At 61.2% G+C, this 222,304-nt stretch carries 230 protein-coding genes, 8 tRNA genes and 4 pseudogenes (2 of these 242 only partly in view); 100 read left to right on the forward strand and 142 right to left on the reverse strand.

Features of this window, described 5'->3' with window-relative positions:
* Positions 1-743: the 3' portion of an RDD family protein gene (locus QMO80_RS03280; RefSeq protein ID WP_283198881.1), read on the forward strand. It extends 487 nt beyond the left edge of the window; the window shows 743 of its 1,230 coding nt (coding positions 488-1,230); its start codon lies beyond the left edge, outside the window; the stop codon is at positions 741-743.
* A 249-nt stretch (positions 744-992) separates the two neighbouring features.
* Here QMO80_RS03280 and QMO80_RS03285 read toward each other — a convergent pair.
* Positions 993-1,154 (reverse strand): annotated as a pseudogene (locus tag QMO80_RS03285) (IS6 family transposase); the annotation flags it as partial.
* A gap of 389 nt (positions 1,155-1,543) precedes the next feature.
* On the opposite strand from QMO80_RS03285, the gene QMO80_RS03290 reads away from it, so the two are divergent.
* The gene (locus QMO80_RS03290; RefSeq protein WP_283198882.1) at positions 1,544-3,754 is read left to right on the forward strand and encodes a M10 family metallopeptidase C-terminal domain-containing protein; all 2,211 of its coding nucleotides are present in this window, start codon (positions 1,544-1,546) and stop codon (positions 3,752-3,754) included.
* A 223-nt stretch (positions 3,755-3,977) separates the two neighbouring features.
* Here the strand turns inward: QMO80_RS03290 and QMO80_RS03295 are convergent.
* Positions 3,978-4,054, reverse strand: a tRNA-Pro gene (locus tag QMO80_RS03295).
* Between the two features lie 595 nt (positions 4,055-4,649).
* On the opposite strand from QMO80_RS03295, the gene QMO80_RS03300 reads away from it, so the two are divergent.
* Entirely contained in the window at positions 4,650-4,955 is a 306-nt protein-coding gene (locus QMO80_RS03300) for an ETC complex I subunit (protein WP_003573430.1), read from the forward strand.
* 57 nt (positions 4,956-5,012) lie between these two features.
* Positions 5,013-5,089 (forward strand) — tRNA-Arg (locus tag QMO80_RS03305).
* An 86-nt stretch (positions 5,090-5,175) separates the two neighbouring features.
* Here QMO80_RS03305 and QMO80_RS03310 read toward each other — a convergent pair.
* Both QMO80_RS03310 and QMO80_RS03315 read right to left on the reverse strand, forming a co-directional pair.
* Complete coding sequence (locus QMO80_RS03310; protein WP_283198883.1) at positions 5,176-5,664, reverse strand: DUF192 domain-containing protein; 489 nt, start codon at positions 5,662-5,664, stop codon at positions 5,176-5,178.
* Position 5,665: 1 nt separating this feature from the next.
* Complete coding sequence (locus QMO80_RS03315; RefSeq protein ID WP_003573434.1) at positions 5,666-6,244, reverse strand: cold-shock protein; 579 nt, start codon at positions 6,242-6,244, stop codon at positions 5,666-5,668.
* A gap of 195 nt (positions 6,245-6,439) precedes the next feature.
* On the opposite strand from QMO80_RS03315, the gene gloA reads away from it, so the two are divergent.
* The 5 genes from gloA to QMO80_RS03340 all read left to right on the forward strand — a co-directional run bounded on the left by gloA (position 6,440) and on the right by QMO80_RS03340 (position 8,885).
* Positions 6,440-6,880 (forward strand): lactoylglutathione lyase, encoded by a 441-nt coding sequence (gloA, locus tag QMO80_RS03320; RefSeq protein WP_003573436.1) that lies wholly within the window; start codon positions 6,440-6,442, stop codon positions 6,878-6,880.
* Positions 6,881-7,044: 164 nt separating this feature from the next.
* Positions 7,045-8,112 carry a D-Ala-D-Ala carboxypeptidase family metallohydrolase gene (locus QMO80_RS03325; RefSeq protein ID WP_283198884.1) on the forward strand — a complete coding sequence of 356 codons (1,068 nt, stop codon included), beginning with the start codon at positions 7,045-7,047 and terminating at the stop codon, positions 8,110-8,112.
* A gap of 198 nt (positions 8,113-8,310) precedes the next feature.
* Positions 8,311-8,385 (forward strand) — tRNA-Glu (locus QMO80_RS03330).
* A 77-nt stretch (positions 8,386-8,462) separates the two neighbouring features.
* Positions 8,463-8,537 (forward strand) — tRNA-Glu (locus QMO80_RS03335).
* A 273-nt stretch (positions 8,538-8,810) separates the two neighbouring features.
* A tRNA-Glu gene (locus QMO80_RS03340) sits at positions 8,811-8,885 on the forward strand.
* 45 nt (positions 8,886-8,930) lie between these two features.
* Here the strand turns inward: QMO80_RS03340 and recJ are convergent.
* From recJ to QMO80_RS03365, 5 genes are all read right to left on the reverse strand, one after another.
* Positions 8,931-10,733 (reverse strand): single-stranded-DNA-specific exonuclease RecJ, encoded by a 1,803-nt coding sequence (gene recJ, locus QMO80_RS03345; protein ID WP_283198885.1) that lies wholly within the window; start codon positions 10,731-10,733, stop codon positions 8,931-8,933.
* Positions 10,734-10,813: 80 nt separating this feature from the next.
* On the reverse strand, positions 10,814-11,059 hold the full coding sequence (locus QMO80_RS03350; RefSeq protein WP_283198886.1) for a hypothetical protein: 246 nt from the start codon (positions 11,057-11,059) through the stop codon (positions 10,814-10,816).
* 176 nt (positions 11,060-11,235) lie between these two features.
* Positions 11,236-12,561, reverse strand: a complete 1,326-nt coding sequence (locus QMO80_RS03355) for a homoserine dehydrogenase (RefSeq protein ID WP_283198887.1) — start codon at positions 12,559-12,561, stop codon at positions 11,236-11,238.
* Positions 12,562-12,622: 61 nt separating this feature from the next.
* Positions 12,623-13,840 carry an LL-diaminopimelate aminotransferase gene (locus tag QMO80_RS03360; protein ID WP_283198888.1) on the reverse strand — a complete coding sequence of 406 codons (1,218 nt, stop codon included), beginning with the start codon at positions 13,838-13,840 and terminating at the stop codon, positions 12,623-12,625.
* Positions 13,841-14,060: 220 nt separating this feature from the next.
* The gene (locus tag QMO80_RS03365) at positions 14,061-14,474 is read right to left on the reverse strand and encodes a hypothetical protein (RefSeq protein WP_116405796.1); all 414 of its coding nucleotides are present in this window, start codon (positions 14,472-14,474) and stop codon (positions 14,061-14,063) included.
* 146 nt (positions 14,475-14,620) lie between these two features.
* On the opposite strand from QMO80_RS03365, the gene phaC reads away from it, so the two are divergent.
* Entirely contained in the window at positions 14,621-16,471 is a 1,851-nt protein-coding gene (gene phaC / locus QMO80_RS03370) for a class I poly(R)-hydroxyalkanoic acid synthase (protein WP_283200100.1), read from the forward strand.
* A 207-nt stretch (positions 16,472-16,678) separates the two neighbouring features.
* Positions 16,679-18,013 carry a DUF2778 domain-containing protein gene (locus QMO80_RS03375; protein WP_283198889.1) on the forward strand — a complete coding sequence of 445 codons (1,335 nt, stop codon included), beginning with the start codon at positions 16,679-16,681 and terminating at the stop codon, positions 18,011-18,013.
* Between the two features lie 40 nt (positions 18,014-18,053).
* Here QMO80_RS03375 and QMO80_RS03380 read toward each other — a convergent pair whose 3' ends face one another.
* A complete protein-coding gene (locus QMO80_RS03380; RefSeq protein WP_283198890.1) occupies positions 18,054-19,211 on the reverse strand; it encodes a pyridoxal phosphate-dependent aminotransferase in 1,158 nt (385 codons plus the stop codon).
* A gap of 210 nt (positions 19,212-19,421) precedes the next feature.
* On the opposite strand from QMO80_RS03380, the gene QMO80_RS03385 reads away from it, so the two are divergent.
* The 6 genes from QMO80_RS03385 (at position 19,422) to QMO80_RS03410 (ending at position 24,261) form a co-directional block, all read left to right on the forward strand.
* Positions 19,422-20,180 carry a DsbA family protein gene (locus QMO80_RS03385; RefSeq protein WP_283198891.1) on the forward strand — a complete coding sequence of 253 codons (759 nt, stop codon included), beginning with the start codon at positions 19,422-19,424 and terminating at the stop codon, positions 20,178-20,180.
* A gap of 160 nt (positions 20,181-20,340) precedes the next feature.
* Positions 20,341-20,778, forward strand: a complete 438-nt coding sequence (gene aroQ, locus QMO80_RS03390) for a type II 3-dehydroquinate dehydratase (RefSeq protein WP_003578965.1) — start codon at positions 20,341-20,343, stop codon at positions 20,776-20,778.
* A 20-nt stretch (positions 20,779-20,798) separates the two neighbouring features.
* A complete protein-coding gene (gene accB / locus QMO80_RS03395) occupies positions 20,799-21,272 on the forward strand; it encodes an acetyl-CoA carboxylase biotin carboxyl carrier protein (RefSeq protein WP_184696515.1) in 474 nt (157 codons plus the stop codon).
* 4 nt (positions 21,273-21,276) lie between these two features.
* Positions 21,277-22,632 (forward strand): acetyl-CoA carboxylase biotin carboxylase subunit, encoded by a 1,356-nt coding sequence (gene accC / locus QMO80_RS03400; protein ID WP_283198892.1) that lies wholly within the window; start codon positions 21,277-21,279, stop codon positions 22,630-22,632.
* 7 nt (positions 22,633-22,639) lie between these two features.
* Positions 22,640-23,254 (forward strand): leucyl/phenylalanyl-tRNA--protein transferase, encoded by a 615-nt coding sequence (aat, locus tag QMO80_RS03405; protein ID WP_283198893.1) that lies wholly within the window; start codon positions 22,640-22,642, stop codon positions 23,252-23,254.
* A 77-nt stretch (positions 23,255-23,331) separates the two neighbouring features.
* The gene (locus QMO80_RS03410; RefSeq protein ID WP_283200101.1) at positions 23,332-24,261 is read left to right on the forward strand and encodes a DUF2167 domain-containing protein; all 930 of its coding nucleotides are present in this window, start codon (positions 23,332-23,334) and stop codon (positions 24,259-24,261) included.
* Between the two features lie 64 nt (positions 24,262-24,325).
* Here the strand turns inward: QMO80_RS03410 and QMO80_RS03415 are convergent, their stop codons facing one another.
* The 5 genes and pseudogenes from QMO80_RS03415 to gatB all read right to left on the reverse strand — a co-directional run bounded on the left by QMO80_RS03415 (position 24,326) and on the right by gatB (position 27,601).
* Complete coding sequence (locus QMO80_RS03415; protein ID WP_283198894.1) at positions 24,326-24,766, reverse strand: DUF2155 domain-containing protein; 441 nt, start codon at positions 24,764-24,766, stop codon at positions 24,326-24,328.
* Between the two features lie 114 nt (positions 24,767-24,880).
* Positions 24,881-25,279: an NADH:ubiquinone oxidoreductase subunit NDUFA12 gene (locus QMO80_RS03420; RefSeq protein ID WP_003586900.1), complete on the reverse strand. Its 399-nt coding sequence runs from the start codon at positions 25,277-25,279 to the stop codon at positions 24,881-24,883.
* A gap of 103 nt (positions 25,280-25,382) precedes the next feature.
* Positions 25,383-25,568, reverse strand: a pseudogene (locus tag QMO80_RS03425) (GNAT family N-acetyltransferase); the annotation flags it as partial.
* 23 nt (positions 25,569-25,591) lie between these two features.
* On the reverse strand, positions 25,592-26,095 hold the full coding sequence (locus QMO80_RS03430; RefSeq protein WP_283198895.1) for a GNAT family N-acetyltransferase: 504 nt from the start codon (positions 26,093-26,095) through the stop codon (positions 25,592-25,594).
* 3 nt (positions 26,096-26,098) lie between these two features.
* On the reverse strand, positions 26,099-27,601 hold the full coding sequence (gatB, locus tag QMO80_RS03435) for an Asp-tRNA(Asn)/Glu-tRNA(Gln) amidotransferase subunit GatB (protein ID WP_283198896.1): 1,503 nt from the start codon (positions 27,599-27,601) through the stop codon (positions 26,099-26,101).
* 148 nt (positions 27,602-27,749) lie between these two features.
* On the opposite strand from gatB, the gene QMO80_RS03440 reads away from it, so the two are divergent.
* A complete protein-coding gene (locus QMO80_RS03440) occupies positions 27,750-28,061 on the forward strand; it encodes a DUF1294 domain-containing protein (RefSeq protein WP_283198897.1) in 312 nt (103 codons plus the stop codon).
* 4 nt (positions 28,062-28,065) lie between these two features.
* Here QMO80_RS03440 and QMO80_RS03445 read toward each other — a convergent pair whose 3' ends face one another.
* Positions 28,066-28,575 (reverse strand): GNAT family N-acetyltransferase, encoded by a 510-nt coding sequence (locus QMO80_RS03445; protein ID WP_283198898.1) that lies wholly within the window; start codon positions 28,573-28,575, stop codon positions 28,066-28,068.
* A 296-nt stretch (positions 28,576-28,871) separates the two neighbouring features.
* Between QMO80_RS03445 and QMO80_RS03450 the strand changes: the two genes are divergently transcribed.
* A complete protein-coding gene (locus QMO80_RS03450; RefSeq protein WP_003586907.1) occupies positions 28,872-29,129 on the forward strand; it encodes a YjhX family toxin in 258 nt (85 codons plus the stop codon).
* A 49-nt stretch (positions 29,130-29,178) separates the two neighbouring features.
* Here QMO80_RS03450 and QMO80_RS03455 read toward each other — a convergent pair whose 3' ends face one another.
* The 4 genes from QMO80_RS03455 to QMO80_RS03470 form a co-directional block, all read right to left on the reverse strand.
* The gene (locus QMO80_RS03455) at positions 29,179-29,454 is read right to left on the reverse strand and encodes a hypothetical protein (protein ID WP_283198899.1); all 276 of its coding nucleotides are present in this window, start codon (positions 29,452-29,454) and stop codon (positions 29,179-29,181) included.
* Positions 29,455-29,559: 105 nt separating this feature from the next.
* Positions 29,560-31,041: an Asp-tRNA(Asn)/Glu-tRNA(Gln) amidotransferase subunit GatA gene (gatA, locus tag QMO80_RS03460; RefSeq protein ID WP_283198900.1), complete on the reverse strand. Its 1,482-nt coding sequence runs from the start codon at positions 31,039-31,041 to the stop codon at positions 29,560-29,562.
* Between the two features lie 57 nt (positions 31,042-31,098).
* Positions 31,099-31,386, reverse strand: coding sequence for an Asp-tRNA(Asn)/Glu-tRNA(Gln) amidotransferase subunit GatC (gene gatC / locus QMO80_RS03465; RefSeq protein ID WP_003578934.1), 288 nt, complete (start codon positions 31,384-31,386; stop codon positions 31,099-31,101).
* 69 nt (positions 31,387-31,455) lie between these two features.
* Positions 31,456-32,160: a metal-dependent hydrolase gene (locus QMO80_RS03470; RefSeq protein ID WP_283198901.1), complete on the reverse strand. Its 705-nt coding sequence runs from the start codon at positions 32,158-32,160 to the stop codon at positions 31,456-31,458.
* A 226-nt stretch (positions 32,161-32,386) separates the two neighbouring features.
* Here QMO80_RS03470 and ruvX point away from each other — a divergent pair, with 226 nt between their 5' ends.
* Positions 32,387-32,878 carry a Holliday junction resolvase RuvX gene (gene ruvX, locus QMO80_RS03475; protein WP_097625316.1) on the forward strand — a complete coding sequence of 164 codons (492 nt, stop codon included), beginning with the start codon at positions 32,387-32,389 and terminating at the stop codon, positions 32,876-32,878.
* Here ruvX and QMO80_RS03480 read toward each other — a convergent pair.
* From QMO80_RS03480 to QMO80_RS03490, 3 genes are all read right to left on the reverse strand, one after another.
* A complete protein-coding gene (locus QMO80_RS03480) occupies positions 32,818-33,147 on the reverse strand; it encodes a DUF6105 family protein (RefSeq protein WP_283198902.1) in 330 nt (109 codons plus the stop codon). The genes ruvX and QMO80_RS03480 overlap by 61 nt on opposite strands.
* Positions 33,144-33,344 carry a hypothetical protein gene (locus tag QMO80_RS03485; RefSeq protein WP_283200261.1) on the reverse strand — a complete coding sequence of 67 codons (201 nt, stop codon included), beginning with the start codon at positions 33,342-33,344 and terminating at the stop codon, positions 33,144-33,146. Before QMO80_RS03485 ends, QMO80_RS03480 begins: the two co-directional genes overlap by 4 nt.
* Before the next feature lie 104 nt (positions 33,345-33,448).
* The gene (locus QMO80_RS03490) at positions 33,449-34,108 is read right to left on the reverse strand and encodes a TetR/AcrR family transcriptional regulator (protein ID WP_283198903.1); all 660 of its coding nucleotides are present in this window, start codon (positions 34,106-34,108) and stop codon (positions 33,449-33,451) included.
* Positions 34,109-34,356: 248 nt separating this feature from the next.
* Here QMO80_RS03490 and map point away from each other — a divergent pair, with 248 nt between their 5' ends.
* Positions 34,357-35,193 (forward strand): type I methionyl aminopeptidase, encoded by an 837-nt coding sequence (map, locus tag QMO80_RS03495; RefSeq protein WP_097625313.1) that lies wholly within the window; start codon positions 34,357-34,359, stop codon positions 35,191-35,193.
* 7 nt (positions 35,194-35,200) lie between these two features.
* Entirely contained in the window at positions 35,201-36,028 is an 828-nt protein-coding gene (radC, locus tag QMO80_RS03500) for a DNA repair protein RadC (RefSeq protein ID WP_283198904.1), read from the forward strand.
* Between the two features lie 64 nt (positions 36,029-36,092).
* Here the strand turns inward: radC and QMO80_RS03505 are convergent, their stop codons facing one another.
* Both QMO80_RS03505 and QMO80_RS03510 read right to left on the reverse strand, forming a co-directional pair.
* Positions 36,093-36,812, reverse strand: a complete 720-nt coding sequence (locus QMO80_RS03505; RefSeq protein ID WP_283200102.1) for a MurR/RpiR family transcriptional regulator — start codon at positions 36,810-36,812, stop codon at positions 36,093-36,095.
* A pseudogene (locus tag QMO80_RS03510) lies at positions 36,810-37,037 on the reverse strand (ABC transporter permease); the annotation flags it as partial. The pseudogene QMO80_RS03510 and the gene QMO80_RS03505, both read right to left, overlap by 3 nt.
* A 473-nt stretch (positions 37,038-37,510) precedes the next feature.
* Between QMO80_RS03510 and QMO80_RS03515 the strand changes: the two are divergent.
* Both QMO80_RS03515 and QMO80_RS03520 read left to right on the forward strand, forming a co-directional pair.
* A pseudogene (locus QMO80_RS03515) lies at positions 37,511-37,708 on the forward strand (JAB domain-containing protein); the annotation flags it as partial.
* Between the two features lie 139 nt (positions 37,709-37,847).
* A complete protein-coding gene (locus QMO80_RS03520; RefSeq protein ID WP_283198905.1) occupies positions 37,848-38,051 on the forward strand; it encodes a hypothetical protein in 204 nt (67 codons plus the stop codon).
* Positions 38,052-38,087: 36 nt separating this feature from the next.
* Here QMO80_RS03520 and QMO80_RS03525 read toward each other — a convergent pair whose 3' ends face one another.
* On the reverse strand, positions 38,088-38,387 hold the full coding sequence (locus QMO80_RS03525; protein ID WP_283198906.1) for a hypothetical protein: 300 nt from the start codon (positions 38,385-38,387) through the stop codon (positions 38,088-38,090).
* A 142-nt stretch (positions 38,388-38,529) separates the two neighbouring features.
* On the opposite strand from QMO80_RS03525, the gene QMO80_RS03530 reads away from it, so the two are divergent.
* The gene (locus QMO80_RS03530; protein ID WP_283198907.1) at positions 38,530-38,868 is read left to right on the forward strand and encodes a hypothetical protein; all 339 of its coding nucleotides are present in this window, start codon (positions 38,530-38,532) and stop codon (positions 38,866-38,868) included.
* Positions 38,869-39,137: 269 nt separating this feature from the next.
* Here the strand turns inward: QMO80_RS03530 and QMO80_RS03535 are convergent, their stop codons facing one another.
* Positions 39,138-39,371, reverse strand: coding sequence for a hypothetical protein (locus QMO80_RS03535; protein WP_283198908.1), 234 nt, complete (start codon positions 39,369-39,371; stop codon positions 39,138-39,140).
* Positions 39,372-39,531: 160 nt separating this feature from the next.
* On the opposite strand from QMO80_RS03535, the gene QMO80_RS03540 reads away from it, so the two are divergent.
* Both QMO80_RS03540 and QMO80_RS03545 read left to right on the forward strand, forming a co-directional pair.
* Complete coding sequence (locus tag QMO80_RS03540) at positions 39,532-39,705, forward strand: hypothetical protein (RefSeq protein ID WP_283198909.1); 174 nt, start codon at positions 39,532-39,534, stop codon at positions 39,703-39,705.
* Between the two features lie 223 nt (positions 39,706-39,928).
* Positions 39,929-40,192, forward strand: a complete 264-nt coding sequence (locus QMO80_RS03545) for a hypothetical protein (protein ID WP_283198910.1) — start codon at positions 39,929-39,931, stop codon at positions 40,190-40,192.
* A gap of 17 nt (positions 40,193-40,209) precedes the next feature.
* On the opposite strand, the gene QMO80_RS03550 is transcribed toward QMO80_RS03545, so the two are convergent.
* Positions 40,210-41,139, reverse strand: a complete 930-nt coding sequence (locus QMO80_RS03550) for a hypothetical protein (protein ID WP_283198911.1) — start codon at positions 41,137-41,139, stop codon at positions 40,210-40,212.
* A gap of 242 nt (positions 41,140-41,381) precedes the next feature.
* Between QMO80_RS03550 and QMO80_RS03555 the strand changes: the two genes are divergently transcribed.
* The 5 genes from QMO80_RS03555 (at position 41,382) to QMO80_RS03575 (ending at position 47,407) form a co-directional block, all read left to right on the forward strand.
* Positions 41,382-42,410, forward strand: coding sequence for a hypothetical protein (locus QMO80_RS03555; protein ID WP_283198912.1), 1,029 nt, complete (start codon positions 41,382-41,384; stop codon positions 42,408-42,410).
* Between the two features lie 71 nt (positions 42,411-42,481).
* Complete coding sequence (locus tag QMO80_RS03560; RefSeq protein ID WP_283198913.1) at positions 42,482-42,985, forward strand: Gfo/Idh/MocA family oxidoreductase; 504 nt, start codon at positions 42,482-42,484, stop codon at positions 42,983-42,985.
* 225 nt (positions 42,986-43,210) lie between these two features.
* Complete coding sequence (gene sthA, locus QMO80_RS03565; protein ID WP_283200103.1) at positions 43,211-44,617, forward strand: Si-specific NAD(P)(+) transhydrogenase; 1,407 nt, start codon at positions 43,211-43,213, stop codon at positions 44,615-44,617.
* Positions 44,618-44,677: 60 nt separating this feature from the next.
* Positions 44,678-45,481 carry an endonuclease/exonuclease/phosphatase family protein gene (locus QMO80_RS03570; protein WP_283198914.1) on the forward strand — a complete coding sequence of 268 codons (804 nt, stop codon included), beginning with the start codon at positions 44,678-44,680 and terminating at the stop codon, positions 45,479-45,481.
* 156 nt (positions 45,482-45,637) lie between these two features.
* Complete coding sequence (locus QMO80_RS03575) at positions 45,638-47,407, forward strand: radical SAM protein (RefSeq protein ID WP_283198915.1); 1,770 nt, start codon at positions 45,638-45,640, stop codon at positions 47,405-47,407.
* Between the two features lie 109 nt (positions 47,408-47,516).
* On the opposite strand, the gene QMO80_RS03580 is transcribed toward QMO80_RS03575, so the two are convergent.
* The 5 genes from QMO80_RS03580 to QMO80_RS03600 all read right to left on the reverse strand — a co-directional run bounded on the left by QMO80_RS03580 (position 47,517) and on the right by QMO80_RS03600 (position 51,705).
* Complete coding sequence (locus QMO80_RS03580) at positions 47,517-47,939, reverse strand: nuclear transport factor 2 family protein (protein WP_283198916.1); 423 nt, start codon at positions 47,937-47,939, stop codon at positions 47,517-47,519.
* A gap of 150 nt (positions 47,940-48,089) precedes the next feature.
* Complete coding sequence (gene tig / locus QMO80_RS03585; RefSeq protein ID WP_283198917.1) at positions 48,090-49,574, reverse strand: trigger factor; 1,485 nt, start codon at positions 49,572-49,574, stop codon at positions 48,090-48,092.
* Between the two features lie 202 nt (positions 49,575-49,776).
* Positions 49,777-49,861, reverse strand: a tRNA-Leu gene (locus QMO80_RS03590).
* Between the two features lie 153 nt (positions 49,862-50,014).
* Entirely contained in the window at positions 50,015-50,605 is a 591-nt protein-coding gene (locus QMO80_RS03595; RefSeq protein ID WP_283198918.1) for a GDYXXLXY domain-containing protein, read from the reverse strand.
* Positions 50,602-51,705 carry a DUF2157 domain-containing protein gene (locus tag QMO80_RS03600; protein WP_283198919.1) on the reverse strand — a complete coding sequence of 368 codons (1,104 nt, stop codon included), beginning with the start codon at positions 51,703-51,705 and terminating at the stop codon, positions 50,602-50,604. The genes QMO80_RS03595 and QMO80_RS03600 overlap by 4 nt, the downstream gene beginning before the upstream one ends.
* Positions 51,706-52,574: 869 nt before the next feature.
* Between QMO80_RS03600 and QMO80_RS03605 the strand changes: the two genes are divergently transcribed.
* The 3 genes from QMO80_RS03605 (at position 52,575) to trmFO (ending at position 54,721) form a co-directional block, all read left to right on the forward strand.
* Positions 52,575-52,721, forward strand: a complete 147-nt coding sequence (locus QMO80_RS03605) for a DUF1127 domain-containing protein (protein WP_010067591.1) — start codon at positions 52,575-52,577, stop codon at positions 52,719-52,721.
* A 303-nt stretch (positions 52,722-53,024) separates the two neighbouring features.
* On the forward strand, positions 53,025-53,168 hold the full coding sequence (locus QMO80_RS03610; protein ID WP_003573524.1) for a DUF1127 domain-containing protein: 144 nt from the start codon (positions 53,025-53,027) through the stop codon (positions 53,166-53,168).
* A 119-nt stretch (positions 53,169-53,287) separates the two neighbouring features.
* Positions 53,288-54,721 (forward strand): methylenetetrahydrofolate--tRNA-(uracil(54)-C(5))-methyltransferase (FADH(2)-oxidizing) TrmFO, encoded by a 1,434-nt coding sequence (trmFO, locus tag QMO80_RS03615; RefSeq protein ID WP_283198920.1) that lies wholly within the window; start codon positions 53,288-53,290, stop codon positions 54,719-54,721.
* Positions 54,722-54,736: 15 nt separating this feature from the next.
* Here trmFO and QMO80_RS03620 read toward each other — a convergent pair whose 3' ends face one another.
* The 5 genes from QMO80_RS03620 to yajC all read right to left on the reverse strand — a co-directional run bounded on the left by QMO80_RS03620 (position 54,737) and on the right by yajC (position 59,458).
* Entirely contained in the window at positions 54,737-55,204 is a 468-nt protein-coding gene (locus QMO80_RS03620) for a hypothetical protein (RefSeq protein WP_283198921.1), read from the reverse strand.
* A 72-nt stretch (positions 55,205-55,276) separates the two neighbouring features.
* Positions 55,277-56,134: a phytoene/squalene synthase family protein gene (locus QMO80_RS03625; protein ID WP_283198922.1), complete on the reverse strand. Its 858-nt coding sequence runs from the start codon at positions 56,132-56,134 to the stop codon at positions 55,277-55,279.
* Positions 56,135-56,136: 2 nt separating this feature from the next.
* Positions 56,137-56,523 carry an Mth938-like domain-containing protein gene (locus QMO80_RS03630; protein ID WP_283198923.1) on the reverse strand — a complete coding sequence of 129 codons (387 nt, stop codon included), beginning with the start codon at positions 56,521-56,523 and terminating at the stop codon, positions 56,137-56,139.
* A gap of 4 nt (positions 56,524-56,527) precedes the next feature.
* Positions 56,528-59,068 (reverse strand): protein translocase subunit SecDF, encoded by a 2,541-nt coding sequence (gene secDF, locus QMO80_RS03635; RefSeq protein WP_283198924.1) that lies wholly within the window; start codon positions 59,066-59,068, stop codon positions 56,528-56,530.
* A 42-nt stretch (positions 59,069-59,110) separates the two neighbouring features.
* Positions 59,111-59,458, reverse strand: coding sequence for a preprotein translocase subunit YajC (gene yajC, locus QMO80_RS03640; RefSeq protein WP_003573534.1), 348 nt, complete (start codon positions 59,456-59,458; stop codon positions 59,111-59,113).
* 203 nt (positions 59,459-59,661) lie between these two features.
* On the opposite strand from yajC, the gene QMO80_RS03645 reads away from it, so the two are divergent.
* Entirely contained in the window at positions 59,662-60,534 is an 873-nt protein-coding gene (locus QMO80_RS03645; RefSeq protein ID WP_283198925.1) for an ATP-binding protein, read from the forward strand.
* Between the two features lie 54 nt (positions 60,535-60,588).
* On the opposite strand, the gene QMO80_RS03650 is transcribed toward QMO80_RS03645, so the two are convergent.
* From QMO80_RS03650 to QMO80_RS03710, 13 genes are all read right to left on the reverse strand, one after another.
* Positions 60,589-62,181 (reverse strand): peptidoglycan DD-metalloendopeptidase family protein, encoded by a 1,593-nt coding sequence (locus QMO80_RS03650; protein WP_283198926.1) that lies wholly within the window; start codon positions 62,179-62,181, stop codon positions 60,589-60,591.
* A gap of 139 nt (positions 62,182-62,320) precedes the next feature.
* Entirely contained in the window at positions 62,321-62,974 is a 654-nt protein-coding gene (locus QMO80_RS03655; RefSeq protein ID WP_283198927.1) for a protein-L-isoaspartate(D-aspartate) O-methyltransferase, read from the reverse strand.
* Positions 62,971-63,744: a 5'/3'-nucleotidase SurE gene (gene surE / locus QMO80_RS03660; RefSeq protein ID WP_003586945.1), complete on the reverse strand. Its 774-nt coding sequence runs from the start codon at positions 63,742-63,744 to the stop codon at positions 62,971-62,973. The genes QMO80_RS03655 and surE overlap by 4 nt, the downstream gene beginning before the upstream one ends.
* Before the next feature lie 4 nt (positions 63,745-63,748).
* Positions 63,749-65,032: a serine--tRNA ligase gene (gene serS / locus QMO80_RS03665; protein ID WP_283198928.1), complete on the reverse strand. Its 1,284-nt coding sequence runs from the start codon at positions 65,030-65,032 to the stop codon at positions 63,749-63,751.
* A gap of 99 nt (positions 65,033-65,131) precedes the next feature.
* Entirely contained in the window at positions 65,132-65,959 is an 828-nt protein-coding gene (gene tatC, locus QMO80_RS03670; RefSeq protein ID WP_283198929.1) for a twin-arginine translocase subunit TatC, read from the reverse strand.
* On the reverse strand, positions 65,956-66,582 hold the full coding sequence (gene tatB, locus QMO80_RS03675; RefSeq protein WP_283198930.1) for a Sec-independent protein translocase protein TatB: 627 nt from the start codon (positions 66,580-66,582) through the stop codon (positions 65,956-65,958). The genes tatC and tatB overlap by 4 nt, the downstream gene beginning before the upstream one ends.
* Positions 66,583-66,633: 51 nt before the next feature.
* Complete coding sequence (locus tag QMO80_RS03680; RefSeq protein ID WP_003538990.1) at positions 66,634-66,825, reverse strand: twin-arginine translocase TatA/TatE family subunit; 192 nt, start codon at positions 66,823-66,825, stop codon at positions 66,634-66,636.
* 187 nt (positions 66,826-67,012) lie between these two features.
* On the reverse strand, positions 67,013-67,729 hold the full coding sequence (gene scpB, locus QMO80_RS03685) for an SMC-Scp complex subunit ScpB (protein WP_283198931.1): 717 nt from the start codon (positions 67,727-67,729) through the stop codon (positions 67,013-67,015).
* Positions 67,726-68,583, reverse strand: coding sequence for a ScpA family protein (locus QMO80_RS03690; protein WP_049734264.1), 858 nt, complete (start codon positions 68,581-68,583; stop codon positions 67,726-67,728). The genes scpB and QMO80_RS03690 overlap by 4 nt, the downstream gene beginning before the upstream one ends.
* An 18-nt stretch (positions 68,584-68,601) precedes the next feature.
* A complete protein-coding gene (gene nagZ / locus QMO80_RS03695; RefSeq protein ID WP_283198932.1) occupies positions 68,602-69,615 on the reverse strand; it encodes a beta-N-acetylhexosaminidase in 1,014 nt (337 codons plus the stop codon).
* 110 nt (positions 69,616-69,725) lie between these two features.
* On the reverse strand, positions 69,726-72,962 hold the full coding sequence (locus QMO80_RS03700; RefSeq protein ID WP_283198933.1) for an SPOR domain-containing protein: 3,237 nt from the start codon (positions 72,960-72,962) through the stop codon (positions 69,726-69,728).
* Between the two features lie 61 nt (positions 72,963-73,023).
* The gene (gene argS, locus QMO80_RS03705) at positions 73,024-74,781 is read right to left on the reverse strand and encodes an arginine--tRNA ligase (protein ID WP_283198934.1); all 1,758 of its coding nucleotides are present in this window, start codon (positions 74,779-74,781) and stop codon (positions 73,024-73,026) included.
* Positions 74,782-74,845: 64 nt separating this feature from the next.
* Positions 74,846-76,063, reverse strand: coding sequence for a deoxyguanosinetriphosphate triphosphohydrolase (locus QMO80_RS03710; RefSeq protein WP_283198935.1), 1,218 nt, complete (start codon positions 76,061-76,063; stop codon positions 74,846-74,848).
* A 222-nt stretch (positions 76,064-76,285) separates the two neighbouring features.
* Between QMO80_RS03710 and erpA the strand changes: the two genes are divergently transcribed.
* On the forward strand, positions 76,286-76,618 hold the full coding sequence (erpA, locus tag QMO80_RS03715) for an iron-sulfur cluster insertion protein ErpA (protein ID WP_012557478.1): 333 nt from the start codon (positions 76,286-76,288) through the stop codon (positions 76,616-76,618).
* A gap of 227 nt (positions 76,619-76,845) precedes the next feature.
* On the forward strand, positions 76,846-77,637 hold the full coding sequence (xth, locus tag QMO80_RS03720) for an exodeoxyribonuclease III (RefSeq protein WP_283198936.1): 792 nt from the start codon (positions 76,846-76,848) through the stop codon (positions 77,635-77,637).
* A 135-nt stretch (positions 77,638-77,772) separates the two neighbouring features.
* On the opposite strand, the gene exoR is transcribed toward xth (QMO80_RS03720), so the two are convergent.
* The 5 genes from exoR to QMO80_RS03745 form a co-directional block, all read right to left on the reverse strand.
* On the reverse strand, positions 77,773-78,576 hold the full coding sequence (exoR, locus tag QMO80_RS03725) for an exopolysaccharide production regulator ExoR (protein WP_283198937.1): 804 nt from the start codon (positions 78,574-78,576) through the stop codon (positions 77,773-77,775).
* 22 nt (positions 78,577-78,598) lie between these two features.
* Positions 78,599-79,066 (reverse strand): hypothetical protein, encoded by a 468-nt coding sequence (locus tag QMO80_RS03730; RefSeq protein WP_283200104.1) that lies wholly within the window; start codon positions 79,064-79,066, stop codon positions 78,599-78,601.
* A gap of 230 nt (positions 79,067-79,296) precedes the next feature.
* Positions 79,297-80,559 carry an OmpP1/FadL family transporter gene (locus QMO80_RS03735; RefSeq protein WP_283198938.1) on the reverse strand — a complete coding sequence of 421 codons (1,263 nt, stop codon included), beginning with the start codon at positions 80,557-80,559 and terminating at the stop codon, positions 79,297-79,299.
* Positions 80,560-80,959: 400 nt separating this feature from the next.
* Entirely contained in the window at positions 80,960-83,803 is a 2,844-nt protein-coding gene (locus QMO80_RS03740) for a valine--tRNA ligase (RefSeq protein WP_283198939.1), read from the reverse strand.
* Positions 83,804-83,918: 115 nt separating this feature from the next.
* On the reverse strand, positions 83,919-84,809 hold the full coding sequence (locus QMO80_RS03745) for a DUF2497 domain-containing protein (RefSeq protein ID WP_283198940.1): 891 nt from the start codon (positions 84,807-84,809) through the stop codon (positions 83,919-83,921).
* An 82-nt stretch (positions 84,810-84,891) separates the two neighbouring features.
* On the opposite strand from QMO80_RS03745, the gene QMO80_RS03750 reads away from it, so the two are divergent.
* Entirely contained in the window at positions 84,892-85,077 is a 186-nt protein-coding gene (locus tag QMO80_RS03750) for a hypothetical protein (RefSeq protein ID WP_283198941.1), read from the forward strand.
* A gap of 20 nt (positions 85,078-85,097) precedes the next feature.
* Here QMO80_RS03750 and QMO80_RS03755 read toward each other — a convergent pair whose 3' ends face one another.
* On the reverse strand, positions 85,098-85,763 hold the full coding sequence (locus tag QMO80_RS03755; protein ID WP_283198942.1) for a protein-L-isoaspartate O-methyltransferase: 666 nt from the start codon (positions 85,761-85,763) through the stop codon (positions 85,098-85,100).
* A gap of 452 nt (positions 85,764-86,215) precedes the next feature.
* Positions 86,216-86,289 (reverse strand) — tRNA-Cys (locus tag QMO80_RS03760).
* A 256-nt stretch (positions 86,290-86,545) separates the two neighbouring features.
* Here QMO80_RS03760 and QMO80_RS03765 point away from each other — a divergent pair.
* Positions 86,546-86,881: a KTSC domain-containing protein gene (locus QMO80_RS03765; protein ID WP_283198943.1), complete on the forward strand. Its 336-nt coding sequence runs from the start codon at positions 86,546-86,548 to the stop codon at positions 86,879-86,881.
* On the opposite strand, the gene QMO80_RS03770 is transcribed toward QMO80_RS03765, so the two are convergent.
* Positions 86,878-87,216, reverse strand: a complete 339-nt coding sequence (locus QMO80_RS03770) for a hypothetical protein (RefSeq protein WP_283198944.1) — start codon at positions 87,214-87,216, stop codon at positions 86,878-86,880. The two genes, QMO80_RS03765 and QMO80_RS03770, sit on opposite strands and share 4 nt — an antisense overlap.
* A 100-nt stretch (positions 87,217-87,316) precedes the next feature.
* Positions 87,317-87,634, reverse strand: a complete 318-nt coding sequence (locus QMO80_RS03775) for a hypothetical protein (RefSeq protein ID WP_283198945.1) — start codon at positions 87,632-87,634, stop codon at positions 87,317-87,319.
* Positions 87,635-87,751: 117 nt separating this feature from the next.
* Here QMO80_RS03775 and QMO80_RS03780 point away from each other — a divergent pair.
* A tRNA-Asn gene (locus tag QMO80_RS03780) sits at positions 87,752-87,826 on the forward strand.
* A gap of 321 nt (positions 87,827-88,147) precedes the next feature.
* Here the strand turns inward: QMO80_RS03780 and QMO80_RS03785 are convergent.
* Positions 88,148-88,456 carry a hypothetical protein gene (locus QMO80_RS03785; RefSeq protein WP_283198946.1) on the reverse strand — a complete coding sequence of 103 codons (309 nt, stop codon included), beginning with the start codon at positions 88,454-88,456 and terminating at the stop codon, positions 88,148-88,150.
* 250 nt (positions 88,457-88,706) lie between these two features.
* Between QMO80_RS03785 and QMO80_RS03790 the strand changes: the two genes are divergently transcribed.
* Positions 88,707-88,949, forward strand: a complete 243-nt coding sequence (locus QMO80_RS03790; protein WP_003586985.1) for a hypothetical protein — start codon at positions 88,707-88,709, stop codon at positions 88,947-88,949.
* A gap of 468 nt (positions 88,950-89,417) precedes the next feature.
* On the opposite strand, the gene QMO80_RS03795 is transcribed toward QMO80_RS03790, so the two are convergent.
* Positions 89,418-89,597 (reverse strand): hypothetical protein, encoded by a 180-nt coding sequence (locus QMO80_RS03795; RefSeq protein WP_003586986.1) that lies wholly within the window; start codon positions 89,595-89,597, stop codon positions 89,418-89,420.
* 341 nt (positions 89,598-89,938) lie between these two features.
* Here QMO80_RS03795 and QMO80_RS03800 point away from each other — a divergent pair, with 341 nt between their 5' ends.
* The 3 genes from QMO80_RS03800 (at position 89,939) to QMO80_RS03810 (ending at position 93,623) form a co-directional block, all read left to right on the forward strand.
* Positions 89,939-90,850, forward strand: coding sequence for a hypothetical protein (locus QMO80_RS03800; protein WP_283198947.1), 912 nt, complete (start codon positions 89,939-89,941; stop codon positions 90,848-90,850).
* A gap of 165 nt (positions 90,851-91,015) precedes the next feature.
* Positions 91,016-93,130, forward strand: coding sequence for a catalase (locus QMO80_RS03805; protein ID WP_283198948.1), 2,115 nt, complete (start codon positions 91,016-91,018; stop codon positions 93,128-93,130).
* A gap of 133 nt (positions 93,131-93,263) precedes the next feature.
* The gene (locus QMO80_RS03810) at positions 93,264-93,623 is read left to right on the forward strand and encodes a low affinity iron permease family protein (protein WP_283198949.1); all 360 of its coding nucleotides are present in this window, start codon (positions 93,264-93,266) and stop codon (positions 93,621-93,623) included.
* An 8-nt stretch (positions 93,624-93,631) separates the two neighbouring features.
* On the opposite strand, the gene QMO80_RS03815 is transcribed toward QMO80_RS03810, so the two are convergent.
* Positions 93,632-94,039, reverse strand: a complete 408-nt coding sequence (locus tag QMO80_RS03815) for a low affinity iron permease family protein (RefSeq protein WP_088937148.1) — start codon at positions 94,037-94,039, stop codon at positions 93,632-93,634.
* 208 nt (positions 94,040-94,247) lie between these two features.
* On the opposite strand from QMO80_RS03815, the gene QMO80_RS03820 reads away from it, so the two are divergent.
* The 7 genes from QMO80_RS03820 to QMO80_RS03850 all read left to right on the forward strand — a co-directional run bounded on the left by QMO80_RS03820 (position 94,248) and on the right by QMO80_RS03850 (position 100,085).
* Positions 94,248-95,330 (forward strand): PHB depolymerase family esterase, encoded by a 1,083-nt coding sequence (locus QMO80_RS03820; RefSeq protein WP_283200105.1) that lies wholly within the window; start codon positions 94,248-94,250, stop codon positions 95,328-95,330.
* A gap of 93 nt (positions 95,331-95,423) precedes the next feature.
* The gene (locus QMO80_RS03825) at positions 95,424-96,527 is read left to right on the forward strand and encodes an ABC transporter substrate-binding protein (protein WP_283198950.1); all 1,104 of its coding nucleotides are present in this window, start codon (positions 95,424-95,426) and stop codon (positions 96,525-96,527) included.
* Between the two features lie 4 nt (positions 96,528-96,531).
* Positions 96,532-97,596, forward strand: coding sequence for an iron ABC transporter permease (locus QMO80_RS03830; RefSeq protein ID WP_283198951.1), 1,065 nt, complete (start codon positions 96,532-96,534; stop codon positions 97,594-97,596).
* Positions 97,593-98,351, forward strand: a complete 759-nt coding sequence (locus QMO80_RS03835) for an ABC transporter ATP-binding protein (protein ID WP_283198952.1) — start codon at positions 97,593-97,595, stop codon at positions 98,349-98,351. Before QMO80_RS03830 ends, QMO80_RS03835 begins: the two co-directional genes overlap by 4 nt.
* Positions 98,348-98,965, forward strand: a complete 618-nt coding sequence (locus QMO80_RS03840) for a hypothetical protein (RefSeq protein WP_283198953.1) — start codon at positions 98,348-98,350, stop codon at positions 98,963-98,965. The genes QMO80_RS03835 and QMO80_RS03840 overlap by 4 nt, the downstream gene beginning before the upstream one ends.
* Complete coding sequence (locus tag QMO80_RS03845) at positions 98,962-99,582, forward strand: hypothetical protein (RefSeq protein WP_283198954.1); 621 nt, start codon at positions 98,962-98,964, stop codon at positions 99,580-99,582. Before QMO80_RS03840 ends, QMO80_RS03845 begins: the two co-directional genes overlap by 4 nt.
* Positions 99,579-100,085, forward strand: a complete 507-nt coding sequence (locus QMO80_RS03850) for a hypothetical protein (RefSeq protein ID WP_283198955.1) — start codon at positions 99,579-99,581, stop codon at positions 100,083-100,085. Before QMO80_RS03845 ends, QMO80_RS03850 begins: the two co-directional genes overlap by 4 nt.
* A 22-nt stretch (positions 100,086-100,107) precedes the next feature.
* Here QMO80_RS03850 and QMO80_RS03855 read toward each other — a convergent pair whose 3' ends face one another.
* Positions 100,108-100,407 (reverse strand): DUF6074 family protein, encoded by a 300-nt coding sequence (locus QMO80_RS03855; protein WP_283198956.1) that lies wholly within the window; start codon positions 100,405-100,407, stop codon positions 100,108-100,110.
* A 200-nt stretch (positions 100,408-100,607) separates the two neighbouring features.
* Between QMO80_RS03855 and QMO80_RS03860 the strand changes: the two genes are divergently transcribed.
* The gene (locus QMO80_RS03860; protein WP_283198957.1) at positions 100,608-101,873 is read left to right on the forward strand and encodes a glycerate kinase; all 1,266 of its coding nucleotides are present in this window, start codon (positions 100,608-100,610) and stop codon (positions 101,871-101,873) included.
* Between the two features lie 5 nt (positions 101,874-101,878).
* Here the strand turns inward: QMO80_RS03860 and QMO80_RS03865 are convergent, their stop codons facing one another.
* The 5 genes from QMO80_RS03865 to QMO80_RS03885 form a co-directional block, all read right to left on the reverse strand.
* Positions 101,879-102,826: an NAD(P)-dependent oxidoreductase gene (locus tag QMO80_RS03865; protein ID WP_283198958.1), complete on the reverse strand. Its 948-nt coding sequence runs from the start codon at positions 102,824-102,826 to the stop codon at positions 101,879-101,881.
* A gap of 91 nt (positions 102,827-102,917) precedes the next feature.
* Complete coding sequence (locus tag QMO80_RS03870) at positions 102,918-103,874, reverse strand: lytic transglycosylase domain-containing protein (protein WP_369685931.1); 957 nt, start codon at positions 103,872-103,874, stop codon at positions 102,918-102,920.
* A 254-nt stretch (positions 103,875-104,128) separates the two neighbouring features.
* The gene (locus tag QMO80_RS03875; protein ID WP_049734242.1) at positions 104,129-104,788 is read right to left on the reverse strand and encodes a peroxiredoxin; all 660 of its coding nucleotides are present in this window, start codon (positions 104,786-104,788) and stop codon (positions 104,129-104,131) included.
* Positions 104,789-105,077: 289 nt separating this feature from the next.
* On the reverse strand, positions 105,078-106,076 hold the full coding sequence (locus QMO80_RS03880; protein ID WP_283198960.1) for a TRAP transporter substrate-binding protein: 999 nt from the start codon (positions 106,074-106,076) through the stop codon (positions 105,078-105,080).
* Between the two features lie 16 nt (positions 106,077-106,092).
* Positions 106,093-107,919, reverse strand: coding sequence for a TRAP transporter large permease subunit (locus QMO80_RS03885; RefSeq protein ID WP_283198961.1), 1,827 nt, complete (start codon positions 107,917-107,919; stop codon positions 106,093-106,095).
* A gap of 260 nt (positions 107,920-108,179) precedes the next feature.
* Here QMO80_RS03885 and QMO80_RS03890 point away from each other — a divergent pair, with 260 nt between their 5' ends.
* The 6 genes from QMO80_RS03890 (at position 108,180) to QMO80_RS03915 (ending at position 117,186) form a co-directional block, all read left to right on the forward strand.
* Complete coding sequence (locus tag QMO80_RS03890) at positions 108,180-108,767, forward strand: ANTAR domain-containing response regulator (protein WP_037092785.1); 588 nt, start codon at positions 108,180-108,182, stop codon at positions 108,765-108,767.
* Between the two features lie 34 nt (positions 108,768-108,801).
* Positions 108,802-110,085, forward strand: a complete 1,284-nt coding sequence (locus QMO80_RS03895; protein WP_283198962.1) for a CmpA/NrtA family ABC transporter substrate-binding protein — start codon at positions 108,802-108,804, stop codon at positions 110,083-110,085.
* 394 nt (positions 110,086-110,479) lie between these two features.
* Positions 110,480-111,721, forward strand: coding sequence for a nitrate/nitrite transporter (locus tag QMO80_RS03900; RefSeq protein ID WP_283198963.1), 1,242 nt, complete (start codon positions 110,480-110,482; stop codon positions 111,719-111,721).
* Between the two features lie 17 nt (positions 111,722-111,738).
* Positions 111,739-114,189, forward strand: coding sequence for a nitrite reductase large subunit NirB (gene nirB / locus QMO80_RS03905; RefSeq protein ID WP_283198964.1), 2,451 nt, complete (start codon positions 111,739-111,741; stop codon positions 114,187-114,189).
* A gap of 4 nt (positions 114,190-114,193) precedes the next feature.
* A complete protein-coding gene (nirD, locus tag QMO80_RS03910) occupies positions 114,194-114,529 on the forward strand; it encodes a nitrite reductase small subunit NirD (RefSeq protein ID WP_116429614.1) in 336 nt (111 codons plus the stop codon).
* Positions 114,529-117,186 (forward strand): nitrate reductase, encoded by a 2,658-nt coding sequence (locus QMO80_RS03915; RefSeq protein WP_283198965.1) that lies wholly within the window; start codon positions 114,529-114,531, stop codon positions 117,184-117,186. Before nirD ends, QMO80_RS03915 begins: the two co-directional genes overlap by 1 nt.
* A 13-nt stretch (positions 117,187-117,199) precedes the next feature.
* On the opposite strand, the gene QMO80_RS03920 is transcribed toward QMO80_RS03915, so the two are convergent.
* Positions 117,200-117,880 carry an HAD family hydrolase gene (locus QMO80_RS03920; protein ID WP_283198966.1) on the reverse strand — a complete coding sequence of 227 codons (681 nt, stop codon included), beginning with the start codon at positions 117,878-117,880 and terminating at the stop codon, positions 117,200-117,202.
* Between the two features lie 116 nt (positions 117,881-117,996).
* Positions 117,997-118,311: a hypothetical protein gene (locus QMO80_RS03925; protein WP_283198967.1), complete on the reverse strand. Its 315-nt coding sequence runs from the start codon at positions 118,309-118,311 to the stop codon at positions 117,997-117,999.
* A gap of 202 nt (positions 118,312-118,513) precedes the next feature.
* Between QMO80_RS03925 and QMO80_RS03930 the strand changes: the two genes are divergently transcribed.
* From QMO80_RS03930 to QMO80_RS03940, 3 genes are all read left to right on the forward strand, one after another.
* Positions 118,514-118,840: a hypothetical protein gene (locus tag QMO80_RS03930; RefSeq protein WP_283198968.1), complete on the forward strand. Its 327-nt coding sequence runs from the start codon at positions 118,514-118,516 to the stop codon at positions 118,838-118,840.
* Between the two features lie 144 nt (positions 118,841-118,984).
* On the forward strand, positions 118,985-120,466 hold the full coding sequence (locus QMO80_RS03935) for a deoxyribodipyrimidine photo-lyase (RefSeq protein ID WP_283198969.1): 1,482 nt from the start codon (positions 118,985-118,987) through the stop codon (positions 120,464-120,466).
* A gap of 121 nt (positions 120,467-120,587) precedes the next feature.
* Positions 120,588-121,847: a cyclopropane-fatty-acyl-phospholipid synthase family protein gene (locus QMO80_RS03940; protein WP_283198970.1), complete on the forward strand. Its 1,260-nt coding sequence runs from the start codon at positions 120,588-120,590 to the stop codon at positions 121,845-121,847.
* Here QMO80_RS03940 and QMO80_RS03945 read toward each other — a convergent pair whose 3' ends face one another.
* Both QMO80_RS03945 and QMO80_RS03950 read right to left on the reverse strand, forming a co-directional pair.
* Positions 121,848-122,681, reverse strand: coding sequence for an SDR family NAD(P)-dependent oxidoreductase (locus QMO80_RS03945; protein WP_283198971.1), 834 nt, complete (start codon positions 122,679-122,681; stop codon positions 121,848-121,850).
* A gap of 98 nt (positions 122,682-122,779) precedes the next feature.
* A complete protein-coding gene (locus QMO80_RS03950; protein WP_283198972.1) occupies positions 122,780-123,439 on the reverse strand; it encodes a ChrR family anti-sigma-E factor in 660 nt (219 codons plus the stop codon).
* Between the two features lie 225 nt (positions 123,440-123,664).
* Here QMO80_RS03950 and QMO80_RS03955 point away from each other — a divergent pair, with 225 nt between their 5' ends.
* The 5 genes from QMO80_RS03955 (at position 123,665) to QMO80_RS03975 (ending at position 127,710) form a co-directional block, all read left to right on the forward strand.
* Positions 123,665-124,702 carry a cysteine synthase A gene (locus QMO80_RS03955; protein WP_283198973.1) on the forward strand — a complete coding sequence of 346 codons (1,038 nt, stop codon included), beginning with the start codon at positions 123,665-123,667 and terminating at the stop codon, positions 124,700-124,702.
* 6 nt (positions 124,703-124,708) lie between these two features.
* The gene (locus QMO80_RS03960; RefSeq protein WP_283198974.1) at positions 124,709-125,446 is read left to right on the forward strand and encodes an alanyl-tRNA editing protein; all 738 of its coding nucleotides are present in this window, start codon (positions 124,709-124,711) and stop codon (positions 125,444-125,446) included.
* Positions 125,447-125,464: 18 nt separating this feature from the next.
* A complete protein-coding gene (sseA, locus tag QMO80_RS03965; RefSeq protein WP_283198975.1) occupies positions 125,465-126,334 on the forward strand; it encodes a 3-mercaptopyruvate sulfurtransferase in 870 nt (289 codons plus the stop codon).
* 5 nt (positions 126,335-126,339) lie between these two features.
* A complete protein-coding gene (locus QMO80_RS03970) occupies positions 126,340-126,900 on the forward strand; it encodes a GNAT family N-acetyltransferase (protein ID WP_283198976.1) in 561 nt (186 codons plus the stop codon).
* A 303-nt stretch (positions 126,901-127,203) separates the two neighbouring features.
* A complete protein-coding gene (locus QMO80_RS03975) occupies positions 127,204-127,710 on the forward strand; it encodes a DUF1203 domain-containing protein (RefSeq protein WP_283198977.1) in 507 nt (168 codons plus the stop codon).
* Between the two features lie 16 nt (positions 127,711-127,726).
* Here the strand turns inward: QMO80_RS03975 and ald are convergent, their stop codons facing one another.
* On the reverse strand, positions 127,727-128,845 hold the full coding sequence (ald, locus tag QMO80_RS03980; protein ID WP_283198978.1) for an alanine dehydrogenase: 1,119 nt from the start codon (positions 128,843-128,845) through the stop codon (positions 127,727-127,729).
* 156 nt (positions 128,846-129,001) lie between these two features.
* Between ald and QMO80_RS03985 the strand changes: the two genes are divergently transcribed.
* From QMO80_RS03985 to QMO80_RS04000, 4 genes are all read left to right on the forward strand, one after another.
* The gene (locus tag QMO80_RS03985; RefSeq protein ID WP_283198979.1) at positions 129,002-129,463 is read left to right on the forward strand and encodes an Lrp/AsnC family transcriptional regulator; all 462 of its coding nucleotides are present in this window, start codon (positions 129,002-129,004) and stop codon (positions 129,461-129,463) included.
* A 62-nt stretch (positions 129,464-129,525) separates the two neighbouring features.
* Entirely contained in the window at positions 129,526-130,407 is an 882-nt protein-coding gene (locus QMO80_RS03990) for a DMT family transporter (protein ID WP_283198980.1), read from the forward strand.
* A gap of 85 nt (positions 130,408-130,492) precedes the next feature.
* Complete coding sequence (locus tag QMO80_RS03995; RefSeq protein WP_283198981.1) at positions 130,493-130,894, forward strand: PilZ domain-containing protein; 402 nt, start codon at positions 130,493-130,495, stop codon at positions 130,892-130,894.
* 276 nt (positions 130,895-131,170) lie between these two features.
* Positions 131,171-133,159 carry a bifunctional 2',3'-cyclic-nucleotide 2'-phosphodiesterase/3'-nucleotidase gene (locus tag QMO80_RS04000; protein WP_283198982.1) on the forward strand — a complete coding sequence of 663 codons (1,989 nt, stop codon included), beginning with the start codon at positions 131,171-131,173 and terminating at the stop codon, positions 133,157-133,159.
* Positions 133,160-133,198: 39 nt separating this feature from the next.
* On the opposite strand, the gene QMO80_RS04005 is transcribed toward QMO80_RS04000, so the two are convergent.
* Complete coding sequence (locus QMO80_RS04005) at positions 133,199-134,167, reverse strand: LysR family transcriptional regulator (RefSeq protein WP_183853958.1); 969 nt, start codon at positions 134,165-134,167, stop codon at positions 133,199-133,201.
* A 137-nt stretch (positions 134,168-134,304) separates the two neighbouring features.
* Between QMO80_RS04005 and QMO80_RS04010 the strand changes: the two genes are divergently transcribed.
* Positions 134,305-134,919, forward strand: coding sequence for an FMN-dependent NADH-azoreductase (locus QMO80_RS04010; RefSeq protein WP_283198983.1), 615 nt, complete (start codon positions 134,305-134,307; stop codon positions 134,917-134,919).
* Positions 134,920-134,971: 52 nt separating this feature from the next.
* On the opposite strand, the gene QMO80_RS04015 is transcribed toward QMO80_RS04010, so the two are convergent.
* Complete coding sequence (locus QMO80_RS04015; protein ID WP_283198984.1) at positions 134,972-135,547, reverse strand: TetR/AcrR family transcriptional regulator; 576 nt, start codon at positions 135,545-135,547, stop codon at positions 134,972-134,974.
* A gap of 106 nt (positions 135,548-135,653) precedes the next feature.
* On the opposite strand from QMO80_RS04015, the gene QMO80_RS04020 reads away from it, so the two are divergent.
* Complete coding sequence (locus QMO80_RS04020) at positions 135,654-136,430, forward strand: SDR family oxidoreductase (protein WP_283198985.1); 777 nt, start codon at positions 135,654-135,656, stop codon at positions 136,428-136,430.
* A gap of 78 nt (positions 136,431-136,508) precedes the next feature.
* On the opposite strand, the gene QMO80_RS04025 is transcribed toward QMO80_RS04020, so the two are convergent.
* The 4 genes from QMO80_RS04025 to ilvA all read right to left on the reverse strand — a co-directional run bounded on the left by QMO80_RS04025 (position 136,509) and on the right by ilvA (position 141,041).
* Positions 136,509-137,720 (reverse strand): MFS transporter, encoded by a 1,212-nt coding sequence (locus QMO80_RS04025; RefSeq protein WP_283198986.1) that lies wholly within the window; start codon positions 137,718-137,720, stop codon positions 136,509-136,511.
* Between the two features lie 181 nt (positions 137,721-137,901).
* On the reverse strand, positions 137,902-139,173 hold the full coding sequence (locus tag QMO80_RS04030) for a diguanylate cyclase (protein ID WP_283198987.1): 1,272 nt from the start codon (positions 139,171-139,173) through the stop codon (positions 137,902-137,904).
* A 253-nt stretch (positions 139,174-139,426) separates the two neighbouring features.
* Entirely contained in the window at positions 139,427-139,753 is a 327-nt protein-coding gene (locus QMO80_RS04035) for an HlyU family transcriptional regulator (protein WP_283198988.1), read from the reverse strand.
* Positions 139,754-139,790: 37 nt separating this feature from the next.
* The gene (gene ilvA / locus QMO80_RS04040) at positions 139,791-141,041 is read right to left on the reverse strand and encodes a threonine ammonia-lyase (protein WP_283198989.1); all 1,251 of its coding nucleotides are present in this window, start codon (positions 141,039-141,041) and stop codon (positions 139,791-139,793) included.
* A gap of 192 nt (positions 141,042-141,233) precedes the next feature.
* On the opposite strand from ilvA, the gene QMO80_RS04045 reads away from it, so the two are divergent.
* Positions 141,234-141,590 carry a VanZ family protein gene (locus QMO80_RS04045; protein ID WP_283198990.1) on the forward strand — a complete coding sequence of 119 codons (357 nt, stop codon included), beginning with the start codon at positions 141,234-141,236 and terminating at the stop codon, positions 141,588-141,590.
* Here QMO80_RS04045 and QMO80_RS04050 read toward each other — a convergent pair.
* From QMO80_RS04050 to QMO80_RS04060, 3 genes are all read right to left on the reverse strand, one after another.
* Positions 141,587-141,718 carry a hypothetical protein gene (locus tag QMO80_RS04050; protein WP_257784959.1) on the reverse strand — a complete coding sequence of 44 codons (132 nt, stop codon included), beginning with the start codon at positions 141,716-141,718 and terminating at the stop codon, positions 141,587-141,589. The two genes, QMO80_RS04045 and QMO80_RS04050, sit on opposite strands and share 4 nt — an antisense overlap.
* 396 nt (positions 141,719-142,114) lie before the next feature.
* On the reverse strand, positions 142,115-142,333 hold the full coding sequence (locus tag QMO80_RS04055; RefSeq protein ID WP_049734210.1) for a hypothetical protein: 219 nt from the start codon (positions 142,331-142,333) through the stop codon (positions 142,115-142,117).
* Between the two features lie 26 nt (positions 142,334-142,359).
* The gene (locus QMO80_RS04060; protein WP_283198991.1) at positions 142,360-144,294 is read right to left on the reverse strand and encodes a hypothetical protein; all 1,935 of its coding nucleotides are present in this window, start codon (positions 144,292-144,294) and stop codon (positions 142,360-142,362) included.
* An 851-nt stretch (positions 144,295-145,145) separates the two neighbouring features.
* On the opposite strand from QMO80_RS04060, the gene QMO80_RS04065 reads away from it, so the two are divergent.
* From QMO80_RS04065 to QMO80_RS04090, 6 genes are all read left to right on the forward strand, one after another.
* A complete protein-coding gene (locus QMO80_RS04065) occupies positions 145,146-145,922 on the forward strand; it encodes a competence/damage-inducible protein A (protein WP_283198992.1) in 777 nt (258 codons plus the stop codon).
* Between the two features lie 104 nt (positions 145,923-146,026).
* Positions 146,027-146,869 (forward strand): universal stress protein, encoded by an 843-nt coding sequence (locus tag QMO80_RS04070; protein ID WP_283198993.1) that lies wholly within the window; start codon positions 146,027-146,029, stop codon positions 146,867-146,869.
* A gap of 217 nt (positions 146,870-147,086) precedes the next feature.
* Entirely contained in the window at positions 147,087-147,581 is a 495-nt protein-coding gene (gene gpt / locus QMO80_RS04075) for a xanthine phosphoribosyltransferase (protein ID WP_049734206.1), read from the forward strand.
* 194 nt (positions 147,582-147,775) lie between these two features.
* Positions 147,776-148,363, forward strand: coding sequence for a hypothetical protein (locus tag QMO80_RS04080; RefSeq protein WP_283198994.1), 588 nt, complete (start codon positions 147,776-147,778; stop codon positions 148,361-148,363).
* A 590-nt stretch (positions 148,364-148,953) separates the two neighbouring features.
* Positions 148,954-152,769, forward strand: coding sequence for a vitamin B12-dependent ribonucleotide reductase (locus QMO80_RS04085; RefSeq protein ID WP_283198995.1), 3,816 nt, complete (start codon positions 148,954-148,956; stop codon positions 152,767-152,769).
* A gap of 159 nt (positions 152,770-152,928) precedes the next feature.
* Positions 152,929-153,696 carry a hypothetical protein gene (locus QMO80_RS04090; RefSeq protein WP_283198996.1) on the forward strand — a complete coding sequence of 256 codons (768 nt, stop codon included), beginning with the start codon at positions 152,929-152,931 and terminating at the stop codon, positions 153,694-153,696.
* A gap of 125 nt (positions 153,697-153,821) precedes the next feature.
* Here the strand turns inward: QMO80_RS04090 and QMO80_RS04095 are convergent, their stop codons facing one another.
* Entirely contained in the window at positions 153,822-154,982 is a 1,161-nt protein-coding gene (locus tag QMO80_RS04095) for a hypothetical protein (RefSeq protein WP_283198997.1), read from the reverse strand.
* Positions 154,983-155,293: 311 nt separating this feature from the next.
* On the opposite strand from QMO80_RS04095, the gene QMO80_RS04100 reads away from it, so the two are divergent.
* Both QMO80_RS04100 and QMO80_RS04105 read left to right on the forward strand, forming a co-directional pair.
* Positions 155,294-156,376 (forward strand): hypothetical protein, encoded by a 1,083-nt coding sequence (locus QMO80_RS04100; protein WP_283198998.1) that lies wholly within the window; start codon positions 155,294-155,296, stop codon positions 156,374-156,376.
* A gap of 135 nt (positions 156,377-156,511) precedes the next feature.
* A complete protein-coding gene (locus QMO80_RS04105; protein ID WP_283198999.1) occupies positions 156,512-156,982 on the forward strand; it encodes an MEKHLA domain-containing protein in 471 nt (156 codons plus the stop codon).
* A gap of 56 nt (positions 156,983-157,038) precedes the next feature.
* Here QMO80_RS04105 and maiA read toward each other — a convergent pair whose 3' ends face one another.
* From maiA to hppD, 4 genes are read right to left on the reverse strand one after another with little or no spacing between them, the layout of a single operon-like run.
* Entirely contained in the window at positions 157,039-157,671 is a 633-nt protein-coding gene (gene maiA, locus QMO80_RS04110) for a maleylacetoacetate isomerase (protein WP_283199000.1), read from the reverse strand.
* Positions 157,668-158,693, reverse strand: a complete 1,026-nt coding sequence (locus tag QMO80_RS04115) for a fumarylacetoacetate hydrolase family protein (RefSeq protein ID WP_283199001.1) — start codon at positions 158,691-158,693, stop codon at positions 157,668-157,670. The genes maiA and QMO80_RS04115 overlap by 4 nt, the downstream gene beginning before the upstream one ends.
* 18 nt (positions 158,694-158,711) lie before the next feature.
* A complete protein-coding gene (gene hmgA, locus QMO80_RS04120) occupies positions 158,712-160,073 on the reverse strand; it encodes a homogentisate 1,2-dioxygenase (protein WP_283199002.1) in 1,362 nt (453 codons plus the stop codon).
* Between the two features lie 58 nt (positions 160,074-160,131).
* The gene (gene hppD, locus QMO80_RS04125) at positions 160,132-161,241 is read right to left on the reverse strand and encodes a 4-hydroxyphenylpyruvate dioxygenase (protein WP_283199003.1); all 1,110 of its coding nucleotides are present in this window, start codon (positions 161,239-161,241) and stop codon (positions 160,132-160,134) included.
* A gap of 129 nt (positions 161,242-161,370) precedes the next feature.
* Between hppD and QMO80_RS04130 the strand changes: the two genes are divergently transcribed.
* Positions 161,371-161,871, forward strand: coding sequence for an Lrp/AsnC family transcriptional regulator (locus tag QMO80_RS04130; protein ID WP_049733185.1), 501 nt, complete (start codon positions 161,371-161,373; stop codon positions 161,869-161,871).
* 42 nt (positions 161,872-161,913) lie between these two features.
* On the opposite strand, the gene QMO80_RS04135 is transcribed toward QMO80_RS04130, so the two are convergent.
* Entirely contained in the window at positions 161,914-162,375 is a 462-nt protein-coding gene (locus QMO80_RS04135) for an Lrp/AsnC family transcriptional regulator (protein WP_064838158.1), read from the reverse strand.
* Positions 162,376-162,499: 124 nt separating this feature from the next.
* Here QMO80_RS04135 and QMO80_RS04140 point away from each other — a divergent pair, with 124 nt between their 5' ends.
* Positions 162,500-163,291 carry a phenylalanine 4-monooxygenase gene (locus QMO80_RS04140; protein ID WP_283199004.1) on the forward strand — a complete coding sequence of 264 codons (792 nt, stop codon included), beginning with the start codon at positions 162,500-162,502 and terminating at the stop codon, positions 163,289-163,291.
* Between the two features lie 47 nt (positions 163,292-163,338).
* On the opposite strand, the gene QMO80_RS04145 is transcribed toward QMO80_RS04140, so the two are convergent.
* The 7 genes from QMO80_RS04145 to QMO80_RS04175 form a co-directional block, all read right to left on the reverse strand.
* Positions 163,339-164,343, reverse strand: coding sequence for a L,D-transpeptidase (locus tag QMO80_RS04145; protein ID WP_283199005.1), 1,005 nt, complete (start codon positions 164,341-164,343; stop codon positions 163,339-163,341).
* Between the two features lie 77 nt (positions 164,344-164,420).
* Positions 164,421-165,305 (reverse strand): hypothetical protein, encoded by an 885-nt coding sequence (locus QMO80_RS04150; RefSeq protein WP_283199006.1) that lies wholly within the window; start codon positions 165,303-165,305, stop codon positions 164,421-164,423.
* 97 nt (positions 165,306-165,402) lie between these two features.
* Positions 165,403-165,717: a hypothetical protein gene (locus QMO80_RS04155; protein WP_283199007.1), complete on the reverse strand. Its 315-nt coding sequence runs from the start codon at positions 165,715-165,717 to the stop codon at positions 165,403-165,405.
* A 92-nt stretch (positions 165,718-165,809) separates the two neighbouring features.
* Positions 165,810-166,391, reverse strand: coding sequence for a BA14K family protein (locus QMO80_RS04160; RefSeq protein ID WP_283199008.1), 582 nt, complete (start codon positions 166,389-166,391; stop codon positions 165,810-165,812).
* A complete protein-coding gene (locus QMO80_RS04165) occupies positions 166,388-166,555 on the reverse strand; it encodes a hypothetical protein (protein ID WP_283199009.1) in 168 nt (55 codons plus the stop codon). Before QMO80_RS04165 ends, QMO80_RS04160 begins: the two co-directional genes overlap by 4 nt.
* 46 nt (positions 166,556-166,601) lie before the next feature.
* Entirely contained in the window at positions 166,602-167,453 is an 852-nt protein-coding gene (locus tag QMO80_RS04170; protein WP_283199010.1) for a DUF1236 domain-containing protein, read from the reverse strand.
* Positions 167,454-167,563: 110 nt separating this feature from the next.
* Positions 167,564-167,962, reverse strand: coding sequence for a DUF1236 domain-containing protein (locus tag QMO80_RS04175; RefSeq protein ID WP_049733177.1), 399 nt, complete (start codon positions 167,960-167,962; stop codon positions 167,564-167,566).
* A 200-nt stretch (positions 167,963-168,162) separates the two neighbouring features.
* Between QMO80_RS04175 and QMO80_RS04180 the strand changes: the two genes are divergently transcribed.
* Positions 168,163-168,459 (forward strand): hypothetical protein, encoded by a 297-nt coding sequence (locus QMO80_RS04180; protein WP_283199011.1) that lies wholly within the window; start codon positions 168,163-168,165, stop codon positions 168,457-168,459.
* Here QMO80_RS04180 and QMO80_RS04185 read toward each other — a convergent pair.
* The 3 genes from QMO80_RS04185 to QMO80_RS04195 all read right to left on the reverse strand — a co-directional run bounded on the left by QMO80_RS04185 (position 168,448) and on the right by QMO80_RS04195 (position 173,131).
* Positions 168,448-171,213 (reverse strand): EAL domain-containing protein, encoded by a 2,766-nt coding sequence (locus QMO80_RS04185; RefSeq protein ID WP_283199012.1) that lies wholly within the window; start codon positions 171,211-171,213, stop codon positions 168,448-168,450. The two genes, QMO80_RS04180 and QMO80_RS04185, sit on opposite strands and share 12 nt — an antisense overlap.
* Positions 171,210-172,163, reverse strand: a complete 954-nt coding sequence (locus QMO80_RS04190; protein ID WP_071086208.1) for a FecR domain-containing protein — start codon at positions 172,161-172,163, stop codon at positions 171,210-171,212. The genes QMO80_RS04185 and QMO80_RS04190 overlap by 4 nt, the downstream gene beginning before the upstream one ends.
* A 116-nt stretch (positions 172,164-172,279) precedes the next feature.
* The gene (locus QMO80_RS04195; RefSeq protein WP_283199013.1) at positions 172,280-173,131 is read right to left on the reverse strand and encodes a class I SAM-dependent methyltransferase; all 852 of its coding nucleotides are present in this window, start codon (positions 173,129-173,131) and stop codon (positions 172,280-172,282) included.
* A gap of 161 nt (positions 173,132-173,292) precedes the next feature.
* Between QMO80_RS04195 and QMO80_RS04200 the strand changes: the two genes are divergently transcribed.
* The 3 genes from QMO80_RS04200 (at position 173,293) to QMO80_RS04210 (ending at position 175,546) form a co-directional block, all read left to right on the forward strand.
* The gene (locus QMO80_RS04200; protein ID WP_283199014.1) at positions 173,293-173,469 is read left to right on the forward strand and encodes a hypothetical protein; all 177 of its coding nucleotides are present in this window, start codon (positions 173,293-173,295) and stop codon (positions 173,467-173,469) included.
* Between the two features lie 62 nt (positions 173,470-173,531).
* Positions 173,532-174,920, forward strand: coding sequence for a sensor histidine kinase (locus tag QMO80_RS04205; protein WP_283199015.1), 1,389 nt, complete (start codon positions 173,532-173,534; stop codon positions 174,918-174,920).
* 2 nt (positions 174,921-174,922) lie between these two features.
* Positions 174,923-175,546 (forward strand): response regulator transcription factor, encoded by a 624-nt coding sequence (locus QMO80_RS04210; protein ID WP_283199016.1) that lies wholly within the window; start codon positions 174,923-174,925, stop codon positions 175,544-175,546.
* 25 nt (positions 175,547-175,571) lie between these two features.
* Here QMO80_RS04210 and QMO80_RS04215 read toward each other — a convergent pair whose 3' ends face one another.
* Positions 175,572-176,084: a hypothetical protein gene (locus QMO80_RS04215; protein WP_283200106.1), complete on the reverse strand. Its 513-nt coding sequence runs from the start codon at positions 176,082-176,084 to the stop codon at positions 175,572-175,574.
* Positions 176,085-176,393: 309 nt separating this feature from the next.
* On the opposite strand from QMO80_RS04215, the gene QMO80_RS04220 reads away from it, so the two are divergent.
* The gene (locus tag QMO80_RS04220; RefSeq protein WP_283199017.1) at positions 176,394-176,891 is read left to right on the forward strand and encodes a hypothetical protein; all 498 of its coding nucleotides are present in this window, start codon (positions 176,394-176,396) and stop codon (positions 176,889-176,891) included.
* Between the two features lie 9 nt (positions 176,892-176,900).
* Positions 176,901-177,692: an exodeoxyribonuclease III gene (xth, locus tag QMO80_RS04225; protein WP_283199018.1), complete on the forward strand. Its 792-nt coding sequence runs from the start codon at positions 176,901-176,903 to the stop codon at positions 177,690-177,692.
* 12 nt (positions 177,693-177,704) lie between these two features.
* Here xth (QMO80_RS04225) and QMO80_RS04230 read toward each other — a convergent pair whose 3' ends face one another.
* The 12 genes from QMO80_RS04230 to QMO80_RS04285 form a co-directional block, all read right to left on the reverse strand.
* Positions 177,705-179,789 (reverse strand): FAD-binding protein, encoded by a 2,085-nt coding sequence (locus QMO80_RS04230; RefSeq protein ID WP_283199019.1) that lies wholly within the window; start codon positions 179,787-179,789, stop codon positions 177,705-177,707.
* Positions 179,790-179,794: 5 nt separating this feature from the next.
* Positions 179,795-180,964: a Gfo/Idh/MocA family protein gene (locus QMO80_RS04235; RefSeq protein ID WP_283199020.1), complete on the reverse strand. Its 1,170-nt coding sequence runs from the start codon at positions 180,962-180,964 to the stop codon at positions 179,795-179,797.
* Between the two features lie 11 nt (positions 180,965-180,975).
* Positions 180,976-182,631: a GMC family oxidoreductase gene (locus QMO80_RS04240; RefSeq protein WP_283199021.1), complete on the reverse strand. Its 1,656-nt coding sequence runs from the start codon at positions 182,629-182,631 to the stop codon at positions 180,976-180,978.
* 9 nt (positions 182,632-182,640) lie between these two features.
* Positions 182,641-184,179: a GMC oxidoreductase gene (locus QMO80_RS04245; protein ID WP_283199022.1), complete on the reverse strand. Its 1,539-nt coding sequence runs from the start codon at positions 184,177-184,179 to the stop codon at positions 182,641-182,643.
* A gap of 16 nt (positions 184,180-184,195) precedes the next feature.
* Entirely contained in the window at positions 184,196-185,311 is a 1,116-nt protein-coding gene (locus QMO80_RS04250; RefSeq protein ID WP_283199023.1) for an ABC transporter ATP-binding protein, read from the reverse strand.
* Between the two features lie 3 nt (positions 185,312-185,314).
* The gene (locus tag QMO80_RS04255) at positions 185,315-186,253 is read right to left on the reverse strand and encodes a carbohydrate ABC transporter permease (RefSeq protein WP_283197393.1); all 939 of its coding nucleotides are present in this window, start codon (positions 186,251-186,253) and stop codon (positions 185,315-185,317) included.
* Positions 186,250-187,203 carry a carbohydrate ABC transporter permease gene (locus QMO80_RS04260; protein WP_283199024.1) on the reverse strand — a complete coding sequence of 318 codons (954 nt, stop codon included), beginning with the start codon at positions 187,201-187,203 and terminating at the stop codon, positions 186,250-186,252. Before QMO80_RS04260 ends, QMO80_RS04255 begins: the two co-directional genes overlap by 4 nt.
* A 101-nt stretch (positions 187,204-187,304) precedes the next feature.
* Entirely contained in the window at positions 187,305-188,567 is a 1,263-nt protein-coding gene (locus tag QMO80_RS04265) for an ABC transporter substrate-binding protein (protein WP_283199025.1), read from the reverse strand.
* Between the two features lie 87 nt (positions 188,568-188,654).
* On the reverse strand, positions 188,655-190,175 hold the full coding sequence (locus QMO80_RS04270; protein ID WP_283199026.1) for an aldehyde dehydrogenase family protein: 1,521 nt from the start codon (positions 190,173-190,175) through the stop codon (positions 188,655-188,657).
* Positions 190,175-190,954, reverse strand: coding sequence for an enoyl-CoA hydratase/isomerase family protein (locus tag QMO80_RS04275; protein ID WP_283199027.1), 780 nt, complete (start codon positions 190,952-190,954; stop codon positions 190,175-190,177). Before QMO80_RS04275 ends, QMO80_RS04270 begins: the two co-directional genes overlap by 1 nt.
* Positions 190,947-192,560, reverse strand: a complete 1,614-nt coding sequence (locus tag QMO80_RS04280) for an acyl CoA:acetate/3-ketoacid CoA transferase (protein WP_283200107.1) — start codon at positions 192,558-192,560, stop codon at positions 190,947-190,949. The genes QMO80_RS04275 and QMO80_RS04280 overlap by 8 nt, the downstream gene beginning before the upstream one ends.
* A 5-nt stretch (positions 192,561-192,565) precedes the next feature.
* Complete coding sequence (locus QMO80_RS04285) at positions 192,566-193,639, reverse strand: LacI family DNA-binding transcriptional regulator (protein ID WP_283199028.1); 1,074 nt, start codon at positions 193,637-193,639, stop codon at positions 192,566-192,568.
* Positions 193,640-194,062: 423 nt separating this feature from the next.
* Here QMO80_RS04285 and lepB point away from each other — a divergent pair, with 423 nt between their 5' ends.
* The 3 genes from lepB (at position 194,063) to QMO80_RS04300 (ending at position 197,247) form a co-directional block, all read left to right on the forward strand.
* Positions 194,063-194,923: a signal peptidase I gene (lepB, locus tag QMO80_RS04290; protein ID WP_283199029.1), complete on the forward strand. Its 861-nt coding sequence runs from the start codon at positions 194,063-194,065 to the stop codon at positions 194,921-194,923.
* A 101-nt stretch (positions 194,924-195,024) separates the two neighbouring features.
* Positions 195,025-196,560, forward strand: coding sequence for a PAS-domain containing protein (locus QMO80_RS04295; protein WP_283200108.1), 1,536 nt, complete (start codon positions 195,025-195,027; stop codon positions 196,558-196,560).
* A 63-nt stretch (positions 196,561-196,623) separates the two neighbouring features.
* Positions 196,624-197,247: a carboxymuconolactone decarboxylase family protein gene (locus QMO80_RS04300; protein ID WP_283199030.1), complete on the forward strand. Its 624-nt coding sequence runs from the start codon at positions 196,624-196,626 to the stop codon at positions 197,245-197,247.
* A 54-nt stretch (positions 197,248-197,301) separates the two neighbouring features.
* Here QMO80_RS04300 and QMO80_RS04305 read toward each other — a convergent pair whose 3' ends face one another.
* Together QMO80_RS04305 and QMO80_RS04310 are read right to left on the reverse strand one after the other, a co-directional pair.
* Positions 197,302-198,276 (reverse strand): alpha/beta hydrolase, encoded by a 975-nt coding sequence (locus QMO80_RS04305; RefSeq protein WP_283200109.1) that lies wholly within the window; start codon positions 198,274-198,276, stop codon positions 197,302-197,304.
* A 292-nt stretch (positions 198,277-198,568) separates the two neighbouring features.
* Complete coding sequence (locus QMO80_RS04310) at positions 198,569-199,516, reverse strand: alpha/beta fold hydrolase (RefSeq protein WP_283199031.1); 948 nt, start codon at positions 199,514-199,516, stop codon at positions 198,569-198,571.
* 183 nt (positions 199,517-199,699) lie between these two features.
* Here QMO80_RS04310 and QMO80_RS04315 point away from each other — a divergent pair, with 183 nt between their 5' ends.
* The 3 genes from QMO80_RS04315 to QMO80_RS04325 all read left to right on the forward strand — a co-directional run bounded on the left by QMO80_RS04315 (position 199,700) and on the right by QMO80_RS04325 (position 201,201).
* Complete coding sequence (locus tag QMO80_RS04315) at positions 199,700-199,858, forward strand: hypothetical protein (protein WP_283199032.1); 159 nt, start codon at positions 199,700-199,702, stop codon at positions 199,856-199,858.
* Between the two features lie 125 nt (positions 199,859-199,983).
* Complete coding sequence (locus QMO80_RS04320) at positions 199,984-200,295, forward strand: DUF1883 domain-containing protein (RefSeq protein ID WP_085742266.1); 312 nt, start codon at positions 199,984-199,986, stop codon at positions 200,293-200,295.
* Between the two features lie 231 nt (positions 200,296-200,526).
* Positions 200,527-201,201: a VIT1/CCC1 transporter family protein gene (locus QMO80_RS04325; protein WP_283199033.1), complete on the forward strand. Its 675-nt coding sequence runs from the start codon at positions 200,527-200,529 to the stop codon at positions 201,199-201,201.
* A gap of 33 nt (positions 201,202-201,234) precedes the next feature.
* Here the strand turns inward: QMO80_RS04325 and QMO80_RS04330 are convergent, their stop codons facing one another.
* Both QMO80_RS04330 and QMO80_RS04335 read right to left on the reverse strand, forming a co-directional pair.
* Positions 201,235-202,551, reverse strand: a complete 1,317-nt coding sequence (locus QMO80_RS04330; RefSeq protein ID WP_283199034.1) for a replication-associated recombination protein A — start codon at positions 202,549-202,551, stop codon at positions 201,235-201,237.
* Positions 202,548-203,951, reverse strand: coding sequence for a DegQ family serine endoprotease (locus tag QMO80_RS04335; protein WP_283199035.1), 1,404 nt, complete (start codon positions 203,949-203,951; stop codon positions 202,548-202,550). The genes QMO80_RS04330 and QMO80_RS04335 overlap by 4 nt, the downstream gene beginning before the upstream one ends.
* 259 nt (positions 203,952-204,210) lie before the next feature.
* On the opposite strand from QMO80_RS04335, the gene QMO80_RS04340 reads away from it, so the two are divergent.
* Both QMO80_RS04340 and QMO80_RS04345 read left to right on the forward strand, forming a co-directional pair.
* Positions 204,211-204,591, forward strand: coding sequence for a YkvA family protein (locus QMO80_RS04340; RefSeq protein WP_283199036.1), 381 nt, complete (start codon positions 204,211-204,213; stop codon positions 204,589-204,591).
* Positions 204,592-204,612: 21 nt separating this feature from the next.
* Entirely contained in the window at positions 204,613-204,966 is a 354-nt protein-coding gene (locus tag QMO80_RS04345; protein WP_283200110.1) for a lysozyme inhibitor LprI family protein, read from the forward strand.
* Positions 204,967-205,024: 58 nt separating this feature from the next.
* Here QMO80_RS04345 and ilvD read toward each other — a convergent pair whose 3' ends face one another.
* Complete coding sequence (ilvD, locus tag QMO80_RS04350) at positions 205,025-206,863, reverse strand: dihydroxy-acid dehydratase (protein ID WP_283199037.1); 1,839 nt, start codon at positions 206,861-206,863, stop codon at positions 205,025-205,027.
* Positions 206,864-207,301: 438 nt separating this feature from the next.
* Between ilvD and msrP the strand changes: the two genes are divergently transcribed.
* Positions 207,302-208,249, forward strand: coding sequence for a protein-methionine-sulfoxide reductase catalytic subunit MsrP (msrP, locus tag QMO80_RS04355; RefSeq protein ID WP_283199038.1), 948 nt, complete (start codon positions 207,302-207,304; stop codon positions 208,247-208,249).
* Positions 208,249-208,905 carry a protein-methionine-sulfoxide reductase heme-binding subunit MsrQ gene (gene msrQ, locus QMO80_RS04360; RefSeq protein WP_283199039.1) on the forward strand — a complete coding sequence of 219 codons (657 nt, stop codon included), beginning with the start codon at positions 208,249-208,251 and terminating at the stop codon, positions 208,903-208,905. The genes msrP and msrQ overlap by 1 nt, the downstream gene beginning before the upstream one ends.
* A 10-nt stretch (positions 208,906-208,915) precedes the next feature.
* Here msrQ and QMO80_RS04365 read toward each other — a convergent pair whose 3' ends face one another.
* The 25 genes from QMO80_RS04365 to QMO80_RS04485 form a co-directional block, all read right to left on the reverse strand.
* Positions 208,916-209,338: a DUF2809 domain-containing protein gene (locus QMO80_RS04365; RefSeq protein ID WP_283199040.1), complete on the reverse strand. Its 423-nt coding sequence runs from the start codon at positions 209,336-209,338 to the stop codon at positions 208,916-208,918.
* Positions 209,339-209,498: 160 nt separating this feature from the next.
* Positions 209,499-209,921 carry a 50S ribosomal protein L17 gene (gene rplQ, locus QMO80_RS04370; RefSeq protein WP_085736921.1) on the reverse strand — a complete coding sequence of 141 codons (423 nt, stop codon included), beginning with the start codon at positions 209,919-209,921 and terminating at the stop codon, positions 209,499-209,501.
* A 125-nt stretch (positions 209,922-210,046) separates the two neighbouring features.
* Positions 210,047-211,057 carry a DNA-directed RNA polymerase subunit alpha gene (locus tag QMO80_RS04375; protein WP_003547579.1) on the reverse strand — a complete coding sequence of 337 codons (1,011 nt, stop codon included), beginning with the start codon at positions 211,055-211,057 and terminating at the stop codon, positions 210,047-210,049.
* 97 nt (positions 211,058-211,154) lie between these two features.
* Positions 211,155-211,544, reverse strand: a complete 390-nt coding sequence (gene rpsK / locus QMO80_RS04380; protein ID WP_003547577.1) for a 30S ribosomal protein S11 — start codon at positions 211,542-211,544, stop codon at positions 211,155-211,157.
* 133 nt (positions 211,545-211,677) lie between these two features.
* Positions 211,678-212,046 carry a 30S ribosomal protein S13 gene (gene rpsM, locus QMO80_RS04385; RefSeq protein ID WP_003573772.1) on the reverse strand — a complete coding sequence of 123 codons (369 nt, stop codon included), beginning with the start codon at positions 212,044-212,046 and terminating at the stop codon, positions 211,678-211,680.
* Positions 212,047-212,267: 221 nt separating this feature from the next.
* Positions 212,268-212,918 carry an adenylate kinase gene (locus QMO80_RS04390; RefSeq protein ID WP_283199041.1) on the reverse strand — a complete coding sequence of 217 codons (651 nt, stop codon included), beginning with the start codon at positions 212,916-212,918 and terminating at the stop codon, positions 212,268-212,270.
* Positions 212,915-214,255 carry a preprotein translocase subunit SecY gene (gene secY / locus QMO80_RS04395; RefSeq protein WP_283199042.1) on the reverse strand — a complete coding sequence of 447 codons (1,341 nt, stop codon included), beginning with the start codon at positions 214,253-214,255 and terminating at the stop codon, positions 212,915-212,917. The genes QMO80_RS04390 and secY overlap by 4 nt, the downstream gene beginning before the upstream one ends.
* Before the next feature lie 232 nt (positions 214,256-214,487).
* Positions 214,488-214,964 (reverse strand): 50S ribosomal protein L15, encoded by a 477-nt coding sequence (rplO, locus tag QMO80_RS04400; protein ID WP_283199043.1) that lies wholly within the window; start codon positions 214,962-214,964, stop codon positions 214,488-214,490.
* 16 nt (positions 214,965-214,980) lie between these two features.
* Entirely contained in the window at positions 214,981-215,190 is a 210-nt protein-coding gene (gene rpmD, locus QMO80_RS04405) for a 50S ribosomal protein L30 (protein WP_003547566.1), read from the reverse strand.
* A 14-nt stretch (positions 215,191-215,204) separates the two neighbouring features.
* The gene (gene rpsE / locus QMO80_RS04410; RefSeq protein ID WP_085736917.1) at positions 215,205-215,774 is read right to left on the reverse strand and encodes a 30S ribosomal protein S5; all 570 of its coding nucleotides are present in this window, start codon (positions 215,772-215,774) and stop codon (positions 215,205-215,207) included.
* A 131-nt stretch (positions 215,775-215,905) separates the two neighbouring features.
* The gene (gene rplR / locus QMO80_RS04415; RefSeq protein WP_003573785.1) at positions 215,906-216,268 is read right to left on the reverse strand and encodes a 50S ribosomal protein L18; all 363 of its coding nucleotides are present in this window, start codon (positions 216,266-216,268) and stop codon (positions 215,906-215,908) included.
* 12 nt (positions 216,269-216,280) lie between these two features.
* Entirely contained in the window at positions 216,281-216,814 is a 534-nt protein-coding gene (gene rplF / locus QMO80_RS04420; RefSeq protein WP_008521309.1) for a 50S ribosomal protein L6, read from the reverse strand.
* A 42-nt stretch (positions 216,815-216,856) separates the two neighbouring features.
* Positions 216,857-217,255, reverse strand: a complete 399-nt coding sequence (gene rpsH / locus QMO80_RS04425) for a 30S ribosomal protein S8 (protein ID WP_003547562.1) — start codon at positions 217,253-217,255, stop codon at positions 216,857-216,859.
* A gap of 12 nt (positions 217,256-217,267) precedes the next feature.
* Entirely contained in the window at positions 217,268-217,573 is a 306-nt protein-coding gene (rpsN, locus tag QMO80_RS04430; RefSeq protein ID WP_003573787.1) for a 30S ribosomal protein S14, read from the reverse strand.
* 32 nt (positions 217,574-217,605) lie between these two features.
* Positions 217,606-218,163: a 50S ribosomal protein L5 gene (gene rplE, locus QMO80_RS04435; RefSeq protein WP_003573788.1), complete on the reverse strand. Its 558-nt coding sequence runs from the start codon at positions 218,161-218,163 to the stop codon at positions 217,606-217,608.
* Positions 218,156-218,464 carry a 50S ribosomal protein L24 gene (gene rplX, locus QMO80_RS04440; RefSeq protein WP_003547559.1) on the reverse strand — a complete coding sequence of 103 codons (309 nt, stop codon included), beginning with the start codon at positions 218,462-218,464 and terminating at the stop codon, positions 218,156-218,158. Before rplX ends, rplE begins: the two co-directional genes overlap by 8 nt.
* 12 nt (positions 218,465-218,476) lie before the next feature.
* Positions 218,477-218,845 carry a 50S ribosomal protein L14 gene (rplN, locus tag QMO80_RS04445; protein ID WP_003573790.1) on the reverse strand — a complete coding sequence of 123 codons (369 nt, stop codon included), beginning with the start codon at positions 218,843-218,845 and terminating at the stop codon, positions 218,477-218,479.
* A gap of 260 nt (positions 218,846-219,105) precedes the next feature.
* Entirely contained in the window at positions 219,106-219,345 is a 240-nt protein-coding gene (rpsQ, locus tag QMO80_RS04450) for a 30S ribosomal protein S17 (RefSeq protein ID WP_004674926.1), read from the reverse strand.
* 12 nt (positions 219,346-219,357) lie between these two features.
* Complete coding sequence (gene rpmC / locus QMO80_RS04455) at positions 219,358-219,558, reverse strand: 50S ribosomal protein L29 (RefSeq protein ID WP_085736915.1); 201 nt, start codon at positions 219,556-219,558, stop codon at positions 219,358-219,360.
* A 12-nt stretch (positions 219,559-219,570) separates the two neighbouring features.
* Positions 219,571-219,984 (reverse strand): 50S ribosomal protein L16, encoded by a 414-nt coding sequence (rplP, locus tag QMO80_RS04460; RefSeq protein WP_003573792.1) that lies wholly within the window; start codon positions 219,982-219,984, stop codon positions 219,571-219,573.
* Between the two features lie 38 nt (positions 219,985-220,022).
* Entirely contained in the window at positions 220,023-220,757 is a 735-nt protein-coding gene (gene rpsC / locus QMO80_RS04465; protein ID WP_003573793.1) for a 30S ribosomal protein S3, read from the reverse strand.
* A complete protein-coding gene (gene rplV, locus QMO80_RS04470) occupies positions 220,757-221,146 on the reverse strand; it encodes a 50S ribosomal protein L22 (protein ID WP_003573794.1) in 390 nt (129 codons plus the stop codon). The genes rpsC and rplV overlap by 1 nt, the downstream gene beginning before the upstream one ends.
* A gap of 2 nt (positions 221,147-221,148) precedes the next feature.
* Positions 221,149-221,427 (reverse strand): 30S ribosomal protein S19, encoded by a 279-nt coding sequence (gene rpsS / locus QMO80_RS04475; RefSeq protein WP_003573797.1) that lies wholly within the window; start codon positions 221,425-221,427, stop codon positions 221,149-221,151.
* A 15-nt stretch (positions 221,428-221,442) separates the two neighbouring features.
* Positions 221,443-222,279, reverse strand: coding sequence for a 50S ribosomal protein L2 (rplB, locus tag QMO80_RS04480; RefSeq protein ID WP_283199044.1), 837 nt, complete (start codon positions 222,277-222,279; stop codon positions 221,443-221,445).
* An 11-nt stretch (positions 222,280-222,290) separates the two neighbouring features.
* Positions 222,291-222,304: the 3' end of a 50S ribosomal protein L23 gene (locus QMO80_RS04485; RefSeq protein ID WP_003547550.1), read on the reverse strand. Its footprint extends 280 nt past the window's final position; the window shows 14 of its 294 coding nt (coding positions 281-294); the start codon falls outside the window, past its right edge — the gene reads right to left on this strand; its stop codon occupies positions 222,291-222,293.

Here is a 222,304-nt window from a genome sequence, read left to right on the forward strand (position 1 = left end):
TCGTCGGTGTGCGTGTCCCCGCTCCCTCTGACCGCAGCCGCATCGGCTTCTTCCTCGGTAGAGAGTTCAAGGTGTGGGCCGCCGGTCTGGGTCTTGGCATACCCTTTGTCGCCCTCTTCACGCAAATCGGCCAATATCGCCGCCTCGCGGAAGGTCAGGCGGCAAGCTATGACGAAGGCAATCATGCGGTCGCGGCCAATCCGTCGAAGGTGCGGCTTGGAGCAGCGATCGTGGTCGCTGTGGCCCTGTTCGCGGGCAACATCGTCCTGCGAGTCGAAAATCAACAGACTTCCGGTAACCTCGCTGCCACCCAGACGTGGGTCAACCCGGTGACGAAGAAGCCAGCAACCATCGGAAAGACCTGGAGGGCGGAGGAAATGACGATCAACAGCGGTCGCGCTTTCTACTTCGCTTCTAACGAACTTCTCGCCGAGGCCCTACTCGGCTACGAGCGGCTTTCTTCAGAGGGAATAGAACCCGTCGTCTATGCGGATGCGATCAAGAAGGCCGTTGCCTCGGACGTTAGTATCAACACTGAATGGAAGCCACTGACTGTTCAGGGGATACCCGCTCTGCGAGCCACAGGGAAGTCTGTAAAAATCAGTGACGCCAGCGTCGAGGTGACCATTGTCGTCACCGGCCGCGATGCATGGAGGACACTCGTGATCGCAAGGGGTAACTCGCCTGCCCAAGCGGCCGAGAAGGACAAGTTGGTGCAAGCAATATTCGGGACGGCGGACTGAATTTATGAAAGGCCGTGTTGCAGAGCACTTTCATAAAACACCTGCGCCTCTCGCGTCGCGAAATTGCCCAGACGATACTGGCGATGCAATTGTTGGACGGCGCCCCCTACGACAACCTGCTTAAAAGGCAGGGCTCTATCCAGCTGAGTTAAGGGCCATCCGGCGGCCGCGTTTACGCAGCGCGACCGGATGCGGCAGTTCTGGATATTCGCGGCCGAACTCGGTCGGCCACTCCGACACGGCCTGGAACGAGAGATCGATACCACGCTCGGCAAGCAGCTTCTCGACACGACGAAGGCTCAGCGGCAACCGACAGTGCAGCCACACCGCATGCCCGATGATCTCGCCGGGAAAGCGGTGGCGCTTTGAAATGCTGCGCAACAGATTCGGTCGAATCGCCTCCCCTACCATCTCGATCAGTGCCAATTATTAGGGCGATTCTGCCCAAAAATGCTAAATTCAGAAAAAAATGTCGATTCCGCCTTTGGCAAGAAGAATCCAGGCGCGCCCTCAGGTTTTTCTAATGTTTTCAATAGACGCGTTTCGCTATAGTTGCAGAAAGAATAATTCGCGAAATGCGAGACATTAATACTGCCCCAATTTGGGCGACTCGAAATTCCGCAAATATTTCAAAACGTAACATCGAAGTGATTGGGATATTGTGGCAGCAATATGGCTATAATTCTCAAGTACTTACCGCCGCGTTGCTGTTGCGCCATCCGAAATGTCGCCCTATAACCCCCCGCCGTAAGACATGATTAACCTAAAATATTAACGGGCAGGGGTTGAGGAACAAGACCATGACAACATATTACGTAGCGACAACTGGAAGCAGCAGCGGCAACGGCAGTGCCTCCTCTCCTTTCCGCACGATCAGCGACGCGATGGCATCGAACCTTAAGCCCGGCGACGAAGTCGTGGTGAAAGCGGGGACCTATAACGAGGCCATCAACATCGACAAGGACGGCTCAGCGGCAGGCAATATCACGCTGCGCTCGGAAGTGCCCGGCGGGGCGCTGATCCGGCCGCCCTCGGGCGCGCACAACGCGATCAGCATCAACGGCAACTACGTGGTCGTCGACGGCTTCGACATCAAGGGCGGCAGCGGCGACGGCATCGAAGCCAACAACGTCCACCACATCCAGATCCTCAACAACAACGTCCACGACAGCGGGGAGTCGGGTATTCAGTTCAACCAATCGGACTTCATCCGCATTGAAGGGAACGAGACCTACAATAACGCGTCGTCGGGCTGGTTCTCGGGCATCTCGATCTACCAGAACCGCAACATTACAGGCGATACCTCGACGGACGGCTACCGGACGATCGTGCGCAACAACATCTCGCACGACAACGTCACGAAGTCGGGCGCGCACACCGATGGCAACGGCATCATCATCGACGACTTCCAGAGCACGCAGACGAGCGGTCATCCGAACTACACATTCAAGACCCTGGTCGAGAACAACCTCGTCTACGAGAACGGCGGCAAAGGCATCCAGGTTACCTGGAGCGATTCCGTCACGGTGAAAAACAACACCGCATACCACAACAATCAGGACCCGGCGAACACCGGCACCTGGCGCGGCGAGCTCAGCAACTCGGCGTCGAACAACAACACCTGGGTCAACAACATCGCCGTAGCAGACCCATCGGTGAACAAGAACAACACGGCGATCGATAACACGTCTATCGGCGGCGCCAACAACAACGTCGTCTGGGCCAACAACATCACCTACAACGGCACGGCCGGCCAGGCATCGGTCAAGACCGACGGCGGCAACGCCATGCCGAGCACGGCGGACGGCAACAAGCTCGGCGTCGACCCGAAATTCGCGGGAGCAGCAAGCGACAACTTCCACCTCGGCTCCGGCTCGACCGCGATCGACGGCGGAACCAGCAAGTACGGCGTCGCCTCGGTCGATCTGGACGGCCACGCCCGCGTCGTTGGAACCGTCGATATGGGTGCCTACGAATCGGGCTCCAGCTCGACAACGCCAACCACGCCGACGCAACCGACAACGCCGACCACACCGACCACACCGACCACGCCAACGCAACCGACAACGCCAACCGCGCCGACGAAGGAAATCATCGGCACCAGCGGCAACGACATGCTGCCGCACACCGGTCAGTCCAACGGCGGCAACGAAACCTTCAAGGGTCTCGGCGGTAATGACGTGTTGAAGGGCGGCGCCGGCGGGGACGTGCTCGACGGCGGTACCGGCAACGACACGGCCAGCTATGCGGGCTCCGGCGCGGTCAACGTCAACTTGGCGACCAAGGCGGCATCGGGCGGCCAGGCCGCTGGTGACAAGATCGCCAGCATCGAAAACCTGACTGGCTCAAGCTACAACGACGTCCTGACCGGCGGCAATAACGGCAGCAACGTTCTCCATGGCGGGGCTGGCGCGGACAAGCTCGACGGCGGCGCCGGCGCGGACAGGCTCGACGGCGGCAGTGACAGCGACACGGCCACCTATGGGGTCTCCTCCGGGGCGGTCAACGTCAACCTGGCAACTGGGGTCGCATCGGGCGGGTATGCCACCGGTGACAAGTTCATCAGCATCGAAAACTTGATTGGCTCAAGCTACAACGACGTGCTGACCGGCAATAGTGGCAGCAACGTTATCCAAGGCGGGGCCGGAAAGGACATCATGACCGGTGGCGCCAGCTCGGATACGTTCGCATTCAAGACGCCGGCGGAAATCGGGTCCGGCTCGAACCGCGACGTCATCACCGACTTCAAGAGCGGCGTCGATAAGATGGACTTCTCGGCGATAGACGCGAATGGCTCTGCGCAGGGCGATGGAGCCTTCCATTTCCTGGCGCAGGAGAACGCCTCTTTCGACCACAAGGCCGGCGCACTCACCTGGCACTATGAAGACAAGGCTGGATCCGCGAGCGATGCTACCGTTATCCAGGGCGACCTGAACGGCGACGGCGTTCAGGACTTCCAGGTTCAGTTGAAGGGCCTCGTCCACCTTGGGGCAGGCGATTTTCTCCTGTAACTATACCCGTTGTGGCGGTCGTCCGATCGCCACAACGTGCTGACAATCCGAGCGCCGCTCAGGTGCTCGGATCCCGAGCTCTCCGTCCAAGGAGCTAAAGCGCGTCGCATCAATCAAGTTTGATGCGACGCGTCCGCCGTTTCCAGAAGCAGTTGGCCGGACCCACGCCGACAATGCGCGCCACGATGCGGTTGTCAAATATTCAAGATATCAGGATATTGAATGGTCGGAGTGGAGAGATTCGAACTCCCGACCCTCTGGTCCCAAACCAGATGCGCTACCAGACTGCGCTACACTCCGTGCCGTGGGCGGGGAGATACACGGTTCACTTCGCCGTCGCAACCCATAAATCCAGCTTCGGCCGAAGAATCCCGCCTGATATATCGATGCCGACAGAAAATCTGGATGGCGCGCGTCTGCGCCGCCTGATGCAACTGGACGTCGGGAGACGGCTGCCTCAGCCGCGTTCGAGCAGGCCGATATATTGGGCGTAGCTGATGGCAACGTAGAAGAAAGCCGTAATGCCGGCCCCGATCACAATGGCATTGAACTCCGCCGAACGTCTCATCATGCGTGCACATCCACTGAAATTGACTGAGCCGTAAATAGTCCCGAGGGCTGGCCGCGGCAATCAGGTTGTGATCACAACATGAGACGATCGGTAATATTGCGCAACCGGTCTGTCTGCCGCCGTCTTGTTTCCGGCAGCATCGCCTTGTCATCGCGATGGGACCGGCGACGCCTCATACGCCGCCTTTTTTCTTGAAAAGGCGGGGATTCGCGGATAAGCAAAATTCATCTCTTCGCGCTATCATCCAGCGATGAAGAAAGAGCCCCGGCAATGGGGCGAGACCATTCAAGCGGGCGCTGCCCGCACAGTCGGAGACGCGCAGTCATGTCTGCCAAGATCTATCGTCCAGCCAAGACCGCCATGCAGTCCGGCAAGGCCAAGACCCATCTCTGGGTGCTTGAATTCGATCAGGAGTCGCCGCGCAAGATCGATCCGATGATGGGTTACACCTCCTCCGGCGATACGCGCCAGCAGGTGAAACTCACCTTCGAAACACAGGAACTGGCCGAAGCCTATGCCCAGCGCAACGGCATCGAATACCGGGTCATCGCGCCCAAGGATCCGGTTCGCCAGGTTGTCGCCTATCCGGATAATTTCCGCTATACCCGCACGCAGCCCTGGACGCATTGAGATTTCTCGTCCAGAACTGCCGCATCCGGTCGCGCTCCGTAAACGCGACCGCCGGACGGCCCCTTAGCTCAGCTGGATAGAGCACCTGCCTTCTAAGCAGGTTGTCGCAGGTTCGATTCCTGCAGGGGTCGCCACACATTCAACGATTTGAAGCCGCCCTGTGATCAGCCCGAAGGGGCCCGCTCTCCAAGTTCGTCGACGATCGGCAGCTTGCGGCCCGTCACTTCGCCTTCTTCGTCGTCGTGGCGCTGACGATCCTGTCGCCCGGCTTGATTCCCAATTTGCTGACGATGCCGGCATTGAGTTCGACGACGTATTTCACCTTGCCCATCGAATCGATGATATCGCGCGAATAAGGCACCGCCTTTTCCTTGATGTGGCGGATGGTGCCGGTGTCGTCGGCAAACAGCATGTCGAGCGGCAGGATGGTGTTTTCCATCCACATGGTGACGCGCCGCGGTTCGTCGAAATCGAAGATCATGCCGGCATCATCGGCCATCGCCTTGCGAAACATCAGCCCGTAGGCGCGCTGATCGGGGGTCGAGGCGATCTCGACGGTGAAATGCAGCACCTTGCCCGCACCGGTCTGGATAAGCAGCGGCTCCTTGTCGAAGCGGATCTGCTCTTGGCCGAAAGCCGGCAGGGCGGCCATGAAAAAAAGCGCCAGGATGGCGCTTTTGATCGCATGAAGAAGAACCAGCTCACGCATATCAATGCGACCGGCTGGCCGGGCTCGGAATGTCGGGATGGATTTCCGCGGCCATCAGACCCTTCTCGCCGTCGCCGAAGCGGACGAGCACCACCTGGCCGGGGCGCAGCTCCGTCAGGCCGAAGCGGCGGAGCGTCTCCATGTGCACGAAGATGTCTTCCGTGCCCTCGCCGCGCGTCAGGAAGCCGAAGCCCTTGGTGCGGTTGAACCACTTGACGAGCGCACGCTCGAGGCCGCTCGTCGCGGTGACCTGCACATGCGTGCGCACCGGCGGCAGCTGCGAGGGATGAACCGCAGTCGACTGGTCCATCGAAAGGATCTTGAAAGCCTGGTAGCCACGTTCGCGACGCTGGATCAGGGCGACGATGCGCGTTCCCTCGAGGATCGTCTGGTAACCGTCGCGGCGCAGGCAGGTCACGTGCAGGAGAACATCCTGCATGCCATTGTCGGGCACGATGAAGCCGAAACCCTTGGCGACGTCGAACCACTTGACGACGCCGGTGATTTCAACAAGATCGACCGCCTCTGCCGATAGCTCGTCAAGGTCGGAGTATTCGTTCGATGAAATCCTGTCAGCCATTTGTCGCCAGCCCCTCGAATACGCGTCACACTGTTACGGTTAACTGATTCTTGAAATCAAGATTAACATCTTGGTAACGGATAAGCGCAAGTCCTAGTTTTCGGTTATTCCCAACTGCACATTTTATATCGATGACTTGCCCGAGGCTGACCTCAGCTCGCCGAAAAAGCCAGACCCAATAAAGGAGTAGATAGAATGCGTTATCTCCACACAATGGTTCGGGTCAAAGACCTGGATGCCTCACTCGCCTTTTACACCACGCTGTTCGGGCTGGAGGAGATCCGCCGTCACGAAAACGAGAAGGGCCGCTTCACCCTGGTTTTCCTGGCCGCTCGCGACGATCTCGACCGTGCGCGCAGCGAAAAGGCTCCCTGCCTCGAGCTTACCTATAACTGGGACACGGAAGATTATAGCGGAGGACGCAATTTCGGCCACCTCGCCTATGAGGTCGACGATATTTACGCAACCTGCCAGAATCTGATGGACAACGGCATCACCATCAACCGGCCGCCGCGCGACGGGAACATGGCCTTCGTGCGCTCGCCCGACGGCATCTCGATCGAAATCCTGCAGAAGGGCAGCCCGCTTGCCGCCGCCGAACCCTGGGCCTCGATGGGCAATACCGGCGCCTGGTAAGGCTTTTCGCCGCAAGGCTTTTGCGAGGCTTGTGGCTTTTGCGATTTCGGGTCCGGCCGGCGCCTTGATGCTTGCCGCGATCCGGCCCCGCAGGCACTCTCCTGACGACTCGAAGCGGAAGATGGCGGTTTTCGACCATTTCCGCATCAATTGGAGACTGTCGCTTGCGTAACATTGAGATGCGGATGTCGCTTACGGGCGCTTTGCTGATCGCCACTTCGGTGCTGGCGCTGTCCGGCTGCGCGTCGGACAAGAAGGCGCTCGATTCCGCCGCAGCGGTTCCGGCGCCGCAGGCAGGCGCACCTGCGCTTACCGCGGCAGCGCCCGCAAGCCCTGCCCCACGTTCGGTCTACACCGATCCCCGGCTCGTCAATGTCTCCGGCGCCCAGGCCGCGCCGCAGGCCGTGGCAGCGGATCCGAATGCCCCCGTCCCGCCGGCCGATCCGGCGGCGGCGGCGCCCGCCAATATCGGCGGGCTCGTGCTGCAGTCGACCCGGATCAACGCGCAGGCGATGAGCATCTTTTCCGATCATCAGCCGGCGCCGCAGAACAACAGCACGTCGACTGTCATTCAGCCGCAGGCCTATGCGCCGGTTGGAGGCGCAGCACCCGCAAGAAGCAGCGTCTACAGCCAGCAACCCGTCTCAGGACAGCCGGCGGAGCCGGTGCTGCCGCAGCAATCCTCGCAGAATGGCAGCACGCAGATTGCGCCCGTTCAAACGGCGTCGTTGGCGACCGACGGCAATCCGGCCCCGACGATGAACGCGCTCTACAGCGCGCCGAAGCAGAACCTGCTCGGCAGCCTCTCCGGCCTTCTGCAAAAAGCGTCCCTGCCCGGTATGACGCGTATCGCGCCGAACGGGCTGCATGTCCAGAACGACAAGGTCGAGGTCGGCTGCTTCAAGCCCGAGCTGCTGAACGTGATCAAGACTGTGGAAACCCATTTCGGCCGGCCCGTCATCGTCACGTCAGGCTATCGCGACGAAGAGCATAACCGCCTGGTCGGCGGCGCCGACGAATCGATGCACAAAAGCTGCGAGGCGGCCGACATCCAGATCGACGGCGTGACGAAATGGGATATCGCCGCCTATATCCGCTCGCTGCCGAACCGCGGCGGCGTCGGCACCTATTGCCATACGGATTCGGTCCATCTCGACACCGGCAAAAGCCGCGACTGGAACTGGGGCTGCGGCGGCAAACGGGCGCCGATGGCGACCGCAAGAGCGATCTGATCTCGCGAAAGCAGATCGTCATTACGCAACGTCAGCTCCGGCCCACAGGCTTTCGCCAAATCCTGCAAACTATTGATTCGTCAATTTTAATCTTGGGTTTCACGGCCGCAAAAATATCTGTCATTTTTTTGAAAAAAACCGAAATTGCCGCTTGCGGGATTCAAAACGCCTGACTATAAGGGCGCCACCACGAAGGAAGCGCCCTTCGTCTATCGGTTAGGACACCAGATTTTCATTCTGGGAAGAGGGGTTCGACTCCCCTAGGGCGTGCCATTCTCTTCCTCCATATAGAAGCCGTCGCACCTGCTTGCAGAAGTCTGCGCGCGCTCCTATTTTAACGGGGCCGGCCTGCGCCCTTCGTCTATCGGTTAGGATGACAGATTCTCATTCTGTAAAGAGGGGTTCGACTCCCCTAGGGCGTACCACATCAGGCACAAATGCCTGAGCGTTTGGTTTGCCCAGACGCTTGCATGTTTCACCGATATTCACCGCCGAGAGTTCATTGCGTGTTGAGAGAAACCTTCTCGGTGCCAAAGCAATCATCGAGCTGGCTGTGATCGCACCTTTTTGACCGCGTCGCCTTGTGGCGCCAGGTTTTTCCACAGCCACAAAAAAATCGGCGAAAACGATGATTTTTTCGCGTCTTGGCGCTTGCGGCTTTTGAAGGTGCTGACTATAAGGGCGCCACCACGAAGGAAGCGCCCTTCGTCTATCGGTTAGGACACCAGATTTTCATTCTGGGAAGAGGGGTTCGACTCCCCTAGGGCGTGCCACTCTCTCCCCGCAATAGATCATTTGCCAGCGTTTTGCGCGGCCGTCTATTTAGCCGGCGCAGCATCGCAGACGCGTAGCTGAATGCGGCGGGCGCCCTGATAATGCTCGGCGCCGAGCGAACCCGCGAGATGCAGGCTGGCGCCGCGTGAATTGATGAGAAGATTGCCCAGCGCCGTATCGGCGGCGCGGAAGGCGATGCCGTCGAGCCGCGATCCGTCCATTGCCTCCATCGTCACCTTCACATGTTTCTCGCCGACCAGGCGGGCGTCGCGCACACGATGCGCCGGCACGGCAAAGATCGGCTGGGCGTGGCCGGAGCCATAGGGACCGGCGGCTTCCAGGCGATCGATGAGTTCGAGCGTGGCGCCGCTGGCGCCGATCGCGCCGTCGATCTTCAGCGTCTCATTGGCAACGAGGTTCGCCACCGTTCTCGCCGACTTCTCGGTGAAGAAGGTTCTCAGCCTGCCGAGATCGGCGCGCTCGACCGTCAGCCCCGCAGCCATGGCATGACCGCCGCCCTTGACCAGCAGCCCTTCGTCGACCGCGGCGCGCACCATCCTGCCCATATCGAAACCGTTGATGGAGCGGCCCGAGCCGGTGCCGCGGCCGGAAGGATCGAAGGCGATCGCAAAGGCCGGCCGTTTGAACTTCTCCTTCAGCCGCGCCGCAATCAGCCCGACAATGCCGGGATGCCATTTTTCATGGGCGGTGACGATGACGGAAGCGCCCTCGCCGTCGCCATATTCGGCAAGCGCCTCGGCTTCCGCTTCCTGCAGCATGATCGCCTCCATCGCCTGGCGCTCGCGGTTGAGCTCGTCCAGGCGCTGGGCGATCATTTCCGCCTCCCCGGCGTCATCAAGCGTCAGCAGGCGGCTTCCGAGGGCGGCATCGCCGATCCGCCCGCCGGCATTGATGCGCGGGCCGATCAGGAAGCCGAAATGATAGGGTGTCACCGGGCCGGCGAGCCCGGCCTTGCGGAAGAGGGCTGCGAGCCCGGCATTGCTCTGGTGGCGGGCGGCGACCAGTCCCTTGACCACATAGGCGCGGTTGAGGCCCTTCAGCGGCACGACATCGCAGACCGTCGCAAGTGCTACGATATCCAGCCATTGCAGGAGGTCGAGCGCCAGGATGCGTTTGTTGCCGGCCGCCCGCAGCAGCCTCAGTGTGGCGACCAGCACCATGAAGACCACACCGGCCGCGCAAAGATGCCCCTGCCCCGAGAGATCGTCCTCGCGGTTCGGATTGACGAGCGCATGGCAGGGCGGCAGCTCATGTGTCACCTGGTGGTGATCGATGACGACGACATCGATATTGCGGGCGGCGGCGGCCGCCAGCGCCTCGTGGCTGGTCGAGCCGCAATCGACGGTGACGATCAGCCGGGCGCCATTGTCGATCAGCTGGTTGATCGCCGCCGGATTGGGGCCGTAACCTTCGAAGACGCGGTCGGGAATATAGATGTTCGCCTTGACGCCGAAATGGCTGAGGAAGCGGAACATCAGCGCCGAGGAAGCCGCACCGTCGACATCGTAATCGCCGAAGATCGCGACGTTCTCGCAGCGCTCAATGGCGCTCACCAGGCGGGTCGCGGCCTTTTCGCAATCGGTCAGCGTATGAGGATCGGGCATCAGGCCGCGGATCGTCGGATCGAGGAATTCGATCGCCTCGTCCACCGTCACACCGCGCCCGGCCAGCACGCGAGCGATCAGATCCGGCATGCCGTGGATCTGCGACATGGCCAGCGCCCGGTTCTGCCCGGCCTGGTCGAGCCGCGCCACCCAGCGATTGTCGAGCGCGGATTTCTCCACGCCGAGAAACGCGCGCTGTACCGGATCGACGAGATCTGCCATGCCATACTCCGCTGACTTCATCTGCTCTTTCTGCTGGAGCAGCGGAGATAACATAGCGGTGGATTTACAGACACGGATTTTTACCAGAATACCGCCCAGATGATCATGGCGACGCCGGCAAGCTGTACCAACAGGAACGAAAACAGCGTCAGCAGAATGGCCCAGTTGCGGCCTTCCGTGTGTTCATCGCCGTCATCCTCATCAGTGGTCTCCTGATGAATGTCACGGTAGGCCGGCTTGAGAATTTCCCCAAGCATATCGGGACGGTCCGGCGGCACGTCGCTCGGGCGGCCATACCCCTTGCCGGCGTGGCTGTCCTTGCTCATGAAATTCTCCACGCCGACGACTCACCATCTATGGTTTTATTTATATCAATATTTCGGTATTTGTTAATATAGACTTCCGTAAGGGGAGCACGGACGACCAACAAAAAACCGCCCTGTCTTCCTGAACTGGCAGTTCAAGAAGACAGGGCGGCCCATATTGCCCGGACGGGAAAGGCTTAAGCTTCTTCCTTCGGCCGCTCGATGCGAATCACCTGCGGTTCGCCGAAGAGATACCCTTCCGACTTGATCGACGCGACCGCCTTGCGCACCGACTCTTCCATCGTCGCGTGGGTGACGAGGATGATCGTCTGGTGGTGCGACGGCGCCAGATGCTGCTTGGAGCGCTGGACGATCGATTCTAGCGAGATGTTGTTTTCGGCCATGCGGGTTGCAACGCTGGCAAAGACGCCGGTGCGGTCGAGCACGGTCAGGCGGATGAAATAGCCGCCCTCGTGGCTCTGCATCTGCGCCTTGCGATAAGGTTCCAGCGCCTTTGCGGGATGGCCGAGCACCGGCACGCGCTGGGCGCCCGGCTGGCTCTTGGCGATATCGGCGATATCACCAAGCACCGACGAGGCCGTGGCATTGCCGCCGGCGCCGGGACCGACCATCAGCAGTTCGCCGAGCACGTCGGATTCAATCGCCACCGCATTGGTGACGCCGTCGACCTGGGCAATGACCGAATCGACTGGCACCATGGTCGGATGGACGCGCTGCTCGATGCCGGTATCGGTGCGCTGGGCAACGCCCAGAAGCTTGATGCGGTAGCCGAGCTCGGCGGCGGCGTGGATATCCTCGATCGAGATGTTGGTGATGCCTTCGAGATAGATATCGTCGGCCGCGATCTTATTGCCGAAGGCGAGCGTCGTCAGGATGGCGAGCTTGTGGGCCGTGTCGTTGCCTTCGATATCGAAGGCCGGATCGGCTTCGGCATAACCCAGCCGCTGCGCTTCCTTCAGGCACTCGGCGAAGGAAAGCCCCTCCTTCTCCATCTTGGTCAGGATGTAATTGCAGGTGCCGTTCATGATGCCATAGATGCGCGAGACGGCATTGCCGGTCAGCGATTCGCGCAGCGCCTTGATCACGGGGATGCCGCCGGCGACCGCCGCTTCGAAGTTCAACAGCGCGCCCTTCTCCTCGGCGATCGTCGCAAGCTCGACGCCGTGATAGGCAAGCAGCGCCTTGTTGGCAGTCACCACGTGGAGACCACGCTGGAGTGCGGCGCGCACCGAGGTGTTGGCAGCCCCTTCGGCGCCGCCCATCAGCTCGACGAAGACGTCGATATCGCCCTTTTCGGCAAGATCTTCCGGCCGGTCGAACCAGGTCACAGTGGAAAGATCGACGCCGCGGTCCCTTGTCTTGTCACGCGCGGAGACCGCGGTGATGGTGATCGGACGCCCGCAGGTGACGGCAAGCTCGTTGCTCTTCTGCTGAATGATGCGGACTAGCGAGGCGCCAACGGTGCCCAAGCCCGCAATGCCGATTTTGAGGGCATCTGCCATGGATCGATCCTGAATGTCTGTGTGGCGGCAGCCGCGGGACGCGGCTGCCTTAAGAGTTGGATTAACGGTGCGCGTTCAGCGAAATGACGTTATGCATCGTTTCGTCTGCCGTCGACATGAACTTCTTGATGTTGCGGGCAGCCTGGCGGATGCGGTGTTCGTTCTCGACAAGCGCCAGACGGACATAGTCGTCGCCCATCTCGCCGAAGCCGATGCCCGGGGCAACGGCGACGTCGGCCTTCTCGACCAGGAGCTTGGAAAACTCGAGCGAACCGAGATGACGGAACTTTTCCGGGATCTTCGCCCAGGCGAACATCGTCGCAGCCGGCGGCGGCACGTCGAAGCCTGATTTGCCGAAGCTTTCGACCATGACGTCGCGGCGGCGCTTGTAGACGTTGCGAACCTCTGCAATGTCGGAGCCGTCGCCGTTCAGCGCATGCGTCGCCGCCACCTGGATCGGCGTGAAGGCACCGTAATCGAGGTAGGACTTGACGCGAGTGAGCGCCGCGATCAGCCGCTCGTTGCCGACGGCAAAGCCCATGCGCCAGCCGGGCATGGAGAAGGTCTTCGACATCGAGGTAAACTCGACCGTCACATCGATTGCGCCAGGCACTTCGAGAACCGACGGCGGCGGAGCGCCATCGAAATAGATCTCCGAATAGGCAAGGTCGGAGAGCACGATGATGTCGTGCTTCTTGGCGAAGGCGATAACGTCCTTGTAGAAATCGAGCGTCGCGACAAGGGCCGTCGGGTTCGAGGGGTAGTTGAGGATCAGCGCCAAGGGCTTCGGAATCGAATGCCGGACCGCCCGCTCAAGCGGCGGGAAAAAGCTTTCGTCCGGCTCCACCGACATGGAGCGGATCACGCCGCCCGCCATCAGGAAGCCGAAGGCGTGGATCGGATAGGTCGGGTTCGGGCAGAGGATGACGTCGCCGGGCGCGGTGATCGCCTGCGCCATGTTGGCGAAGCCTTCCTTGGAGCCCAAGGTGGCGACCACCTGGGTATCCGGGTTGAGCTTGACGCCGAAACGGCGGGCATAATAGGCGGCCTGGGCGCGGCGCAGCCCCGGAATCCCCTTGGAGGAGGAATAACGGTGGGTGCGCGGATCCTGCACGACCTCGCACAGCTTGTCGACGATCGACTGGGGAGTGGGAAGGTCGGGGTTTCCCATGCCGAGATCGATGATATCGGCGCCGCCCGCTCGCGCGCTTGCTTTCAAACGGTTGACCTGTTCGAAAACATAAGGCGGCAAACGCCGGACTTTGTGAAACTCTTCCATTTCATTCCCCATGGAAAGGCGGCTTTCGGGCCGCAGTCGAAGTTCGTTCCGTCTCCCGGCGGCTGCGACACGAACTTCAGAATCGCAACGCCGTATTCATCAGACCCAAGACACGCGGCAAATCTTTGACGGAAAAGCCGCGTAAAGCGCATTATCGGGAAAATCTTGTCTTCCGATCCATCCGGAAGGCTTTGCGTGCAAATTGCCTGAAAGGCAAGGTCTATTTGGAGATTTCGGAGAGCGTATCAGCGCCGTGCTCGGCGGCCAGCCGGCGCATCTCGGCGGCCTTGGCCTGATATTCGGCTTCCGAGATCGTGCCGGCCTTGCGCCGTGCGGCAAGAGCGGTCAGCTGATGCTGCAGTTCGGCTGCCTGCTCGTCGCTCATCTGGACGTTGGCGGCCGTCAGCGGCGCGCCGAAATTCGGGTAACCGTCCGGCGATTTCGCCAGGCCGCCTTCGACCGCATCGCCCTTGGTGGCCGGCATGACGACGGCGGTCGGCGCCGCTCGCTTGGCGGCGGCGGCGGCTTTTTCTTCCGCCGTCAGATTGCATCCGGCCAGGGTCATCGCCGCCGCCGCGCAAATCAATGCGGTGCGGTTGAAGGTTGCGATGCGCCGAATGCCGTTCTTCGTCATGCCTCAAAATCCAGTTCTGACTGCGTCGACTGTTAAATTTGTCGCAGCGACAAAGCAATAGCATGAGCCGGCGCGGGTGGAACTTGTTTTCTCGTTCAATCACGATGTACAACGATTGGATAAAAAGAGTGCTGCCGCCGGAGGAAATGGTGACCGACAGCAAGCAGGAGAATGGCGGCCAGAAGAATGGCGGCAAGGCCGGTTTCGACGCGACCGATCTCGATCCCTATCTGTTGAAGGATCCCGAGGCGATGGCGATGAATTTCGCCCGGGCGCTCGAAAATCTCGGCCAAGCGGCCTCGGCCTGGCTTGCGCCGCGCGAACGCGGCGAGATCAGCGAAACCGTCGTCGATCCGATGACCGACATGGTCAAGACGCTCTCCAAGGTCACCGAATACTGGATTGCCGATCCCCGCCGCACCTTCGAGGCGCAGACGCAGCTGATGTCCTCCTTCTTCGGCATCTGGATGCGCTCGATGCAGCGCATGCAGGGCGAGCCCTCGCTTCCGGAACCGGACACCCGCAAGGACAAACGCTTCTCCGACGAAGACTGGCAGAAGAACCCGTTCTTCGATTTTCTCCGCCAGGTCTATTTCGTCACCACCGACTGGGCGGAGAAGCTGGTGTCGGAGACCGACGGCCTCGACGAGCACACCAAGCACAAGGCCGGTTTCTACGTGAAGCAGATCACGGCAGCTCTTTCGCCGAGCAATTTCGTCGCCACCAATCCGCAGCTCTACCGCGAGACGATCGCAACCAGCGGCGAAAACCTGGTGCGGGGGATGAAGATGCTCGCCGAGGATATCGCTGCCGGACACGGCGATCTTCGCCTGCGCCAGACCGACATGACGAAATTCGCCGTCGGCCGCGATATGGCGCTGACGCCGGGCAAGGTGATCGCCCAGAACGACATCTGCCAGATCATTCAGTACGAGGCCTCGACCGAAACGGTGCTGAAGCGGCCGCTGCTGATCTGCCCGCCCTGGATCAACAAGTTCTATATTCTCGACCTCAATCCGCAAAAATCCTTCATCAAATGGTGCGTCGACCAGGGGCAGACGGTCTTCGTCATTTCCTGGGTCAACCCGGATGCGCGCCACGCCGAGAAGGACTGGGCGGCTTATGCCCGCGAGGGCATCGATTTCGCGCTCGAGACGATCGAGAAGGCGACCGGCGAGAAGGAGGTCAACGCCGTCGGCTACTGCGTCGGCGGCACGCTTTTGGCGGCAACACTGGCGTTGCACGCCAAGGAGAAGAACAAGCGCATCAAAACCGCGACGCTCTTCACCACCCAGGTCGATTTCACCCATGCCGGCGACCTCAAGGTCTTCGTCGACGAGGAGCAGCTTGCAGCGCTCGAAGAGCATATGCAGGCGGCCGGCTATCTCGACGGCTCGAAGATGTCGATGGCCTTCAACATGCTGCGCGCCTCCGAGCTGATCTGGCCCTATTTCGTCAACAGCTACCTCAAGGGCCAGGAGCCCCTGCCCTTCGACCTGTTGTTCTGGAACGCCGATTCGACCCGCATGGCGGCGGCAAATCATGCCTTCTACCTGCGCAACTGCTATCTCCGGAACGCGCTAACAAAGAATGAGATGATCCTCGACGGCAAGCCGGTGTCGCTGAAGGACGTGAAGATCCCGATCTACAATCTCGCCACCCGCGAAGATCATATCGCGCCCGCCAAATCCGTCTTCGTCGGCAGCCAGTTTTTCGGCGGCAAGGTGGAATTCGTTGTCACCGGCTCGGGACATATCGCCGGCGTCGTCAATCCGCCCGACAAGAAGAAGTACCAATTCTGGACGGGCGGCCCCGCCAAGGGCGAGTACGAGACCTGGATCGAGCAGGCGACGGAGACGCCGGGATCGTGGTGGCCGCATTGGCGGGCCTGGATCGAGACCCATGACGGCAGGCGTGTGCCCGCGCGCAAACCGGGCGGCGATGCGCTGAACGCGATCGAGGAAGCGCCGGGAAGTTACGTGATGGAACGCGTCTGAGACGCCTCCCTGCATCTCTTTCTGAAACATCGTGAGAAAGAGCAATCCCGCGTAAACAAATTAGAAACCATAATTCGTCATCCTTGCGAAACAGTCGGATGTCGCGAGTGGTCTAAATTCGGCCCATTTGCGCCATTACCGGCCCCGGCGAAGTGTAGTCAGTCAGTGCCGCCGGCCTGCGTAGCGAGTTTGAAAGACGAGTGTAGTATGGCGTTTGCGGTCGGGACGTTCGATGACGTCGCCCCTCTTGGCGGATCTGCTTTTCGTTTGCGCAGATCTCGTGGCTTTCTTTACGGCGTCGTCGGCGCCGGATTTCTGACCTCCACATGGCTGATCGTGACTTTGGCGACGATGCATTCGGTGGCTGTGCCGGCTTCTCCGCCTGAAAGTTTCACCCAGGTCGCATTGGCGCCGAAGCCCAAGCCGGCGACGCACGAGCGACTGATCCATGTCGGCAAAGCCGATCGGCTGGCGGCCTTCGACGCCAAGCCGGTCGTCGCCCTGACGGCTGAGCTCGTCCAATCGCATGCGCAGAAGACCAATGCTGCCGCAGCTGGTTTGGCGGCGCTTACAAAACACAATCGGCTTGTCCCTGCCGAGCAGCCTGTGATTGCCGCGATTTCCGACAGCGCCAAATTCCACAAGGATGATGCGGTCGCGCCACCGCCGGTCGAGGTGGCCTCGGCAGAGACGGCAGAGGACGACGGCGACCGGATCATCGTTCCATCGAAGGAGGCCGTCGCCGCCGCCGAAGTTCCGGCCTTGCTGGCGCTTGCCGATGCGGGATCCCGGCAGATCTCGCCGCCGCCGGTCGAACCATCAGCATCTCCCGTCAGAACGGCGGCAGTTCAAGCCTCGCAACCCGCACCGGTCGTCGTTGCGGCTGCGGATGGCGGACAGCCTTTCGATCTCGTGCTGACGCCGGAGGAAGATTCGGTGCCGCTGCCGATGGCGCGTCCGGACGGCCTTATCGGCAAACCGGCGCCGGCCGCCAAGGGTTCGCGGCGCGGCGGCGAGCCCGCCCTTGCCTATGCCCAGCCGAACTCGCCGATCGAAGACGATCAGGACGATGCGGTGCCGCGCTACGACAAGCCGGTCTTCTCGCCGAAGCTGCGCGCCGGTGTGGCCATCTACGACATCGAAAACAGCACGGTCTATCTGCCGAACGGCGAGAGGCTGGAAGCTCATTCCGGTCTCGGCAAGATGCGCGACAACCCGCGTTACGCAAACAAGAAGATGCGCGGGCCGACGCCGCCGCACACCTACGCGCTGACCATGCGCGAAAGCCTCTTCCACGGTGTCGAGGCGTTGCGGCTGACACCGCTCGAGGGCTCGGATGCCATCTATGACCGTGTCGGCCTGCTTGCCCACACCTACATGCTCGGCAAGAACGGCGATTCCAATGGCTGCGTCTCCTTCAAGGACTACAAGCGCTTCCTCGCCGCCTACAAGCGCGGCGACATCAGGCAACTCGTCGTCGTGCCGCGGCTCAACAACAAGCCGTCCTCAACACTCGCCTCGCTGTTTTCGTCGCGCAGCTGAGCAAAACGAGAGCGGGCAGCCGCTCGCGCTCGTAGAAGCGCTACTTCAACCAGACTGCGATTCGCTCCACCGCTTCGGCGATCTCAGCTTCAGAGCCCGCATAGGACAGACGCAGGGTGCGATGTCCCTCGAGTGGGTCGAAGTCGAGACCGGGTGTTGCGGCGACGTCGATTTCGGCGAGCATGCGCTTGGCAAAACCCATGCTGTCATTGGTGAAGCGGGTGACGTCGAGATAGGCATAGAAGGCGCCGTCCATCGGCGAGGCGATCGACAGGCCGATCTGCGGCAGGCGCTTCATCAGCAAGTTGCGATTGGCGGCATAACTCGCCTTGTAGCGATCGAGTTCGGCGCCGGCGCCGAGCGCGGCCGTCGCTGCGATCTGGGAGAGTTCGGGCGGGGAGATATAGAGGCTCTGCGCCACCCGCTCGATCGGCCGCACCAGGCGTTCCGGCAGCACCATCCAGCCTATCCGCCAGCCGGTCATGCAATAATATTTGGAGAAAGAGTCGATGACGATCGCCTCGTCGGTCAGCTCCAGCGCGCTCGCCTCCTCGCCGGCGAAGGTCAGCCCATGATAGATTTCGTCGGAGATGAAGGCGATGGAATGGGCTGCGCAGTAATCCGCAAGCGCCTTCAGCCCATCGCGGCCGGTCACCGTGCCGGTCGGGTTGGCGGGGCTTGCCAGCAGCACGCCCTTCAGTCTCACGCCGCTCTCCTTCTGTACCGCCTCGAGACTCTCGGGCGTCAGGGTGAAGTGGGTGTCGGCGGTTACCGGCACTTCGACAACCTTCAGGCCGAGCGCACCGAGGATATTGCGATAGGCGGGATAACCGGGCCTTGCGATCGCCACCGCATCTCCGGCATCGAAGAGCGACAGGAAGGCGAGATTGAAGCCGGCCGAGGAGCCGGTGGTGACGGCGATCCGCATGGGATCGATCTCCAGGCCGTGGCGCTCCCGGTAGTGCCCGGCAAGCGCGGATTTCAGCCGCGCCGTCCCCAGCGCATCGGTGTAGCCGATCCGGCCTTCGGCAAGGGCTGCGCGCGCTGCTTCGAGGGCGGCCTGCGGGGCCGGATGCGAGGGCTGACCGACCGCCATCGAAATCACCGGATGGCCGGCTGCGCGCCGTTTCGTCGCCTCCGCCAGCACGTCCATGGCATGAAAAGGCTCGACTTCGCTGCGTTTCGATATGGAAAACAAGATCGCTTCTCGCTCGGCTTCTGCAATGATGGCCTGACAATTGCCGCAATAATCGGCTCATCACAATCCCGCGAGGGCTGCGCGGGGGTGAAAATTCCTGTTTGAGCAGAACCCGACGCGCCGTACCTTGACGCGACGCATTCAAGTCCATTAACCCGGCGACGGTCATCTCGCCCAGGAGACGACCCCATCGCCCTCGACGAGGATATCATGGCCTTTCTTCCGAAAACCTTCACCGCACTGGCGCTTGCCGCATCGATCGCCCTTCCGTTTCCGGCAGCAGCGCTCGACGACCAGCAGAAGAAGGAGTTCGGCGAATTCATCAAGCAATACCTGATCGAAAATCCCGAGATCATGCTCGAGGTCCAGGATGCGCTGCAGAAGAAGCAGGAAGCCCAGCGGCTGGTGAAGGCCAACATGGCGATCGAAGAGAACACCGCCGACATCTTCGATTCGAAAAACGACGTGACGCTCGGCAATCCCAAGGGCGACGTCACCGTCGTCGAATTCTTCGACTATAATTGCAGCTACTGCCGCCACGCGCTTCCCGACATGCAGGCAATGCTGAAGAAGGACAAGAATGTCCGCTTCGTGCTCAAGGAATTTCCGATCCTCGGGCCGGATTCGGTCGCCGCCCACAAGGTGGCCGACGCCTTCCGCAAGCTGGCGCCGGAGAAATATGCCGATTTCCACGTCGCCCTTCTCGGCACTGAAGGCCGCGCTTCCGACGAAACGGCGATCGCGGTTGCCGCCTCGCTCGGCGTCAGCGAGGACAAGATCCGCGCCGAAATGGCCAAGAGCCCGAATGACGGCATCGTGCAGGCGACCTACCAGCTCGCCTCCAGTCTCGGCATCAGCGGCACGCCGTCCTATGTGATCGGCAACGAATTGGTGCCGGGCGCCGTCGGGCTCGACGACCTCGAAGCCAAGGTCAAAAATATGCGCAGCTGCGGCAAGACCGCCTGCTGAGCAGGTCAGCCGCCACACGGCTGCCCATCAAATCGCCAAAATCGAAGCGTTTCAACCATGTGGACAAATGTGGCGCGATTCCTGCTGCCAATCCGTAAGGGCTTTCATTCAGCCTTCGCGGAGTCTATAGGTTGCCGTCGTGCATTTTACGGAACATTCGATGACGCAAACGATTTTTGTCCTGAACGGCCCCAACCTGAACATGCTGGGTAAACGAGAGCCCGGCATTTATGGCGGCAAGACGCTGAAGGACATCGAGGCGGACTGCAAGGCCGCCGGCCGCGAACTCGGCTTCGATATCGATTTCCGCCAGAGCAATCACGAAGGCACGCTTGTGGACTGGTTCCATGAGGCCGACGAAAAGGCCGCCGGCGTTGCCATCAATGCAGGCGCCTATACGCATACATCGGTCGCGCTGCATGATGCGATCCGCGCTATATCAATTCCCGTCATCGAGCTCCACATATCCAACGTCCATGCACGGGAAGAATTCCGCCACAAGTCGATGATCGCGCCGGCATGCAAGGGCGTGATCTGCGGCTTCGGGCCTCACAGCTACATCCTGGCGCTCCAGGCGCTGAAGAACATCACGGCATAAGAAGAAGACAGGGCAACACCATGGTTGAAAAGAAATCGGGTATCGATCAGGCACTGATCCGCGATCTCGCCAATATCCTCAACGAGACAGATCTGACCGAGATTGAAGTCGAGCAGGACGACCTGCGCATCCGCGTCTCGCGCGCCGGCACCCAGCAATATGTCCAGGCGCCGATCGCAGCACCTGCCTATGCCGCGCCCGCAGCCGCCGCTCCGGCAGCAGCAGGCGCCGCGCCGGCCGCAGCTCCCGCCCGCAACCCCGCCAACACGGTCAGCGCGCCGATGGTCGGCACCGTCTATATGGCGCCGGCGCCGGGCGCGCGCCCGTTCATCGAAGTCGGCGCGACCGTCAAGGAAGGCCAGACGCTGATCATCATCGAAGCGATGAAGACGATGAACCAGATCCCCTCGCCGAAGTCGGGCAAGGTGACAGAGATTCTCGTCGATGACGGACATCCCGTCGAATACGGCCAAGCCCTCGTCGTCATCGAATAGGCCGATGCCCATGATTTCGAAAATCCTCATCGCCAATCGCGGAGAAATCGCCCTTCGCGTGCTTCGCGCCTGCAAGGAACTCGGCATCGCCTGCGTCGTGGTACATTCCACCGCCGACGCCGATGCCATGCATGTGCGGCTTGCCGACGAAAGCGTCTGCATCGGCCCGCCCTCCTCACGCGAGAGCTACCTCAATATCCACCAAATCGTCGCCGCCTGCGAGATCACCGGCGCCGACGCAGTGCATCCGGGCTACGGCTTTCTCTCCGAGAACGCCAAGTTCGCCGATATTCTCGAAGCCCACGGTATCACCTTCATCGGGCCGACGGCTGACCATATCCGCATCATGGGCGACAAGATCACCGCCAAGACGACGGCGCTGGAGCTCGGCATTCCCGTCGTTCCGGGCTCGGACGGCGAAGTGAAGACCGAAGAGGATGCGCTGAAGACAGCCGCCGAAATCGGCTATCCCGTGCTGATCAAGGCAACGGCCGGCGGCGGCGGACGCGGCATGAAAGTCGCCAAGAGCGAGGCCGACCTGATCGAGGCCTGGTCGACGGCGCGCACGGAAGCGGCAGCCGCCTTCGGCAACGATGCCGTCTACATGGAAAAATATCTCGGCAAGCCGCGCCACATCGAAATCCAGGTGTTCGGCGACGGCGAAGGCAATGCCATCCATCTCGGCGAGCGCGACTGCTCGCTGCAGCGCCGCCACCAGAAGGTCTGGGAAGAGGCGAATTCGCCGGCCCTCAACGTCGAGCAGCGCATGAAGATCGGCCAGGTCTGCGCCGACGCCATGAAGAAGCTGAAATATCGCGGCGCCGGCACGATCGAATTCCTCTACGAGAACGGCGAGTTCTATTTCATCGAAATGAACACCCGCCTGCAGGTGGAGCATCCGATCACCGAAGCGATCACCGGCATCGACCTCGTGCACGAGCAGATCCGCGTCGCTTCCGGCGGCGGTCTCTCGGTGACGCAGGACGAGGTGCATTTTTCCGGTCATGCCATCGAATGCCGCATCAATGCCGAGCATCCGCGCACCTTCGTGCCCTCGCCCGGCACGATCACGCATTTCCATGCGCCTGGCGGTCTTGGCGTTCGCATCGATTCCGGCGCCTATCAGGGCTACAAGATCCCGCCCTATTACGACAGCCTGATCGGCAAGCTGATCGTCCACGGCCGTACCCGCGTCGAATGCATGATGCGGCTGCGCCGGGCACTCGACGAATTCGTCGTCGACGGCATCAATACGACGCTGCCGCTGTTCCAGGATCTCGTCTCCAACCAGGATATCGCCAACGGCGATTACGACATCCACTGGCTGGAACACTACCTCGCCAACGCACCGGCGACATAGGGCAGGAATGGCAGGATCGCGCAGGAAGTCACCAGGCATTACCCCTGAAATTCTCCTGCGCGCCTATTCCATCGGCCTCTTCCCGATGGCCGAATCCGCCGACGACCCGGAGATTTTCTGGGTCGAGCCGGAACTGCGCGGCGTGCTGCCGCTCGACCATTTCCACGTGTCGAAGAGCCTTGCCAAGACGGTGCGCAGGAAACCCTTCGAGATCCGTTTCGATCACGCTTTCGATCAGGTGATCGCGGCCTGTGCGCAGGAGACATCCGGGCGCCCGAGCACCTGGATCAACAGGACGATCCGATCGCTTTATGCGACGCTGTTCGATATGGGGCATGCCCATACCGTCGAAGCCTGGGACGGCGGCGAACTGGTCGGCGGTCTCTACGGCGTCTCGCTCGGCTCGGCCTTCTTCGGCGAAAGCATGTTTTCGCGCCGGACGGATGCCTCGAAGATCTGCCTCGTGCACCTGGTCGAGCGACTGCGGGAAAGAGGCTTCACCCTGCTCGACACACAGTTCACCACCGAACACCTGAAGACGTTCGGCGCGATCGACGTCGCGAAGGCCGATTATGGCGTGCTGCTTGAAGCCGCGATGGAATCGCCACACCTGAAGTTTTAAGCGCGATCGTTTCACCCTTGCGTTGATTTTCCAGCCGTTTTGAATAGGTTTCGGAAAATGCAATGGGGGATAGAATTTTGAGACGATATTTTGCGGCGGCGATCCTTTTCGCCTTGTTCACAGGCCAGGCCGGCGCGCGACCTTACCAGGAGATGTTCCCGGACAGGAGCGATTTTTCCGACGCGGAAAAGCCGTTACTGGAGAAGCTCGATTTTCAGCAGGGGGCGATCAAGCTGCCTGAGGCAAAGGCGACGCTGAACGTGCCCCAAGGCTTCTATTACCTCAATTCCGCCGACACGAAGACGGTGCTCGTCGACATCTGGGGAAATCCCCCGCAGGCGGCGGAGGGAACGATGGGGATGATCTTCCCGGCCAAATACGCGCCGACCGATATCGAGGCCTGGGGTTCCGTCGTGCAATACAGCGCCGACGGCTATGTCTCCGACGCCGATGCCGCGACGACCAATTACGACGAACTGCTTCAGAGCATCAAAGATTCCATCCGGGAAAACAACGTCGAGCGCGAGAAGCAGGGTTTTCAAAAGATCACGCTTATCGGGTGGGCCTCGACGCCGCATTACGACAAATCCGCGCATGCGATGCACTGGGCGCGCGATCTATTGTTCGGCGATGACATGCGAGCGCCGCACACCCTGAACTATTCCGTGCGGACCCTCGGCCGCCAGGGCGTATTTGAGTTCGACTTCGTTGCCGGCCTGAATCAGTTGAAGGAGATCGAGGCGGTCATTCCGACCGTCACGACGCTCGTCCAGTTCGACACGGGAATGGCCTATACCGACTATGTCGAAGGCGACAAGATCGCGGCCTACGGCATGGCAGGAATGATCGCCGCAGGCGCCGGCGCCAAGATTGCCGCGAAAGTTGGATTGCTGGCCATTGCCCTCGTCTTCTTCAAAAAGGCCGGCATCCTTGTCGTCGTCGTGGCCGGCGCTGCGCTCCGCTTCGCCAAGGGCCTTTTCAACAGGAACAAGACGCCGACGGCATAAGGCGCGCGCCGCGCCGTTGGCGACACGCGTTAACGCATGCGAATCTGAAAGATCGCGTAGCGCTTTAGCGCGCTGTCGCCTTGGTGCTGTCGGGAGCCGGGACGTCGGAGATCGTCTTGCAGTCCTTCAGCCAGACGTCGTAGATCGGGTGCTCGACGGCGTTGAGACCGGGGCTGGCGGCGAACATCCAGCCGGTGAAGATGCGGCGGATCTTGCGGTCGAGGGTAATCTCGTCGACTTCGACGAAACCGTCGATCTTCTGCGCTTCGGCCTGGTCGCGCGAATAGCAGGCCTTCGGCGTCACCTGCAGCGCGCCGAACTGCACCGTCTCGTTGACATAGACGTCGAATGTAGTGATGCGGCCGGTGATCTTATCGAGGCCGGAGAAGACGGCAACCGGATTTTCGATGCGTGCGGCATTGGCCGCAACCGGCGGAAGCAGGGCCGAGAGCGCCAGCAGCGACCCGGCGGCACGCAGCGCCATGTTCCGCGTGAAGAGCTTCATGTGTACCCGTCTCCAGACATTCTTCGTTCACGGCCGCGGTCAAGCGCGGCCAACCTGCGGGTAAAGGTCAATTGTGGCCAAAAGCCGGGTTTTGGATTTCCCGGTCGAGCCGTCTCAGTTGCCCGGCGTCCAGGCGTCGTAATCGCCGGTGACGCGCGGACGCTCGCCCGGAACGGCGATGGAGCCCGGCGGACGGTAGGCCTGCGGAGAACCGGTGAAATTGGGGCGATGCGCCTTCTGCCATTCCTTGGCGACGTAGTTTTCCTTGGACGGCGGAACATCGGTGCGGTGATGCATCCAGCCATGCCAGCCCGGCGGAATGGCGGAGGCATCGGCATAGCCCTTGTAGATCACCCAGCGCTTCGGCAGACCGTAGGAAGACATGCCGCCTTCATAATAGACGTTGCCGAATTCATCCTCGCCGACGCGCTTGCCGAAACGCCAGGTCGCAAAACGCGTGCCCATCGTCTGACTGTTCCACCAGGTGAAGGTCTGAACCAGAAGATTCCACATGTCTTTTCCTTGTGCCCGCCAGATGCGGGCCAAACCAGAATTCGTTTCCTCGCTTATGCCGTCGCCAAGCCGAATTGTCCAGCGATTCCACGAGAGCCACGGGTCATTTCAAGGCCATCTTGAAGCCCAGATGGGAGGGCTCGAAGCCCAGCCTTTCATAGAAACGATGAGCATCCTTGCGGATTGCATTCGAGGTTAACGCTGCCCGCTTGATCCCGCGGCCTTTTGCCTCGGCAATGGCGAACTCGATCATTCCGGCGCCGATCCCCTGCCCGGCGATTGACGATCTCGGACAAGGCGGGCGCCATTGATTTAATGCCCTTCGAGCGGTTTTTCGAAGATCAGCGCCGGAATGCCGGATTGTCCGGGCGCGCTATACTCATTGCGGCCGACCTCGGTGAAGCCATGCGCGTGATAGAAGGCGATCGCGGCTGCGTTCTGCGGCTCGACTTCGAGACGCATGATTTCCGCATCCGGAAAACAGGTTTCGAGCTCGGCGAAGAGATCGCGGCCGATGCCCTGGCGCTGCAGCGCCGGAGCGATATAGAGAAGATGCAGCATGACCGTCTTCGTCAGTTCCTGCGACATCGCCGCATAGCCCATACCGCCGATAGTGCGGCCGTCGTCGGCAACGAGGAATTCGGCATCCTTGCGGGCCAGGCGCGCCTTCAGCGCCGCCGGCGAAAAGAGCTGCGCGGTCAGTTCGTCGACCTTTGCTCTGCCGTGGAGGCCGTCATAGGTGGCGTGAAAGCTCTCCACCAGCAGGGAGCGGACCTTCTCCAGGTCGCGCTCGCCGGCAGTGCGGACGAAATACACCGCTTATTCCTCGATGCCGAGCTTCGCCTTGACGAGCGCCTGGACGGCCTGCGGATTGGCCTTGCCGCCGGTCGCCTTCATCACCTGGCCGACGAACCATGCGGCCAAGGTCGGCTTCGCCTTGACCTTTTCCACCTGATCGGGATTGGCGGCGATGATCTCGTCCACGGCCTCCTCGATGGCGCCGGTATCGGTCACCTGCTTCATGCCGCGCGCTTCGACGATCGCGGCGGGATCGCCGCCTTCCGTCAGCACGATCTCGAAGAGATCCTTGGCAATCTTGCCGGAGATGGTTCCAGCCTTGATGAGATCGATGATGGCGCCGAGCTGGGCCGGTGAAACCGGCGTCTGCTCGATATCCTTGCCGGTGCGGTTCAGCGCGCCGAGCAGGTCGTTGATCACCCAGTTCGCCGCCGTCTTGCCGTCGCGGCCCGCAGCCACGGCCTCGAAATAATCGGCGATCGCCTTTTCGGAGACGAGCACCGAGGCGTCGTAGATCGACAGGCAGAGTTCGCGCACGAAGCGATCCTTCTTGTCGTCAGGCAACTCAGGCAGATCGGCTGCGAGCGCGTTCACGAAGGCATCGTCGAATTCGAGCGGCAGCAGGTCCGGATCGGGGAAGTAACGATAGTCGTGCGCGTCTTCCTTGGAGCGCATAGAGCGCGTCTCGCCCTTGTTCGGGTCGAAGAGGCGCGTCTCCTGCTCGATCGTCCCGCCATCTTCCAGAATGCCGATCTGGCGGCGGGCTTCGTATTCGATCGCCTGACCGATGAAGCGAATGGAGTTGACGTTCTTGATCTCGCAGCGTGTGCCGAAAGCCTCGCCCGGGCGGCGAACCGAGACGTTGACGTCGGCGCGCATCGAGCCCTCGTCCATGTTGCCGTCGCAGGTGCCGAGGTAACGCACGATCGAACGCAGCTTGGTCATATAGGCCTTGGCCTCATCGGACGAGCGCATGTCGGGCTTGGAGACGATCTCCATCAGCGCCACGCCGGAACGGTTGAGGTCGACATAGGACATGGTCGCATGCTGGTCGTGCAGCGACTTGCCGGCATCCTGCTCCAGGTGCAGGCGCTCGATGCCGATCTCGATATCCTCGAACTGGCCCTGACGGTCCGGCCCGAGCGAAATGACGATCTTGCCCTCGCCGACGATCGGATCCTTGAACTGCGAGATCTGATAGCCCTGCGGCAGGTCGGGGTAGAAATAGTTCTTGCGGTCGAAGAGCGAGCGCTTGTTGATCTGAGCCTTCAGGCCGAGACCGGTGCGCACGGCCTGCCTGACGCATTCCTCGTTGATGACGGGCAGCATGCCGGGCATGGCGGCATCGACCAGCGAGACGTTCGAATTCTGCGGCTTGCCGAATTCCGTCGAGGCGCCGGAGAAGAGCTTCGAATTGGACAGCACCTGGGCATGGACTTCCATGCCGACGATGACTTCCCAGTCGCCGGTGGCGCCGGGGATGAAGCGTTTCGGATCAGGCGTGCGGACGTCGACAAGGGTCATCTGATACTCTTTGCAGGCTGTTCTTTTCCATTGGTGAGGTAAAGGAAATGGCGTGCCGGTGCAAGGCTTTCGCCATGGCGTGCGGCGCGGTTTGACGGCCGGCGGCGACATTTGCCTCGGGTTAACCGCAGCACGATAGAGTTGCCGCATGACGATCGTCGATATCACCAAATGGGCCGCACCACTTCTGGCGCTGAACCTCCTCGTCTTCTCGATCTATTTCCTCGACAAGCAGGCTGCGCGCGATGGCAGGTGGCGGATCAGCGAGCGCACGCTTCTGACGCTTGCGCTGCTCGGCGGCAGCATCGGCGCGGTGGCGGCACAGCAATTGCTGCGGCACAAGACGAAAAAGGAGCCGTTCCGGTCGATCCTGGCGGCGATCCTGATCCTGCACGGCGCAGTGGCCGCGGTGCTGATCTTCGCGCCGGAATGGCGCGTTTTCCTTCTCCAGGATTTTTGAAACGTCAGAATTCCTGTCCGTATCCACCCTCACCGTCCGAAACCAGCGATTTCGTCAGCCCGACCGAGGGCACGTCGCGGTCGAGCTTCGGATTATAGGCGACCGAGAGCCAGTGGATGCTGTAGCCGTGCTTGCGGAAGAAGCCGATCGCCTCGTTGTTGCCGGAATGGGTTTGCATCGCCGCCTTTTCGAAGCCCTGCTCGGCGATCTCTTTTTCGACGCGCTCGAGAAGGGCAGAGCCCAGTCCCTGGCGGGTGAAGGCGGGATCGATCCAGAAATCCGAGATGGTTTCGTCCAATCCCTCGCGCGCCGCCCAGCCTGCAACCTGGCCGTTCTGCTCGACGATAGTGATGGTCAGCCAGTCGTTTTCCACGAAGTTGCGAAAGGCGTTGCGGGCTGCATCGATCATCGCGTCCGATTCGCCGATCGACGCCATCGCCTTTTGCCAGGCTCTCAGCCCGATCTCGCTCAGCAGCTCCGCTTCACCGTCGCGGGCATTGCGAATGTGGATCAACGACACCTCCGCGTTACCCTGCAACTAGACCATTGAGTCGCGGAATTTACCAGTGCCCCTCAGCGGGACGATGGCTGGAAACTGTGGTTTTCGACCGGTTTGATCGGCAGGCACGGTCTTGACCGTCTTTTGCGCGCGAAATAAAAACCCTTCTATGTTGAGCCTGTCACAGACCCGGTAAAGGCCCTGCCCGCAAGTCCGCTTGCGCGCATGGGCCCGAAAAGCGAAGCCCTGACGTTCGAAAGAGCGCCAGATCGTTTTTGTGCGCGCCTCTGGGCGCGATACCGGATCTCAACATGGACATTTCCCGTACGGAGCAGCGCATCCTGCATCTCATGGCCCAAGGCGGCCGCATTGAAATTTCCCGCGACGACGACAGGAAGATCGAGGCGGTCAGTTGCTTCACCCGCGACGGCTGGCTCTATCCCGGCGTCGACCTCGATCTCTTTCGCAGGCTGAAGCGGCTGAGAGCGATCAAGTCCTCCAGCGGCCAGCCTTACCGGATCACCGAAAGAGGGCTGAAGCTGGTCAGGTCGCAGCTGAACAACAGGTAGCAGTCGACCATCCTGGCCGCGTCTCACACCGGCGCGGTCAGGTTTAGCCTCAGGCCTTTGCGGAAAGTTCCATCCGCATCGCCGACCATTCCTCGGCCGTCGTACCCGTGCCGCGTCTCTTGCCGGCACGGCGATACCAGTAATCGGCATTCCAGTCGTCGCCTTCTATGCGATGGCAGAGGGCGTGGCCCCAGTCGAACGGCTGTTCGCCTTCGTGGCGCTGGCAGATATCGTGAACCGCCTGCCACTCCGCACCCATGACAAAGCCGCCGATGGCAAGGCGATCGGTTGCCTCAATCAGGCGCTTGAGATCATTGCTTGCCATAATGCCTCCTCCCCGGTTTCGGCCATCGATCAGCCAAGCGCTTCTTAAGATGCACCTTGTTGCGTTCGACGCCCATGTTCAGGAAGAGCCAAATCGTGGGACCCGTTACCACCACCTGGCCGGCGTAAACTTGCCGGCGGCCTGCTCGATGACGTGAGCAGTCTTGAAGAGGGTTTCCTCGTCGAAGGGCTTGCCGATCAGCTGCAGGCCGAGCGGCAGGCCCTTCTGGTCGAGACCGGCGGGCACGGCGATACCAGGCAGGCCGGCCATGTTGACCGTGACGGTGAAGATGTCGTTCAGATACATCTTCACCGGGTCGGCAGCGAGGTTCTCATCGGCGACGCCGAAGGCGGACGACGGGGTTGCCGGCGTCAGGATGGCATCGACGCCGGCGTCGAAGGCGAGTTCGAAATCGCGCTTGATCAGCGTGCGGACCTTCTGGGCGCGGATATAATAGGCGTCGTAATAACCGGCCGACAGCACATAGGTGCCGATCATGATGCGGCGCTTGACTTCCTGGCCGAAGCCGGCAGCGCGCGTCTTCTCGTACATGTCGACGATATCCTTGCCGTCGACGCGCAGGCCGTAGCGCACGCCGTCGTAACGCGCCAGGTTGGAGGATGCCTCGGCCGGAGCGACGATGTAATAGGCCGGAAGCGCGTATTTGGTGTGCGGCAGCGAGATGTCGACGATTTCGGCGCCGGCATCCTTCAGCCAGGCGATGCCCTGACGCCAGAGGGTCTCGATCTCCTCAGGCATGCCGTCGACCCGGTATTCGCTTGGAATGCCGATCTTCATGCCCTTCAGCGACTGACCAAGGGCTGCCTCATAATCCGGAACGGGCAGATCGACCGAGGTCGTGTCCTTGGCATCGACGCTTGCCATCGACTTCAAGAGGATGGCGGCATCGCGCACGTCGCGGGCGATCGGGCCTGCCTGGTCGAGCGAGGAGGCGAAGGCGACGGTGCCCCAGCGCGAGCAGCGGCCATAGGTCGGCTTGATGCCGACGGTGCCGGTGAAGGCGGCCGGCTGGCGGATCGAGCCGCCGGTATCGGTTGCGGTGGCGCCGGCGCAAAGATGCGCGGCGACGGCCGCGGCCGAACCGCCGGAGGAGCCGCCGGGAACGAGCTGCTGGTTGGAACCTGCCGCACGCCAGGGATTGATCACCGCGCCATAATGCGAGGTCTCGTTGGAGGAGCCCATGGCGAATTCGTCCATGTTCAGCTTGCCGAGCATGACCGCGCCGTCATCCCAGAGGTTCTGCGTGACGGTCGATTCATAACGCGGCTCGAAACCATCGAGAATATGGCTGCAGGCCTGGGTGTGGACGCCGACTGTGGCAAAGAGATCCTTGATGCCGAGCGGAATGCCTTCGAGTTCGCCGGCCTTGCCGGCAGCGATCCGCTCGTCTGAGTTTTTCGCCATCAGGCGGGCGAGATCCGGCGTCACCTTGATATAGGCATTCAGATGACCATTGGCCGCATCGATCGCCGAGATATAGGCCTCGGTCAGTTCGAGTGCGGAAATTTCCTTGGCGCGCAGCTTGCGGCGGGCTTCGGCAATGGTCAGGCTGGTGAGTTCGCTCATGATGTTTTCGCTTCAGATCTGAAAATGGCAACAGGGGTCGGAAAGAGGCTTGAAGCCCTATTCGACGACTTTCGGCACCAGGAAGAAATTGTGATCGGTGACGGGCGCATTGGCAACGATATCGGCGGCCTTGCTGCCGTCGGTCACCTCATCCGTCCGCTTCTTCATCGCCATCGGGGTGACGGATGTCATCGCTTCGACGCCATCGACATTGACTTCGGAGAGCTGCTCGACGAAGCCCAGGATACCGTTCAGCTCGCCGACCATGCGATTTGCCTCGTCCTCGGAGACGGCAATACGGGCAAGATGGGCAACGCGCTTCACGGTGGCAAGGTCGACGGACATGGCATTCTCCGGATGGGATTTTTCCTACCCGCTATAAAGGCCATGTCCGCCCGGTGCAACGGGATTTCGTCAGATCGACAGGCTCTCGGCGGGCTTCAGCGCCCTCACATCCGTCTTCGATCCCTCCATGCCGGCAACGAATTTATCGGCCGTCTGGTCGATGATCGGGAAGGTGCCGTAATGGCAGGGAATCGCGGTCTTGAAGTTGAAATAGCGCCGGCAGGCAAGAGCCGCCACGGCGCCGCCCATGGTGAAGCGGTCGCCGATCGGCACGAGGCCGATATCGGGCTGGTGCAACTCATTGATCAGCGCCATGTCGGCGAAGATATCGGTATCACCCATGGCGAGGATCGAGGCTTCATCCTCGAAATGCAGCATCAGGCCGTTGGCATTGCCGAGCGCATGCGAGACGCCGTCTTCGGTGATCTGGGCAGACGAGTGCAGCGCATTCGTGAAGGTCGCCGAGAAACCGCCGAGCGCGATCGTGCCGCCGGTATTGCCCATCTCGAGCCTGTCGAGACCCTTGGAGTCGAGCCAGGCGGCAAGATCGGCATTGGCGAGAACGACGGCGCCGGTTTCCTTGGCAAGCGCCACTGTATCGCCGACATGGTCGCCATGCCCATGCGTCAGCAGGATATGAGTAACGCCTGCAGAGACATCCTTGATATCCTGGCCGGAGAAGGAAGCGTTATGGCTGAGGAACGGATCGAGCAGGATCGTCGCCTTTCCGATCTCGATGCGGAAGGCGGAATGGCCAAGCCAGGTGATCTTCATCAAATCTCTCCTTTATTACGTGATGCAAAAGCCCGTTCGGGAAGGTCCAGATGATTTCAGGCCGGATCTGCCTAAAATCTGAATCCGCTTCTCAATCAAACAATTGAGCATGATGTCATGAGAAAACCGCTCACACTTTTCGGCATCATGCTCTATGGACATATCTCATGCGGCCGCAAAGAAAAGCGGTGGGGACTTCAATTTCTTTTGACGGGATGAAATGGCGATGACGGTGCTGACGATCGAGGAAATGGCCGAGACGCTTGCCCCACGGCAGGCCATTGCCGGCCTCGATCTCGGCACCAAGACGATCGGGCTTTCGATGTCCGATCTCGGGCGGCGTTTCGCCACGCCCCGCCCGGTGATCCGGCGCGTCAAGTTCACCATCGATGCGCAGGCGCTCATGGATTTTGCACAATCGGAAAAGGTCGCGGGTTTCGTCATCGGTCTGCCGATGAACATGGACGGATCGGCAGGTCCGCGGGTGCAGGCGACGCGCGCCTTCGTGCGCAACATGGAGCAGAAGACGGCGCTGCCCTTTGTCTACTGGGACGAGCGGTTATCGACGGTGGCGGCTGAACGGACGCTGCTCGAAATGGACGTCTCGCGCGCCAAACGGGCCGAACGGATCGATTCGGCCGCCGCGAGCTTCATCCTTCAAGGCGCGCTCGACAGGCTTTCCTTGCTGGCGAGATCCGATGGAGACGAATTCAGCTGACGCGCCTTCCACCAGGCGACGATCGACCTGCGTTTCCGGAAGCCCATGATGGCGAAGACGACGAGACTGTCGACGGCGATCGTGCGGGCAACGAGCGGCGGGATACTCTCCGGCGGAATGCCGAGCGCCTCGCCATACAGCTGGAACGTCAGGTCATGCACCTGCCGCGACAGCATGAAGATGCCGAAGTTCATGTCGTAATAAGAGAGCCAATACCATCCACCCAGAAAGACGATGGGGCCGGCCCAGAAGATCAGAAACCACTTCATGCGGCCTCACCTCCATGCTTGCGCGCGACGGGCAGATCGAGGGAAACCAACCAGGTCGACAATGCCATGATGCACAGCACCAGCGTCGGAATTGCGATATCCAGCGCCAGGACTGCGAAGAACATCATCGCCGTCAAAAGAAAGGCGGCTTTGGCGATCCTGGTTCCCATGGATGTCAACTCGGGGGCTCTACTCATTCCATCTCTGCTCTCCTCCACACTGTCGGGTTAACCGAGGCCAGGCAACGTAAACCATTCGTTAAGGTTAACGCCGCGGCCGCCCCCTGTGGATAAGGCAGGTATCAGCCGTAGACGCCGCGCACGATGCGCTTCAGCGCCGTCGCCGCCTTCTCCCAGTCCCTAGGCGTCTTCAGCGACAGACCGGCGCATTGTTCGCCGCTTGCGGCGGCAAGCACGAGGTGCTGGATCGCCGCGATGATAACGGCGTTGACGGCCGCCGAATCCACGCCCTTCGGGGGCGTCAGCGAGCCGCGCATGCGCTCCAGCCAGAGAGCCAGAGCCTTCGAACGCGCTTGGGAAAGCCGCCTCACCTGCTCGGTATTCTCAGATATCTCCCAGGCGAGGATGCGGCGCATCAGCGGATCATTCCTCAAGGCGTCCAGGAGGAGAAGCGCCAGCCGCTCCATCAGGTCGCCATAGGTGAGCAGGAACATGCCGCCGGCATCTTCCGGGATGCGATCCCTCACCCATGTGCCGAGATCGGCGCCGATCGCCTCGACCAGACCGTCAAGACCGCCGTAATAACGATAGATCAGCTGCTTGTCGCAACCGGCGCGGCGGGCGACCGCATTGATACCGAAATTCTGGAAGCCCTCCTCGGCCAGCAGGCCCTTGGCGGCAACCAGGATGGCGCGCTCGGTGGCGCCGCGATCACGCACACGCCGCTCCGGCTCGCCGCCGGCCTCAGGCAAATTTTCAAGTTTCACCGCTTCGTCAAGCACGAACGACCCTTCCCCGCTGTCACCAATCGGTGAGTAGCGGGGAGGTTTCACGCAATCAATCCTATCCTCTTGAGAAGATTGTGGATATTCCATCCTGTCCGAGGATTTGACGGTGAGCCGATGCGGGAGGCTGCCCGCTATGCGATTAGGATCTGCTGAGAAATCTCGTCCCGACGGTTGATCGCGATGGACGAACCCGGCATAGCTACATTATGAACAATTCTAATATTCTCCGCTAAGGCCCTGCAATGGTGAACTATATCGAAGCCTCTTCCGCGCCCTCGAAGAATACGGGCGCCATCCGGCTTTACGACGCGCAAGCATTCGAAGGCATGCGCAGGGCATGCCAGCTGACGGCGCGCTGCCTCGATGCGCTGGCCGACATCGTCAAGCCGGGGCTGGTGACCGATGACATCGACCGGTTCGTCTTCGATTTCGGCATGGATCACGGCGCCCACCCGGCAACGCTAAATTATCGCGGCTACACCAAATCGACCTGCACCTCGATCAACCACGTTGTCTGCCACGGCATTCCGAACGACAAGCCGCTGCGTGAGGGCGATATCGTCAATATCGACGTCACCTTCGTGCTCGACGGCTGGCACGGCGATTCCAGCCGGATGTATCCGGTGGGAACGATCAAGCGCGCCGCCGAGCGACTGCTCGAGGTCACCTATGAATCGCTGATGCGCGGCATTTCCGCCGTCAGGCCCGGCGCCCGCACCGGCGCAATCGGCGAGGCGATCCAGACCTATGCCGAGGCCGAGCGTTGTTCGGTGGTGCGCGATTTCTGCGGCCACGGCGTCGGCCGGCTGTTCCACGATTCCCCGAATATCCTGCATTACGGCCGTGCCAATGAAGGGCCGGAACTGCGCGAAGGCATGATCTTCACCATCGAGCCGATGATCAATCTCGGCCGGCCGCATGTGAAGGTGCTGGCCGACGGCTGGACGGCGGTTACCCGCGACCGGTCGCTTTCGGCGCAGTACGAACACACCATCGGCGTCACCTCCGACGGCTGCGAAATCTTTACCCTGTCGCCTGGCGGGCTCGACCGCCCGGGCCTGCCATCGTTTGCCGGGTGACGATCCGATGGCGAAGAGGCCGGTTGCGACATCTTCCGACGACGAGCTGCCTTTTGAGATCGAAGAGCCTGTTGCCGCCGACGAACGCTCGTTCTTCGGCGGACAGCCGCAAAAACCGGCCGCGCCGAACGCCAAGGCCGCCCTGCCCGCTTCGCTCGCCGCTCAGGAGCATTATCACGGCCATCGCGAGCGGCTGCGTGACCGCTTCCGCGAACAGGGCGACACCGCCCTTGCCGACTACGAAATCCTCGAACTCCTGCTTTTCCGCCTGATCCCGCGGCGCGACACCAAGCCGATCGCCAAGGCGCTGATCGAACGGTTCGGCTCGCTCTCCGGCGTCTTCGGCGCGCCTGCGGCACTGCTGACGGAGGTGAAGGGTGTCGGCGAAGCCGTGGCGCTCGACCTGAAGCTGATCTCGACCGTGGCGCAGCGGACCCTGAAGAGCGAGCTCAGGAACAAGCAGGTGCTCTCCTCCTGGTCGTCGGTGATCCAGTATTGCCATGCCGCCATGGCCCACGAGACCCGCGAACAATTTCGCATCCTCTTCCTCGACAAGCGCAACGTGCTGATCGCCGATGAGGTGCAGGGCCGCGGCACGGTCGACCACACGCCGGTCTATCCGCGCGAGGTGGTCAAACGCGCGCTCGAGCTTTCGGCAACGGCGATGATCCTCGTCCACAACCACCCCTCCGGCGATCCGACGCCCTCGCGCGCCGACATCGACATGACCAAGGTGATCATCGACGCGGCCAAGGCGCTCGACATTACCGTCCACGACCACGTCATCATCGGCAAGGACGGCCATGTCAGCCTGAAGGGGCTGAAGCTGATCTGAAAGCACAGGGCCGGCGGAAGCGGCAGTCGAATCGACGGATTGGATTTTGAGGGAAATGGGCGCGCTATTGTCCAGTAACGATCGGAATACGAGGATCATCCTTGCTGCCCTGGAGGCGGCTTGCCAACGCAACAGTCAAAGCCTGGGCTAGGCACATCGGAGCAGCAAGAGAGCGCGAGAACGTGTATTCATGCTCCGGGACAGGGAAGAGAACCGTCGCAGACTTGGCTAAAGGTGAAAGTGTGCTATCGGAAATGGCGACGATAGAAATGCCCCGGGCGGCCGCATCTTCCACCACGTTCACAACTTCAGTCGCATAGAAACGAAACGATACGGCAAAGAGGAGATCCGTATCCTTCATCGTACGCCCCATATATGTGGCAAGCCCACCACCTGGGTCGAGAAGAACACATCGCTTTCCAAGCATGGTAAGAACGTACCGCAGCAGTTCAACCACTGGCGCTGAACGCAGCTGACCGATTAAGAAGATTGTCTCGCTTTTTTCCAGAAGGTCGACCGCTGTGGCCAAGTCCTCACCGGAAATTTGCGCAAGAATGTCCTGTAAGGACGCTATATCCCTCACCACGAGGTCGCGAAGGAATCCCGCCTCGCTTCTATCCGTCCGCGCACCGAGCTCCGTCTCCAATGCCTTCTTTCGCGCTTCGAAACCAGGAGCGGCGGTGGAGAGCCGGCGCTGAAACAAGCCTTGCAGATCCTTGAAGCCCTCATAGCCGAGGTACTGGGCGAAACGGACGAAGCTGGAGGCGCCCCCGCACAGGCTCACGCCACCGATGACCGCCGCCGCGATTGATTCCAGCAACAGTGTTCCACCGCTGACGCCGCCGTCAGAGAAGACACCGACGCCGAGAGTTCTCGACGATGCAACGATCCCAGCAATTGCCGCAATACCGCCGGCGATTGCAAAGGCAGCCATGCGAATGAGTGGCACGTTGATGCCGGCTCGGCGTGCCGCTTCGTCATTATTTCCAACCGCATATAGATAAAGGCCGAATCGAGTTTCGCGCCCATGAGATTAAGGCCGTTTTGGACCGTGCCGATGACCAGGGCTCCCAAGAGCGCTGCGTGGATAGCGCGTGGAGAACGAAGTTCGTCTGATCGTCACCGGGCTTCTGCTGGTCCTCGCCGTTTCCATAGACATGATCATTGAAAAGCTGACGGGACAACAGTCCTTTTGAGGGTTGCGGGCGGCTCCGGTAGCCGCCCGGCAAGGCAGATCGATTTGACATTGCCAATCTTTTGCTGTTCAGCGCATGATGCAATGAGATTTGCAGGTTTAGGAAATGGCGAAGATCGAACCACCGCGAGATTACGAGGAATTCATTCGTCTGGTCCATGACCGCCACGGCGACATGAGCAAACCTATCAGAAAATCTCAGTCTATCTTACCCAGAGCCGAATGATGTGGCAGTCCTCTCTGTCAATGCGATCGTGAAGCGCTGTGGCATTCACGGCATTGAGGACGAGACCCGCGAACAATTCCGCATCCTCTTCCTCGACAAGCGCAATGTGCTGATCGCCGACGAGGTGCAGGGCCGCGGCACGGTCGACCATACGCCGGTCTATCCGCGCGAAGTGGTCAAGCGCGCGCTCGAGCTTTCGGCAACGGCAATCATCCTCGTACGTAACCACCCTACCCCTGCGCAGCAAGGGCTTGAGGTGGTGAGTTCAGCTTCTCTTCGGGTCATTCCCAATGTTCTGCATCTGTTCCTTATAAGTCAATGGGTGCCTGTTGATAATCAGCGGGCGTGTCCCCACCTCAGCTTGGTTAATAAACTAAGCTATATTGAAGGTAGTAAAAATGCAGACCACACATACTGATATCGTCGCCGAATTCATCGCAGCCTACGACCTGAAGCCAGGATACGCAGTCCCCCAAAAAGGGCGACTGGCGTTCTCCATCAAGTACGGCATCAACTACGACGACCTCACCCGGCGTCTGGAGGATGCCGTTCAGCAAGGAAGGCTCATCAAGAAGGGCGTAGGCAGCTATTTCGTCCAATAAGTGATCTGCTGCGCAGCGTCTGCCGGCGTTGCGCAGCTACCACCTCACTAGCGCTTGCCAACGCCTCAACACGTTGTCACCCATGAACAGCTTCACGTCGGCCAGCACCTGCGCAAAGCTCGGCTCCTTGTCGCTGTTCCGGCGCCACCAGCCTAAAGCCCGTTTGATGGCGTACAGCGGGTAGCCTTCCAGATCCTCGCACCAGCCGTTGACCTTGGCCTGCATCAGGCGCGGGTCATGGCGGAGGCCGAACGGGAACAGGGCAAGGAACTTGGCGACCTCGACCGCCAGCTCGGCACCCTTCTCACGGGCAGGCTGGAGAATCTGCTCAAGCACCGCCACCTCCCTAGAAAGGCAGATCGCTTCCTCCTGCGTCAAAGTCGGCTTGGCCGATGGCCTGCCGTTCCACAGATACCTATCATCTTGGGGCATGGCCGCGAGGATGGGCACCGCCTGCCGACCCGGTGCTGCCCGCGAGTTGAGCAAAGAGCAGATCGATTTCGAAAACGGACTTGTCTACCTGAATAGGAAAGGCAGGCGGCAGACCGGCAAATATCGCCCGACGATCAAACTGCCGCCTACGATAGTCGCACGCTTCCGTGACCGACCAGATGGCGTGCTGGTGCATTGGCGGGGGCAGGCGACGGAGAAGAACGAACGGCTTATGCGGATCGCGCGAAAGCGGGCCGGGCTGGGCGAGGACGTGAACCTGTATTCCATCAACCACTTCTGCGCCCGCTGGATGCGGCAGAATGGCGTTGATCCATGGTCATGTGCCGCTCAGCTTGGTCACGGTGCCGGTGGTCGGCGACAGTAACCGAGCGCTATGCCACTGCTGACCCGTTGTACCTCCAAGGGCGTTGTAATGCCCTCGAAACTCTTTTGCAGGCCGTCCTCGCGCCAATTGCGGGAGAGAGGGCACCAGTCAAGGCACTCCGTTGCCCGTTCTGATCTTTGTGTTTCTCCTTGGTATCGGCGGCTATGTCTTAGGCCCTCCCACCCGAAATTAAATAGGCCAAGGATGCGGGGTTGGGTCCGCACGCTGTTGGATACAACCATTAGGCGAAACAACAAAGTCGGCAAGAACTATTTCGCGATTGTATCGCGCAGACCCCAAAACAGGTTCCACCAAGGGCTGGCACGCATTTTCTGGCTATTCAGACAGGCTTCGCGGTTCGCGAAGACACCGGTGCCGGTCGCGGTATTCCACTCTGCACAGCGGTCCAGCTGGACGGCGTAGTGGTAGTTTTCCAGTCGGATGACCGCGAGGCCCATCCAGACATTCAGCAGCAGCGACAGCAGCAATAAGACAGTTCGCATAATGATTTCCCCTAACGCCGGGCCACCATGGCCGATTCTTGAGGCTACCGCAGCCTATGCGCCGCTATGCCTCGACGCTCCCTTCTGCATCCTCAAGTATACTTTGACGGATTCACACAACCATCTCATGATTCAGGGCACCCAAACACGGAGCAACATCATGAGCGTTACACCAAACCAACTTCGGGAGGATATCGAGGACCAGTTTGAATTTCCTGACTTCCCGCCGCGTATGACGGCGAACCGATCCAAGGACTTCAAGCGTCCTTGCGAGAAATGCGAACTGGCAGAATGCCGCTGCATCGGCTGGAAAGCCTTTGATGTGGTGAATTGAAAGGCGGTGATCCTTCATCTCCTCTTACGGGGCTGAGGTAAACCGCTCCGGCTTGTGCAAGCTACCACGGCTCCCAAAGCCCGTGACGGCGAACACAGGCGATCATGCGTACGGGCCGCATGTAAATATGCCCGCCCAATCCCGCCACCGTCCTCCTGTTAGGTGGCGGTTTACTGGCCCTGCACGCGAATGTGCGGGGCCTTTTCTTTTGGAGAAGACAGCGATGATTATCGAGCCTTACCCCTCCGGAACGGAAGTACCGGCCTTCTACGACGCGTTCATCGACAAAGAGGGCAACCTCTATGGCATGAACCCGCAGCCATCGGAGCTACGCGATATAATGCAGGTGGTGATTGCTTATGAGGACGGACGGTTGACGCAGGATCAGAAGGACTGCCTGACTTTTCTCATTAAGATCAACCACGTTACGGACATCTTCTTGTTCGAAGGGAAGGAATTCGTCTCCCTGCCCGTTCCGCAGGTCTAAGCCCTCTCCGGAGGGCTTTATTTTATCCTCCTCCCGGTAGTTAGCTCCACCCGATATTCCATCCCGCCTAGGGTTTCTGCCACTTCTTTAGCGGCTTTCATGTTCCTGTCGTTGTTCAGGACACTACAGAGCACGAATGCCGTGTTCTCCTCGATCGTCGCAAATGACTCAAAGTGCGTTTCCATTGCCTTCCTAACATCTGCGATCAGGTAGGCAGCCGACTGGACGCTCGACGAGACTTTGATCGAGATCTCGTCTTGAGCAAACTGTATGGTCGTCTGCGATCCGCGACCGACCCATCGCAGGGGTTTCGCGAGATGGCGTCCGGACGATTCCACGACAAAAGGCGAAAAAGACGCAACAGGATTATCTGCCCGTTCGAGCAGAGCGACCCGGGCATTGAGGTTCGCCATCTGCTCCTGCATCACCTTTTCGCCCGGCGTCGCATTCTCCTCAAACTTCACCACGCCACGGGTGCGCGTGACCGGGTTGTCCACCTTAAAGTCTTCAGCAAAAGTCGCTTCAAGAGCTTCCCTCAAGGCGGCCTTGGCTGATTCGAGAGCCTGCGGCGTCGCCACAGAGAACGGGATATGTCTGAACAACTTGATATCGAATGGTATCGGGTCGTTAGCGCGGACCATATGAATGATTGGCTTGTTCACGACGTGACGCACCCCGATCTCGTAGAAAACGTTCGGGTTGAGGGTAGTGATGTCGGCGATGACCAATTCCGCATCAAGCAGCTGTTCGATGATCTGAACGTCAATCAGCCCAGGCGCAGGCATCTTGTCAGCCCGGACGATCTGGTAGTTCGCATAATGTGCGGCGAAGACAGGCGTGATGATGCCTTCGAGAAGCCAGTCGGCGTGAATTCGTTCCTGACTTCCGTCATTACCGATCGGACTGACGACGAAGCATGTTTTCTTCTTAGCAGGCTTCTCGGCCATAGATCACCCCAACTTCTAATACGCATATCTCTAGCAACCATTTAGAGAGTTACAAGCCGGCGCTTACATCCCGTCCCCACGCCTTTCTTTTGACGATCATCAAAAGAAGGGCGATTCTCGTCGGACACTCCGGCGCTGGGGGTTTTAGGATTTCGAAACACTGCTTCTTCCATCAGACAAAGCCTCTGGGGCTTTTTCTTTGCCGCGACTCAGCCTCTATTACAACTTATACGGAGGCGAAGATGTTCAAGAAGAAAACCGTGTTTGTCGTTGGCGCAGGCGCCAGCAAGGAAGTCGGGCTACCAGTAGGTGACGAGCTGAAGACTGCCATCACCGGCAAGCTCAATATTCGCTTCGATGACGGATATAGCCAGAACAGTGGTGACAAAAAGATTGTCGAAGCCCTGAGGCTGATAGTCAATGAACGAGGCGAACGTGACATAAATCCGCTGTGCCAAGCCGGACGGATCATCGCGTCGGCGATGCCTCAAGCCATTTCGATCGACAACTTCCTGCATACCCACGCCAACGACGCCGATATTGTCCTGATGGGCAAGCTTGGGATTGCCGCCAGCATTCTTGAAGCCGAACGCAGTTCCAAGATTTGCGCTAAAGAGGGGGTGATTAACTTCGCGGCACACCCTCATATCTGGCATAACACATTCTGCAAGATGCTAGCCGAGAACGTCCAGTTGGGCGATCTCGAAACGATTTTTGACAATGTGGCTTTCGTTACCTTCAACTACGACCGATGCATCGAGCATTTCATCGCGCATTGGCTGGAGAACTACTTCCGGATCAGCGCGGATCACGCCCAGAACCTTACCAAAAAGCTGAAGGTCTTCCACCCCTATGGACAGGTAGGGCGATTGCCTTGGCAGGGCGGAGGTGTCAGCGTCGGCTACGGCACCGAGCTATCATCGCGCACGCTTCCGCAGATTGCCGGTCAGATTCGCACCTTCACTGAGCGTGTCGAGGATGACGCCATGCTTGATGAAATGCGCGCATACATCGCTAACTCCGAGCAGATCATTTATCTGGGCTTTTCCTATGGGCAGATGAATATGGAGCTGCTGACTATTCCCACATGCAGCATCTACAAAAGCGTCTTCGGTACCGTTTTCTTAATGTCCGCGCCCAACGTCACAGCCGTACAGAATAGGGTTCGCATGTCGCTGACAACCAACACCCAAAACTGGGTCGGGCGGCAGGAATATCTCGGAGCAGAGGCAAACAAGCTTCTGAATGATTACTGGTATCACCTCGTTTAATTGCACCCGCGCTTCGCGCCCACCCCTACCACCCTCTCGGGTGCCAGTGACAGAGCTCTGTGTGCTACACGTTGACCGCGGATCTCGCCACCTTTGTTGAAGGGCGCGCCTTGGATGACAACGCTCATGTCATGCTGCGCTATGAAGGCGGCGCCCGTGGACTTCTCTGGTCTTCACAGGTAGCGCTTGGATCATCAAATGGCGTGCGGCTCCGGGTGTTTGGCGAGCAAGCCTCGCTAACGTGGTTCCAGGAGCAACCGAACGAGCTCGTGCACGCTCGGCTGAATGGAAGGACTGAAATCATCAAACGCGGTGCGGACGACCTTAGCGAAGGCGCCAAAGCGCGGATCCGCACACCTCCCGGCCATCCCGAGGGTTATCTCGAGGCATTTGCGAATCTGTATGCCGGCTTTGCTGAGGCAATCCGTGCCAAGCGCGAAGGACGCGAACCGACAGCGATCGGACGCGATATTCCGACTGCACATGATGGGCTCAAGGGTGTCGCATTCGTCGATGCCGTTGTTGACTGCGCAGCGGCAGCCAATCAGCCTTGGTTTACGCCAATTGCCGTTTAACCATTCAAGCCCGTCGACGCGGCCAAGGCGCTCCGGTATCCCCGTCCACGACGATGGCATCATCGGCGGGGATGGCCATGTCAGCCTGAAGGGGCTGAAGCTGATCTGAAAAGCACAGGCGGGCTTGAATCGACGCTCGTAAAACAATCTGTAACATTGACCGGCTACCGATAGAGGGGCGACATTTCGCGGCGCAATGATTCCTTTCCAATCCGGGGCCAGATGATGCTTCAGTACGATCTTGTTGTGGTGGGCAGCGGTCCCGCAGGGCGCCGCGGCGCGATCCAGGCTGCGAAACTCGGCAAGAAAGTGCTTGTCATCGAGCAGGGCAAACGCGTCGGCGGCGTCTCCGTGCATACCGGCACCATCCCCTCCAAAACGCTGCGCGAGACCGCCCTCAATCTTTCAGGCTGGCGCGAACGCGGCTTCTACGGCCGGTCTTACCGCGTCAAGGAGGAGATCAGTGCGGACGACCTGCGCCGCCGCCTGCTGATCACGCTCAATCACGAGGTCGAGGTGCTGGAACATCAGTTTGCCCGCAACCGCGTGCAGCATATTCGCGGCAAGGCGAGCTTCATCAATGCGTCGACGCTGCAGGTGATCAAGGATGACGGCGAGGTCACCCAGGTCACCGCCGCCAGCGTGCTGCTTGCCGTCGGCACGAAGCCGTTCCGCCCGGATTACATCCCCTTCGACGGCAAGACCGTCCTCGACAGCGACGAGTTGCTCGATATCCAGGAATTGCCGCGCTCGATGGTCGTCATCGGCGCCGGCGTCATCGGCATCGAATATGCGACGATCTTCAGCGCGCTCGACACGGCCGTCACCGTCATCGACCCTAAGGCGACGATGCTCGACTTCATCGACAAGGAAATCGTCGAGGACTTCACCTATCAGCTGCGCGACCGCAACATGAAGCTGCTGCTTGGCCAGAAGGCCGACAAGGTGGAGACGCTTGAGGGCGGCAAGGTCGAGCTGACACTCGACAGCGGCCGGCGCCTGACGACGGATATGGTGCTGTTTGCCGCCGGCCGCATGGGCGCAACCGACGCGCTGAACCTTCCGGCCATCGGGCTGGAAGCTGACAGCCGCGGCCGCCTCAAGGTCAATCCGGAAACATTCCAGACATCGGTTGCCAACGTCTATGCCGCCGGCGACGTTGTCGGCTTTCCGAGCCTTGCCTCGACCTCGATGGAACAGGGGCGCATCGCCGCCCGCGTCGCGATCGGCGCGGTTGCCAAGGAGCCGCCGAAATATTTTCCCTACGGCATCTATGCCGTGCCGGAAATTTCCACCTGCGGTCTGACCGAAGAGGAGATGAAGGAGCGCGGCATTCCCTACGAATGCGGCATCGCTCGTTTCCGCGAAACCTCGCGCGGTCATATCATGGGCCTCGACACCGGGCTTTTGAAGCTGATCTTCTCGCTGAAGACACGCCGCCTGCTTGGCGTGCATATCGTCGGCGAAGGCGCCACCGAGCTGGTGCATATCGGCCAGGCGGTGCTCAATCTCAAAGGCACGGTCGAATATTTCGTCGAAAACACCTTCAACTATCCGACGCTTGCCGAAGCCTACAAGATCGCCGGCCTCGACGCCTGGAACCGGATGGGCGACATCAAGTCGGAACTCTGAGGGCGTCTCATAAGCGGCGGGCTCGTCTAGATCCGGCCGCCAAAACGGAGCCGAACGCTATTGCGCATCATTTCGCTGAACGCCTGGGGCGGCAGGCTGCACGAGGCCCTCATTGACTATGTGAGACGGGCCGATGCGGATGTGCTGTGCCTGCAGGAGGTGTTGCGGGCGCCGGGGGCAGATGAGGGATGGTCGATCTATCGGGATGGGGAGCTGGAGCTGCCTCAGCGCGCCAATCTGTTTGCAGAGATCGGCGCCGCCCTGCCCGGCCACGCCGGCTTCTTCTGCCCGACATCGAGAGGTGAGCTGTTTAACGGCGAGACCACCATTGCCGCCGAATTCGGGCTGGCGACCTTCGTGCGCAAATCGCATTCGGTCATCGCCCAAGGGCTGGACTTCGTGCATGGCAGTTTTTCCACCAATGGCTGGGGCGAACATCCGCGGCCGCGCAACGCCCATTGCATCCGTGTCTTCAGCCATGAGCACGCTTCCAGCCTTACCATCGCCCACATGCATGGCCTGCGTGATCCCGCCGGCAAGAGCGACACAGCCGCGCGCAAAGCGCAGGCCGCAGCATTGGTTGCGCTCATCGAGCGCGTCCGGCCGGGTAACGAAAGGCTCGTCGTCTGCGGTGATTTCAATGTATTGCCCGACAGCGCGACCTTTCCGATTCTCGCCGGATTGGGGCTTTCGGATCTCGTCACCGGCAGCGGCCTTGTAGACACGCGAACCTCCTACTATCTGAAGCAGGGCCGCTTTGCGGATTACATGCTGGTCACGCCGGAGGTGAAGATTGCCAGGTTCGAGGTGGTCGAGGCGCCCGAGGTCTCCGACCACCGCGCATTGCTGCTCGATATCGGGTAGTATATTGAGGAATGTGCTGCGAGAAGCGTTTTGCGTGCAGCGCCGTTTTTTTACGCCTTAGTTTGACCGCCTGAATCGTATTGATACGCCATGCCTGATAGATGCATTCAACGTCATTTTGCCTCCGGCAAAAGCTTCTGAAGAAAGATGATACTCTTGTCCCATGTCTTGGAAGCTGCGCGCCGACGTTTTCAGCTGATCCTGATCAAGCCGTCGCATTATGACGACGACGGCTATGTCATCCGCTGGTGGCGGGCGATGATTCCTTCCAATTCGCTTGCGGCTCTCTATGGCATCGCCGCCGAATGTGCCGAGCGCAAGGTGCTCGGGCCTGATACGGCAATCGATGTCACCGTGATCGACGAGACCAACACGCGGATCGACTTCGCCGGATTGCTCGCGCAGTTCAAACGCCACGACAATTTCGGCATGATCGCGCTGGTCGGCGTCCAGACCAACCAGTATCCGCGCGCGCTCGATATCGCCCGGCCCTTCCGCGATGCCGGCCTACCGGTTTCCATCGGCGGCTTCCATGTTTCCGGCTGCCTGTCGATGCTGGATGGCAAGGCGGTCGGGCTCGAAGCCTGCCGCGACATGGGCATTTCGATGTTTGCCGGCGAGGCCGAGGGCCGGCTGGAGATGGTGCTGCGCGATGCCGCGAGCGGCGAGCTGAAGCCACTCTACAATTTCATGAACGACCTTCCCGGCATCGGCGGCACGCCGGTTCCCTTCCTGCCGAAGGACAATATCCAGCGCACCCTCGGGCTCAGCACCAGCTTCGATGCCGGGCGCGGCTGTCCCTACCAGTGCTCGTTCTGCACCATCATCAACGTGCAGGGACGCAAGTCACGCTTCCGCTCGGCCGACGATGTCGAAAAGCTGGTGCGGATGAACTGGGCGCAGGGCATCCACAAATTCTTCATCACCGACGACAATTTCGCCCGCAACAAGGATTGGGAAGCGATCTTCGATCGGCTGATCGAGCTCAAGGAGCGGGACGGCATTCCGCTCGGCCTGATGATCCAGGTCGACACGCTCTGCCACAAGATCCCCAATTTCATCGAGAAATCCCGGCGCGCCGGCGTCACCCGCGTCTTCATCGGCCTCGAAAACGTCAATCCGGACAATCTGACCGCCGCCAAGAAGAACCAGAACAAGATCACCGAATACCGCAAGATGCTGCTCGCCTGGAAGGCGCAGGGCATCATGACGCTCGCCGGTTATATCCTGGGCTTCCCCGCCGACACGCCGGAATCGATCCGCCGCGACATCGCGATCATCCAGGAAGAGCTGCCGCTCGACGTCATCGAATTCTTCATCCTCACGCCGCTGCCGGGCTCCGAGGACCATCAGGTGCTGTGGAAGAAGGGGGTCGAGATGAATGCCGATCTCAACATTTACGATGTCGAGCACGTCTGCACCGCGCATCCGAAGATGAGCAAGCAGGAGTGGGAAGACATCTATCACGAGGCCTGGTCGCTCTACTACTCGCCTAAGCATATGAAAACCCTGCTGCGCCGCGCTGTGGCGACCGGGGTGCCGCTCGCAAGGCTCGTCAAGGTTCTCGTCTCCTTCGCGACCACCGTGCCGCTGGAAAACGTGCATCCGCTGCAGAGCGGTCTCCTGCGCCTGAAGACGCCTTCGGAGCGGCGCCCGGAACTGCCGCGCGAGAATCCGCTGGTCTTCTGGCCGCGCTTTGCCTGGGAAACCTTCAGAAAACACGCTTCGCTTGCCGGCACGATCATCGGCCTGACGATTTCGGCATTCCTGATTTCACGGGAAGCAAAGTCGAAGACCTATATGGATCAGGCCCTGACGCCGGTTGCCGACGACGAAGAGGAAACACTCAACCTCTTCACCAAAACGGCCGGCGGCGCTGCGGCCGTCAGCCATGTGAGGAAAGTCGCGGAGCTGACGCGGCATTGAGCTGCAATTACGCGAATGCCCGTCGCATCAAACTTGATTCATGCGACGGGTTTTAGAGCGCGTCGCACGAATCACGTTTGATACGATACGGTTCCAGCGGGCTCGAGGTTTAAGCGACCTGGATGATTCGGGTCGCCTCAGCCACTTGCAGCGTGTCGACGAATTCGACGATCTTGACCGGTTTCCCATCCTTGAAATGGATCTTGTCGATGAATTCCGTATGGAAGCTCACACCCGATGGGATGTGCCTGACCTCACCTTCGCGATGGGCGAAGACCATATGCTCGTCCTCGTCCACATAGATGCCGGCTGTCTTGATCTTGGATAGATCCCACACAGTGATGAGCTGCTCTATCACCTGGCGAAAGGCATGCCCGCCGGATTCAGTCGAAAAAGGCGCCAAACGTGTATTGCCGGCCATCCGGAAGGTGCAATCCTCACCAATCAGCGCCAGCGTGCCCTCGATATCGCCGCGGTCACGCACAGCGTAGATTTCTTCCACGCGTTTCTTCATGTCATCTTTTGCAGTCATTTTCAGGCCCTCCCACCTCCAGCAAAATCTGCATCGAATTATGCGTCGATGCAACCCTTTGTTGCCGCAGTTGATGCAACTCAATGGTCGAGAATAGCAAAAGGCCCCGCACGATGGCGGGGCCTTGCAGACTTCAGAACCGGGAAGCGATTATTCGCCGCTTTCGTCGGCTGCCTTCTTCTTCGGTGCAGCCTTCTTCTTCGGAGCGGCTTCTTCGCCTTCACCGGCGTCGGCGGCTTCGGTCTTGGCGGCAGCCTTCTTCTTCGGGGCGGCCTTCTTGGTCTCGGCCTTCGCTTCGCCTTCTTCCTCGGCGAGCAGTTCTTCCTTGGTCACCTTCTTGTCGGTGACGTCGATTTCGGTCAGCAGGTGATCGATGACCTTCTCTTCGAAGATCGGGGCGCGGATCGAAGCGGCGGCACCCGGCTGGCTGCGGAAGAATTCGAGGATCTGCTTTTCCTGGCCGGGATACTGGCGCAGCTGATCGTAGATGGCGCGCTGCATCTCGTCTTCTGTCACTTCGACGCCGGCCTTTTCGCCGATTTCGGAGAGAACGAGGCCGAGGCGGACGCGACGCTCGGCGAGCGTCTTGTATTCCTCACGTGCCTTGTCTTCGGTCGTATCTTCATCCTCGAAGGTCTTGCCTGATTGAGCGAGGTCGTTGTTCACCTGGTTCCAGATGCCGTTATATTCGGCATCGACCAGCGAGGCCGGGGTTTCGAACTTGTACATCTCGTCGAGCTGGTCGAGGATCTGACGCTTCAGCTTCTGGCGGGTCAGCGAGCCATACTGCGATTCGATCTGGCCGCGGACGATTTCCTTCAGGCGATCGGCGGATTCGATGCCGAGCTTGGAGGCGAGTTCGTCGTTGATCTCAACCTTGCCAGGCGCTGCAACGTCCTTGACCGTGATGTCGAAGGTCGCTTCCTTGCCGGCGAGGTTCTTGGCCGGATAGTCGGCCGGGAAGGTCACGGTGATGGTCTTCTCCTGGCCGGCCTTGACGCCGACGAGCTGGTCTTCGAAGCCCGGGATGAAGCGGCCCGAACCGATCACCAGCTCGGCGCCCTGATCGGTGCCGCCTTCGAAGGCTTCGCCGTCGACCTTGCCGACATAATCCATGGTGATGCGGTCGCCGTCAGCGGCCTTGCCGGTCTTGGTCTCGTAAGCGCGGGCGCTTTCGGCAACCTTCAGGACCTGCTCGGTGACTTCGTCGTCGGAGATGTCGATGACTTCGCGGGTGACCTTGATGCCCTTGACCGACTTCAGTTCGATCGGCGGCAGCACTTCATAGGAGAGCGTGAATTCGAAATCCTGCTCGGCGGCGAGGATCTTGTCGGCTTCGTCCTTATCCTCGGTCATGGCGATTTCCGGCTGCGTGGCCGACTTCTCGCCGCGGCTGGAGAGGATGGCGGCCGGCTGTTCGCGGACGATCTCGTTGACGAGCTCGGCCATGATCGACTTGCCGTAGACCTTCTTCAGGTGAGCCGCGGGGACCTTGCCCGGACGGAAGCCGTTGATGCGGACCTTGTCCTTCACATCGGCAAGACGCTGATCCATCTTGTCCTGCATGTCCTTGGCCGGGATAACGACCTTGATTTCGCGCTTCAGCCCTTCAGCGAGCGTTTCGATAACCTGCATGTCTTCCTACCTTCATGTCGTGGCGGCCGTGCCCAGACGCCGTTCGTTTCGATGAGCACGACGCCGGCAGCGTGCCGCGCGTGGCTTTTCCCAATTCCTGTATCATTCCGCCAAAAGGGGAACGGCACTCACTTCCGAGTATTCGGAACAACCTTCGGTCATTCGGGGACAACTAAGTTCTAGTCTCCCCCTGCAAACAGCCTGGTGCGGGTAGAGAGACTTGAACTCCCACGCCTTGCGGCACCAGAACCTAAATCTGGCGTGTCTACCAATTTCACCATACCCGCGTCCACAGAACCGCATGCCTATGCCTGCGCATGAGGCCTTCCGGAGCGCGGCGTCTCTATATCACCCGATTTGGTCGAGGCAAAGGAAAAATGAACGGCAAATGACAGGGGATTTGGGACCCGCAAGCCGCCCTGCCCCAAAGGGTTCAAGGATCAATAGAGCGGCTCTTCGTAAACCGGCTTGCCGTCGACGACCAGGCTGCGAATCTGCGCGCTGCCGGCCGGCGAGACACGCACTGAAATGGCGACGTTGCCATCATTGCGGGCTTCCTCGATTGGCTTGCCCTGACCTTCGGGAACATAATAGCGCTCGATGCCGTATTCGACACGGATGCTGTCGCCGGCGGCAAGTCCGCCACTGTAGAATGGCTGGCTGCGCAGGATCACGGTCTCCGGCAGCGGCGGCAGTTGGTGAAAGGACGATTCGGTCACTGTCCAGAAACCGTCCTCCTGCTTCTTCAACCGAACCCATAGAGTGCGCTCGCCGGGCTCCGCCGGAATACCGCCGGACACCGTCTGCACCGGCACCGAGGAAATATCATAATTCAAGACGACATAATCGCCGCGCAGGAAATCGCGCGGATCGACTGGCGCCGTCTTCAGCAGCACCTCGGTGCCGTTGGCGAGGATCGACGCCCGGCTCTGGATAACCGTGCCGAGGATCACGGTCTGCAGGGCGGCGACGATGATTGCCGAAAACAGATAGCCGTTGCGGGATTGCAGCCTTGCCGTAAACGAGTTCATGCGCGCTCCCCTGGTGCATTGGCCGAAAAGCGCCGTTCGAGACGAATGACGATCCATGCCACCAGCGCGACGACGAGACCGGAGAAGAGAAAGAGGCTCGACGTGCCGAGGATCGATCCGACAGTCACGGAGGCGAGATAAAGCATCTCGGCGGCAAAGGTAGTATAAGCGAGATAACGCACCGCGCCGTTGTCCCTGCCATGCAGGGCGATCGCCAGCACCGAAGCGCCAAGCGTCGCCACCCCGAGCACCACCAGCCGCCAGCCGTCCTCGATCTCGATATGCAGCAGCAGGAAGCCAGTTGCGGCGACAAGGAAGCTGTAGAAGGCCGGGGCCGCACCGGCGCTCCTGACCAGGGAGGCAACAGGCCGGGTCGGCAACGCCGTCAGGACGAAGGCCGCCATGCCGCCGAGCGCGAAGGCGAGCGCCACGGCAATCTCCTCATAAAGCGTATAGAGCCAGGCAAACCAACCGATCAGCAGCAGATAGGCAAGATGGCGTGCCCGCTCGGCGCCGGTATACCGCACCAGCCCGATGACGATCGCCGCCATGACGGGCGCCATCCAGGGATCGAGCCCGATCCAATGGCTGTCGTAATTCTCGAGATAAACGGCAAAAGACGCCCAGGAGAGGAAACCGGCGACGACGGCCACCGCGCCCGAACGGAAGAGGATCGCCGAGATCGTCGCGATGGCGAACCAGAGATACATCACCGTCTGCTCGTCGCCGGAGAGATGATACATCTGCCCGACCAGCGAAATGGCGCCGCCGAAGCTCATCGCACCGATGATCAGCATGCCGCTGGCCGCCGCTGTCGCACCGCGGGCGAGCATTCGGGCAGCGGCGATGTGCACCACCCAGATCAGGGCCAGGATGGCGCCGACGCGGACAAGGCGCGGAATGGCCTCCCAGTTGGAGGCGACGACCAGCAGAATGGCGGCTGCCAGCAGCAGCGCCGCCAGCGCCATCAGCACCCTGCCGAGGCTGAAGCTTGCCGGGCGGCTGTCATATTCGGCGAGAAGCGCACCTGCCGTTTCCTGCCCCAGCAGACCCTTGCCCACCCAGAGCGAGAGATCCCGCTCCAATCTGCCGCGATACATGCTCCCTCCTCATTTCCGCAATGCCGACTGCGGCGCTGCGGCCTATGCTGTTATAGACCGAGCATGAGGCTTCGCAAACGCCCTTGCGACAAAATACAATTTCCTCATTGGTCTAACTTGTATCGCGCATTAACCGGCCGCTAACGCCAGAAGCGCTAATATAAGCATATGGACGGAGAGGTATGCGCCCGCTGCAAACCACTCATGAAATTATTGCACTGCAAAATAGTCATTAGTCATACTATTTATAAAGACATCGAAGCACGGGGATGGCGCCCCTGCCCGGCTCTGCCGGACGCCCTCGGATCCCTTTGTCCGTGACGATATTCGTAGCTGCGCACTCCTCCTCCCAGCGCGCTATGATAGGCTGGCAACACTCCTCCTCCCAGTTGCCAGTCACCATAATGCGCCCGCCGGACCCTCCCCCGGCGGGCGTTTTTATTGAGCAAAAACGCAATTAAAGCATTGGCGACCCCGGGATTTCCGTCACCTGACGCCGATGTGCCGCACTGCTGTCACACCACGCCCGCTGACGCTGCGGACAAATGGGCGGCTTTAATGCGAAGCGAAATGCCTCGGTGGAGCGGCTGCACCGACGGAACCGCCGGAGGGAGCGGCGTTATTCAGCAATGGGGCCTGTTTCGGGCGCCAAACCAGATTGCCTTCCTCAGAATCATTCTGCCTATTCGTTGACCAAAAAGCGGTAAGTCTGCGTCAAATACGCCTGAAGCGTTGCGTAGATCGCATAGGTGATCTGAAAACTTGGCTGTTTTAGTCTTTCGCGCCGCAACATATATTCCGGTCATCAAATAGAGGTCAGCGCCGATCGGTGGCTGCTGGCAGATGAAACCCTCGGAAAGGGGCTTAACATGAACTTCTCTCGCTCTTTCAATAATTGGCGCAAGTATCGTCAGACGGTCACGGAACTTGGCCGCATGACTAACCGCGAATTGCATGACCTCGGCATCGACCGTTCGGACATCCATCGCGTTGCCCGTGAGGCTTCTTCCCGCTAATTCCAGGCGATCCGCTGCTCCTCCCAAGCAGGATCGTTCTCGGTTGAAACGCCCGCTGTACCCACAGCGGGCGTTTTCTTTTGTCTGCATATAACCGCCGCGGCAGTTGCATGTTTTTCCCGGTCGTTAGCCCGCTTAAAAAATATTCACCGCTTAATTGACGAGCATCACACTGCACAATTGCATGGCAGACGCCAATTATTTGCACTGCACAATAAGACGGTTCTCGCCTATATAAACATCAACCGCAGAGAGATAGGCGATCCCGCCATCCAGCGGACATTTGTTTGAGGAAAAAACACAATGAACCCGATCCGCATTGCAAAAAGCTGGCTCAGCTACCGCCGTACGCTCAACGAACTCGGCGGCCTTTCGAACCAGACCCTGTCCGATATCGGCGTCAGCCGTTACGACATCCGCAATATCGCATCCCGCTCGTTTCGCTAATTAGCCGGCCGTTAACGGCCCGCTAGTAGCGAGCGTGATGCTCCCAAGACGGCGCCGCAGGGCGCCGTTTTTGATTCCGGGGTGTTGGATCGCACCTGCCGACATGATATCAGCCCGGGATGAACACGATCTCTTCCTATTCCCCCATCCACGTTGTCGGCGGCGGGCTTGCCGGCTCGGAAGCCGCCTGGCAGATCGCCAATTCCGGCGTTCCCGTCATCCTGCATGAAATGCGCGGGGTACGCGGCACGGATGCGCATAAAACAGACGGGCTTGCCGAACTGGTCTGCTCCAATTCCTTCCGCTCCGACGATGCGACCAGCAATGCCGTCGGCGTCATCCATGCCGAGATGCGCATGGCGGGCTCACTGATCATGGCTACTGCCGACCGGCATCAGGTTCCGGCCGGTGGCGCGCTCGCCGTCGATCGCGACGGCTTCTCCGAAGCGGTAACCAAGGCAATCCATGACCACCCGCTCATCACGGTCGTACGCGAGGAAATCACCGGCCTGCCGCCTGGTGACTGGGATCTTGCCATCGTCGCCACCGGGCCGCTGACGGCGCCGTCGCTCGCAAGCGCCATCCAGGCGGAAACCGGCGAGGATTCGCTTGCCTTCTTCGACGCCATCGCGCCGATCGTCTACCGCGAGAGCATCGATATGGATATCTGCTGGTATCAGTCGCGCTACGACAAGGTCGGGCCCGGCGGCACCGGCAAGGATTACATCAACTGCCCGATGGACGAGGCGCAGTACAATGCCTTCGTCGACGCGCTGATATCGGGAGACGCGGTCGGCTTCAAAGAATGGGAAGGCACGCCCTATTTCGACGGCTGCCTGCCGATCGAGGTGATGGCCGAACGCGGCCGCGAGACGCTGCGCCACGGACCGATGAAGCCGATGGGGCTGACGAACGCGCATAACCCGACGGTCAAGGCCTATGCCGTCGTGCAGCTGCGGCAGGACAATGCGCTCGGCACGCTCTACAATATGGTCGGCTTCCAGACGAAGCTGAAATATGGCGCGCAAGCGGATATCTTCCGGATGATCCCGGGTCTGGAAAATGCGGAATTTGCCCGTCTCGGCGGCCTGCACCGCAACACCTATATCAACTCCCCCACTTTGCTCGACCCGTCGCTGACCTTGAAATCGCGGCCAGGCCTGCGTTTCGCCGGCCAGATCACCGGCTGCGAGGGTTATGTGGAAAGCGCCAGCGTCGGGCTGATGGCCGGCCGTTTCGCCGCCGCCGAACGCAAGGGTGAGGCGATCTCGCTACCGCCGGCGACGACGGCGCTCGGCGCGCTGCTCGGTCATATCACCGGCGGGCACATCGTCACCGACGAGGAGCCGGGCAAACGATCGTTTCAGCCGATGAACATCAATTTCGGGCTGTTTCCGGAGCTCCAGCCCGGTTCGATCGTCAAGCCCGAGGGCGTCAAGCGTTTCCGCGGCAAGGACAAGACGATCATGAAACGGCAGCTGATCGCGCGGCGCGCGCTTGCCGACTGCGCCGCCTGGCTCGGCCAGACTTCGCCATTTGCCGAAAGCGCCTGATGGGTCGCTTCTGATCTACTGCTTGTTCGCCGCCACCGTATTGCCGGACGGCAAGTCCTTATCCGGCTCGGCAATATAATTGCCGAGCAGCCAGAGCGCGACCTCCGAAGACTCCTTGGCGGAGGCGAATTCGAAATCGCCGCTGTGATGGGGTGCATCGAGGAAATCGATCACCAGGCCCCTGCCCGTTTGCGAGCTGACGACGCGCACGCGGCCCGGCTCGATCAGATGGCAGGCGAAGTGGCGCGACATGTTGCGCATGAAGCCGGCCTTGTTGTCATGCAGGCGCACGAAGATCGCCTGGCCGTTGTCAGTCGCCTGCAACTGGCGGATCGCCTCGTTCGGAAAGGCGCGCCCGAACTCGATGATGGCGAGGCCGGTGTCGTGCAGGCCATCTTCCTTGTTCTGCGCGGCCATGCGCGTGACCACGAAGGCAAAGAAGATGACGATGGCGAAAAGAACGAACCAGACGATAATGCCCACGCCGAGTCTCCGATCAAAGCAGTAGCGGTTCAGCCTTGTAACGCGTGAGACTTGCGCGAGTTTGACCGGGCGTCAGATTTTTCTGCGGACTGAGGAGAGCGCCATACTGAGCTGGCGGCGCCATTGCGGCGGCTGCAGCGGCCGGTCGAACAGGACGGCGCCAAGCTTCTGCGCCTTGACGAGCACCGGTTGCGCCAGGGTCGCCGGCAGAAAGGCTGGAAAGACCGCCGGCGCGATCGGGCCCGCCGCCCTCGCCTTTGCCAGATGTTCGCGGCCGAGACCGGCGAAGGCCTCGATGGCGGCTGAGATGCGCGGCCTGTCTTCACCGGCGAGGAAGGCATCGCGGTCAAGACCGGTGGCGGAAAGGATCTGCAGCGGAATATAGAGCTGGCCGCGGCGGCGATGCAGCGGTATCAGCAGCAACAGGCCGGCGACCGCCTGCGCCACACCGGCATGGCCGGCCGCGTTCGCCGATCGTGCAGCCTCCTCAGGCGAGAGCACGAGGCTCGCAAGCTGGATCAGGGCCGATGCCGTCTCGCCGGCATAACCTTCGAGCGAGAGACGCGTTTCCATCGGATCGTCATAGAGATCGAAGGTGCGGGCCTCGATCATGTCGATCAGCGTCTTGCGCGGCAGGCGGTGCGTTTCGATCGCCGTCAGAAGCGCTGCGGCGACGGGATTGGCCGCCGTCGAACCGTGGGCGCTGCCTTCCAACAGGTCGTGCCAATATTGCAGCCGCACCTCGCCGGGCAATGGCTCGTGGACGAGATCCCGGATGCGGGCAAGCTCGGCATTGAAGGCGTATAGGGCTGCAAGCGCGCCGCGCTTTTCCTCCGGCGACAGCAGGCAGGCAAGGTAGCGGTCGCGATCGCTGTCACGCAGCATCGCCAGGCAGATCTCCTGGTTCGTCGCCGTCTTCGCTTCACTCATCGTCAGACCGCGATCAGTGCCGCGGCGACGGCGCGCTGCTCGGCAAGCATGATATTGAAGGTGCGTACCGCTGCACCGGTGCTCATCGGATCGGAGGCGATGCCGCGCGCCTTCAGCGCCTGCTTCAATTCCTCCGGCAGACGGCGAAGCTCGGTTCCGGTGCCGACGAGCAGAACCTCGATATCATCAGCTTCTTCAAGCACGCGGCGGAAATTTTCGGGCGACAGCGGTTTCGACATGTCCATATCCCAGCCGTGAATGCCGGAGGGAAGGCAAAGGATCGAGCCGCGATGCGACATATCGGCAAAGCGGAAGCCCCCATTGCCGTAAGTATCGACCGGCGCGCGCCCGGGGAAATGGGCGGCGCGGATTTCTATGCCTTTTGCCATGTTTTCAAACCACCGTGCCGGATTTTACACCAGCATCCGTTTTGTTGCTCTCTTCCCCCTCGGGGCTCTCCGGCCGCAGCCGGAAGACGATCAGCACAGGAGCGGCGATATAGATCGAAGAGAAGGTGCCGAGAGCGACGCCGAAGAGCATCGTAAAGGTGAAGGAGCGGATGACCTCGCCCCCGAAAAGATAGAGCGCGAGCAAGGCGAGCAGCGTCGTCGCCGCGGTCAGGATGGTGCGCGACAGCGTCTGATTGATCGAGGCGTCGATCAGGATCGGCAGCGGCATCTTCCGGTATCGCGTCAGATTCTCGCGCATCCGGTCATAGACCACGACCGTGTCGTTCAGGGAATAACCGACAACGGTCAGCACGGCTGCGACGCTCGTCAGGTTGAATTCCATGCCGGTCAAGACGAAGAGACCGAGCATGATGATGACGTCGTGCAGCGTCGCGACGATGGCGCCGACCGCAAACTGCCATTCGAAGCGGATCCAGATGTAGATCAGGATCGCCGCAAGGGCGGCCAGCACGCCGAGCGTCGCCATCATCGTCAATTCGCCCGAGATGGCGGGACCGACGACCTCGACACGGCGAAAATCATAATCCGCCTCAAGTTCGCCGCGCACCAGCGTCGCCGCCGACTGCTCGGCATTCTCGCCGCCGCCCTGGGAGGCGATGCGGATGCGCGCATTCGACGCTCCGCCGGCGCGCTCGACGCCGACCTCGCCGAGATTGAGATCGTTGAGGCGCGATTGAATATCGGCGAGGTCGGCATTGCCCTGCTTCGCCGTCACTTCGATGAGCGAGCCGCCGGTGAAATCGATGCCGAGACGCAGGCCGGCGGTGGCAAAGGCGGCCATGGCGATCAGCGAGATGATCGCCGACGCGGTAAAGACGTAACGGCGGATCCCCATGAAGCGGATATTGGCGTGTTCGAACAGATGGGTCAGAACGCTCTTCGGCAGATGCCGGGGATGGCGCCTGTTCAGCCAAGCGGCAACGATCGAGCGCGTCAGCGTGAAAGCCGTGAAGACGGTCGTCAGGATGCCGACCGCCAGCGTCACCGCGAAACCGCGGATGGATTCGCTGCCGAGGAAGAAGAGGATGATGGCGGCGATGAAGATCGTGACATTTGCATCGACGATCGTTGCGAAGGCGCGCGCGAAACCGCGGCCGACGGCCTCCGCAAAGGAATGGGCGGTTTTCTCCTCTTCACGGATGCGCTCGTAGATCAGAACGTTCGAATCGACCGCCATGCCGACGATGAGCACGATGCCGGCGATCCCGGGCAAGGTGAGCGTCGCGCCGGCAAGGCTGAGCACCGCGACGATGAGGATCAGATTGAAGACGAGCGAGACGACGGCGATGACGCCGAGAATGCGGTAGAGCGCAATCATCAATGCTGCGACCAGCACGACGGCGACGAGGCCGGCAATAAGGCCGGAGAAGATGGAGTCGGCGCCGAATCTCGGGCTGACGCTGCGTTCCTCGACGCTCGTCAGCGTCGCCGGCAGGGCGCCGGCGCGCAGCATGATCGCAAGGTCGCGAACGCCATCCTCGGAGAAGTTCGCCGAAATCGTACCCTCGCCGCCGGTGATCGCCGCATCGATAACCGGTGACGACATCACCTGGTCGTCGAAGACGATGGCAAGATTCTTGCCGATATTCTGCCCCGTCACCTCGGCCAGCCGCCGCGTGCCTTCGGCATCGAGGCGGTAGGCAATCGAGCTATCCTGCGTCTGTGCATCGACGACAGGCTGGATATCGACCATGTTGCTGCCGGCGACGAAAGCCGTGCGGTCGACGAGATAGGGCACCGGCGGATCATCAAGCGAATAGAGCACCTGCGATGTCGCCGGCCAGCGGCCGTTCAGCGCCTCCTGCCCCGACATGCTTGGGTCGATCAGATGAAAGGAAAGCTTGGCCGGCTGGTTCAGCAGGTTCTTCAGCCGCTCGGCATCGACCGATCCCAGCACCTGCACGACGATCCGGTCGGCGCCATCGGGACGAACGAGGAAATTCTCATAGCCGAATCCAGCGATGCGGCGGCTGACGATATCGAGGGACCGGGTCCGGGCGGCGGCGACGTCGGCGGTGATGCCGGCGTCGGAAATCTGCAGCGATAGCTGCTCCTCGTCACCCTGCTGCAGCGCGACGCCGGGTCCGGAACGGCCGCCGGCCACCGTCAAAGGCTTGAGGAGATCGACTGCTTGCTGCGTCTCAGACGGATCGGTGATGCGGACGGTGACGGTCTGATCGTTGCCGGTCAGCCCGGTATAGCGAATGCCGGCGCCGCGCAGCGCATTGCGCACACTGGCGACCGCCTCTTCCAGGCGGTCCTTGACGATATCGGAGCGCTCGACCTTCAGGACGATATGCGAGCCGCCCTGCAGATCGAGACCGAGTGTCACGCGGTCGTGCCGCAGCCAGCCCGGCAGAGAGGAACGCTGCGCCTCGCTCAGCAGATTGGGCGCAGCGATGACGATGGCCGCAAACGCGGCCAGCCAGATCAGAAGTGTTTTCCAACGGGAAAAATGCAACATTCTCTCGACGATCTTCCGATCCGGCGGCTGAGTTATCGCTTATTACGCTGCGTCGGCCTTGACCGGCTCACCCTTGACGCGCACATCCGAGATACCGCTGCGGACGATGCGCACGCGAACGCCATCGGCGATCTCGACTTCGACTTCCTTGTCGTCGATGACCTTGGTGACCTTGCCGACGAGACCGCCACCGGTGACGACCTGATCGCCGCGGCGGATCGCCTTCAGGGTTTCCTCACGCTTCTTGGCCTGTGCGCGCTGCGGACGGATCAGCAGGAAGTACCAGACGACCATCAGCGGCACGAACAGGATGATCATTTCGAAACCGGAGCCGCCGAAACCGGTTGCGGTATCGGTCGCACTCTGGGCGAATGCCGGGGTGATGAACATGCTAAACTCCTCAGGCTTGGCGGCGGAACTCCGCCTGTTTTTTCAGGTTGCCGGACTATAGTTGCCGCTTCGATGAATGCAACAGAAACAGCCGGAAACAGTACCGATTCCGCTGCCTCATAACCTTTCCGCCGTCAAAACGCCATGCTACCCCGCATCGAAAGATAAAGCCGATTGCCGCAGCAAGAAATCAGGAGCTTGCGATGACCGAGGAAATCAACATTGCCCTGCTGGCCGAACTGAAGCGGCTTGCAAATGCCGTCGAGCGCCTTGCCGGGCCAGCACCTGCCGTCAACGATTGGGATGCCGCCGACTGTTTCGTCTGGGCGCCGTCGCGCCAGCATCTGCAGCCTGTGAACAGGCCGAACCGGGTGGCGCTGAAGCTCATCCGCGGCGTCGATCATGTGCGCGACATCCTGCATGAGAATACGGTGCGGTTCGCCGAGGGTTATGCCGCCAACAATGTGCTGCTGTGGGGCGCGCGCGGCATGGGAAAATCCTCGCTTGTCAAAGCCGTGCACGAGGATGTCAGGCGGGAAAGCGGCGTCGCGCTGAAGCTCGTCGAAGTCCATCGCGAGGATATCGCCAGCCTCCCCACGCTGCTCGACCTCCTGAAGGACACGCCGTACCGCGTCATCGTCTTCTGCGACGATCTCTCCTTCGACCACGACGACACCGCTTACAAGTCGCTGAAGGCGGCACTCGACGGCGGCGTCGAAGGGCGGCCGGACAATGTGCTTTTCTACGCCACCTCGAACCGGCGCCATCTGCTGCCGCGCCACATGATGGAAAACGAGCAGTCGACGGCGATCAATCCATCGGAGGCCGTCGAGGAAAAGGTTTCGCTTTCCGACCGCTTCGGCCTCTGGCTCGGCTTCCACAAATGCAGCCAGGAAGATTATCTCGGCATGATCGACGGCTATGCCGATCATTTCAAGCTCGGGCTCGACCGCGCCAAGATGCATGCCGAGGCGCTGGAATGGGCAACGACGCGTGGAGCCCGCTCCGGCCGTGTCGCCTGGCAGTATATTCAGGACCTGGCCGGACGCATGCGCGTCCATATCGACCGTGGCTAAAATAACAAAAGCCCGGCGGATGGCCGGGCTTTTGCGCTTCCTGGGACGCTGTACCTATTCCAGGAAAGTCATCGGGTTAACAGGAGATGCGTCCTTGCGCACCTCGAAATGGACCTGCGGCTGCTTGACGTCGCCGCTCATGCCGGAGACGGCGACGGTCTGGCCACGCTGGATCTTCTGGCCGCGGGCGACGCTCAGCGTATCGGCATTGCCGTAGACGGTGACCGTGCCGTCGTCGTGACGGACGAGAACCGTGTTGCCGAGTTCCTTCAGGCCGTTGCCGGCATAGATGACGACGCCGTTTTCGGCAGCCTTGATCGGCGTTCCCTGCGGCACGGAGATGTCGATGCCGTCATTGCGGTTGCCGTTGACGTTGGCGCCGTATGAAGCAATGACCTGGCCGCGGACCGGCCAGCGATACTTGCCGATGCCGGTCGACTCAGGTGCGGCGGAGCTGACGTCGGACTTCTTCTCGACATCGTCGACCGTCTGGGTGGCGGCCGGCGCCTTGTAGGGCGCGGGCTCAACGGAGGCCGTCTGCTGGGCGGGCGCCGTCTGAGCCGGCTTCGGATCGACCTTCTGAGGCTGGATCGACGCTGTCTTGATAGTGTCGGCGGTGCCGTTCGGGATCTTCAGCGCCTGACCGATCCGAACCGAGCTGGCCGACAGGTTGTTGGCGGCCTTGAGATCGTCGATATTGGTGCCGGTCGCCTTGGCGATCTTTGCAAGCGAATCCCCTTGCTTGACGACATAGGTGCCGGCAGGCGCTTTCGGATCCTTGCCGGCGCCGGCCGGAAGCTTGCCGGCGGCATCGGCGCTCGCAATGGTCTTGTCGCGGGCGGAATTGGCGCCGGGAACGACGGCGACGTTCTGCTCGGGCGTCTTCACCGGTTCCGGCATCTTGCCGGGCTTGGAGAGATCGGCCGCCTGCGACGCCGCCTTGGCAGCGTTGCCGCCATTGAAGGTCGGGATCAGGATCGCCTGGCCGGGCGTGGCGGCGGAAGCTGTCTTCAGGTTATTGACGCGCAGGATTTCCTTTTCCGGAACACCGAAGCGCCTGGACAGCGTCGCGATGCTTTCACCCGGACGCAGCGTCACGGAAGGAGCATTGGTCCCGGACCAGCCGGAGACCTTCGGCGTCGTGCCCGTCGTCAGTGTATCCGGCGCCAGCTTCGGCGCAGCCGGGGCCACCAATCGATTTTTTTCCGCCTTGGGTGCCGAAGGGAAAGGCTGGGCGAGCGCGACTTCCTTTTCCCGCTGCCGGGATGGCGCCGCCGCCGTCGGAGCCGAAAGTTCCGAACGCTGCACCGCAACCGGCGCCGAGGCCATACGGGCGTTCGACGTGCGGACCGGATCATAACTCGGGTTCGACGGATAAGGCTGGTTCAGCGCGCCATTGCCGCCGCCATAGCCAGACTGACTGGCAACGGCGGAGCCGCCCAGATCGGCGCGCGGCACCGGATCACCCTGAACACCGCCCCTGCGCGGAATGGAACTTGTGGTGATCTGATCCTGCCCTGAGGAGGAAAACAAACCGCCGAACCGTGTCACATCGGAACTGCAGCCCGTTGCGGCACTTGCCAGCAGACCCACAACCAGAAGATTACCGGCCGACTTCCCGAACTTCGGCGAAAGACTGAAACGCATTGACTCGACCCACTGAGAACGCAACCATTTGTGAGTCTATTAAAACGCGTTAGTATTACCACGCAGTTAAGATGCTGGAATCAGTGCGATATTTTTGAGAAGTTGATAACCATAGCTTACAGGTAAAAAATCGTAGAGCCTACAGCAGCGAGGCAAGGCGCGGAACGATCGGCAGATAAGGGGCTTCGAACAGTTCCTCGCGTTCGAAACGGCTGCCGGTTTTGGTCAGTCGCACCATGCGGCATTCGTTCTCGGAGATCATCAGCGGCGCGATCATCGAACCGCCGGAAACCAGCTGGTCGGTATAAAAGCGCGGCATCGCATTGAAGGCCGCCGTCACCAGGATGCGGTCGAAGGTCCCCTCTCCCTGCATGCCGGCACTGCCGTCGGCGTGGCGGATGATGACGTTGCGCAGACCAAGCGATTCCATGCGCCGCTGCGCCGCCGATGTCAGCGTCTTGTAGCGGTCGATGGACAGAACACGCTCGGCCATGCGGCCCATGACGGCGGCGGTAAAGCCGCTGCCGGTGCCGATTTCCAGGACGCGCTGGCCGGGCTTGAGCTTCAGGCGATGCAGAATGCGAACAACAAAATCGATGCCTTCAAGGAAGGAGCCGCATTCGATCGGGATCGTCCGGCTCGAATAGGCGTCATCGGAAAATTGCGGCGGCACGAAGAGCGAGCGCTGCGTCTGCTCGACCGCCGTCAGCAGATCGAGGTCGGAGATGCCTTCGGCGCGCAATCTGAGGACGAGCGCGGCAAAGCCCTCCTTCTCGGCCAGTCTTGCCGTCAAACCTGTGCTCCGTATCCCAGGGCCCGCGCCACGCGGTCCGTTACGGAATAATCGGTCAGATCCAGTTTCAAAGGCGTTACCGAAATCTTGTTATGCTTGAGGGCGTGAATATCGGTGCCTTCGATGAAGGCGCCGGCGCGTTCGCCGAATTTCAGCCAGTAATAGGGAAAGCCCCGGCCATCGGAGCGGGCATCGACCTGCAGGTTGAAGGCGAGCTTGCCCTGCATGGTCACCTCTGCGCCGTCGACCTCGCCGGGACGGCAGTTCGGGAAGTTGAGATTGAGGAACGTGCCCTCCGGCAGGTCCAGAACCATCAGCTTCTCCAGAAGAGCCGGGGCATGCGTCTCGCAGACCTCCCAGGGCACGATGCGCGCACCGTCTTCATAGAGATAGGCCTGGCTGAGCGCGAAGGAGCGCACGCCCTGCATCGTGCCTTCGATGGCGCCGGCGATCGTACCGGAATAGGTCACGTCGTCTGCGACGTTCGAGCCCGAATTGACGCCGGAGAGGACGAGATCGGGCTTGATGTCCATCACCTGCCGGATGCCCATGATGACACAATCGGTCGGCGTGCCGCGCAGGGCGAAATGCTTGTCGGAAATCTTGCGCAGCCGCAGAGGTTCGGAGAGGCTCAGCGAATGGGCAAGACCGCTCTGGTCGGTCTCCGGCGCCACGATCCAGACATCGTCGGACAGCGTGCGGGCGATCCGCTCCAGCGCAGCCAAGCCTTCGGCATGGATGCCGTCGTCATTCGTAAGCAGGATGCGCATCGCCTCAGGCCGCCCGTTCGATCTTGGTCAATCCGCCCATATAAGGCAGCAAAACGTCCGGAATCGTGACGGAACCGTCCTCGTTCAAATAATTTTCAAGCACGGCGATCAGGCAGCGGCCGACGGCGGTGCCGGAGCCGTTCAGCGTGTGGACGAACCTGTTGCTCTTATCGTCCTTGCCGCGGTAGCGCGCGTTCATTCGCCGGGCCTGGAAATCGCCGCAGACCGAGCAGGAGGAAATCTCGCGGAAGGCATTCTGTCCCGGCAGCCAGACTTCGAGATCGTAGGTCTTGCGCGAACCGAAGCCCATGTCGCCGGTGCAAAGCGTCATCGTGCGGAAATGCAGGCCGAGGCGCTTCAGCACTTCTTCGGCGCAGGCGGTCATCCTTTCATGCTCGGCAATCGCACTCTCGGCATCGGTGATCGAGACGAGTTCGCATTTCCAGAACTGGTGCTGGCGCAGCATGCCGCGGGTGTCGCGGCCGGCCGAGCCCGCTTCCGAGCGGAAAGACGGCGTCAGCGCGGTGAAGCGGAGCGGCAGCTTTTCCTGGTCGAGGATGTCCTCGCGCACCAAATTGGTGAGCGTCACCTCCGCCGTCGGAATGAGATAGCGGCCATCCGTCGTCTTGAAGAGATCCTCTTCGAACTTCGGCAGGCTGCCGGTGCCGAACACCGCTTCAGCCCGAACCATCAGCGGCGAGCTGACTTCGGTATAACCGTGCTCGCGCGTGTGGAGATCGATCATGAACTGGCCGAGTGCGCGCTCAAGCCTGGCGAGCGGCCCGGTCAGCACCGTGAAGCGCGAACCGGAGAGCTTGGCGGCGCGCTCGAAATCCATATAACCGAGCGCCTCGCCTATTTCGAAGTGCTCCTTCGGCGTATGGTTCCAGCGCGGCTTTTCGCCGACGGTGCGGGTGACGACATTGTCATGCTCGTCCTTGCCGACCGGGACATCGTCGAAAGGTATGTTCGGGATGCGCGAGAGTGCGTCGTTGAGCTCGGCCGTCAGCTGCCGGTCCTCTTCCTCGACCGTCGGCAGCAGCGCTTTCAGCTCGGCGACCTCGGCCTTCAGCTTCTCGGCGAGTTCGGCGTTCTTCTGGGACAGCGCCGCGCCGATCTCCTTGGAAGCGAGGTTGCGGCGGGACAGCAGGTCCTGCGCCTTCTGAACGGCGGAGCGGCGCTTTTCATCGAGGGCAACGAGATTTTGCGCCAGGGGCTCCGCGCCGCGCTTGGCAAGGGCGGCATCGAGCGCTTCGGGATTCTCACGGATCCATTTGATATCGAGCATCGTCGTTCCAGGTCGTTGCAACAGAAGTGACCCGGCCAAAGCCTGACCGGGCTTCGACCGGATGAGACGGCGTTCGTGAAAGGATTTCCGGATTGCCGCTCAGACGCTGTCCGTCTTGGCAACGTCCGCGGATTCGGTGTCCTTTTCGACCGCCTGCCGGGCACGCTGGCGCTCCACGAGTCGCGCCGCATGGATGGAAATCTCGTAGAGAAGGATCGTCGGTATCGCAAGGCCGATCTGGGACATCGGATCCGGCGGCGTCAGCACGGCTGCGACGACGAAGGCAAGCACGATGGCGAACTTGCGCTTTTCGGCGAGCCATTGCGACGTCAGCAGGCCGACACGGGCCAGCAGCGTGGTGATCACGGGCAGCTGGAAGACGAGGCCGAAGGAGAAGACCAGCGTCATGATCAGGCTCAGATATTCCGAGACCTTCGGCATAAGCGAGATCGCCACCTCGTCATGACCCGGCGCCTGCTGCATCGACAGGAAGAACCACATGACCATTGGCGTGAAGAAGAAGTAGACGAGCGCCGCGCCCATCAGGAACAGGACCGGCGAAGCGATCAGGAACGGCAGGAAGGCCTGACGCTCGTTCTTGTAGAGGCCGGGCGCGACGAACTTGTAGACCTGGGCGGCAATGATCGGGAAAGCGACCACCAGGCCGCCGAACATCGCCACCTTGACCTGCGTGAAGAAGAATTCCTGGGGCGCGGTGTAAATCAGCTGGGCCTTCTCGACGTCGAGATGCGCCCACTCCACGGCCGTCTTGTAGGGAATGACCAGATAGTTGAAGAGATGCTTGGCAAAAAAGAAGCATGCGATGAAGGCGACGAAAAACGCGCCGATCGACCACATGAGCCGCGTGCGCAGCTCCATCAGGTGCTCGATCAACGGCTGCGGCTTATCTTCGATATCACCGCTCATGCCTCATCCTTCTTCTTCGTCTGCACCGGCGCCTTCGGCGCTGCGGGCTTTCTGGCAGCCGTCGTGCGCTTCGGCTTTTCTACGGCCACGGTTTCCACGGGCGCGGCGATGGCAAAGGCAGCCTTATCCGCCGCCTTGACGCGCGGCTTGCGCACCGCTTTCGGCTTGGCGGCAACCGTATCGGCCGTAGCGACCGCGGCAGCAACGGGTTCCGGCGTCGGCGCGGGTGTGGGCACCAGCGGCGGCGTTTCCGGCAGGCTCATCGACGGCGTCGGGGCGGAAACGGCAGCCGGAGGCACCTCGGTCTTGTTATCAGGCGCCGCGCTCGCCTTCTGCAAGTCGGCCTTGATCTCGTTGCCCATCTGGCGAAGCGGGTTCATCGCCTCGCGCAGGCTGTTGACCGGGTTGAGCTTCTGGGCGTCACTGAGCGTCTGGCGGACATCGTCAAGCTCGGCCTCGCGCAACGCTTCGTCGAACTGCGCACGGAATTCACTCGCCACCTTGCGGGCGCGCTGCGTCATCTTGCCGAAAGCGCGCAGCATCGGCGGCAAATCCTTGGGACCGACGACCACGATCAGGACGACCGCGATGACCAAAAGCTCGGTCCAGCCAATATCGAACATGCAAGGCTCCTGGACGGGAAGCGCGGGGGCTGCGCTTTTTCCCGCACTTGGTTACTTCGTTTCGTCGGCCTTGTGATCGACGGTCTTGGCCGTGTCGGGCGCATCTTCGTCCGTCATGCCCTTCTTGAAGCTTTTGATGCCCTTGGCGACATCGCCCATCAGTTCCGGGATCTTGCCGCGGCCAAACAACAACAGCACGATGACCAGAACGATCAACCAGTGCCACATGCTAAAAGAACCCATCATTTGCACTTACTCCCTTTATTCGATGTTCCCATGATGTAAGAATTTCCGACAGCGTTTCCAACATCAAGCCCTTTGAACTGCGCTTAATGTCACGGTATCGCCCTTTGTGACAAGCCACCGAACCGCCGAAAAATGGTGAGCACCATTGTTTTCGTCATGCATGGCAAAAGCAAGACGAAGTCCTTCAATCTTCGGAGGTAGAACGCGGGGCGAGCAACCCAAGTTCTTCGAGATCCATCTGGGTAATGGGGTCTTCGTCCTCGCTTAGCTCGTCGTTCATCAATGGCGAGGGAATGTTGAAATTCGCCGGAATGCGCCCCGAGAGCAGGCCAGCGCCCTTCAATTCTTCGAGACCGGGCAGATCGCGCAGCTCCTCGAGACCGAAATGGTCGAGAAAATCGCGGGTGGTGCCTAATGTCACCGGCCGGCCCGGCGTGCGACGGCGACCGCGAAACCGTACCCAGCCCGCCTCCATCAGCACGTCGAGCGTGCCGCGCGAGGTCTGCACGCCGCGGATATCCTCGATCTCGGCGCGCGTCACCGGCTGGTGATAGGCAATGATCGCCAGCACTTCCAATGCGGCGCGCGAGAGCTTCTTCACCTCGTTGTCGTCGCGGCGGATGACAAAGGAAAGATCGGCGGCGGTGCGGAAGGCCCAGGCGCCCTCGATCTGCACGAGGTTGACGCCCCGCGGCGCATAGTGTGCCTTCAGGCGCAGCATGATGGCGCGCACATCAGTCCTCTCCGGCAGGCGTTCTGCGAGAAAGCCTTCGGAGACCGGCTGCGAGGAAGCGAATACCAGCGCCTCGGCGATGCGTTCCGCCTCGATCTCCGCCTGCAGGTCGCGGCTCCTGCCTTCGAAATCGTTCTCGAAATCCTCTTCGCTCTGCGGATCGATCAAACCGGCTGCTCCTGCTCCACCACCTGCAGCGTGGCGTGTTTGGGTCCGCGACGCATGTATATCGGCTGAAAGGCACCGTCCTGGCGGATTTCCAGCTTGCCCTCGCGCACCAGTTCCAGCGAGGCGGCAAAGGCGCTGGCGATCGCCGTGACGCGTTCCTCGGGCGTCGCGAGATAACGCAGCAGATAATGCTCCATCGCGGTCCAGTCGCCGACCTCGCCGATCATCTGGGTCAGCAATTCGCGCGCATCGGTCAGCGACCAGACATTGCGTCTCTCGATCGTCACCTGGGTAACGGCATTGCGCTGGCGCAGCGCCGCATAGGCGGTCAAAAGATCGTAGAGGCTTGCCGCATAGGCGGATTGCTGCCGGTCGGGAATATGCTCGGGCGCGCCGCGCACGAAGATGTCGCGGCCGAGGCGGTTGCGGTTGACGAGGCCCTCCGCCGCCTGGCGCATGGCTTCGAGGCGTTTCAGCCGGAAGGCGAGCGTTGCCGCCATCTCCTCGCCCGAAGGGCCGTCATCCTTGATCTGCTGGGGTATCAGCAGCCGCGACTTGAGATAGGCAAGCCAGGCCGCCATGACGAGATAATCGGCGGCAAGCTCGATGCGGATACGCCGGGCGCTCTCGACGAACTGCAGATACTGCTCGGCGAGCGCCAGCACCGAAATGCGCGACAGGTCGACCTTCTGGTTGCGGGCGAGATAAAGCAACAGGTCGAGCGGGCCTTCGAAGCCGGCGACGTCGATTACCAGCGCCGGCTCGTGGCTGGCGCGCTCGGCGCCGTTATCCTGCCACAGCTTATCCATCGGCGTTGCCGCCTGCGGACGCTCCGTGCCCTTGACCGTGCTCACCACCCTGCTCCCCTGCGATCACACCATCGCAAACATCGCCTCGAATTCCGCCCGCAACTCCGCCTCGTCGGCGGCATCCGGCGCGGCAAAACCTGCTTCCACCGCTTTTGCCCGGGCAAGCGACGCGCCGCCGAGCGGCGGAACATTTGCCACGACATCCAGCATCTCGTCCATATGGCCATTGCAATGCAGCACGATATCGCATCCGCCTGCAATAATATTCGCCGCACGTTCGCCGATCGTGCCGGAAAGAGCATTCATCGAGCTGTCGTCGGAGAGCAGCAGACCGTTAAAGCCGATATGCTCGCGGATGATGCCGTCGGTCACCTTGCGCGAGGTCGTCGCGGGATTGTCCGGGTCGATGGCGGTGAAGACGACGTGACAGGTCATCGCCATCAACTCGTCCTTCATCGCGACAAAGGGCGGGAAATCGTGAGCCTCAAGCTCCTCGCGCAAGACGGTGACGACGGGCAGTTCCAGATGGGAATCGGCAAAGCCGCGGCCGTGACCGGGCATATGTTTGATGACCGGCAGCAGGCCGCCGGCCTTCAGCCCTTCGGCAGCCGCCCGGCCCATGGCGATAACGGTTTGGGGATCGCCGCCATAGGCGCGGTCGCCGATGACGTTGCTGCTGCCTTCGACCGGCACATCGAGCACCGGCAGGCAATCGACATCGATGCCGAGGCGTGAAAGGTCGAAGGCGTGCAGCCGCGACATCGCCCAGGCGGCGCGCAGGCCGAGCGCCGGGTCGCGGCGATAGAGATCGCCGAGCGCCTGGCCTGAGGGATAACGTGCGAGAACCGGCGGACGGATGCGCTGAACGCGGCCGCCCTCCTGGTCGATCAGCACCGGCGCATGCCAGCCGACGCTGTCGCGCAGTTCGGCGACAAGATCGGCGATCTGCCCTGCTTCGGAGATGTTGCGCCCGAAGAGGATGAAGCCCCAGGGCCGTTCGCCCCGATAGAAGGCCTTCTCTTCGGATGTGAGGGCAAGGCCGCTGCAGCCCAGGATCATCGCTTTTGATTCGGTCATGTGAGAATCATAGACCGCGGCCCGCCAAATGCGAGCAAGCTCGGGCGCGATGCACAAAAAAGAACGGCGGACCGAACCGGCCCGCCGCCCTTTAAATCAAGGATGCGATATTACCTGGAGATCAGGCAGCTTCCGCCCGCCGCGCGATACTGTTCGCAAAGCGCTGCGGCCTCGTCCTTGGAACCGGCCGGAATGCGGACGCGGTAGAACGTGCCCTTGCCGGCGACATCGGCCCTGCGGATCTCATGAGCGCGACCACCAAGCACGCCGGCGAATTTCTTCGACAGGCTGGCATAGGATTTGTTCGCCTCGTCTTCGGACGGCAGCGAGGCGATCTGGATACCGTAGCCGCCGGCGGAGGCGGCCTGCTGCTGCGGCTTGGCGGCGGCAGGTGCTGCGGCCGCAACTTCCGCCGTCTTCGGCTGCTGGGCGGCCGGGCGGACATTGCCCTTCTCGGTCACGGTACCGACGACATTGACCGGCTGGTCGGCCGGACGAGCGATCGGAACCGGAGCGGTATCGCCGACCGCCGTGGTCTTGACCGGGCGCACCGGCGCATCGACCGGGGCGGGATTTGCCGCCTGCGCATCGGCGTCGGCTGCAACCGGCGGCTTTGCCGGCGCGGTTTCCACCGGCGCCGCGGAGCGGGCATCGGCGGAGGCAACCTCGGCATTTGCAGGGAAGCTTGCGGCCGTTCCGGCGACCGGCGGCACCGGTGAAGCCGATTGCGCCGACGGGGCTGTCAACGCCGGCATCGGCTGAGCGGCTTGTGTCGCCTGGGCAGACTGCGTCGCCGGGACGGACGGTGTCGCCTGGGCAGCAGGCTGATCGCCGGGCGCTGTTTCCTCGCGGGCGACCAGGGTGCCGTCAGGCTTGACGATCATCGTGCGAACCTTGCGCGGCGAAACCGAAGGCGTCTTGTCGGCATCACCCGCGGACGCGTTGTCTGTATTGTCCTGGTTCGGCAGCAGACGCGGATCCTCAGTCTCACCGACCGCGGTCGGCGTGACCTGATCACCGGCATTGGCGTTCTCGTCGTCATCAGGCAGCGCTTCCGGTGTCAGCGTGCGCTGGACGACATCGACCGGCGCCTCGTCGGAAGAAACCAGCGCCTTCTGCTTCGGCTCCTCGGCAGAACCGGCAACGCGATCGTAGACGGCCTTGTCCTGGTTCGGCACGGTCTTGCCGCCGGGATTTTCCGGAACGACCTTGATCGGTTCCTTGTCGGCAGTGATCACGCGCGGCTCGCCGGATGCGACAATGCCGAGCCCCTCGCCGTTCCAGACGGAGGAATAGACACCATAACCGACGCCGGCGAAGACCACGAGCACGACGGCACCGGCAAGGAGCCGGCGCATCGACCGGGCACGGCTGAAATCGGCCGCCTGGCTTGCAGATTCGATACGGACCTCGGAGGTCTCGCGGCGCTCGACCGGCTCGCGCACGCTGCGGCGGAAATCCTCCTCCAGCGCCCGTTCGAAATCATCAAGGCCGTCGGCGATGGTTGGTTTGACCGGCTTTGCTGCGGCGGCAGCCGTATCGCGAACCGGGGCCGGCGTTTCCCGCGGCTTGGCCGGCTCGAAGAAGCTGGCGATCTCGGCGTCGAGATCGAAATCGAAATCCTGCGTTTTTGCCACCGGCGCGGGCTGCTCGACCGGCGGCAGCGCCGGCACATGCATGTCCTCGACTGTCTCGGGACGATCCTCCGGATCGGAGATCATCGCCGGATCAAACGGCAGATCCTCGGTCGAGTCGGAAACAGCTCCCCAGTTGAACGCCGGAGCCGGAGCCGGAGTTGAAGCCTGCGGCTCAACGGAGGCCGGAGCAGGCCGTGCAGCGGTGGAAGCCGCCTGCTGGAAAGCCGGAGTTTGCGGCTCAGGCGCAAATTGGGGGGGCGCAAATTCCGGGGCAGACCGAGGAGAGACGGCAGCGGCCTGCTGGGGAGCACGGACCGGCGGCTCCGGCTGCGGCGCGGGCTCGGCCGTCGCCAGCTCGGGCTGTTCGGAGAAATCGAGATCGGAGAGTTCCAGCTCGATGCCGGCAAGATCGAGCTCGAAATCATGGCCGGCGAAGGGGTCGTCGGCCTCAGGCACAGGCTGCGGCGCCCGCGAATACGCCATTGCGGCGGGCTGGGGTGCAATGACCTCGGCAGGCTGCGGCGCGGCCGGCCTTGCGGCCTCGGCGGCGTAGACAGGCGCCGGCTCGACCGGAGAAGACCGAACGGTGGCTGCGGCGACCGGGGCAGGCGCGATCACCTGCGACTGAACAAATGCGGCAGCCATAGGCTCGACGATAAGGGGCGCGACAGCAAGGGGCGCTGCAGCAACAGGTGCTGCTTCGATCGCTGCGGCCTGCGGCGAAACGGGCGCCGAATTGGGGCGCTGCGGTACCGGATAACGCGAAACGTCGGCGAGCAGATCGTCAAGATCGAAAGTGCCGGCAGCGTGCGGAACTTCGGGCACGACCTCGGTCAGCGCCGCATCGGCCTGGATCTCGCCTTCGACGGCGGCGGCAAGGAGATCGAAACCGGCGTCGGACCCGAAATCTTCAAGCTCGCCTTCGATTTCGACGAAATCCTCGGCCTCGGCAACCTCTTCCGACGCGATCGCCTCGTCATGGCGATCGAGCTCGGCGGGGAAACCAAGCGACGGAGACGCGGATTCGAACTCCTCGGACGGCTCGACAGCGACGACGGGGGCCAACTGTTCGACGACCGGGGCAGGCGCCTCGATTGCGGGCTGCGTCTCCGCAGCGGCAAGCTCGGCGGACGCAGCTTCAGCCACCGGCTCTGCGGCCGCTTCGACCACAGGCACTTCGGCAGCGGGCTCCGACGGAATCACCGGCTCCTCGCGTTTGGCGGCGTGGAAATTGGCAAGCGGCAGCCTGATGCTGGCGGCCGACCACTGCGGCGCCTTGGCAGGCTGCGGCAGCGAAGAAACCGGAGCAGCACCGATCGACAGCTCGAGCTCTTCGATCAGGTCGCGCGCACCGCCGAGGGCCGATTGCACCTGCGTCCCGGAAGCGGGCTCAGGAACCTCAGCCCTCTCGACAACGGGAGACGCATCGAGAACGGGCTCGATATAATCTTCAGGCGCGTCGTCATCGGAGATCGGCTCGGCTGGCCGATCGAGCTCTGCGAGCGGACGGGGCGAATCGTAGCGGTCGAACTCGCGCCCAAGCTCATCTTCGAGATCGAGGGCAGGCTCGCGCCGCGCGGCCTCGTTCACCGTATTTGCTGCAACACGCGGCTCGAAGCCGACGATACGGGCAAGTTCGGCCAACGGATCGTCGTCGGCAAACAGATCGTCTTTTCCGCGCGTATCATACGCAAGTTGTTTATCAGCCATGCCTATCCCACTCGCAAACGCCAACTCTGAAATGCCAGCGCATTGTGGGGAAATGGTGACGTTATCGCATTTCGTCCGGTGCGGCAGTGCCTGTAATGGCAAGTCCCGACTTCAAAACCGACGCGACGGCGTACACCAGCCCAAGTCTGGCAATAGTTGATTCTCGGTTTTTATCATTAACAAATCGTAATTCCGGCTGATCTTTACCTTTGTTCCAGTGCGCGTGGAAAGAACTTGCGAGGTCGTAGAGGTAAAAAGCGACCCGATGCGGCTCCTGCGACTGGGCTGCCGCCTCAACGATCCGCGGGAATTCGGCGAGCTTGGCGACGAGCTGCAATTCGGCTGGATCGCTAATGCCTGCAATGGTTTGCGCCAGTTGGGCGGGCGAAACATCCAGGTCGCCGAAAGCCTCCCTCGCCTGCCGGAAGACCGACATGCAGCGGGCATGCGCGTACTGCACGTAAAAAACCGGATTATCTTTCGACTGTTCCGTCACTTTGGCGAAATCGAAGTCGAGCGGCTCGGAATTCTTGCGGTAAAGCATCATGAACCGGACCGAATCACGGCCGACTTCCTCGACGACGTCCCGAAGCGTGACGAAGTCGCCCGAGCGTTTCGACATCTTCACCGGCTCGCCGTTGCGATAGAGCTTGACGAGCTGGCAGAGCAGCACCGTCAGCTTTGCCTTACCGTCCGAAACGCCGCGTGCAACCGCCTCCAGGCGCTTGACGTAGCCGCCGTGGTCGGCGCCGAGCACATAGATCATCTCGTCGAAACCGCGATCGAACTTGTTCTTGAAGTAGGCGACGTCGGCGGCGAAATAGGTATAGGAACCGTCCGACTTGATCAGCGGCCGGTCCATATCGTCGCCCACTTCGGTCGAGCGGAACAGCGTCTGTTCGCGATCCTCCCAATCCTCGGGCAGCTGGCCCTTCGGCGGCGGCAGCGTGCCCTTGTAGACATAGCCTTTGAAGGTCAGGTCGTTGATCGCCGTGCGGATCGCAGCCGCGCCATTGGCATGCAGGGTGCGCTCGGAAAAGAAGATATCGTGATGGACGTTCAGCGAAGCCAGGTCCTCGCGGATCATCACCATCATCGCATCGATGGTGCGATCCTTGACGATCGGCATCCATTGGTCTTCCGGCATGTTGTGCAGCCGCACGCCGTAATCGGCTGCAAGCGACTGTCCCACAGGCACGAGATAGTCGCCCGGATAGAGACCCGAGGGAATTTCGCCGATCTTTTCGCCGAGCGCCTCGCGATAGCGCAGGAAGACGGACCGGGCGAGCACGTCGATCTGCGAACCGGCATCGTTGATGTAATATTCCTTCTCGACGCCGTAGCCGGCAAAGGCGAGCAGGTTGGCGAGCGCGTCGCCGACGACGGCGCCGCGGCAATGGCCGACATGCATCGGCCCGGTCGGATTGGCCGAGACATATTCGACGTTGACCTTCCGGCCCTCACCCAGCGTCGAGCGTCCGTAATCGGTGCCGGCGCCGATCATCGCGGCGAGCAGCCGCTGCCAGTAGCCGACGGCAAGACGGATGTTGATGAAACCGGGACCGGCGACCGAGACATCGGCGACGTCGGCGTCCTCCCTGAGCTTGGCGATGATGATGTCGGCCAGCGCGCGCGGATTGGTTCCGAGCGGTTTTGCCAGCACCATCGCGGCATTGGTCGCAACGTCGCCGTGGCTCGCGTCACGCGGCGGCTCGACGGCAATGCGGCCGAAATCGAGCTCGGATCGCTTTTCCCTGACCAGATCGATCTGTTCAAGGGCGGTTTTGATCCTGGCTTCGAAGTCGGTAAAAAGGTTCATCGCACTCTTCCATGCATAGGCTGTGCCAATGGCGCAAATCGGCCCTTGGCGGGGCGACCGCTGCCTATCGCAAATCCGGAGTGTGGTCAAACAATCGCCTGTGGGCGCTGATCGCATAGGTGTCGGTCATGCCCGCCAGATAATCGCCGACATGACGGGCTTTCGGCGCATCGGCGAGGCCGGCGATATGATCGACCCAGTAATGGCTCTGCATCTCCTTGGGATTGGCCATGTAGGCGGCAAAGAGATCGGTGACGATCTTTGCCGCACCGGCGCGGATGCGCATGATATCGGGATTGCGGTAGATGCGCTTGAACAGCATCGCCTTGATCTGCCTGTCGGTTTCGGCCATGCGATCGGAGAAGGTGGCGATAACCCGGTCGGCGGCGCGGATGTCGGCAGCACTTTCGGGGCGCAGCAGGGAAAGGCGCTCCTGCGCGACGGCAATCACGTCCTCGACCATGCGGGTGATCTGCCGCCGCATGATCTCATGGGTGAAGCGGCTCGGCTCCAGATGCGGATAGCGCGCCCTCACCTCGGCCATCAGCCCGGCCAGGAACGGGATTTCCTCCAGCATATCGAAGGTCAGGTAGCCGGAGCGCAGGCCGTCGTCGATATCGTGGGTGTTATAGGCGATGTCGTCGGCGATCGCCGCGACCTGGGCCTCGAGGCTGGCATAGGTTGCCAGTTCGAGATCGTGCAGCTCGCAATAATCGAGGATCGGCTGCGGAACGGGGCCACGCGTGCCCACGCCATCCGGCGTCAGCAGCGGGCCATTGTGCTTGACCAGGCCTTCGAGGCTTTCCCATGTCAGGTTGATGCCGTCGAATTCGGCATAGCGTCGCTCCAGCTTGGTCACGATGCGCAGCGATTGGGCATTGTGGTCGAAGCCGCCATAGGGCAGCAACACCTCGTGCAGGGCGTCCTCGCCGGTGTGCCCGAACGGCGTGTGGCCGAAATCATGCACCAGCGCCACGCCCTCGGCCAGATCCTCGTCAAGCTTCAGGGCGCGGGCGAGCGCGCGGGCGATCTGCGCCACCTCGATCGTATGCGTCAGCCGGGTGCGATAATGATCGCCGTCCTGGGCGATGAAGACCTGGGTCTTGTGCTTCAGCCGGCGGAAGGCGGTGGTATGGACGATGCGGTCGCGGTCGCGCTGGAAATCGGAGCGCGTCGGACTTCCATCCTCCTGGTAGAGCCGCCCGCGGCTCGTCCAGGGGTCTGCCGCATAGACCGCCCTTTCACTGCTGCCGAAACCTAAAGCACGCGTATCGATCGTCATTCTTCACCGTCATCCTGCATGTTGCCGCATCTGCCCATTGACGCCGCTTTGCGCTCTTCATACCTATAGCCCGAAGAAACGGCAAAGAGGCGCTTTCTCAACCACCTCGGCGCATCATGGCCTTTTTCCGAAGATCATGATAAGTTTGTTTGATATCAGGTATTTGAACATTCAAGTGCCAAAACCCATTCTCTCCGGATCTTGACCCCGGCAGGAGGAAACATGACGGATACGAGTGTAACCCTTTCAGATGCCGCCGCAAAGCGTATCGCTGCGATCGTCGGCGCCGAGGCCGGCAAGAGCGCGTTGCGCGTCTCCGTCGAAGGCGGCGGCTGTTCCGGCTTTTCCTACAAGTTCGATCTTGCCGACAGCGCCGGCGACGATGACGTCGTCGTCGAGAAGAACGATGCCAAGGTGCTGATCGACAGCCTGTCGCTCGTCTACATGGCGGGTTCGGAGATCGACTTCGTCGACAATCTGCTCGGTCAATCCTTCCAGATCAAGAACCCGAACGCAGTGGCAAGCTGCGGCTGCGGCACCAGCTTCTCGATCTGAATATCCAGACGCATCGTACTGTCCCAAAGAACTGGCCGAAGAAGTGCCTCCGGCCGGTTTATCGTCTTGTCCTGCAGTGAAAGACCACGATAAAAGAAGCGCACTAAAGCGCACCATTGAGGCTGATTCACGCTGCGCGCTTTAGCTCTTTGTGTTTATGCATGTCGTTGTCCCGGAACCGCTGCACACTTCCGGGCGACATGCATCATGCGAAACAGGACAGAGCCATGAAGATCGCGACCTGGAACATCAACGGCGTCAAGGCGCGCATCGACAACCTCACGCAATGGCTCAAGGATTCCGATCCGGATATCGTCTGCCTGCAGGAAATCAAGACGGTCGACGAAGGGTTTCCCAGGCTGGAGATCGAAGCGCTCGGCTATCATGTCGAGACGCACGGCCAAAAGGGCTTCAACGGCGTGGCGATCCTCTCCAAGAGTTCGCCTTCCGAAGTGAACCGCGGCCTGCCCGGCGATCCGCTGGACGAACAGTCGCGTTTCCTCGAAGCCGTGTTCACACTGCCCGACACACGCATCCTGCGCGTCTGCTGCATCTACCTGCCGAACGGCAATCCTGTCGACACGGAGAAATATCCCTACAAGCTCGCCTGGATGGAGCGCCTGCTGACATTCGCCGCCGAGCGGCTGGCCTATGAGGAGATGCTGGTGCTTGCCGGCGATTACAATGTCATCCCGGAACCGCACGACTGCTTCGATCCCAAGGTCTGGGAAAGCGATGCGCTGTTTCTGCCGCAGACGCGGGAGGCGTTCCGCCGGCTCGAAAATCTCGGGCTGACGGATGCGGTGCGCGCGACGACGGATGCGACGCAGTACTATTCCTTCTGGGATTATCAGGCAGGCGCCTGGCCGAAGAACAACGGCATCCGCATCGATCATCTGCTGCTGTCGCCTGAAGCCGCCGATCGGATGACGTCGGCTGCGATCGAAAAACATGTGCGGGCCTGGGAAAAGCCGTCCGACCACGTGCCTGTGATCGCCTATTTCGATTTCGCGGCCTGAGGTTCTGCCTTAAAGCGCGTCGCGATCTTTCAGATTCGCTCCTCGCGCTTTAACTCCTTGTTTGCGCATGTCGTTGCGGCAAAAGCGCTTCGCGCTTTGCCTGGGAAAACCGCTGCGCACTTTTGCGCGACATGCTTAGTCGTCCGAGCCGCTCGCAATGCTATGCGACAGCGATACCGCGGTGCGGCGGTCGGCCTCATTGGCAACCGAGAAGGCCTGCTCCTGCAGCGCCTCCATCCAGTTGCAGTCCTTGGGCTTGCAGCGGTCGAGCGCTGCCGTCATCAGCGCCAGGCCGCGGGCCGTCTGGCCTTCATCGAAAAGAATATTGCCGAAGACCGCCATGGCGCCGGGATGACCGCTCTTGCGGGCTTGGTTCAGCCATTTCTTCGCCTGCTGCGGGCTGGCATTGCCGCCCTCGCCGGCCAGCATCATCTGCGCCAGCTGGAACTGCGCCTCGGGGACGCCAAAGGTGGAGGCCACCTGAAAATAAAGCTGGCGCGCCTGGGTGAGGTCGATCCGAACAGGACTGCCCGAAATGCCGTGCTTGTAGTAATTGGCGAGCGAGAGCAGCGCGTTGACGAAGAAGCCGGTATCTTCCGAGCCGGGCTCGACGCCCTGCTGGGCGATCTCGCTGTAAATCTTGAAGGCTTCGAAATCATCCTGCGTGACGCCGTCGCCATCGGCATACATGTTGGCAAGCGCCCAGCGCGAGCCGGTATGGCCCTTTTCGGCAGCATATTTATAGGCTTCGACCGCCTCTTCCTTCTGGCCGTTCTTATAGGCTTTGAAGCCGAACTTGAAGAGATCGAAGGGGCCGGATTCCTTGCTGACGCCCGCCTTGATGTCGAATGCACGGACCGGGCCGGACAGCGCCAGGGCTACGGCCATAGACATGCCCATCAGCATGATCTTGAACAGTTTGAACTCGGACGTCACCATTTCAACCGATTTCTTTCGCTCATCACAGGCAGGAGGCAGCGGCGCTCGCGCCGTGCATTCCGCGGATGTATTTCGTCGAGGCGAGCGATCCCGCGGCGAGCTCCATGGCTCCTTTGCCCGCGTCGCATCCAGCCCACTGGCCTTCTCTCAAAGGCCGAATTCTCAGCACATCATTCAGAACCACCCGGCTCCCGGCATGGCCCGACTGCAATCTCCGTGGCACTCTTTCGGCAGGTGCTGCATCCGCCTTCCCGCCTTCACCATATTCGTAAACAGCAAATGTGACGAAACCGGTATCGACATTTCCAGCAAGGCCGGAGTGCTCATCCGAGCGGCCCGAAAACGACAACAAAGAACGGCCCGACGGCGCCGCCGCGAGGCCGGCTTGGCGGCCGGAACAGCCTTGTGCGGAAAGCGAAACGACCGCAATCAAACGATTGCCGCCAATCGTATCGCGCGATCTCGTGTTACCGGAAAAAAATCGACCCATGCTACTATTTACACGCACCGCAAGCCTGCCCATCTCCTCGTACGCAAATATCGCTGCGCTCTCTTTGTGGCGGGAAATGGACAAATTCACCCCGCCGCCACCTTACGCCAATCGTCGTAAAAAAGTGTTGCGGAATCGTCACAAAACGGGATCAGAAAGTAGTATGATTAACGGCGCGGATAAAGAAGAGCCCGGCAGTGCCGGGCTCATCAATTCTTCAAATCGGGGAATTAGAACTTGATCTTTAAGCTCGTCGACAGTGCAGCGACCAGATCGTTGCCAAAGGAATAGGAGACGTCGTCGCCATAGGTCTGGCCATTATACTCAAAGGCGCCGGAGGAACCGCTCGTCAACACGCCAACGGCGCCGGCAAAACGCCATTCGATATGTTCGGTCGGCGTGTAGGCGGCGCCGAGACCGAGCGTCCAGCTGTCGGTCTGTGCACCATAACCCTGGCTGGTGCCTCGGTCCCACGTGAGGCTGACTGCGCCGGCCCACTGATCGTTGAACTTGTGGCCCACGCCGCCGGAGATCGTCCAGCCGTCACGATACAGAAGGTCGAGCGAAGTGAGTTCCGTAGCGCCGCCCGCTGTGCAGGCGACCACGCCCTTTGTCGATTTCGGGCAGAAAGCCACGGACTGGAGGACACTCCAGTTCGTCCACTTGACCGATCCGAAGGCGAGCCAATCCGGAGCGATGCCGCTTTGCAGCTTCAGCTCCAGCGAATCCGGCGCTTCGGCGGAACCGAAAACCGGTGTGACCTGGCCTCCAAATGTCGGGACAACCGGAACCTGACGGAGATCGACAGTGCCGGTCAGATTATCGTACTTGACGCGGCTGTTATAGACGAGACTCGCGCGCATCGCATATTCCGGAATCTCGTAAGCGAGACCAGCGCGCCAGCCCCAGCCGCTATCGTCGAGATCGAGGCGGCCAATGCCGGTGCCGGTGCCGAGCAGAATGGGAACCGTGGAAACCAGACGTTCCTTGAAGCCCTCGACCTCCTGATAGAAACCGCCGCCAATGAAGCGAAGCTGTCCAGGGCCGACATCAAAACGATAGGAGCATGTGCCGCCATAGTTGCGGGTTTTGATCTCTGTCTCGATATTATTGTTGGCGCCGGCCCAGTTCGAACCGGGGTCGGTATGCGCGCCGAAGGGCTCCGAATAGTCAACGAGGCAGTCGACCGCGTCGCCGAAGCCGGCCTTAAAGCCAATATAGGGGATGGTGTAATTTGAGGTTTCGTCGGCTGTGTCTGGACGGCCGTTCAGATTGCCGCCTGAAGATAGCGACGTCTGCGTGTCTCGGACGTCCTTCAGCTTGCGCTGCGGTGTGACATAGGTCACGCCCGACTGAAACGAGAAAGGCGACGTATCGAACAACTGATCGATATTGTAGCCGCCGCGCTCCAGGCCGCCGGCGAAGGACGGCGATGCAAGCGACGAAAGAAGAACGAGCGACGTTACGCCCTTGGAAAACCTACGCGATGCCATTGTGTCTCCCCCACTCCAGCAATTGATGTGACGCCACTCTAGTAAGTGTTCGCTCGACATGGCAACGCGCCCCACGGCGGCGCTCCCACGCATTCCATTGGCCAACTTACGTAAAGAAATTGACGGACACGTCAAAAAATCTGGTTAATAAAATTTTATTCCAGACTTATCGGTTTTCAGATGGGGTTTTGGGTTTTCATTCCACACATTGTGGAAGCTGTATCAATCCGACAACAGTGACAGTTTTCGCCCGCAGGACGCCCGTGAAGCCACAATCCACAGGCTCAGCGCCTGAAATCAGCCGTTTTGAAGACCGAATCAAATGCGCCCGAAACGACGAAAGACGCGCCCGCCGAGGGAGCGCGTCTTTGAAATAACTGACCAAAACGAGTGATGAAACTTATCCGGCTTCGCTCACCCTGGAGAGGGCGGTCTTCAAGCTGGCGATCTGCCCCTTCAGTTCATCGAGGCGCTCGCGCTCGGCCTCGACCACGTCGGGATTGGCATTGGCGACGAACTTCTCGTTGGAGAGCTTGCCGTCGATGCGCGAGATCTCGCCTTCCATTTTGCCGATCGCCTTCTCGAGCCGAGCCTTTTCGGCGGAAAGGTCGATCAGATTGCCGAGCGGCAGGCAGATGGTGGCCTCGTCGACGACGATCTGAGCAGCCCCCTTCGGCGCATCGTCGGCCAGCGATATCGCCTCCACACGCGCAAGCCGCTTGATGGCGGCGTCGTGGCGGAACAGCCTTTCGCGCGTCAGGTTGTTGGCCTTGACGACGACGAGCGGAGCCGTCGCCGACGGCGGCACGTTCATTTCGGCGCGCACCGAGCGGATGCCGGAGACGAGGTCGATCAGCCAGTTGATTTCGTCGGCAGCCCCGTTATCGGCATAGGAGGGAGACGGCCATTCGGCATGGCAGACCAGCGTGTCGCGCTCTTTGCCCTCGCCCGCCGTATGAGCCCAGAGCTCTTCGGTCATGAAAGGCATGAAGGGATGCAGCAGCTTGTAGATCTCTTCGAGGATATAGGCGCTGCAGGCCTGGGCCTCTGCCTTGGCGCCTTCGTCCTCGCCGTTGAAGACCGGCTTCAAAAGCTCGAGATACCAGTCGCAGACCTCGTTCCAGATGAAGCGGTAGAGCGCGCCGGCGGCATCGTTGAAGCGGAAGGCTTCGAGTGCTTCCGTAACGTCACGTTCCGTACGGGCAAGCTCCGTCAGGATCCAGCGGTTGATGGTGAGCTCGGCGGCTTCAGGCACGAAATGCGGATCGCTCTTGGCGCCGTTCATCTCGGCGAAACGCGTGGCGTTCCAGAGCTTGGTGCCGAAATTGCGGTAGCCGGCGATGCGAGCCGGATCGAGCTTCACGTCACGGCCCTGCGCAGCCATGATCGCAAGCGTGAAGCGCAGGGCGTCGGCGCCGTATTCGTCGATCAGCTCCAGGGGATCGATGACGTTGCCCTTGGACTTCGACATCTTCTGCCCATTCTTGTCGCGCACCAGCGCGTGGACATAGACGGTATTGAAGGGCTCGACGGGATTGCCGTCCTCGTCCTTCATGAAGTGCAGGCCCATCATCATCATGCGGGCGACCCAGAAGAAGATGATGTCGAAGCCGGTGACGAGAACGTTGGTCGGGTAATAACGTGCAAGCTCCGGCGTCTCGTCCGGCCAGCCGAGCGTCGAGAAGGGCCAGAGCGCAGAGGAGAACCATGTGTCGAGCACGTCCTCATCCCGCGTCAGGATCTCGCCCGGTTTGAAGTTTTCGAGCAGGTCCTCGACATAGGCCTTCATTGGTCCTTCGTGCGAGAGGTAATGCTGGATCGCCGCCTGCAGCGCCTCTTCCTCGGTCTTTTCGACAAAGACCTGACCGTCCGGGCCGTACCAGGCGGGAATCTGGTGACCCCACCAGAGCTGACGGGAGACGCACCAGGGCTGGATGTTTTCCATCCATTCGTAATAGGTCTTGTCCCAGCTCTTCGGCACCATCCTGGTGCGGCCTTCGCGGACCGAGGCGATCGCCGGCTCGGCGAGCGTCTTGGCATCGACATACCATTGTTCGGTCAGCCGAGGCTCGATCGGCACACCGCCGCGGTCGCCGTGCGGAACCATGTGCTTATGCGGCTCGATCTTATCGACGAGACCGGCCTCTTCGAAAATCTCGACGATGACCTTGCGCGCAAAGAAACGGTCCTGCCCTTCCAGCCGATCCCAGGCGCCATGCAGCGCCGCCGGATTGTCGAGACCTTCGAGGAAATCCTCGTTGTCTTTGATGGCAATCGTGCCATCGATATTCATGATGTTGATCGCGCGCAGGCCAGCCCGCTTGCCGACGTCGAAGTCGTTGAAGTCGTGCGCAGGCGTGATCTTGACCGCACCGGTACCGGCCGTGGGGTCGGCATAATCGTCGGCGACGATCGGAATCCGACGGCCGACGATCGGCAGAATGACATGTTTGCCGATGATGCTCTTGTAGCGTTCGTCCTTCGCATTGACGGCAACCCCGGTGTCGCCCAGCATCGTTTCCGGGCGCGTGGTGGCAACGACCAGGTAGTCGCGCGTTTCCCATTCGGTCGGCTTGCCTTCCTCGTCGAAAGCAATCGGGTACTGGTAGGTGACACCGCGCTCCAGCGGATAACGAAGATGCCAGAGATTGCCTTTGATCTCATGCTGTTCGACTTCAAGGTCGGAAATGGCCGTCAGGAGCTTCGGGTCCCAGTTGACGAGGCGCTTGTCCTTATAGATCAGGCCTTCCTTGTAGAGCGTGACGAAGACCTCGAGGACGGCTTTCGACAGGCCCTCGTCCATGGTGAAGCGTTCACGCGACCAGTCGCATGAGGCACCCAGGCGCTTCAGCTGGTTGAAGATCAGGCCGCCCGATTCTGCCTTCCATTCCCAGACCTTGTCGATGAAGGCGTCGCGGCCCATTTCGCGGCGGCCGGGCAGCTGCTGTTCCATCAGCTTGCGCTCGACGACCATCTGCGTGGCGATGCCGGCATGGTCCATGCCCGGCTGCCAGAGCACATCCTTGCCGCGCATGCGCTCGAAGCGCACCATGATGTCCTGCAGCGTGTTATTCAGCGCATGGCCCATATGCAGCGAACCGGTGACATTCGGCGGCGGGATGACGATGGTGAAGGTCTCGGCCCCGGGCTTGGCGTTCGCGCCTGCGCGGAAAGCGTCCTCCTCATCCCATTTCGCGGCGATTTTGGGTTCGACGGCAGCAGAATCATAGGTCTTGTCGAGCATTTTCTGACCAATTTCGAGGTTCGAGGGTGGCGTTTGTAAATAGGATGGGCACGGGCAAGTCAATAAAAAAGCCGCCCCGGAGACCGGAGCGGCTTTTCAGGAAAAAGCAATCCGATCAGCGGCGCGGGCCGCGCGCCACGCGCTCGATCTCCTCGCGCACCAGCCGCTCGACCAGCATCGGCAGATTATCATCAAGCCATTCGCGCAGCATCGGGCGCAGCATATCCTCTGCGATCTCATCCAGCGAGCGGCGCTCAGCACCGTCGATAGCGGCGGCGAGCTCTTCAAAAGAGCGGCTGATCTGCAGACCGGCGCCCTCCGAAAGCAGCGTCGGCTGCACTTCGTCCACAAGGCTCGGCAGGAAAGCTTCGGCCGAGGACTGAGCGGGTTCCAAAGCAGGCGGCGCCGTCTCGGCGGCGGGCAAGGGCTCGGCGACCACGGGCGCCGCCTCGGCGACTGGGACCCGCGGCGTTTCCACAAATACAGGCTCGGCCGGCTGCTCGATCACGGCCTGCGGAACGGGCGCTGCAGCCGAGGGGAAAACAGGCTGGGTCGGCTGCGGCTGCGGTACTGCTGCGCGCGGCGCTTCCGGCATCGGGGCCGGCTGCGGTTCGGGCTGGCGGAAGCCGCTCGGAATTTCACGCAGTGCCTGACCGGCCTGCACGGCACTGCGCTCGGAGGCGGCGCGCACGCGCGCGGCGACATCGGCAAGCGACAGGGCGCGGGCCGGCACTTCAGGTTCGGGGGCGGTGCCGGCCGAATTGGCGGCGACGAAACGCGGATCGGTGGAGCGCATGGCGGGTTCGGGGAACTCCACGCCGGCATAGGTGTCATCAACCGTCAGATGGATTTCGGAGCCGTTCTCATCCTCGTCGGCGCCGTAGACCGGCGGCAGGGATGCGGAGATCGCCTTGCCGGCGCCGGGCTCATTGCTTTCGATGATCTGGCGGATGGAGGCCAGAATTTCTTCCATGGACGGTTCACGCGCTACACTTGGCTGAGCCATTTCAATCCCCGCTATCCAAAAACAACGACCGGACGATGTGGAGCGGTCATCCGAATCACCGCGACCTTAGAATACCTCAGACATGAAAAAAATCATCGCGAATCAAATGAATGAGGCCATGCACAGTTTTGTTACCCGATGTTTGCGAGGTGGCGGCGTCAGGATAAATGATGTTTGTGAAGGCTTTCCGGCGATGCGTAGAGTCAAACTGCTACAGCGTCAAAGGCGCTGCAATGAAAAACGGGCGCCGATGGCGCCCGGTTGCTGAATTCATCGATGAAAACGGCGTCAGAAAACGAATTCGCGTGCCTTGGCGAAACCCGGCAGCGGCTTCACGGAAGCATTGAAAAAGACGTTTTCCGAAACGGCGCCGCGCTCGGCGACGAACACCTTGGCGCGGGCGGCATTGCCGTAACCTTCGACCGTGACCAGACGGCCGCCATCGCGCAATTGGCCGAGAAGAGCTGCCGGAACTTCCTCGACTGCGCCGTTGACGAAGATCAGATCATAGGGAGCGCCGGCAGCGTAGCCCTTTTCGAGCGGTCCTGTGACCACCTCGATCTTGGCGTAGCCGGCAAGCTGTGTCTTCGCCTCGGCGGCCAGCGCCTCGTCGCATTCGAGCGCGATGACGGAGCCGGCAATGATCGACAGCAGCGCCGATGTGTAACCGGTGCCGCAGCCGACTTCGAGGACGAAATCATCCTTGGTGATCGCGGCCAGCTGCAGCAGCTTGGCGAGCGGCGATGCCTCCATCAGGAAGCGGGCCGGCTTTCCGGGTGCGGCGGCCGATATCTCGACATCGTTGTCGATGTAGGCCAGCAGCTTCGCCTTCTCGGGCACGAATGCCTCACGCGGCACCGTGAGCAGCGCCGTCAGCACGGAATGCGAGGTAACGTCCGTCGTGCGAACCTGGGTGTCGACCATCTTTGCGCGCGCTGCTTCGAAATCCATCATGTCCTCTCGCTCTTGAAAGCGGTTCCTGTCCCTCGTCTCTTAATCCCCGCCACCGATGCTTTCAAGGCTTGGCAGCCGCCGGCGAAAAGAATCCGGCAGGCGCTTCTTCCGCGCCACAGAGGCGAGACGCTGCAACTCAAACGTGGAACCCCCTGCCCCTTCATGTTATGATCTCCTACGGAGGAAAGTAGGAGGAGCAGGCCATGTCTGCGATTTTCGAATATTTGACGCTGTTCGATTTCTTCATCGTCGCAGCGCTCATCGGTATCTTCTGCTGCGGGCTGCTGGACGGCGAAACGACCTTGAAGTGATAGAGGTGCCGAGGCACGCTCAAAGATAGTTCCCCGCATGGCGGCAATCTCATGCCAGCGAGTGTCAGGCTACGCGGGCCTACGCCTCGGGCGTCGCCGCTTGGGTACATTTCAGCCGAGTTGTGTCATGTGGGAAAATTTTGGAGGCCTCGCCCGGAATTGAACCGGGGTACAAGGATTTGCAGTCCTCTGCGTCACCACTCCGCCACGAGGCCTCACGAGCTCGTTATCTGAGCCGTGGCGAGCGTTTAGAATGATCGTAAGGAAATCGCAAGAGGGCATTTCGGAAAAACGCCATTCGCCGGCTGCCCCAAGGGCCATTTCCCTATCGCCGAACGGCACGAGTGCACGCTGGAATTTCCCGCTGACCCTGCCCTATTTCCTGCCAATGTTTGCCTTTGAAACAAATTGTCAACTTGACGATCGTTCTGCGCGCCTCATATTGCCACCGGGAGGGTGATAGGAGCTGCAATGAATTGGGCTGCCCTCAAATCGAAGCACGTGCGTGCGGCCTATGATGCCGAGAGCCGTGATCTCCATGTGAAATTCCCGGGTTCTCCACCGGTGAAACATGCGGACATTCCGCCGCACGTCTACCAGAACCTGCTGGAAACGAGCGATCCGCACTTCTACTACAAATATTATGTGGCGCCTTCCCGCGTCTCGCAGGGCAGCCGACATCAGCTCTCCTTTTCCTACGCGCTGAAGCTCGTCCTCCTGCTTGCCGTCAGCAGCCTGCTGATGGTGGCCAGCCTCGATCAGGGACCTAACGGCGCTTTCGAGGAAAGCGAACTCAGGGCCAACTAGATTCGCGTCGGCGATGCACACGGCTGAACGGCGATAGAGCCGGCGGCCAGGCGGTTGGTCAGGCCGTCGACATTGTCGCTTCTGTTCTGGTTGCGATAGCGGCGATCGTCTCGGCCGCGATCGTTATTGCCGTCACGCTCGTTCCGGCCGTTGAAATTGCGATAGTTGCGCGGCCCGCTATAGCTGCCGCCCTGGCCGTGATCGACCATGCAGCCTTCCGGACGGCGGCAGATGCCGCGAGCGTCAAAACCCCGGCTGTCGACGGCCTGGGCTTGGGCGGGAACGCCGGAGAGAATCGTCGCCGCCGACAGGGCGACAACAAAAAATGCCTTCATGTCCTCACCTGACCATTTTGACGCATTTTCGCATTTTACAATCCATAAACCACGGAGGCGAGAATCCTTTCGCTGTTCCGCGACCGCTCCCCTGATGCTCTCAACCGGCCGGTTTCCGCCGCCTGTGCCACCAGACCGCCAGCCGCCGGCGAAGCCGGCGCGCGACAGGCAGGTCGTGCGAGAGCACAAGGAAGCCCAGCGGCAGCATCCAGAAGCCGAGGATCGGCAGGAAGCCCAGGAACCCGCAAAGAATGAGGGCGACGCCGATCGCCATCCGCGCGATGCGGGAGCGCGGCATGCAGATACCAAAGGAGCCGAGCATAAGCCTGCCGCTCGCGTGATCGATGCCGAAGCGCTTTGCCCGCTTCCCGGGCTTTTCGCCGCCCCTCGTCTCTTCGCGCTCATTCCGGTTCGTCATTCCCCAGAGATGGGCACAGACGACCCAAATACAAGTTCATTTCATTTTTTTGAAAAAACCGCTTGGCAAATCGGGCAAGCATTTGTATTAGCCCACTCACACCGCGCCAAGCAGTGATCCCTGGTAGCTCAGCGGTAGAGCATTCGACTGTTAATCGACAGGTCGCCGGTTCGAATCCGGCCCGGGGAGCCATTTTTCAAGTTAATCGCCTGTTTCGTTGAGAAATCCGAAGACAGGCGTTTTCTTCTCAGTTTTAGCCCTAAATCAGCATCCCCTAATCCTTGCGAAAATTCACAAGACGCATAAATTCAATCCATCGGATAGCTTTTGCTGGTGACCACGGATGTACTGGCACCGTGCTGATGCAATCAAAGAAGGTCGGCGCGAGCATTCGCCCCGACCTTTTTCTTTGTTCAGACGCCGGAAACAAAACGCCCGCCGAGTTGGTAGCTCGACGGGCTGCTGTGGTGGTGTGGTGAGGTCGACGGCTTCAAGTGGCTGGGGCACTGCCGACTAAAAATCGAAATACACGGTCACACCTGACCGACGACGATAGTCGTCGCGATAGCCGTAATAGTCGCGATAGCCGTAGTGCCGAGGACGGTAGCACGAGCCGTAGTACCGGCAGTCGCGGTAAGCGTACCGGCGTTTCTTCCAGTGGCCATACGCATGTCCATTGCCGTGGCGACGGTGTTTGACCTGCTCGACGTCGGCAGTGTGCATTGCTACCGCTTTCGGCACGAAAATCGGCGTGGCGTTTAGCGGCAGGGCGAAACATGCAGCCAAGACTGTGGCTGCGACTACGGGAAAAAGCTTTTTCATCGGCGCATCCTTTCAGGCCCCGAGTCTCGGTTAATACGCATTAACCTGGCATGAACGGCTCTCCTCTGTGGAAATTCCAGAAAGACCAGCCGCCGCGCCCCAGTGTCGGAAGGGGTGGTGATCGCGCCGGTCATCGGTGTTGGAGGAGCGGAGGTCACGTCAATGTGGAGCGGATTGCGCGACTCGAAAACAGCGGCGGCGCTTCACGTGCGGTAGCCAAAGAACCACCAAGGGTGTAGAGCCCATCGACATGGCCTTAGACCCGCTCAAAGCACTCTCCGACTATTGCGAAGCCGATTGCACCGTGCAGTTCTGGATCGCCGGCGCGCCCGCAGTTGAATTCAAATCTCTACAAGCCGCCGTGAGTTACGCTAGAAATAATGGCGGCCGATGGCAGGAGATCGAAATCACGGTGCATTTGCCGCGCGAGGATATCGTCTACGCAACCGACAAGGTGCACCAGTTGATCGATGCCTTGCCTCGCGGCCAGTGACATTGTTGGAATCGGCCCAAAGATCCACGTCGCAAGAGAATCAGCGGCGCCGCGGTCGTGTGCGCTGCGCCCACGGGGCGCCGGGCTTTATCGATGATGATTGCTCCGGGCCTGTGTCCTGGCGTTCGCCTTTAACGAAAGCAACAAGCGACGAACCGGCCATCTTTGCGTTGCCGGTCTGATGGTATAGAGACTGCGGCAGGACGCGACCGCCATTAACTTAAGAATGGGGTCGGGCGGCAGATTGACGTCACGTCGCTGCCACGAGATCACGTGGCCGTTCTCTCTTGACCGTTGGAGCGTGGGAACCGCGCTCGTGGCTCCTCTCAAACACATCCTATCGCCACGAACATCAAACGGGAATGACGCCAGGAGCGGCTCGCGGTCCTGCCGGTCGACCCGCGCGACCGCTCACGGAGCACCTCCGCCCGCAAGCTGCCGTTATAATCGGACGAGAGCCGACCGCTTCTAATAGCTGCACGAACGGCCATCGCCGGGTCGGAAGCCATCGGCGCAGGCCGGATTCAAGGAATCTCCCGGTTGATATCCCGACGCCGAGCCGTATGAATTCGGCGCCGTCGAGCAGGCGGAAGTGATAAAGGCAAGACTGATTGCTCCGGCCGCTACAAATGCCCGAAATCTGTTCATCGATGCTTCTCCGATTCACGCTGTGATGCAGCCATGAGTTTCTGCCTTTGGGAGTAACGGGAGAATTTCCCCACCTTGAACCCAGGATATAGGTGCGCTCCCCGGCTGGCGTTAGCGCGAGCGCCCTAGATTTCGTCAATCTTTATAATCTGCGTCTGAAGATCGTCGATGATCAAGCGGGCCGGGAACAAACACCGCGGTTAAAAGTTGAGTGGCATCAACAACGTAACGTCAGCTTTGACAGGAGGTCTCTCATGGGTCGCGGTATTCTACTTTGGCTGCTCGGTGTTCCACTGCCTATCATCATCCTTCTTGCTCTGTTTATGCGATAGGAACAGATCATGTCGGTTTCAATGACAGGTTCCGGAGAGGTTGCCACTCCGGTTGAATCCTCCAAATCGGCCATGACATGGGGGCCTATCTTCGGGGGCGCCGCCGCGGCCATTGGCGTCACCCTCATTCTTCTGCTGCTTGGATCCGGGCTGGGGCTGACCATGGTGTCGCCCTGGTCGGGGCAAAGCAGTTCGCTCGGGACACTCGGCGTGACGGCGGCAATCTGGCTCGTTCTCGTGCAATGGCTCTCTTCGACGCTCGGAGGCTACATTACCGGCCGGCTGCGGACGAAATGGGCGGCTGTTCACACGGACGAGGTTTTCTTCCGTGACACGGCGCATGGTTTCCTAAGCTGGGCGCTGGCGACCGTCTTCGTCGCCGGGTTTCTCGCATCATCGCTGACCTCGCTGGCCGGCGCGGGTGCACAAGCCGCGGGATCGGTCGTGGGATCGACCGCCACGGCCGCCGGCACGGCAGCAGCTTCGTCGGCAACCTCGCCGCTGGATCTGTCCACGTCCTATTTTACTGACGCATTGCTGCGCCCTGACCAGGCTCGCGCCGCGGCGACGTCCAATGATGCCGCGGCAACGTCCGAGGTGTCCCGCATCCTCCTCAACGGCGCTGCCCAGGGCCAGGTTCCCGATGACGACAAGGCCTATCTTGCCACCATCGTATCGTCCCGAACGGGTCTTTCCGAAGCCGATGCACGCACCCGCGTCGACACGGTGCTGAAGCGGATCGACGACGCCAAGGTCGCCGCCCAGAAAGCTGCCGATGAGGCACGCAAGGCGGCCTCCACGACGGCCCTGCTCGGCTCGCTGTCGCTTCTGATCGGGGCTTTCATCGCCTCTGCCGCCGCAGCGTTTGGCGGATCGCAACGCGACGAAGAGGAAGATCTCATCGTTGCACGCCGGCTCTGAAAACCGGCGGAAAACGGGGGCGCGGGGTCGAAAGGCCCCGCGCCCTATTTTATGCAGTCTTCTTGAAACGCAACCCTTCGCCAGGTTGCAGTTTATTTCGCGGCGAGCGGAACATGTCGCCATTTTTGAGCTTCGGTTAGGTCACACCCTTTCCGGAGAAGATAGATGGCCAAGAAGACGAAGACCTCGCCCTCGGACAACGCGACGATTCATGATCAGAAACTGCACCGCGGTGCAGGCGGTGAGCTGCATCAGTTTGCCGAGAACGGCATGCCGGCGCTGACCACAGCACAAGGCGGCCCCGTTTCCGACGATCAGAATGCGCTTCGTCTCGGCGCCCGCGGCCCCGCCCTCATCGATGACTTCCATTTTCGCGAGAAGATCTTTCATTTCGACCACGAGCGCATCCCCGAGCGGGTCGTGCATGCGCGGGGTTATGGCGCCCATGGCTATTTCGAAACCTATGAATCGCTGGCCGCCTATACCCGTGCCGATCTGTTCCAACGGCCCGGGGAAAAGACGCCGGCCTTCGTGCGGTTTTCGACAGTCGCCGGCAGCAAGGGGTCCTTCGATCTGGCGCGCGACGTGCGCGGTTTCGCGGTGAAGCTCTACACGCAGCAGGGTAATTGGGATCTGGTCGGCAATAACATTCCCGTCTTCTTCATTCAGGACGCGATCAAATTTCCGGACATCATCCATTCCGTAAAGCCGGAACCCGACAGGCAATTTCCGCAGGCGCAGTCGGCGCATGACAATTTCTGGGACTTCATCTCGCTCACCCCGGAAAGCATGCATATGATCATGTGGGTCATGTCGGACCGCGCCATCCCGCGCTCCTTCCGTTTCATGGAGGGGTTCGGGGTTCACACCTTCCGCTTCGTCAACGCGGCCGATGAATCGACCTTCGTCAAATTCCACTGGAAACCGAAACTCGGCCTGCAGTCCGTCGCCTGGAACGAGGCGGTCAAGATCAATGGTGCGGATCCGGATTTCCATCGCCGCGACCTTTGGCAGTCGATCCAGTCAGGAAACTTCCCGGAGTGGGAACTCTGTGTCCAGCTTTTCGATCAGGATTTCGCCGACACGTTCGACTTCGACATCCTCGATCCGACAAAGATCATTCCCGAGGAGGTCCTGCCGGTCAAACCGGTAGGCCGTCTGGTGCTCGACCGAATGCCCGAAAACTTTTTCGCCGAGACCGAGCAGGTCGCGTTCATGACGCAGAACGTTCCGCCCGGCATCGACTTCAGCAACGACCCGCTTCTGCAGGGACGGAACTTCTCCTATCTCGACACGCAGCTGAAACGTCTGGGCGGCCCGAATTTCACCCATTTGCCGATCAACGCTCCGAAATGTCCCTTCCACAATTTCCAGCAGGATGGCCACATGGCGATGCGCAATCCTGTCGGACGGGTCAATTACCAGCCGAACTCCTGGAATCAGGGGCCGCGGGAATCGCCGGTTCAGGGTTATCGTCACGTCCCGGCCGAGGAGCAGGGTGCCAAGGTCCGGCTGCGGCCGGAAAGCTTTGCCGATCATTACAGCCAGGCCAGGCAGTTCTTCATCAGCCAGACTCCGCCGGAGCAACGCCATATCGCGGCAGCGCTGATCTTCGAACTGAGCAAGGTCGAAACACCAGTCATTCGCGAGCGCATGGTCTCGCATCTCATCAACATCGATGAGACTCTGGCCAGCAAGGTCGGCCACGCACTCGGCTTCAAATCGATGCCGAAGCCTGCCGATGCCGCCATGCAGACGCGCCAGGATCTCGCGCCGTCGCCGGCGCTCAGCATTGTCGAGCGTGGTCCCAAGCGGTTCGAAGGACGCAAGCTCGGTATTCTTGTCACCGATGGCTCCGACGCCGCCATCGTCAAGGCGCTGCTTGCCGAGGTCACTGAGCAGAAGGCAACATTCGAAGTGATCGCGCCAAAGATCGGCGGCGTGACGCTCTCGGACGGCAATTGGATCGAGGCGCACCAGATGATCGACGGCGGACCTTCGGTGCTCTACGACGCCGTCGCGCTGCTGCCCTCGTCGGCGGGAAGCAGCGATCTGCTGAAGGAGGCAACGGCGCATGATTTCGTGTCGGACGCCTTCGTGCACTGCAAGTTCATCGGCTATGTCGAAACAGCGCTGCCGCTGATGCAGAAGGCAGGCATTGCCGATTCACGGGATGAGGGCGTGATTGCGCTCGGAGCGGCCGGGGATGTCGCGGGCTTTATCAAAGCGCTCGGCAAACTGCGTGTCTGGGGCCGGGAGCCGTCGGTCAAACAGAATTGACCGCCTTGTCGTCACATAAAACCCTCGGAAACGCGGGTTTTATGCAGTTCGCAGCGCGCATTTTATTGAGCCAGGGTGATGGAAAGGGCTTCGAGCTGCTCCATCTTCCATGTTGTGCGCTGTGGAGAGCCGTATGCGCTGGCGTTTTCGACAGATCTCCGACTTTGCCGTCTTGTGGGCAGGCCATCGCGCGGTCCCTGTGACGCTGATCATATTCGCAGTCCTCTGGGCGGCGGCCGGCCTGCATTTTTCCTTCCCACGGCAATGGTTTCTGCTGACCAACATGGTCGGCACGCTCATCATATTTTTCATTTTGCTGCTGGTGCAGCACTCCCAAAATCGGGACATGATGGCGCTGCATACCAAGCTGGACGAACTGATCCGATCGAGCAAGGCAAGAAATCATTGGATTTCGGCTGAGAAGAAAGATGCCGAGACCATTGAGGAAATGCGACACAAACACCACGACCAGATCTCAGAGACAACGAACTGAAACGCGCATCAGGTGGACGCTGCGTCGGCTGCAGATTTTTCATCCGCTTTTTCCTCGACGCATTCTGCCTGCGCGGCAAGCGTCTTGCTCATTTCCCTGAGTTCACCCTCCTCCAGCTTTTCGATACCGACGAACTTGTTGGCTGCCTGGCTCGTCAGGATAAGCTCGTCAAGCTTGGCCTGCACGGCCTTGCCGTCGCGGTTCTGGCTGTTCTGCAGCACAAACACCATTAGGAAGGTGATGATGGTCGTGGTCGTGTTGATCACAAGCTGCCAGGTTTCAGAATAGCCGAAAAAGGGGCCGGATACCGCCCAGGCAAGCACGAGCGTCAAAGCCGCGACAAAGGTAAACGGCTTTCCCGATAAATCGGCGACGACGGTTGCAAAGGAAGAGAAGAAGTTGGGTTTGTTCGACATTTGAAAAGCCTCGCTGGATCGCAGCATCCATGCTGTCAATCGACAACATCAACTCCATTTCCGGGCCGAAGTTCCTCGCGCTGCCGAGCTGCCCGCGCGCAGGAAAACCCGCGATTCCGAAAATATTGTGCAGCGCAGCAACTTTCCGCCAGCTGACGCGTTTAGGCAGGCATCATCGCCATCCCGGCAGCTGATGGCGGAGACTTTTATGAGATCTATGTCAGACACAATCGCACGCCTTGCCGCGTTGCGAGGAACGCTTCGCCCCCGCCCCGCGCAGGAAAATCCCAATCTCATCGCCTTGGGCGCATTTGGTGCAAACCCGGGCGCTTTGGAAGGCTACAGATACCTGCCGTCGAAACGCGCAAGAAACATGGCCCTGGTCGTCGTCCTGCACGGCTGTACCCAGACTGCATCAGGCTATGATATCGGGTCGGGGTGGTCGCGCTTGGCAGAGGATTATGGTTTCGCGCTGCTGTTTCCCGAGCAACGAAGGGCAAACAATCCCAACCTCTGCTTCAACTGGTTTAACCCGGAGGATATAAGACGGGATCACGGCGAGGTCTTTTCGATTCGCCAGATGATCGCAAAACTCGTGGCGGAACACGGTATCGACAGCAGGCGCATTTTCGTGACGGGGCTTTCGGCCGGCGGCGCCATGACTGCGGCCATGCTCGCCACCTATCCTGAGGTTTTTGCCGGCGGCGCCATCATCGCCGGCCTGCCCTATGCCAGTGCCGCGACCATTCCCGAGGCGTTCGACCGAATGCGCGGTCACGGCGGGCCGACCGCCAAAGAACTGGAGCAGCGGCTGAGAAACGCTTCAGGCCACAAAGACCCGTGGCCGACAGTTTCGCTCTGGCAGGGAAGTGCCGACAGAACCGTCGTGCCGTCCAATGCGAATGCGATCGTGGAGCAATGGAGAAATGTCCACGGCGTCGACACCTCGCCAGCGCACGTGGAAAATATCGGACGACATCAGCGAAAGGTCTGGACCGATGCTCATGGGGTCGAGGTGATCGAGCTCCATACGATTGCCGGGATGGATCACGGCACGCCGCTCGATGCCGGCACCGGTTACGGCGCAAGCGGCCCCTTCATGCTTGACGTCGGAATTTCCTCAACCGTCGAAATTGCCAGGTCCTGGGGTCTGGTTCCCTCGTTCGAAAAGCGGCGCAATGCTGCTGCGCAACCGGAAGACGTCGCGGCTTCATTCGCCACGGGCCGCGACCGCGGCGGCATTCAGAAGGTCATTGAAGACGCCCTTCGGTCGGCGGGGCTGCTGCGGTAATCATATCGCTAATTAAAGTGGAGATTTGTAGACAAGATTAAATGCGCGGAATAGGAATGGCCCTCGTCGCAAATGATTGTCCGGGGAGACACCATGGTTCCGCTTTCGCTTCTTATCTCAACTGCCTCGCGCCGCCGCGCGGCGGCGGCGCTTGCCGCGATGCTGTTTGCGCCGGCAGCTTTCGCCGAGGAGATCGTCTTCAAGGATCAGGGGAACCGCGAGGTGCGGCTGGCAAAGGCTGCCGAGCGAGTCGTCTCGATCGTGATCCCGATGGCCTCCACCGTCATTGCGCTGGATGGCGGCACCCGGAAGCTCGTCGGCATGAACCCGACGGCAAAGAGCGCCGTGGTCGAAGGGATTCTCGGAAAGATTTTTCCCGAAGCCAAGGACATTCCCTCCGACGTGACCGCGCCGAATTTCGTGCCGAATGTCGAGGCGCTCACCGCCGCCAATCCCGACCTGGTCATCCAGTGGGGTGATCGCGGCGCCGATATCGTCGCACCGATCACCAATGCCGGCCTCACAACGATGCTTATCCTTTACGGCACGGAAGAGCTGACCCGCGAATACATGACCATGGCGTCGAAGGCGATCGGCAAGCCGGAGCGGATCGGCGAACTCGTGGAATGGCGCGACCGCGTTCAGAAGGAGATCGAGGCCAAGGCGACCGCGATCCCCGACGACAAGAAGCCGAACGTTCTCTACCTCGGCCGCGCGCTCTCCGATATCAGCGCTTCCGGCACGAAGGGCAGTTACAACGCCTGGTCCATCGAGCTTGCCGGCGGCAAAAACGCCTCGGCCGAACTCAACGGCACGGTCTCGGTGAACAAGGAACAGATCGCGCAATGGAATCCCGACGTCATCTTCCTCAATGCTTTCGAGGCGAAGCTGAACGTCGACTGGGTCTATAGCGATCCGATCCTGTCTCTGACCAACGCCGCCAAATCCAAGCGGGTCTACAAGATGCCGCTCGGCGGCTATCGCTGGGATCCGCCGAACCAGGAATCGCCGCTGTCCTGGATGTGGACGGCCAATCTGCTCCATCCCGAGATCTTCCAATACGATCTGCGAGCGGAAATGAAGACGGCCTACAGGACGCTTTACAATTACGACCTGACTGACGGCGATATCGACAATATCCTTTGGCTGAAGGATCAGGGCGCCGCCGCCGGTTACGCTCAGTTCGCGGCGAAGTGACGCCATGACGACGATGACGCAGGAGCAAGCGGTGCCCGCCGCCCGCCGGATTCACCTCGCCAGGCAGACGCTGGTTTTCGCGTTGCTGCTGGCGCTGTTTGCGGTCGCGTTCACGGTCAGCCTCTGCGTCGGTCGTTTCTCGGTTCCGGCCGGTCGCGCGCTGGAACTGCTCTGGCAGGCGATCAGCGATCCCTCGCGGGAGCTTGCCGGCATCGACGAACGCATCGTCATCCTGGTGCGCGCGCCGCGCGTCGTGCTTGCCGCACTCGCCGGCGCCGGGCTCGCCATCTCGGGCGCCGGCCTTCAGGGTGTGTTCCGAAATCCGCTGGTCTCGCCCGATATACTGGGCATTTCCCAGGGCGCTGCCTTTGGCGGCGCGCTGGCGATCATGCTCGGCATCTGGGGCTTTCCGCTGATTGCCATGGTGTTCCTCTGCGGCATGGCGGCCGTCATCCTGGTGGGACTGCTCTCGCGCATCAACGGCCGGTCGGAAACGGTGACTGTGATTCTCTCAGGGTTGGTCATCAGCTCGATGTTCGCGGCCGTGGTCTCGCTGCTGCAATTCATCGCCGATCCCAATACATCCCTTCCCGCCATCGTCTATTGGCTGATGGGATCTTTTGCGACGGCCACCTGGGAGCGTACGCTGGTGGCGGCACCGGGCCTCATCCTCGGAAGCTGCTTCTTGTGGATGCTCCGCTTCCGGCTCAACATCCTCTCGCTCGAGGAAGCCGAGGCCCGCAGCCTCGGCGCCAATACGACGCGGGAGAGATGGCTGGTCTTCTGCCTCATTGCCGTCATCGTCGGCAGCCAGGTCGCGGTTTCAGGCATCATCGGCTGGATCGGCATCGTCATTCCCCACGCTGCCCGCCTGCTGGTCGGCCATGATCACCGCGCGCTGCTACCGGCCGCCGCCGTGCTCGGCGCCGGATTCATGGTCTGCATCGACACGCTCGCCCGCACCGCGACAGCCGCGGAAATCCCGCTCGGCGTCATCACCGCCCTCGTCGGCGCGCCGATTTTCGCGGCTCTGCTGCGCCATCACTATCGCGAAAGGAAGGGATCATGATCGGATTGACGGATGCGGTCGTCAGGTTCGGCACGCGCACCATCCTCGACCGCCTGAGTTTCTCCGTGGCCGTCGGGCGCTCGCTCGCCATTCTCGGCCCCAACGGACGCGGTAAGACGACCACGCTGAAAGCCATGCTCGGTTTCCAGCGGCTGGACGAAGGCAGCCGCGTCGCGCCTGCCATTGTCGGTTACGTCCCGCAGAGCGGAAGCAGCAACCAGCGCTACCGCGCCATCGACGTCGCCGTCATGGGGCGGGCAGCGCATCTCGGCCTCTTCGGCCAACCGCGATCTTCCGATTTCGAGATTGCCCATGCCGCGCTCGAGCGGGCGGGGGCTGCCCGCTTTGCCGATCATTTCTTCGATCGGCTTTCCGGCGGCGAACGGCAGCTCGTGCTTCTGGCACGGGCGCTCGCCACCGGTTCGCAGGCGATCGTCCTCGATGAGCCGGCAGCGGCACTCGACCTTCGCAACCAGGAGCGGCTACTGACCCTGCTCAAAAGCCTTCGCGATCCGCGCGACAAAGCGATCGCCTTCACGACGCATGATCCGAACCATGCGCTTGCCGCCGCCGACGATGCATTGCTGATGATGCCTAATGGTCAGTCGCTGTTCGGTCCGGTGGCGGAGACGATCACGCCGGAACATCTCGAGCGGCTTTACGGTGTCCCGATGCGAATGGTCGAGCTTATCGGCGCTGCAGGCGACAGGCATCAGGCGGTCCTGCCCGCCTTTGCAGGAATTCGAGCCGCATGAGCATCCTTCTGATCCAGTCGCATTATCAAGACCCTTTCACCATGAGCCCTCAGGCTTTCGCCGAGGCCACCGCGCAGGGCAAGCTGATTGCCGTGCGCGAGATCGAGCTGACGGAGGCGGATTTCGCCGCCGCAAGCGGCCTCATCACCACGACCCATCTCGATCAGGTCGGCTTCCTCAAATACGCGCCGGCGGTGGCATCCTTTCTCGACCGCGGCGGCCGGTGGCTCTTCAGCGGCCATATGCTTCGGCCGATCCTGCCGGAACTCGGCACCTATATTCCTCTGCCACAGCCGAAAAGAGCCGACTTCGGGCAGGTCAGGCAATTCGACCACCCGGTTTTTGCCGGCATCGACCAGAGGATGCTGGAAACGAACCGCGGCGTCGCCGGTTTCTACGGCCGCGGACATAATCCAATGCCGCCCGGCGCCGTTGCGATCAATACGCTGGGATCGGCTGCCGTTCCGGTCGACTGGATCTGGGCGCGGCCGGCAGGCGGAGAGATCCTGTCGCATGCCGGAAACGAGTTCTGGGGCTGTGGAGACGATCCCGACATCAAGGAGAAGCTGGCCGGCCGCACTGTAGCCTGGCTGGCGGGGGAGCTGAACCGATGAGCGTGCTCGCGATCCATCCCGGCGCCTACTACCACATCGAGACGCTGGAAGCGCCGCGTTACCGGCATCACTTCGACCAGCTGCTCCGGCCGGAGGACCTGCCTTCGGTCGAACTTTGCCGACACCGGGTGCTGTTCATTCCCTGCCGCACCCCGGCGGACCGAATGGCGCCGCATGCAGCGCAGCTGCGCGGTTACCTCGAACAGGGCGGCACGATCGTTGCGACCGGCGAGACGGCCTGGGAGGCGTTCCTGCCGGCCATTCATTTCACACCTCAGCCGACCAACTGGTGGTGGTGGCTGACCGAGGGCGCCGATCTCGGCGTCAGGATCGCCGCACCGCGCCATTCGCTGTTCGAACATCTCGGGCAGAACGATCTGACCTGGCATCTTCACGGCTGGTTCGATCCCCCCAAGGGCGCCGAGGTGCTTGCTGTAAACGGCGAAGGCAAGCCCATCCTCTATGTGGACGAGGTCACGACGGCGGGGCGCATGGTGATCACCAGCCTCGACCCCTGTTTCCACCACGGCTCGCACTTCATGCCGGCAACGACGCGCTTCCTGGATGGTTTCCTTCCGTGGATGCGCGCGGAATTGGACAAGGGAAGGTCGGAATGAACGGAGCGAAGATCGAAGTCCTCGAAGATGGCAAGCCGCTTGCCTACGGCTTTGCGGACATCATGCACTATCACGGCTATGGTTTTCCCGGCGGCGTCGCCCATGCCTTGAAGGTGATGGAGCGCGCCTTTCCGCTGCTGAGCGCCGGCGGACCGCCGGAGCGCCGCGAAATCTCTATCCGCACGGCCTTTCGCGGTCCAGGCGGACGTGATGCTTTTGAAATGGTGACGCGCGCATTGACGGAAGGGCGCTATAGCGTCGACCCATCGCTCGAACGGCCGGCGCGCGGCGACATCCTCGCCCGTTATGTCTTCGAGCTCAGCTATCGCGGCAGCACCGTCACCCTGCAGCTGCGCGACGGCCATGTCCGCGAGGAATTCATCACGCTCGGCCGCAAGCCCGACCGGACATCCCAGGAAGAGGAGCGTCTCGCCTGGCTCAAGCAGGAGATGGCGGACCGACTGCTGGCGTTGCCGCCGGAAGCGGTTTACGAAGAGGGCTAGGGACGCCCCCTCGAAGAGGCCGCTATCGGTTTTGGGATTTGGGAACGAGCCCGTTTTGATGGCTCAGGACGAGTTCGATCTGGACATCCTGCTGAAACTGCAGCACCCGCTCGCCGACGTCGCTCTCCGGCATCCCGGCTGCCAGAAGCTGATCGGCAAGCCTGCGGCATTCGGCCCTCCAGAATGCGATCGCATCCGCGCCATGTCGCCGGCCGAGTTCACGGGCGCAGCGCTCGATATTGGCGGTTCCGGTTCCGGAGGGAAAAGCAATCACCACGCCTTCACTCGGGGCGGCGGGGCGGCAGGTCATTTCAGTAGCCATCGAACACAGGTTCCTTTGATCCTGTTCGTTGTCTACGGGACTATGGTTAATGCTTTCTATCGTTCCTATCCGTTCCTTTAGACGATTCAGAAATTGCAGCCCCAGGCCGTCACATTGGCTCGTCTTCGACCTTGACGCCGGCACCCCCATGCGCAGACAGTCCGCATCATGATCGACACTCCAGGCAGCAGAGACCACCGATGACGATAAGCGCTCCCCGCGATTTCCTGAAAAGCCTGTTCGACGCGGCGGTTCGCGCCGCCGATCCGCTGACCGGCATCAAGGCGAACCTGCCTGACAGGCCGAAGGGAAAGACCGTGGTGATCGGCGCCGGCAAGGGTGCTGCGCAGATGGCGCAAGCGCTCGAAAGCGTCTGGGACGGGCCGCTTACGGGTCTGGTGGTCACACGCTACGGCTATGGCTGCGAAACACGCGACATCGAGATCATCGAGGCCGCCCATCCTGTTCCCGATGCGGCAGGACTTGCCGCGGCAAGGCGGCTGATGGAGACGGTGAACGGACTGACGGAAGACGATCTGGTGATCGCGCTGATCTGCGGTGGCGGCTCGGCGCTGCTGCCTGCTCCGCCGGAGGGGCTGACACTCGAAGACGAGATTGCACTCAACGAAATGCTGCTTGCCTCGGGCGCGCCGATCTCGGCGATGAACGTCGTGCGCAAGCATCTCTCGACCATCAAAGGCGGGAGACTTGCGGCGGCAACCAGAGCAAGGGTCGTCAGCCTGATCGTCTCCGACATTCCCGGCGACAATCCGGCCCATGTCGCCTCCGGGCCGACGGTGCCTGATGGTTCGACGCGGCACGATGCGCTTGACATCGTCAAACAATACGGATTGCAGCTGCCGCAGGCAGCGCTCGACCATCTAAACTCGCCGAAGGCGGATGCGCCGCGACCGGACGATCCGGTCTTCTCACGCCACGAGCATCACATCATCGCCTCTGCCGGCGTATCGCTGGAGGCCGCGGCCGCCCTGGCGAAGTCGCTGGGGATCGAGCCCGCCATCCTTTCGGATGCGATCGAGGGAGAATCGCGCGACGTGGCGCAGGTGCATGCGGCAATCGCCCGCGAGGTGCTCGGCCGGAACAGGCCGTTTTCGAAACCGGTCGTCATCCTTTCCGGCGGCGAGACGACGGTGACGCTCCGAGCCAAGGGCGGCAAGGGCGGACGTAACGGCGAATTCGCGCTCGCCATGGCGCTTGCGGTCGACGGACAGGGTGGCATTCATATCCTCGCCGCCGACACGGACGGGATCGACGGCTCCGAAGACAATGCCGGCGCCTTTGCCGATGGCGGTTCGGTCAAGCGCCTACGCGCCGCCGGTCTCGATCCGCGCCGGCTGCTCGACGGCAATGACAGCTATTCCGGCTTTGCCGCCGTCGGCGATCTCTTCGAAACCGGCCCGACCGGCACCAACGTCAATGATTTCAGAGCTATCCTGATCCGTTAGCAGGTCTAGATCCTCCCCTGCCCGACCAGCCAGCCCACAGCCTCCTGCACCGCCTGCAGGGACGTATATCTCGGGGCGTAACCAAGCAGACGCCGGGCTTTGGCGATCGAGCAATTCGGGCTGCGGGCGATATGCTCCCATGTCGCCTCGGCGTCTTCGGCCGTCTGTCTCTCGGCCCAGGCGTCGAATGGGGCGAAGCTGAGTTTCGGCTCTCGCCCGAACCAGCGCGACATGGCTTCGGCATATCCGCGCAGCGTCAGCGCCTGCGCCGAAACCGCGTGGAAACTTTCGCCGGTCGACGCATTCCAGTTGGCGATCGCATCCATGAACATCGCCGCCACGTCATCGGCATGGACGTGATGAACCGTCTCCAGGCCGAAATTGGGCAGGCCCAGCGCCTCGCCGCGAGCAAGGGTTGAAAAGACCTGCAGGTTGAAATTGCCGGCCGGATTGAGCGGCGCCCATCCGGGACCGACAATGTGGCCGGGATGGATGACGGTCGCCGGAAAGCCGTGAAGCCTTGCCTGCTGCTGCAGATAGGTTTCGATCGCCGCCTTCTGGATGCCGTAGTCACCGAATGGACACTTCGGCGCCTCTTCCAGTGTCGGCACGGCCACGGGGTAGCCATGTGTCCAGATCGTGCCGGTATGCAGGAAATGACCGACATGCCCGGATAGCGCCGTCACCAGCTGCTCGGCACTCTCCAGCGTGAAGCAGATCATGTCGATGACGATGTCGGCTTTCACTTCACGCACGGCCAGGCCGAATTCACCCGTCCGTTCCATCGCTGCCCGATCCATCTGGCGCTGGTCGACGGAGGCCCAGGCGCGGTTTTCCGTGTAGGGCTTGGCCGCACCGCGGCTGATCGTGACGACGTCGTGACCTGCCTCGACCAGGCGGGGAACGAGATAGGTTCCGACATGCCCCGTCGCTCCGATCACCAAAACCCGCATTGTCGTTCCTCCCTCTGGTATATCCGCGTCGACTATGCTGCGCCGTGTCGCGATCCTGCAAGCAGAGTTTTCGCCAAGGATGGCGGCCCCGCTATTGATTTTTGAAAACAAGGCAGGTGCCGCCGTGCTTGCGGATCTGGTTGCAGAGGTCGTTGGCTTCCAGGCGCGTCTGCCGGCCGATGCGGGCGGCATAACGCGGGCGAAAGCCGAAGCTGCGATCGCGCTGGCGCAGGATCAGCGGCTGCTCCGCATTGAGCGGCGCAGGCAGATCTTCAACGGCATCGAGAAACATGCGCCGGGCGACCGCGACATTGGCGTTCGCGGCAAGCTGGACGCCCCAGGGCGCCCAATCGCCTTCCGGACGCCAGGGCGCCTCCTTCAATATCCGGCGTTCGGCAAGCGCCACGCAGCCATCGACGAAGGGCTTGTCCTTGTCGAGCGGGGCTGCCGCATCTTCCGGCGGATTGTCCTTCCACTCCTCCACCGTATGGGCGGTGATTGCCATGACGTAGCTGCGCGTCTCGTAAGGTAATCTCCCTGACGTTAGGTAAGAAGCAAGACCGTTTTCGCCGGCATTATAGGCGGCGGCGGCAAGGCCGAGATTGCCGAAACGATTGCGCAATTCATCGAGATATTGCGCCGATTTCCGCAGCGCTTCCAGCACCTGGTAGCTGTCTTCGAGGCCGCGCAGTTTCGCCGTTCCCGGCATGAACTGCGCAATCCCCTGTGCGCCTTTGAAGCTGAGGGCATCAGGGCGAAAGGTGCTTTCGCGCCAGATGAGGCGGGCGAAATAATCCGGCGGCAATCGATTGGCGCCGGCGAAATGCTCGATCGCGGCGCAAAGGTCGCGATTGAAACTGTCCTTGCGGATGCAGAGCGCCTCACCCGATCCCGACGCCGAAGGCCCGGAATAGAGGCAGGCCGGCTCCGCGGCGCTTACTTCCGGCTGGGCCTTTCCGGCGGCTGCGGCGGAAAATAGAAAGCAGAGCGAAAGCATGGCCTTCGCCGATCTCTTCCCCATGCCGGACTGACGCTTTCGCCCTATCATCGGATCTCAGCAGGTTCGACTTCCATCGCAACGCTGATGCTAAAACGCGTCGCATCAAATTGGATTCATGCAACGCGCTTTAGCTCTTTGTTTTGATGCATGCCGTTATCCCGGAACCGCATGCACACTTCCGGGCGACATGCATTAGATACCACCGATCAAGGCGCGAAGCTTCCCATTTCCGCAATGCCCGCACGAAAAAGCCGCCGGGCCAGGTGGCCGCGGCAGCTTCAGGAAAGTTTTGAAAACAGCAGTCAGGCCGTCGGCTGCTTCGTCTTGCGGAGATAAGGCAGAACCGTATCGAAGGAGCCGAAACGCGTGATCGCGTCTTCGTTGGAAACCGCAGCGGTGATGATGACGTCCTCGCCCTGGTTCCAGTTCGCCGGTGTCGCCACCTGGTGCTTGGCCGTCAGCTGGATGGAGTCGATGGCGCGCAGGATCTCGTTGAAATTGCGGCCTGTCGTCATCGGATAGGTGAGGATCAGCTTGATCTTCTTGTCCGGGCCGATGATGAAAACCGAACGCACCGTCGCGTTATCGGCGGGCGTGCGGCCTTCCGAGCTCTCGCCGGCGCCGGCCGGCAGCATGTCGTAGAGCTTGGCGACCTTGAGGTCCTTGTCGCCGATCAGAGGATATTCGACGTCGAAGCCGGTGGCGGTCTTGATGTCGTTCTTCCATTTGGCATGGCTTTCGACGGGATCGACGGAGATGCCGATGATCTTGGCGCCACGCTTGGAAAAGTCTCCCGCCAGCCCGGCCATCGCGCCGAGCTCGGTCGTGCAGACCGGCGTGAAATTCTTCGGATGCGAGAACAGGACGGCCCAGCCATTGCCGATCCACTCATGGAAGCTGATCGGTCCCTGGGTGGTGTCGGCAGTAAAATCTGGAGCAATATCGTTGATGCGTAAGCTCATGGTCGGCCCTCCAAAGCCTTGTGTTCAATGTCGTTTGTTTCAAATCGAGGCCATGGGATCCGTCCGCCGGAAGCGGTCTCGAGATTGCGGTCAACAGGATCGCACCGGCCGAAGGTAAAGACTTCCCATTCCAGGATTTTAAGTAAGTCATATACCACGATCACCGAAGGCATGCTCTTTCGATTTCAGGCCTGCGGCGGCATTATTTTTCCGATGCATCCGAGCGACGATGGGGCCGATTTTTCAATCGGCCCTATCGGAAACATCAGGGGTCCGTTCCTCTCCCGCTTCAGGCCGCCTGAACGGCTTTGATCCGGTCGATGCCGCCGACAACAGGGGCGAAATCGGCCCAGACACCCTGGGCGCCCTTCTGCCATTCCTCGAAGACTTCCGGCTTCAACAGCTTTCCGCCATGGCCAAGCGCCGTCTCGACGGACTTGGCCTCGTCGTCGACGATCAGCTGATTGAAATAGGCCGCACCCTCGCTGGAAGCCTGCTGGAAGACGGCCTTCTGTTCGTCGTTCAGGCCGGCCCAGAAGGTCGAGGCATAATAGATGACGCCTGATGCCCAGATGTGGCCGGTCTCGGTCATATCAGGCACGACCTCATAGAGCTTGAAGCCTGCGTAGGCAGATTTGGTCAGGTCCATCGCATCGGCGACGCCGGTTGCGAGCGCATTGTAGGTCTCGGTGATCGGAATGCCGATCGGCGTGGTGCCGAATGCGCTCCAGAGCTTGGTGTGCAGCGGGCTCTGGATGACACGGATGCGCTTGCCCTTGAGCTGCTCGGGCCGTGTCACCGGTTCCTTGGTCAGGAGATGACGGGCGCCGTAATTGATGAAGTCGCCGACGACGAAATTCTGCGCCTTCAGCTTCTGCTTGAGATCGGCGCCGACATCGCCGCCGACGGTCCTGCGGACATGGTCGGCATCGCGGAAGAGGAAAGGCAGATCGAGGATCTGCAGTTCCGGCGCCCAGCCGGAAAGCGACGAGACGGTCGACAGGCTCGCCTGGATCGAACCGAGGCGCACGCCCTCGGCGACCTCCTTCTCGCCGCCGAGCGCACCGTTCCTGACGATATTGAACTTGAACTGGCCGGGAAGCTTGGCTTCGACCAGCTCGCCGATCTTCAGCCAGATCTTCGTTTCCGGCTTGTCGTCGCCGAGCAGCGAGGCGATCGTGATCGTCGTCGTGCGGGCGGCAGCCGTGCGGACGAAGGCGGGTGCTGCGAGCGCCGTTCCGGCGAGTGCTGCGGTTTTCAGGAAATTGCGGCGGTTGAGATTATCCATGGGATTGTCCTGTTGATTAGAAAATGATGGCCCAGGCGCAGAGGATTGCGAGCGAGACCAGAAGGGCGAGCAGATAGGGAACCACCGCCCGGAAGAGTTCCGAGGCGGGAATGCGGGTGACGCCGCTGACGACGAAGATCAGCATGCCGAGCGGCGGCGTCAGTCCGTGGATCATCAGGTTGACGACGATGATGACGCCGAACTGGATGGGATCGATGCCGGCGGCAACCGCTGCCGGCAGCAGGATCGGGCCGAAGAGCAGGATCGCGGCGCCGATATCGAGAACGAGACCGACGGCGAGCAGAATGATGTTCGACAAAAGGATGACGGCCAGCGCGCTGCCGCCGAGCGCCGTCGTCAGATGCGAGATCAGCGAAGACACGTCGTCGACCGCCAGCAGGAAGGCGAAAGGGCCTGCCGTGCCGATCAGGAGGCCGATCGCCGCCGCCTCGACCGCCGCCTGACGGAAGGCGGCATAGAGCGAGAGGATGCCGAGCCGCGCGCCGATGCCGAGCAGCAGCGTGTAGAAAGCCGCGAGTGCGGCCGCCTCGGTCGTCGTGACGATGCCGATGCGGATGCCGACGACGACGATGATGCCGAGCCCGAAGGCGGGGATCGCCTGGACCGCCGATTGCCAGCGCTGTCTCGCGCTGGCCCGCGGCAAGGGCGCCTGCTCACGTACGGTCAGATGGATGGCGACCGCCAGGCATATGGCCATCAGCCCGCCGGCGAAAAAGCCGCCGACCAGCAGCGCGCCGACGGAAAGATTGGTCGCCGAGGCGAGGATGAGAAAGGCGATCGACGGCGGGATGATGTTGTCGAGAACCGATGTCGAGGCGATGATCGCCGCCGCCTGCGCCTGAGGATATCCGTGTTTGACCAGTTCCGGCTGGAAGGTCGATGCGCCGAAGGCGGCATTGGCCACCGAGGAGCCGGAAGCGCCGGAAAAGAGAACGCTGGTCAGAAGCGTCGTCTGCGCCAGCCCGGCCCGGCGATGGCCGACCATGGCGGCGGCGAAGCGCACGAGCTGGTTGGCGACGCCCGACGCCGTCAGCAGGCCGCCGGCGAGCAGGAAGAAGGGAATGGCAAGCAGCAGGAATTTCGATATGCCGGTAACGGTCGAAGAAACGATCGCCGGCTCCGGCAGGCTGCTGCCGAAGGCGATGGCGGCATAGGCTGCGGCGAGAAAAGCGTGCGGCAGCGGCGCGCCAAGCACCAGACCGATCGCCGCGATCAGCCCGAGGAAGATGCTCGGCGGCCAGTTAAGATCGAGCGAGATATGCGGGATGCCGGCATAGAGCGCGATGCCGAGGGCCAGCGAAAGAGCAACCGGCAGGACCCGGCCTTCGGCGACGCGCTGCAGAAGCAGCACAATGAGGATCAGCGCACCACCGGCGCCGAGGAAGCCGAAGCGGATCCATTCCGGCAGGCCGAGCGTCGGCGAGACGCCGCCGAGCATCGTCATGATCTCCCGGCCGCCGAAGGCGAGGATCAGCGCCGAAAGCACGGTGAAAATATCCGCGCCGATCCGCGTCGCCTTCTGCAGGCCTTCCGGCAGCATCCTGACGAAAACGTCGAGGCGCATGGCAAGCGCACTGTTGAGGCTGAGCGGCGCGCCGAGCGCGATCAGACCCACATGCAGCCAGACGCCGAGATCCTCGGCGCCGATGAAGCCGGTGCCGAAGAAATAGCGCAGGCAGACGGTGACGAGCACCATGAAGAGCAGCACGGCGAGAACGAGTGCTGCGGCAACGCCGAGAACCGCCTCGATCGCCCGCAGTGCCCGCGCCGCAAGCCCGTCATCCCCGGCCCGCTCGATCGGATGAAATTCGCTGGTGGCCAATAAACTTGCCCTCCTGCCCTCAAGATCAGGCGCTTCTCTCCCTCAAAAGATCGAGGTCGAAGAGCGTCACGCCTTTTCGCCGAAACGGAGCACTTGCTCAAGCGGTGACGGACCGGAAAATGCGCTATCCGCATCCGCCTTCTTGACAGCGCCGCAGCCCGAAAGTTCGGCAATTTGATCAATTTTTAGGCACACTAATGTATGCACATTTTTGAGGCTTGCACCTTGCCAGAATTGCTGCAGCGCGTCATAAATAGAGCATGACGCATCTCGATCTGACAATTCTGGTGATCGACGAAAATGCCATACGCGCCTCGATCATCGAAGAAGGGCTGCGCGAGGCAGGGCATGCGCGCGTCACCGTGGTGCATGAGGTCAACGGCATCGCGCGCACCATCGAAACGCTGATGCCCGACGTGATCATCATCGATATCGAAAACCCGAATCGTGACATGATGGAGCATCTGTTCCAGCTGACGCGCACGGTCAGCCGCCCGATCGCCATGTTCGTCGACCGCTCCGACACGGCCTCGATCGAGGCTGCCGTCGATGCCGGCGTCTCGGCCTATATCGTCGACGGATTGAAGAAGGAACGCGTCAAACCGATCCTCGACATGGCCGTCAGCCGCTTCAATGCCTTCAACCGGCTGCGGCGGGAACTTGCCGATGCACGCTCGGCGCTGGAAGAACGCAAGCTCATCGAGCGCGCCAAGGGCATCTTGATGAAGATGCGCGGCCTGTCGGAGGAAGAGGCCTTCGCGCTGCTGCGCCAGACGGCGATGAACGAAAAGAAGAAGATGTCGGAAATCGCCCAGAGCGTCGTCACCGCCGCGGGACTTTTGATGTGACGGCAGGCTTCTTAAATTTCCGGAGGAAACCGGAGTGGATATGATGACGAAGACCGCCAAATCAGGCGGCGAGCTGCCCTCGCCCGCGCATGTCAACAATGAAGGGCCGAAAGTGCTGCGGGCCGGTTTCATTCCGCTCGTCGATGCATCGGTGCTGATTGCGGCGGCGGAATTCGGCTTCGCGCAGAAGGAAGGCCTGACGCTCGATCTCGTCAAGGACGTCTCCTGGGCGAATGTCCGCGACCGTCTGGCATTCCGCCAGTTCGATATCGCCCATATGCTGTCGCCGATGCCCATCGCCTCCATGCTCGGCCTCGGCTCCAATCCCTCGCCGACGATCACGCCGTTTTCGCTGGGGCGCGGCGGCAATGCGATCACGCTGTCGACGCGGCTCTTCGACAGGATGCGGGATGACGCCGGATTGCCGGAAACGGCAAGCGCGCTGGATAGTGCCCACGCGCTCGCAAAAACGATCGCGGCGATGAAAGCGCGCGGCGAGCCGCTGCCGACCTTCGGGGTCACCTACCCCTTCTCCTCGCATAATTACGAATTCCGCTACTGGCTGGCGGCCGGCGGCATCGATCCCGACAAGGACGTCAAGCTCGTCGTCGTGCCGCCGCCGCTGACCTCGGATGCCCTGGCAGCGGGCGCCATCGACGGTTTCTGCGTCGGCGCACCGTGGAACATGGTCGCCTCGGAGCGCGGTCTCGGCCGCATCGTCGCCGCCAAACAGGATATCTGGCCGTCGGCGCCGGAAAAGGTGATCGGCATGCGGCCGGATTGGGCGGAAGTCCATCCTGAGACTGTTTCCCGGCTGATCGTGGCGCTCGACGCGGCAGCCCGCTGGTGCGACCGGCCGGACAATCACGACGCGCTGGCAGCAGTTCTTGCCGATCCCCGCTATATCGCCGCGCCCGTCGAGATCATCCGCCGTGTTCTCGCCGGCGAATTCAGCCTCGACGCCAAGGGCAACCGCCGCGTCATCGCCGACTATTTCCAGTTCCATTCCGGCTTCGCCAATTATCCCCGGCCAAGCCATGCGCTTTGGATTTACAGCCAGATGATCCGCTGGGGACAGGCCGAGGCCAGCCTCAACAAGGCGCGCGCCGCCGCATCCGCCTACCGCCCGGATCTCTATCGCACGGCGATCGGCGATGAAAACGCGCCCGATGACGCCGATATCCGCATCGAAGGCAATGACGAGGGCGACCGCTTCATGGACGGCCACGTCTTCGATCCGACGGCACTGCCGGACTATGTCGCGAGCTTTGCCGTCAAAAGCGCCCTGCCCTTCGCCTCCCACAGCGATGAGACCTGACCCCTGCCGGCCTGCACAAAACGCCAGCAAAATTCGACGCCTACCATCACCGCAACGCACAAAAGATTTGCACGATTTTTGGCAGCCGCAAAAACGAGCAGATGGCTGGATTTTAGAAATACCGTTTAAATTCAATAATTTAAAACAAAAACACCAAACTGGCACGCAGTTTGCAAGGCTATTACCGCACAGATCAATGGCGATCAGCGCAGTATGAGAGCCGACAGGCGCTCGCAGAAGACCATAAATTCGGCGCCCAACGGCGGGCGCCACCAGCAAAGCCGCTGATCAGGATATTTCGCGCGCCTCGTGCATGCGCAGCCTGACCAGCGGCTTTTTGTTTTTAACCCTCAGCGATGAATCGGCCCGACCTTTGTCGGGTCACGGAGAAGCCATGTCTGTCATCGAGAAAGTGCAGCCCATGTCCGACGGCGAACCAGCCAAAGCATTGTGGATCTCCACGGTCGCTTTCACCCTCTGTTTCGCGGTCTGGACGATCTTTGCGATCATCGGCATCCGCATCAAGCAGGACCTCGGCCTGAACGAGGCGGAGTTCGGATTGCTGGTCGGCACCCCGGTTCTCACCGGCTCGCTCGTGCGCATCGTCCTCGGCATCTGGACAGGACGTTACGGCGGCCGCCTCGTCTACACGCTCACCATGCTTGCCGCCGCAGTGGCGACCTTTCTGCTCTCCTACGCCCAGACTTATACGCAGATGCTGATCGCCGGCCTCGGTGTCGGGCTTGCCGGCGGCTCCTTCGCCGTCGGCGTCGCCTACGTCTCGCCCTTCTTCCCGGCGGAAAAGCAGGGAACGGCGCTCGGCATCTTCGGCGCCGGCAATGTCGGCGCGGCCGTGACCAAATTCGCCGCTCCCTTCGTTCTGCTCGCCTGGGGCTGGCAGGCGGTTGCGGAAATCTGGGCCGTCTGTCTGGCGCTGATGGCGATCGTCTTCTGGTTCACCACCACCGATGACCCGGCCTTCCGTCTTCGCCGCGAACGCAGCGTCGCCTCCAAGAGTTTCGCCGAGGAATTCGCGCCGCTGCAGAACGTTCAGGTCTGGCGTTTCTCGCTCTACTATTTCTTCGCCTTCGGAGGCTTCGTCGCCCTGTCGCTGTGGCTGCCGCGTTACCTGGTCGGCGTCTACGGCTTCAACCTCGAAACCGCCGGCATGATCGCGGCCGCCTACTCCATCCCGGGCAGCATCTTCCGCGCTTTCGGCGGCGTGCTGTCGGACAAGAAGGGTGCGCGCAGCGTGATGTATGCGATGCTGGCCGTGTCCGCCGTGGCCACGCTCATTCTGTCGCTGCCGGCGACGACTATTACGCCTGTCATCTTCATCGTCGTCATCTTCGTGCTCGGCTTCTTCATGAGCCTCGGCAAGGCCGCCGTCTACAAGCACATTCCGGCCTACTATCCCGAAAGCGTCGGCGCCGTCGGCGGCATCGTCGGGATGATGGGCGGCCTTGGCGGTTTCATCCTGCCGATCGCCTTCGGTTTCCTCAAGGACATGACCGGCCTTTGGTCCAGCTGCTTCCTGCTGCTCTTCGCAATCGTCGCGATCTCGCTCGTCTGGATGCACCTGTCCGTCAAGCAATTGTCGCGCCAGGGGCACTCGGCGCCCGTGGCTGCAACCTGATCTAAGGATTTGGAAATATGACAGAAAAACTCGTCATCATCGGCAATGGCATGGCGCCCGGGCGCATGCTGGAGCACCTTCTCGAACGGGCGCCCGGACGCTATGAAGTTACGATCTTCAATGCCGAGCCGCGCGTCAATTACGACCGCATCATGCTGTCGCCGGTTCTCTCCGGAGAAAAGGACTACGAGCAGATCATCATTCACGGTGACGGCTGGTACATCAAGCACGGCATCATGCTCTACAAGGGCCACAAGATCGTCAATATCGATCGTGACGCCAAGACCGTCACCTCCGATCACGGCGTCACCGAAAGCTACGACAAGCTGGTGATCGCCACCGGTTCGGTGCCCTTCATCATCCCGGTTCCCGGCAAGGATCTGCCCGGCGTCATCACCTATCGCGATCTCGACGACGTGCAGGCGATGCTGCTTGCCGCCCAGTCGCGCGAAAAGGCCGTCGTCATCGGCGGCGGTCTGCTTGGCCTCGAAGCGGCGGCCGGCCTTGCCCAGCGCGGCATGGACGTCACCGTGCTGCACGTCATGCCGACGCTGATGGAGCGCCAGCTCGATCCCGCCGCCGGTTACCTCTTGCAGAAGGCGGTCGAGGAACGCGGCATCAAGGTCATCTGCAAGGCCAATACCAAGGCGATCGTCGGCAACGGCAAGGTCGAGGGCATCGAGCTCGACGACGGCCGCATCATCCCGGCAACCCTCGTCGTCATGGCCGTCGGCATTCGCCCGAGCGTCGGCCTGGCGAAGGACGCCGGCCTTGCGGTCAATCGCGGCATCGTCGTCGATGCCGGCATGCAGACCTCGGATGGCGATATCTTTGCGCTCGGCGAATGCGCCGAGGTGGGCGGCATGGTCTACGGCCTCGTCGCGCCGCTTTATGAAATGGCCCGCATTGCCGCAGCGCATCTCTCGGACGACCGTTCGCCGGCTTTCGTGCATGCGGACACGCCGACCAAGCTGAAGGTCACCGGCATCGAACTCTATTCGCTCGGCGATTTCGCCGACGGCGACGACCGCGAGGAGATCGTGCTGCGCGATGCTTCAGCCGGCGTCTACAAGCGCCTCGTGCTGAAAGACAACAAGATTATCGGCACGGTGCTTTACGGCGAGACCGCCGACGGCGCCTGGTTCAATGATCTGAAAAAGAAAGCGACCGATATTTCGGAGATGCGCGAGACGCTGATCTTCGGTCAGGCCTATCAGGGAGGGTCGCCGCTGGACCCTATGGCGGCCGTTGCAGCCTTGCCGGATGACGCGGAGATTTGTGGCTGCAACGGCGTATGCAAGGGCAAGATTACTTCGACGATCACCAGCAAAGGCCTCACGTCGCTCGACGACGTCCGCGCCCATACCAAGGCATCGGCCTCGTGCGGCTCCTGCACCGGCCTTGTTGAGCAACTGATGGCGCTGACGCTCGGCGACGGCTACAATCCGGCCGCCGTGCAGCCGATGTGCACCTGCACCGAACTCGGCCATGACGACGTTCGCCGCCTGATCAAGGCGAAAGGTCTGAAGAGCATTCCCGCCGTCATGCAGGAATTGGAATGGAAGACCTCCTGCGGCTGCGCCAAGTGTCGGCCGGCGCTCAACTACTACCTGGTCAGCGACTGGCCGGACGAATATGCCGACGACTACCAGTCGCGTTTCATCAATGAGCGCGTCCACGCCAACATCCAGAAGGACGGCACCTACTCCGTCGTGCCGCGCATGTGGGGCGGCGTCACCAATTCGAACGAGCTGCGCGCCATCGCCGATGTCGTCGACAAGTTCGAAATCCCGATGGTGAAGGTGACGGGCGGCCAGCGCATCGACCTGCTCGGTATCGAGAAGGAAGATCTGCCCGCCGTCTGGGCCGATCTCGGCAAGGCCGGCTTCGTCTCCGGCCAGGCCTATGCCAAAGGCCTGCGCACCGTGAAGACCTGCGTCGGCTCGGACTGGTGCCGCTTCGGCACGCAGGATTCCACCGGTCTCGGCATCCGCATCGAGAAATTCATGTGGGGCTCCTGGACGCCGGCCAAGCTGAAACTGGCGGTGTCCGGCTGCCCGCGCAACTGCGCGGAAGCAACCTGCAAGGATATCGGCGTGATCTGCGTGGATTCCGGTTTCGAGATCCATTTCGCCGGCGCGGCCGGTCTCGATATCAAGGGTACTGAGGTGCTCGGCCTGGTGAAGACCGAGGACGAGGCGCTGGAGCATATCGTGGCGCTGACGCAGATGTACCGCGAGCAGGCCCGCTATCTCGAGCGCATCTACAAATGGGCCAAGCGCGTCGGCGTGGAGGAAATCCGCCGCCAGATCATGGGCGATGCCGAAAAGCGCAAAGCCTATTACGAGCGCTTCGTCTTCAGCCAGAAATTTGCCCAGGTCGATCCCTGGTCGGAGCGTGTTTCCGGCAAGGACAAGCACGAGTTCAAGCCGATGGCGACGATCGGCTATCCGCAGGCTGCCGAATAAGGAGATGGACATGAATTGGATCGCAATCGGTGACATCTCCGATATTCCCTTGCGCGGCGCGCGCTGCGTGAAGACGCCGCAGGGCAAGGTCGCCGTCTTCCGTACGGCCGAAAACGAGGTGTTTGCCATCGAGGATCACTGCCCGCACAAGGGCGGCCCGCTCTCCCAGGGCATCGTGCATGCCAAGGCCGTCACCTGCCCGCTGCACAATTGGGTGATCTCTCTGGAAACCGGCAAGGCGCTCGGCGCCGACCAGGGCGAGGTGCGGACCATACCGGTCCGCAATGAGGACGGCGCCCTGTTCATCGCGCTCGAAAGCCTGTTGATGGCGGCCGAATAATGGCGGCTGAGGTCAAGACCACCTGCCCCTATTGCGGCGTCGGCTGCGGCGTTATCGCCACGGTCGACGAGGCCGGCGCCGTCAGTGTCAAGGGCGATCCCGAGCATCCGTCGAATTTCGGCCGGCTCTGCTCGAAGGGCTCGGCGCTTGCCGAAACCATCGATCTCGACGGCCGGCTTCTCCATCCCGAGATCGCAGGCGCACGCGCCAGCTGGGACGAGGCGCTCGATCTGGTCGCCCGGCGTTTCTCCGAAACGATCGCCGAACACGGGCCTGACGCCGTCGCCTTCTACGTCTCCGGCCAGTTGCTGACCGAGGATTACTACCTCGCCAACAAGCTGATGAAGGGCTTCATCGGTTCGGCCAATATCGACACCAATTCCAGGCTCTGCATGTCCTCGTCCGTGGCCGGCCATCGCCGCGCCTTCGGCGCCGATACCGTGCCCGGGACCTATGAGGATATCGAGCTTGCGGATCTGGTGGTGCTCACCGGCTCCAACCTCGCCTGGTGTCATCCCGTCATCTACCAGCGCCTTGCCGCCGCCAAGGCGGCGCGACCGAACATGCGGATCGTCGTCATCGATCCGCGCCGGACGATGACATGTGATATCGCCGACCTGCATCTGGCCATCCGCCCGGACGGCGACGTGGCGCTGTTCATGGGGCTGCTTGCCCATCTGGCGACAAGCCCCGCGATCGACCAGAATTACATCGCATCCCATACGGAGGGTTTTGCCGGCGCCTTTGCTTCAGCCGCAGCGCTCGATATCAACGATCTGCTGGAACGGACCGGCCTGCCGGCCATGCAGATTCGCGAATTCTTCCGCCTGTTCGAGACGACGTCGAAGGTGGTCACCTGCTACAGCCAGGGCGTCAACCAGTCCTCGTCCGGCACCGATAAGGTCAATGCCATCCTCAACTGCCATCTGGCGACCGGCCGCATCGGCCGCCCCGGCATGGGCCCCTTCTCGCTGACCGGCCAGCCGAACGCCATGGGCGGGCGCGAGGTCGGCGGTCTCGCCAACATGCTCGCCGCCCATATGGCGATCGAAAATCCTGAAGACCGCGACCGCGTTCAGCGCTTTTGGGAATCGCCGGTGATTGCCGCCAAGCCCGGGCTGAAGGCGGTCGACATGTTCCGCGCCGTCGCCGACGGCCGCATCAAGGCGCTCTGGATCATGGCCACCAATCCCGTCGTCTCGATGCCGGATGCCGACAGCGTCGAAAGCGCGATCGCCGCCTGTCCCTTCGTCGTCGTCTCCGACATTCTGAGAGAGACGGATACGGCCCGGCACGCGCAGGTGCTTCTGCCCTCGCTCGGCTGGGGCGAGAAGGACGGCACCGTCACCAATTCCGAACGGCGCATTTCCAGACAGCGGCCGTTTCTCGACATGCCCGGTGATGCCAAGGCCGACTGGTGGCAGCTTGCCGAGGTCGGACGCCGCATGGGATTTGCCGCCGCCTTCGATTTCGACGCACCGGCCGAGATTTTCGCCGAACACGCCGCCCTGTCCGCCTTCGAAAACAACGGCAGCCGCGACTTCGACATCGGCGCCCGCGCCGGTATCTCGAGCGACGCTTACGAGGAGCTGTCGCCCTTCCAGTGGCCGCAGGCGGCAGGGACAGAACCCGGCATCACCCGCTTCTTCGCCGATGGCGGTTTCTACCATGCCGACGGCAAGGCGCGCTTCGTCGCGGTGGAACCGCCGGCAACCGATCGTACCAATGCCGATTTCCCCTTCACGCTGAATACCGGGCGCATCCGCGACCAGTGGCACACAATGACGCGAACCGGAAAGAGCGCCCGGCTGTCCGCCCATATCGCCGAACCCTTTGCCGAGATCCATCCGCGCGACGCGATCGAGACCGGCATATCGAGCGCCGGCCTTGTCGAGATCGACAGCCCCCACGGCAAGGCGATCGTCCGGGCGCTGGTGACCGATCGCCAGGCGCGCGGCGGCATTTTCGCGCCGATGCACTGGAACGACCAGTTCGCGGCAAAAGCGCGGATCGACGCCGTGGTCGCGCCGATCACCGATCCCTTTTCCGGCCAGCCGGCGTCGAAGAACGTCGCTGTCGCCGTCCGGCCCTTCCCCGCCAGCCATTACGGTTTCGCCGTCTCGGCAACAAAACCCGTAACACCTGACGCGGCCTATTGGGCGCTGGCGAAAGCCGAGGGCGGCTGGCGGCTGGAGCTTGCCTTCGACCGGACCGTCGAAGACTGGACGGCCTGGTGCCGGGCGGTTTTCGCCATTCCTGATGAGATCGAACCGCTGGGATATGCCGACCGGCAAACCGGCGACCTCCGGCTCGCCTTCTTCGATGGCGAGACGCTGCTCGCCGCATTGTTCCTTGCTCGCGAGCCGGTCGCCGTCGCGCGCAACTGGGCGATCTCGCAGCTCTCCGCCGCACATGATGATCTGAGGAAACGTTTTGCACTCGTCGCCGGTCGTCCCGGCGCCGGCAGGCCGGATCCGGGCGCCACCGTCTGCTCCTGCTTCAGCGTCGGGGTCAACCAGATCGCCGCCGCCGTGCGCGGCGGATGCCACAGCGTCGAGGCGGTGGGCAAGGAAACGAGCGCCGGAACCAATTGCGGCTCCTGCCGCGGCGAAATCGGCAGGATCATCGATCGCTGTCTTGCCGCCGCCGCGGAGTGAAAGGCAGGGACCCTTATCCGACCGTCTTCGGGACGATGAACATTTTATGGTCGGCCGAGATACGCACCGAGATCTCGTCGTAGGATGACAGGGTCCGATGCGGCGTTTCCATCTTGTCATGATGAGTCGCCGTGACGACCATGACATCGGCGCCCGCCGCCTCGCCGGCAGTAATGCCGGCGGCGACATCCTCGAAAACCAGGCAGTCCTGCGTGCTGACGCCGAGGCGTTCGGCGCCGAGAATATAACATTGCGGATCGGGTTTTCCGACCTTCACATCCTCAGCCGTCACCATGAATTTTGGCAGCGACAGGCCTGCCGCCTCCAGCCGCCGGCGGGCAAGTCGCAAAGGCGATGAGGTGACGATCGCCCAGCGATCCGGCGGCAGCGAGCTCAGGAATGCCGCAGCACCTGAAATGGCGACGACATCGCCGACATCGGCGATCTCGGCCTCGGTCACCAGCCTGGCTTCATGTTCGGGATCGACGCCCGGCAGGTTCAGCCGGGCGATCGTGTCGACGCCGCGCGATCCATGCATCTTCGGCAGAAAGTCGGCGACATCGAGCCCCTGACGCCTTGCCCAGTCGCTCCATGCACGCTCGGCCGCTTTGATCGAATTGAGAATGGTGCCGTCCATATCGAACAGGAAGGCGGCATAAGGCTTCTCGAAGCCACGGGGCATCGGCAGGGACAAAAGCGGATCCTTTAAGGAAAAGCATCGGATGGTTGTCGTATCGGGCGATGAAACGGCAAATCACCGGCTTTTGCAAGCGTCGGCAGCTAGAGGCGACGCCTGCAAAATTCCCGCCCCTAAAAAGCCGCTGTGCCGGATGTGGCAATCAGATCACAGGAGAGGCGAAGGCCGATCGGGTCGTGGCAGAGGTCATCGCCGTCGGCGAGTTCCAATGCGGGCGGAACGTCGGCGCGCAGATAGGCCTGTGTTGTCGGATCGATGCGCGTCGGAATGGCGGTCCATAGTGAGGGGCGGCTGATGTCGATCGCTGAGATACCGTCCTTCTCGCCGCCCATGGCAGAGGATGCGATTGCCATGCCGCTTGCCGTCAGGGCGAGTGCAAGGGCAATCTGGAGACCGAGATCTGCGGCCTCACGAGGGGAAACGAACATAGCGGCCTCATGCTGCTGTTTTCTAGCGTTTCACCATGTCCCTAAGGCAGGCAGCAGCGACGATCCAGCGGCTTCGGCGGTTAAGGTTTACGCGTAACCATGCAAGGCGCGCGTGCAGTTTTTCGCAAAATTTGGGAACAATGATTCCGCCGGGCAGTTAGCCGATGGCCACCCAAGATGAAAATCAAAGGAGGATATCCTCATGACCAAGTCCCTTGTTGCCGCTTCGCTGCTCGCGATCGGCATGGCATCGTCGGCCTTTGCCCAGTCGAACCCCGACCCGATCGGGCCGACGAATGGCGGCTCGACCGATCCGAGTTCGGGTAACTATTCGTCGGATTACACCAACAGTGACAACGGTATGTATCCGGTGCAGGTCGCGCCGGTCGATCCGACCACGACACAGAGTATCGGCCGACCGCAAACGATGGAATGCCCCGGCATGCCGCAGCAGATGTCCGGCGTCGACACACGCGGCGGTCAGAGCGGCGCATCGATCAGCGAAGCCTGCCGCGAATACGACAACTAAAGCGCGGTTCTCCGCAGTCAGAGAAGGCCGGTTCACGCCGGCCTTTTCATATGCGACAGCAATGAAAGCATTCTTCCGGCTGAAACTTTTGATCCGGCCGTTCCGTAGGACCGTAGCAGGGAACACACGCAGGAAACGGTTTCATTGACGAAGGACGCGGCAAAACCTGTCATTCTCTGGTTTCGCAAGGATTTGCGCCTTGACGACAACCAGGCTCTCAACGCGGCCCACCGCTCCGGGCGGCCGGTCATTCCCCTCTATATCAGCGAGCCCGCGGCAGGCACCGGTCCATTGGGCGCCGCGCAGGCCTGGTGGCTTCACCATTCCCTGGAAGCACTTGATACGTCGCTGCGCCGGCGGCAGGGACGGCTGGTGCTTGCGAGCGGCGAGGCGCTCGAAGTGCTCTGCGCCTTGATCCGGGAGAGTGGTGCCGAATCCGTCTTCTGGAACCGCCGCTACGATCCGTCGGGGATTTCCATTGACATCCGCATCGAGCAGGAATTGGAAAAGCAGGCGATCGAGGTGAGAAGCTTCGGCGGCCAGTTGCTGCACGACCCTTCGCGGCTGATGACCGGCAACGGCACGCCCTATCGCGTCTATACGCCATTCTGGCGGGCGTTGGAGAGTGCGGGCGAACCGGAGCCGCCGCTCACTGCGCCCGCGAAACTGCGGCTGGCATCGGAGCTTGCAAAATCGGAGCGGCTGGAGAGCTGGACGCTGCTGCCGACGAAGCCGGACTGGGCGAAGGATTTCAGCGATCTCTGGACGCCGGGCGAGCAGGGCGCGAGCGAGAGGCTCAGCACCTTCGTCGAGGACGCGCTCAACGGCTATAAGGAGAACCGTGACTTTCCGGCCAAGCAGGCGACATCGATGCTGTCGCCGCATCTGGCGCTTGGCGAGATCTCCCCTGCCCGCATCTGGGATGCGACACGCGGTCTGTCGAAACGCGTGCCGGCAGCCGATATCGTCCATTTCCGCAAGGAAATTGCCTGGCGCGAATTCTCCTATCACCTGCTGTTCCATTTCCCGAAGCTTGCCTCTCAGAACTGGAACGATCGTTTCGACGGCTTCGAATGGCGCAACGACGACGGTGATTTCAAGGCGTGGTGCCGGGGGCTGACCGGCTACCCGATCGTCGATGCCGGCATGCGCCAGCTCTGGCGCCATGGCTGGATGCACAATCGCGTGCGCATGATCGTCGCCTCCTTCCTCATCAAGGACCTGATGGTCGACTGGCGCCGCGGCGAGGCCTGGTTTCGCGAGACGCTGGTCGATGCCGATCCCGCCAACAATGCGGCAAGCTGGCAGTGGGTGGCGGGCTCGGGAGCCGACGCCTCGCCGTTCTTCCGCATCTTCAATCCTATGCTGCAGGGCCAGACCTTCGATCCTGACGGCGATTATATCAGAGCTCACGTGCCGGAGCTTCGAAAGCTCGGGGCAAAATACATCCACCGGCCGTTCGAAGCGCCGAAAAGCATGCTCGACGAGGCGGGCATCACCCTTGGCCAAACCTATCCGAAACCGATCGTCGACCATGCGAGCGCGCGCAACCGGGCGCTCGCCGCCTACAACGCCACGAAAGATCCCGCATCGACGCGCAGGTCCGCCCCGCACCGCGCCGGTTAAATCTGTTCCGATTTCGGGAATTATGCGGTAGCCTTCGGTGCAATGGCCGGGGGGCGGCCGCGTGTTTATGATAGGATGCTTCGTCGTCCCTAACCGGCAAGAAAATGCTGGAGGAGGAGAGATGAGCAAGGCGCAGGACTGGAATCTGCTGGCTCGTGACGCGGTGACGCTGACGGCCGAAAACATGTCCCGCATGGTGAAGGGTCTTCCCTTCAAGGCAAAGCTGGCTCTGCGCGGACTTCTGCACATGCAGCACGGTTCGCTCGCCGTTACCCTCCCCGACGGCCGCCGGCTGCTGGTCGAGGGCAAGAAGGCCGGGCCGAAAGCGGCTCTCAGCCTCCACAACTGGAACCTTGCCTACCGGGCGCTGACGAGCGGCACGATCGGGGTTGCCGAAACCTATATGGACGGCGACTGGGACAGCCCCGACATCGCCTCCTTCCTCGAACTCTTTCTCGTCAACGGCGAGGCGGCCTTCAGCTATGCGCATGGCAAGGGCGGCCTTGGCCGCCTGCTCGAGCGCGTCCGCCATTGGATGAACACCAACACCAGGACAGGCTCGAAGCGCAACATTTCCGCCCATTACGATCTCGGCAACGATTTCTACAGGCAATGGCTCGATCCGAGCATGACCTATTCCTCCGCACTCTACTCCACCGGCGCCAACGACCTGCAATCGGCACAGAATGCCAAATATCGCGCGCTCGCCGAGGCGACCGGCATCGGGCCCGGAGATCACGTGCTGGAGATCGGCTGCGGCTGGGGCGGTTTTGCCGAATTCGCGGCAGGCGAGCTGAATTGCAAGGTGACCGGGCTGACGATCAGCCGCGAGCAGCTCGCCTTCGCCGAAGAGCGCATCCGCAAGGCCGGCCTCGGCGACCGCGTCGAATTCCGCTTCCAGGACTACCGCGACGAGGTCGGCCTTTATGACCGGATCGTCTCGATCGAAATGTTCGAAGCGGTCGGCGAGAAATATTGGCCGTCCTATTTCTCCAAGCTCAGGCAATGTCTGAAGCCGGGTGGCAAGGCCGGCCTGCAGATCATCACCATCCAGCCAGAATCCTTCGACCAGTATCGCAGCAATCCCGACTTCATCCAGAAATATGTCTTTCCCGGCGGCATGCTGCCGACGCGCAATCACCTGGCAGACCTTGCCGGCAAGGTCGATCTGTCGCTGGACAAGGATTTCGGCTTCGGGCTCGACTATGCCCGCACGCTTGCCGAATGGCGCGAGCGCTTCTGGTCGGTGTGGGAACGCATCCGCCCGATGGGTTTCGACGAGCGTTTCAAACGGCTCTGGGAATTCTACCTGTTCTATTGCGAGGCCGGCTTCCGCGCCCGCAATATCGATGTGCGCCAGGTGGTGTTCTCGCGCCGCTGATCATTCCGCTGGATGCGGCGTCACCGGATGGTGACCTGCCGATGGCGGCCGCTCCCGCCAGCCGGTTACGCGGTTCACCAGCGGGAAATAAGCGCCATAGGGCAGCAGGCGCGCCAGCTTCAGCATGGTGGCGAAGCGCTTCGGGAACGTGATCTCGAAAGCCTGCGTTTTCAGACCGGCGGCAATCTCCCGGGCCGCCTCCTCGACCGATACCAGCGCCGGCGTGGGAAAGGCGTTCTTCCGCGTTGCCGGCGTATCGACGAAACCGGGGCTGACGAGCTGGATGCGGATGCCGATCTTGTCGAGATCGAATTTCAGGCTTTCGGCCATATTGATCAGCGCCGCCTTGGTCGCTCCATAGGCCGCCCCCGTCGGCAGGCCGCCATAGCCGGTGACGGCGGAGACGATGGCGATCTGCCCCTGCCCCTTCGTCTTCATATGGCCGATCGCCGGCAACAGACAGTTGACGACGCCGGAAAGATTGACGGCAAAGCTTTTCTCGAAATCGGCGCGGTTCATATCCTCGGCATGAACCGGCAGATAGACGCCGGCATTGAGGATCGCCATAGCGAGCGTGCCGTGCTCATATTCGATGGAGGCCATGATGTGTTCCATGTCCTCGGCATCGGTCACGTCGCCGTCGAGAACGACGATGCTGCCGGAAAGGCCGCGGGCCTCGGCCTGCAGTTCGACCAGCTTTTCGTGACGTCTTGAAGTAACGGCGACCTTGTATCCTTCGGCCGCGAGCTTCAGCGCAAGCGCCCGGCCGATACCGGAGCTCGCCCCGGTGATCCAGACGATTCCATGTTCGGGACGGGCGATGAAATCACGCATGACATCTTCCTCCGGCTCTGCCTGACCAACACGAAAACAGCTCCGGAAGTTTCTGTTCCTCCCGGATGTATGGCTCTATCACACCATTGTGGCTGCTTTCAGCCGATCAGGTCGCCAATCATCTGGCGAAGGGATCCCGTCAGCCTGACCGGCCCGTCCGAAACGGCAAAGGCGATGCAGGGCCTGTCTTTTTCGGCGACCGGCCGGTGGTCGACCGTCTCGTCGGCAATGGAGATGTCGCCGGGGCCGAAACGGCCGCGTTCATCGTTGAAGGCGCCGTCGAGGATGAGGATCAGCTCCATGCCTTTGTGGGTGTGAGCCGGCAGGGCGCGGCCTGGACGGATCCACATCAGGCTGACCTCGCAGCCGTCCATATCGAGGCAATAGTCCTTGAAGCCCGGCAACCGCCGCCGCCAGGGTACGTTCTCGGCTTCGAAGCCGACGAGATCACGCAATGCCTGGGGAAAGAGCGCGTTTTCCGGCCATGCGGCCGCCCGTGGCGCCGGCACGGGAGAAGCGGAGGAAAAGATTGCCTGAAGCCGCCGGTCGCGATCGGCAATGGCGGTTCCCGGCACGCTTTCCAGCGCCTCCCCGGCGAGCAGCTCGAGGCTGTCCACCAGCCTGCGATTGTCCGGCTTCATTTCGAGATGGGACCGCACCAGCACACGCGCCGGCTCGGGCAAGGAGCCGGCAACATAATGCGCCATCAATGCATCGATCGTGTCGATCTGCTCGTCAATCATGCCGGTTTCGGTCACGCCTAGTTGCCGCGCTCCGTTTTCGCTTTGTCGTCATCCGTACGGGGAAAGTCAATCTTCGGATCACCCCGCGCGCGGCAGATTGCGGGCCATGCGTCATTTCGGGGGAGGAAGGCCAAATTTTATCGTGCCCGACAGAGGCGTGGAATAGCATTTCTTGCCAACTCAGCCTTGTGAAGGGAAAAGACCGTTCCTAAAGTAAGAGTTCGAATAGAGGCAGATTCCATGACCTTCCACCCTTCCGTCCTCGAAGCCATCGGCAATACGCCCCTGATCAAACTCAAGGGCGCGTCGGCGGCAACCGGCTGCACCATCCTCGGCAAGGCGGAGTTCCTGAACCCCGGCCAATCGGTGAAGGATCGCGCCGCGCTCTTTATCATCCGCGACGCTGAGCGGAAGGGGCTGCTTCGGCCCGGCGGCGTCATCGTCGAAGGCACGGCCGGCAATACCGGCATCGGCCTGACGCTGGTCGCCAAGGCGCTCGGCTACCGCACCGTCATCGTCATCCCGGAAACGCAGAGCCAGGAAAAGAAGGACGCGCTGAAACTGCTCGGCGCCGAGCTCGTCGAAGTGCCCGCCGTTCCCTACAAAAACCCCAACAACTACGTGAAGGTTTCCGGCCGGCTCGCCGAGCAGCTGGCGAAGACCGAGCCGAACGGGGCGATCTGGGCGAACCAGTTCGACAATGTCGCCAACCGCCAGGCGCATGTCGAAACGACCGCCCGGGAAATCTGGAACGATACCGACGGCAAGGTCGACGGCTTCATCTGCTCGGTCGGCTCGGGCGGCACGCTGGCCGGCGTCGCAGCCGGCCTCAAGGCTTTCAAGGCGGATATCAAGATCGGCATCGCCGATCCAGACGGCGCCGCTCTTTACGAGTTCTATCAGAACGGCACACTGAAATCCGAGGGTTCTTCGATCACCGAGGGTATCGGCCAGGGCCGCATTACCGCCAACCTCGAAGGCTTCACCCCCGATTTTTCCTATCGGGTCTCCGATGCCGAAGCGCTTCCCTATCTTTTCGATCTCGTCGAAAACGAGGGCTTGTGCCTTGGCGGCTCGACGGCGATCAACATTGCCGGCGCGGTCAAACTCGCCCGGGATCTCGGACCCGGCCACACGGTGGTGACGATCCTCTGCGATTACGGCAACCGCTATCAGTCGAAGCTCTTCAACCCTGATTTCCTGACGTCGAAGGGACTGCCCGTTCCGGGCTGGATGGCCAAGTCGCCCGAGATAAACGTTCCCTACGAACCCGCGTGAGACCCCATGCCCGTCAATGCCCTTTATCGTGACGACTTCTATCTCTCGACATGCGAGGCGGTCGTCACCGCCGTGCACGAGGATGGGGGCATTGAACTCGACCAGACCTGCTTCTATGCGACGTCGGGCGGCCAGCCGGGTGACACCGGAGAACTGGAACGCGCCGACGGCAGCAAGATCGCGCTTGGCCAGACGAAACACGGTCCGAGCAAGGATATCGTCATCCACGTGCCGCTTGAAAACGAGCCGCGGCCCGTGGTCGGCGAGGCGCTGGTGCTGCATGTCGACTGGCTACGCCGCTACAAACTGATGCGCATGCACACGGCCTGCCATCTGCTGTCCGTCGTCTGCTCCTATCCGATCACCGGGGCTGCCGTCGGCGAGGAGGAAAGCCGCGTCGATTTCGACATGAGCGAGACGATCGACAAGGACGAGGTCACGGCCAGCCTGATGGAACTGGTCGGTCAGAACCATCCGGTCTACCTGCAATGGATCACCGACGAGGAACTTGCCGCCAATCCCGACATCGTCAAATCAAAGAACGTGCGCCCGCCGATCGGGCTCGGGCGCGTCAGCCTCGTCTGCATCGGCGAGAACTCCTCGATTGACAGCCAGCCCTGCGGCGGCACACATGTCTCCGAGACACAGGAAGTCGGGCAGATTCACATCGCCAAAATCGAAAAGAAGGGCAAGGAGAACCGGCGCTTCCGCATCCGTTTCGGCACGCCCGGCGACTACGCCTGAGCATCAAGGGAGAGCATCATGAGTGACAGCAAGAGCCGTTTCGTCGTCTCGGCCGATTGGCTGCAGGCCGAACTCGGCAAACCGGATCTGCGTGTACTCGACGCCTCCTTCTATCTGCCGGCGCAGAAACGCGATGCCGATGCCGAATATGCGGCCGGCCATATTCCCGGCGCCATCCGCTTCGACCAGGACAAGATCGCCGACCATTCGACGTCGCTGCCGCACACAATCCCCTCCCCCGATTATTTCGCCGCCGAAGTCGGCCGGCTCGGCATCAGCGAGAGCGATCGCATCGTCGTCTATGACGGCATCGGCCTGTTCGCCTCGCCGCGCGTCTGGTGGCTGTTCCGGGTGATGGGTGCAAGGAATGTTTTCGTGCTCGACGGCGGTCTCGACGGCTGGAAGGCCGAAGGCCGTCCGCTTGAAACCACCGTGCCCAGCCATGCGCCGGCGCGTTTCACGCCCGATTTCGACGCGAGCCGCGTGGTGACGCTCGACAGCATGCGCGACATCGTCTCGAGCGGCGCGATGCAGATCGCCGATGCCCGCAGCGCCGGCCGCTTTGCCGCCGCCGAGCCCGAGCCGCGTGCCGGCATGCGCTCCGGCCACATGCCCGGCGCCCGCAGCCTGCCCTCCGGCACATTCGCCAACCAGGGCCGGTTCAAATCGCTGCCCGAACTGCGCCAGACGATCGAGGATGCCGGCATCGATCTTTCGAAGCCTGTCGTTACCTCCTGCGGCTCGGGCATCACCGCGGCGATCATCACGCTGGCGCTGGAATCGCTCGGCCATCACGACAACAGGCTTTATGACGGCTCGTGGAGCGAATGGGGCAGCCGTGACGATACGCCCATCGTCACCGGTCCGCCAACACCTGATAAAGCCTGATCGCCATGGGGAAGACACCCGCTTCTTTGAAAGCTCACATCACGCGGCTCGAAATGACGGCCGCGCCGAAGGCGAGTATGCCGGTGCCGGTCAATATCCAGACGGCGATCATGCGCGCGCCTGCGATCCCGCTGCCCTTCTACCGCTACCTTTACCGGCAGGTCGGCGCGCGCTGGCAATGGGTGGACCGGCTGCGCATGAGCGACGAGCAACTGACCCAGACGCTGAACGACAAGCGCAACAATATCAGCGTCCTCTATGTGAACGGCGCGCCGGCCGGCTTCTACGAATATTTCTGTGAGGATGAGGATACGATCGAGCTCAGCCATTTTGGTCTGATCGAACATGCGCTCGGCCTCGGCATCGGCAAATGGTTCCTGCTGCAGGCGCTCTACGCAATCTGGTCGCTCAATCCGAAGCGGGTCACCACCACGACGAACAATCTCGACCACCCGCGCGCACTGCAGCTCTACCAGATGTACGGCTTCTCCCCGGTCTCGACCGGTACAGGCATTGTCCGGCCGCTGAGCGACAAGGAGCTGCTGGAGATGGCGCGGAAAGGCTGAGAGGTTGGTTCCCTATGCGGGGAAAGCGCCTACCCCGCCGCCCCTCATTCCTGTGCTTGTCACAGGAATCCAGCCACGGCGCGTCTGCGCCGTGAATGAAGCAATACCATAACGGGAAAAGTCTATCGCACCCAGGGACTTGGGCGCACTGGATTCCTGTGACGAGCACAGGAATGAGAGAGGAGAGGCGGAAATTCTCCATCAATCGTTGATGAGCCGGCGACAATTGGCAACGCGCAAGAATCGGGTGGCTTGCGCGCTCGTTCGGGCGCAATTTTCAAGGCGATCACAAGGAGATCTGCCATGACCACCATTCGTTTTGCCGCCATGCCGACCGTCGATGCCAGAGCCCTCTGGAACGGCGGCCGCGACGCCTATGACAACCTGCCCGAGACGATGATATCGGACGGTGACGGCAACCCTTGCCGCCATTGCCTGCAGGATATCGAAGAGGGCGACGAGTTTCTGGTTTTCGCCTACCGGCCCTTCCCGGCGCTGCAGCCCTATGCCGAGACCGGGCCCATTTTCCTGCACAAGCAGCCTTGCAGGCGCTACGCCGCCGATGAGGTACTGCCGCCGGTGCTGACGGCCAGCCCCGACTTCATCGTCCGCGGCTATGGCGAGAACGACCGTATCGTCTACGGCACCGGGGCCGTGACCGAAATCGCCGATATTCCGGCCTATGCCGAGACATTGCTGGCGCGACCTAGTATCGCCTACGTGCATGTGCGCTCGGCGCGCAACAACTGCTTCCAGTGCCGGATCGACAAGGTAAAAGCGCCGGCCTCTGAGACCGGCGCCTTTAGTTGACCTGGAGTCAGGCAGCTTACGCTACGTTCAGCACGCTTTCCGGCGCGAAGGCCTCGTAGCCGAGCGCCTCGGCGACCGGCCTGTTGGTGATGCGGCCCTTATGCACATTGAGGCCGTTCCTCAGGTGCTTGTCTTCGGCGATGGCGCGCAGGCCGCGATCGGCAAGCGCCAGGCCGTGGACGAGCGTCGCATTGTTCAGCGCGTGCGCCGAGGTGACGGGCACTGCGCCCGGCATGTTGGCGACGCAATAATGCACCACGCCTTCGACCTCGTAGGTCGGGTCGGAATGGGTCGTCGCATGCGAGGTCTCGAAGCAGCCGCCCTGGTCGATGGCGACGTCGACGACGACGGAGCCCTTCTTCATGCCGGACAGCATTTCGCGGGTGACGAGTTTCGGCGCGGCGGCGCCGGGGATCAGCACGGCGCCGATGATGAGATCGGCCGAGAAGACCTCCTCTTCCAGCGCCTGGATGCTGGAATAACGCGTGTGGATGCGGCCTGCAAAGATATCGTCGAGCTGGCGCAAGCGCGGCAGCGAGCGGTCGAGAATGCTGACATCGGCGCCAAGGCCGGCGGCCATCCGGGCGGCATGCAGGCCGACGACGCCGCCGCCGATGACCGCGACCTTGGCCGGCAGCACGCCGGGCACGCCGCCGAGCAAGACGCCGAGGCCGCCATTGGCTTTCTGCAGCGCTGTCGCGCCCGCCTGGATCGACAGGCGGCCGGCGACCTCAGACATCGGCGCCAGCAGCGGCAGGCCGCCGCGCTCGTCGGTCACCGTCTCATAGGCGATCGCGGTGACGCCGGAGGCGATCAGACCCTTGGTCTGCTCGGGATCGGGCGCCAGATGCAGATAGGTATAGAGAAGCTGACCGTCGCGGAGCTGCGCCCATTCGGAGGGCTGCGGCTCCTTCACCTTGACGATCATATCGCATTTTTCGAAGATATCCTTGGCGGAGGCGGCGATCTTCGCGCCCGCCGCGGCATAGGCGGCGTCATCGGCGCCGATGCCGGCGCCCGCCTTCGTCTCCACCCAGACTTCATGGCCATGGGCGACGTATTCGCGCACCGAAGCCGGCGTCAGGCCGACGCGATATTCATGATTCTTGATTTCCTTCGGGCAACCGACACGCATTGGCGTTCCTCTCCTGTCATCTCCGCAGTCGCGGATCTCCTCAGACGATGAATCCAACCACCAAGGCAACGAAATGTCCTTGCAAAGACGATTTGCGAAGACGCGTTTTTTCGGCGATTATTGTGCTCTTTACCTCTTTCTTCGAAGGTTCTTCGAATGGCCGATCTCGATACCATCGATCTTGCGATTCTCAGGGCATTGCAGGCCAATGCGCGCATCACCAATGCCGAGCTTGCCGAAAGGATCGGCCTCTCGCCTTCGGCCTGTTCGCGCCGGCTCGACATTCTGGAGCGAAGCGGCGTCATCGACGGTTATCACGCGCGGCTTTCGCACAAGGCGCTCGACTACAAGATGATTGCCATCGTGCATATCTCGCTGTCGGGCCAGTTCGCCAAGACGCTGGCGGAATTCGAGGCGGCGGTGAAGCTCTGCCCCAACGTGCTCGTCTGTTACCTGATGTCGGGCGAATATGACTATATTCTCAGGGTCGCCGCGCGGGATCTCGAAGATTACGAGCGGATCCACCGCGACTGGCTGTCGGCCCTGCCCCACGTCGTCAAGATTAATTCGAGTTTTGCCCTCAGAGAGATCATCGACAAGCCGAATGTCGGGCTTTGAGCCCTTGCATATTGGCGGAAAGCCTGCCCAGACTTTCGGTGTTTCCCGCACAACGGCATATCATGACATCGAAGACCCACGGTTATATTTTCGCTCTGCTGGCGATCACCATCTTCTCTCTGCAGGACGCCATCTCGAAACATCTGGCGTCCACCTACCCGCCGATCTTCGTGACGATGATCCGCTACTGGGCCTTCGCGCTGTTCACCATCATCCTCGCTTCGAAGATGCGTGGCGGCCTGAAGACGACGGCCCGCACCAAACGCCCGCTTCTTCAGGTCGTGCGCGGCGTGCTGCTTGCCGTTCAGGTGGTTTTGGCCATCACCTGTTTTGCCGTGATCGGCCTTGCCCGCTCACAAGCGATCTTTTCCGCGACGCCGATCCTGATCGCGCTGCTGTCGATGCCGATCCTCGGCGAGCGGGTTGGCTGGCGACGATGGATGGCAATTGGCGCCGGGCTTTTCGGGGTGCTGCTAATTCTGAAGCCGGAAGGCGAGTTTTTCGATGTGAAGCTGCTTCTGGCCATTATTTCCTGCTTCAACTTCGCCTTCTATGTCATCGCCACGCGTCTCGTCAGCCGCGACGACTCGTCGATGACCAGCTTCTTCTATACCGGCGTCATCGGCGGCATCACGATGAGCATCATCGGCCCGTTCTACTGGAGCTCCATGTCGCCGGGAGACTGGGGCTGGATGGCGCTCGTCTGCGTGACCAGCATTTCCAGCCACTATTTCCTGATCCGCGCTTACGATCTCCTTGATGCCGCCGCGGTCCAGCCGCTGACCTATCTGTCCCTGGTCTACGCCTCGATCATCGGTGTGACGATCTATGACGAAACGCTCAGTCTCAACACGATCATCGGCTCGATCATCGTCGTTGCCGCCGGGATTTTCACCATCTGGCGCGAACATGTGGTGGGCCGCAGGACGGTCGCGGGCAGGTAATGATTTCACTGCAATTTTAGCCAAGCCCCTAAAACCATTTCAATTTTCGTGCGCTATGCTCCCTGTTATATTTAAGGGAGAACATATGAGCCACAATTTGAAAATCACGGCCCGCAAGGCCGACCGGAAAAACTGCCGCGTCTTCGGCAGCGTCAAATATCTGAACAGCGAAGTGGATGTCCGCATTCTCAACCTGTCGGTGACCGGCGCCGCCCTGGAGACGAAGACGCCGCTCCATGCCGCTTCCGGCAGCAAGGTGCGCATCGAAACCGAAAATATCGGACTGCTCGAAGGCATCATCCGCTGGAAGCACAATGGCCGTATCGGCGTTCAGTTCGATGTGAATTCGAATGCCCGGGCACAGGTCTCCTCCTATTTCCGCTTTTTCCATAAGGAAATACGGCCGGTGCTGGCGGTGCGTCAGCTTAGAGCCGCGACCAGTGGCGACCGCCCACCTCATTTGGCGACATTGACGCTGAAATCGTAAGGCTGCCCGCTTTTGCGCCGAAGGGAGCGGCGGAGACCGTTCCGGCAGCTACTGTAGACTTGACGTCGATGGCAGCGGCGCGCGATGACGATCCTGCCGATGATCCCGCCTCCGATCGATTTCCGTCGGATGGCTGCACCATAAATTGCATTTTAAAACCACATCGCCTTTGCTAGCGATTGTTTTGCCGTCCTGTCATTTTAGCAGTGTACTCCTCGCCAAATCGTCCTAATTCTGACGGGCCGGACGATGCATGATCCTTCAAGGAGAGTTTCGATGTCTTCCATTTTCGATGCTGGCGTCATGAGCCGCCGTTCCCTGCTCGGCGGTCTCGCCGCGACTTCCGCCCTGGTGCTGCTGCACCCTTTCAGCGCCCGCGCCAGCGCCAACCAGGCGCATCTGCGGCTGATGGAAACGACCGACATTCACGTCAACGTCTTCCCTTATGACTATTACGCCGACAAGCCGAACGACACGATGGGCCTGTCGCGCACCGGGACGATCATCGACAATATCCGCGCCGAGGCCGTCAACTCGCTGCTCATCGACAATGGCGACGTGCTGCAGGGCAATCCGATGGGCGACTACATGGCCTATCAGCACGGCATGAAGGACGGCGACGTCCATCCCGTGATCAAGGCGATGAACACGCTCGGATACACGGTCGGGACGCTCGGCAATCACGAGTTCAATTACGGCCTCGACTTCATGTTCAAGGTGCTGTCGGGCGCAAACTTCCCCTTCGTCTGCGCCAACCTGACCAAGGGCCAACTCGCTTCGGATCCGAAGCAGGACGATCTCTTCTTCAAGCCCTACATCATCGTGGAAAAACAGATCAAGGACGGCGCCGGTAAGGAGAGCCCGGTCAAGATCGGCTTCATCGGCTTCGTGCCGCCGCAGATCATGCTCTGGGATATCAAGAACCTCGAAGGCAAGGCGCAGACGCGCGATATCGTCGAGGCCGCCAAGGCCTGGGTTCCGGCGATGAAGGAAGCCGGCGCCGATATCGTCATCGCGCTCTCCCATTCCGGCATCGACGGTGCCGCGCCCTCCGAAAAGATGGAAAACGCCTCGCTGCATCTTGCCGCCGTCGAAGGGATCGATGCGATCTTCACCGGCCACCAGCATCTCGTCTTCCCCGGCCCGAAGAGCTGGGACGGCATTGCCAATGCCGATCCGGTAAAGGGCACGCTGCATGGCAAGCCCGCAGTCATGGCCGGCTTCTGGGGCTCGCATCTCGGCCTCATCGACCTGCTGCTCGAAAAGGACGGCAACGGCTGGAAGATCGTCGACTTCACCTCGGAAGCACGGGCGATCTTTCATCGCGACGACAAGAAGAAGGTGGTTGCCGACTACGCCGACAAGAAGGATGTGGTCGAAGCCGCCAAGGCCGAGCATGAGGCAACGCTCGCCTATGTCCGCACGCCGGTCGGCAAGACGTCGGCGCCGCTCTATTCCTACTTCGCGCTGGTCGCCGACGATCCTTCCGTGCAGGTCGTCTCCCAGGCCCAGACCTGGTACATCAAGCAGATGCTGGCCGATACCAAGTTCAAGGATCTGCCGGTGCTTTCGGCGGCGGCCCCCTTCAAGGCCGGCGGCCGCGGCGGCGCCGACTATTATACCGACGTCCCGGCCGGCGATATCGCCATCAAGAACGTCGCCGACCTCTATCTCTATCCGAACACGGTGCAGGCTGTCGCCATCACCGGCGCCCAGGTGAAGAACTGGCTGGAAATGTCGGCCGGCATGTTCAACCACATCGACGCCGGCTCGAAGGATGCGCCGCTGCTCAACAGTGACTTCCCATCCTACAATTTCGACGTCATCGACGGCGTGACCTACCAGATCGACCTGTCGCAACCGCCGAAATATGATTCCTCCGGCAAGCCGATCAATCCGGATGCCAACCGCATCCAGAACCTCGCCTTCGACGGCAAGCCGATCGATCCGGCCCAGAAATTCGTTGTCGTTACCAACAATTACCGCGCCGGCGGCGGCGGCAGTTTCCCGGAGATCGCAGCGGACAAGGTGATCTTCCAGGCGCCGGACACCAACCGCGACGTCATCGTCCGCTATATCCACGACCAGGGCACGATCAATCCGTCGGCCGATGCGAACTGGACCTTCAAGCCGCTGCCAGGCACGACGGTGACCTTCGAGAGCGGCCCGAAGGCAAAGCAGTTCCTCGCCGCGGTCAAGAGCGTCAAGATCGAGGATGCCGGCGACGGTGGCGACGGCTTCTCGAAGTTCAGGCTGGTTCTCTAATCGGAAGAAAATTTCGAGGGACGCGCACGCGCGCCTTCCTCATTCTGCCGCGAGCGGGATTGCGGGTTCGCGCAGCTCCGCGATCTGGGCGTGAAAATCCGCCTGGCTCGGACAATGGGTAAGCCGGGTGCGGAACGCGTCGATCATCCAGGTGGCGGCAGGTCCGGGCGGGTTGGCGAGCCGGCGCATCGAATAGATCGGATACTCCCCCTGTTCGTAGGCATCCAGATCGAGATGGATGAGCGCGCCGCTCAGGAGATCGTCATGGATGAGCGACGCCGGAAGTCCGCCCCAGCCAAGGCCGGCCTTGATCAGCTGATGCTTCGTCGAAATATCGCTGACGCGCCATGTTTTGTAGGACAAAACGTTGAAATCGCGCCCCTTCGTCAGGCCCGACGCATCGGTGACGACGAGCTGCACCTCATCGCGCACGTCGCCGAGCGTCAGCGGCCGGTCGAGCCCGGCAAGCGGGTGGTTAGGCGCGGCGACAGGCATCATGAAGGAGTGACCGATCCGTTCGGTGACGACCGAATCGTCCTGCTTCAGAACTGCTCCACCGATGCCGATCGTCGCCTTGCCGCTCATGACCAGATCCATGACCATTCCGAGCTCGCCGACGTTGAGGTTCAGCGAAACCGATGGGAACATCTCGCGGAATTCGTGGAGCACATCAACCACGGCCTTTGACGGCACCATGACGCTAATGGCAACGGAAACCTCCGCTTCGAGCCCTTCCTTCAGGCTCTTGACGCGCGCCCGCATGACCTGCAGGTCGCCGAGGATACGGCGCGCATCCTCCAGCATCGCCCTGCCCGCCTCCGTCAACTTTGGCTGGCGGGCGCCGGAGCGCTCGAAAAGCGGCACTTCAAGCTGCGCCTCCAGATTGGCGATCGTATAGCTGACGACCGACTGAGCTCGGTTCAGCGCCCGCGACGCAGCCGAGAAGCTGCCGGTCTCGGCAACGGTCAAAAACACCTGCAATTGGTCCAGCGTCGGGTTCGGAAGCATATCCATCCATTCCATCGATAGTTTCGATCGACATTATCACCGTTTTTTCGATAGCAAGCCAGACCTATTTTCCGCTTCGAGACTGCGGCTCACCTCCCAAAACGGGCCGACAAATCCAATTCGAAAGGAAATGCACCATGTCGTCCATCCTTCTTCTGACGTCCAGCCCGCGTGCCGAATCGCTCTCGACGCCGATCGCCGTCGAACTCGCCGAGAAGCTGAAGAACCAGAATCCGGGCAGCGTCCTCGTTCGCCGCGACCTTGCCGCCAGCCCGCTGCCGCATATCGACGACCTCTTCACCGGCGCGATCCGCAAGCCGGCCGAGGCCCGCACTGCCGAGGAAGTCGCCGCCGTCAAGACCTCCGACGAACTCGTCAATGAACTCTTTGCTGCCGACACGATCGTCATCAGCACCGGCCTCATCAACTTCAACATCTACTCTTCGCTGAAGACCTGGATCGACAACGTCGCCCGTGCCGGCCTGACGTTCAAATACACGGAAAGCGGCCCGGTCGGCCTGCTCACCGGCAAGAAGGTTTACGTGGTGCTTACCTCGGGCGGCGTCTACTCGCAGGGACCGGCTGCCCCCTTGAACCACGCCGTGCCGTATCTGAAGTCGGTTCTCGGCTTCCTCGGCATCACCGATGTCGAAACCATCTATGTCGAAGGCCTCGCCTTCGGCCCGGAAGCTGCCGAAAAGGCCATCGACGCCGCCAAGTCGCGCGTTCAGGAAATCGCGCTGGCTGCCTGATCGGCTCTCAACGCCTACTGTAGTGCAGCGGCCGGCTTTCGCCGGCCGTTTGTCATTTGTCGATGTCGGCGACAAAATCCCGGATCGTCGCGAGGATTTCGGTCGAGAGATTCTCATCGGCAGAAATCCTGGCAAAGCCGACGCCGCCCGCCATCATCGCGAAAGCCATGATCGCCTTACGTCGCCTTTCGCCCTCGTCCGCTCCCGCAGCCTTGCTTGCCAAAGCTTCGAAATTACGCCTCAGCCCGGCCGTCGCGATCGCCCTCGCCTTCTCGCCGCTGCGGGATAGATCGGAGGTCAGCGCGGCAAAGGGGCAGCCTTCGCCGGGGTTGTCGCGGTGATAGGCGCTGACATAACGATCGGCGATATCGGCCGCAGTCATCTCCGCCGGGTTCACTCCTTCGGCCTCAAGCCCGCGTCCCCATGAATCGAAGGCGAACTGGACTGCCTCGGCGACGAGATCGTCGCGGGAGGCGAAGTGCTTGTAGAAGCCGCCGACAGTCAGCCCGGCTTCCTTCATCAGGTCGGCGACGCCGATACCGTCAAGCCCCTCCTCGCGCAGCCGCCTCGATGCGGTCTCGACGATCTTCTCGTGCGTCTTCTGTTTTTCCAGTTGCGAACGCCCCATCGGATTCTCCCTGCATTGCCTCTTGACTTGCATGGATTACAATCATAATCCTTATAGATAACGATCATAATCCAGATCGTTGTCATTTCCAAGAGGAGCATGCATCATGCGTCTAAGAAACAAGGTCGCCCTGATCACCGGCGGCAACAGCGGTATCGGTCTTGCAACCGCCAAGGTGTTCATCGATGAGGGTGCCAAGGTGGTGATCACCGGCCGCAACCCGGAAACGCTTGCCGCCGCCGAAAAGGCGCTTGGGGCCGGCGTGCTGGCGCTGAAAGTCGACGTCACCGATGCCGCCGCCACCGAGAAGGCTTTTGCGGAAGCTGCCGCAAAGGTCGGCAAGTTCGACATCGTCTTCGCCAATGCCGGCATCGGCGGCGCGACACCGCTCGGTGACACGTCGCCAGAGCAGTTCAATCGGATCATCAGCACCAATCTGACGGCAGTGTTCTTCACCGTGCAATCGGCCCTGCCGCATCTCAACGACAGCGGCTCGGTGATCCTCAACGGCTCGGTGCATGCCGTGCTCGGCGCTCCCGGCTGGTCGGCCTATGCGGCCACCAAGGCTGCGGTGCGCGCGATGACGCGCAATATGGCGTCGGAACTCGCACCGCGCGGCATCCGCGTCAACCAGGTGACTCCCGGCGGCACGAAGACACCGATCTGGTCGCCGATGGCACCCACAGAAGATGCGATGTCGGCGCTCGAGGCTCGCATGGGCGGTCTGAGCCCGCTCGGCCGCATGAGCGAAGCCGACGAAATCGCCAAGGCGGCGCTCTATCTGGCGTCGGACGATTCCGTCAATGTCACCGGTATCGAGATCACCGTCGACGGCGGCATGACAAGTGCGCCGTCCGGCGCCAAGATCTTCCGCGCTGCCTAAGCAAATCGGACCCGGGCAACACCAAACTTGCCCGGGTCCCCATCTTGTTCCAGACTTCGGTTAGTCGCCGAAGGCTTCCTATTTCTCCGCGAAGGACGTTTTGCCGATTGTCGCGCGGTGGGCAATACGAAACAGGACGATCGCTGAATTCAGGCCGGCAAGCAGGAGCAAGACATAGAGCATCGCCTGAATGCCGGAGGAAACAATCAGATTGCCGGCGATCAGTGGGAAGCCGAAGACGCCGATGAAATAGGACAGCGAGAACAAGAGAAGCGATTGCGGCATAAGCCCCTTGGGCGCCTCATTTGCGGCCAGCCCATTGATGACGGAATAGGTCAGCCCATAGCCAAGGCCGAGCACCGCCGCAGCGCCGAGATAGGCGAGCTGACTTGATGTCACCACCAGGAACAGCAGGATGGAGGCGAGCGTCAGGCTCGTCAGCACCAGAAGCGAATAGAATGGATCCTTCTTGACCACATAGCCCGCCACGAACAGTCGGCTCAGGATGGCGGCGGACATGAAACCGATGAAGAACAGCGAATAATCGAAGCCGTGCGCCTTGGCGTAGCTGGTCTGAAAGCTGGACAGCCCGCCGAAAATCGCACCGCCGATGCCGACCATGGCGATGGAATAGATCGCCCGCGACGCAATCACCTGACGCGCTGCGGCAAAAGAGATCTTGTTGACATGCGGCAGAATCTTGCCGGCATTGGTCAGCCGCAGATGCAGATAAAAGTAAAGAGCACCGCCGACGAGACTGGACAGGAATGCAAAGGCGAATGCCGTCTCGATCGGCATGGACCAGACGGTGGCAATGCGGCCGATGATCGGTCCGGCGCCGATTCCCGACATCATCGATCCCGAAAGCAGAGCAAAGAACCTGATCCGGTGCTCAGGCTCGGTGATCGCGGCGACCAGGATGGGGCCGAGCGCATAGAAGGTGCCCCAGCCGATGCCGAGGACAAAACCGACGGTCATCAGGCTGAGCCCGGCTGCGGGCACCATGGCAAATCCCAGCCCCGATGCCGCCAGAAACAGCCCGGAAATCGCCACCGCCCGCGCAGAGCCGATGGCATCGGCGATGTGGCCGGAGAGGATCACCAGAATGACGGTGCTGATGGTTGCCGCCGAGATGATCAGGCCGGCGAGCGCCTCGTTGCCGCCGCGCTGACCGACCAGCACCGGGATCAGAAAGGTCACGCCATAGGCGATCGAAAGAAGAAATCCTCCGATACATAGGACGGCAAACTCGCCGCCATCGACCTTCGTCCGTGCAACTGCATCCGTCATATCTCCACGCCCCTCGTAGGAAAGCCTTATCGGTTGCGGCAATGGAGATCACGTTTGCACTGTGCTAACAAGCCGTTTTTATTGTTCTTATAACCTATTGAAATTTTGTGATATTGGTGTCTGATGTTTGCGTTTACGCAACATCACAAACACCGGCAATCAACCTGCTGCGTCGATCGGGTCAACCGAGTTTCACCACGCCGGAGCGGCCGACGACGCAGTTGCGGCCGCTCTTCTTGGCCGCATAAAGCCTGCCGTCGGCGGCCGTCAGCACCGCGGTGAAATCGACGCCGTCCTCGTCGGCGGTCGCGACGCCGATGCTGACCGTGACCGGCCTGTCGTCCGGCGTCTTGACGCTGGTGGCGATCGTCCAGCGCAGGCGTTCGGCAAGCAGCAGACCTTCCTCGTGGTCTGTGCCCGGACAAACGGCAACGAATTCCTCGCCGCCGAAGCGGAAGACGCGGTCGCTCGAACGCAAGGTCGTGCCCAACCGGGCGGCGATCGCCTTCAACACCTCATCGCCCTGGAGATGGCCGTAGCCGTCATTGACATCCTTGAAGTGATCGGCGTCGATAATCAGGATGGTGGCGGACAGCCCCTGCCTCAATGCCTCGCGCAGCATCAGCGGCGCTTCCAGTTCCATGCGCGTGCGATCGTAGACGCCGGTGAGCATGTCGCGGCCGGTGCGCTCCAGAAGATCGTTGTAGCGCTCGCGGAAGGTCAGGTCGCCGAAAACGTCGCTGATCGAGCGTGCGGACACGGCAACGCCGCCCCGACGGATACGATACTCATAGATCGCGAACATCGCCGCATAGAGGCAGACGGCAAGCATTTTCGCCTTCCAGCCTGCCCAGAATGCGGCGATCGGCACGCCCAGGAAATAATTCAGCGCGGCGAAGAAACCGATCTGGTCGAAGGTCAGCAGCACGAAGCCCGAAATCAGGAAACGCAGGACGACGCGACGGCGAAAGAAATCACCGAGTTTTTCGTAAAGCAGAATGATGCCGAGCGAATCGACATAGAGCAGCGCCGTGCCCCAGATCATCAGCCAGCCCATCTCCTGGAGGAAATCGACGTCGGGCGTGTGGTTGGGCGACACCTGCAGCGGCAGGTGCAGTTGCAGCACCCAGGCAATGCCGACGGTCAGCAGGTTGCCGAGGAACAGGCCGTAGATCGGCTGGCGGACCGTCGCGGCATCCTCCTGCAGGTAAAGCATCAGGATCATCATCAGCTTGCCGGAGAAGAAGACCGACGAGCCCGGCGACACATCGCCGAACGGCAGCGCGATATAGAAGACCGCCGCCAGGTAGGTCTCCATGAAATGCATGACGCCGAGCGCCGTCAGGAAAACCCCGAGACCGAGCCGATGACGGAAATGCAGAAGCGTGACCATCAGCGCGAAATAAGCGATGGCTTCGACGGCAAAGAGAGCGAGGTTGAGCGTCTCCATCACCGCACCCCGGCTTCGGGCCGACGCCCTGGACCGAACGCGTGCGCGGTGGCCGCGACGGCGGATTCTTTGGTCGATCGTCCGAAAAACTCAAACACGAGGGCGGCCCTGCAAATGCTGCAGGCCGTAGTTTTGGCTGCAATCCTTTAAGATTGCGTGAGCGAGATGCCTATCACCGACGGCGGCGCCGCGTCACAGGATTGAAAAAAAAGAATAATTGTGGCCGGTATCACGTGGCGATGCGGCAATCCCGATCTCAGACCTGACGTAGCTTCTCGCCGTCGCCAAAGAGTGACGAACCATGCTGGTCTATGATCTGCTGTGCCTTGCGCACCGTGCATTCGAGCGCATCGTCGGAGGAAGAAAACAGATCGGCGCGGATGAAATTGCGCACCAGCACCTCGTCGCCGACCTTCTTTTCGATGCGGCCGGCTAGGCGATATTGGCTGCCTTCCCTACGCGGCTCCGCATAGATCGTGCAATCGTTGTAAAGCTGCGGCTCGCCGGAAGGGCCTGCCGCCTCCGAGGCGGGTTTGCCGCCGCCGGAGAACATCGAAAAGATATTTGAAAGGAACGAAGCCATGATCCGCCTTTAGCACGATGACATTGTTTTCGCCAAGTCAAATGATCAGGTTGGCGAGGATCTCGTTTTCGGTGATATCCTCATAACCCATGCCGGCGGCTTCGAAATTTCCGATCAGCCGGGCGAAATTCTCCGGCGCCTTGGTTTCGATGCCGATGAGGATCGAGCCGAAATTGCGGGCCGATTTCTTCAGATATTCGAAGCGGGCGATATCGTCGTCGGGGCCGAGCAGATTGAGGAAATCCCTGAGCGCGCCGGGGCGCTGGGCGAGCCGCAATATGAAATATTTCTTCAGCCCTGCGTAACGCATGGCTCTTTCCTTTACGTCAGGCAGGCGCTCGAAATCGAAATTGCCGCCGGAAACGACGGCAACGATGGTCTTGCCGCGGATCGCTTCAGCGTCCATCGCGGCGATCGCCGTCAGCGACAGGGCGCCGGCCGGCTCCAGCACGACGCCCTCGACATTCAGCATCTCCTGGATGGTGACGCAGATGGCGTTCTCGGGCATCAGCTGCACTTGGCTTGCCGGGAAATCGCGAAGGGCGGCGAAATTCAGGTCGCCGATGCGGGCGACGGCAGCGCCGTCGACGAAGTTGTCGACCTTGGCAAGCGTCGTCACCTCACCCGCCTCGATGCTGCGCCTCAGGCTCGGCGCGCCGGCGGGCTCGGTAAAGACGAAGGCCGATTTCGGCACGGTGCCGTCGAGATAACCGGTGATGCCGGCGGCAAGGCCGCCACCGCCGACCGGCAGGACGACCATATCGGGCACCGTTCCCTCAGGCAGCTGCTGCATGATCTCGGCGGCGACGGTCGCCTGCCCTTCGATGATATCGGCATGGTCGAAGGGCGGCACCATGACGCCGCCGACCGCTTCGACATGATCGCGTGCGGCCTGGTAGCACTGGTCGAAGAAGTCGCCGAACAGCCGGATGGTGATGAATTCAGCGCCGAACATGCGGGTCTTGTCGATCTTCTGCTGCGGTGTCGTCACCGGCATGAAGACGACGCCCGGCACGCCGAAATGGCGGCAGACATAGGCAAAGCCCTGGGCGTGATTGCCGGCCGAGGCGCAGACGAAGGTCTTGCCGGAAGCACCCTGCCCGATCGCCTTGCGGAAGAAATTGAAGGCGCCGCGGATCTTGTAGGAGCGCACCGGCGACAGATCTTCGCGCTTCAGCCAGATATCGGCCCCATAGCGGGCGGAAAGATGATCGTTGAGCTGCAGCGGCGTTGCCGGAAAAAGGCTGCGCATTGCCTCTTCGGCGCTTTCGACATCAAGTCTCGTCACGGGCGTGATCCATTCTCATCATTATACCGCCGCTATGACACAGGCCGACCGGCAAAAGAAAGCCCGCCTCTGCCGTTTACGGTTCGGCTCCGGCCTTGTTTACGAAAGCTTTTCTTAAGCCAACCGCGAAATTGACGGCACATGAACTGATTTTAACTGTCAATGAAAAGGCGAGCCATTAAATATGAAGCCATGATCATGTTCAAATTCGCAAGACCGCTCGCCTGGCTGTTGCTCGCCTTCATCCTCTTCGTCACGGTTTCGCCGATCGGGCTGAGGCCGGAAACCGTCACGACTGTCGATACCGACCGCGCAGCCGCCTATGTTCTTCTCGGTCTCGCCTTTGCGCTCGCCTATCCGAAACAGTGGAAATTGGTGGCCGTGCTGCTGATCGCTGGCGCCGTCGCCATCGAATATCTGCAGTATCTCTCGCCGACGCGCCATCCGCGCCTGCATGATGCCGGCATCAAGGCAATGGGCGCCGCCCTAGGGTTGCTGGCCGGCTGGGTGATCAACAGGTGGCGCGAGACGGTGATGATTTCAGGTTAGAAACCGCGAAACTCCATGGCCCAGAAGAACAGCGGTATCGCAGCCGTCGCGGTTCCCAGAACAAGCGCGACACTGGTCTTGAAGATCCGGATGCGCCGAACCTTAGCCCCAGTCCAATCGTAAACCATCGCCTTACTCCCACAAGACAACACTTACTCAACCGCCGCGGCGCAATCCTTGCACCGAAACTGCCCTTGTCAAGCGATAACGCGCTTATATCCCCGATATACGTGCATATTCAAACGGTATTATGAAGCTGTGTGGGCAAGAGGACACGAACCCGCATAACCCAAGCCGATAGTATCGCTGAGACCGCTACAGTTTATCGGCACGGGAATAACGACGATCACATCGTAGAGCACCGCATTTATGCTCGACGGCGAGCAGGTCTATTTCCCGCTCGCCGTCTCGCACTTCTGCACAGATTCTTAAGATCTGAATCCAAATAAATCACAGATAATCAAAAGTGCTACAGCTTCCGTCACGCGCCTGAAAGACGCAACGGCGCTATACCATCATCACGTCTAGCCGTCATAATGACCGGAGAATGCCGCTTCCGCAGACTTGACGGTGACAGCCACATTCACGCCCTTTGTCACCGTCGCGCCGGTGGCGCGAAGATCAGTTACCACTTTCAAACCACCCGCCTTGGGGACCGGGAGCGGCAATACGGTGCCGGCGTCCAGATCGGCGACCCAGAGCCCGTCTTGACCTTCAACACTAATAACAACAACTGTAGCCATGTTTTGCCCTTTCTAACGATTGAAGTTTAAAATCCAGCTCTCTTCAGGCCTTCACGATAAAGATCTTTATGCCACTGCTCTTTACTTGGAACTGCAGACAACCATTTGTCCACATCGAAGTCCGGATTGCCTTCACGAAACCTTCGTACGAAGATCCGCGCCTTGTCCTGATGACCCAACATGGCCCAACTTGCAGCAGACAACCTATCCGCTAAATTAGGATCGGCCATCTGCCCGATATAGTCCAGCGAAGCTTCGAATTCGCCGAGAGCATAGTTTGCTCCCGCAGCAGTCCAGAAATAGGTATCGGGACCGAGCGGGTTCAGCTCGATTGCCCGCTCGATCTTTCGCAAGGCCATGGCGGGGAGCGAACAATGAACCAAAGTGTCCGCATAGTCGGCAATCACGTCGGCGTAGTGCGGCGCAAGGCTTTCCGCCACTTCCATTGCTTCGGCGCTTTCATCGAAGGCGCCCTGCAAGAGTTTGGCGACACCGAGCTCACGATGGCCATCGGCGAAGTCCGGACTTGTCCCGGTGGCCTGTTTTGCAAAGGTCTCCGCCAATTGCAAAAGATCGATATCCCCCCGGGCCGTCAGCAACCACTCCTTGGAGTAGGTCCGCGCCATCGAACTCAGCGCCGGGGTGAAATCGGGGCTTACGCTGAGCGCGGCTTTCATTTCCTTGCGCACGCGCCGCAGGTTCGGAAGCGTCAGCCGCGCCAGATGCCGCCTGCCGACAAGATATCTGTGGTAGGCGACCGGATTCAGATCTTCGCGCAATGCCTCATGACGCTCGATTTCACTGGACACGGAGAGGGCGATCTGGCGGGCCACGACTCTCCTGTCTCTGGCAAGATCCATACGATCGAGGCTGAACCTTTCCGCCCAGACAATCTGATTCTGATCGAAAAAGATCAGCTGGGCGAACAGCGTCACTTCCTCGCCCATATTGCTGATCCGGGTGTCGAGGATATAGTTGACGCGATGCCGTTCAAAGAAGGCCTTCTGCGTCTCCACCTGGTGGCCGATTTGCACCGCCGAATACGGGGCGATGACCTCCAGACTGTTGAAGACGCAAAATCCGATCGTGATATCCTCCACCAAAGACGCGGCCAGAAAGCCGGCTTGCGGCCGAACGGATTGATTTCTGGGGGGAAGCAGCACCAGCCGGGGAATGGCAATCCGGATATCTTCCGGCTCGAGAGGCAGAGCAGCCTCGAGCTTCGCCTTTGACGACACGGATGGCGGACGCAGGGATTTCGCGTCACCCTCATCGGATCCGCTGCCCGCGGCGACAGCTCTCGCCGTCGAACTGCGCCGCTGTTCAAAATAGCTTCGAAGGGATTCGACCTCCCCTTCCGCCTTGAAGATCCGTATGAGCAGTTGCAGCGTTTCCGGATCCTTCGGCTCGGTCCGAAACAGGATAACCGCAGCCTTCCTCAGGAGCTCGGATTCCTTTTGCGACGGGGCCAGTTGGGACGCCGTTCTCAAAGTATGGGCGAGAAGCTCGTTATGGAAATTTTCACGTTCGGCGAGCCACCGCTGAAACTGACGGCTATGATTGTGAACCGGCTCCAGAAAAGGCTGGTTCATCAGCGTCACCAGCTGTCTCAGCCGGGAGAACGGCTCAACCTCCTCCTCCTCCTTGTCAGCCAGCAGCATGTCGGAAGACAGGGCCCCCCGGTCGAGGGTAAGCATATTGCCCTGAGACGAAAGGATGTTTACCCCGAGATCGTTTTGACGGGCCTTAATTCTCGAAATCACCTTCCGCAAAGTCGAAAGTGCCACATCCCTGTCGGCTTCGCCCCATAGAAAGCGCGCCAAGGTCGTTCGATCCGCCGAAGCTTGATCGGTTGTGAACAAATAGGCGAGAAGCAGCAGGCCTTTCTCAGGAAACGCGACAGCATTCCCCTCCCCGTCAACGAGCTGCAGCCTCCCGAAAGTCTTCAGAACAAAAGCCATTTCGCCCTATAAGTCACCACATGTCCCGATGTTCATGACGAAAAGTGAATGCACGTATTGCAACAGTAAAAATCGCAAACGCTACCCCTGCCAGCACTTTGTCCCAATGTTCGGCGAAATTCAACAAGCTTGTGTCGCAAGGGTTGTGCTCAGTTTTCTACGCTGGCTGGCATGAAATTTCGCAATCGACTGCCCCGCCATTGCATGGCGACGACGGCAATTTGAAAACTTCGTGACGCGCAGTTGCTTACCGAAGCTTTGGATCGGCGCGCCGGATCGCCGCTTTACTCCGGGATTCAGCTGGACATTCGAAACAACCAGGTGATGGAGGGCTTCCTGACTTTGAAACGGAATCGCACCTCACCACTGAATATCGGTTGAGAATGCCGCCTCTCTTTGTTAGCAGGGAGAACCACGCGGACGTGGTGGAATCGGTAGACACAAGGGACTTAAAACAAAATTGAGTGCACTGGCGGAAACGCCTGATGTAGAACTGCTCAAAGTCGGGGAAACCTGTCAGATGGCAATCCCGAGCCAAGCCCTGCAAGGGGAAGGTGTAGAGACTAGACGGGCAGCACCTAAGGCAGACGCTAGGGTGAAGGTATAGTCCAGACCACAAACGCCGGAAGGCGGCGGCGAAAGCCGTAGCGGTAAGAAAATCCCTCGGCTTAGGCTATGCGGGTTCGACCCCCGCCGTCCGCACCATATGCCGATATAAATCAGATCACCGACGAGCAGGCATTCGGCACTTCAGGCCTAAACCGCTTTGACTTTTCGGCATCATGCTCGGCTGTTTGCAAAGCGGCCGAAGGGCGCTACCTATTCACCAGCCTCACATCACGGAACATCCCATGAGCCACGCCACCGTTGTTACCGCCGCCATGCTCGCCATTGGCGACGAACTTCTTTCCGGCCGCACCAAGGACAAGAATATCGGCCACCTCGCCGACCTGCTCACGCTTTCCGGTATCGATCTCAAGGAGGTGCGCATCGTCGCCGACGACGAGGAGGCGATCGTCGAGGCGCTGAACGCACTTCGCGGCAAATATGATTACGTCTTCACCTCGGGCGGCATCGGGCCGACGCATGACGACATCACCGCCGATGCCGTTTCCAAGGCGTTCGGGGTGCCCTGCGAATATGATGAAGAGGCGATGAGGCTGCTGGCAGATATGTACCGGCGCCGCGAGATGGAATTCACCGAGGCGCGCCAGCGCATGGCGCGCATGCCGCGCGGATCCGTGCATATCGCCAATCCGGTGTCGACGGCGCCGGGCTTCATCATCGGCAATGTCCATGTGATGGCCGGCGTGCCGCAGGTTTTCCAGGCGATGGTCGACAATGTGCTGCCGACGCTTCGAACCGGCACGCCGGTGCTGTCGCTCGCGATCGCCTGCCCTTACGGCGAAGGCGAGATCGGCACGCCCTTGACGGCGATCCAGAAAGCCCATCCGGACACCAGCATCGGTTCCTACCCCCGCTATATCGGCCAGAAATTCTCGACCGAGATCGTCGTGCGCGGCCGCGCGCAGGCGGAAATCGATGCCGCCGGCGCCGAGGTGCACGCCATGATCGAGGCCATCCGCCAGAGGAAGGACATCGCCGAAAACCAATCCGCCGAGGCTTGAGGACAAGACCGGAACCGGGAGCAAGCTTGATTCCCGCTAGGGAGCGGGAGAACGGTCCGGGCATTCCTCCCTCGCGCACGCCATTTCAGCGCAAGGAGATTGATATGTCTTACAAAACCATTCTCGCCATTCTCGATACGGCGGACAATAGCGCCGCGGTTGCCGATTTCGCCTTTGCCATTGCCGCCGAGAGCGGTGCTCATGTGATCGGCCTGCATGCCGAAAACATCTCCGCCGTGCCGCTGGTGGCGCCGATGGAAATCCCCGATCCCGTCGCCGTGCAGGCGCTGCAGGACATGGCGCATAGCGAAACCATCGCGGTGGAGCGGATTTTCCGCGCCAAGGCTGAGGCCTCAGGCGGCTCCTCCGAGTGGCGCAGCTTTGCGACCTCCATCGGCTACGGCTCCGCACCGCTGATCGAAAGCGCGCGCAGCGCCGATCTCTTGATCGCCTCGCAGGCCGACCCGGCCAAAGCCTCCGACAGCCATGTCGACGTCGACAGCTTCCTCTTCGAAACCGGCCGGCCGGTGCTGATCATCCCCTACATCATCCGCCAGCCGAAGCCGATCAAGCGCGTGCTGATCGCCTGGAACGGCTCGAAGGAGGCGGCGCGTGCGACCTTCGATGCGCTGCCGATCCTGAAGGCCGCCGAGCAGGTCGAGATCTTTTCGGTCGATCCGGCCGATACGGCGCTGCAATCGCCGCTGACCGCAGGCGCAGAAATCGCCGCAACGCTCGCCCGCCACGGCGTGAAGACGACGCTTGCGACGGCCCGAAGCGTGGATAAGAACACCTCGCATGTTATCGAGAACCGGCTTTCGGACGACAGCATCGATCTTCTCGTCATGGGCGCCTATACCCATTCCTGGCTCTGGCAGATGATCTTCGGCGGCACGACGAAGACCTTGCTGCAATCGATGACGGCGCTGACGCTGTTGTCGCGCTGACCCACGCCGCGATCATTGGCGCTCTTGCCTTTTGACGGCAAATTCCGTTAATTGCGGCGACCGATGACGGTTTCGAGCCTCGGCCACAACTCGCGCAGTGCAGCGCGCGAACTCGCGCAGTGCAGCACGCGCGTTTCCTGTTTGGTCGATCGCCGCCTCAAGCCCGTCCGGTCGCCGACAAACGGCGTGTTGTTTTTTCATGCCGCGGAGCAGCCCGATGTCCCTTCCCGATAAAGCCTTTCCCGTCTCCTGGGATCAGTTCCACCGCGATGCGCGCGCCCTTGCCTGGCGGCTTGCCGGCCTTGACCAGACGTTCAAGGCGATCGTCTGCATCACCCGCGGCGGCCTCGTCCCGGCCGCGATCATTTCGCGCGAGCTGAACATCCGGCTGATCGAGACCGTCTGCGTCGCCTCCTATCATGATTATGTCAACCAGGGCGACATGACCCTGCTCAAGGGAATAGCGCCCGAGCTTGCCGAAAACGGCGGCGAAGGCGTGCTCGTCGTCGACGACCTGACGGATACCGGCAAGACCGCCGTCCAGGTGCGCACCATGCTGCCGCGGGCGCATTTCGCCTGTGTCTATGCCAAGCCGAAGGGCGTTCCGACGGTCGATACTTTCATCACCGAGGTAAGCCAGGATACCTGGATCTACTTCCCTTGGGACATGGGCTTCACCTACCAGGAGCCGATCGCCAAGGGACCGCGCTGAGCGCACAGATCACAGCGCGCACCCATCGTATTTACCACTTGAAATTGTTCCAGTTTTTGTCAGCGAGGTTTCCTGAATCCGCTATCGGGATATGCACATCTATTTTAACTTATTCGCATAAACTCGGCAGCTGCGAATGGCATCAAACTGCGCTTAAAGCGTGCAGGAAAACGATGCGGTAGAAGGAAACGACGATGGCGCGGTGGGGATATGTTGCGGTGGTTGCCGTCGGGCTGGCGGCATGTCTGCTTTCCCTCACGCCCGCCCGCGCCGAGCCTGCCTATATTTCCCTGGTGCGCGACTATGTCGAGACGCGGATCCGGCCGATGGTGGAAACGCCGCTGGTGCTGAAAGCCATCGCCGAGCAGAATGCCAAATTCACCGATGTCAGCGAAATCGACCTGCGGGTCCTCGACGAGACCTACCGGTCGGAGGTCGATCGGCACCATCTGCAGATGGTCCAGCTGCTGCTCGACAAATCCGTGTCGAATTATCTGAAAACCAGGCAGGACGCCTCGCAGGGGGCGATCGTCGAATTTTTCGTCACCGACAGTCATGGGCTGAATGTGGGGCAAAGCACCATCACCGCCGACTACTGGCAGGGCGACGAAGAGAAATACCTCAGAACCTTCGCCGACGGCTCCCGAGAGATCTTCATCGACCGGGCGGAACGCAACCAATCCACCCAGATGCTGGAAACGCAGGCGAGCTTCGTGGTCATTGATGAAGAGGACAGGCCGATCGGCGTCGCCACCGTCACCATCGCCATCGATGCGCTCTGAACAGGGCCGATTTCCGCGCCGAATCGGCATGCGCATTTGCACCGAAAATGCCATACCAAGATTTGCCGCCGGACGCTTTTTTGCCGTTCAAGCCTTTTCCTTAGCCGGCAGCGCCTGCAAGCCATTGTAATTTCAGGGCTCCCCGGCTTTCCCCAATCTCCACAGGCGCATCCACAAGATGTTGTGGTTAGCAATCAATTAACGGCCAGCCCTTGACGGAATCACCCGTTTCAAACTTACTGTCCCCGATGTTGCGGCGGCGACAGGACCGGAGGTAACGAGCCCGGTTCCCTATTGAAAATTAGGACGCGGAATCAGGGCGATGTGCCGGGAACGGTGTCAGGCCTGACAGGATCTCTGCGCGATTTTCAGCCTCCAAAAAAAGTGACGTCGGGACTGGCGATAATAAGCTGTTAATACTATATTTAGCGTTTGCAGCCACCATCACCACAAGATACAGGAAGGACATCTCCGGATGACACCCCTGTGACAATACGGAAACGAGACTGGCTGCACGACGACAATGTGCCGCCGGATAGAAATTTTGCGCCCCGGTCGCGGGGACCGGGCGCCAACACGAGGTCAAGACCATGCGCATCGAACGTCGTTTCACGAAGGCCGGGCAAGGCGCCTATGCGGATATCGAATTCCGCAAGGCGACGAGCGAGATCAAGAACCCCGACGGTTCGATCGTGTTCCGCCTCGAGAATATCGATGTTCCCGCGCAGTTCTCCCAGGTCGCGACCGATGTTCTGGCGCAGAAGTATTTCCGCAAGGCCGGCGTCCCCACCCGGCTGAAGAAGGTCGAGGAAAACGACGTTCCTTCCTTCCTGTGGCGCTCCGTTCCCGACGATGCGGCGCTGAAGGCCCTGCCCAAGGACGAACAGACCGGCTCCGAAATCGATGCGCGCCAGGTCTTCGACCGTCTCGCCGGCACCTGGACCTATTGGGGCTGGAAGGGCGGCTATTTCTCTTCGGAAGAAGATGCCGCCGCCTTCAAGGACGAGCTTGCCTATATGCTCGCCACCCAGCGCGTCGCGCCGAACTCGCCGCAGTGGTTCAACACCGGCCTCCACTGGGCCTACGGCATCGACGGCCCCGGCCAGGGCCATTTCTATGTCGACCCCTTCACCGGCAAGCTGACCAAGTCCAAGTCTGCCTACGAACATCCGCAGCCCCATGCCTGCTTCATCCAGTCCGTCGAGGACGATCTCGTCAACGAAGGCGGCATCATGGATCTGTGGGTGCGTGAGGCGCGCCTGTTCAAATACGGCTCCGGCACCGGCTCCAACTTCTCGATGCTACGCGGCGAAGGCGAAAAGCTTTCCGGCGGCGGCCGCTCCTCCGGCCTGATGAGCTTCCTGAAGATCGGCGACCGCGCCGCCGGCGCCATCAAATCGGGCGGCACGACGCGCCGCGCCGCCAAGATGGTGGTCGTCGATATCGACCATCCCGATATCGAGGAATACATCAACTGGAAGGTCAAGGAAGAACAGAAGGTCGCAGCCCTCGTCACCGGCTCGAAGGTCGTCGCCCGGCACCTGAAGACCATCATGAAAGCCTGCTTCAATTGCGAAGGTGGCGACAACGGCGACTGCTTCGATCCGGCCAAGAACCCTGCCCTGAAGCGCGAAATCCGCGCCGCCAAGAAGGACCAGGTTCCGGAGAACTACGTCCAGCGCGTCATCCAGTTCGCCCGCCAGGGCTACAAGGATCTTCAATTCAAGACCTACGACACGGATTGGGATTCGGAAGCCTATCTCACGGTCTCCGGCCAGAACTCCAACAATTCCGTCTCGATCAAGGACGACTTCCTGCGCGCCGTCGAAAATGACGGCGAATGGAAGCTGACCGCCCGCAAGGACGGCCGGGTGATGAAGACGCTGAAGGCGCGCGATCTCTGGGAAACGATTTCCTACGCCGCCTGGGCCTCGGCCGATCCGGGCATCCACTTCAACACGACGATGAACGACTGGCACACCTCGCCCGCCGGCGGCCCGATCCGCGGCTCGAACCCGTGCTCGGAATACATGTTCCTCGACGACACCGCCTGCAACCTTGCTTCGCTGAACCTCCTGCAGTTCAAGGACAAGGCCACCAAGCGCATCAACATCGCCGATTACGAACACGCCGTTCGCCTGTGGACTGTCGTGCTCGAAGTCTCGGTGATGATGGCGCAGTTCCCGTCGAAGCGCATTGCCGAACTCTCCTATGAATACCGCACGCTCGGCCTCGGCTACGCCAATATCGGCGGCCTGCTGATGTCGTCGGGTATTCCTTATGACTCCACTGAGGCTCGCGCCATTGCCGGCTCGCTGACCGCGATCATGACCGGCATCTGCTATGCGACCTCGGCCGAAATGGCGGCCGAACTCGGGCCGTTCCCGAACTTCGCGCCGAACCGCGAGAGCATGCTGCGGGTCATCCGCAACCATCGCCGCGCCGCTTACGGCGAAACCTCAGGCTATGAGGCGCTGTCGATCGACCCGGTCGCGCTGATCCATTCGGAAAACCCGGATCAGGATCTCGCCGCCCACGCCAAATCGGCCTGGGACAAGGCGCTCGCGCTCGGCGAACAGCATGGCTACCGCAATGCCCAGGTCTCGGTCATCGCCCCCACAGGCACGATCGGTCTCGTCATGGATTGCGACACGACAGGCATCGAGCCCGACTTCGCGCTGGTCAAGTTCAAGAAGCTCGCCGGCGGCGGCTACTTCAAGATCATCAACCGCGCCGTGCCGGACGCGCTGCGCACGCTCGGTTATTCCGAGAGCCAGATCGCCGAAATCGAGGCCTATGCCGTCGGCCATGGCAATCTCAACCAGGCGCCGGCGATCAACCCGTCGACGCTGAAGGCCAAGGGCTTTACCGACGAGAAGGTGGAAGCCGTCAACGCGGCGCTGAAGAGCGCCTTCGACATCAAGTTCGTCTTCAACCAGTGGACGCTCGGCGCCGACTTCCTGAAGGACACGCTGAAGGTTTCCGACGAACAGCTCGCCGACATGAGCTTCAACCTGCTCGACCATATGGGCTTCTCGAAGAAGGACATCGAAGCCGCCAACATTCATGTCTGCGGCGCGATGACGCTGGAAGGTGCGTCCTTCCTGAAGGCCGAGCATCTGCCGGTCTTCGATTGCGCCAATCCCTGCGGCAAGATCGGCAAGCGCTACCTTTCGGTGGAAAGCCATATCCGCATGATGGCGGCTGCCCAGCCCTTCATCTCCGGCGCGATTTCCAAGACGATCAACATGCCGAACGAGGCGACCGTCGAGGATTGCAAGAACGCCTACCTGCTCTCCTGGAAGCTCGGCCTCAAGGCCAACGCGCTCTATCGCGACGGCTCGAAGCTGTCGCAGCCGCTCAACGCCTCGCTGATCGAGGACGAGAACGACGAGGAAGCGCTGGAAGACCTGCTGCAGGCGCCGGTCGCCGCCCAGGCCGTCACCATCACCGAAAAGATTATCGAGCGGGTGATCGAACGCGTTTCGCGCGAACGCGAAAAGCTGCCGAACCGCCGCCAGGGCTATACCCAGAAGGCCGCCGTCGGCGGGCACAAGGTCTATCTCAGAACCGGCGAATTCGGCGACGGCCGCCTCGGCGAGATCTTCATCGACATGCACAAGGAAGGTGCTGCCTTCCGTGCAATGATGAACAATTTCGCCATCGCCATCTCGCTCGGCCTGCAATATGGCGTGCCGCTCGAGGAATATGTCGAGGCCTTCACCTTCACCAAGTTCGAGCCGGCCGGCATGGTCATCGGCAACGACGCGATCAAGAACGCCACCTCGATCCTCGACTACGTCTTCCGCGAGCTTGCCGTCTCCTATCTCGGCCGTCATGACCTCGCCCATGTTGATACGTCGGATTTCTCCAACACCGCACTCGGCAAGGGCATCCAGGAAGGCAAGACCAACCTGCTGTCGACCGGCTGGACCCGCGGCTACAAGCCGACGCTGGTGTCCGGCACCGGCGGCGAACGCCAGGCGGGCGAACCCAAGGGTGCTGCCACATCAGCGCCTGCCCGCGCCGCGTCGACCGGCACGGTCACCGCCTTTGCAGGAAGTGCTGCCCGCAAGCTGGAACCGACGGTCGCCATCTCCACCTCCGAAATCGTCGCCTTCAAGCGCGATTACGAGGAGCGCGCCAAGGAATTGGCCGAAGAGATCGCCGAAGAGGTGATGGAGGAAATCGCCAGCGACGCCACCGCCCTCTTCTCCGACAAGGCTGCAGCCGACGCGGCTACGGCCAAGACCGAAGCCAAGAAGGTGGAAGCCGAACGCCGCCAGCGCTCGATCATGCAGGGCTATACCGGCAACATGTGCTCGGAGTGCCAGAACTTCACCATGGTGCGGAATGGCACCTGCGAGAAGTGCGACACGTGCGGGGCTACGAGCGGGTGCAGCTGATTGCTCTGAAGCGAAGAGCTGAGGCAGGAACTCGCCAAACCGGGTGAGTGTTGGCCAAAGCGGAAGCTAAACCTGGCTAACCGCTACAAGCATACAAACACAGATTTTCCAGGCACCCACGGTGCCTGGAAATTGTCGACGTGAGAGGGGAGCTCACTGATGGCGGACCTGGCTTTTATTGCAAACTCGATTCGTCGAAGGGCAGGTCGATTCAAAAAGTCGGTGATGCTCACTGCGGCATCGATGACAGCGGTGCTTGCGGGCTGCACGACCATCGATTTTGGCGATCTGCGGGCTGGCACTTTCTCTGGAACGTTGATCGTCATGTGGGTCGGTGAAGGTGACGGGGCCGGCGATGGGAAGTTCGTTTTCGTTCCCGACCCAGATGCCCCACTGACGTTTCTTCGTCCTGGCGCCAAATCGGCTCCGATCATTCCAAGCGTCATGTACACCGACGGCGGCTCTGTTCCGAAGATCGTTCAGCCGTTCAAGGGCTTTAATCCGTGGGGCTATGCGCCCGCTTACATGATCCATGACTGGATTTTCACCGCGCGGCATTGCCTCGATGACGGGCGGCGAGATCCAATCTACACTGCGGTCGAACACATTGACTTCCACGACTCGGCCGTCGTCCTTGGCGAAGCGATTCATACTTTGATGAAGAAAAACCTCGTTTCCGAGAACGATGTTGCGAAACAGGCGATCACCGAGGCAGTCAATAGCCCGATCGCTGCGAGGATCTGGAAGGGGCACCACGGCCAATGCGAGGATGACGCCGTGAAGCCAGAGCATCTACGTGAGATCGAGAAGTTCCTGGCTGGATCGACGACCGACGAAGCGAAGAGGCGCAACCTGAACATTGCAGGAGCCGCCAACTCACTGAGACGACCGTCGCGCGCTGTCGAAGTCGGCAGGGTGACATTTTAGACTAGCTGCCCACCAGCAGCACGCTCTTCAAGTGCGCCTCATGAGATGGCGTGACGGTGACAGTCAATAAAAAGCGGACAAGCCGCTAATTCAGCTGATTGCGGCTGCCTTAGATTTCAATTGGCTCACTGTTCGACCGTTAATGCACTGAAGGGATTATCAGCGGAGGATGGGTCTTCCAAAGCACGGCGAATGTGGTTCGAAATCTCAGCCTTATAGGATGCCATCTTCGGGACGAACGTATAGAGGTTCGTTGTGTCGATGGTTGTCGTTCTTGTCTGATTGACGTCGAAAGGTATTCTGTCGGCAGACCTAATCATCTGAACCACAGGGAGATTTCGGGCATGTCGTATAGCGAGCTCGTAGAAGACATTCGGGTTATGATATGAAAGATCGGCCACCACTAGTCGCGCTTTCAACAAGTATTGAAAAATTTGCTTTGTTATTAGGCCAGACTCCTGAATTTCGTCTGCCCTCTTTACTTCAAATCCCTGATCTTCCAGCACAGGGCGTACCAATTGTTCTAGTATCAAGTCCGAGTGCTGTCGATACTCGCTTGAGGCGTCACCGATAGGGCCAATGAAAAAGCAAAGGCGATCGAACTGTGCATCGGAGTGGACAACCATGCCATTTCCGTCTGAGGACCGACTGTAAGTCCTTGACCCAGCAGCGGCTGGCTTTGATGATGATGATATTTGTTCGAGTGCATGCTCAGTGGTCAGGATGCGTTCGACGCCTGACAAAACGTTCAGAAGACCAACGAAGCGTAGGTTCACCAGCCACGTCTCGATGCACTCTTTCTTCTGATGTTCCGGGACGCCAAAGGCTACAGCATTATCTTCCAAGATTGGGGTCGCCGGTAATTTCTGACCCGCGAATTGCTCATAGAGTTGCTTGAAGATTTCAACGGTATTCACTGCCAGCTTGATACGAGCTTTCGTCCGCTCGCGCTCCGTAACATCATCGCTGGTGGCAACATCACCATCAGGGGTTAGTTGAAGGTGCTCGCTTTGGACGCCTCCCGATGTTAGCCCATATCGACCAGCTGCAATTATCAGCGTTCTGCTCATACTGCTTTCGGGTGACTTTCCCATTGCGTTAAAAATGGTGAGGCGACGAACAGAGTTAGAACCCGCCGACTTCTGAATTGCCAGCGCGAGCTGCATCGCTTCTTCGAATGATTGCGCTGGGAATGGTCTCTGTGCGGCCCGACCACGTGGTGTTTTCACTTCCGTTGTTTCTGGGGTGGCGGGCTCGACGACTGACGCTTTCTTACGTGGCATCACGAATCACTCCTGGTGGCAACGGCTGGAAGTGAAATCTACTTTTGGGAGAACGGCGAGAGCACTCGTTACTCGAGGAGTTATACAATAGAAACTACTTGCTCTCCATGAAGGCTGCGTTGAGAGAAGGCTGGGTCCGGGCCTGTCATCCTTCAGTGCCCGACGCGCGGGGCATGGAGGATGATCACTGTTCTCGGCACCATAGGATCAGAACATTAGGAGTCGCAACGCGGCATCGTAGTGGATGGTCGAAGAGACGTTGCTTTCGCGCCAGTATCAACTCGTACTTCCGCCAACCGTGAGGACGATGACATTTGTATCAGATCGAGACCGGCGCGAAGGAATGTCATAGCGGATTGCCGGAGATTGGCGTGCGGTCTCATCTTTCACTTCGATCCACCGGCCGAGCCTCTCCGGAGGGTTGCACGATCAGTCTTGCAAAACATTCCTCGCAATGTTCAATAACCCTCGCAAAGGCGGGGGAATCGATGCGTTACACTGTTGCTGGCTTGCTGTTTCTATGCGCGTTTCCTCTGTCTGCGGCGGAAATCACGCGCGAGCCGTTGGAGGGTGACACGGACCTGATCTCCGTCACCGGCGTCCTGAACGAAGGTGACGAAATCCTCTTCAGGAACGTCGCCGCGGCGCCCAACAAGGCGCTGGTTTTTCTGAACAGCGAGGGCGGGGATCTCAAAGCCGGAATCGAGATCGGGCGGGCGATCCGCCTTCGAAACTTTGCCACCGCGGTCCCACCGGGGACTTTGTGCGCTTCAGCCTGCGCCCTCACCTGGCTTGCCGGTTCGCCGCGCATGCTTGAGGCCACATCCAATCTCGGCTTCCACGCCGCCTATCGCGTGATTGACGGCAAGGCCAGCGAGAGCGGCGTCGCCAACGCGCTTGTGGGAGCCTACCTCAACCAGCTAGGATTGTCCGACACCGCCATCGCTTTCGTAACCTCGGCGCCGCCTGAAGGCATCGAATGGCTGACCCCTGACAAGGCCCAGGGCGTGGGCATTGCCTACCAGGCGGTTCAACTGGACGCGGCGAATGCGACGTCCGAGGAGGGTAAGACGTTGCCGTATGATCCGATGGGCACGGTGACGGCGTTCTACTCCGCACTCGCGGTCGCCGATGGTGAAACCGCCTCGGCTCTGGTCATTCCGGAAAAGCGCGGCAAAGGCCCCTTCAACGAAGCGTCGATCCATGCCTTCTTCGGCGCGATGTCGCAGCCGCTCAAACTCACCGGCACGGCGCTGCGCGGCAATGACAATGTCCGGGTTTCCTACGAATATGTCACCAACGACGGCCGCCGCTGCCAGGGGCGCGCCGATGTCCAGACCACCTACGCATTCGGCAAGACGTTGCTTTCGAAAATCACGGCGCTGGACGGCTGCTGAGCGTCTTCGCCCTGCCACAGTCACTGCAGCTGACCGCATCTGCTTCAGGCAAGCTGGCCCCGCAGTTGCTCGTCTCCGGATTTGCGCGCTCGGCTATGCCGCCTGCACCGAAGCTTTTGACCAGCGAGGCACTTCGTGACATCACCCTATGACAATCACGCCCTCGACCTGACGAGCGATCCCGATTTCTTCTCGCTGCTGACCGGCAGCCACCTGCGCATCGTCGGTCGTCCTCTTGTCCAGGGCGGACAGGGGCCGGGCTGGCTTTACCGCGATGCGCCTTTCGTGGTCCTCGCGCACAATACCCTGCCCGATCCGCGCTTCATCTATGCGAACCGCACGGCGCAGAACTGCTTCGAATATGACTGGGATGAATTCATCTCGTTGCCGTCGCGGCTTTCGGCCGAGCAGCCTGACCGCGCCGAGCGTCAGCGGCTGCTGGATAGCGTGACCCGCGATGGGTTTGTCGAGAATGGCCGCGGCGTCAGGATCGCAAAATCGGGGCGCCGTTTCTGGATCGAGAACGTGACCGTCTGGCAGCTTATCGATGAAACGGGCAAGCGGCTGGGCCAGGCTGCAACGTTCCCGTCGTGGCGGGACGCGTAGTCCTCCGTCCAATCGCCGGCCTCATCAGCCTGATGCGTTGTCCCCGGGCGGTGACGTCACGGCTTTACGCGGTCGGGATGCGCCGCCTGGAAGGCCGGCAGTTCGGCGCATCTGGCGTCGATATCGACGATGCGCTTGAGATGCGTGAGATCAACACCCCAGCGGCGGGCGTTGTAGACCTGCGGGACAAGGCAGAGGTCGACCATCGTCGGTGTCTTGCCGAAGCTGAAGGTTCCGCCGGCTTCGCCGATCATCGCCTCCAGTTTGCACAATCCGTCGGCGATGAAATGCTCCATCCATTCTTCGCGGGCGTCGGCCTTGTCGGTCATGGTCATGAGATGCGTCACGACATGCATATTGCAGATCGGATGGATGTCCATGGCGACCGCATAGGCCAGCGCGCGCACATGCTGGCGGCCGGCGCTGTCTCCTGGCAGCAATCCGTATTCCGGCCGCAGTTCGGCCAGATATTCGATGATGGCAAGCGACTGGGTGAGAACCTGTCCATCGATCACCAGGGTCGGTACCAGCCCCTGCGGGTTGAGCGTGAGATAGTCCGGCGCCCTCTGGGCGCCCTCCAGCAGATTGACCGGCACCGTCCTGTAGTCGATCTCCAGCAGGTTGAGCGCGATGCGGACGCGATAACTCGCCGACGATCGCCAATAGTCGTAAAGAACGACCTCGCTCATTGCGGCCCCTCTCCTCCACAGCGTTCGACGGTCTGCTCGATCGCCCCGAAGATCGAATGGCCGGCACGATCCTTCATCTCGATGCGGACCTGATCGCCGAAGCGCATAAAGGGCGTCTTCGGCGCGCCGGTTTCGATCGTCTCGATCATCCGGATCTCGGCGATGCAGGAATAGCCGTCGCCGCCGTCTTCGACCGGTCTGCCCGGGCCGCCGTCCCGCTTGTTGGACACCGTTCCCGAGCCGATGATCGTTCCGGCCGTCAGACTGCGGGTTTTGGCGGCATGGGCGATCAACTGGCCGAAATCAAAGGTCATGTCGATGCCGGCATTGGCCTTGCCGAAAGGCTTGCCGTTCAGGTTCACCAGCAGCGGCAGATGCAGCCGGCCGCCATCCCAAGCGTCGCCAAGCTCGTCCGGCGTCACCGCCACAGGCGAAAAGGCCGAAGCCGGTTTGGACTGGAAGAAACCGAACCCCTTGGCCAGCTCGTCGGGGATCAGGCCGCGCAGCGACACGTCGTTGACGAGCACCACCAGACGGATGGCGCCGCGGGCGGCCTCCGGGCTCGCCCCCATGGCAACGTCGCCGGTAATGACGGCGACCTCGCCCTCCATGTCGATCCCATAGGCCTCGTCGGCCGCGACGATCGGATCGCGCGGCCCGAGGAAACCATCCGAACCGCCCTGATACATCAGCGGATCGGTCCAGAAGCTTGCCGGCATTTCGGCGCCGCGGGCCTTGCGCACCAGTTCGACATGGTTGACGTAAGCGGAACCGTCGGCCCATTGATAGGCCCGTGGCAAAGGTGACGTTACGTCATGCTCGTGAAAGCGAAGCGTCGGCTGGGCTCCGGTCTCGATGCCTTCGGCAATCAGCGCAAGTCTCGGCGCCACATGCTCCCAGTCGTCGAGCGCTGCCTGCAGCGTGCGGGCGATATGGCCGACTTCGGAGCAGCGGGTCAGGTCACGCGACACGACGACGAGGCGGCCGTCCCTGGTGGAGTCCTTCAAGGTCGCAAGTTTCATGTTCCAATTCCGATGTTGTCACTTGATACCGGGGGTTCCGTCGAACTTGCGTTCCAGCCCGTCCCAGCATTCGAGGTAATCCTCCTGCAGCGTTTCCAGCTCGGCGGCGTATTTCGTCAGTTGCTGCGGGTATCGGGTCTCGAACATGAAGGCCATGGTGTGATCGAGCTTCACCGGTTTGAGCTCGGCATTGGCTGCCTTTTCGAAAGCGAGCGCGTCCGGCCCGTGCGGCAGCATCATATTGTGCAGGCTGATGCCACCCGGCACGAATCCCTCCTCCTTGGCGTCATACTGGCCGTGGATCAGGCCCATGAACTCGCTCATGATGTTGCGGTGATACCAGGGCGGACGGAAACTGTGCTCGGCGACCAGCCAGCGCGGCGGAAAGATCACGAAATCGACATTGGCGGTGCCGGCATCTTCGGTCGGCGCCGTCAGCACCGAGAAAATCGACGGATCGGGGTGATCGAAGCGGATGGCGCCGACGGGAGAAAATGTCCTGAGGTCGTATTTGAACGGCGCGTAGTTGCCGTGCCAGGCGACGACATCGAGCGGCGAGTGGCCGATCTCGGTGACATAGAATTTGCCGCACCACTTCACATGGACACGGCACGGCGTTTCCTTGTCCTCGAAGGCGGCGACCGGCGTCTTGAAATCGCGCGGGTTCGCCAGGCAGTTGGCGCCGATCGGGCCGCGGTCCGGCAGCGTGAATTTGGCGCCGTAGTTTTCGCATATATAACCACGCCAGGCCGGCTGCTCGCCGATCCTGAGGATCTTGAACATCATGCCGCGGGGGATGAGGCATATTTCCAGCGGCTCGACATCCATGATGCCCATTTCGGTGAATACTTTGATGGCGCCGAGCTGCGGCACGATCAGCAGTTCGCCGTCGGCATTGAAGAAGTAATCGTCGACCATGTCCTCATTGAAGACATAGGCATGGGCCGACATGCCCACCTGGGTCACGGCATCGCCTGCCGTCGTGATCGTCCGTACTCCTTCCAGAAAATTCAGTCTTTCGGTCGGCGCAGGGATAGGGTCCCAGCGAAGCTGGCCGAGAGGCAGCGAATGCTCGTCGAGGCAGGGCGCGGTCTTCCAGAGCGGATAGGAAGCGTTGGAGAAGCGCCGCGTGTGGCGCACGCTCGGGCGGATGCGGTAAAGCCAGGACCTTTCGTTCGTGCCGCGCGGCGCGGTGAAGGGCGAGCCGGAAAGCTGCTCGGCATAAAGACCGTAATTGCATTTCTGCGGGCTGTTCTGGCCCTGCGGCAAGGCGCCGGGAAGCGACTCGGTTTCGAAATCGTTGCCGAAGCCCGGCATATATTTCAGTGTGTCCGTCGCCGCGGCTTCGCCGTCGACCGTCTGGATCGATGTCTGGTCCATGCTCAACTCCTCCCATCACTCTCCGGCGCCGCGCGTCCTTTCAGACGCGCGAGAGAGTTTACTCCGCTGCCGTCCCGATGACACCACGTTTGATCTGGTCGGCCTCGATCGACTCGAACAGAGCGCGGAAATTGCCTTCGCCGAAGCCTTCGTCGCCCTTGCGCTGGATGAATTCGAAGAAGATTGGGCCGATCACTGTTTTGGAGAAGATCTGCAGCAGGATTTTCGTCATGCCGCCATTCACTACGCCTTCGCCGTCGATGAGGATGCCGTGCTTCTTCATGCGCTCGATCGGTTCACTGTGGCCGTTCACCCGTTCATAGGACATGTCGTAATAGGTCTCCGGCGGCCCCGGCATGAAGCGCAGCCCGTTGTCGGCAAGCCGGTCGGTGGCGCCGTAAATATCCTCGGTGCCGACGGCGATGTGCTGGATGCCCTCGCCCCGGTACTTCTTCAGATATTCCTCGATCTGGCTGGTGTCGTCCTTCGATTCATTCAACGGAATGCGGATCTTGCCGCAGGGCGAAGTGATGGCGCGGCTCACCAGACCGGTGATCCGGCCGTCAATATCGAAGAAGTGGATCTGCTTGAAGTTGAACAGCTCGCGGTAGAAATCCCACCACTTGTCCATGTTGCCGCGGAAGACATTGTGCGTGAGGTGGTCGAGATAATAGAAGCCGATCCCCTCGGGGCGCGGGTTAGGCTCGCCCAGCCAATCGAATTCGGCATCGTAGGCCGATCCCTTGGCGCCATAGGTTTCGACGAAATAAAGCAGCGAGCCGCCGATGCCGACAATTGCCGGGACGTCGAGCATCTTGTCATCGCCTTCATAGGGAACGGCGCCCTTCGACACCGCATGGTCGAAAGCGTGCCTGGCGTCGACGACACGCCAGGCCATCGATGCTGCGCAGGGACCGTGCTTTTCGACAAAGCGGGCGGCGTGACTGCCGGGCTCGGCATTGACGACATAGTTGATGTCGCCCTGGCGCCAAACGGTGATGTCTTTGGTCTTGTGCCTGGCGACGGCAGCGTAGCCCATGTGTGTGAAGAGTTCGCTGAGCTTTTCGGGTTCGGGATGCGCGAACTCGACGAACTCGAAGCCATCGGTGCCGGCCGGGTTGTCGGCGGTGATTTCGGATGGCGGCGCATCATGCGGAAAAGGACCCATTTTCTCCTCCTGACTGGATAGAGTTTAACTGCGCAAAGTGTGGCCCAAAACGCGCGCAATATCCTTGCATTCTTCATGCTTTTAGAACAAATTATGCATGATTCGTGAGTGTTTTGGAGATTTTATGCAATGGATGAACAGATCGACAAATTGGATTTGCGGCTGCTGCAGGAACTGCAAAAGGACGGCAGGCTGACGAATAACGAACTGGGCGATCGGATCGCGCTTTCACCGTCGCAATGCTCGCGCCGGCGGACGCGACTGGAGGCGGAAGGCTATATCCGCAGCTACCGGGCCTATCTCGACCGGGAAAAGCTGGGGCTGGATATGCTGGTGGTCATTTCCGTGACGCTTGCGACCCACAACAGAGACAATGCCCAGCGTTTCTCCCAGCTGATCAATGGACTGCCGGAAGTTCTCGAAGCCTATGCGCTGACCGGTGAAATGGACTACCACCTGAAGGTGGCGACCCGCGGGCTCGCCGACCTCTCGAAGTTCGTCAACGATGTTCTGTTGCCGCATGAGTCTGTACAGCACGTGAAGACCTCGATCGTGCTCGACACGCTGAAGACCTTCGAGGGCTTTCCGGTGCGCATGCCCGGCAGCTGGCACGGCGACAGCGCGCGATGACCTTCAATCGTCACCGACCGGAGACTTGTTTGGCGATAAGCGTCAAAGCGGCAGTTCGGTCGAGAATTTCAGCTCGCGCAGCACGAAGCTCGAAACCACCGTGCGCACATGCGGGTTGCGCATGAGGTAGCGGGTCATGAAGGCTTCGTAGCTTTCCACGTCCCGCGCCCGGATCTTCAGCATGTAATCGAAAGCGCCCGACAAGGCATAGCACTCCATGATCTCCGGCCGCTCCAGCACCACCGACGCGAAGGAGGCGACCGCCTCTTCGTGGTGATCCTCCAGCGTGACATGGGCGATTACGCAGAGTTTAAGATCGAGTTTGCCGGGGTCGAGCAGCGTCACGCGCTTGCGGATGACGCCGTCGGCTTCCAGTTCCTGGATCTTCCGCCAGGCCGAACTCTGCGACATGCCGGCCTTCTCAGCCAGATCTGCCAGCGAAAGGCTGCCGTCGGCCTGGATGAGCTGCAGAAGGGTGCGGCGAAAGTTCCCAGTTTCTTTCATTTTCTGCGCAATCCTCGGGAAAATCTGCCACCATTATGGCGAAAGCCAAGATGAAAGAAAAGAAAATCCGCCAAAGCTGGAGGATAATGGCGGCAATATCGTCATGCTCCGGGAGGATCCGCCTATGACCAAGGAAAGCAGCTACACCGCGAAACTGCCCGGCCCGGACGGCCTCTATGACTACACAGCCGAGGAAGATGCGATCTGGGGCGAACTCTATCGGCGCCAGATGAAGATGCTGGCCGGTACCGCCTGCCAGGAATATCTCGACGGCGTCACACTGCTGGGCTTGAAGCCGGAGAAGGTGCCGCAGCTTCTCGACGTGAACAGACGCCTGAACGAGACCACCGGCTTCGGCGTCGAAGGCGTGCCGGCGCTCATTCCGCCCTCGCGCTTTTACGAGCTTCTGTCGCAAGGCAAATTCCCGCTGGCAACCTTCCTGCGCCGCCGCGAGCATATCGACTATATCGAGGAGCCGGATCTGTTTCACGAGGTCTTCGGTCACTGCCCGCTCTTGACCAACCAGAGCTATGCCAATTTCGTCCGGCATTTCGGCGAAACCGCCGTCCGCCTCGGCAAAGGTTATTCCTGGCATCTGTTCCGGATCTTCTGGTTCACCGTCGAATTCGGCCTGATCAACACGCCGCAGGGCCGCCGCTGCTTCGGTGCAGGCATCGTCTCGTCGCCTAGCGAAGCGAAGGCGGCAACGGAAGGCACGGCCTGCGAGTTTCGTCCCTTCGATCTCATGAGCGTCCTGAGAACGCCTTACCGCATCGATATTCTCCAGCCGATCTACTACGTCATCGACAGCTTCGCCGATCTGGAAGCGATCGTGGAGCAGGATATCGAGGCCGCGATCCTCAAGGCGAAATCGCTCGGTGATTTCGCGCCCGCTTTCGAAGCCAAGGCGTCGTAAACGCCGACGAGGCGAAACGAGAGTGGGAATTTACGACCTCCTCCCACTCACTTCTTCGGTGCGGCTGAACTTCGGTTGACGAAGTCGACCAGGACGCCCGGTTTGACCATGCCGGCCAGCTCTTCGGCGTCCCAGTTCGTCAGCCGCACGCAGCCATGCGAGCCGACCTTGTCGATGAGCTTTGGCTCCGGTGTCCCGTGTATGCCATAGGTCGGCTCGGTCAGATCGATCCAGACCGTGCCGACCGGGCCGTTCGGCCCTTTCGGGATGGTCAGGACCTTGTCGTTCTTTCCCTGCTTGAAGTTGCGCTTCGGGTCGTACCGATAGACCGGCATCCTGGCGACGCCCTTGACCTTGTGCTTGCCCGAGGGAGCTGGATTGTCTTCGCTTCCGATCGTCGCGGGATAGACGGCCAGCAGCGCTCCATCTTCGGCATAGGCCAGAACCTGCCCAGACTTCCTGTCAGCCTCGATCCTCTTGACCTTGCCCTCTCTCGGGGGACCGGCGTTCACCACCCACACCGTATCGCCTGGCGCAAACTGCGAAGCCGGGTTGAGCGCGTTGACGAGATCGATGCCCATGTGAAACCGCTCGGACAGCTTTTCCGCAACGCTGGTATAGCCCAAGCTCTGCATCTTGGCCTTCTCGCCATAATCCTCGGGGATGTTCTCGACGAGGCCCTTGGCATCGTCGGCCGAAACGACGTAGCTCTCGACGATCGGGGCATCGCCTTCCAAGCGGGAGACGACCTCCGCATCCGGCCTGCCATCGACGGGAAGGCCGTTCATCGCCTCGAAGCCGGCGACCGCCTTGGTGACGTTCTCGCCGGCGAGCCCGTCGATGACGCCAGGAGATGCGCCGGCCCGGTCGAGCAGGACCTGAAGGCGAACGATCGCCGGGTCCGGATCTTCGGACGAGCGCTTTTCTGCTTTGATTGATGCAATCGAAGCGGCGTTGATTGCATCGGGTTTGAGTTCCGCCGCGGCGGCATCGCCAACGGAGATGATCAGAGCGAGCAGCGACATCGGCAGGGCTGTTTTCATAGACGACAAATGGCCATTGCCGAAACTTGTTCCATCGAGCAACGATACTCGGACTTTAGGCTTAGTCGCTTCAGCCCCTCTCCAGATCACGGCACCTTCGCGCGCCTCCTGGCTTCGCGCGATCTTGCCGCGCGGCGCGCCGGCCTCAGTTCCTCGATCGTCGGCAGCCACCACTCGGCACCTTGAACGGGAGGGGTTTTCGCGGGCCATGTGCGGACAAGTTCTTCGAGTGTCGGCGCCCGCCAATATCCCCAGACGTGATCCTCGGTCATGCCGGGATAGAAATCCGCCACGGTATCCGGCTCGACCAGTTCGCCGGTGATCTCAGCAAAGACGACAATGCCATAGGAGACGGCGACCGGTCTTCCGATCGGCGGCAGATCGTCGCCGGGCAGCGGGTAGCGATGGCGCTTTCGTTCCGCCGAGCGCAGCTTGCTGCGCATCTCCTGTTCGGTCCCCTTTCGCTCCACGGCGCGGCGCTGTCTCTCCTCCGGCTCGTTTCGCCGCGCTGCCGCTTCGATAGCGGGCCATCTGTGTCTGAGGTCCTCATAGGATCGGAAGGGAACGTGCCATAGCTTGAGATCGCCGTCCCACCGGGAAAACGGCACTTCACGCAGTTCGTCGACAACGGTTTTCGAGTATGGCGTGCGGATCCGAAAGCCTGCCTTGCCGAGTTGAAGATAGGGACTGTCGATCGGCTCGAAGACGAAGGCGTCGCGTCCCTTCGCATCCGCATGGGCGTCGGCTTCGGCCTCCAGTTCGGCAAGCCATCTCCCGATGCGGCGGGGCGCCGTGCGGCCGGGAACGAACCAGGCCTTGCGGGCGTCGCTCCAGCGGGCACGAGGGAAACGCTTTCGGAACTGCTCGACAGTCATCCTGTCGTAAGGAAAGGAAACGTCGGCGCCCGGCTTGGGGTCGTCATCGCTGGACAACGCCTCGTCACGATCGGTCGGGGATTTCGTTTCGGTCATGGAAGAAGAACGCTTGCGCGAAGGGATCGGTTTCCAGTGGGTCGGGCCGAAGCGCTCAATTTGCACGCGGGCACGATAAGCCGCGGGCAATTCCCCGTCAGTGAATTGTCTTCAATTGCTGCTCCGCATGCGAAATATTATGCAGCGTCGCCATAAGCTTTTCGAATTCGTTCAAGACACGATTGAATTCGGCGTCGGGCATGCCGGTGATCTCAGCTATCGTCGAGGAAACCGAGGCAATGAGCCTGTCGATCCAGACGCAGCGGTCGGCCGGCACATGGCCGAGAACCTCCTGCCGATGTGTTTGCAGCTCGCGCAGAATGCGGACGATAAGGGCGCTCCGGTCCGCCCTGCTCAGCGACCGGAGCCTTGCCTGCGCCCTCTGGATTTCCGTTACCAGCGTCGTCGCCATTCCCCTGATCTCCGCCCTCAATACAACCGATATCACAACCGTAGCGTTTGCAACACGGACTTAGGTCCGACATCGGTTCGCCCCGGCGACGATCAATTGCTCGTCGCCACGATCACCGGCGCGTCGCAGCCGCGCCGCGGGCCGTCCCACGGCTGATATGTATTATCCTCAGGCCGATACGACCTGTAGCGAGCGGCACACCAGGCCGCCGCCTGTGCATTCACTTTCGTGCTCGCGCCGTCATCGGCGTCGGCGGCATCAGGCTGGTGCGGCGAAGAGCAGGCGCGGATCTCCCCGCTATAGGATCGATAGCTGTTGGTCGCAGGATCGAAGGAGCGGTAACGCTCAGCGCACCAGGCAAGGTGTTCGGCCGGAAATTTTGGTTGCGGCCTCAGGCGTTCGGTCGACGGGCCAGCGGGTTCCGGTTTCGCCCTTACCGTCATGACGGCCGGCGCCTCGGTGACATAACTGGAATAGACGGGCGCAATCCGTTCATATCGCTGCTGCCGAGGGTCGATTTTCATCGGCCCCGTCGTCCAGAGATCCGGCTCCGCAAGGACTTGCAAGGCATGGGCTTCGGTATCCGCCACGACGTGCGAAGTAACAGATGCGGCAGCTATGCAGGCACCCACCGAGCTGACGATGCCGAAGGCGACGGAGACGAGGCCGGTCATTGTCCCGCCTCCTGCTGTTGCGCCTGTGGAACCCAGACGCGGCCGGCCGTGCCGCCGTGCCGGCCGCCGGTGGCGACAAGCACGGCGAGGATACCGGCGATCGCCAGCAGAATGGCGACGAGCGGCAGGGCCAGACCAGCGGATTTCTGTTCGGAATAGATCATGTTCCTCTCCTCATCCCGGCGGCGCAAGGCCGCCGGGCGCCGGTTGCTATGCCGTGATGATGTAGACGATCGTGAATGCCGTGGGATCGACGATGACGATCCGGCCGTCGGCGAGGATGAAGAAACGATAGGCCTTGTATTGCGGAACGATCTCCACGATCCGCGGCGGCAGCGGCTCCAACCTGATCTTCTTCGGAATGGTGGTGCCAACCGAGACCGTGAAGTCCACGTCCCGCACCGGCTCGACATGAACCTCCTTTACGACAGTCCGGATTTCCGTCTGTTGCTCCACAGAGATGTTGACGTTGGTCGTGTTGTTCGTCTCGGTCTTGGTGGTGTTTTTGGTGTTGGCGTCGACCGAGGTATTGTTGTTCTCGACTTTCGTCTTGCTGTTCGACTGAGTTTCGGTCGAGCCGCCGGAAGATTTCGCGGCATCGCCTGATTTTTGGGTTTCGCCAGAACTGTTCGAGGTGCCGGTCGATGTCCCCTCCTGGCTGCCGGCAGGCTTCTGGCCTTCCGCCGCGGACTGCCCCGACTTCTGCGTCGTCGAGCTGTCCGAGCTTCCGGCCTGCGTCTTGGCGCCGGACTGAGTCTTGGCACCAGGCTCGGGCGCCGTCTGATTGGGGGATCCATCAGTGGTTCCCGAGGATGCACCCGACGAACTTCCATGAGAGCCCGAAGGCTGCTGCGTGCCCTGGCCGGTCGATGCGCCTGCGCCGCCCGAAGCAGCACCGCCCGCGTCCGGCTGCTGTGCCGCACCATCGCTGGACTGGCCGCTCTGCGCGGTCCCCTTTTTGGGAAGGATGGGCGCATCCTGCGCCGAGGCGGACATCATGCCGACCGGAGAAACGCCGATCGAGAGTGCCGTCATCAGAACGGCGAGTGTCTTGCTCTTCATAACAATCTCACTGATTTTGGCCGCACGACGACGCTGCCGTCCGTCGTGCGGCTGATGTAAATGACGATTTGTGAAGTAAGACGCGGCGGGGGGCCGCGTTGGGCATCAGGTCACTTGATGACCTGGATTACCTTGCGGGACGACGGCTCGACGATGACACGTTCATCGTTGACCACCGCGTAGGCATAGGTCGGATCATCCGGAATAGGCGTTACCACGACCGTTTCCGGCAGCGGCTGCCCGACGACAACCTTCTCCTTTACGACCACGCGCGCCGAAGGTGCCGGAGCCTCGCGGACATAGGTGACCACCTTTTGCGGCGGCGGATCGATCGCGGTGCCGACGACAGCGCCAGCAACACCGCCGACAGCAGCGCCGACCGGGCCGCCGACAATCGCGCCGGTGACTGCGCCGCCGGCCGCGCCATTGACGGTCGATGACTGGGCGAATGCGACGCCGGACATGAGGGTCGCAGCAGTTGCCGCAGAGACGATAAGCTTGGAGAGCATATTTTCCTCCTTCTGTTTTGAAGCGGCCTTGGTGACCGCTGCCAGACCAACCAGTTGGAGACGGGGTCGTTCCACGCCTCGGACCTCAGTCCGATCGATCCCGGTCTTTGGTCCGAGATCCATGTCAATGTCGGTTGCCGGCGCTACTTTCGGATCGAAAGGAACCGGTCGTACCCGGTATCGGCAGGAGACTGAAGGAGATGGCACGATCCAACCGCAAGGAGGCGGGGCGCAGGCGCCTGGCGATGCGTCTGCCTGAGATGCGGAAGCTGATCATGGAAGCGCGCGACCCGTGGCAACTCCAGCTCTTCGAAGCCTACCAGATGGCTGTCGAAGCGCGCGATGCCGTTCGCAAGCGGCACTTCGATCCGAAACGGGTGCAAGAATATGACGAGACCTGTTTCGAGATCGAAAAGCACGTCATCCGGGCGATCCACGAACCTTCCGACGGACCCGCGGCCTTCCAGCGCAAACCCGGCGAGCCGTCAGGCCGATAGACGCTTCCGGACATTCCATTTGGAAAGCATGCGACGAGCCTCGTCCGGCCTCCCGAAGAGATAGCCCTGCCCCGTCTCGCATCCGAGCCGTTGCAGCGCTTCGGCCTCCGTTTCGGTTTCGACGCCTTCGGCGACGACCTGCAGTTTCAAACCATGCGCCAGCGAAATAATCGCCCGCACGATCTCCAGCATGGTCGGATTTCCCCTCATTCGCCGGACGAAGGACTGGTCGATCTTGAGCTTGTCGAGAGGAAGATCGGCAAGGTAGCTCATCGAGGAGTAGCCGGTGCCGAAGTCGTCCAAGGCGATGACGATCCCTGTTTCGCGAAGCGCGCGCATCTTTGCGATCACGGCTCCGCCTTGGCCGAGGAAGGCCGACTCCGTCAGCTCGAGGCAGAGGCGGGAAGACGGAAGCCCGCTGTTTGACAAGGCCTCCCTCACATCGGCCTCGATGTCGGACTGCTCGAACTGAAGCGCCGAGACGTTGACGGCGACGCCGAGTTCCCCGGGCCAGGTGGCCGCTTCGGTGCAAGCTTCGAAGAGCGTCCAGCGGCCGATCTCGCAGATCAAGCCGGAGGATTCCGCAATCGGGATGAATTCGGCCGGAGATATCAAACCGAACTCGGGATGGTTCCATCGGATCAGCGCTTCCGCGCCCAACAGGCGCCCGCTTGCAAATTCGATCTGTGGCTGGAACAGCAGGAAGAACTGCCGGTCCCGGAGAGCATCACGCATGTCCCGCTCCAGCCGGCGCGACCGGGCCTGGCGAACGGCTGTGGAAGGATCGAAAGAAGACCATTGCCGGCCGGCCAGGGTCTTTGCAGCATCCAGCGCCGATTCGGCGGCGTTCAGGAGCGCGCCGGCGGCGGCATCTTCCGAGCTGGCTATTCCGACGTGGACCGAGATCGGCACAGCCGAACCGCGGAGCTGCAGAGGCTCCTCGAATAGGTCCAACAGACCCTCTGCAAAATCCTCGACCGCCTGTGCATCGACCGCCGGGGTGGCGATGCCGAAATGGTCGCGGTCCAGTCTTGCCAGCAAATTGCCGACGAATGCGTTGCCGAGTCTCACCGCCACGGCCTTCAGGAGTTCGTCGCCGACGTCGCGCCCAAGCGTCGCGCAAAGCGAGGAGAAACGTTCGATATCCAGCACCGAGACGAGGGTCCCGCCCTCAAGGGTTGCCAGACGGGAGGCGAATTCCCGGCGATTGAGCAGCCCGGTCAGGTCGTCCAGCTCTGACAGCGCCTTCAACCGCTCTTCATAATCATACCGCGCGGTGATGTCCCGTATGATCAGGCAACCGGCAAACCGCGACCGCGCCGAGGCCGGATGCGCATGCGGCTGTTCGATCGGCGAAATCGTGACGGATGCCTCGTAATGCGTGCCCTGCGAGCCTTTGTCGGAGAAGTCGACAAGGGCCGTGTGCACGTTGCCCGGTTCGCCATCGTGCTCCGCAACCAGCCTGCGCACGACATCGACGATGGCGGCGTCGGTGCTGGCGAGAAGGGAGGCGCCGATCTCGGCTCGCAGCACCGCCTTTGCGGATGCGCTCGCTTCGACGATCCTCAGATCGCTATCGAATGCAACGACACCGTCCGAACTGTCGGCGATGATCCGTCTCATCAGGCGCCTGGCGTTGCGAGCCTCGGTGTTGGCGATGGCGACCAGCATTCGACCGAGGTCGACACGTTCGTTCAGAGCGAGCATCCATGCGAGCAGCAGCATCAGCCACGGCACCGCCGTTCCGACAAGCATCCCGTAGCGCCACTGCAGCAGGAATGCGCCGATCTCGCCGATGACGACGATGGTCAGTCCGATTGCCATCATCTTGACAATCCCGGTTGAACGGCTGCGGATGACGCCGACGATCAGCAAGGCTGCAAACAAGAGCTCCAGCGGAGCCTGATCGAACAGCCGGAGGAAGCGCTTCTGAAGCAGCGTTTCCGCGGCGAGCACGTGAATGAGCGGGCCGGCAATCGCGCCGTAGACGGGAACGGCGAAAATGTCTTTCAGCTCGGCTGCGGATGCTCCCACCACGACCGAGCGGTTCTTGATCGCCTCGGCCGGCACGGTCCCGTTCAGCACGTCGGACAACGAGAATGTCGGGATGGTGTCGGGCCTGATCGAATAGTCCACAGCCAGGGAACCGGAACTGCCGTCGACCCTGCCCAGGGCTGCTGCTGCCGATTGGGTGGGGTTCCCGTCGAGCTGGCTTCCCAGATCGAAACGGCGGACGATCCCGTCCGCATCCAACGCGACATTGGCGAATGCGGGCCAGGCATTCTCAAGGAACTGCGGGATCGGCCTCGTCACCGCCGTTTCAGACGATGACGCCGTCTCCTGCTGCCGGAACACCGGCAGAAGAACCCCTCCTCCGGATCTCGCGAGCGCTGCTGTGAGAAGCTCGTCCTCTTCAGTGCTGGAGATTGTGCTGAAATCGACGTCGAGAAAGATATCCTTGACGCCTGAGGCAATCAGCTTGTCGAGCAGTGTCGCGTAGATGCTCCGTGGCCAGGGCCATGTCCCGACAGCGTCGAGGGAATGCTTGTCGATCGCAACGAAGACAATGTTGCCGGTGGCGGTGCGAGGCGCCCATTCGAAGCGCTTGGCGAAAAGATTGTTGTCGATCCCCTGCACGAAGCCGAGGCTGGCCGCGGGCAGCACCAGCATGACGGCGATCAGCACCAGCCGAACCGCGATCGTGCTGATGCCGTTGGAGAGATAATCCCCAGCCGCCTTGGCCCTACCCCTCACTTGTCCTTGCCTTTTCCGCCGGAATTGCCGTTACCGTTGCCGCCGCTGTTGTTGTCACCCTTGCCGCTGTTGCCGTTGCCGTGGCCGTTACCATTCCCATTGTTACCGCTGTCATCGGAATGGCCGTTGCCATTGCCGTTGTTGCCGTTTGCTCCGGAATTGCTGTTGCCGTTTCCGTTGCCACCGGAATTGCCGCTGTTGCCGTTACCGCTGCGGCTGGAATTGCCGTTGCTCTTGCCGTTGCTAGCGCTGTCATCCTCGCTCGCGCTGGAACTGGTGTTCTTGTTCGTCGCCGAAGAACTGCTCTTGGTCTCTGCGGTGGCACCGGCGAGTTTCGTGGTACCCACGGCCGGAATCTGGGCGACCGAGGCTGCAACCGAGGTGATCTCGGGCTTGGATAGCCGGCCCGCCACCGTCATACCGGCCTTTTTGTCGACGGTCGCACTCTGCCCCGGCGCCACGTTCGACCGCTGGCCGCTGGCGAAGGAGGTGACCTGGACCAGTCCGCGATCCACGGCGACCGATGCTTTCGCTCGATTGACCGTCACATGAAAGATCGTCCCTTTCACCACGGCGGCGAGGTAGGGCGTCTGTACCGTCGTATGCGGTTGGCTTCGCTTCTCGATTTCAAGGTCCAGCGAACCCACCTGCTGGAAGATCTGCGTTTTCATGGCAGCGGATTCGTTGTTGGAGATGGCGGCGAGCGTGTTTGGCTGGAAGGTAATGCTCTCCACACCCCGGCTAAGCTGAACGCGCCCTCGCGGGCCGGTGGAAACCCATGCCCGGTTGGGAACCACCTCGCCGGCGCGCAGGTCCTGCCAGTTCGTCCTGTCGACCGTAAATTTTACTTGATCTGTCGCCTTGACGACCCGCCAGTCATCGGCAGCAGCAAAGACGGCTGTCGGCAGCACGATCAATGCTGCGATCAGAATTCGAAATATTATCAACATCAATGCTATCCCTCGGCCTTGAGACGAGTGAAGCATGTTCCAATTAAGAATGATTATAAAACCGCATGACGATTGTAGGAATTGTATGATTAATACGCGGGCGCTCGGCCAAGGGACTACGAAACGCGGCCGGTGACGACCAAGGCGCTCATGCCGCCGCTGGGACAAGCTCCGTGCCGCGCTTCCATTCGCCCGGCCACCTCCTCGACGATCTCGGACATGCGCTCCGGCGCCCGCCATTCGATCTCCCCCCGCAGCGGCGTGCCCTGGCAGAAGGCCGCCGCAACGTCGTGCGCGGTGGCCGCGACGGCGGTCAATTGGAGCCGGTCGCAGGTAACGGACTCAAAACCCGCCGACGACATCTGCGCCTTGATCGGGCCTGGGTCGAAGTAAGAGTATGGCAAGCGCCTGAGAAAATCCGGCGGATCAGATGGGAAGAGCTCTGCCAGACATTCATCCACGCAGCTTGCGAAGTCGTTGGCCGCAAGTGAATCCCATGTCGAGAACAGAAAACGGCCTTTGCCGCGCAACACTCTTTGAGCCTCGCCATAAGCCTTCACCTTGTCGGGAAAGAACATGGCGCCGAACTGGCAGATGACCAGATCGAACATTTCGGGGGCGAAGGGAAGATTTTGCGCATCGGCGTGCATCCAGTGCGTCCGCGACATCGTCACCGAGGGTGCGCCGATGTCGATCATCGCCTGGCTGACGTCGGTGGCAACGATCTCCGTCGGCGGATCGAGCGTCGCGCGCAGGGCGCGTGTCAAAGCACCCGTCCCTGCGGCGAGTTCGAGAACGCTGCCCGGTTTCGACCGGTCGGCGACGATGGCCATCTCCGCCGCATAGGGCTCGAAGAGGATCGGCACCAGAAGGGCCTGGTAAAGCTCGGCGACGCCTTGATCGAATGGCGCGGGAGAAGTGGCAGATGAGGCGTGGTCGCCGCTTTCGATATCGGCAGAAATTGTCACTCACAAACCTCCACCCTTTCTTCCTCAGGCCTGAAATATGACTGAATCCGCCGATGTCCACGGGGTAAGACCTTGGTCCCTACCCTCCCCGACCGAAGTCCGCAGCGTGGAACGCGCACCGAACCGGCTCCGTTTCGAACGATACCGAAGGAGATCCTGATATGGCCTGGAATAACAGATCCCACGTCAATGACGCCTGCAACCTGTGCGTCATCGCCCTTGTCGCCATTCTCGCTGGTCTTCTCTACGTCTTCGGCGCAGCCATGTCAGGCGATACGCTGCAGTTGACCAAAAGCATCAGAGGGGCCGAAATCTTCGATACCAGGGATGTGCCCTGACGCTGTCTGGAAAAATTCTGAGGAAGCGATAGGTTAGTCGGCAGTCTCATACCGGTATCACAATGAATTGGCTTCGCCGCTGGAATGCCCGCTCACTCGCCTCCCAGTTCTTCATCGCGGGTGGGTTGATCTCGATTGCCGCCATGTTCCTGGTGGGCATTCTCGTCACCCACCTGATCGAGGAGGCGGTCATCCACAATTCCGGTGCTGCGACGGCGCTCTATGTCGACAGCGTTGTCGCACCGCTGCTTCCCGACATGCAAACGGCATCATTCCTCGACGAAGGCAGTGCTCAGGCTCTGGACGAGACGCTCGGTCAGGGGGCGCTCGGTAGGCGCCTTATTTCGTTCAAGCTCTGGCGAAGCGATGGCACCATCCTCTATTCGAACGAGAAGGAGATGGTAGGCAGGAGGTTTGCGGTCAGCGACAAGCTCCGGAAAGCCTTCGCGGGCTCTCTCGTCGCGCGCTACGAAATCGCCGACGATCCGGAAAGCGACAAGGAGCGTGCACTCGGCAAGCCACTCATGGAAATTTACAACCCCGTGCTCCAGCCATGGTCCGGCCAGGCGGTCGCCGTCATCGAATTCTACGAAACGGCGGAAGGATTAGCCGACAGTCTGGCCCATGCCAGGCTGCGGAGCTGGGCCGCAGTCGCCGCTTTGACGGCAATCTTTTTCCTTGTTCTCGCGGTCCTGGTTTTTCGGGTCAGCCGGACGATAGAGGCGCAGCGCAAGGATCTCAAAGAACGGGTCAGCGATCTGTCAGCGCTGCTGGCGGAAAACCGCGGGCTGCAGCGGCGGCTGCAGCGCGCCTCCCAGCGCGTGGCGGCGCTGAACGAAACCTATCTGCGCAGCATCGGCGCCGATCTGCACGACGGCCCGGCCCAGCACATCGCCTATGCCTCACTGCGGCTGGACAGCGATATGCTGATCAACGCGTCGACCCTGCCCGAAGCGCGGGAAAAGGAGCTCGCGTGGATACGCTCGAGCCTTGCCGAGGCGATGACCGAGATCCGCAATATCTGCAGCGGACTGGTCCTGCCGCAGATCGAGAAGTCCTCGATCAGCGAAATCGTGACCCGGGTGGTCGAAGCGCATCAGCACAAGACCGAAACCCGCGTCGAAACAATCATCGACGATGATGGCCCCGAACTCGCTCCTGCTGTAAAGATCTGCATTTATCGCTTCGTGCAGGAAGCCTTGAACAACGCCTATCGCCACGGCGGCGGTATTCAGCAGGCCGTAAGAGCGGTCTCGCACGATGGTCATGTTCATGTCGAGGTCAGCGACCGCGGCGACGGCTTCGACCCGACCGAGGTGAGGCCGACGAGCCTCGGCCTGGTGGGGCTTCGCGAACGTATCGACAGCCTGGGGGGATCCTTCGAGATCAAGACGGGCGAAGGAGGGACGACGGTGACCATGACCTTCGAGCCTATGGAAGCAGGAGACTAGAAATGACATCAATCACTATCGGCGTCGTGGACGACCATCCGCTTTTTCGCGAGGGCGTAACACGCAGCCTGTCGGAGATCAGCGACTTTGCCGTCGTTGGGGAAGGCGCCAGCAGCGACGACGCAGCGATGATCGCCGCGAACAACCGACCCGATGTCATGCTCCTCGATGTTTCGATGCCCGGCGGCGGACTGTCGGCGATCGGCGCCGTGCTGACGCGCAGCCCGACAACGAAAGTGCTGATGTTGACGGTATCCGAGGAGGTGGACACGCTGCTGACGGCCCTGCAACGGGGCGCAATGGGCTATGTTCTCAAAGGGGTCGGTTCGCGTGGTCTCGCCGAAGCCATCCAGACCGTGCTGAGTGGATCACGATATATCTCGCCGACGATGTCGACAAAGGTCATGGAGAATTCGCTGAATGGCGGCGCCTCCGACAAAAACAGTCTGACGCCGCGGGAACGCGAGGTGATGGATCTGGTCGCTCAAGGCTTGTCAAACAAACATATCGGCTTGCGTCTCAGCCTGCAGGAAAAGACGGTGAAGCATCATATGACACAGATTCTAAGCAAACTCGGCGTCTCGAACAGGACTGAAGCGGCGCTTCAATGGCGCGAGCAGCACTAATTACGCCGCTTTTCTCTTGCGGCTTTTAGCGAAGGTAGCGGCCTAACCGGCGGGCATCGTTTGCAGTCGCTTGCCGGCTTATGATCGTCCTGCCTTTTCCGTCCTTCATCACGTAGCGGCCGCGCCGCAAGGTTTCGGTAATGCCGTTCGCATGGCGGACGTCGATCGAGCCATCGGACGCTTCGGTCGCGCTTGCGCCCGATTCTTGTGAGGTCCCAGTGGCGGAAGACGAGGCAGAGGAAGAGGATCCGGAACTATTGCTGGAGCTTCCACCACCGCTGTTGCCCGAACCGCTATTCCCGTTGCCGCCACTATTGCCGTTGCCGCCACCGCTGCCGTTACCGCCGCCGTTGCCATTTCCTCCCCCGTTGCCGTTTCCATTGCCATTGCCGTTATTGCCGTCCTTTGCCTCGGCGCTTTCTACCGTCAGAACAGGGAGGGAGCCGTCGAGATCGAATGTGGCCGGCGATGCGGCAGCGACGAGGGCGATGGCCGCGCTGCCGCCCAATCTCAGAAAATCGCGTTTCGACAATGTCATGCCATAGCCTCGTCGTTCTTCGCCGTCTCTACGCAATATAGACGCGCGGCAATTTTCGCCGTTCCGGCGGGCAAAAGCAACCGGACCTAGGTACTAGATCAGGCAGGACTTTGGTCCTGCCCGCCGGATTGCCGAGACCATGAACGTGGAATAGTTCGAAGGATTATCGCCAGCGCTGGATTGCGCAGCGAGCCATTCGCGATGTTCGCCTCCTCGTCAATAGCTGGCCGCATAAGGAGGATGCATTTTTCGGGAACTTCTTTCCTTGTCGCCGATTTTGATTGTCGAAGAGCAACAGAGGAAACCGCGATGGCAAACCCGAACGAATCCCCCGCAGTCCAGTCCCTGCGAAAAGAACAGGCAGAGCAGCAAAGGAAGGCCCGAAAGGGTGAGCTCGACAGGGGTATCGAGGGCACCTTCCCGGCCTCCGACCCAGTGTCGGCCACCCATACCTCGATTCCTGCCGGCCGCAGCGACGTCGAGGCGGCTGAGCGCGTGAAGCGGGAGCCCGATCCCACCAGGCTCGACGAAGCGTTTCCGCTCGTCGACCAAGCCCTGCGCCCGACCGGCGAAACCGGCGGCTCCTCCGAAGGCTTGGATGCCGATCGCGGAGGAAGGCGCGCACTTCAGAAAGAAGCAGGCCGCGTGGCGGAAACCGCTTCGGAACTCGCTTCCGGAACGGCCCGCCTGGCGAAGGCGGAAGCGCGCAGCTTTGTCCAGGACGTCGAAGATCGGATACGCCGGCAGCCGCTGACGGCGGTCGCGATCGTCGCCGGCATCGCCTTCGTCTTTGGAGCGACGCGTTGAGCAGCCAGCGTGAAGATCGCAACCTACAACGTCAACGGGATCAATGGACGGCTGGCCATCCTTTTGCGCTGGCTGAAGGAGGACGCGCCTGATGTGGTCTGCCTCCAGGAACTGAAGACAGACGACGCCAGCTTTCCGCTAGAGGAGATCGAGCGATCCGGCTACGGCGCCGTCTGGCACGGGCAGAGATCCTGGAACGGCGTCGCCATCCTGGCAAAGGGCAAAACACCAATCCTGACGCGGCGCGGTCTTCCCGGCGATCCCGATGACACCCACAGCCGCTATATCGAAGCCGTTATCGACGGCATCGTGATCGGATGCCTGTATCTGCCGAATGGCAATCCGTTCCCGGGCGCGAAGTTCGACTATAAGCTCCGCTGGTTCCGTCGCCTGCAAGAATACGCAGCTGAACTCCTCGAACTCGAAGTGCCGGCAATCCTGGCCGGCGACTTTAACGTCATGCCGGCGGAGATCGACGTCTACAAGCCGGAACGCTGGCGCGACGACGCGCTTTTCAGGCCGGAAGTGCGCAAGGCCTATGCCCATCTCGTCGCCCAGGGCTGGACCGACGCCGTCAGGCATCTGCATCCGCAGGAGCGCATCTACACCTTCTGGAAATACTGGCGCAACAGCTTCGAGCGCGACGCGGGGCTGCGGATCGACCACTTCCTGCTCAGCCCGGCCGTCGCGCCATGGCTTCGATCGGCGACAGTCCGGAGAAAACCGCGAGGCTGGGAGCATACGAGCGACCACGCACCCGTCATGATCGAACTCGACGCTCCCGGCGCGGAAGACGGGTGAGCCAAGGAGGTCTTATTCGCCCGTTCCAAGATCGTAGATGCGGCCTGTCAGCCAGGCCGGCCAATCCCGCTCGAAGAAGGATCTGGCGGTTTCGTCCAAAGCGCGGTTGGCACGTTTGGAAAGCCTGATCTCATCGCCATCGAGCCGAGCGACGATCTGCTCGCCCCGGTCCTCTTCGCGTTCCGTTCGGAAACGAAATTCCTCCAGCGGGCCTGTACGCGCATGCGGAAGGGATTCGCCCTCAGGATCGCATATCGCGCGTGCTCCGCGGCTGCCGCCACCATTGCGGATGAAGAAATCGAGCGCGCTAAGCACCGCTTCCGAGGCCAACGCCATGTGCCGCCATTGCACGCCTCGGACCGCCTCGGCGGCGCGGCCGTAGGCGACGCCGCCAGCGCGAATGTCGGCATTCAGCTTGCGCGCCTCGATCAAGGCCTGGGCAACGCTCTCCCGATCGCAGATGATGCCGGCTTTCTCACTCATGCGCGCCTGCACGCCCGAGCGGATCGATTTGACGGTGAGCGGGCTCTCGGCCCGAAGAGCGGCCAGGAGCTCGGCGATGCCCGCCTCTGCGATAGCTGACATATCGCCCGTAGCCGCCCGCTTCGCCCTGCCGCTTGCACTGATATGCTCGGCCGCCCGGGTGCCGAAGACCTGCCCGGCATTGAGCGCTGCGCCACCCGGCCTCGTCACCCCATGCGTGCCTGCCGCTTCGCCGACCGCGTAACAGCCGGCAAGATTGCTGCGGCCCCAGGTGTCGACCATGATGCCGCCATTCATGTGCTGGTTGTTGACGGCGAATTCCAGCGGGTCGGCGGCGATGTCGATCTTGTAGCGGCGGTAGAGCTCGATCGCGAGCGGGTTCATCTGCTTCAACCGGTCGATCGGCATCTCCTGGCCGGCGCCGGCCTTGCCGAGATAGAGGCGAACGTCTTCATCCAGCCTCTCCAGGCTGAACGGCTGGTCGCCCGGCACCGGCAGCGGATTGCGATTGAAGTCCATGAAGACACGCCGCCCGGCGGCGGTTTCGCTCGATATGGCGAGATCCACCAGGCTCGAACCGAAATCCAGCATGCGCGTCGCATGAAACGGCCATTGATAGCCCTTGCGGAAGACGTTCGACACCAATTCCTGCGTCGTGCGGTAATATTGCGCCAGGAAGTGATGTTCGACGCCGTCGGCATCGACCGAGTAGATATGCGGGATTGCCTGGACGTAAGTGCCCGACAGATTCCACGGGAAGCCTTCCCGGCGCGTTCCGATGCCGAACTGGCTTTCGGTCAGGTTGACGAGTTCGACGCCAGCCTCCAGCGCCAATCCGAGCGAGCCGAAGCAGCCGTTGGGATAGACGCTGTCGCGGTAAAGCTCGCCCGGCCCGCCGGCCGCGAGCACGATCACATCGCTGACGAAGACGACGATGCCCAGCGGGTTCGCCTCCGCGCGGTCGCCGGCACGCATGACGAGCATCCCGACAACACGGCGGCCGGCTCCCTCGCCCTCGGTCAGGATTTTGACCGCGGTGGTCTGGTTGTAGAAGGGCACGGCCAGCCGGATCGCCTCCTCGGCCAGCACCTTGACCATCAGGCGCGAGGTGCGCGGGCCGCAGCTGGTGGCGCGGCCGACCTCGTCATGATCGGTCTGATATCTGAGCGTTCCCCCGAGCGGATCCTGCGGCAGCGGCAGGCCGAGGAACTGCAGCGACGCCATCATCCGCGACGAGCCGACGGCCTCGGCATAGGCCGTGTCCTCGTCCATGGCGCCGCCGCTGCGGATGGCGCGGGCCATCGCCTTGTAATTGTCGCCCTGATCGGCCGTATTGGCGGTGTGCAGGGTCTGCTTATCGGATCCAGAGCAGGCCGAGGTTCCGCCCCATGCGCTTTGGCTGATGATGACGACGTCGTCGCCGCGTCGCTTCATTTCCACGGCCGCACGCAGACCTGCGGCACCCGATCCGACGACGACGCAGCCGGCCCGATAGACCGGAACCTCGACGCCGGCGCACCGGATCGCTTCCGATGAGGCGACCTCGGGCGGAAGCTTGGGCATGTCGACATCGGTCAGTGCGTCGAGAATTTCCTGCGAAACAACTGTGGTCATTGACGTCAGCCCAGCGGGATGTCGACCCAGCGCTTCTGCCGGGAGGACTCCATGCACGCGTCGACGATCTGGCAGATGTGATGACCGGTATCAAATGTCGGCCACATCGGCCTGTTTGCGACGATCGAGCGGATCACCTCGGCCACCTCGATGATCTTGCTTTCATTGTAACCTATGCCGAAATTCGGCAGCGGAAGGAAAGCGCGGAAAGTGGGATTCTCAGGGCCGACATCGATCTCCCGGAAGCCGCGCCGCCCCGTGCGGTCGTCGTTGGAGTAGAAGCGCAGCCGGTTTATCTCATCATAGGTATAGGCGATGCTGCCTTTGGTTCCGTAGATTTCGTAGGTCTGCATGAATTTGCGGCCGGTCGCGACACGGCTGAAATCGACGACGCCGCCGGCGCCGTTGGCAAACCGGCACAACAGGTTCGTCGCGTCTGGGTTGGTGATATCGGCCCAGGATTCGTCGCCTGTCAGCTTCACCTGCTCGCCATAGGCAAGACCCTCGACGACGGGCCGGCGCGGCGTGACGATGAGATTGTCGGCGATCAGGGAACTGACGCGACCGACCAGGAAATCCATGAAGCTGAAGATATGCGAACCGGTATCGCCGACGATCCCGGTCGGCGCCAGCTTGCCGTCGGCGCGCCACATGAAGGGCGCTGTCGGATCGCCGTACATGTCGACGTGCTGGCAGCCGCGAAACAGCTTGATCTGACCGATCTCGCCTGAATCGATGATGTCCTTCGCCAGGTCATGGACGGGGTTTCGCGGAAAGGCGTGTCCGACACGGGTGATGACACCCTTTTCCCTCGCAATCTCGGCCAGTTCCCGCGCTTCGTCGGCAGTGTTGGCCAGCGGCTTCTCGCAATAGACATGCTTGCCGGCCAACAGAGCCGCCTTGGCGACCGGGTAATGAAGATGGTCGGGCAGGCAGATATCGATGAGATCGACGTCGGGATCGGCAACCGCCAGCTTCCAATCCTGGTAGATCCTGGCGCCCGGCGCCCTGTTGCCGATATCCTGCGCTACCTCAGGGTTGCTGTCGACCAGCGCCACGATCCGCGCCGTCCCATCCGACACGCCGAAGAAATGCGGAAAGGTCTGGTAGGCCATCGTGTGGACCTTGCCCATCCAGCCCGAGGCGCCAAGCACTGCAACTCTCACTTCAGACATCGTCGTTCTCCTTAGCGGATTTCTGCGCGGGCTCGCGGCCGGGTATCGTTGCGCTCATAGGCGAAGATCACCGACGGCAGCGCAGGCAGCCCACGAATAAGGTCCGCCCCCTTTTCGCCGACCATGATCGTCGGCGCGTTGGTATTGCAGGACGGCACGCGCGGCATGACGGAGGAATCGCAAACCCGAAGGCCTTCGAGGCCATGGACCTTGAGATCCAGCCCGACAACCGCGTCCGGCCCCGTTCCCATCTTGCAGGTGCCCACAGGATGGTGATCGGTCTTGGCGTTGGCGCAGCCATAATCGAACAGCTGCTCGTCGGTCGTGACCTTCGGGCCGGGAAGCCTTTCGGCCATGACATAGGGCTTCAGCGCCGCCTGCTGCATGATTTCGCGCGCGAGCTTGAGCCCCTCCAGCGACATCTGCCTGTCGTGCGGATCGGACCAGTAGTTGGGATCGATCAGGGGTGCGGCAGCCGGATCGGACGACGACAGCCGCACCGTCCCGCGCGAGCGCGGATGCAAATAGGCGGAGTTGAGCGTCACGCCCGCATTCTTCAGCCGCTCGACGCCGGCTTCGATGCCGGATCCCAGGCCGAGATGGAACTGGATATCGGGAGAGCGCGCTTCGGGATCGGCATACCAGAAACCGCCGGTCTCGAAGAGCGACGAGGCGACCGGGCCGGTGCGAAAGAGGACATATTGAATGCCGGCCCAAAGCGTGCGGTGAAGCTTCGCGACGCCGTCATAGGTGTGATCGCCGGTGCATTCGGCGATGACGAAAAGATCCAGGTGATCCTGAAGATTGCCGCCGACACCCGGCAGATCGTGGTGCACCTTGACGCCCACCGCGCTGAGATGATCGGCCGGCCCGATGCCGGACTGCAGAAGAAGCTTCGGCGATCCGATCGCGCCTGAAGAAATCAGCACCTCGCGTTCGGCGCGGACGATCTCCAAGCCGCGCGCGGTGGCAATCTCGACGCCGACAGCGCGGCTTGCCTCGACGATGATCCGTGCGACACGCGCGCCCGTCCGGACCGTGAGGTTCTTCCGGTCCTTGATCGGCGAGAGATAGGCGAGCGATGCCGAGGACCGGCGGCGGTTGCGCTGTGTCAGCTGGTAAAACCCGACCCCGGCCTGCTGGCGGCCGTTGAAGTCATGATTATAGGGAATGCCGAGCTCCTGCCCTGCACGGATATAGGCGTCGCAGATCGGCAGCGCTGCCGCCGGCATCGAAACACCCAGCGGGCCGCCATAGGCGTGGTAGTCGTCGGCGAAGCGCTGATTGTCTTCCGCGCGTTTGAAATAGGGAAGGATCGAACGATAGTCCCAGCCCTCGCAGCCGTCTTCATTGGCCCAAAGGTCATAATCGGCCGCGTTTCCACGGGTGTAGAGCTGCGCATTGATCGACGAACCGCCGCCGATGACCTTCGCCTGGGTATAACGAAGCACCCTGCCCTTCATGTGCTTCTGGGGAACGGTCTGCCATCCCCAGCTGGCCACGCCCTTGGTCATCTTGGCAAAACCCGCCGGCATGTGGAAAAGCGGATTCCAATCGCCTCCGCCTGCTTCGAGCAGGAGGACGCGGATGCCGGGATCTTCGCTCAGCCGGTTTGCAAGGACGCATCCCGCGGGACCGGCGCCTGTGATGATATAATCGAAGCCCATTTTACCGTCCTATTTGTGCCCGACACGCGCCAATGGATCTGATTTTGCCTGCAAGTCCTTCGACGCGATGTGGTCGGCAACTCTGAGCGCCTGGCTGGCGACGGTGAGCGCGGGGTTCACCGCGGCCGATGTCGGCAGGAAACCGGCGTCGACGACGAAGAGGTTCTCGTGATCATAGGACCGGCAATAGGGATCGAGCGGCGCCGTCGCAGGGTCGTTGCCGATGCGGACCGTTCCGCACTGATGGGAGGGCGTGCGCTTGTCGAAGGGCCGCGACAGCACGAGCGGAAACCCGATCGACTTCAGGATCACCTTCAGCCTGGCGACAAGCGCTAGATGCGCGTCCCAATTGGTTCGCTGCCATTGCAGAATGATCCGATCTCCATCGACCGTGACGCGGCTTTCCGGATTGGGAACGTCCTCGCTCATCGCATAGAAATCGATGGCATGGTTGGTGATGAGCCGCAGCAGCCATTCCGGCGCCTGCGGCAAGGAGCCCTTGAGAACCTTCTCGGAGATGCGGCCGAGGAGCTGCACGTTGCCGAGCGGCGGTCCTCCCTCCCCGTCCGAGAGATAGAAGTCGTTGAAGGCAAAGGTCTTCTGGTAGACGGAAGTATTGCGGAACCGCGGCGAGACGCCGATGACGGCGGAGGCATTGTGGTTCATGAAGTTGCGGCCCACCTGGTCGGAGGAGTTCGCCAGGCCATTGGGGAAACGGTCGTTTTTCGAACGCAGCAGCAGCACCGATGACTGGACGGCGCCGGCCGAAAGGATGACCATCTCAGGCGAGACGGTCAGGGTCTCGCCGTCCTTGATATAGGTGACCCGGTCGATCCGGCTGCCGGCTCCCGTGTCGAGCCGCGTGACGCGCGCATTGGTTTCGAGCCGAACATTCTCGTGCTTCAGCGCCACAGCAAGGGCTGCGGTCTCGGCGTCCATCTTGCCGTCCCTTGCATTCGGATGGGCGTCCCAGGGCGTGTGTGCCTTGGAGAGCCAGGCGTCAAGATCGAGGCCGAGCGGCAGCGAAAACGGATGCAGGCCGTTCGCCTTGAGGCGCGCCCTGACATCGGCGATCGGCGCCTCGTCGGGCACCGGCGGGAATTCGTAAGCAGTCGAGTGATACGGTTCGGTCGGATCGTCGCCGAGACTGCCGCGGACCTGATATATGAGTTCCGCCTTCGAGTACCAGGGCTCCAACTCCTCATAAGGAAAGGGCCAGGCCGGCGACACGCCTTCGCGGTGTTCGATGATGCCGAAATCTTCTTTGCGATAGCGCGACAAGACGGCGCCGTAGAATTTCGAATTGCCGCCGACATTGTAATAGTTGCCGGGATTGAAGCCCTTGCCGTTCGCCTCGTACCAGACTTCCCTAGGGCGGAAATGCCCTCGCTGGAAAATGGCGCGCTGGTCGCGATTGACCGGAAGATCGGCGATGTGATCGCCGGCTTCGAGGATCAATATCTCAGCGCCGGTCGCGGCCAGGCCGGCGGCGACCGTCGCGCCGCCGATGCCTGAGCCGATGATGACGATGTCTGGTGAACTGTTCATTCCTAGCACCTGACCATCACGCGATCCGCATCTGGCTGTCTGGATCGAAGAACACGGCCTTGTCGAGATTGAAGGCAAGGCGGGTGGTCTGGCCTGGAGCGATGCCGGCATCGGCGCGCAGGCGGGCGACGACGGATTTGCCGCCGAGCTTGGTGACGGCGAAGGTGTCGGAGCCGGCCGGTTCGACCACCTCGATCAGGCAATCGTCCTCGGTCAGCGAACGCGCCTTGCGGTCGGCGCCATCAGGATCGGTCAGCGCCTCCGGGCGGATGCCGAAGATCACCTGCTTGCCGGCATAGGAGGAGAGGCCGTTGGCGCCTGAGGCGACCGGCAGTCTGAGCGGCGCGCCGTTCGGCCGTTCGAGCGCGACGGCAAGCCCACTGGTGCCGGTCTCGACGGTGGCGTTGAGCAGGTTCATCGCCGGCGATCCCATGAAGTCGGCGACGAAGAGATTGGCCGGGCTGTTATAGATCTCGGCCGGCGTGCCGAACTGCTGCAGCACCCCGTCCTTCAGCACCGCGATCTTGGTCGCCAGCGTCATCGCCTCGATCTGGTCATGGGTGACATAGACGAAGGTGGTGCCCATGCGCTGATGCAGCCGCTTGATCTCGGTGCGCATGTCGACGCGCAGCTTGGCGTCGAGATTGGAAAGCGGCTCGTCGAACAGGAAGACCTGCGGATTGCGCACCAAAGCCCGGCCCATGGCGACGCGCTGGCGCTGGCCGCCGGACAACTGGCTCGGCTTGCGGTCGAGCAGATGGCCGATCTGCAGCATGTCGGAGACCTGCTTGATCGCCTTGGCCCGCTCCTCCTTCGGCACGCCGCGGATCTCCATGCCGAAGGCGATATTGCCCGCCACCGTCATATTCGGATAGAGCGCATAGGACTGGAACACCATGGCGATATCGCGCTTGGACGGATGCAGGCCGTTGATGGCGCGCCCGTCGATCCTGATATCGCCTGACGTGATCGTCTCCAGCCCGGCAATGGTGTTGAGCAGGGTTGACTTGCCGCAGCCGGAGGGGCCGACCAGCACGAGAAAGCCGCCCTTTTCCAGTTCGAGGTCGATGCCCTTGAGAATGTCGACGGCGCCGAAGCGCTTTCTGAGACCGGAGATTTCCAGGAAGGCCATGACTTACCCTTTGACTGCGCCCGCCATCAGACCGCGCACGAAGTAGCGGCCGGCGAGGATATAGACGATGAGCGTCGGAACGGCCGCGATCATCGCCGCCGCCATGTTGACATTGTATTCGACCACCCCGGTCGAGGTGTTGACGACATTGTTGAGCGCCACCGTCATCGGCATGGAGTCACCGGTGCCGGCATAGGCCGAGGCAAACAGGAAGTCGTTCCAGATATTGGTGAACTGGTAGATCACCGTGACGACGATGATCGGCAGCGAATTCGGCAGCATGATGCGGCGGAAGATCTGGAAGAAGCTGGCGCCGTCGACCTGGGCGGCCCTCACCAGCTCGGTCGGAAAGGCCTCGTAGAAATTGCGGAAGAACAGCGTGGTGAAGCCCAAGCCATAGACGACATGGACGAAGACCAGGTTGACGGTCGAATTGCCGAAGCCGAAGTTCCAGCCGGTGGCGTTCTGCAGCGTCACCCCGAAGCGGCCGAGCGAGCCGAGGATGGTCGCCATCGGCAGAAGCACCGACTGGAACGGGATGAAGCAGGCAAACAGCATCAGCCCGAACACCAGCGTATGGCCGGGGAAGCGCCATTTGGTCAGGATATAACCGTTCAGCGCCCCCATGATGGTGGAGATGGCCACCGCCGGCACCACCATCTTGATCGAGTTCCAGAAGTAGCCCTTGATGCCGGCGCAGGTCAGCCCGACACAGGTCTCGCCCCAGGCCTTGATCCAGGGATCGAAGGTCGGCGCCTCAGGCAGCGCCAGCATGTTGCCGCCCTGGATCTCGTCCATCGTCTTGAACGAGGTCACGAGCATGACGAAGAGCGGCATCAGGTAGAGGATGGCGAAGATCACCAGCAGGCCGTAGATGACCAGCCGGCCGAGAAAGCGGGTGTTGTTGCCGGAAGCGGCCGAAGAGGAAGCCGAGATGCTCATCGCGCCTTCTCCTTCAGTTCGGAATAGAGATAGGGCACGATGATCGCCGAGATGGTCATCAGCATGATGATGGCGCTGGCCGAGCCGACGGCCATCTCGTTGCGCTTGAAGGTGTATTCATACATGAAGTTGGACGGCAGCCAGGCCGAGCCGCCCGGCCCGCCCGAGGTCAGCGCCACGACAAGGTCGTAGGACTTGATCGCCATATGGGCGAGCACGATGAAGGCGGAGAGAAAGATCGGCCGCAAGAGCGGAATGACGATGCGGCGATAAAGCTGGAAGGGCGAAGCGCCGTCGATCTGCGCCGCCTTCATGATCTCGCCGTCGATGCCGCGAAGGCCTGCCAGGAACATCGCCATGACGAAGCCCGACGCCTGCCAGACACCGGCAATGACGACGGTGTAGATGACGAAGTCCTTGTTCTTGATCCAGTCGAAGTGGAAGCTCGTCCAGCCGAAGTGGTGCAGCGTCTGTTCGAGCCCGAGGCCGGGATCGAGGAACCATTTCCACGCAACGCCTGTCACGATGAAGGAGAGCGCCATCGGATAGAGGAAGATCGGCCTGAGCAACCCCTCGCCGCGGATCTTCTGGTCGAGCAGGATGGCCAGCAGCAGGCCGAGCGCCAGGCAGATGCCGACATAGAGAAAGCCGAAGATCGCCATGTTGGTGATCGAGGTGTACCAGGAGGACGGCGGGTCGCTCTCGAAGGTCCAGCGCCACAGCCGCTGATAGGCGCGTGGCCCCGTCAGCGCATAAGACGGAAAGGTCTTGGAATTGGTGAACGACAGATAGGCCGTCCAGACGATGAAGCCGTAGACGAAGATGAGGGTGATGACGAAGCTCGGCGCCAGCACGATCTTCGGCAGCGCATCCTGCAGCCGGCCCCTGAGCGAGATCGGCGTCGCTTGGCCGGGGGTCAGAACCGGATCGGTTGTGGCAACTGTGCTCATGGATATCCTCTCCCTTCCCGCAGGATCGCTCGGCATTTATCGCTGCGGAGCCTGAAGCTTCCCCGCGAGACAAGCGGGGAAGCATTTGTCATCGACGACCCTTAGCGGGCGTCGTCGATTGCCTGGACGAGCTGCTTGACGGCTTCGTCGGAGCTCTTGATCTGGCCGTGGACGAACTTCGAGACGACGTCCTTATAGGCATTGGCGATGGCCGGCGGGGCGCCATAGCCCTGCGCCAGCGAGCCGAACAGCGTGCCGCCCTCGTTGGCCGCCTTCAGGTCGGCTATGCCCTTCTTGCCGCAGGCGTCGAAGTCGGTGTCGGGAACGTCGGTGCGGGCCGGCACCGACCCCTTGACGACGTTGAAGGCCGACTGGAAGCTCTTCGACAGCGTCGCCGTTGCGAGAGCGACCTGCGCCGCCTTGCGGTCGTCGGGGACGTTGAACATGCCGAACATGTCGGAGTTGTAGATGACGCTGCCGTCGGTGCCGGGGAAGCGGTAGCACAGGAAGTCGGTGTCCGGCGTCTTCTTGGCGGCGACGAATTCGCCCTTGGCCCAGTCGCCCATCACCTGCACCAGCGCATCACCCTTGATGACCATGGCGGTCGCGAGATTCCAGTCGCGGCCGGAGAAGTTCGGATCGACGTATTGGACGATCTTCGCCAGATTGTCGAAGGACGTCTTCATCGTGTCCGACTTCAGCGCCTCTTCATCCAGATCGTTGAAGGCCTTCTTGTAGAATTCCGGGCCGCCGGTCGACAGCACGATGGAATCGAACATCGTCGCTTCCTGCCAGTTCTGGCCGCCGAGCGCCAAGGGGATGACGCCGGCAGCCTTGGCCTTGTCGAGCAGGGCGATCAGGTCGTCGAAGCTCTTCGGCTCAGTGCCGCCGATCTTGTCCATCACCGCCTTGTTGATCCACAGCCAGTTGACCGAGTGGACGTTGACGGGGGCTGCGACCCACTTGCCGTCATAGACGGAGAACTTCTGCAGTGCGGCCGGCACCGACTTGTCCCAGCCTTCCTTCTTGGCCGTCTCGGTCAGGTCGCCCATGACGCCGGCCTGGGCATAATCCAGCACGGTATAACCCAGCATCTGCGAGGCCGTCGGATAAGTGCCCGCCGCCACCATCGCCTTCAGCGCCGTCATCGCCGCATCACCGCCGCCGCCGGCAACCGGAACGTCCTTCCAGGCAAAACCTTCCTTCGACAGATCCTGCTTCAAAACGTTCAGCGCCGCCGCCTCACCGCCTGACGTCCACCAGTGCAGCATCTGCACTTCCTTAACGTCGGCGGCGCGGGCAGAGACATGCGCGCCGGCCAGAGCCAATGCGATCACGGCAGTCGTGGTCAAAAACCTATTCATCGAAGAACCTCCCAGTTCCTTCTTTGGAAGATGCGGGACCATTCCCGCATCGATCACCCGCCCTCCCCGGGCGTAGTTCCTTGCCAGCTAGGCCAGCTTTTCCGTCTGCGGCATCCACCAGCCGGTGCGCTTGCCGATATGCATGTTGAGCGTCTTGGTCTCCGTGTAGTCCTCGACCGCATGGCGGCCGAGTTCGCGGCCGAGGCCGCTCTGCTTGTAGCCGCCGAAGGGAAGCTCCGAGGCGCCGTCCATGAAGGTGTTCATCCAGACCGTGCCCGCCCGCACCGACCGGCCGATCGTCAGGCAGGTGTCGAAATCGCGGCTCCAGACACCGGCCGACAGGCCGTAATCGATGAAATTGGCGATGCTGACCGCTTCGGCAGTCGTCTCGAATGTCAGGACCGACAGAACAGGACCAAAGACTTCCTCACGCGCCACCGCCATATCGGGGGTGACCGCTTCGAGGATCGTCGGCGCCATGAACTGCCCCATGCCGAGGTCGAGCGTCTCGCCGCCATGGGCGACGCGGGCGCCGCTGCTCCTGGCACCGGTGACATAGCCTGAGATCTTCTCCAGATGCTGCGGCGTGATGATCGCGCCGACCTGCGTCGAGGGATCGAGGGGATCGCCGACCTTCACGCCCTTCGACAGCTCGGCAACCCGCCTGACGACGTCTGAGGCGATCGACTTGTGAAGGATCAGCCGCGAGCCGGCGTTGCAGCACTCGCCGGCATTGAAATAGGCGCCGAAGACCGCGGCATCGATGAAGGCATCGAGGTCGGCATCGGGGAAGACGATCTGCGGGTTCTTGCCGCCGAGTTCCAGCGAGACCTTCTTCAGCGTCTGCGCCGCATTCGTCATCGTCAGTTTTCCGACACCGGTCGAGCCGGTGAAGGAGACCATGTCGACGTCTGGATGAGACGTCATGACCGCGCCGACCTCAGGTCCCGTGCCGGTGACAATATTGACGACACCATCCGGAATGCCCGCCTGCTGCAGAATTTCGCCCAAGACGAGCGTCGATCCCGACGTCAGCTCGGAAGGCTTGACGACGGTCGTGCAGCCTGCTGCGAGCGCGAAGGGCAGCTTCTGGCCGACGATGAGGAACGGGAAATTCCAGGGCGTGATAATCGACACCACGCCGATCGCTTCGCGCAGGACGACGCCGAGCGTACCGGCGCCGAGCGTGTTGTAGCTTTCACCGTGGAGGTCGCGTGCGAGAGCCGCCGCATAACGCCAGATGTCGACCGAGCCGGCAATTTCGCCCCGTACCTGGGTGATGGGCTTGCCCGCCTCGATGGCATCGAGAAATGCCAGTTCCTCTGCACGTGCGGCGATCAGATCGGCAGCCTTGAGCAGGATGGCGGAGCGTTCGGACGCGGTCATGCGCGGCCACCGCCCCTCGTCGAAGGCCTTGCGTGCCGCAGCAATGGCGCGCTCGGCGTCGGTCCTGCTGCCGGCTGGGAAGCGGCTGACCACGACACCATGGCTCGGCGCGACGCGCTCGATCGGATCGGAGGCGCCGGCCTCCCATTTGCCGTCGATCAGCATCTTGAAATCACGCGCCTTGTGGTCGCTGAGCGCCGTGGGGTTGACGAGGACCGTCATTACCATTCTCCCTTGAACGTTGCCGGGCGCTTCTCGCTGAATGATGCGACGCCCTCTTTCAGATCGCCGGTCTTCGCGGCGAGGATAGAGCCCAGGGCTTCGACCGCGGTTCCGTTGTCTTCGCCATTCGCCGATGCGATCATCAACTTGGCGATCTCGATGGCCGCCGGCCCTCTTGCCGCAATCCGCCCGGCATATTGCCTGGCGGCGGCGACCGAGTTTCCTGTCGGAACGACCGCGTCGACGATGCCCAGCAGGCAGGCTTCCTCGGCGCTGAAGATCTCGCCGCCGAGCGCCATACGGCGGACGGCCTGCGCGCCGAACCGACGCACGAGACGCTGGGTGCCGGACCAGCCCGGCACCATTCCAAGGCCGGTCTCCGGCAGGCCGATCTTGATGTGTTCTTCGGCGATGCGAATGTCGGCAACACCCGCCAGTTCCAGCCCGCCGCCAAGCGCGTGGCCGTTCAGCGCCGCGACCAGCGGCACCCGGAGCGTCGCCAGTCTTTCGAAGATGCGGTGACCGTGCCTTACCCAGGCATGGCCGAACTCCTGCGGCAGCATTCCGCCCCAGGCTTTGATATCACCCCCGGCGGAAAAACCCTTTCCTTCACCCGTCAGAATAGCGGCGCGCACATCCGCATTCGCCTCCACCGCGTCGGCAGCCTCCGCCAATGCCTTCAGCATGTCGAGATCCAGCGCGTTCAGCTTCTCCGGACGCGAGATCGTCAGCGTCGCAACATGCCCGTCGACATCAACTCTGACAGTTCCGCTAGCCATGGAACGTACCCTCCAGCACCCGCGCCTTCTTGATCGGGAGCGACAGGCCGATGCCGGCCTCGCCGAAAAGTGCCGCATCCATGACCTTCAGATCGGGTGCGACGATCAGCGGAAACTCGGACTGATCGAGAATCTGGGACTGCAGATCGACGCCAGGCGCAATCTCGGTGAGGACGATGCCATCGGAGGTCAGCTTCATCACGCACCGCTCGGTGACATAGATGATATCCTGCTCCTGTTCGATCGCCCGCCTGCCGCTGAAGGTGACGTGTTCGACCTCGTTGACGAGCTTCTTCAGCTTGCCTTCTTTTTCGATGACCAGAGCCCCGTCGGCGATCGAAAGCTTCGCCCCGGCGTTGAACATGCCTGAAAAAACAATCTTCTTTGCCCGCGCCGTGATGTCGACGAAGCCGCCGGCGCCGGCCGTCACATGCGGGCGGAAGGAGAGTTTGGAGACGTTGACCGACCCGTCCTTGCCGATCTCGAGGAAGGAGAGCAGCGACGCATCGAAGCCAGCGCCCTGAAAGTAAGTGAACTGATAGGGGGATGGCATATAGGCGTCGGCATTGGAGGCGCAGCCGAAGGCGAAATCGAGCAGCGGCACGCCGCCGACCGCGCCTTGCTCGATCACCCAGGTGACGGCGCCGTGGAGCCCCTCCTCCAGCAGAATGCGCGGTACATTGGCCGAAATTCCGAAGCCGAGATTGACGCAGCTTCCCGCCTGCAGCTCCTGCGCGACACGGCGCGCGATCACCTTCTGAACATTGAACTCCGGAACGTGGAAGCTGTCGAGCGGGCGGAAGATCTCACCCGAAATCGCCGGATCATACCCAGTCTGCGTTGTCTGCTTCTGATCGGGATCGACGACGATATAGTCGACCAGCATTCCCGGCACTCGGACGTCATGCGGCTTCAAAGAGCCTTCCTTGGTGATCCGCTTGACCTGGGCGATGACGATGCCGCCGTTGTTGCGGGCGGCGAGCGCCTGATCGAGACCGCCGAGATAGGCGCCCTCATGTTCGTATGTCAGGTTGCCGCGCTCATCAGCGGTGGTGGCGCGGATGATGGCGACCTGAGGGACGATCGAGGGGAAGAACAGCCAGTCGTCGCCCTCGAAGCTGACGCGCTTGACCACCTGCTGCTCCGAAGCCAGCTCGTTCATCGCGCAGCCCTGCCGCCGGGGGTCGACGAATGTGTCGACGCCGATCTTGGTCAGCACGCCCGGCCGCTTGGCGGCGGCTTCGCGATGGATGTCGAACAGGATGCCAGAGGGAATGTTGTAGGCCGGGATCTCGTTGTTGGTGATCATCTGCCAGATCAGCGGCGGCTCGGACGATGACGGTCCCGACGGGTAGGAGCCGCCGATGATACGTTTCAGCAGGCCCTTCCTGGCAATATGGTCGATGCCCTTAATACCGCTCATGTCGCCGGCAGCGATCGGATGAAGGGTTGTCAAATCACGGGGATGGCCGGTCGCCTCGAAACGCTCGCCGATCGCCTTCAGCATGAGGTCCGGGCAACCGAGACCGCTCGAAGACGATACCGTCACGACGGCGCCATCCGGGATCAGCGCCGCCGCTTCGGCCGGGGTGAGATGCTTCTTCATGGGCATTACTCAGCGTCCTGTTTTGATTTTACGCTCTTGCCGGTCTTCGACGGCGGGGCCCTGCCGGCGCCGCAGCTTTCGCGAACGACCAGCCGAACGGCCGTCGTCACCGTCTCCGCTTCGGCCTTGCCCGCATTGATCTGCTTGAGCAGCATCTGCGCGCCGCGACGCCCGATGCCCTGCGGGTCGACCGAGACCGTCGTCAGCGCCGGGACCGCTGCCTGGGCCTCGATGACATCGTCGAAGCCCACCACGGCGAAGTCGGCACCCGGCTCCAGCCGGCGCGCGCGCAACCCGTCGCAAACGCCGAACGCCACCGCATCGTTGAAGCAGACGGCCGCGGTCGGCCGGCGGCCGAGCGCAATCGCTTTTCCGATCGCCTCTACCCCGCCGGCCCGCGACGGAGCGGACGCGATGATGAGTTCTTCGTGATAGTCGAGCCCGGCTGCCTCAACGCCGCTTCGGTAGCCGGCAAGCCTGTCGTCGAAGACGGCGGTGTCCGGAAAGCCGCCGAGAAAAGCGATGCGCTTGTGACCGAGGCCCGCCAGATGCTTGACCGCGGACATCATGCCGGCCTGGTTGTCGGAAACGATCGACGAGACCTTGGCGCCGGGCAGGTTTCGAACGACGACCACGACCGGAATCCCAGCTGCAACGAGCGGCTTGAAATCCGCGGCATCGGTGGCGCGGGCCGGCGAGACGATGAGACCGGAAATGCCGTGCTCACGCATCGATGCGACAACCTCACGCTGCCGGTCGATGCTCTCGCCGGTGTTCGACAGGAACTGCACGAAGCCGGCCGACTGAACGACCATATCGACGCCGACCGCCAACTCCGCAAAGAAGCTGTTCGTCAGATCGTTGACGACAACTCCGACAATCTTCGATTTCGCACCGGCTTGGCGAAGATTGGCGGCGCCGCGATTATAGACATAGCCGAGTTCGCGCATCACGGCATTGACCTTGGAGCGCGTGCCCTCATTGACCAGAGAGGAGCCCTGCAGCACCAGCGACACCGTCGACTTGGAGACGCCGGCGGCCTTCGCGATATCAATGACGGTTACCCGCGCCTTTGTCATTTCCCTCTCCGACAACGTCGATTTCTGGATCAATATTTGGAACGTTCCAATTATGTCAAGAGAGATTTGCATACCCGCCATTCAATCCCACATTTTCCGCGAGTTTCTCGGCGACCTACGCAGCAATGAAGCGCTTATAAAATTGGAACGTTCTAAATTTGAGCCGAGATCAAGGGACATCTCCCGATATTCTCGGGCAAGAGAGAGCTACATTTTTCTGCGGTAGAACACGGTCAATCCAGGGCTGGTATTTTTCAGGACATCGACTACAAGTCGAAATGAGGCGCCAATCAAAGAGTGATCGTGACCTGAGTATATTCGCCAAACCTATTGAGATATTTTATGCAAATTTTTAGAGCTTTTCGCGCTCGTCGTCCCATTTGCGCAGCGACGTTGGGCCTTCTATTCGGCCCGGATTTGGTCATGGCTTATCTCGGGCGCGGCTGGAATGCCATCGCTTACTCTATCGGCGGCGTCGGCATCCTGATCGGTCAACTCTGGTTGTCTGGCGCTCCTTCGACCGCTGCTTTTGGGTATTTGCTGATCTTTGCCTGGCATCTGATCGGCCTGCTGCATGGCTATCGCACGGCAAAGAGGATGCCAGCAGAGACCATGTTTCCTTGGTACTCGCGGTGGTATAGTCTTTTTCTGATCTTTTTGGTCGCACCCTTGGCCTTGGCGATGCTGCTTCGAAGTCTGCTCTTTCAGCCATTCACGATACCGGCGAGTTCCATGCTGCCTAACTTGCGGAGCGGCGACTACATGTTCGCGCAAAAATATGTCTATGGATACAGCCGCTATTCTTTCCCATACGGGCTTGGACCGCGGCATCGTATATTTGGACATGGGCCGGAGCGAGGCGATGTCGTCATGTTTCGCCAGCCGACGGACCCGCGGATCGATTTCGTGAAACGCGTCGTCGGCCTGCCGGGTGACCGCATTCAGATGAAATCCGGTATTCTCTACTTGAACGGTACCGCAGTCGAGCGCGAGCCGGCGGGTGATTTGACGTATCAATCAGTGACGGTGCATGCCTTTAAAGAGACGCTGCCATCTGGCCGCAGCTATATGATCGTTGAGCAAGTGGACAACTCTCGTGGCGACAACACCCGGGAATTCACTGTCCCCGACGGGCATTATTTCGTGCTGGGCGACAATCGCGACAACAGCCTGGATAGCCGCTTCGATATGGGCTTCGTCCCAGATGACAACATCTATGCGAAGGCAGCGATCGTGCTTTTCAATTCCGAGGATAAATCACGGCAGACCTCGTGGATCCAATAGGCTTGAGTGAGGACGTCGGATCGATAGCCATTAGCGAAACTTTATCGTTTCTGACGAATGCTACGGATACGTGCAACGTGCCAGATCTGAAGCAGGGCCGGATGATGCCACACTCGTTTGAATCCATTCTGGAGAACCTGCCGCAAGGCATCGTTCTCCTTGATCCTGCCGATAGGGTGACTGCGTTCAACTCCCGCACGCTGGATATTCTCGGGCTGCCGGCTGGAGCCATCGGCAGAGGAATGAAAATCGACGGATTGCCGGGCACCGCCGATTGCCGCGCAGCCGCATGCCGGCAGTCGACGACCGGCAGGCCGCACACCTCTCAGTTTGCGCTGTCCGACGGACGGATGGTTTCATTGACCTGCGCCCCATCGAAAGAGGGAGGCTGGATCCTCAGCTATGAAGACATCTCGACCCTGATCCGCGTCGAAGACAGTCTCACCGAACAACATCACCGGTTCGACGCGGCGCTCCGCAACATGCCGCATGGGCTGTGCATGTTCGATTCGACGAAGAAGCTGATCCTGTGCAACCCCTCCTACGCACGGATGTACAATCTGCCGGTTTCACTGACGCAGCCCGGGACGCCGCTTGTCGATATCCTGGCCTATCGCAGCCGCGAGGGAAATGGTCCGGCCGACACCGCGACCTATTTCGATGTGGTGTTCGAAGCGACGGCGCGCGGCGCGGTGGCCAGCCAGAATATCGTGCTCTCCGACGGCCGCGTCATCAAAATCACCCACAATCCGATGCAGAACGGTGGATACGTCGCCACCCACGAAGACGTCACCAAAACAGTGCGGCTGACGGAAGAGCTGCGCCGGCACCACGATCAGCTCGAAACGACGGTGCAGAGCCGCACGGCCGAGGTCGAGCGGCAGGCGCGGGAACTCGAGCGAATGCTTGCGCAGGAGCGGAACATCAACGAATTGCAGCGGCAGTTCGTGGCAATGGCCTCCCATGAATTCCGCACCCCGCTCGCCATCATCGACGCTGCCGCCCAGCGGCTGCTGCGCAAAAGAGGAGCAGTCGAGCCCGAATTCTTAAGCGACAAGGTCGATCAGATCCGCGCATCGGTGAACCGGATAGTCGATCTCATGGAGAGCATCCTTTCGGCCGGGCGCCTCGACACCGGCAAGATCGATATCAGCTACGATGCCTGCGCCTTGCGATCATTGATAAGAAGCTGTTGCGAGCGGCAGTCGACGATCGCCAAGACGCACAGCTTCGTGTTGGATATCGACGGGCTGCCGGAGTTCATCGATGCCGATCCCCGAACTTTAGCGCAGGTCTTTACCAACCTGCTGTCCAATGCCGTCAAATACGCGCCCGGAACCTCCGAAATTCGTGTCACGGCATGGCAGGAGACCGGAAACGTCAAAGTTTCGATCAGCGATGACGGGGTGGGGATCGATCCCGAAGACGTGCCCCGGCTGTTCCAGCGCTATTTTCGTGCCGGAACGTCGACCGGAATTGCCGGGACGGGCATCGGCCTCAACCTGGTGAAGCAGATCGTCGAACTGCATGACGGCTCGATCGACGTTCGAAGCGCAAGAGGATGCGGCTCGACATTCACCGTAACCCTTCCGATCGAGCGGGCTGGTCACGCTTCTGCGAGCAGTGACGCTGCCTGATTTTTCAGGATTGCTGTCCCGCATATCTACCCTATCCTTCTCGCTATAGAGGAGGACCATGCCATGGCTTTCATTCACACCCCCAATGCATCCGCCAGCGAGAAGACGACGTCGATGTATGCGTCGGCCGAGGCGAATTATGGTTATCTGCCGAACATGTACCGTGCCTTCGGACACCGGCCGGAGGTGATGGAGAACTGGGCAGCGCTGCTTTCGAGCATTCGCGGACATATGAGCCTCAGGCGCTATGAGCTGGTGACGCTGGCGGCGGCCAAGGAGCTGAAATCCTCCTATTGCATGCTGGCGCACGGCTCGGTGCTGCTGCGCGAGGGTTTTACCAGCGACGGGCTGACGGCCGTCGTCAACGAGACGGAGAAAGCGCCGATCGATGCCGGCGAACGGGCAATCATGGCCTTTGCCGCCAAGGTGGCGCGCGACGCGACGTCGGTCACCCAGCAGGATATAGACGGGCTGAAGAAACACGGGCTGAGTGACGCCGAGGTCTTCGACGTCACGGCCGCGGCAGCGGCCCGGTGTTTCTTCTCGAAAATGCTGGATGCGCTGGGCGCCGCACCCGACCACGCCTATATCGAGCGGCTGGAGCCGAATATCAGAAAGGCGCTCAGCGTCGGCCGGGAAGTCGAACGGCCTCTGGCGCCGTCACCGTCGCGCGGCACATCGCAATGATGCGGATCCCGAGGACGTGAGCTCCCTGCCCCGCAGCCCTACTCCTGCGGGCCTCTATTCTTCCGGCTTGTCGGCAAAATGCCGGATCGCAAACTCGGCGATATTCTGGCTCGACCGATCGGCATCGTCGAGCAGCGAGGGAAACAGCTGCCACTGATGCGGCATGCCGGGCCAGATCTCGGTGGTGACGTCCACGCCCGCCTGGCGCGCCTTGTCGGCGAGCCGCAGCGTATCGTCGAGCAGGACCTCGCCGGAACCGACCTGCAGCAGCAGCGGCGGAAAACCGGTCATATCGGCGTAAAGCGGCGATACCTGGGGATCGGTCGGCGAGCGGCTGCCGAGATAGGCCTTGCGCAAGGTCTCGATCGAGGCGCTTCCGACCAGCGGATCGCTATCGGCATTCGATGTCATCGATCCACCGGTCGCGGCGAGATCGGTGATGGGGCTGAGCGCAATGACGGCCGCCGGCAGCGGCTTTGCCGCCTGCCTCTGCCGCAGCACAGCCTCGAGCGCGATATTGCCGCCGGCGCCGTCTCCCGCCACAACGACATTCTCGGCGCGGTAACCGTTGTCGAGAAGCCAGCGATAGGCCGTCAGCGCGTCGTTGATCTGGGCGGGATAGGTATATTCGGGCATCAGCCGATACTCGATCAGAAGCACGTCGCTGGATGCGGCCTTGGCGAGCGAGCCGGCAAGCAGGCTGTGCGTGCGGATCGAGCCGCCGGAAAAGCCGCCGCCGTGAATATAGAGGATCACCCTCTGGCCGATCGGGTGATGAAGACGCGCGGGCCACATCAGTTCGGCATCGACGCCGTCGGCATCGACCTGCCGGACCTGGATGCGGGTCGGCCCCGGCGTCGTTTCCATCAGCGTCCGGAAGGCTGTGCGCCGCTGCTGCAGGCCATCGGCGCCGGCAAAATGATCCTTCCAGAGGCCGACGAGTTTTTCGACCTGCTCGCGCGAGGCTTGGCTTTGCGGTCCAATGTCCTTGCCGACCGCCGCCGGGGCCAACAGCATCAGCGCGGCCAATGCCGGCAGCAGACCGCCGAGCCGCTTTGAGGCGCTTCGATTGGCATTTGGCAAAATCCGACCGTTCATCGACCTCTCCCAATGATGCTGGCCATGGCGGCCATCGCAGCATCATTGGCCAGTTCGCGCACAGGAGTCAAAAGGGTGAAGGATGTGAATCCTGCGCTTTTCACTCGGCTCTCATCGCGTCGATGACCGCCTTGAAGCCCACCGATATGGCGGATTTCGGGATGCGGCGGCATCATGATGACGGCGGGAGCCAAAGCAGCCGGAAGAAACCCGGCCGCTTCGCTTATTTTCCGATTTGCTCGGCCCAGGTCGGCGCCTTGCCGCCGCCGTCGAGGAAAGTCGTTGCCACATTGGCCATGAGCGGCGAAGCGAAGGTCTCGTAGTGGGTGAGATCGGGCAGGATCGCCAGCCGGTTCTTCGACATGTTCTCCCGCATCCAGCCGGCGTCGCGCAGGCCGCCGCCGAGCTTGTGGTAGAAATCGACCATATGCTCGGGGCGGATCATGTCGGCATCGCCATAGATCAGCATCACCGGCATGGTGAGCTTGGCGACGGCATCGCCATAATCCTTGGGTTCGCGCATCAGCGCACCCATGGCGTCGAGCAGCTTCGGAAATTCGGAAACGTCGGGCGCCACCGCCTTGTAGGAGAGGAACATCGGCGTGTCCTTCATCATCTCCGCCATGCCGGCGCCGACGGCGGCCTGCTGCGGCAGCATCTCCGGGAAGAAGCCGTTCTGCGCATAGGGCGCCGACAGGATCACCAGCCGGCGCACCTGGTCAGGCGCGTTGGCCGCCATGTTCAGCGCCACGCCGCCGCCGAAGGAATAGCCGAAGACGTCGAGCCTGTCGTAACCGAGCTGCTTCACCAGGATCGCAAGATCGGCGCCGATTGCCGCAAGCTCGATCGGCCGATTGCCGAGGGGCGTGCGGCCATGCCCCTGCAGGTCGACGGCGATCACCTGGCGGTGATCCGTGAAGATGGGCATGACAGGCTCGAACATCTCGATCTGCCCGAGGCCGCCGTGAAGCAGCAGCAGTGGCTCGCCCTCGCCGCGGATCTCGTAATAATAATCGATGCCGTTGACCGGCAGACTTCCCTTCCTGACGATCGGCGCAATGGCCTTGTCATCCTCGATAACTGGCGCAGCGCCGCCCGCGGCCGAGATATCCGGCGCGGCCAGGAAGGCAGCGGCCGTTGCGATCATCGAAATCAGCGTCATCTTCGACATGTCCTGCTCCATCTGTGCATCGATACCGCAAGGACGGTGGCGGTCATCGTTTTCCGACACTGTGCATCGAAATTTCTGATACCGGCCTCTTATGCCTTTCCTATATTTTGGCCCCTCGCCGCGAATGGATTTCCTACGGCGGCCGGCAGTAGACTCTCGCTGTCATTGCGAAGGTCAAATGCCATGCGAAACATCATCTCCGCCGCCTTCCACCCTCTTCGCCCACACAGGGCCACGCGCGGCAGCCGGCGGATGCGCGAGAAGCGCACTGCCTGGGCGCTGATCGTCTTCAGCATTCTGCTTGCCTGCGTCGAACTTTACATCGTTTACGCTGCGCTCTGAGCCCGTCCACGCGCAGTTTCCGCGGAGCGCAAAACGCAGACGGGCCGAACGGCCGATTTCCAACTTTTCTTTAACCGGCGTGCTGGTAAAATCTCGGCGCAGAGACTTCAGACACCACGAGACCGATGCCGAAACCGAATTTCCGCTTCACCCATTACGATCTTAAGGAACAACGCGCCGGAACGATCGTCGAGGTGTCGTTGAATGCGGTGAACAATGTGCGGCTGATGACGGCGCCGAACTTCCAGCGCTTCACCGAGGTTCTCGATTTCAAATATATCGGCGGGGTGGCGCGCAAATCGCCGGTCAAGCTCGCTGTTCCGGAAAGCGGTCACTGGCATGTCGTCGTCGATATGGAAGGTCATCACGGACTGGCGGAATCCGCCGTCAAGGTGATCGCCGCACCAGCCAATCAGAAAACGCCGCGCCCCTCCTGAGGCTTTGCAGCACCGAGCCCAGACGCGCTCCGTCGGCAAAACCGTCAAGACCGGCCAATCGTCCCGGCCTTTGATCACGATCAATGAATTAGGCTGCTGCTTCGGTCACAGTTTTCCGGCCGTAAGACTATCTGCGCCGCAACATTACCGGCTGCCGTCAGCTTGCCATTTCATGCTCCGATAGCAGGCGGTAACAGCCGGCTATGATCTTCACCAAGTGGGGAGCAGTCCATGACTTCGAACCCTATCGGTCGTATCACCAATATCATCGATCCCGGCGATGCGCTCGGCGAGGTCCTTTTCGGATTGATCATGGCGCTGACGTGGACGGTCGGTTCGAGGCTGGTTTTTGAAAAGGAAGGGCTGGATGTCCGCGATCTGATCGTCGCGACGATCGGCTGCAACGTCGCTTGGGGGATCATTGACGCCGTCTTGTTCTTCCTGGGCACGACGTTTTACAAAAGCAGGCGGCTGCGGCTTTTTCGGCAGATCAAAACCGCCAGAAGCGAATCTGCGGCGCTGACGGTGCTTGCGAAGGAATTCCCGATAGCGGAGGCACCGTTCTCTGCAAAGGGTGCCGACGCGGACGCACTCTATCGATCGCTCCTGACGCTCGCATGCCGGGCCGATCCTGTGAAGGCGTCCCTCCCGAAACGAGATCTGTTGGCCGCAATCGCGGTCTTCGTTCTGGTCTCCGCCACCGCCATTCCGGCGGTGATCCCTTTCCTTCTCATCGACAGTGAGCACCTTGCCCTCAGAACCAGCAACCTGTTTCTCATCACGCTGCTGTTTGTGACGGGCTATGCGTGGGCGAGGTTTTCAGGAGGCAGGCCTTTTTATGCCGGGATGACGATGACTTGTCTCGGCTTGCTGCTGGTTGCAATAGCGATCGCGCTTGGCGGCTGAACCCCGTTCGCCAATCGAACAGGCCCGGACGCGTCAGCGCGGCTTGCGCTCCTTGCGGAGCTTGTCCCACCATTCCAGCCGCTTGCGGATATCGCGTTCGAAACCGCGCTCCGGCGGATCGTAGAAGGTCTGGCGGCCCATTTTCTCCGGGAAGTAATCCTGGCCGGAAAAGGCGTCCGGTTCATCGTGATCGTAGCGGTAGCCGTCGCCGTAACCTTCGCCCTTCATCAGCTTGGTCGGCGCATTGAGGATATGCTTCGGTGGAAGCAGCGAGCCGTTCTGCTTGGCGGCCTGGCTTGCCGCCTTGAAGGCGGTGTAGACGGCATTCGATTTCGGCGCGGTGGCGAGATAGACGCAGGCCTGGGCCAGCGCCAGTTCCCCTTCCGGGGAACCGAGATACTCATAGGCATCCTTGGCGGCGTTGCAGATCACCAGTGCCTGCGGATCGGCAAGGCCGATATCCTCCACCGCCATGCGCACCAGCCGCCGGCCGAGATAGAGCGGATCCTCGCCGGCATCGAACATGCGGGCGAGATAATAAAGGGCGGCGTCGGGGTCCGAGCCGCGCACGGATTTGTGCAGCGCCGAGATCAGATTGTAATGGCCGTCCTGCGCCTTGTCATAGACCGGGGCGCGGCGCTGGACGATGCGCGTCAGGCCTTCGGTATCGAAACTCTCACCTTCGCGTGCGGCGCGCCAGACCTCTTCGGCAAGCGTCAGCACCGCGCGGCCGTCACCGTCTGCCATGCGGATCAGGCTGACGCGCGCTTCCTCCGTCAGCGGCAGCGGCTTCTGCTCGATCGCCTCGGCGCGCTTCAGCAATTCCTCCAGGCTCTCCTCGTCATGCGACTTGAAGGTCAGCACACGGGCGCGCGACAGCAGAGCGGCGTTGAGCTCGAAGGACGGGTTTTCAGTGGTGGCGCCGACGAGGATGACGGTGCCGTCCTCCATAACAGGCAGGAAACTGTCCTGTTGGGCGCGGTTGAAACGGTGGATCTCGTCGACGAAGAGCAGCGTCTGGCGGCCGTCCATACGGCGCAGACGGGCAGTCTCGAACACCTTTTTCAGGTCGGCGACACCTGAGAAAATCGCCGAAATCTGCTCGAAAGCCAGCCCCGCCTCGCCCGACAGCAGCCGCGCCACCGTCGTCTTGCCGGTGCCGGGCGGGCCCCAGAAGATCATCGAGCCGAGCGAGCCGCTTTCGATCATTCTTTTCAGCACACCGTCCTCACCGGTCAGATGTTCCTGACCGGTGACATCGGCAAGCGTCTTCGGCCGCAGCCGGTCGGCAAGCGGCCGCCTGGCGGCGACCTCTTCCGGAACACGCGGCGCGAAGAGATCATTGCTCATCGGAAGAACTGCCGGATGCGCTGACCGTCGCGTTCGATCTCCACCCGCCAGAGGCCGGGGTCGCTATCGGCGATTTCGGACAGGTCACTGGTGGTCTTCACATCGGTGCCGTTGATCGAGACGATGATATCCTTCGGCTCGAAGCCGAGACGAGCGGCCGGCGAATCCTCCTTGACCTCGGAGACAACGACACCTGCCGATTCCGGCGGCATGCGCAGCTCGTCGGCGACCCGTGGCGACAGGTTCTCGACGACAGCGCCGCTGAAGGGGGTGCGTCCGCCGATGGTGCGCTGATCGCGCGGCGAGGTTTCCGGGGCGCGATCGAGCGTCAACGGCAGTTGCTCCTCGCGGCCATTCTCGACGACGGTGAGCTTGACCGACTTGCCGAGACCGGCCGTCGTCAGCCGGTACAGCAGCGCATCCGGATGTTCGACCGAAATACCGTCGACAGCGGTGACGATTTCACCGGCCTTCAGCCCGGCCTTGGCGGCCGGGCCGCCTTCCGAAACCTTGACGACGAGCGCGCCGCGAACCTTGTTCAGCCCCAGCGATTCGGCCACCTCAGAGGTCACGGCGTCGAAGCTTGCGCCGACATAGGGCCGCTCGAAAGATTTGACGCCGGCGTCGGCCGAAGCGAGGAAGACCTTGACCAGATTGGCGGGGATGGCGAAGCCGATGCCGTTCGAGCCGCCGCCGCGCGAGAAGATTGCCGTGTTGATGCCGATCAGCTCGCCTTTCATGTTCATCAACGCGCCGCCGGAATTGCCGGGATTGATCGAGGCGTCGGTCTGGATGAAGAAGCCGAACTCGTTCCTGACCACCTGGTTGCGGGCAAGAGCCGAGACGATGCCGCTCGTCACCGTCTGGCCGACGCCGAAGGGGTTGCCGATCGCCAGCACGAGATCGCCGACCTCGACGGCATCGGAATTGCCGATCGGCAATGTCGGGAAACTTTCCTTGGTGTCGATCTTCAGCACGGCAAGATCGACACGGTCATCCCGCAGCACCACCTTGCAGGGGAATTCGCGCCCATCCGGCAGCGCGACCTTGATGTCGTCGGCGCCTTCGACGACGTGATTGTTGGTCACGACAGTGCCGTTCGCCTCGACGATGACGCCGGAACCGAGCGAGGACTGCTTCTCCGAGCGATTCGGCATCTGCTGGCCGAAGAACTGCTCGAAGAAGGGGTCGCCGGCAAAGGGCGACTGCCGCCGGACGGTCTTTTCCGCATAGACATTGACGACGGCGCCCGACGTCTGTTTGACGAGCGGGGCGAAAGAGAGCTGCATCTGCATCTGGCTCTCGGGTACGGTCTTTGCGGTCTGTGCATTGGCCGCTGCCGGCAGAACGAGCATGAGAGCGAATAGCGAGACGGAGGCGCGCTTGAACAGGCCTTGCATGGGTATCCCTTTTGAATCTTCTTGAGCAGCGTTTTAGAGCATGATGCCGAAAAGTGTGAGCGGTTTTCGGACGACATCATGCTCTAACTATTCAATTGCGAACAGGATTCAGATTTTAGGCCGAACCGGCCTAAAATCATCCTGTTCTGCGGCCCGACGCTAGAAAGGAAAGAGGGCGGAAGCATGGAAAAATAAGGCAGAGATGACCTCATGAGACGGCGCTCGAAGCCTTTGCGAATTCGATTCAGGAAATTTGGCCATGCAACTGATATCAAAAGCCAAAATCTGGGCGAAGTCACTGAAGCGTGACATCGTCGCCCTATGGCTTGCCGCCCGGAATCCACGCGTGCCCTGGCATGCGAAAGCGGTGGCGGGCGCCGTTGCAGCCTATGCGCTGTCGCCCGTCGATCTCATCCCCGATTTCATTCCCGTGCTTGGTTATCTCGACGATCTCATCATCGTGCCGCTCGGCATCCTGCTGGCGACGCGGCTCGTTCCGCCCGACTTGATGAGCGAGCTTCGCGAGGAAGCCGCAAGACGCATCGAACGCCCTTCCGGCCGGAGCGGCCTGATCTTCATCCTTGCCGTCTGGTTCATCTGCATCATCTTTCTGGCTCTGGCGGTGCGCAAGCTGGTCTGATCAGCGGCAAGGAGACTTTGAATAATGACGACGAAAGCGATAGCGACGGTCCTTGGTTTTACAATCCTTGCCTTGACGTCGGGTATGGCGCAGGCGGCGAGCTTCGACTGCGATGCGAAGGAATTGAAGCCGGATGAAAAGGCGATCTGCGACAACCGCGCGCTCAACGATGCCGACGTGAAGATGGTGACGACCTTCGAGCTGCTCTCCGGCCTGCTGGCGATGGGCTCGCGCGGGACATTGCAGGACGAGCAGACCGCCTGGCTGAAGAAGCGGCAGGAATGCGCGGCGGACGCTGCCTGTATCAAGGCCGCCTATGACGAGCGGCTGAAGCAGCTCGGCGAGACCTATAAAAACATCAACCGGCCGCTTTGAAAGCGGCCGGTCTTGAGCAGCTGACTCTTGATCAGCGGGTAGTAGGTTCGACCAGTTGTTAGCGGGCGTTCAGATCCCGCACGGCGCCGCGGTCGGCGCTGGTGGCGAAGGCAGCATAGGCCTTCAGCGCCGTCGTGACGTTGCGCTTGCGCACTTCTGTGGGCTGCCAGCCCTTGGCGTCCTGCTCGGCGCGGCGGGCGGCAAGTTCGGTCTCGTCGATGCGCAGGCTGATCGTGCGGTTCGGGATGTCGATGTCGATCATGTCGCCTTCGCGCACCAGGCCGATCGTGCCGCCATTTGCCGCTTCCGGCGAGGCGTGGCCGATCGAGAGGCCCGAGGTGCCGCCGGAGAAGCGGCCGTCGGTGATGAGCGCACAGGCCTTGCCGAGGCCCTTCGACTTCAGATAGCTCGTTGGATACAGCATTTCCTGCATGCCGGGGCCGCCCTTCGGGCCTTCGTAACGGATGACGACGACGTCGCCAGCCTTGACCTCGTTGGCGAGGATCGCCTTGACGGAGGCATCCTGGCTTTCGAAGACGCGGGCCGGGCCTGAGAATTTCAGGATCGATTCATCAACGCCGGCCGTCTTGACGATGCAGCCGTCGACCGCGAGATTGCCCTTGAGCACGGCAAGGCCACCATCCTTGGAGAACGGATTTTCGACCGAGCGGATGACGCCGTTCTGGCGGTCGGTATCGAGTTCGTCCCAGCGGGCCTCCTGGCTGAAGGCGACCTGGGTCGGGATGCCGCCGGGCGCGGCGCGGTAAAAGTTGCGGACGGTTTCGCTGTTGGTGCGGGTGATGTCCCAGCGGTCGATCGCATCGCCCAGCGTCTCGGCATGCACGGTCGGGCAATCGCGGTTCAAGAGACCGCCCTTCTCGAGCTCGCCGAGGATCGACATGATGCCGCCGGCGCGGTGCACGTCTTCCATATGAACATCGCTCTTTGCAGGTGCGACCTTCGACAGGCACGGCACCCGGCGCGACAGCGCGTCGATATCGGCCATGGTGAAATCGATCTCGCCTTCATGGGCGGCGGCAAGGATGTGGAGGACCGTGTTGGTCGAACCGCCCATCGCGATGTCGAGCGCCATGGCATTCTCGAAGGCCTGCTTGGAGGCGATGGTGCGCGGCAGCGCCTTGATATCGTCCTGCTCGTAATAGCGGCGGGCGAGATCGACGATCAGGTGACCGGCCTCGACGAAGAGACGCTTGCGGTCGGCGTGGGTGGCGAGCGTCGAGCCGTTGCCGGGCAGCGACAGGCCGAGCGCCTCCGTCAGGCAGTTCATCGAATTGGCGGTGAACATGCCGGAGCAGGAGCCGCAGGTCGGACAGGCCGAGCGCTCGATGGTCTGGACATCCTCATCGCTGATCTTTTCATCGGCTGCGGCGACCATGGCATCGACGAGGTCGAGTGCATGGGTCTTGCCGTGCAGCACGACCTTGCCCGCTTCCATCGGGCCGCCGGAGACGAAGACGGTGGGGATGTTGAGGCGCAGCGACGCCATCAGCATGCCGGGAGTGATCTTGTCGCAGTTGGAGATGCAGACCATGGCATCGGCGCAATGGGCATTGACCATGTATTCGACGCTGTCGGCAATGAGCTCGCGCGAGGGCAGCGAGTAGAGCATGCCGTCATGGCCCATGGCGATGCCGTCGTCGACGGCGATCGTGTTGAATTCCTTGGCGACACCGCCCGCCGCCTCGATTTCGCGGGCGACGAGCTGGCCGAGATCCTTCAGGTGCACGTGGCCGGGCACGAACTGGGTGAAGGAATTCACAACCGCAATGATCGGCTTGCCGAAATCCGAATCCTTCATACCCGTGGCGCGCCAAAGGCCGCGGGCACCTGCCATATTGCGGCCGTGGGTCGTGGTTCTCGAACGGTAAGCTGGCATCGGTGTCTTCCTCGACGTGTCGGAGATCATCAGGCGAAGCGGGGCGGCATTGAGCCTGCGGCCGGGCAACGCTGCTTTTTGGAATTGTCCTAATCCAATCGGCGGGAGCTGTCACTACCGGCAAGGCCAAATCCGGTACGCTGCCGAGAGAAGCGCCTTGAGCGCCATTGGTGATATACGGTTCGGCGCGGGGTTCGGTTACAGCCTATTCCATCACAGGCGAACACAAAAAATTGGCTTCCCGTCGGTGATATTCAAGGCATAGACAATAAAGCGCGTCGCGATCTTTCAAATTCGCTCCCCGCGCTTTAGGTCTTTGTTTTTACGCATGTCGTTATCGCAAAACCGCTGCACACTTTTGCGCGAATGCTTTAATCCGAACATGCGGGCGGTTCGTTTAAGAACTATATTGAAAAATCCGCCCTGGAGGTTTTCGACATGCCAAGCTATCGCCCCCCGAAGATCGCGTCGTCGGAGATCACGCCGCGCCAGCTCTATGTGCGCCGCCGTGAATTCCTCGGCGCTGCGGCGCTCGGCGCCATGGCGCTCTACGGCGCCGGCAAGGCGAGCGCGGCCGCGCTTTCCGCCGTCGGGAGCGAGTACAAGGTCGACGAAAAGCCGACGCCGCTCAAGGACGTCACCACCTACAATAATTTCTATGAATTCGGCCTAGACAAGGCCGATCCCGCAGCGAATTCCGGCAATTTCAAGCCGCTGCCCTGGACGGTCAAGGTCGACGGCATGGTCAACAAACCTGGCACCTTCGACCTCGAGGCGCTGATGAAGGAATTCCCGATCGAGGAGCGCACCTATCGCATGCGCTGCGTCGAGGCCTGGTCGATGGTCATTCCCTGGGACGGCTTTCCGCTGGCATCGCTGCTCGACAAGGTGGAGCCGCTCGGCAGCGCCAAATATGTCGCCTTCGAAACCATCGTGCGGCCGGACGAAATGCCGGGGCAGAAGGGTTTCTTCCAGTCGCTCGACTGGCCCTATGTCGAGGGCTTGCGCCTCGACGAGGCGCGCCATCCGCTGACGCTGCTTGCCGTCGGGCTCTATGGCGAAACGCTGCCGAACCAGAACGGCGCGCCGATCCGCCTCGTCGTGCCGTGGAAATACGGCTTCAAGGGGATCAAGTCGATCGTCAGGATCACGCTCACCGACCAGCAGCCGAAGAATACCTGGCAGGTGACCAATCCGCAGGAATATGGCTTCTACGCCAACGTCAATCCTGAAGTCGACCATCCGCGCTGGAGCCAGGCGAGCGAGCGGCGCATCGGCGAAAGCGGCTTCTTCGGCGCCAGCCGCCACCCCACTCTGCCCTTCAACGGCTATGCCGACGAGGTGGCGAGCCTCTATGCCGGCATGGATCTGAAGGCGAATTTCTGATGGCGGAATTGTCGCTCGCCATCCCGAAGCGCTGGCAGCCCGCCTCCGTCTGGCTGCTCTATATCGCAGGCCTCGTGCCGGCTGGCTGGACCTTCTATCTCGGCGCGACCGATCAGCTCGGCGCCGATCCGGTCAAGACCTTCGAGCTCTTCCTCGGCATCTGGACGATCCGCTTCCTGATTCTGACACTTGCCGTCTCCCCTGCCCGCGAGTTGTTCGGCTGGAACTACCTGCGCTACCGCCGTGCGCTGGGCTTGCAGACCTTCTACTACGCGCTGATGCATTTCACCGTCTACATGGTGCTCGACCAGGCGATGGATATCTCCGCCGTCGTCAATGACGTGCTGAAGCGCCCCTTCATCATGTTCGGCATGGCCGGGCTTGCCATGCTGATTCCGCTGGCGGTGACATCCAATAACCTCTCGATCCGCTGCCTGGGCGCGAACTGGAACTGGCTGCATCGCCTCGTCTACATTGTTGCCGCCTGCGGGGCGCTGCATTTCGCGCTCTCGACCAAGATCCTCGATCTCGAGCAATATATCTATGTCGGGCTGATCATCGCGCTCATCCTCTACCGCTCGTGGCGGCCGATCGCCCGCAGCCGGAAAAAAGGCCAGGGCCGGACGCGCAATCGCGCCATGGCGTCGGCTTCGTGAGACCGTAGGCCTACCGGCGATAACCAACCGCCATCCGACGGGCGGGATCGCAAGCGCAGGCCGCGGCGATCCCGATCGCATAAGCCAGAATGTTCCAGAGCGAAAATATCCGGCCGAGCAGCAGCGCCCCTGCGGTCGTCAGCCGAAATGCGTCGAGCCAGGGCGTGTGATAGAGCCGGAACAACTCCACCGAGATCGCGATGAACAGCGCCATGGCGGCAATGATTGCCGGCCGCGACCTTGCGACAAACAGCGCCACAAGCAGATAGACCATCGCGCCCCACAGCGCCGACCCACCATATTTGACGATGATGAAGGGCAGATCGATCGCGTAGCCGAAACGCCTGAGCGCCAGTCCGAGCACGATCACCACAAGCAGGCCTACGAGGCGAAGGAACTGCGCTTGAGAGCGAGTCTGAATGAATTCGCGCAATGGAATCAATCCTACAGAGATCAACCGCCGGAGTGTCGAGGCGACCCGGCGAGGTGCTCGCCTGTCGCTGCAGCTTCCACGTTCGTCCACGGCCGATGCGCAAACAAAAACAGCCGGGCTTTGTGAGCCCGGCTGTTTTATTTCCGACGGAGCGGAAGACTTAAGCGGCGACGGCCTGCTCTTCGGCAGCGACGCGGGCCTTGTCGGCTGCGCCCTTGGCGAAGGTGTCGCGATCAACGAATTCGATCACGGCCAAAGCGGCATTGTCGCCCTGGCGGAAGCCGGCCTTCATGATGCGCAGGTAGCCGCCGTTGCGGGTGGCGTAACGCGTTGCGATCGTGTCGAACAGCTTCGAAACGACGGCGGCGTCGCGGATCTGCGAGATCGCCTGGCGACGAGCATGCAGGTCTCCGCGCTTGCCGAGCGTGACGAGCTTCTCGACGATCGGACGGATTTCCTTGGCCTTCGGCAGGGTCGTGACGATCTGCTCGTGGGTGATGAGCGAAGCCGCCATGTTGGCGAACATCGCCTTGCGGTGGCTTGCAGTTCTATTCAGCTTGCGGCCGGCCTTTGCGTGGCGCATTGCTATTCTCCTTTAATGCAGTGCCCTTACTTCGTTACCGGGCCTGCCGTTTCCTGGCACATGCAGGCGATCGGCCTGCTGTTTGACGGGGAAAGGCAGTCGTGAAGAGCCTGCCTTTTTGATTTTTAATACTGGTCTTCGTAACGCTTTGCGAGATCTTCGATGTTCTCGGGCGGCCATGCCGGCACTTCCATGCCGAGGTGCAGGCCCATGGAAGCGAGAACTTCCTTGATTTCGTTCAGCGACTTGCGACCAAAATTCGGCGTGCGGAGCATTTCTGCTTCGGTCTTCTGAATGAGGTCGCCGATGTAGACGATGTTGTCGTTCTTCAGGCAGTTTGCCGAACGGACAGACAGTTCGAGTTCGTCCACCTTCTTGAGGAGCGCCGGGTTGAAAGCGAGTTCGGTGACTGCTTCCTCTTCGGTTTCCTTCTGCGGCTCGTCGAAGTTGACGAAGACGCCAAGCTGATCCTGGAGGATGCGCGCCGCGAAAGCGACGGCGTCTTCGCCGGTGATCGAGCCATCGGTTTCGATGGTCATGTTCAGCTTGTCGTAGTCGAGAACCTGTCCTTCGCGGGTATTTTCTACCTTGTAGGACACCTTCTTGACCGGCGAATAGAGGCTGTCGACCGGGATGAGACCGATCGGAGCATCTTCCGCACGATTGCGCTCAGCCGGAACGTAGCCCTTGCCGTTGTTGACGGTGAACTCCATGCGGATCTCGGCGCCCTCGTCGAGCGTGCAGATGACATGCTCGGGGTTGAGGATTTCGATATCGCCGACCGTCTGGATGTCGCCAGCCGTGACAACGCCCGGGCCCTGCTTGCGCACGACCATGCGCTTTGCGTCGTCGCCATCCATCTTGATGGCGATTTCCTTGATGTTGAGCACGATGTCCGTCACGTCTTCGCGGACGCCCGGAATCGAGGAGAATTCATGCAGCACGCCATCGATCTGCACCGCCGTGACGGCAGCGCCGCGCAGCGAGGAGAGCAGAACGCGGCGAAGCGCATTGCCGAGGGTGAGGCCGAAGCCGCGCTCCAGCGGTTCGGCAACAAGCGTCGCCCTGGTGCGCGAGCTCGAGGAGAACTCCACCTTGTTCGGCTTGATCAGTTCCTGCCAGTTCTTCTGAATCATGAGTTTGCCTTCCGTTCGTTGCCACCATCCAATCGTGGCAACCGAGCTTGAAAACCACCGGGAGCGCCAAGGCGCTCACCAGTGACGAGAGCGATGATCAGACGCGGCGCTTCTTGCGCGGACGGCAGCCATTGTGCGGGATCGGGGTCACGTCGCGGATGGACGTGATCATGAAACCTGCAGCCTGGAGCGCGCGCAGAGCCGATTCACGACCCGAACCCGGACCGCAGACTTCGACCTCAAGCGACTTCATCCCGTGCTCCTGCGCCTTCTTGGCGCAGTCTTCGGCAGCGATCTGGGCAGCGAACGGGGTCGACTTGCGCGAGCCCTTGAAGCCCTTGGCGCCAGCCGACGACCAGGCGATCGCGTTGCCCTGGGCATCGGTGATGGTGATCATCGTGTTGTTGAAGGTCGAGTTGACGTGAGCGACACCCGACGAGATGTTCTTGCGCTCACGACGGCGAACGCGGACGGCTTCCTTAGCCATGGTATTCCTTTCGTTGATCTCTTCACCGCCGTAATGCCAGCGGCTACACCGGAACGGCGCCTATATGGTCCCGCTCCAAACTCAAAAGAGGCCGGCGCAGACCGCCAGCCTCCCCACCCCGGTTTCCCGGAAATTACTTCTTCTTGCCAGCAATTGCCTTTGCCGGGCCCTTGCGGGTGCGGGCATTGGTGTGCGTGCGCTGACCACGGACCGGAAGGCCGCGGCGATGACGCAGGCCGCGGTAGCAGCCGAGGTCCATCAGGCGCTTGATGTTCATCGCGGTATCGCGACGAAGATCACCTTCGACCTGATAGTCGCGGTCGATGGCTTCGCGGATCTGAAGGACTTCGGCGTCCGTCAGCTGATGCACACGACGCTCAGCCGGGATACCGACCTTCTCGACGATTTCCTGTGCGAATTTCGGACCGATCCCGTGAATGTAGGTCAGCGCGATAACAACGCGCTTTGCAGTCGGGATGTTGACGCCAGCGATACGTGCCACGCCTGTTCTCCTTGCATTCCAGTTGCCATCCGGCAAGTGGGCTTCGTTATGCGGTCTTTGGAACCGCTCGTTCAGATTTACGTCCGTAACATGTCAAAACGACCGCACCCGGACTTCCCTGGGAAATCCGCGCCGATCGCATGGAATGTCGCGAGTTGGCGCGGTGTTTAGCGGAATCACTGCTGAAAAGCAACCGTTCCGCCAAGTTTATTTTCAAAGCCTTAAAGCTTGGAAAGAATGCTTTCGACCTCGGCGGTCACCTGATCGATCTCCGCCATGCCGTCCACGGACCTAAGTTTGCCCTTGGCATGGTAATAGCCGATCAGCGGCGAGGTTTCCTTGTAGTAGACCTGCAGCCGAGCCGTCATGGTCTCCGGATTGTCGTCGGGACGGCGCTTGAAGTGCGTTGAACCGCACTTGTCGCACACGCCTTCGGCAGCCGGAACCTTGTCGGTGTCGTGGTAGACGCTGCCGCACTGCGCGCAGGAATAGCGACCGGCGACACGGCGGACCAGTTCATCGTCGTCGACACGGAATTCGATGACGACGGAGAGACCGAGACCTTTTGCTCTCAGCATCGCTTCGGTGGCATCGGCCTGGACGAGCGTCCTCGGGAAGCCGTCGAGAATGAAGCCGTTGGCGCAATCGGGCTGATCGATTCGCTCGGAGACGATGGCGATGACGATCTCGTCCGAGACGAGCTTGCCGGCGTCCATCACCGCCTTGGCGCGTTTGCCGACATCCGTGCCGGCATTCACCGCTGCGCGCAGCATGTCCCCCGTGGAAAGCTGCGGAATGCCGTGCTTTTCCACGATCCGCTGGGCCTGGGTTCCCTTACCCGCGCCCGGCGGCCCTAAAAGGATAAGTCTCATCGCCCCCTCTTTCCTCCACGCAACTTCGATTTCTTGATCAGGCCTTCGTATTGCTGCGCGATCAGGTGACCCTGGATCTGTGCAACCGTATCAAGAGTTACGCTAACCACGATCAAAAGCGAAGTCCCACCAAGGGATAATGGAATGCCGGTTTGCGACACCAGGATCTCCGGGAGAATGCAGACGAAGACGAGATAGATTGCGCCGATCACCGTGATTCGGGTCAGCACGTAGTCGATATATTCGGCGGTGCGCTCGCCCGGGCGGATGCCGGGAATGAAGCCGCCATGCTTCTTCAGATTGTCGGCCGTGTCCTTCGGATTGAAGACGATGGCCGTATAGAAGAAGGCGAAGAAGGCGATCAGCGCCGCATAAAGCACCATGTAGAGCGGCTGGCCATGGCCGAGGGCCGCGACGATCGATGTTGCCCAGGAAGGCATTGCCGTGGTGCTGGCAAAGCCTGCGACCGTTGCCGGCAAGAGCAGCAGCGACGAGGCGAAGATCGCCGGGATGACGCCCGAAGTGTTGAGCTTCAGCGGCAGGTGCGAGGTGTCGCCCTGGAACATCCGGTTGCCGACCTGGCGCTTCGGATACTGGATCAACAGCCGGCGCTGCGCACGCTCGACGAAGACGATGACGGCGATGACGGCGATCGCGACGAGGATCACCAGCAGGATGAGCGGGGTCGACAGCGCACCGGTGCGGCCGAGTTCGAGCGTGCCTGCAAGAGCTGTCGGAAGACCGGCGGCGATGCCGGCGAAGATGATCAGCGAGATGCCGTTGCCGATGCCGCGCGAGGTGATCTGCTCGCCGAGCCACATCAGGAACATCGTGCCCCCGAGCAGCGTCAGAACGGTGGAAACACGGAAGAACCAGCCCGGCTCGACGACGAGGCCCTGGCCGCTCTCGAGACCGGCGGCAATGCCGTAGGCCTGGAGCGCACCGAGGATGACCGTGCCGTAGCGGGTATACTGGTTGATGATCTTACGGCCCTGCTCACCCTCTTTCTTGAGGTTTTCGAGCGCCGGCACGACCGATGTCATGAGCTGCACGATGATCGAAGCAGAGATATAGGGCATGATGCCGAGCGCGAAAATCGCCATGCGCTGCACAGCGCCGCCCGAAAACATGTTGAAAAGGCCGAGAATGCCGCCTGACTGGCCGCGGAAAGCCTGGGCATAGGCTTCGGGATTGAGGCCCGGAAGCGGAATATGAGTGCCGAGCCTGTAAACGAGGAGAGCTGCCAGTGTGAACCACAGGCGCTTCTTCAAATCCTCGGCTTTGGCAAAGGTCGAAAAATTGAGGTTGGATGCCAATTGTTCCGCTGCAGAAGCCATGCGTTTCTCCGCGCTACCAATTCCGGCGTCTCTGGGGGATAGGCCGGCCCGGAATCAGTATGAAAATTATTCAAAACCGGGTTCAGTACGGATTGCAGCGCAACCCCATGCCTCACCCTTGTTTTAGTCTTACCGGCATGACGCGGGCGCGCCAGCCAACATTTTGTGAGGCCCACATATGGGAGCAAAATCGCCCGGTGTGAAGCACCCCGGGCGATATATCATCAGATTATTATTCGGCTGCAACAGGAGCCGAAAGCAGCGTCACGGTGCCGCCGGCCTTTTCGATCTTCTCGACGGCAGGCTTGGAGGCGCCTGCAACGACGATGGTGATCTTGGCCTTCAGCTCGCCGTCGGCGAGAACGCGAACGCCGTCCTTGGTGCGGCGGATGACGCCGGCAGCCTTGAGGGCAGCTGCGTCAACGGTCGCCTTGGCATCGAGCTTGCCGGCGTCGATCGCCGCCTGGATGCGAGCCAGCGACACAACAACAAAATCGGAAGCGAAAATGTTGTTGAAGCCGCGCTTCGGCAGGCGACGATAGATCGGCATCTGACCGCCTTCGAAGCCGTTGATGGCGACGCCCGAACGGGACTTCTGACCCTTCACACCGCGGCCAGCCGTCTTGCCGGAACCCGAGCCGATACCGCGGCCGAGGCGCTTGCGGCTGTGGGTCGAGCCTTCGTTGTCTTTAATTTCATTGAGTTTCATGAGCGTTTCCTCCGTCTCACTTCTCGTCGACGACGCGAACGAGATGCTGGACAGCACGGATCATGCCGCGAACCGAAGGAGTATCCTCCAGCGTGCGGCGACGGTGCATCTTGTTCAGTCCGAGACCGATCAGCGTGCGCTGCTGAACATCCGGACGGCGAATCGGACTGCCGATCTGCTCGATCGTGACAGTCTTCGCTTCAGCCTTCTTGGTAGCCTTGGCCATCTGTCAAACTCCTCTTATTCTTCAGAGGCGTTGCCGGAGGCGCTACGACGAGCCTGCAGCGTTGCATACTTGATGCCGCGCTGAGCTGCGATGTCCTTCGGGTGAACCTGGTGCTTCAGAGCGTCGAAAGTGGCGCGAACCATGTTGTAGGGGTTCGACGAACCAGTCGACTTGGCGACGACGTCGTGCATGCCGAGCGTTTCGAATACGGCGCGCATCGGACCGCCGGCGATGATACCGGTACCGACCTTGGCCGAGCGCAGCAGAACCTTGCCGGCGCCGTGGCGGCCATGAACGTCGTGATGCAGCGTACGGCCGTCACGCAGCGGTACGAAGATCAGTTCGCGCTTGGCTGCTTCCGTTGCCTTGCGGATGGCTTCCGGCACTTCGCGTGCCTTGCCATGACCGAAGCCGACGCGGCCCTTCTGGTCGCCGACGACGACGAGTGCTGCGAAACCGAAACGACGGCCGCCCTTGACGACCTTGGCGACGCGGTTGATCGCGACCAGCTTGTCGACGAATTCGCTATCGCGCTCTTCACGGGCCTGGCGGTCTTCCCGCTGCGGCCTTCTTTCCTGTGCCATTGTCCTCTTCCTTTTTCTTTTCCGGGTGCAATCGGCAAATAAATGTGGACCGCGTCAGCCTCCCCTTTCGGAGAGTGCCTGCGGTCCGGCGAAAATCCGGCCGGCGCCAAAAGCGTCCGGCCGGAAACTGATCAGAAGGTGAGACCGCCTTCGCGGGCTGCATCGGCGAGCGCCTTGATGCGGCCGTGATAGATGAAGGCGCCACGGTCGAACACGACCTCGGTGACACCAGCCTTCGAAGCGCGCTCTGCAACGAGCTTGCCGACGAGGGCAGCTGCTGCGGTGTCGGCACCGGTCTTCAGAGAACCGCGCAGATCCTTGTCGAGGGTCGATGCGGCGGCAAGCGTCTTGCCGGCAACATCGTCGATAACCTGAGCGTAGATGTTCTTCGAGGAGCGATGAACCGACAGGCGCGGACGGCCATTGGCCACCGACTTGAGATGACGGCGCACGCGGTTGGCACGACGTGCAAGTGCTTCTTTCCTGCTAGCCATTTCGCGTGATCCTTACTTCTTCTTGCCTTCTTTGCGGACGATCCGCTCGTCAGCGTACTTGACGCCCTTGCCCTTGTAAGGCTCAGGACCGCGATATTCGCGGATTTCGGCGGCGACCTGACCGACCTGCTGCTTATTGATGCCGGAGACAACAATTTCAGTCGGCTTCGGAACGGCGATCGTGATGCCGACCGGCGGCTCATAGATCACGTCGTGGCTGAAGCCGAGGGCCAGCTGCAGGTTCTTGCCCTGCAGGGCGGCGCGGTAACCCACGCCGTTGATTTCGAGCTTGCGCTCGAAGCCGTCCTTGACGCCCTTGAAGATGCCTTCGATCATGGTGCGGGACATGCCCCACTTCGAACGCGCATCCTTGGTCTGGTTCACGGGCGTCACGACGACCGCGTTGTTTTCGAGCTTGAGGCTGATTTCGTCGTTAGCAACGAAAAACAGTTCGCCCTTCGGGCCCTTTGCAGTCACCTTCTGGCCATCGACCGTAGCCGTGATCCCAGCAGGCACCTGAACGGGCTTTTTACCGATACGAGACATGTTTCAATCCTGTCTGTTCGCTATGGAGATCTCTGCCCGATCTTAGAAGACCGAGCAAAGAACCTCGCCGCCAACGTTCTGTTCGCGAGCCTGGTGATCGGCCATCACGCCCTTCGGAGTCGAAAGGATGGTGATGCCGAGGCCGTTCGCGACCTGCGGAATGGACTTGACCGAGACATAAACCCGGCGGCCCGGCTTGGACACACGGCCGATCTCGCGGATCACCGATGCGCCTTCATAATATTTCAGCTCGATGCTGAGTTCCGACTTGCCATTGCCGAAATCGACAACGGAATAGCCACGGATGTAGCCTTCGGACTGCAGGACATCGAGAACACGTGCACGGAGCTTGGACGCAGGCGTCGAAACCGACGACTTGCGGCGGGAAGCGCCGTTACGGATACGGGTGAGCATATCGCCCAACGGATCAGTCATTGTCATGTAACCTGCTCCTTACCAGCTCGACTTGACGATGCCCGGCACCTTGCCGAGATTGCCCAGTTCACGCAGCGCAATACGCGACATGCGCAGTTTGCGGTAATATGCGCGCGGACGCCCCGAAACTTCGCAACGGTTGCGAATACGGGTCTTCGATCCATCACGCGGCAGGGATGCCAGCTTGATCGAGGCCTTGAACCGCTCTTCGATCGGAAGAGCCTGGTTCATGATGATCGCCTTCAACGCAGCCCGCTTAGCGGCCTGGTTGGCGACCGTAGTACGGCGGCGCTTGTTCTTTTCAACTGCGCTTGTCTTCGCCATGTCAGGTTCCTTTTCTACGCTCGTCGTTACGGTTATTGACGGAACGGGAAGCTGAACTCTTTCAGAAGAGCCCGTGCTTCGTCGTCGGTCGTCGCCGTCGTGCAAACGATGATGTCCATGCCCCACATCTGATCAACCTTGTCGTAGTTGATCTCAGGGAACACAATGTGCTCCTTGATGCCCATGGCGAAGTTGCCACGGCCGTCAAAGCTTTTCGGGTTCAGGCCGCGGAAGTCGCGAACGCGCGGAAGCGCGATGTTGACCAGGCGATCCAGGAACTCGTACATGCGGGCGCCGCGCAGGGTGACCTTCGCGCCGATCGGCATCTGTTCGCGGACCTTGAAGCCTGCGATGGAGTTGCGTGCGCGGGTGATGACCGGCTTCTGGCCGGCGATCGCTGCGAGGTCGGCGGCAGCTACCGTCGGCTTCTTCGAGTCGGCGGTCGCTTCGCCGACACCCATGTTGATCACGATCTTGTCGAGCTTCGGGATCATCATCTCGTTGGCGTAGGAGAACTGCTCCTGCATCGCCTTGCGGATGCGCTCGACATATTCCTTCTTGAGCCGCGGCTCGTATTTTGCCTCAGCCATCGATCACTTCTCCAGAACGCTTGGCCACACGGACCTTCTTGCCGTCAACAACCTTGAAACCGACGCGGGTCGGCTTGCCGTCCTTGTCGATGATTGCAACGTTGGACAGGTGAACCGGGGCTTCCTTGTTGATGATGCCGGCTTCCTGGGTCTGCGTCTGGCGCTGGTGGCGCTTGACGACGTTGACGCCACGAACAACGGCACGATCTTCCTTCGGCATGACCTGGACAACTTCGCCGGTACGGCCCTTGTCCTTGCCAGCGAGCATGACGACCTTGTCGCCCTTACGAATCTTCTGCATCGCTTCCGCTCCTTACAGTACTTCGGGAGCCAGCGAGATGATCTTCATGTGGTTCTTGGCGCGAAGTTCGCGCGGAACCGGTCCGAAGATACGGGTGCCGATCGGCTCTTTCTTGTTGTCGATGAGGACTGCTGCGTTGGTGTCGAAGCGGATGACGGAGCCATCCGGACGACGGATGTCCTTGGCGGTGCGAACGACAACCGCCTTCATCACGTCACCCTTCTTCACACGGCCGCGCGGGATCGCTTCCTTGATCGAAACGACAATGACGTCGCCGATCGAGGCATACTTGCGCTTCGAGCCGCCCAGCACCTTGATGCACATGACACGACGTGCGCCGGAATTATCCGCGACGTCGAGGTTTGTTTGCATCTGAATCATATCAGGTCGCCTTCTTGGTTTACCGGAATGGTTGGGCTAGCCCCCTACTCCGGCTTATGAAAATTTTCGCCGGCCGAGCTGCCGTAACGGCAGCACAGACGCGGCAATAGCTGAATAGCGCGGGATCGATCGTGCCAGGGTGGTTTCCCGAACGGGACCTTCCGTGCGCTCAAAGCAAAAGAACGCCCGGCATTCGAGCGTTCTGACGCTGCTTCATACAGATATTTCGGCGAGACGCAAGGCCTCGCGCAAAATTCTGTTTACTTGCCCTGGGCGGCGATAACCGTCCAACGCTTGTCCTTGGAGATCGGCGCGCATTCCTCGATGGATACGGTATCGCCAATCTTGTACTGGTTGTTCTCGTCGTGGGCCTTGTACTTCTTGGAACGACGAACGGTCTTTTGGAGCAGCGGGTGAGCGAAACGACGCTCGACGCGAACCACTACCGTCTTCTCGTTCTTGTCGCCAACGACGACGCCCTGCAGGATGCGCTTCGGCATATTTTTCTTCCTTTAGGCCTTAACTTCTGCCGCCTTCTGGCGGGCAATGGTTTTCACGCGGGCAATGTCCTTGCGGACTTCGTTGATGCGCGAGGACTTTTCGAGCTGGCCGGTCGCCTTCTGGAAGCGCAGATTGAACTGCTCCTTCTTCAGGTCGGCAAGCTTGTCCTTGAGCTGGTCGGCCGTGAGGCCGCGTACTTCTTCGGCTTTCATCGTGCCTTCTCCTTACTCTGCGATGCGCTGTACAAAGCGCGTCTTGACCGAGAGCTTGGCCGATCCGAGGCGAAGCGCTTCGCGCGCGATTTCCTCGGAGACACCGTCGATCTCGAACATCATACGACCGGGCTTGACCTTGCATGCCCAGTATTCCACGGAACCCTTACCCTTACCCATACGGACTTCGGTAGGCTTTGCGGTTACCGGAACGTCCGGGAACACGCGGATCCAAACACGGCCGGCGCGCTTCATGTAACGCGTGATCGCGCGGCGTGCCGCTTCGATCTCGCGTGCGTTGACGCGGTTCGGCTCCTGGGCCTTCAGGCCGAATTCGCCGAAGGCAAGGTCGGAACCGCCCTTGGCTACGCCCTTGATGCGGCCCTTGAACTGCTTGCGGTACTTAGTACGCTTTGGCTGCAACATTTTCTTACTTCTCCGAGCTTATCTTTCGCCAGCGCTAATTACGCGTTGTCGCGTTCGCGGCGACGATCGCCACGGTCGCGTTCGCGGCTTGCCGGGCCCTGTGCGTCGCCTTCCAGCGCGCGGCGTTCGGAAGCCATCGGATCGTGCTCAAGGATTTCGCCCTTGAAGATCCAGACCTTGATGCCGCAGATACCGAATGCGGTTTCTGCTTCGGCCGTGCCGTAGTCGATGTCGGCGCGCAGCGTGTGCAGCGGCACACGACCTTCGCGGTACCATTCCGTACGGGCGATTTCAGCGCCGCCGAGACGGCCTGCGCAGGTGATCTTGATGCCTTCGGCACCAAGACGCATCGCGGACTGAACGGCGCGCTTCATGGCGCGGCGGAAAGCCACGCGGCGCTCGAGCTGCTGGGCGATCGACTGAGCGACCAGCGTTGCGTCGACTTCCGGCTTGCGCACTTCGACGATGTTGAGGTGCGTTTCCGAGTTGGTCATATCGGACAGCTTCTTACGGAGCTTGTCGATGTCTGCACCCTTGCGGCCGATGATCAGGCCCGGACGTGCCGAGTGGATCGTGACGCGGCACTTCTTGTGCGGACGCTCGATGACCACCTTGGAGATCCCGGCCTGCTTCAGTTCGCTCATGACGAACTTGCGCATCTTCAGGTCTTCGTGCAGCAGCTGGCCGTACTCGGCATTGTCCGCAAACCAGCGGCTATCCCAGGTACGGTTGATGCCGAGACGGAAACCGATTGGATTGATTTTCTGACCCATTATGCGGCCTCCTCTACTGCCTGCACTTCACGGACGACGATCGTCAGGTGCGCGAAGGGCTTTTCGATGCGCGACGCGCGACCGCGGCCACGAGCGTGGAAGCGCTTCATGACGATCGACTTGCCGACATAGGCCTCGGCGACGACAAGTGCGTCGACGTCGAGATCGTGGTTGTTCTCGGCGTTGGCGATCGCAGATTCGAGCGTCTTCTTGACGGCGCCTGCGATACGCTTGCGGGAGAACTCCAGCTCAGCGAGTGCACGCTCGACCTTCTTGCCGCGGATAGCCGCAGCAACCAGGTTGAGCTTCTGGGGGCTGACGCGGAGCGTGCGGGCGACTGCTTGCGCCTCGTTGTCCTTCAGCCGGCGTTCGGCTTTTGCCTTGCCCATTGTTACTTCCTCTTCGCCTTCTTGTCCGCGCCGTGACCGTAGTAGGTGCGGGTCGGAGAGAATTCACCGAATTTGTGACCGACCATGTCTTCATTGACGCTGACCGGGATATGCTTGCTGCCGTTGTAGACGCCGAAGGTAAGACCGACGAACTGCGGCAGGATCGTGGAGCGACGGCTCCAGATCTTGATCACTTCTGCACGTCCGCCTTCACGAACCTTCTCAGCCTTCTTGAGAAGATAGCCGTCAACGAACGGACCTTTCCATACTGAACGAGCCATTGGAGACTTCCTCTCTTACTTCTTACGCTGATGACGCGAGCGCATGATCATCTTGTCGGTCGACTTGTTCGACCGGGTGCGCTTGCCCTTGGTCGGCTTGCCCCACGGTGTCACCGGATGGCGACCACCGGAGGTGCGGCCTTCACCACCGCCGTGCGGGTGGTCGACCGGGTTCATGACGACACCGCGGTTGTGCGGACGCTTGCCGCGCCAAACGGTACGACCGGCCTTGCCGTCGTTGATGTTGGCGTGGTCAGGGTTGGAGACGGCGCCGATCGAAGCAAGGCAGGAGCCGTGCACGAGACGCTGTTCACCGGAGTTCAGGCGAAGGATCGCCATGCCCTGGTCGCGACCGACGAGCTGTGCGTAGCCACCGGCGGAGCGAGCGATCTGACCACCCTTGCCCGGCTTCATTTCCACGTTGTGGATGATGGAGCCGACCGGGATGAACTGCAGCGGCATGGTGTTGCCGGGCTTGACGTCGACAGCCTTCTCGGAAGCGATGACCTTGTCACCGGCAGCGAGGCGCTGAGGAGCGAGGATGTAAGCCTTCGCGCCGTCAGCATAGACCACCAGCGCGATGAAAGCCGTGCGGTTCGGGTCGTATTCGATACGCTCGACCGTGCCTTCGACGTCGAACTTGCGACGCTTGAAGTCGATCAGACGATAGGTGCGCTTGTGACCGCCGCCGATGAAGCGGGCGGTGATGCGGCCGAGGTTGTTACGACCGCCGCTCTTGGTCAGGCCTTCCGTCAGCGCCTTGACCGGCTTGCCCTTGTAGAGGGCCGAACGGTCGACGATGACCAGCTGGCGCTGGCTCGGGGTGATCGGATTGAATGTTTTCAATGCCATTTTCTTATACCTCAGAGACCGGTGG

This window comes from Rhizobium sp. BT03, assembly GCF_030053155.1.
In the GTDB taxonomy this organism is placed as follows: domain Bacteria; phylum Pseudomonadota; class Alphaproteobacteria; order Rhizobiales; family Rhizobiaceae; genus Rhizobium.

Excerpts from the sequence above, each read along its gene's own strand:
- QMO80_RS04250 (WP_283199023.1), bottom strand. The coding sequence starts at position 185,311 with ATGGCCTTCCTGGAAATCTCCGGTCTCAGAAAGCGCTTCGGCGCCGTC.
- QMO80_RS03830 (WP_283198951.1), top strand. The coding sequence starts at position 96,532 with ATGACGACGATGACGCAGGAGCAAGCGGTGCCCGCCGCCCGCCGGATT.
- rplV (WP_003573794.1), bottom strand. The coding sequence starts at position 221,146 with ATGGGCAAGGCAAAAGCCGAACGCCGGCTGAAGGACAACGAGGCGCAA.
- QMO80_RS03850 (WP_283198955.1), top strand. The coding sequence starts at position 99,579 with ATGAACGGAGCGAAGATCGAAGTCCTCGAAGATGGCAAGCCGCTTGCC.
- gpt (WP_049734206.1), top strand. The coding sequence starts at position 147,087 with ATGTCCCTTCCCGATAAAGCCTTTCCCGTCTCCTGGGATCAGTTCCAC.
- rplO (WP_283199043.1), bottom strand. The coding sequence starts at position 214,964 with ATGAAACTCAATGAAATTAAAGACAACGAAGGCTCGACCCACAGCCGC.
- secDF (WP_283198924.1), bottom strand. The coding sequence starts at position 59,068 with ATGTTGCATTTTTCCCGTTGGAAAACACTTCTGATCTGGCTGGCCGCG.
- QMO80_RS03365 (WP_116405796.1), bottom strand. The coding sequence starts at position 14,474 with ATGACGAAGAACGGCATTCGGCGCATCGCAACCTTCAACCGCACCGCA.
- QMO80_RS03990 (WP_283198980.1), top strand. The coding sequence starts at position 129,526 with ATGACATCGAAGACCCACGGTTATATTTTCGCTCTGCTGGCGATCACC.
- QMO80_RS03645 (WP_283198925.1), top strand. The coding sequence starts at position 59,662 with ATGACCGAGGAAATCAACATTGCCCTGCTGGCCGAACTGAAGCGGCTT.
- QMO80_RS04025 (WP_283198986.1), bottom strand. The coding sequence starts at position 137,720 with ATGACGGATGCAGTTGCACGGACGAAGGTCGATGGCGGCGAGTTTGCC.
- trmFO (WP_283198920.1), top strand. The coding sequence starts at position 53,288 with ATGAACACGATCTCTTCCTATTCCCCCATCCACGTTGTCGGCGGCGGG.
- QMO80_RS04175 (WP_049733177.1), bottom strand. The coding sequence starts at position 167,962 with ATGCTCTCCAAGCTTATCGTCTCTGCGGCAACTGCTGCGACCCTCATG.
- QMO80_RS04065 (WP_283198992.1), top strand. The coding sequence starts at position 145,146 with ATGAGCCACGCCACCGTTGTTACCGCCGCCATGCTCGCCATTGGCGAC.
- QMO80_RS03795 (WP_003586986.1), bottom strand. The coding sequence starts at position 89,597 with ATGAACAGATTTCGGGCATTTGTAGCGGCCGGAGCAATCAGTCTTGCC.
- QMO80_RS04215 (WP_283200106.1), bottom strand. The coding sequence starts at position 176,084 with ATGACATTGTCGAAACGCGATTTTCTGAGATTGGGCGGCAGCGCGGCC.
- QMO80_RS03300 (WP_003573430.1), top strand. The coding sequence starts at position 4,650 with ATGTCTGCCAAGATCTATCGTCCAGCCAAGACCGCCATGCAGTCCGGC.
- QMO80_RS04020 (WP_283198985.1), top strand. The coding sequence starts at position 135,654 with ATGCGTCTAAGAAACAAGGTCGCCCTGATCACCGGCGGCAACAGCGGT.
- QMO80_RS04140 (WP_283199004.1), top strand. The coding sequence starts at position 162,500 with ATGACCAAGGAAAGCAGCTACACCGCGAAACTGCCCGGCCCGGACGGC.
- aroQ (WP_003578965.1), top strand. The coding sequence starts at position 20,341 with ATGACGCAAACGATTTTTGTCCTGAACGGCCCCAACCTGAACATGCTG.
- rplX (WP_003547559.1), bottom strand. The coding sequence starts at position 218,464 with ATGCAGAAGATTCGTAAGGGCGACAAGGTCGTCATGCTCGCTGGCAAG.
- QMO80_RS04180 (WP_283199011.1), top strand. The coding sequence starts at position 168,163 with ATGGCACGATCCAACCGCAAGGAGGCGGGGCGCAGGCGCCTGGCGATG.
- rplQ (WP_085736921.1), bottom strand. The coding sequence starts at position 209,921 with ATGCGCCACGCAAAGGCCGGCCGCAAGCTGAATAGAACTGCAAGCCAC.
- sthA (WP_283200103.1), top strand. The coding sequence starts at position 43,211 with ATGCTTCAGTACGATCTTGTTGTGGTGGGCAGCGGTCCCGCAGGGCGC.
- QMO80_RS03955 (WP_283198973.1), top strand. The coding sequence starts at position 123,665 with ATGACCTTCCACCCTTCCGTCCTCGAAGCCATCGGCAATACGCCCCTG.
- msrQ (WP_283199039.1), top strand. The coding sequence starts at position 208,249 with ATGGCGGAATTGTCGCTCGCCATCCCGAAGCGCTGGCAGCCCGCCTCC.
- QMO80_RS04260 (WP_283199024.1), bottom strand. The coding sequence starts at position 187,203 with ATGAGCACAGTTGCCACAACCGATCCGGTTCTGACCCCCGGCCAAGCG.
- rpmC (WP_085736915.1), bottom strand. The coding sequence starts at position 219,558 with ATGAAAGCCGAAGAAGTACGCGGCCTCACGGCCGACCAGCTCAAGGAC.
- QMO80_RS04085 (WP_283198995.1), top strand. The coding sequence starts at position 148,954 with ATGCGCATCGAACGTCGTTTCACGAAGGCCGGGCAAGGCGCCTATGCG.
- QMO80_RS03765 (WP_283198943.1), top strand. The coding sequence starts at position 86,546 with ATGAATTGGGCTGCCCTCAAATCGAAGCACGTGCGTGCGGCCTATGAT.
- rplF (WP_008521309.1), bottom strand. The coding sequence starts at position 216,814 with ATGTCTCGTATCGGTAAAAAGCCCGTTCAGGTGCCTGCTGGGATCACG.
- QMO80_RS03375 (WP_283198889.1), top strand. The coding sequence starts at position 16,679 with ATGGCGTTTGCGGTCGGGACGTTCGATGACGTCGCCCCTCTTGGCGGA.
- serS (WP_283198928.1), bottom strand. The coding sequence starts at position 65,032 with ATGCTCGATATCAAATGGATCCGTGAGAATCCCGAAGCGCTCGATGCC.
- recJ (WP_283198885.1), bottom strand. The coding sequence starts at position 10,733 with ATGGCAGATCTCGTCGATCCGGTACAGCGCGCGTTTCTCGGCGTGGAG.
- QMO80_RS03945 (WP_283198971.1), bottom strand. The coding sequence starts at position 122,681 with ATGCGTGATTTCATCGCCCGTCCCGAACATGGAATCGTCTGGATCACC.
- QMO80_RS03860 (WP_283198957.1), top strand. The coding sequence starts at position 100,608 with ATGACGATAAGCGCTCCCCGCGATTTCCTGAAAAGCCTGTTCGACGCG.
- rpsK (WP_003547577.1), bottom strand. The coding sequence starts at position 211,544 with ATGGCTAAGGAAGCCGTCCGCGTTCGCCGTCGTGAGCGCAAGAACATC.
- QMO80_RS04335 (WP_283199035.1), bottom strand. The coding sequence starts at position 203,951 with ATGCAAGGCCTGTTCAAGCGCGCCTCCGTCTCGCTATTCGCTCTCATG.
- QMO80_RS03875 (WP_049734242.1), bottom strand. The coding sequence starts at position 104,788 with ATGAGCTTACGCATCAACGATATTGCTCCAGATTTTACTGCCGACACC.
- QMO80_RS03485 (WP_283200261.1), bottom strand. The coding sequence starts at position 33,344 with ATGAGTAGAGCCCCCGAGTTGACATCCATGGGAACCAGGATCGCCAAA.
- QMO80_RS04130 (WP_049733185.1), top strand. The coding sequence starts at position 161,371 with ATGGATGAACAGATCGACAAATTGGATTTGCGGCTGCTGCAGGAACTG.
- QMO80_RS04115 (WP_283199001.1), bottom strand. The coding sequence starts at position 158,693 with ATGAAACTTGCGACCTTGAAGGACTCCACCAGGGACGGCCGCCTCGTC.
- QMO80_RS04060 (WP_283198991.1), bottom strand. The coding sequence starts at position 144,294 with ATGGCTTTTGTTCTGAAGACTTTCGGGAGGCTGCAGCTCGTTGACGGG.
- QMO80_RS04330 (WP_283199034.1), bottom strand. The coding sequence starts at position 202,551 with ATGAGCAATGATCTCTTCGCGCCGCGTGTTCCGGAAGAGGTCGCCGCC.
- QMO80_RS04285 (WP_283199028.1), bottom strand. The coding sequence starts at position 193,639 with ATGACAAAGGCGCGGGTAACCGTCATTGATATCGCGAAGGCCGCCGGC.
- QMO80_RS03420 (WP_003586900.1), bottom strand. The coding sequence starts at position 25,279 with ATGTGGAATCTTCTGGTTCAGACCTTCACCTGGTGGAACAGTCAGACG.
- QMO80_RS04005 (WP_183853958.1), bottom strand. The coding sequence starts at position 134,167 with ATGCTTCCGAACCCGACGCTGGACCAATTGCAGGTGTTTTTGACCGTT.
- QMO80_RS03730 (WP_283200104.1), bottom strand. The coding sequence starts at position 79,066 with ATGGGTCGATTTTTTTCCGGTAACACGAGATCGCGCGATACGATTGGC.
- maiA (WP_283199000.1), bottom strand. The coding sequence starts at position 157,671 with ATGAGCGAGGTCGTTCTTTACGACTATTGGCGATCGTCGGCGAGTTAT.
- QMO80_RS03810 (WP_283198949.1), top strand. The coding sequence starts at position 93,264 with ATGCGCTGGCGTTTTCGACAGATCTCCGACTTTGCCGTCTTGTGGGCA.
- QMO80_RS03815 (WP_088937148.1), bottom strand. The coding sequence starts at position 94,039 with ATGTCGAACAAACCCAACTTCTTCTCTTCCTTTGCAACCGTCGTCGCC.
- QMO80_RS04155 (WP_283199007.1), bottom strand. The coding sequence starts at position 165,717 with ATGGCGACGACGCTGGTAACGGAAATCCAGAGGGCGCAGGCAAGGCTC.
- QMO80_RS04045 (WP_283198990.1), top strand. The coding sequence starts at position 141,234 with ATGATCATGTTCAAATTCGCAAGACCGCTCGCCTGGCTGTTGCTCGCC.
- QMO80_RS04035 (WP_283198988.1), bottom strand. The coding sequence starts at position 139,753 with ATGGCTTCGTTCCTTTCAAATATCTTTTCGATGTTCTCCGGCGGCGGC.
- QMO80_RS04390 (WP_283199041.1), bottom strand. The coding sequence starts at position 212,918 with ATGAGACTTATCCTTTTAGGGCCGCCGGGCGCGGGTAAGGGAACCCAG.
- QMO80_RS03975 (WP_283198977.1), top strand. The coding sequence starts at position 127,204 with ATGACCACCATTCGTTTTGCCGCCATGCCGACCGTCGATGCCAGAGCC.
- QMO80_RS04340 (WP_283199036.1), top strand. The coding sequence starts at position 204,211 with ATGCAACTGATATCAAAAGCCAAAATCTGGGCGAAGTCACTGAAGCGT.
- exoR (WP_283198937.1), bottom strand. The coding sequence starts at position 78,576 with ATGGTGACGTCCGAGTTCAAACTGTTCAAGATCATGCTGATGGGCATG.
- QMO80_RS03710 (WP_283198935.1), bottom strand. The coding sequence starts at position 76,063 with ATGACGATCGATACGCGTGCTTTAGGTTTCGGCAGCAGTGAAAGGGCG.
- QMO80_RS04170 (WP_283199010.1), bottom strand. The coding sequence starts at position 167,453 with ATGAAGAGCAAGACACTCGCCGTTCTGATGACGGCACTCTCGATCGGC.
- QMO80_RS03350 (WP_283198886.1), bottom strand. The coding sequence starts at position 11,059 with ATGAGCAAGGACAGCCACGCCGGCAAGGGGTATGGCCGCCCGAGCGAC.
- ilvD (WP_283199037.1), bottom strand. The coding sequence starts at position 206,863 with ATGCCAGCTTACCGTTCGAGAACCACGACCCACGGCCGCAATATGGCA.
- hppD (WP_283199003.1), bottom strand. The coding sequence starts at position 161,241 with ATGGGTCCTTTTCCGCATGATGCGCCGCCATCCGAAATCACCGCCGAC.
- QMO80_RS03735 (WP_283198938.1), bottom strand. The coding sequence starts at position 80,559 with ATGGCATCGCGTAGGTTTTCCAAGGGCGTAACGTCGCTCGTTCTTCTT.
- QMO80_RS04240 (WP_283199021.1), bottom strand. The coding sequence starts at position 182,631 with ATGGGCTTCGATTATATCATCACAGGCGCCGGTCCCGCGGGATGCGTC.
- gatB (WP_283198896.1), bottom strand. The coding sequence starts at position 27,601 with ATGACCCTTGTCGACGTCCGCACGCCTGATCCGAAACGCTTCATCCCC.
- QMO80_RS04275 (WP_283199027.1), bottom strand. The coding sequence starts at position 190,954 with ATGGCTAGCGGAACTGTCAGAGTTGATGTCGACGGGCATGTTGCGACG.
- erpA (WP_012557478.1), top strand. The coding sequence starts at position 76,286 with ATGACGGATACGAGTGTAACCCTTTCAGATGCCGCCGCAAAGCGTATC.
- QMO80_RS04190 (WP_071086208.1), bottom strand. The coding sequence starts at position 172,163 with ATGTTGATAATATTTCGAATTCTGATCGCAGCATTGATCGTGCTGCCG.
- rpsS (WP_003573797.1), bottom strand. The coding sequence starts at position 221,427 with ATGGCTCGTTCAGTATGGAAAGGTCCGTTCGTTGACGGCTATCTTCTC.
- QMO80_RS04270 (WP_283199026.1), bottom strand. The coding sequence starts at position 190,175 with ATGACGGTCCTCGTCAACCCCACGGCGCTCAGCGACCACAAGGCGCGT.
- QMO80_RS03310 (WP_283198883.1), bottom strand. The coding sequence starts at position 5,664 with ATGCGTGAGCTGGTTCTTCTTCATGCGATCAAAAGCGCCATCCTGGCG.
- map (WP_097625313.1), top strand. The coding sequence starts at position 34,357 with ATGGTGAACTATATCGAAGCCTCTTCCGCGCCCTCGAAGAATACGGGC.
- gatA (WP_283198900.1), bottom strand. The coding sequence starts at position 31,041 with ATGAGCGAACTCACCAGCCTGACCATTGCCGAAGCCCGCCGCAAGCTG.
- QMO80_RS03290 (WP_283198882.1), top strand. The coding sequence starts at position 1,544 with ATGACAACATATTACGTAGCGACAACTGGAAGCAGCAGCGGCAACGGC.
- QMO80_RS04315 (WP_283199032.1), top strand. The coding sequence starts at position 199,700 with ATGCGAAACATCATCTCCGCCGCCTTCCACCCTCTTCGCCCACACAGG.
- QMO80_RS04205 (WP_283199015.1), top strand. The coding sequence starts at position 173,532 with ATGAATTGGCTTCGCCGCTGGAATGCCCGCTCACTCGCCTCCCAGTTC.
- gatC (WP_003578934.1), bottom strand. The coding sequence starts at position 31,386 with ATGTCCGTCGACCTTGCCACCGTGAAGCGCGTTGCCCATCTTGCCCGT.
- QMO80_RS03555 (WP_283198912.1), top strand. The coding sequence starts at position 41,382 with ATGTTCAAGAAGAAAACCGTGTTTGTCGTTGGCGCAGGCGCCAGCAAG.
- QMO80_RS04265 (WP_283199025.1), bottom strand. The coding sequence starts at position 188,567 with ATGAATAGGTTTTTGACCACGACTGCCGTGATCGCATTGGCTCTGGCC.
- rplR (WP_003573785.1), bottom strand. The coding sequence starts at position 216,268 with ATGGCTAGCAGGAAAGAAGCACTTGCACGTCGTGCCAACCGCGTGCGC.
- QMO80_RS03970 (WP_283198976.1), top strand. The coding sequence starts at position 126,340 with ATGGGGAAGACACCCGCTTCTTTGAAAGCTCACATCACGCGGCTCGAA.
- QMO80_RS03455 (WP_283198899.1), bottom strand. The coding sequence starts at position 29,454 with ATGGCAAGCAATGATCTCAAGCGCCTGATTGAGGCAACCGATCGCCTT.
- QMO80_RS03355 (WP_283198887.1), bottom strand. The coding sequence starts at position 12,561 with ATGGCAGATGCCCTCAAAATCGGCATTGCGGGCTTGGGCACCGTTGGC.
- QMO80_RS04255 (WP_283197393.1), bottom strand. The coding sequence starts at position 186,253 with ATGAGCATCTCGGCTTCCTCTTCGGCCGCTTCCGGCAACAACACCCGC.
- rpsE (WP_085736917.1), bottom strand. The coding sequence starts at position 215,774 with ATGGCACAGGAAAGAAGGCCGCAGCGGGAAGACCGCCAGGCCCGTGAA.
- QMO80_RS03680 (WP_003538990.1), bottom strand. The coding sequence starts at position 66,825 with ATGGGTTCTTTTAGCATGTGGCACTGGTTGATCGTTCTGGTCATCGTG.
- QMO80_RS04200 (WP_283199014.1), top strand. The coding sequence starts at position 173,293 with ATGGCCTGGAATAACAGATCCCACGTCAATGACGCCTGCAACCTGTGC.
- nirD (WP_116429614.1), top strand. The coding sequence starts at position 114,194 with ATGGACATGAATTGGATCGCAATCGGTGACATCTCCGATATTCCCTTG.
- QMO80_RS03835 (WP_283198952.1), top strand. The coding sequence starts at position 97,593 with ATGATCGGATTGACGGATGCGGTCGTCAGGTTCGGCACGCGCACCATC.
- QMO80_RS03805 (WP_283198948.1), top strand. The coding sequence starts at position 91,016 with ATGGCCAAGAAGACGAAGACCTCGCCCTCGGACAACGCGACGATTCAT.
- QMO80_RS04220 (WP_283199017.1), top strand. The coding sequence starts at position 176,394 with ATGGCAAACCCGAACGAATCCCCCGCAGTCCAGTCCCTGCGAAAAGAA.
- QMO80_RS04150 (WP_283199006.1), bottom strand. The coding sequence starts at position 165,305 with ATGACCGAAACGAAATCCCCGACCGATCGTGACGAGGCGTTGTCCAGC.
- QMO80_RS03600 (WP_283198919.1), bottom strand. The coding sequence starts at position 51,705 with ATGTATCGCGGCAGATTGGAGCGGGATCTCTCGCTCTGGGTGGGCAAG.
- QMO80_RS03415 (WP_283198894.1), bottom strand. The coding sequence starts at position 24,766 with ATGAAGCTCTTCACGCGGAACATGGCGCTGCGTGCCGCCGGGTCGCTG.
- QMO80_RS03440 (WP_283198897.1), top strand. The coding sequence starts at position 27,750 with ATGACGATCGTCGATATCACCAAATGGGCCGCACCACTTCTGGCGCTG.
- QMO80_RS03900 (WP_283198963.1), top strand. The coding sequence starts at position 110,480 with ATGTCTGTCATCGAGAAAGTGCAGCCCATGTCCGACGGCGAACCAGCC.
- QMO80_RS03820 (WP_283200105.1), top strand. The coding sequence starts at position 94,248 with ATGAGATCTATGTCAGACACAATCGCACGCCTTGCCGCGTTGCGAGGA.
- phaC (WP_283200100.1), top strand. The coding sequence starts at position 14,621 with ATGGTGACCGACAGCAAGCAGGAGAATGGCGGCCAGAAGAATGGCGGC.
- QMO80_RS04375 (WP_003547579.1), bottom strand. The coding sequence starts at position 211,057 with ATGATTCAGAAGAACTGGCAGGAACTGATCAAGCCGAACAAGGTGGAG.
- surE (WP_003586945.1), bottom strand. The coding sequence starts at position 63,744 with ATGCGCATCCTGCTTACGAATGACGACGGCATCCATGCCGAAGGCTTG.
- QMO80_RS03625 (WP_283198922.1), bottom strand. The coding sequence starts at position 56,134 with ATGAGTGAAGCGAAGACGGCGACGAACCAGGAGATCTGCCTGGCGATG.
- QMO80_RS04235 (WP_283199020.1), bottom strand. The coding sequence starts at position 180,964 with ATGTCTGAAGTGAGAGTTGCAGTGCTTGGCGCCTCGGGCTGGATGGGC.
- QMO80_RS04050 (WP_257784959.1), bottom strand. The coding sequence starts at position 141,718 with ATGGTTTACGATTGGACTGGGGCTAAGGTTCGGCGCATCCGGATCTTC.
- QMO80_RS03385 (WP_283198891.1), top strand. The coding sequence starts at position 19,422 with ATGGCCTTTCTTCCGAAAACCTTCACCGCACTGGCGCTTGCCGCATCG.
- QMO80_RS03740 (WP_283198939.1), bottom strand. The coding sequence starts at position 83,803 with ATGCTCGACAAGACCTATGATTCTGCTGCCGTCGAACCCAAAATCGCC.
- QMO80_RS03650 (WP_283198926.1), bottom strand. The coding sequence starts at position 62,181 with ATGCGTTTCAGTCTTTCGCCGAAGTTCGGGAAGTCGGCCGGTAATCTT.
- QMO80_RS04300 (WP_283199030.1), top strand. The coding sequence starts at position 196,624 with ATGGCTTTCATTCACACCCCCAATGCATCCGCCAGCGAGAAGACGACG.
- QMO80_RS03775 (WP_283198945.1), bottom strand. The coding sequence starts at position 87,634 with ATGACGAACCGGAATGAGCGCGAAGAGACGAGGGGCGGCGAAAAGCCC.
- QMO80_RS03930 (WP_283198968.1), top strand. The coding sequence starts at position 118,514 with ATGACCAAGTCCCTTGTTGCCGCTTCGCTGCTCGCGATCGGCATGGCA.
- QMO80_RS03985 (WP_283198979.1), top strand. The coding sequence starts at position 129,002 with ATGGCCGATCTCGATACCATCGATCTTGCGATTCTCAGGGCATTGCAG.
- ruvX (WP_097625316.1), top strand. The coding sequence starts at position 32,387 with ATGACGGTGCTGACGATCGAGGAAATGGCCGAGACGCTTGCCCCACGG.
- QMO80_RS03480 (WP_283198902.1), bottom strand. The coding sequence starts at position 33,147 with ATGAAGTGGTTTCTGATCTTCTGGGCCGGCCCCATCGTCTTTCTGGGT.
- rpsC (WP_003573793.1), bottom strand. The coding sequence starts at position 220,757 with ATGGGTCAGAAAATCAATCCAATCGGTTTCCGTCTCGGCATCAACCGT.
- QMO80_RS04230 (WP_283199019.1), bottom strand. The coding sequence starts at position 179,789 with ATGACCACAGTTGTTTCGCAGGAAATTCTCGACGCACTGACCGATGTC.
- QMO80_RS04325 (WP_283199033.1), top strand. The coding sequence starts at position 200,527 with ATGACTTCGAACCCTATCGGTCGTATCACCAATATCATCGATCCCGGC.
- QMO80_RS03595 (WP_283198918.1), bottom strand. The coding sequence starts at position 50,605 with ATGAACTCGTTTACGGCAAGGCTGCAATCCCGCAACGGCTATCTGTTT.
- QMO80_RS03315 (WP_003573434.1), bottom strand. The coding sequence starts at position 6,244 with ATGGCTGACAGGATTTCATCGAACGAATACTCCGACCTTGACGAGCTA.
- QMO80_RS03800 (WP_283198947.1), top strand. The coding sequence starts at position 89,939 with ATGTCGGTTTCAATGACAGGTTCCGGAGAGGTTGCCACTCCGGTTGAA.
- QMO80_RS03755 (WP_283198942.1), bottom strand. The coding sequence starts at position 85,763 with ATGATGGATTTCGAAGCAGCGCGCGCAAAGATGGTCGACACCCAGGTT.
- accB (WP_184696515.1), top strand. The coding sequence starts at position 20,799 with ATGGTTGAAAAGAAATCGGGTATCGATCAGGCACTGATCCGCGATCTC.
- QMO80_RS03450 (WP_003586907.1), top strand. The coding sequence starts at position 28,872 with ATGGACATTTCCCGTACGGAGCAGCGCATCCTGCATCTCATGGCCCAA.
- QMO80_RS04210 (WP_283199016.1), top strand. The coding sequence starts at position 174,923 with ATGACATCAATCACTATCGGCGTCGTGGACGACCATCCGCTTTTTCGC.
- nagZ (WP_283198932.1), bottom strand. The coding sequence starts at position 69,615 with ATGACCGAATCAAAAGCGATGATCCTGGGCTGCAGCGGCCTTGCCCTC.
- nirB (WP_283198964.1), top strand. The coding sequence starts at position 111,739 with ATGACAGAAAAACTCGTCATCATCGGCAATGGCATGGCGCCCGGGCGC.
- rpmD (WP_003547566.1), bottom strand. The coding sequence starts at position 215,190 with ATGGCCAAGGCTACCAAGAAGGCTGAAGCGAAGACTGTCACGATCGAG.
- QMO80_RS03550 (WP_283198911.1), bottom strand. The coding sequence starts at position 41,139 with ATGGCCGAGAAGCCTGCTAAGAAGAAAACATGCTTCGTCGTCAGTCCG.
- QMO80_RS04280 (WP_283200107.1), bottom strand. The coding sequence starts at position 192,560 with ATGAAGAAGCATCTCACCCCGGCCGAAGCGGCGGCGCTGATCCCGGAT.
- QMO80_RS04000 (WP_283198982.1), top strand. The coding sequence starts at position 131,171 with ATGTCTTCCATTTTCGATGCTGGCGTCATGAGCCGCCGTTCCCTGCTC.
- aat (WP_283198893.1), top strand. The coding sequence starts at position 22,640 with ATGGCAGGATCGCGCAGGAAGTCACCAGGCATTACCCCTGAAATTCTC.
- QMO80_RS03855 (WP_283198956.1), bottom strand. The coding sequence starts at position 100,407 with ATGGCTACTGAAATGACCTGCCGCCCCGCCGCCCCGAGTGAAGGCGTG.
- rplB (WP_283199044.1), bottom strand. The coding sequence starts at position 222,279 with ATGGCATTGAAAACATTCAATCCGATCACCCCGAGCCAGCGCCAGCTG.
- QMO80_RS03770 (WP_283198944.1), bottom strand. The coding sequence starts at position 87,216 with ATGAAGGCATTTTTTGTTGTCGCCCTGTCGGCGGCGACGATTCTCTCC.
- QMO80_RS04010 (WP_283198983.1), top strand. The coding sequence starts at position 134,305 with ATGTCGTCCATCCTTCTTCTGACGTCCAGCCCGCGTGCCGAATCGCTC.
- rplN (WP_003573790.1), bottom strand. The coding sequence starts at position 218,845 with ATGATTCAGATGCAAACAAACCTCGACGTCGCGGATAATTCCGGCGCA.
- QMO80_RS04310 (WP_283199031.1), bottom strand. The coding sequence starts at position 199,516 with ATGTCGAAGATGACGCTGATTTCGATGATCGCAACGGCCGCTGCCTTC.
- QMO80_RS03360 (WP_283198888.1), bottom strand. The coding sequence starts at position 13,840 with ATGGAAGAGTTTCACAAAGTCCGGCGTTTGCCGCCTTATGTTTTCGAA.
- QMO80_RS03915 (WP_283198965.1), top strand. The coding sequence starts at position 114,529 with ATGGCGGCTGAGGTCAAGACCACCTGCCCCTATTGCGGCGTCGGCTGC.
- lepB (WP_283199029.1), top strand. The coding sequence starts at position 194,063 with ATGGCTTATCTCGGGCGCGGCTGGAATGCCATCGCTTACTCTATCGGC.
- QMO80_RS03840 (WP_283198953.1), top strand. The coding sequence starts at position 98,348 with ATGAGCATCCTTCTGATCCAGTCGCATTATCAAGACCCTTTCACCATG.
- QMO80_RS04295 (WP_283200108.1), top strand. The coding sequence starts at position 195,025 with ATGATGCCACACTCGTTTGAATCCATTCTGGAGAACCTGCCGCAAGGC.
- accC (WP_283198892.1), top strand. The coding sequence starts at position 21,277 with ATGCCCATGATTTCGAAAATCCTCATCGCCAATCGCGGAGAAATCGCC.
- rplE (WP_003573788.1), bottom strand. The coding sequence starts at position 218,163 with ATGGCTGAGGCAAAATACGAGCCGCGGCTCAAGAAGGAATATGTCGAG.
- QMO80_RS04055 (WP_049734210.1), bottom strand. The coding sequence starts at position 142,333 with ATGGCTACAGTTGTTGTTATTAGTGTTGAAGGTCAAGACGGGCTCTGG.
- QMO80_RS03700 (WP_283198933.1), bottom strand. The coding sequence starts at position 72,962 with ATGGCTGATAAACAACTTGCGTATGATACGCGCGGAAAAGACGATCTG.
- radC (WP_283198904.1), top strand. The coding sequence starts at position 35,201 with ATGGCGAAGAGGCCGGTTGCGACATCTTCCGACGACGAGCTGCCTTTT.
- QMO80_RS03545 (WP_283198910.1), top strand. The coding sequence starts at position 39,929 with ATGATTATCGAGCCTTACCCCTCCGGAACGGAAGTACCGGCCTTCTAC.
- QMO80_RS04165 (WP_283199009.1), bottom strand. The coding sequence starts at position 166,555 with ATGATCTATTCCGAACAGAAATCCGCTGGTCTGGCCCTGCCGCTCGTC.
- tig (WP_283198917.1), bottom strand. The coding sequence starts at position 49,574 with ATGCAGGTTATCGAAACGCTCGCTGAAGGGCTGAAGCGCGAAATCAAG.
- QMO80_RS03865 (WP_283198958.1), bottom strand. The coding sequence starts at position 102,826 with ATGCGGGTTTTGGTGATCGGAGCGACGGGGCATGTCGGAACCTATCTC.
- QMO80_RS03630 (WP_283198923.1), bottom strand. The coding sequence starts at position 56,523 with ATGGCAAAAGGCATAGAAATCCGCGCCGCCCATTTCCCCGGGCGCGCG.
- QMO80_RS03845 (WP_283198954.1), top strand. The coding sequence starts at position 98,962 with ATGAGCGTGCTCGCGATCCATCCCGGCGCCTACTACCACATCGAGACG.
- argS (WP_283198934.1), bottom strand. The coding sequence starts at position 74,781 with ATGAACCTTTTTACCGACTTCGAAGCCAGGATCAAAACCGCCCTTGAA.
- hmgA (WP_283199002.1), bottom strand. The coding sequence starts at position 160,073 with ATGGACCAGACATCGATCCAGACGGTCGACGGCGAAGCCGCGGCGACG.
- QMO80_RS03785 (WP_283198946.1), bottom strand. The coding sequence starts at position 88,456 with ATGAAAAAGCTTTTTCCCGTAGTCGCAGCCACAGTCTTGGCTGCATGT.
- QMO80_RS04080 (WP_283198994.1), top strand. The coding sequence starts at position 147,776 with ATGGCGCGGTGGGGATATGTTGCGGTGGTTGCCGTCGGGCTGGCGGCA.
- QMO80_RS03750 (WP_283198941.1), top strand. The coding sequence starts at position 84,892 with ATGAAAAAAATCATCGCGAATCAAATGAATGAGGCCATGCACAGTTTT.
- QMO80_RS04015 (WP_283198984.1), bottom strand. The coding sequence starts at position 135,547 with ATGGGGCGTTCGCAACTGGAAAAACAGAAGACGCACGAGAAGATCGTC.
- yajC (WP_003573534.1), bottom strand. The coding sequence starts at position 59,458 with ATGTTCATCACCCCGGCATTCGCCCAGAGTGCGACCGATACCGCAACC.
- gloA (WP_003573436.1), top strand. The coding sequence starts at position 6,440 with ATGCGTTATCTCCACACAATGGTTCGGGTCAAAGACCTGGATGCCTCA.
- QMO80_RS04135 (WP_064838158.1), bottom strand. The coding sequence starts at position 162,375 with ATGAAAGAAACTGGGAACTTTCGCCGCACCCTTCTGCAGCTCATCCAG.
- QMO80_RS04160 (WP_283199008.1), bottom strand. The coding sequence starts at position 166,391 with ATGACCGGCCTCGTCTCCGTCGCCTTCGGCATCGTCAGCTCGGTGGGT.
- sseA (WP_283198975.1), top strand. The coding sequence starts at position 125,465 with ATGAGTGACAGCAAGAGCCGTTTCGTCGTCTCGGCCGATTGGCTGCAG.
- QMO80_RS03580 (WP_283198916.1), bottom strand. The coding sequence starts at position 47,939 with ATGACTGCAAAAGATGACATGAAGAAACGCGTGGAAGAAATCTACGCT.
- QMO80_RS03890 (WP_037092785.1), top strand. The coding sequence starts at position 108,180 with ATGACGCATCTCGATCTGACAATTCTGGTGATCGACGAAAATGCCATA.
- QMO80_RS03540 (WP_283198909.1), top strand. The coding sequence starts at position 39,532 with ATGAGCGTTACACCAAACCAACTTCGGGAGGATATCGAGGACCAGTTT.
- rplP (WP_003573792.1), bottom strand. The coding sequence starts at position 219,984 with ATGTTGCAGCCAAAGCGTACTAAGTACCGCAAGCAGTTCAAGGGCCGC.
- QMO80_RS03745 (WP_283198940.1), bottom strand. The coding sequence starts at position 84,809 with ATGGCTCAGCCAAGTGTAGCGCGTGAACCGTCCATGGAAGAAATTCTG.
- tatC (WP_283198929.1), bottom strand. The coding sequence starts at position 65,959 with ATGAGCGGTGATATCGAAGATAAGCCGCAGCCGTTGATCGAGCACCTG.
- ald (WP_283198978.1), bottom strand. The coding sequence starts at position 128,845 with ATGCGTGTCGGTTGCCCGAAGGAAATCAAGAATCATGAATATCGCGTC.
- QMO80_RS03790 (WP_003586985.1), top strand. The coding sequence starts at position 88,707 with ATGGCCTTAGACCCGCTCAAAGCACTCTCCGACTATTGCGAAGCCGAT.
- QMO80_RS04070 (WP_283198993.1), top strand. The coding sequence starts at position 146,027 with ATGTCTTACAAAACCATTCTCGCCATTCTCGATACGGCGGACAATAGC.
- QMO80_RS03535 (WP_283198908.1), bottom strand. The coding sequence starts at position 39,371 with ATGCGAACTGTCTTATTGCTGCTGTCGCTGCTGCTGAATGTCTGGATG.
- QMO80_RS03520 (WP_283198905.1), top strand. The coding sequence starts at position 37,848 with ATGCAGACCACACATACTGATATCGTCGCCGAATTCATCGCAGCCTAC.
- QMO80_RS03940 (WP_283198970.1), top strand. The coding sequence starts at position 120,588 with ATGAGCAAGGCGCAGGACTGGAATCTGCTGGCTCGTGACGCGGTGACG.
- QMO80_RS03995 (WP_283198981.1), top strand. The coding sequence starts at position 130,493 with ATGAGCCACAATTTGAAAATCACGGCCCGCAAGGCCGACCGGAAAAAC.
- tatB (WP_283198930.1), bottom strand. The coding sequence starts at position 66,582 with ATGTTCGATATTGGCTGGACCGAGCTTTTGGTCATCGCGGTCGTCCTG.
- QMO80_RS03605 (WP_010067591.1), top strand. The coding sequence starts at position 52,575 with ATGAACTTCTCTCGCTCTTTCAATAATTGGCGCAAGTATCGTCAGACG.
- QMO80_RS03825 (WP_283198950.1), top strand. The coding sequence starts at position 95,424 with ATGGTTCCGCTTTCGCTTCTTATCTCAACTGCCTCGCGCCGCCGCGCG.
- QMO80_RS03610 (WP_003573524.1), top strand. The coding sequence starts at position 53,025 with ATGAACCCGATCCGCATTGCAAAAAGCTGGCTCAGCTACCGCCGTACG.
- secY (WP_283199042.1), bottom strand. The coding sequence starts at position 214,255 with ATGGCTTCTGCAGCGGAACAATTGGCATCCAACCTCAATTTTTCGACC.
- xth (WP_283198936.1), top strand. The coding sequence starts at position 76,846 with ATGAAGATCGCGACCTGGAACATCAACGGCGTCAAGGCGCGCATCGAC.
- QMO80_RS04320 (WP_085742266.1), top strand. The coding sequence starts at position 199,984 with ATGCCGAAACCGAATTTCCGCTTCACCCATTACGATCTTAAGGAACAA.
- QMO80_RS03880 (WP_283198960.1), bottom strand. The coding sequence starts at position 106,076 with ATGGATAATCTCAACCGCCGCAATTTCCTGAAAACCGCAGCACTCGCC.
- QMO80_RS04245 (WP_283199022.1), bottom strand. The coding sequence starts at position 184,179 with ATGAACAGTTCACCAGACATCGTCATCATCGGCTCAGGCATCGGCGGC.
- rpsQ (WP_004674926.1), bottom strand. The coding sequence starts at position 219,345 with ATGCCGAAGCGCATCCTGCAGGGCGTCGTCGTTGGCGACAAGAACGAG.
- QMO80_RS03470 (WP_283198901.1), bottom strand. The coding sequence starts at position 32,160 with ATGAAGATCACCTGGCTTGGCCATTCCGCCTTCCGCATCGAGATCGGA.
- QMO80_RS04090 (WP_283198996.1), top strand. The coding sequence starts at position 152,929 with ATGGCGGACCTGGCTTTTATTGCAAACTCGATTCGTCGAAGGGCAGGT.
- QMO80_RS03925 (WP_283198967.1), bottom strand. The coding sequence starts at position 118,311 with ATGTTCGTTTCCCCTCGTGAGGCCGCAGATCTCGGTCTCCAGATTGCC.
- rpsN (WP_003573787.1), bottom strand. The coding sequence starts at position 217,573 with ATGGCGAAGACAAGCGCAGTTGAAAAGAACAAGCGCCGCCGTACTACG.
- QMO80_RS03870 (WP_369685931.1), bottom strand. The coding sequence starts at position 103,874 with ATGATAGGGCGAAAGCGTCAGTCCGGCATGGGGAAGAGATCGGCGAAG.
- QMO80_RS03960 (WP_283198974.1), top strand. The coding sequence starts at position 124,709 with ATGCCCGTCAATGCCCTTTATCGTGACGACTTCTATCTCTCGACATGC.
- msrP (WP_283199038.1), top strand. The coding sequence starts at position 207,302 with ATGCCAAGCTATCGCCCCCCGAAGATCGCGTCGTCGGAGATCACGCCG.
- rpsH (WP_003547562.1), bottom strand. The coding sequence starts at position 217,255 with ATGACAATGACTGATCCGTTGGGCGATATGCTCACCCGTATCCGTAAC.